This is a genomic window from Pseudomonas sp. Sample_22 (assembly GCF_004307635.1).
GTDB lineage: Bacteria > Pseudomonadota > Gammaproteobacteria > Pseudomonadales > Pseudomonadaceae > Aquipseudomonas.
The window spans coordinates 230,289-399,756 of sequence record NZ_RCNY01000081.1 but is presented as its reverse complement, the minus strand read 5'-3'; the positions used below and the strand labels follow the sequence as shown (position 1 = coordinate 399,756).

The 169,468-nt window shown below is 59.9% G+C and carries 152 protein-coding genes, 1 tRNA gene and 1 pseudogene (1 of these 154 running past the window's edge); 91 read left to right on the top strand and 63 right to left on the bottom strand.

What is annotated here, in order from left to right; translation table 11 throughout:
• Nucleotides 1–77 precede the first annotated feature (77 nt).
• From D8U73_RS21685 to D8U73_RS21650, 8 genes are all read right to left on the bottom strand, one after another.
• Nucleotides 78–710, bottom strand: coding sequence for an SDR family NAD(P)-dependent oxidoreductase (locus tag D8U73_RS21685; protein WP_130905748.1), 633 nt, complete (start codon nucleotides 708–710; stop codon nucleotides 78–80).
• The gene (locus D8U73_RS21680; RefSeq protein ID WP_130905747.1) at nucleotides 707–1,354 is read right to left on the bottom strand and encodes a TetR/AcrR family transcriptional regulator; all 648 of its coding nucleotides are present in this window, start codon (nucleotides 1,352–1,354) and stop codon (nucleotides 707–709) included. The genes D8U73_RS21685 and D8U73_RS21680 overlap by 4 nt, the downstream gene beginning before the upstream one ends.
• Nucleotides 1,355–1,493: 139 nt before the next feature.
• Entirely contained in the window at nucleotides 1,494–2,318 is an 825-nt protein-coding gene (locus D8U73_RS21675) for an SDR family oxidoreductase (protein ID WP_056856577.1), read from the bottom strand.
• A gap of 30 nt (nucleotides 2,319–2,348) precedes the next feature.
• On the bottom strand, nucleotides 2,349–2,765 hold the full coding sequence (locus D8U73_RS21670) for a MaoC family dehydratase (protein ID WP_130905746.1): 417 nt from the start codon (nucleotides 2,763–2,765) through the stop codon (nucleotides 2,349–2,351).
• A gap of 14 nt (nucleotides 2,766–2,779) precedes the next feature.
• Nucleotides 2,780–3,220: a MaoC family dehydratase N-terminal domain-containing protein gene (locus tag D8U73_RS21665; RefSeq protein WP_130905745.1), complete on the bottom strand. Its 441-nt coding sequence runs from the start codon at nucleotides 3,218–3,220 to the stop codon at nucleotides 2,780–2,782.
• Between the two features lie 29 nt (nucleotides 3,221–3,249).
• A complete protein-coding gene (locus tag D8U73_RS21660; protein ID WP_056856574.1) occupies nucleotides 3,250–4,434 on the bottom strand; it encodes a lipid-transfer protein in 1,185 nt (394 codons plus the stop codon).
• Between the two features lie 29 nt (nucleotides 4,435–4,463).
• On the bottom strand, nucleotides 4,464–5,564 hold the full coding sequence (locus D8U73_RS21655; protein ID WP_236708514.1) for an acyl-CoA dehydrogenase family protein: 1,101 nt from the start codon (nucleotides 5,562–5,564) through the stop codon (nucleotides 4,464–4,466).
• Between the two features lie 315 nt (nucleotides 5,565–5,879).
• Complete coding sequence (locus tag D8U73_RS21650; RefSeq protein ID WP_130905744.1) at nucleotides 5,880–8,699, bottom strand: LuxR C-terminal-related transcriptional regulator; 2,820 nt, start codon at nucleotides 8,697–8,699, stop codon at nucleotides 5,880–5,882.
• Nucleotides 8,700–8,896: 197 nt separating this feature from the next.
• On the opposite strand from D8U73_RS21650, the gene D8U73_RS21645 reads away from it, so the two are divergent.
• The 17 genes and pseudogenes from D8U73_RS21645 (at nucleotide 8,897) to D8U73_RS21565 (ending at nucleotide 30,801) form a co-directional block, all read left to right on the top strand.
• Nucleotides 8,897–10,051 carry a CaiB/BaiF CoA-transferase family protein gene (locus D8U73_RS21645; protein WP_130905743.1) on the top strand — a complete coding sequence of 385 codons (1,155 nt, stop codon included), beginning with the start codon at nucleotides 8,897–8,899 and terminating at the stop codon, nucleotides 10,049–10,051.
• Between the two features lie 35 nt (nucleotides 10,052–10,086).
• The gene (locus D8U73_RS21640; protein WP_130905742.1) at nucleotides 10,087–10,890 is read left to right on the top strand and encodes an enoyl-CoA hydratase-related protein; all 804 of its coding nucleotides are present in this window, start codon (nucleotides 10,087–10,089) and stop codon (nucleotides 10,888–10,890) included.
• 57 nt (nucleotides 10,891–10,947) lie between these two features.
• Nucleotides 10,948–12,507, top strand: a pseudogene (locus D8U73_RS21635) (long-chain fatty acid--CoA ligase); the annotation flags it as partial.
• On the top strand, nucleotides 12,507–12,923 hold the full coding sequence (locus tag D8U73_RS21630; protein ID WP_056856568.1) for a PaaI family thioesterase: 417 nt from the start codon (nucleotides 12,507–12,509) through the stop codon (nucleotides 12,921–12,923). The pseudogene D8U73_RS21635 and the gene D8U73_RS21630, both read left to right, overlap by 1 nt.
• Entirely contained in the window at nucleotides 12,914–14,437 is a 1,524-nt protein-coding gene (locus D8U73_RS21625) for a long-chain-fatty-acid--CoA ligase (RefSeq protein WP_130905741.1), read from the top strand. The genes D8U73_RS21630 and D8U73_RS21625 overlap by 10 nt, the downstream gene beginning before the upstream one ends.
• A 186-nt stretch (nucleotides 14,438–14,623) precedes the next feature.
• Nucleotides 14,624–15,763, top strand: a complete 1,140-nt coding sequence (locus tag D8U73_RS21620) for an acyl-CoA dehydrogenase family protein (protein ID WP_130905740.1) — start codon at nucleotides 14,624–14,626, stop codon at nucleotides 15,761–15,763.
• Nucleotides 15,764–15,794: 31 nt separating this feature from the next.
• Nucleotides 15,795–17,003, top strand: a complete 1,209-nt coding sequence (locus tag D8U73_RS21615) for a lipid-transfer protein (protein WP_130905739.1) — start codon at nucleotides 15,795–15,797, stop codon at nucleotides 17,001–17,003.
• The gene (locus D8U73_RS21610; protein ID WP_056856564.1) at nucleotides 17,000–18,157 is read left to right on the top strand and encodes an acyl-CoA dehydrogenase family protein; all 1,158 of its coding nucleotides are present in this window, start codon (nucleotides 17,000–17,002) and stop codon (nucleotides 18,155–18,157) included. The genes D8U73_RS21615 and D8U73_RS21610 overlap by 4 nt, the downstream gene beginning before the upstream one ends.
• Before the next feature lie 21 nt (nucleotides 18,158–18,178).
• Entirely contained in the window at nucleotides 18,179–19,180 is a 1,002-nt protein-coding gene (locus D8U73_RS21605) for an acyl-CoA dehydrogenase family protein (protein ID WP_130905738.1), read from the top strand.
• 9 nt (nucleotides 19,181–19,189) lie between these two features.
• Entirely contained in the window at nucleotides 19,190–19,978 is a 789-nt protein-coding gene (locus tag D8U73_RS21600; protein WP_130905737.1) for a crotonase/enoyl-CoA hydratase family protein, read from the top strand.
• Nucleotides 19,979–20,145: 167 nt separating this feature from the next.
• Nucleotides 20,146–21,978, top strand: a complete 1,833-nt coding sequence (locus D8U73_RS21595; RefSeq protein ID WP_056856561.1) for a DUF1302 domain-containing protein — start codon at nucleotides 20,146–20,148, stop codon at nucleotides 21,976–21,978.
• A 26-nt stretch (nucleotides 21,979–22,004) separates the two neighbouring features.
• On the top strand, nucleotides 22,005–23,372 hold the full coding sequence (locus tag D8U73_RS21590; RefSeq protein WP_130905736.1) for a DUF1329 domain-containing protein: 1,368 nt from the start codon (nucleotides 22,005–22,007) through the stop codon (nucleotides 23,370–23,372).
• Nucleotides 23,373–23,508: 136 nt separating this feature from the next.
• Complete coding sequence (locus tag D8U73_RS29695) at nucleotides 23,509–25,683, top strand: LuxR C-terminal-related transcriptional regulator (RefSeq protein WP_130905735.1); 2,175 nt, start codon at nucleotides 23,509–23,511, stop codon at nucleotides 25,681–25,683.
• Nucleotides 25,684–25,815: 132 nt separating this feature from the next.
• Entirely contained in the window at nucleotides 25,816–27,168 is a 1,353-nt protein-coding gene (locus tag D8U73_RS21580; protein WP_130905734.1) for a coniferyl aldehyde dehydrogenase, read from the top strand.
• Between the two features lie 29 nt (nucleotides 27,169–27,197).
• Nucleotides 27,198–28,280: a Zn-dependent alcohol dehydrogenase gene (locus D8U73_RS21575; protein ID WP_130905733.1), complete on the top strand. Its 1,083-nt coding sequence runs from the start codon at nucleotides 27,198–27,200 to the stop codon at nucleotides 28,278–28,280.
• A gap of 171 nt (nucleotides 28,281–28,451) precedes the next feature.
• Complete coding sequence (locus D8U73_RS21570; RefSeq protein ID WP_130905732.1) at nucleotides 28,452–29,645, top strand: acyl-CoA dehydrogenase family protein; 1,194 nt, start codon at nucleotides 28,452–28,454, stop codon at nucleotides 29,643–29,645.
• 13 nt (nucleotides 29,646–29,658) lie between these two features.
• Entirely contained in the window at nucleotides 29,659–30,801 is a 1,143-nt protein-coding gene (locus tag D8U73_RS21565) for an acyl-CoA dehydrogenase (RefSeq protein WP_056856555.1), read from the top strand.
• Between the two features lie 123 nt (nucleotides 30,802–30,924).
• Here D8U73_RS21565 and D8U73_RS21560 read toward each other — a convergent pair whose 3' ends face one another.
• Complete coding sequence (locus tag D8U73_RS21560; protein WP_056856901.1) at nucleotides 30,925–31,359, bottom strand: MAPEG family protein; 435 nt, start codon at nucleotides 31,357–31,359, stop codon at nucleotides 30,925–30,927.
• Nucleotides 31,360–31,441: 82 nt separating this feature from the next.
• Complete coding sequence (locus D8U73_RS21555; protein ID WP_130905731.1) at nucleotides 31,442–32,395, bottom strand: diiron oxygenase; 954 nt, start codon at nucleotides 32,393–32,395, stop codon at nucleotides 31,442–31,444.
• Between the two features lie 200 nt (nucleotides 32,396–32,595).
• Between D8U73_RS21555 and D8U73_RS21550 the strand changes: the two genes are divergently transcribed.
• On the top strand, nucleotides 32,596–33,552 hold the full coding sequence (locus D8U73_RS21550; RefSeq protein WP_130905730.1) for an AraC family transcriptional regulator: 957 nt from the start codon (nucleotides 32,596–32,598) through the stop codon (nucleotides 33,550–33,552).
• A gap of 890 nt (nucleotides 33,553–34,442) precedes the next feature.
• Nucleotides 34,443–35,207 (top strand): tetratricopeptide repeat protein, encoded by a 765-nt coding sequence (locus D8U73_RS21540; RefSeq protein ID WP_130905728.1) that lies wholly within the window; start codon nucleotides 34,443–34,445, stop codon nucleotides 35,205–35,207.
• A gap of 20 nt (nucleotides 35,208–35,227) precedes the next feature.
• Here the strand turns inward: D8U73_RS21540 and D8U73_RS21535 are convergent, their stop codons facing one another.
• Nucleotides 35,228–36,145: a bifunctional helix-turn-helix transcriptional regulator/GNAT family N-acetyltransferase gene (locus tag D8U73_RS21535; RefSeq protein ID WP_130905727.1), complete on the bottom strand. Its 918-nt coding sequence runs from the start codon at nucleotides 36,143–36,145 to the stop codon at nucleotides 35,228–35,230.
• Nucleotides 36,146–36,763: 618 nt separating this feature from the next.
• On the opposite strand from D8U73_RS21535, the gene D8U73_RS21525 reads away from it, so the two are divergent.
• Nucleotides 36,764–36,988, top strand: a complete 225-nt coding sequence (locus tag D8U73_RS21525; protein ID WP_056856549.1) for a hypothetical protein — start codon at nucleotides 36,764–36,766, stop codon at nucleotides 36,986–36,988.
• A 119-nt stretch (nucleotides 36,989–37,107) separates the two neighbouring features.
• On the opposite strand, the gene D8U73_RS21520 is transcribed toward D8U73_RS21525, so the two are convergent.
• The 3 genes from D8U73_RS21520 to D8U73_RS21510 form a co-directional block, all read right to left on the bottom strand.
• Entirely contained in the window at nucleotides 37,108–39,228 is a 2,121-nt protein-coding gene (locus D8U73_RS21520; RefSeq protein WP_130905726.1) for a TonB-dependent receptor, read from the bottom strand.
• 170 nt (nucleotides 39,229–39,398) lie between these two features.
• Nucleotides 39,399–39,677 (bottom strand): hypothetical protein, encoded by a 279-nt coding sequence (locus D8U73_RS21515; RefSeq protein WP_056856547.1) that lies wholly within the window; start codon nucleotides 39,675–39,677, stop codon nucleotides 39,399–39,401.
• Nucleotides 39,678–39,762: 85 nt separating this feature from the next.
• Complete coding sequence (locus tag D8U73_RS21510; protein ID WP_056856899.1) at nucleotides 39,763–40,194, bottom strand: hypothetical protein; 432 nt, start codon at nucleotides 40,192–40,194, stop codon at nucleotides 39,763–39,765.
• 278 nt (nucleotides 40,195–40,472) lie between these two features.
• Between D8U73_RS21510 and D8U73_RS21505 the strand changes: the two genes are divergently transcribed.
• Nucleotides 40,473–41,096, top strand: a complete 624-nt coding sequence (locus tag D8U73_RS21505; protein ID WP_130905725.1) for an NIPSNAP family protein — start codon at nucleotides 40,473–40,475, stop codon at nucleotides 41,094–41,096.
• A 27-nt stretch (nucleotides 41,097–41,123) separates the two neighbouring features.
• On the opposite strand, the gene D8U73_RS21500 is transcribed toward D8U73_RS21505, so the two are convergent.
• From D8U73_RS21500 to D8U73_RS21490, 3 genes are all read right to left on the bottom strand, one after another.
• Nucleotides 41,124–42,497 (bottom strand): FAD-dependent oxidoreductase, encoded by a 1,374-nt coding sequence (locus tag D8U73_RS21500; RefSeq protein WP_241668543.1) that lies wholly within the window; start codon nucleotides 42,495–42,497, stop codon nucleotides 41,124–41,126.
• Nucleotides 42,498–42,541: 44 nt separating this feature from the next.
• A complete protein-coding gene (locus D8U73_RS21495; RefSeq protein ID WP_130905724.1) occupies nucleotides 42,542–43,489 on the bottom strand; it encodes a dihydrodipicolinate synthase family protein in 948 nt (315 codons plus the stop codon).
• Between the two features lie 61 nt (nucleotides 43,490–43,550).
• Nucleotides 43,551–44,477: a 4-hydroxyproline epimerase gene (locus tag D8U73_RS21490; protein WP_130905723.1), complete on the bottom strand. Its 927-nt coding sequence runs from the start codon at nucleotides 44,475–44,477 to the stop codon at nucleotides 43,551–43,553.
• 301 nt (nucleotides 44,478–44,778) lie between these two features.
• Between D8U73_RS21490 and D8U73_RS21485 the strand changes: the two genes are divergently transcribed.
• From D8U73_RS21485 to D8U73_RS21405, 17 genes are all read left to right on the top strand, one after another.
• Nucleotides 44,779–45,552: an AraC family transcriptional regulator gene (locus D8U73_RS21485; RefSeq protein WP_130905722.1), complete on the top strand. Its 774-nt coding sequence runs from the start codon at nucleotides 44,779–44,781 to the stop codon at nucleotides 45,550–45,552.
• Between the two features lie 135 nt (nucleotides 45,553–45,687).
• Complete coding sequence (gene ppk2 / locus D8U73_RS21480; RefSeq protein WP_130905721.1) at nucleotides 45,688–46,506, top strand: polyphosphate kinase 2; 819 nt, start codon at nucleotides 45,688–45,690, stop codon at nucleotides 46,504–46,506.
• A 48-nt stretch (nucleotides 46,507–46,554) separates the two neighbouring features.
• On the top strand, nucleotides 46,555–48,345 hold the full coding sequence (locus D8U73_RS21475; protein WP_130905720.1) for a SulP family inorganic anion transporter: 1,791 nt from the start codon (nucleotides 46,555–46,557) through the stop codon (nucleotides 48,343–48,345).
• A 154-nt stretch (nucleotides 48,346–48,499) separates the two neighbouring features.
• On the top strand, nucleotides 48,500–49,147 hold the full coding sequence (locus tag D8U73_RS21470; RefSeq protein ID WP_056856540.1) for a hypothetical protein: 648 nt from the start codon (nucleotides 48,500–48,502) through the stop codon (nucleotides 49,145–49,147).
• A complete protein-coding gene (locus D8U73_RS21465; protein ID WP_130905719.1) occupies nucleotides 49,147–49,575 on the top strand; it encodes a phage holin family protein in 429 nt (142 codons plus the stop codon). The genes D8U73_RS21470 and D8U73_RS21465 overlap by 1 nt, the downstream gene beginning before the upstream one ends.
• Nucleotides 49,572–50,390: a DUF3618 domain-containing protein gene (locus tag D8U73_RS21460; protein ID WP_130905718.1), complete on the top strand. Its 819-nt coding sequence runs from the start codon at nucleotides 49,572–49,574 to the stop codon at nucleotides 50,388–50,390. The genes D8U73_RS21465 and D8U73_RS21460 overlap by 4 nt, the downstream gene beginning before the upstream one ends.
• Before the next feature lie 124 nt (nucleotides 50,391–50,514).
• Entirely contained in the window at nucleotides 50,515–50,763 is a 249-nt protein-coding gene (locus tag D8U73_RS21455; RefSeq protein ID WP_130905717.1) for a hypothetical protein, read from the top strand.
• A gap of 65 nt (nucleotides 50,764–50,828) precedes the next feature.
• A complete protein-coding gene (locus tag D8U73_RS21450) occupies nucleotides 50,829–51,329 on the top strand; it encodes a CinA family protein (protein ID WP_130905716.1) in 501 nt (166 codons plus the stop codon).
• A 6-nt stretch (nucleotides 51,330–51,335) separates the two neighbouring features.
• On the top strand, nucleotides 51,336–51,854 hold the full coding sequence (locus tag D8U73_RS21445; protein WP_130905715.1) for a hypothetical protein: 519 nt from the start codon (nucleotides 51,336–51,338) through the stop codon (nucleotides 51,852–51,854).
• Between the two features lie 7 nt (nucleotides 51,855–51,861).
• Nucleotides 51,862–52,308 carry a YetF domain-containing protein gene (locus D8U73_RS21440; RefSeq protein WP_130905714.1) on the top strand — a complete coding sequence of 149 codons (447 nt, stop codon included), beginning with the start codon at nucleotides 51,862–51,864 and terminating at the stop codon, nucleotides 52,306–52,308.
• 140 nt (nucleotides 52,309–52,448) lie between these two features.
• The gene (locus tag D8U73_RS21435; RefSeq protein ID WP_130905713.1) at nucleotides 52,449–53,690 is read left to right on the top strand and encodes a zinc-dependent alcohol dehydrogenase; all 1,242 of its coding nucleotides are present in this window, start codon (nucleotides 52,449–52,451) and stop codon (nucleotides 53,688–53,690) included.
• 36 nt (nucleotides 53,691–53,726) lie between these two features.
• Nucleotides 53,727–55,103: a cytochrome ubiquinol oxidase subunit I gene (locus D8U73_RS21430; protein WP_130905755.1), complete on the top strand. Its 1,377-nt coding sequence runs from the start codon at nucleotides 53,727–53,729 to the stop codon at nucleotides 55,101–55,103.
• A 12-nt stretch (nucleotides 55,104–55,115) separates the two neighbouring features.
• Complete coding sequence (cydB, locus tag D8U73_RS21425) at nucleotides 55,116–56,117, top strand: cytochrome d ubiquinol oxidase subunit II (RefSeq protein WP_130905712.1); 1,002 nt, start codon at nucleotides 55,116–55,118, stop codon at nucleotides 56,115–56,117.
• 48 nt (nucleotides 56,118–56,165) lie between these two features.
• Entirely contained in the window at nucleotides 56,166–56,900 is a 735-nt protein-coding gene (locus D8U73_RS21420; protein ID WP_241668542.1) for a DUF72 domain-containing protein, read from the top strand.
• A 161-nt stretch (nucleotides 56,901–57,061) separates the two neighbouring features.
• On the top strand, nucleotides 57,062–58,090 hold the full coding sequence (locus D8U73_RS21415; RefSeq protein WP_130905711.1) for an acyl-CoA dehydrogenase: 1,029 nt from the start codon (nucleotides 57,062–57,064) through the stop codon (nucleotides 58,088–58,090).
• Entirely contained in the window at nucleotides 58,087–58,860 is a 774-nt protein-coding gene (locus tag D8U73_RS21410; protein ID WP_130905710.1) for a PIG-L family deacetylase, read from the top strand. Before D8U73_RS21415 ends, D8U73_RS21410 begins: the two co-directional genes overlap by 4 nt.
• A complete protein-coding gene (locus D8U73_RS21405) occupies nucleotides 58,857–59,456 on the top strand; it encodes an SAM-dependent methyltransferase (RefSeq protein ID WP_056856531.1) in 600 nt (199 codons plus the stop codon). Before D8U73_RS21410 ends, D8U73_RS21405 begins: the two co-directional genes overlap by 4 nt.
• Here the strand turns inward: D8U73_RS21405 and D8U73_RS21400 are convergent, their stop codons facing one another.
• The 6 genes from D8U73_RS21400 to D8U73_RS21375 form a co-directional block, all read right to left on the bottom strand.
• The gene (locus tag D8U73_RS21400; RefSeq protein WP_130905709.1) at nucleotides 59,457–60,107 is read right to left on the bottom strand and encodes a glycosyltransferase family A protein; all 651 of its coding nucleotides are present in this window, start codon (nucleotides 60,105–60,107) and stop codon (nucleotides 59,457–59,459) included.
• A gap of 131 nt (nucleotides 60,108–60,238) precedes the next feature.
• Nucleotides 60,239–60,709: an Lrp/AsnC family transcriptional regulator gene (locus tag D8U73_RS21395; protein WP_056856897.1), complete on the bottom strand. Its 471-nt coding sequence runs from the start codon at nucleotides 60,707–60,709 to the stop codon at nucleotides 60,239–60,241.
• A gap of 20 nt (nucleotides 60,710–60,729) precedes the next feature.
• Complete coding sequence (locus tag D8U73_RS21390; RefSeq protein WP_130905708.1) at nucleotides 60,730–62,037, bottom strand: FAD-binding oxidoreductase; 1,308 nt, start codon at nucleotides 62,035–62,037, stop codon at nucleotides 60,730–60,732.
• A gap of 91 nt (nucleotides 62,038–62,128) precedes the next feature.
• Nucleotides 62,129–62,968 carry a transporter substrate-binding domain-containing protein gene (locus tag D8U73_RS21385; protein ID WP_056856528.1) on the bottom strand — a complete coding sequence of 280 codons (840 nt, stop codon included), beginning with the start codon at nucleotides 62,966–62,968 and terminating at the stop codon, nucleotides 62,129–62,131.
• Between the two features lie 60 nt (nucleotides 62,969–63,028).
• A complete protein-coding gene (locus tag D8U73_RS21380; protein WP_130905707.1) occupies nucleotides 63,029–63,799 on the bottom strand; it encodes an amino acid ABC transporter ATP-binding protein in 771 nt (256 codons plus the stop codon).
• A 15-nt stretch (nucleotides 63,800–63,814) separates the two neighbouring features.
• Nucleotides 63,815–64,780, bottom strand: coding sequence for an amino acid ABC transporter permease (locus tag D8U73_RS21375; protein WP_056856526.1), 966 nt, complete (start codon nucleotides 64,778–64,780; stop codon nucleotides 63,815–63,817).
• Between the two features lie 341 nt (nucleotides 64,781–65,121).
• Here D8U73_RS21375 and D8U73_RS21370 point away from each other — a divergent pair, with 341 nt between their 5' ends.
• The 5 genes from D8U73_RS21370 (at nucleotide 65,122) to D8U73_RS21350 (ending at nucleotide 72,983) form a co-directional block, all read left to right on the top strand.
• Entirely contained in the window at nucleotides 65,122–66,219 is a 1,098-nt protein-coding gene (locus tag D8U73_RS21370) for a carboxynorspermidine decarboxylase (protein ID WP_056856525.1), read from the top strand.
• A 30-nt stretch (nucleotides 66,220–66,249) separates the two neighbouring features.
• Nucleotides 66,250–67,485 (top strand): saccharopine dehydrogenase family protein, encoded by a 1,236-nt coding sequence (locus tag D8U73_RS21365; protein ID WP_130905706.1) that lies wholly within the window; start codon nucleotides 66,250–66,252, stop codon nucleotides 67,483–67,485.
• Between the two features lie 245 nt (nucleotides 67,486–67,730).
• A complete protein-coding gene (locus tag D8U73_RS21360; RefSeq protein ID WP_130905753.1) occupies nucleotides 67,731–69,209 on the top strand; it encodes a DUF1254 domain-containing protein in 1,479 nt (492 codons plus the stop codon).
• A 652-nt stretch (nucleotides 69,210–69,861) separates the two neighbouring features.
• Nucleotides 69,862–71,988, top strand: a complete 2,127-nt coding sequence (locus D8U73_RS21355) for a TonB-dependent siderophore receptor (RefSeq protein ID WP_130905705.1) — start codon at nucleotides 69,862–69,864, stop codon at nucleotides 71,986–71,988.
• Nucleotides 71,989–72,527: 539 nt separating this feature from the next.
• Nucleotides 72,528–72,983, top strand: coding sequence for an Hsp20 family protein (locus D8U73_RS21350; protein ID WP_056856522.1), 456 nt, complete (start codon nucleotides 72,528–72,530; stop codon nucleotides 72,981–72,983).
• Between the two features lie 83 nt (nucleotides 72,984–73,066).
• Here the strand turns inward: D8U73_RS21350 and D8U73_RS21345 are convergent, their stop codons facing one another.
• Both D8U73_RS21345 and D8U73_RS21340 read right to left on the bottom strand, forming a co-directional pair.
• Nucleotides 73,067–73,507 carry a TspO/MBR family protein gene (locus D8U73_RS21345; protein WP_056856521.1) on the bottom strand — a complete coding sequence of 147 codons (441 nt, stop codon included), beginning with the start codon at nucleotides 73,505–73,507 and terminating at the stop codon, nucleotides 73,067–73,069.
• Nucleotides 73,508–73,691: 184 nt separating this feature from the next.
• A tRNA-Ser gene (locus D8U73_RS21340) sits at nucleotides 73,692–73,779 on the bottom strand.
• A 123-nt stretch (nucleotides 73,780–73,902) separates the two neighbouring features.
• On the opposite strand from D8U73_RS21340, the gene D8U73_RS21335 reads away from it, so the two are divergent.
• Nucleotides 73,903–74,574 carry a Bax inhibitor-1/YccA family protein gene (locus tag D8U73_RS21335; protein WP_008006561.1) on the top strand — a complete coding sequence of 224 codons (672 nt, stop codon included), beginning with the start codon at nucleotides 73,903–73,905 and terminating at the stop codon, nucleotides 74,572–74,574.
• Between the two features lie 65 nt (nucleotides 74,575–74,639).
• Here the strand turns inward: D8U73_RS21335 and D8U73_RS21330 are convergent, their stop codons facing one another.
• The gene (locus D8U73_RS21330) at nucleotides 74,640–75,077 is read right to left on the bottom strand and encodes an Lrp/AsnC family transcriptional regulator (RefSeq protein ID WP_056854444.1); all 438 of its coding nucleotides are present in this window, start codon (nucleotides 75,075–75,077) and stop codon (nucleotides 74,640–74,642) included.
• Between the two features lie 135 nt (nucleotides 75,078–75,212).
• Here D8U73_RS21330 and D8U73_RS21325 point away from each other — a divergent pair, with 135 nt between their 5' ends.
• On the top strand, nucleotides 75,213–76,106 hold the full coding sequence (locus D8U73_RS21325) for a DMT family transporter (RefSeq protein WP_130905704.1): 894 nt from the start codon (nucleotides 75,213–75,215) through the stop codon (nucleotides 76,104–76,106).
• A gap of 127 nt (nucleotides 76,107–76,233) precedes the next feature.
• Here the strand turns inward: D8U73_RS21325 and D8U73_RS21320 are convergent, their stop codons facing one another.
• Nucleotides 76,234–77,859: an NADP-dependent glyceraldehyde-3-phosphate dehydrogenase gene (locus D8U73_RS21320; RefSeq protein WP_056854446.1), complete on the bottom strand. Its 1,626-nt coding sequence runs from the start codon at nucleotides 77,857–77,859 to the stop codon at nucleotides 76,234–76,236.
• A 255-nt stretch (nucleotides 77,860–78,114) separates the two neighbouring features.
• On the opposite strand from D8U73_RS21320, the gene D8U73_RS21315 reads away from it, so the two are divergent.
• The 9 genes from D8U73_RS21315 (at nucleotide 78,115) to D8U73_RS21270 (ending at nucleotide 86,595) form a co-directional block, all read left to right on the top strand.
• Nucleotides 78,115–79,002 (top strand): Dyp-type peroxidase, encoded by an 888-nt coding sequence (locus D8U73_RS21315; protein ID WP_130905703.1) that lies wholly within the window; start codon nucleotides 78,115–78,117, stop codon nucleotides 79,000–79,002.
• 153 nt (nucleotides 79,003–79,155) lie between these two features.
• Nucleotides 79,156–79,923 carry a GntR family transcriptional regulator gene (locus tag D8U73_RS21310; RefSeq protein ID WP_130905702.1) on the top strand — a complete coding sequence of 256 codons (768 nt, stop codon included), beginning with the start codon at nucleotides 79,156–79,158 and terminating at the stop codon, nucleotides 79,921–79,923.
• Nucleotides 79,920–81,650: a fumarate reductase/succinate dehydrogenase flavoprotein subunit gene (locus D8U73_RS21305; RefSeq protein WP_130905701.1), complete on the top strand. Its 1,731-nt coding sequence runs from the start codon at nucleotides 79,920–79,922 to the stop codon at nucleotides 81,648–81,650. Before D8U73_RS21310 ends, D8U73_RS21305 begins: the two co-directional genes overlap by 4 nt.
• Nucleotides 81,651–81,677: 27 nt before the next feature.
• Nucleotides 81,678–81,923 (top strand): ferredoxin family protein, encoded by a 246-nt coding sequence (locus D8U73_RS21300; protein ID WP_130905700.1) that lies wholly within the window; start codon nucleotides 81,678–81,680, stop codon nucleotides 81,921–81,923.
• Nucleotides 81,924–82,173: 250 nt separating this feature from the next.
• A complete protein-coding gene (locus D8U73_RS21295; protein WP_177435540.1) occupies nucleotides 82,174–83,580 on the top strand; it encodes an ABC transporter substrate-binding protein in 1,407 nt (468 codons plus the stop codon).
• Nucleotides 83,581–83,715: 135 nt separating this feature from the next.
• On the top strand, nucleotides 83,716–84,501 hold the full coding sequence (locus D8U73_RS21285; protein WP_056854451.1) for an ABC transporter permease: 786 nt from the start codon (nucleotides 83,716–83,718) through the stop codon (nucleotides 84,499–84,501).
• Nucleotides 84,498–85,346 (top strand): ABC transporter ATP-binding protein, encoded by an 849-nt coding sequence (locus D8U73_RS21280; protein WP_130905699.1) that lies wholly within the window; start codon nucleotides 84,498–84,500, stop codon nucleotides 85,344–85,346. The genes D8U73_RS21285 and D8U73_RS21280 overlap by 4 nt, the downstream gene beginning before the upstream one ends.
• On the top strand, nucleotides 85,343–86,305 hold the full coding sequence (locus tag D8U73_RS21275; RefSeq protein WP_130905698.1) for a HEAT repeat domain-containing protein: 963 nt from the start codon (nucleotides 85,343–85,345) through the stop codon (nucleotides 86,303–86,305). The genes D8U73_RS21280 and D8U73_RS21275 overlap by 4 nt, the downstream gene beginning before the upstream one ends.
• Nucleotides 86,302–86,595: a DUF971 domain-containing protein gene (locus tag D8U73_RS21270; RefSeq protein ID WP_130905697.1), complete on the top strand. Its 294-nt coding sequence runs from the start codon at nucleotides 86,302–86,304 to the stop codon at nucleotides 86,593–86,595. Before D8U73_RS21275 ends, D8U73_RS21270 begins: the two co-directional genes overlap by 4 nt.
• 24 nt (nucleotides 86,596–86,619) lie before the next feature.
• Here D8U73_RS21270 and D8U73_RS21265 read toward each other — a convergent pair whose 3' ends face one another.
• The 3 genes from D8U73_RS21265 to D8U73_RS21255 form a co-directional block, all read right to left on the bottom strand.
• A complete protein-coding gene (locus tag D8U73_RS21265; protein WP_056854455.1) occupies nucleotides 86,620–87,588 on the bottom strand; it encodes a 2-hydroxyacid dehydrogenase in 969 nt (322 codons plus the stop codon).
• A 155-nt stretch (nucleotides 87,589–87,743) separates the two neighbouring features.
• On the bottom strand, nucleotides 87,744–88,352 hold the full coding sequence (locus D8U73_RS21260) for a TetR/AcrR family transcriptional regulator (RefSeq protein WP_130905696.1): 609 nt from the start codon (nucleotides 88,350–88,352) through the stop codon (nucleotides 87,744–87,746).
• Nucleotides 88,353–88,381: 29 nt separating this feature from the next.
• The gene (locus tag D8U73_RS21255; RefSeq protein ID WP_130905695.1) at nucleotides 88,382–88,765 is read right to left on the bottom strand and encodes a tautomerase family protein; all 384 of its coding nucleotides are present in this window, start codon (nucleotides 88,763–88,765) and stop codon (nucleotides 88,382–88,384) included.
• 378 nt (nucleotides 88,766–89,143) lie between these two features.
• Here D8U73_RS21255 and D8U73_RS21250 point away from each other — a divergent pair, with 378 nt between their 5' ends.
• A complete protein-coding gene (locus tag D8U73_RS21250) occupies nucleotides 89,144–90,424 on the top strand; it encodes a serine/threonine transporter (RefSeq protein WP_056854458.1) in 1,281 nt (426 codons plus the stop codon).
• Nucleotides 90,425–90,664: 240 nt separating this feature from the next.
• Here D8U73_RS21250 and acnB read toward each other — a convergent pair whose 3' ends face one another.
• The gene (gene acnB, locus D8U73_RS21240) at nucleotides 90,665–93,265 is read right to left on the bottom strand and encodes a bifunctional aconitate hydratase 2/2-methylisocitrate dehydratase (protein ID WP_130905751.1); all 2,601 of its coding nucleotides are present in this window, start codon (nucleotides 93,263–93,265) and stop codon (nucleotides 90,665–90,667) included.
• A gap of 457 nt (nucleotides 93,266–93,722) precedes the next feature.
• On the opposite strand from acnB, the gene D8U73_RS21235 reads away from it, so the two are divergent.
• Nucleotides 93,723–94,193, top strand: coding sequence for a DUF1289 domain-containing protein (locus tag D8U73_RS21235; protein ID WP_056854460.1), 471 nt, complete (start codon nucleotides 93,723–93,725; stop codon nucleotides 94,191–94,193).
• 86 nt (nucleotides 94,194–94,279) lie between these two features.
• On the opposite strand, the gene D8U73_RS21230 is transcribed toward D8U73_RS21235, so the two are convergent.
• On the bottom strand, nucleotides 94,280–95,143 hold the full coding sequence (locus D8U73_RS21230; RefSeq protein WP_056855581.1) for a universal stress protein: 864 nt from the start codon (nucleotides 95,141–95,143) through the stop codon (nucleotides 94,280–94,282).
• Nucleotides 95,144–95,305: 162 nt separating this feature from the next.
• Between D8U73_RS21230 and miaE the strand changes: the two genes are divergently transcribed.
• A complete protein-coding gene (gene miaE / locus D8U73_RS21225) occupies nucleotides 95,306–95,914 on the top strand; it encodes a tRNA isopentenyl-2-thiomethyl-A-37 hydroxylase MiaE (RefSeq protein WP_056855580.1) in 609 nt (202 codons plus the stop codon).
• A gap of 23 nt (nucleotides 95,915–95,937) precedes the next feature.
• Here the strand turns inward: miaE and D8U73_RS21220 are convergent, their stop codons facing one another.
• From D8U73_RS21220 to D8U73_RS21200, 5 genes are all read right to left on the bottom strand, one after another.
• Nucleotides 95,938–96,426, bottom strand: a complete 489-nt coding sequence (locus tag D8U73_RS21220; protein ID WP_056855579.1) for a GFA family protein — start codon at nucleotides 96,424–96,426, stop codon at nucleotides 95,938–95,940.
• Between the two features lie 81 nt (nucleotides 96,427–96,507).
• Nucleotides 96,508–97,125, bottom strand: coding sequence for a DNA-3-methyladenine glycosylase (locus D8U73_RS21215; protein ID WP_130905693.1), 618 nt, complete (start codon nucleotides 97,123–97,125; stop codon nucleotides 96,508–96,510).
• Nucleotides 97,126–97,161: 36 nt separating this feature from the next.
• Nucleotides 97,162–98,244 (bottom strand): bifunctional transcriptional activator/DNA repair protein Ada, encoded by a 1,083-nt coding sequence (locus D8U73_RS21210; protein WP_130905692.1) that lies wholly within the window; start codon nucleotides 98,242–98,244, stop codon nucleotides 97,162–97,164.
• Nucleotides 98,245–98,317: 73 nt separating this feature from the next.
• The gene (locus tag D8U73_RS21205; RefSeq protein WP_056855577.1) at nucleotides 98,318–98,938 is read right to left on the bottom strand and encodes a LysE family translocator; all 621 of its coding nucleotides are present in this window, start codon (nucleotides 98,936–98,938) and stop codon (nucleotides 98,318–98,320) included.
• A gap of 87 nt (nucleotides 98,939–99,025) precedes the next feature.
• The gene (locus tag D8U73_RS21200; protein ID WP_130905691.1) at nucleotides 99,026–99,922 is read right to left on the bottom strand and encodes a DMT family transporter; all 897 of its coding nucleotides are present in this window, start codon (nucleotides 99,920–99,922) and stop codon (nucleotides 99,026–99,028) included.
• A 90-nt stretch (nucleotides 99,923–100,012) separates the two neighbouring features.
• On the opposite strand from D8U73_RS21200, the gene D8U73_RS21195 reads away from it, so the two are divergent.
• Nucleotides 100,013–101,344, top strand: coding sequence for a PLP-dependent aminotransferase family protein (locus D8U73_RS21195; RefSeq protein WP_130905690.1), 1,332 nt, complete (start codon nucleotides 100,013–100,015; stop codon nucleotides 101,342–101,344).
• 90 nt (nucleotides 101,345–101,434) lie between these two features.
• Nucleotides 101,435–102,022 (top strand): LysE family translocator, encoded by a 588-nt coding sequence (locus D8U73_RS21190; RefSeq protein WP_130905689.1) that lies wholly within the window; start codon nucleotides 101,435–101,437, stop codon nucleotides 102,020–102,022.
• On the opposite strand, the gene D8U73_RS21185 is transcribed toward D8U73_RS21190, so the two are convergent.
• On the bottom strand, nucleotides 102,023–102,856 hold the full coding sequence (locus D8U73_RS21185) for an AraC family transcriptional regulator (RefSeq protein WP_130905688.1): 834 nt from the start codon (nucleotides 102,854–102,856) through the stop codon (nucleotides 102,023–102,025).
• 33 nt (nucleotides 102,857–102,889) lie between these two features.
• Entirely contained in the window at nucleotides 102,890–103,393 is a 504-nt protein-coding gene (locus tag D8U73_RS21180; RefSeq protein WP_056855572.1) for a VOC family protein, read from the bottom strand.
• A 265-nt stretch (nucleotides 103,394–103,658) separates the two neighbouring features.
• Here D8U73_RS21180 and D8U73_RS21175 point away from each other — a divergent pair, with 265 nt between their 5' ends.
• From D8U73_RS21175 to D8U73_RS21145, 6 genes are all read left to right on the top strand, one after another.
• Nucleotides 103,659–103,907: a transmembrane sensor/regulator PpyR gene (locus tag D8U73_RS21175; RefSeq protein WP_130905687.1), complete on the top strand. Its 249-nt coding sequence runs from the start codon at nucleotides 103,659–103,661 to the stop codon at nucleotides 103,905–103,907.
• A complete protein-coding gene (locus D8U73_RS21170) occupies nucleotides 103,907–105,061 on the top strand; it encodes an NnrS family protein (protein ID WP_130905686.1) in 1,155 nt (384 codons plus the stop codon). The genes D8U73_RS21175 and D8U73_RS21170 overlap by 1 nt, the downstream gene beginning before the upstream one ends.
• A 355-nt stretch (nucleotides 105,062–105,416) precedes the next feature.
• A complete protein-coding gene (locus D8U73_RS21160; RefSeq protein WP_056855569.1) occupies nucleotides 105,417–105,872 on the top strand; it encodes a (2Fe-2S)-binding protein in 456 nt (151 codons plus the stop codon).
• A 7-nt stretch (nucleotides 105,873–105,879) separates the two neighbouring features.
• Nucleotides 105,880–108,048 carry a xanthine dehydrogenase family protein molybdopterin-binding subunit gene (locus tag D8U73_RS21155; RefSeq protein ID WP_130905684.1) on the top strand — a complete coding sequence of 723 codons (2,169 nt, stop codon included), beginning with the start codon at nucleotides 105,880–105,882 and terminating at the stop codon, nucleotides 108,046–108,048.
• Between the two features lies 1 nt (nucleotide 108,049).
• A complete protein-coding gene (locus tag D8U73_RS21150; protein ID WP_130905683.1) occupies nucleotides 108,050–108,631 on the top strand; it encodes a hypothetical protein in 582 nt (193 codons plus the stop codon).
• Nucleotides 108,632–108,705: 74 nt separating this feature from the next.
• Complete coding sequence (locus D8U73_RS21145) at nucleotides 108,706–109,287, top strand: GGDEF domain-containing protein (protein ID WP_056855566.1); 582 nt, start codon at nucleotides 108,706–108,708, stop codon at nucleotides 109,285–109,287.
• Nucleotides 109,288–109,402: 115 nt separating this feature from the next.
• Here the strand turns inward: D8U73_RS21145 and D8U73_RS21140 are convergent, their stop codons facing one another.
• The 9 genes from D8U73_RS21140 to gloB all read right to left on the bottom strand — a co-directional run bounded on the left by D8U73_RS21140 (nucleotide 109,403) and on the right by gloB (nucleotide 120,873).
• The gene (locus tag D8U73_RS21140) at nucleotides 109,403–109,828 is read right to left on the bottom strand and encodes a VOC family protein (protein WP_130905750.1); all 426 of its coding nucleotides are present in this window, start codon (nucleotides 109,826–109,828) and stop codon (nucleotides 109,403–109,405) included.
• A 218-nt stretch (nucleotides 109,829–110,046) separates the two neighbouring features.
• Nucleotides 110,047–110,841 carry an enoyl-ACP reductase FabI gene (fabI, locus tag D8U73_RS21135; protein ID WP_007937760.1) on the bottom strand — a complete coding sequence of 265 codons (795 nt, stop codon included), beginning with the start codon at nucleotides 110,839–110,841 and terminating at the stop codon, nucleotides 110,047–110,049.
• A gap of 20 nt (nucleotides 110,842–110,861) precedes the next feature.
• Nucleotides 110,862–112,472, bottom strand: a complete 1,611-nt coding sequence (locus D8U73_RS21130) for an ABC transporter ATP-binding protein (RefSeq protein WP_056855564.1) — start codon at nucleotides 112,470–112,472, stop codon at nucleotides 110,862–110,864.
• A gap of 1 nt (nucleotide 112,473) precedes the next feature.
• Nucleotides 112,474–113,493, bottom strand: a complete 1,020-nt coding sequence (locus tag D8U73_RS21125) for an ABC transporter permease (RefSeq protein WP_056855563.1) — start codon at nucleotides 113,491–113,493, stop codon at nucleotides 112,474–112,476.
• A gap of 1 nt (nucleotide 113,494) precedes the next feature.
• Nucleotides 113,495–114,568 carry a microcin C ABC transporter permease YejB gene (locus tag D8U73_RS21120; protein ID WP_056855562.1) on the bottom strand — a complete coding sequence of 358 codons (1,074 nt, stop codon included), beginning with the start codon at nucleotides 114,566–114,568 and terminating at the stop codon, nucleotides 113,495–113,497.
• Between the two features lie 4 nt (nucleotides 114,569–114,572).
• Nucleotides 114,573–116,414, bottom strand: a complete 1,842-nt coding sequence (locus D8U73_RS21115; RefSeq protein ID WP_130905682.1) for an extracellular solute-binding protein — start codon at nucleotides 116,412–116,414, stop codon at nucleotides 114,573–114,575.
• Nucleotides 116,411–118,243 (bottom strand): extracellular solute-binding protein, encoded by a 1,833-nt coding sequence (locus D8U73_RS21110; protein WP_130905681.1) that lies wholly within the window; start codon nucleotides 118,241–118,243, stop codon nucleotides 116,411–116,413. The genes D8U73_RS21115 and D8U73_RS21110 overlap by 4 nt, the downstream gene beginning before the upstream one ends.
• Before the next feature lie 314 nt (nucleotides 118,244–118,557).
• Nucleotides 118,558–120,006 (bottom strand): transglycosylase SLT domain-containing protein, encoded by a 1,449-nt coding sequence (locus tag D8U73_RS21105; protein WP_130905680.1) that lies wholly within the window; start codon nucleotides 120,004–120,006, stop codon nucleotides 118,558–118,560.
• 99 nt (nucleotides 120,007–120,105) lie between these two features.
• Nucleotides 120,106–120,873 carry a hydroxyacylglutathione hydrolase gene (gene gloB / locus D8U73_RS21100; protein WP_130905679.1) on the bottom strand — a complete coding sequence of 256 codons (768 nt, stop codon included), beginning with the start codon at nucleotides 120,871–120,873 and terminating at the stop codon, nucleotides 120,106–120,108.
• Nucleotides 120,874–120,938: 65 nt separating this feature from the next.
• Here gloB and D8U73_RS21095 point away from each other — a divergent pair, with 65 nt between their 5' ends.
• From D8U73_RS21095 to D8U73_RS21075, 5 genes are all read left to right on the top strand, one after another.
• Nucleotides 120,939–121,697 carry a methyltransferase domain-containing protein gene (locus D8U73_RS21095; RefSeq protein WP_130905678.1) on the top strand — a complete coding sequence of 253 codons (759 nt, stop codon included), beginning with the start codon at nucleotides 120,939–120,941 and terminating at the stop codon, nucleotides 121,695–121,697.
• Nucleotides 121,698–121,787: 90 nt separating this feature from the next.
• Nucleotides 121,788–122,240: a ribonuclease HI gene (gene rnhA / locus D8U73_RS21090; protein ID WP_056855556.1), complete on the top strand. Its 453-nt coding sequence runs from the start codon at nucleotides 121,788–121,790 to the stop codon at nucleotides 122,238–122,240.
• A 189-nt stretch (nucleotides 122,241–122,429) separates the two neighbouring features.
• Complete coding sequence (gene dnaQ / locus D8U73_RS21085) at nucleotides 122,430–123,188, top strand: DNA polymerase III subunit epsilon (protein WP_056855555.1); 759 nt, start codon at nucleotides 122,430–122,432, stop codon at nucleotides 123,186–123,188.
• A gap of 254 nt (nucleotides 123,189–123,442) precedes the next feature.
• On the top strand, nucleotides 123,443–125,698 hold the full coding sequence (locus tag D8U73_RS21080; protein WP_130905677.1) for an arginine/lysine/ornithine decarboxylase: 2,256 nt from the start codon (nucleotides 123,443–123,445) through the stop codon (nucleotides 125,696–125,698).
• A gap of 14 nt (nucleotides 125,699–125,712) precedes the next feature.
• A complete protein-coding gene (locus D8U73_RS21075) occupies nucleotides 125,713–126,327 on the top strand; it encodes a GNAT family N-acetyltransferase (RefSeq protein ID WP_056855553.1) in 615 nt (204 codons plus the stop codon).
• On the opposite strand, the gene D8U73_RS21070 is transcribed toward D8U73_RS21075, so the two are convergent.
• Together D8U73_RS21070 and D8U73_RS21065 are read right to left on the bottom strand one after the other, a co-directional pair.
• The gene (locus D8U73_RS21070; protein ID WP_130905676.1) at nucleotides 126,293–127,186 is read right to left on the bottom strand and encodes a LysR substrate-binding domain-containing protein; all 894 of its coding nucleotides are present in this window, start codon (nucleotides 127,184–127,186) and stop codon (nucleotides 126,293–126,295) included. The genes D8U73_RS21075 and D8U73_RS21070 overlap by 35 nt on opposite strands.
• 87 nt (nucleotides 127,187–127,273) lie before the next feature.
• The gene (locus D8U73_RS21065; protein ID WP_056855551.1) at nucleotides 127,274–127,501 is read right to left on the bottom strand and encodes a hypothetical protein; all 228 of its coding nucleotides are present in this window, start codon (nucleotides 127,499–127,501) and stop codon (nucleotides 127,274–127,276) included.
• Nucleotides 127,502–127,682: 181 nt separating this feature from the next.
• Between D8U73_RS21065 and D8U73_RS21060 the strand changes: the two genes are divergently transcribed.
• The 3 genes from D8U73_RS21060 to D8U73_RS21050 all read left to right on the top strand — a co-directional run bounded on the left by D8U73_RS21060 (nucleotide 127,683) and on the right by D8U73_RS21050 (nucleotide 130,022).
• Complete coding sequence (locus D8U73_RS21060) at nucleotides 127,683–128,243, top strand: NADPH-dependent FMN reductase (protein WP_056855550.1); 561 nt, start codon at nucleotides 127,683–127,685, stop codon at nucleotides 128,241–128,243.
• Nucleotides 128,244–128,359: 116 nt separating this feature from the next.
• Nucleotides 128,360–128,707, top strand: coding sequence for a metalloregulator ArsR/SmtB family transcription factor (locus D8U73_RS21055; RefSeq protein ID WP_130905675.1), 348 nt, complete (start codon nucleotides 128,360–128,362; stop codon nucleotides 128,705–128,707).
• Between the two features lie 31 nt (nucleotides 128,708–128,738).
• Nucleotides 128,739–130,022 carry an arsenic transporter gene (locus D8U73_RS21050; protein WP_056855548.1) on the top strand — a complete coding sequence of 428 codons (1,284 nt, stop codon included), beginning with the start codon at nucleotides 128,739–128,741 and terminating at the stop codon, nucleotides 130,020–130,022.
• A 41-nt stretch (nucleotides 130,023–130,063) separates the two neighbouring features.
• On the opposite strand, the gene D8U73_RS21045 is transcribed toward D8U73_RS21050, so the two are convergent.
• Nucleotides 130,064–131,014: a DUF1853 family protein gene (locus tag D8U73_RS21045; protein ID WP_130905674.1), complete on the bottom strand. Its 951-nt coding sequence runs from the start codon at nucleotides 131,012–131,014 to the stop codon at nucleotides 130,064–130,066.
• Between the two features lie 118 nt (nucleotides 131,015–131,132).
• On the opposite strand from D8U73_RS21045, the gene D8U73_RS21040 reads away from it, so the two are divergent.
• From D8U73_RS21040 to D8U73_RS20995, 8 genes are all read left to right on the top strand, one after another.
• Entirely contained in the window at nucleotides 131,133–132,023 is an 891-nt protein-coding gene (locus D8U73_RS21040; protein ID WP_056855546.1) for an NAD(+) kinase, read from the top strand.
• Nucleotides 132,023–132,994, top strand: coding sequence for a metallophosphoesterase (locus tag D8U73_RS21035; RefSeq protein WP_056855545.1), 972 nt, complete (start codon nucleotides 132,023–132,025; stop codon nucleotides 132,992–132,994). Before D8U73_RS21040 ends, D8U73_RS21035 begins: the two co-directional genes overlap by 1 nt.
• The gene (locus D8U73_RS21030) at nucleotides 132,991–133,860 is read left to right on the top strand and encodes a rhomboid family intramembrane serine protease (protein WP_130905673.1); all 870 of its coding nucleotides are present in this window, start codon (nucleotides 132,991–132,993) and stop codon (nucleotides 133,858–133,860) included. Before D8U73_RS21035 ends, D8U73_RS21030 begins: the two co-directional genes overlap by 4 nt.
• Before the next feature lie 31 nt (nucleotides 133,861–133,891).
• A complete protein-coding gene (locus D8U73_RS21025) occupies nucleotides 133,892–134,152 on the top strand; it encodes a DUF1315 family protein (RefSeq protein WP_056855543.1) in 261 nt (86 codons plus the stop codon).
• Nucleotides 134,149–134,979 (top strand): DUF2797 domain-containing protein, encoded by an 831-nt coding sequence (locus D8U73_RS21020; protein ID WP_130905672.1) that lies wholly within the window; start codon nucleotides 134,149–134,151, stop codon nucleotides 134,977–134,979. Before D8U73_RS21025 ends, D8U73_RS21020 begins: the two co-directional genes overlap by 4 nt.
• A gap of 10 nt (nucleotides 134,980–134,989) precedes the next feature.
• Nucleotides 134,990–137,647: an aminopeptidase N gene (gene pepN / locus D8U73_RS21015; RefSeq protein ID WP_130905671.1), complete on the top strand. Its 2,658-nt coding sequence runs from the start codon at nucleotides 134,990–134,992 to the stop codon at nucleotides 137,645–137,647.
• 1,400 nt (nucleotides 137,648–139,047) lie between these two features.
• Nucleotides 139,048–140,100 carry a YCF48-related protein gene (locus tag D8U73_RS21000; protein ID WP_130905669.1) on the top strand — a complete coding sequence of 351 codons (1,053 nt, stop codon included), beginning with the start codon at nucleotides 139,048–139,050 and terminating at the stop codon, nucleotides 140,098–140,100.
• A gap of 28 nt (nucleotides 140,101–140,128) precedes the next feature.
• The gene (locus tag D8U73_RS20995) at nucleotides 140,129–142,513 is read left to right on the top strand and encodes an RND family transporter (RefSeq protein WP_056855539.1); all 2,385 of its coding nucleotides are present in this window, start codon (nucleotides 140,129–140,131) and stop codon (nucleotides 142,511–142,513) included.
• Nucleotides 142,514–142,684: 171 nt separating this feature from the next.
• On the opposite strand, the gene D8U73_RS20990 is transcribed toward D8U73_RS20995, so the two are convergent.
• Both D8U73_RS20990 and D8U73_RS20985 read right to left on the bottom strand, forming a co-directional pair.
• Entirely contained in the window at nucleotides 142,685–143,404 is a 720-nt protein-coding gene (locus tag D8U73_RS20990) for a FadR/GntR family transcriptional regulator (protein ID WP_056855538.1), read from the bottom strand.
• A gap of 197 nt (nucleotides 143,405–143,601) precedes the next feature.
• Nucleotides 143,602–145,338, bottom strand: coding sequence for an IlvD/Edd family dehydratase (locus D8U73_RS20985; protein ID WP_075945160.1), 1,737 nt, complete (start codon nucleotides 145,336–145,338; stop codon nucleotides 143,602–143,604).
• Nucleotides 145,339–145,531: 193 nt separating this feature from the next.
• Between D8U73_RS20985 and D8U73_RS20980 the strand changes: the two genes are divergently transcribed.
• From D8U73_RS20980 to D8U73_RS20945, 9 genes are all read left to right on the top strand, one after another.
• Nucleotides 145,532–146,854 (top strand): MFS transporter, encoded by a 1,323-nt coding sequence (locus D8U73_RS20980; RefSeq protein ID WP_130905668.1) that lies wholly within the window; start codon nucleotides 145,532–145,534, stop codon nucleotides 146,852–146,854.
• 152 nt (nucleotides 146,855–147,006) lie between these two features.
• Nucleotides 147,007–147,999 (top strand): AraD1 family protein, encoded by a 993-nt coding sequence (araD1, locus tag D8U73_RS20975; RefSeq protein ID WP_130905667.1) that lies wholly within the window; start codon nucleotides 147,007–147,009, stop codon nucleotides 147,997–147,999.
• Between the two features lie 10 nt (nucleotides 148,000–148,009).
• A complete protein-coding gene (locus tag D8U73_RS20970) occupies nucleotides 148,010–149,590 on the top strand; it encodes an aldehyde dehydrogenase (NADP(+)) (protein ID WP_130905666.1) in 1,581 nt (526 codons plus the stop codon).
• Between the two features lie 130 nt (nucleotides 149,591–149,720).
• Nucleotides 149,721–150,059: a DUF5629 family protein gene (locus D8U73_RS20965; RefSeq protein WP_056855533.1), complete on the top strand. Its 339-nt coding sequence runs from the start codon at nucleotides 149,721–149,723 to the stop codon at nucleotides 150,057–150,059.
• Complete coding sequence (locus D8U73_RS20960) at nucleotides 150,052–151,221, top strand: lactonase family protein (RefSeq protein WP_130905665.1); 1,170 nt, start codon at nucleotides 150,052–150,054, stop codon at nucleotides 151,219–151,221. The genes D8U73_RS20965 and D8U73_RS20960 overlap by 8 nt, the downstream gene beginning before the upstream one ends.
• Nucleotides 151,222–151,376: 155 nt before the next feature.
• On the top strand, nucleotides 151,377–151,556 hold the full coding sequence (locus D8U73_RS20955) for a hypothetical protein (RefSeq protein WP_019650041.1): 180 nt from the start codon (nucleotides 151,377–151,379) through the stop codon (nucleotides 151,554–151,556).
• A gap of 208 nt (nucleotides 151,557–151,764) precedes the next feature.
• Nucleotides 151,765–151,890: a hypothetical protein gene (locus D8U73_RS29690; RefSeq protein WP_256590244.1), complete on the top strand. Its 126-nt coding sequence runs from the start codon at nucleotides 151,765–151,767 to the stop codon at nucleotides 151,888–151,890.
• Between the two features lie 115 nt (nucleotides 151,891–152,005).
• Nucleotides 152,006–152,218 (top strand): hypothetical protein, encoded by a 213-nt coding sequence (locus D8U73_RS20950; RefSeq protein ID WP_056855531.1) that lies wholly within the window; start codon nucleotides 152,006–152,008, stop codon nucleotides 152,216–152,218.
• Nucleotides 152,215–152,472: a hypothetical protein gene (locus D8U73_RS20945; protein WP_130905664.1), complete on the top strand. Its 258-nt coding sequence runs from the start codon at nucleotides 152,215–152,217 to the stop codon at nucleotides 152,470–152,472. The genes D8U73_RS20950 and D8U73_RS20945 overlap by 4 nt, the downstream gene beginning before the upstream one ends.
• A 105-nt stretch (nucleotides 152,473–152,577) precedes the next feature.
• On the opposite strand, the gene D8U73_RS20940 is transcribed toward D8U73_RS20945, so the two are convergent.
• From D8U73_RS20940 to D8U73_RS20895, 10 genes are all read right to left on the bottom strand, one after another.
• A complete protein-coding gene (locus D8U73_RS20940; RefSeq protein WP_130905663.1) occupies nucleotides 152,578–153,174 on the bottom strand; it encodes a glutathione S-transferase in 597 nt (198 codons plus the stop codon).
• On the bottom strand, nucleotides 153,171–156,812 hold the full coding sequence (locus D8U73_RS20935) for an AAA family ATPase (protein ID WP_130905662.1): 3,642 nt from the start codon (nucleotides 156,810–156,812) through the stop codon (nucleotides 153,171–153,173). The genes D8U73_RS20940 and D8U73_RS20935 overlap by 4 nt, the downstream gene beginning before the upstream one ends.
• The gene (locus D8U73_RS20930; protein WP_056855603.1) at nucleotides 156,809–158,053 is read right to left on the bottom strand and encodes an exonuclease SbcCD subunit D C-terminal domain-containing protein; all 1,245 of its coding nucleotides are present in this window, start codon (nucleotides 158,051–158,053) and stop codon (nucleotides 156,809–156,811) included. Before D8U73_RS20930 ends, D8U73_RS20935 begins: the two co-directional genes overlap by 4 nt.
• Nucleotides 158,054–158,107: 54 nt before the next feature.
• Nucleotides 158,108–159,748: a BatD family protein gene (locus D8U73_RS20925; RefSeq protein ID WP_130905661.1), complete on the bottom strand. Its 1,641-nt coding sequence runs from the start codon at nucleotides 159,746–159,748 to the stop codon at nucleotides 158,108–158,110.
• Entirely contained in the window at nucleotides 159,745–161,481 is a 1,737-nt protein-coding gene (locus D8U73_RS20920) for a VWA domain-containing protein (RefSeq protein ID WP_130905660.1), read from the bottom strand. The genes D8U73_RS20925 and D8U73_RS20920 overlap by 4 nt, the downstream gene beginning before the upstream one ends.
• Nucleotides 161,478–162,557 (bottom strand): VWA domain-containing protein, encoded by a 1,080-nt coding sequence (locus D8U73_RS20915; protein ID WP_130905659.1) that lies wholly within the window; start codon nucleotides 162,555–162,557, stop codon nucleotides 161,478–161,480. The genes D8U73_RS20920 and D8U73_RS20915 overlap by 4 nt, the downstream gene beginning before the upstream one ends.
• Nucleotides 162,550–163,044 carry a DUF4381 domain-containing protein gene (locus D8U73_RS20910; RefSeq protein WP_056855523.1) on the bottom strand — a complete coding sequence of 165 codons (495 nt, stop codon included), beginning with the start codon at nucleotides 163,042–163,044 and terminating at the stop codon, nucleotides 162,550–162,552. Before D8U73_RS20910 ends, D8U73_RS20915 begins: the two co-directional genes overlap by 8 nt.
• On the bottom strand, nucleotides 163,041–163,985 hold the full coding sequence (locus D8U73_RS20905; protein WP_056855522.1) for a DUF58 domain-containing protein: 945 nt from the start codon (nucleotides 163,983–163,985) through the stop codon (nucleotides 163,041–163,043). The genes D8U73_RS20910 and D8U73_RS20905 overlap by 4 nt, the downstream gene beginning before the upstream one ends.
• A gap of 5 nt (nucleotides 163,986–163,990) precedes the next feature.
• On the bottom strand, nucleotides 163,991–164,950 hold the full coding sequence (locus tag D8U73_RS20900) for a MoxR family ATPase (RefSeq protein ID WP_003218556.1): 960 nt from the start codon (nucleotides 164,948–164,950) through the stop codon (nucleotides 163,991–163,993).
• A gap of 290 nt (nucleotides 164,951–165,240) precedes the next feature.
• Nucleotides 165,241–165,594: a hypothetical protein gene (locus tag D8U73_RS20895; protein WP_130905658.1), complete on the bottom strand. Its 354-nt coding sequence runs from the start codon at nucleotides 165,592–165,594 to the stop codon at nucleotides 165,241–165,243.
• A gap of 505 nt (nucleotides 165,595–166,099) precedes the next feature.
• Between D8U73_RS20895 and D8U73_RS20890 the strand changes: the two genes are divergently transcribed.
• On the top strand, nucleotides 166,100–169,468 hold the 5' portion of the coding sequence (locus D8U73_RS20890; RefSeq protein ID WP_056855520.1) for an NAD-glutamate dehydrogenase. It continues 1,527 nt past the right edge of the window; only the first 3,369 of its 4,896 coding nucleotides appear in the window; the start codon lies at nucleotides 166,100–166,102; its stop codon lies off the right edge, out of view.

The window sequence follows — 169,468 nt, the reverse complement described above, 5'->3', positions numbered from 1 at the left end:
CTGTGGGAGCGGGCTTGCTCGCGAAGGCGGTGACGAGTGGCATGGGGAAGACAGTTGCTCCCACAAGAAAACCGCGCTCAGAGCCCCGGGTTATCGATGTGCAGCACGGCACCGGTCACGCTCGCCCCGGCGCCGCTGGCCAGCAACAGCATGGGGCCATTGAGCTCCTGCAGTCCGGCGTCCTTGTCTCGGCCTGGGGCTATGACGTTAATGCGTATGCGGTGTGGTGTGAGTGACTGGGCCATGGCGCGGCTCATGCGGATCAGGCTGCTGTTGGGGCGCAGGCACGGGTTAGGCTCGCTGATGGGCTGCGGTGGCGGATCGATATTGACGATGCTGCCTCCGCGTTCGGCCCTGATCATGTGCAGGCTGGTGCAATGGACGATGTGATTGTTCAAGGCAACATGATCGCGCTCGGCGCTGTTGTTGATCAGCACATCGACGCTGCCAAAGCGTTGCTGGACGGTGTCCAGGGCGGCTTCGATACTCGGCCGGCGGGCATTGTCGAGGCTGATGATCAAGACTTCGCCCCCTTCCCAGCGCAAATCCGCTGCCAGTTGCTCCAACTGCGCCGGGTGTTGCCCACCGAGGGCCACACGCGCTCCGGCACGGCTGATCAGCCGGGCGAAATGCGCGCCCAGTCGAGTGGTGGCGTCGGCCACCAGCACCGTCTTGCCGGTCATGGAAAAGGGCTGCATCAGATCGCTCATGGACGCACCTCCACAGGCATGGCACGGCGGGTGATCATGGCTTGCGGCACAGGCGCCCGAGGCGACGGGATGGTTGCGGCGCCGAGCATTTTCATTACCAGTACCGAGTAATGGCGGATGACGGCATCGATGTCCCAGCGGCCATCGGTGCGGTACCAGACGCAAGCATGGGTCAGCATGTTGAACAGGGTGCGCGCCATCAACTTGGGTTCGGCGCAGCTCAGTGAACCTTCCTTGACCCCTTGTTCGAGCAGTTCCTGCAAGGCTTTCAAATACTGGCGCCGGGCTTGGCGGACCTGCTCCAGATCCTCTTCGGGGAGACTGCGCAACTCCAGATTGCCGAGCATCGCCTCGTCCTGATGTTCCAGATGATAGCGTACGTGGCAGGCGATGAAGGCGAGCAATTTCACATCGGCGCTCGCTGCCTTTTTCGGCCGACGCCGCGCCCACTCCCGGGACACTCCCTGGAAATACTCGAGGATCAGCTCCAGCAGCAGTTCGTTTTTGCCTTTGTAGTAGAGGTACAGCGTGGAGGCATTGATGCCTGCTTCGCTGGCAAGCTGACGCAGACTCATCGAACCGTAGCCATTGCGCGAGATCAGTTTGATGGCGGCCAGGCGGATATTGCTTTCAGTCATGTTCATGGTGTGATCCTGCGTTTCTGCGTCCCTGTAGGAGCGCGCCCGCTCGCGAAAATGTCCGCGACACCGCGGGGTGCCAGGCAGCCAGCGTTATCGTTGACGACCATCGCGAGCAGGCTCGCTCCTACAAGTGCAGTTACGGTTATTGCAGATCGCCGGCCACAGCGATGGTTTGCGCGGTGATGTAGTTCGACTCCGGCGAGCAGAACAGGTACACGGCGTCGGCTGCCTCTTTCACGGTGCCCGGGCGACCCAATGGGTTGCGCTGACTGAACGACTTGGCCGCCTCCGGGCTGATGCCGACACGAATGTCACGACCTTCGATGCTCACAGTCGCACCGGCATGGGCATCGGCGCTGGTCATGCGGGTTTCGATGAAACCGAATGCCACGGCATTGACGTTGACTTTGAAACGGCCCCATTCACGCGCCAGCGCTCGGGTCATGCCGAGGACACCGGCCTTGGCCGAGGAGTAGTTCATCTGCCCGGCGTTGCCTTTGAGGGCCGAAACCGAGGAGATGTTCACCACTTTGCGGAACACTTCACGCTCGGCTGCCGCATCGGCCTGGGCTTGCGCCTTGATGATCGGGTAGGCGGCACGCAGGATGCGGAACGGCGCGGTCATGTGGCAATCGAGGATCGCGTACCACTGCTCGTCCGTCATCTTCTGGATCACGTCGTCCCAGGTGTAGCCGGCGTTGTTGACGATGATGTCGATGGCGCCGAAGTTGTCCATTGCGGTCTTGACGTAGCGGTCGCCGAAGTCCGGGGCGCTGACGTTGCCGTGGCACACGGCAGCTTCGCCACCCAGTTTGCGGATTATTTCAGCGGTCTCGTGGGCCGGATCGGCGTCCAGGTCGTTGATCACGATGCGCGCGCCTTCGCTCGCCAGTTTCAGGGCGATTTGCTGGCCGATGCCACGACCGGAGCCGGTGACCAGTGCAACTTTGCCTTCGAGTTTTGCCATGGGGTGTTGCTCCTCAGTTATCGGTTTTGTTTAGAGAGCGATCACGGCGTCGCCAACGATCTTGGTCTCGCCGTATTGATTGGTGGTGCGCACTTCGACCTTGATCCGTTGCTCGCCCTCGACCTCGAAGCGGTCGACGACAGTGCCGCTGCAGGTGATCTGGTGACCCAGGTGGGTGATGCCAAGAAAGCGCACGCCGAACTCGCGCAAATGGCGCTGGTCGACCCATTGGGTCAGCAGGCGACCGAGGTAGGCCATCGACAACATGCCGTGGGCGAACACATCGGGCATGCCCGCCCGGCGCGCGTAATCGGTGTCGATGTGAATGGCGTTGTGATCACCCGACGCACCGGCAAACAGAGTCAGGGTGGTGCGGTTGATCGGTGGCAGGGCCAGTGGCGGTAGGGTGTCGCCGATGTTGATTTTTTCCAGGCTTATGGCGTTCATCAGTGTTCTCCGCTTCAGCTGTTGCGCTGCACGAGCACGCTGCGCAGATCCGCGACGTGCTCACCGTGCTGATTGGTGACTCGGGTTTCGCGCACCACGAATTCCAGGGCACCGCCTTTCTTGTCGTAGATGTCGGCGATGCGCACCTCGAAGCGCAACGTGTCGCCGGCGTAGGCCATACGGTGGTAGCGGAAGGATTCTTCACCGTGCAGGATGCGCGCGGTGACGATGCCCAGTTCGTCACGCCAGGCGTTCGACGGAATCTGGAACTCCAGCGAGAACAGAAAGGTCGGCGGCAGTGGCAGGTTGGGGTGGCCGGCATCACGTGCAGCTTGCTCGTCGAAGTAGATCGGGTTGGTTTCCCCGGTGGCCTTGGCGAAGAAGCGCAATTGACCTGCTTCGGCGTTGACGAGGAAGGTGGGCAGTTGTCTGCCGATGTGTTTCTTGTCGATCATCGAAATGTCTCCCTGGATTGCTGGCCGCGTCAGTTCTTCTGGTACACGGTCACCACGCAGGCGCCGCCCAGGCCGAGGTTGTGCTGCACCGCAATTCGCGCGTTCTGCACCTGACGTTGCTCGGCGGTACCGCGCAGTTGATGGGTCAGTTCGTAGCACTGGGCCAGGCCGGTGGCGCCCAGCGGATGTCCTTTGGAGAGCAAGCCACCGGACGGGTTGGTGACCCATTTGCCGCCGTAGGTGTTGTCGCCGTCGTTGACCAATTGCTCGCCTGCGCCTTCGGCACACAGGCCCAGGCCTTCGTAGGTCAGCAATTCGTTCTGCGCGAAGCAGTCGTGCAACTCGATCACGTCGATGTCTTGTGGGCCAATACCGGCCTGGTTGTAGGCGATGTCGGCAGCCATGCGCGTCATGTCGAAACCGACCACGCGGATCATGTCCTTGGTGTCGTAGGTGCTCGGCAGGTCAGTGGTCAGGGCCTGGCCGGCCATCAACACGTCGGTGCGCAGGCCGTGTTTTTTCGCGAAGGCCTCGGACACCACGATGGCGGCAGCAGCGCCACAGGTCGGCGGGCAGGCCATCAGGCGGGTCATCACGCCTTCCCACAGCATCGGCGCGGCCATGACTTCTTCGGCGCTCACCACGTTGCGGAACACCGCCAGCGGGTTATTGGCCGCATGACGGCTGGCCTTGGCGCGGATCTTGGCGAAGGTTTCCAGTCGGGTGCCGTACTTTTGCATGTGCGCGTAGCCGGCGCCGCCGAACTGGCGGATGGCATTGGGCAGGTCAGGCATGCCGATCAGTTCGTTGGCCAACACCAAGGCACGCTCAGTGGCCGGTGCGCGATCGGGCCAGGCAGATTTCAACGCGCCCGGGTTCATGTGTTCGAAACCAAACGCCAGGGCGCAGTCCACGGCGCCGCTGGCCACGGCCTGACGGGCGAGGAACAGGGCGCTGGAACCGGTGGCGCAGTTGTTGTTGACGTTAATCAGCGGGATGCCGGTCATGCCCACGCGGTACAAGGCTTTCTGACCGCAGGTTGAGTCGCCGTAGACGTAGCCGGCGTAGGCCTGCTGGATGTCAGCGAAGTCCACGCCCGAGTCAGCCAGGGCCTGGCGGATCGCCTGTTCACCCATGACATCGTAGGGCTCGTTGGTCCCCGGTTTCTTGAACTGGATCATGCCGACGCCAGCAACGAATACCTTATGGCTCATCGTGTATTTCCTTTTTTTGTTTTTGAGGATCAGAGCTTGCGCGCAATCAGTTCGCGCATGACTTCGCTGGTTCCGCCGTAGATGCGATTGACGCGGCAGTCGACGAACGCTCGGGCGATCGGGTACTCCATCATGTAGCCGTAGCCGCCATGCAGCTGGACCATGTCGTCGATGCATTTCCACAGGGTTTCGGTGGTGTAGAGCTTGGCGATCGCCGCTTCTTCGAGGGTCAGGCGCCGGCGCATGTGCTCGCCCAGGTAGTAGTCGACCATCACGCGCATGGCGGTGGCCTGGGCCTTGATGTCGGCGAGTTTGAACTTGCTGTTCTGGAAGTCCCATACGGTCTGGTTGAACGCTTTGCGGTCCTTCACGTACTCGAGCGTTTGCTCCAGCAGGCGCTCGAGCTTGGCGGCAGCGGACACGGCGATGGAGAACCGCTCCTGTGGCAGTTCACCCATCAGATAGGTGAAGCCCAGGCCTTCTTCACCAAGGCGATTGCCCACTGGCACGCGGACATTGTCGAAGAACAGCTCGGCGGTATCGGCTGCAGCCTGGCCGACCTTCTCCAGCTTGCGCCCGCGCTTGAAGCCGGCACGGCTGGCTTCCACGGCGATCAGGCTGATGCCCTTGGCGCCCGCGGACGGATCGGTCTTGCACACGACAATCACCAGATCGGCGGTCAGGCCGTTGCTGATAAAGGTCTTGCTGCCATTGATGACGTATTCGTCACCGTCGCGCACGGCGGTGGTACGCACAGCCTTGAGGTCGCTGCCGGTGCCGGGTTCGGTCATGGCGATCGCCAGGATGGTCTCGCCGGAGCAAATGCCCGGCAGCCATTTCTGTTTCTGTTCTTCGTTGCCGCAACGATTGATATAAGGAGCAATGACGTCGGAGTGCATGCTGAAGTAAGCACCGCTCACGCCAGCCCGGGCGAACTCTTCGTTGAACACTGCACAGTGGCCGAAATCCCCGCCGCCTCCACCGTACTCGGGGGGCAGGGTGATGCCCAGCAAGCCTTCGCGCCCGGCCTTGAGCCAAGTTTCCCGGTCGACCTGACCGGCCTTGTCCCAGGCTGCCTGGCGCGGCAGGCATTCGCGCTCGAAAAAACGCCGCACGGTGGTGCGAAACATCTCATGGTCGTCGCGGAAAACGGTTCGGGCGATATGCACGCAAGACTCCTCAATGATCACGGGCCCGGCCTGGGCCGGGCGCTGATGCAAGGCGCGAGCTGCGCCTTTGAACTGAGGGTTACGATAGGGTCGGGGGCTGGCCGGAACGCCACCCGAGGTGGGTGGCGGGAGGAAAATCAGAAAGCAGCCCAAGCCCCTGTAGGAGCGAGCCAGCTCGCGAATAACGCCCGGACATCGCGATCATTCAGGCATGGCGGGTCATCGTTCACGCCCATCGTCGGAACGCCGCCCGGAGCCGGCTCGCTCCTGCAGGATTCAGTGTCGGCTTGCGGCATTTTCCTGGGATTCGAGATCCCGCACCCGCGCCACCGCTTCGTCGCGGCTGTTGACCCCGAGTTTGCTGTAGATATGGCTCAGGTGCCATTTCACGGTTTCCGGAGACAGCCCCAGAGCACGGGCGATTTTTTTGTTGGGCAGGGCCTGGGCGAGCAAGCGCACCACTTCGATTTCCCGTTCGCTCAGGGGCTCCATGCCGCTGGCGAGAGGCTTGTTTGTCGGGGGCGGGGAGGGTTTGTCGCCTGGCACGGCGGGCGCAGTGACCTGCGCCGCCTGCAGGCGCTCGACGTAAAAGGCAAGCAGTGGGTCCAGGGTTTCTTTGCTGGCGATGTCCGAGATCAGCATCAACGCATCGGGGTGGGCGTCGAGCAAGCTGCGTAACAGGCCGAAGCGTTGACCGCGGCGCAGTGCTTCCATGACGTGATCACGGGCGGCATCGGTATTGCCGCGCTGAGACTCGATCACTGCGCTTAACACCAACAGGCGAACGGTGCCCAACTGACGGCGGTGCCGTTCACAGGTTTCGATCAGTTGCTCGATGCGTTTCAACGCACCGTCCAGGTCGCCCTGCTGAATTTGCCAGCGCGCCCGCGCATTCTCGGCCAGGATGTGGATTTCCTTGAGTGCACTGTGCCCGGCATCCGGGTGGCGCGCATCGATGGCTTCAAGGCGCGCCAGTTTGGTCCGGGCCTGCGAGTGCTCTCCGAGAATCATCAGCCATCGCACCTGCCAGGTCAGGCAGTAGGCTTGCAGGCGTTCCAGACCGAGTTTGATGGCGTACTCATCGAGCCGTTCGACATAGGCCAGGGCTTCCTGATGATTGCCCGCCAGCCATTGCACGTTCCACAGCACCTGCAACACACGCAACACCGAATCCGGAATGGAAATCCGCTCGAGAATATCGACCCATCCCGACAAGAGCTTGAAGGCAGCATCGACGTCATTGGTTTCGTACAGCACCTCACCCAGCAACGCGGCGGAGAGGTAGGTTGCATCGGCGCCGGCCTTGCCACAGTGTGCGGCCTCATGCATCACATCCCGATACACCCGCTCGGCCTGCTTCATCTGGCCTTCGAGGGCATGGCTCAAGCCAATCATGCAGCGGCCCTGAAGGCTGCCGGCGGTGGTGCCCAGCAGCGGTTCGCCATTGATCAGCAGCAGGGGGCGCTCGAGTTGCACCTGACGCGCCTTCTCGTATTCACCCCGGTGCATGTAGAGCCAGGAAAGGATGTTGGCGCATGAGCCAAGGGCGACACTGTTGCTGCCTGGCGGCGGATCGAGCAATTGCGGCAGGACGGTCATCGCCGCATCGGTGTCATCCCGTTGCAGCGCCAGTGAGGCCCGCAGGATCGCGATCATGAATCGATCGTGGACGTCAGCTTCGGGCACGTCGAGGAACAACTGATCAAGGCTATTGGCGCAGGCCACGAAATCCCTGGCATAGAGTTGCATCCGCGCCTTGAGAATGCGCAGTTTCACCCGCGCCTGCACTTGCTCGACAGGCAGCAGGCGAACCAGTTCGATCAACATCCGCAGGTCGCCATGGGCATACAGCGCTTCAGCATGTTGCTGCACCAGGTCGGCGGCGGCATCCGGGGCGCCGGCCATCACCGCATGGTGCACCGCCTCATCCAGATGCTGGTGATCACGAAACCAGGCCCATGCGCGGGCGTGCACCGCCTGTTGTTCGGCCGGGCTGCGCGAATCGAAATACTTGAGCAGGGTTTCGCGCAGCAGCGGGTGCAGGCGATACCAGGTTTCCGGCGCGGCACTGTCTACCGGAATCAGGAACAGGTTGTCCCGTTCCAGTCGCGCCAGCAAGGCGTTGGCCTCGCGCACCGCTTCCGGGTTGCCGCTGAGGGCGGCGCACAATGAGGCGCAAAAGCGGTTGCAGACCGCCATCAGCAACATCAAGTCGAGATCGGTCGGCGACAGGTGGGACAACACCTCGACTTCAAAGAACTTCGCGAACGCCTGGTCGTCGCGCATTTGTGTCTGGTCGATGGACGTGACGAGCGAGCGGTTTTTCTTGCGACTGACCGCGAGCAGTTGCAGCCCGGCCACCCAACCGTCGGTCAGCTCATGCATGCGCTTGGCCTCCTGGGCGCTGATATCGCCCAGTTGTGCCTTGAGAAACTGTTCCGATTCGGTGGCCGTGAAGCGCAAATCCCGCAGGTTCAGGTCCAGCACCAGTTCCTGGCTGCGCAACCGCGCCAGCGACAACGGCACGGCACTGCGCGATACCAGGGCCAGATGCAGATTGGCCGGGGCGTAGTCGATCAGCCATTGCAAGGCCTGGTGAATGCCGACATCGGTCAAATGGTGCAGGTCATCGAGCACCAGCACCAATTCCCGCGAACGGCTGGCAATGCTGCGCACCAGGGTGATGACCGTACGTTCCACCGCTTCGCTGTCGATCCCGCGACCTTCCAGCTGGGTGGCCTCGTGAACAAGCACAGGGTTAACCTGGCCGAGGCTGGCCAGCAAATAATCGAGGAAACGGGTCAATTCGTTGTCGTCGGCAGACAGGGTCAACCAGGCCACATCGAAGCCCAGCGGCAGCAGCGCCTGACGCCAGGCAATCAACGTCGAGGTCTTGCCGCAGCCTGCCGGCCCCTTGAGCACGATGCAGCGCTGGCGGCGGGCCTTGAGCATCTGATCTTGCAGGCGCTCGCGGGAAATCAGGCGTCCGGCACTGCGCGGCGGAATCAGTTTGGTGCTGACGATCGGCGACTGAGTCGGATTCAAGACCAGGCGGGCGGGCGTGTCCAGGGCATTGGACTTGCGGGGTTTGTCCATGGGGCTGTCCGAATCTTTTTTTGTTATGGGATTGCATTGAATCCACAGGAGTGTAACGCACCACCGGGCAGTCATGACCCTGTGTTTGGCATTCGCCACCCGATGCGGGTGGTGGTCCCCGGATAACGGATTGATTTACTGGATGGCACAAAATAGGGGTGCTGACTGGCGCTCCGTCAGAACAAGGAGCGGCGGCAATGGGCGTACTGAGCGGCATTCGAGTAGTTGAATTTGAGGCCATCGGCCCGGCGCCTTTCGGCACCATGCTGCTGGCGGACATGGGCGCCGACGTGGTGCGTATCGACCGTCCGGTCAAGGCCAGCGACCTGGGGCCGAAATTTGAAGGCAAGCGCGCTGACATCACCGGCCGCAACCGCCGCTCGGTCACTCTGGATCTGAAACGCCCGGAAAGTGTCGCCGCCGCGCTGGAGCTGATCGAGCGCGCCGACGTGCTGATCGAAGGTTTCCGTCCCGGCACCATGGAGCGCCTGGGCCTGGGCCCGGAGGTGGTGTTGGCGCGTAACCCGCAGTTGGTTTACGCACGCATGACCGGTTGGGGCCAGACCGGGCCGATGGCCGACCGTGCCGGCCACGACCTGAACTACATCGCGTTGTCGGGCGTGCTGTCCACCATTGGTCCGGCCGGTGGTCGACCAGTGCCGCCCTTGAACCTGGTCGGCGATTACGGCGGTGGCGGCATGCTGCTGGCCATGGGCGTGCTGGCGGCGCTGGTTAACGTGCAGCGTGGCGGGGCGGGACAGGTGGTCGATGCCGCCATGACCGAAGGCGCGGCGCAGTTGGGCTCGGTGATCTGGGGCCTGTTGGCCGGCGGTCACTGGACCGAGCAGCGTGGCAGCAACCTGCTCGATGGCGGTGCGCCCTGGTACGACACCTACCAAACCCTCGACGGCCAGCACATGTCGATCGGGCCGATCGAGGCGCGCTTCTACGCCGACATGCTGGAGATTCTCGGGCTGGCAAACGCCGATCTGCCGGGGCAGCACGATCGCGCCGGTTGGCCGCGCTTGCGTGAGGCGTTTACCGCAGCTTTCCTCAGCCGTACCCGGGCAGATTGGGCCGAAGCGTTTGCCCGCAGCGACGCCTGCGTGGTGCCGGTGCTGGGCCTGGCCGAAGCCGCCGAACACCCGCACAGCGTGGCCCGTGGCAGCTTCATTGAGGTTGACGGCGTGGTCCAGCCAGTGCCGGCCCCGCGTTTTCTCGGCACGCCCTCGGCCCCGCCACGAACGGCGCCGCAACGCGGCGAACACGGGCACGATGCGCTGCGTGACTGGGGTTTCGACAACCTCGCCATCGAGCGTCTGCATGCGCTTGGCCTGGGCTTCAAGGCCTGACCTCCCACCCATAAAAACAACGAAGAGGTTAGTCCATGGCCATTCAGTTCAAGATCATCGATCACGTGGCGCTGATCACGCTCGATGCGCAACCGTCGAACAACGCACTGACCGTCAGCGAGCTGATGCACCTGCGCAAGACACTGGTGGCTTGCCAGGATGATGAGCAGGTGCGGGTCATCGTGCTCACCGGTGCCGGAGATCGCGCGTTTTGCTGCGGTGCGAGCCAGAAGGAATCGTCGCTGTCGACAGTCGGTCACATCGCCAGCGCCATGAAGAGCCGCGAGACTGAAGCCGAAGAGGGTGGTTACACACGTTTGTTCGATCTCACTGATCTTGAGGTCTGGAAGCCACTGATTGCGGCGGTCAATGGTGCTTGCCTCGGGGGCGGTCTTGAACTGGCATTGCAATGTGATCTGCGTCTTGCTGCGCACGGCGCCACCTTCGGTTTGCCCGAAGTGCGCGATGCGAGCATTCCGGCCGCGGGTGGTGTGCAGTACCTGCTGCGGACGGTGCCCGCCGCCCACGCGATGAAAATGGCCCTGACCGGCGAGCCGATCAGCGCGCAGGAAGCCTTGCGCATCGGCCTGATCGTCGACCTGCTGCCCCGGGAGCAACTGCTGTCGGCGGCCTTGACCCTGGCCGAATCAATCGCTGCCAACGGTCCGCTGGCGGTGCAGTCGATCAAGCGTCTGGCGCTGCAGACCGCGCATTTATCCCCCCGCGACTTCGTCACCCTGGCTCATCTTCATTGGGGGCTATTGCGCGATAGCAAGGACCACGCCGAAGGGCGTGCGGCCAGCAACGAACAGCGCGTCCCCAAATACACCGGCGCCTGACGGCGTTCTTCACCCTCGCATTCGTCCCGGCCTGACAACAATAATTCACAGGAAACGACCATGTATCTGACCCAAGGACTGCACCGTGTCTTGCAGCAACGCCCTCATGCCCTCGCCACGGTCTTTCGTGACCGGCGCCACACCTACGCACAGTTGGCCGAGCGCGTCGCTCGCCTGGCTGGCGCCTTGCAGCAACTGGGCATGCACACCGGCGACCGTGTGGGCCTGCTCGGTCTGAACTCAGACCGCTTTCTCGAGTATTACCTGGCCACCTGGTGGGGCGGTGGCGTGGTCAACCCGGTCAACATTCGCTGGAGCGTGGCGGAAATCGTCTATTCGCTGGACGACTGCGACACGCGGATCCTGATGATCGACGACACATTCCTGGCGATGGCCCAAAGCATTGCCGGCAGCGCCAGGGTGCGGCCACTGCTGATCCATATCGGCGAAGGCCCGACGCCTGACGGCATGTTGTCCTACGAGCAGCTGATTGCCGATGCCGAGCCGGTGGACGATGCCTTTCGTGGCGGCGACGACCTGGCGAGCATCATGTACACCGGCGGCACCACCGGCCTGCCAAAGGGCGTGATGCAGTCACACATGAACCTGTGGACCGCCGCCGTCGCGCGTGCCGCCGATGTTCCGGTGCCGGCCGATGCACTGACCCTGCACATCGCGCCGATGTTCCACCTTGCAGCGCTGTCGCGGGTGATCCTGATCTCGTTGCTGGGGTTGCCGAGCATTTTCGTCCCCGCCTTCGACCCGCTGAACGTGATGCAAACCATCGAGCGCGAGCGCATCACTGACATTCTGATCGTGCCGACCATGATCCAGGCCTTGATCATGCACCCGCAATTCTCTCGCCATGACCTCAGTTGCCTGCGCAGCCTGACCTACGGTGCGTCGCCGATAGCCGTGCCGTTGCTGGAACTGGCCCTCAAGGCCTTGCCGAATGTCGAGTTCACCCAGGGTTACGGCATGACCGAAGCCGCACCGCCGATTTCAGCGAACGGTCCGGAAAATCACGGCCCCGAAGGTATCGCCAATGGCCGACTGCGTTCGGCGGGGCGCCCCGGGCTGGGCGTGACCGTGCGCATCGTCGACGAGCATGACAACGAAGTGCCGCGCGGTACGGTGGGCGAAGTGTTGGTGCGTGGCCCGAACATCATGCTCGGTTACTGGAACAAACCCGAGGAAACCGCCAAGGCTTTGCGTGGCGGCTGGATGCACACCGGCGACGGCGCCTACATGGACGACGACGGTTACATCTACATCGTCGACCGCTTCAAGGACATGATCGTCAGCGGTGGCGAGAACGTTTACTCCGGTGAAGTCGAGAGCGCGATTTCCAGTCATCCGGCCGTCGCCGCCTGTGCAGTGATCGGCATTCCTTGCGCGCAATGGGGCGAAGCGGTGCACGCAGTGATCGTGCTCAAGCCCGATCACGAAGTGCCTGGCACAGAGATTATCGAACATTGCCGACGGCAGATCGCCGGCTACAAGACGCCGAAATCGGTTGAGTTCCGCGCCGCGTTGCCGCTGTCCGGTGCCGGCAAAGTGCTCAAGCGCGATCTGCGTGAGCCGTTTTGGGCTGGCAAGGATCGAGGGGTGAGCTGATGGCGACGATCCCCGAGGGCTTCACCGCGCTGGAACAACGCTCGGGGTTCCTGCGCAGCTGTGGCGAATTTTATTTGCATGAAGTGCTGCCGATCCTGGCGGTGCGCCTGGAACCGCAGCACCTCAATTACGTGCGCATCGCCCACGGCGGCTTCCTCGCCACCGTCGCTGACAGCGCGTTCGGCGTGATTCTGCGGCGCCATTCGGTGTCGCAGTCGGTGGCGGTGACGGTCAATCTGAATGTCGATTACCTCGGCCCGGTGCGCGAAGGCGACTGGCTCGAGGCGCATGTGCAAGTGCTCAAGAGCAGCGGCACGTTTTTAAGCGCCTGCTGCCTGTTGAAGGTCGGCGAGCGTCTGGTCCTGCGTGCCAATGGCGTCTTCACCACCTGGAAAGGCCAGACACCATGTACATGACCCAATGCCTGCAACGCACCCTGCAGCAAAATCCGCATCAGCTTGCGACGGTATTCGGTGATCGGCGTCAGACCTACCGCCAGTTTGGTGAGCGCGTGGCTCGCCTGGCGGGCGCCTTGCAACAGCTGGGAATGCAAGCGGGTGACCGGGTTGGCATGCTGGCACTCAACAGCGACCGTTATCTGGAGTACATCATGGGCGTCTGGTGGGGCGGTGGCGTGCTCAACCCGATCAACACGCGCTGGAGTGTGCCGGAGATCGTCTTTTCGCTGGACGATTGTGCGACCGGGATTCTGATCGTCGATGAGCACTTCGCCGCGTTGGCCGAGAACATCCGCAAGAGCGCCCGCCACGCGCCGCGCTTCATCTACGCCGGGGAGGGCCAGGTGCCGGTGGGCATGCTCGGTTTCGAGCAACTGCTGGCACAGGCGGCACCGGTCGAAGATGCCGGACGCGGGGGTGAAGACCTTGCCTGCATCATGTACACCGGCGGTACCACCGGGTTTCCCAAGGGCGTCATGCAATCGCACCTGAACCTGTGGTCGGCATGCATGCCGCGCATGGTTGACATGCCGCCAATCCGTGACGGTCGACTGTTGCATGTGGCGCCGCTGTTCCATGTCGCCGGCATGGCGTGGGCGCTGATTCAGTTGCTGGCCGGTGAAAGCCATGTGCTGGTGGCGAGTTTCGACGCGGGTGAAGTGCTGCAGGTGATCGAGCGTGAACAGATCACCGAAACGCTGCTGGTGCCGACCATGATTCTCGCGCTGCTGGCCCATCCAGACTTTGCTCGGCGTGACCTCAGCAGCTTGAGGCGACTGACCTACGGCGCGTCTCCCAGCGCCGGTGAAATGGTCGAGCACGTGTTGGCCAGGCTTCCGGATATCGAACTTTCCCATTCCTACGGGCTGACTGAAGCGTGCCCGGTGGTGTCGAGCAATCTGCCCTGGAACCACACGCCGGACGCGCGCAAGCGTGGTTTGTCGCGCTCGGTCGGGCGTGGCGGGTTGGGGGTCTATGTGAAGATCGTCGATCCGCAAGGCCGGGAGGTTGCGCGTGGCACGGTCGGCGAGATCATCGTGCGTGGGCCGAACATCATGCAGGGCTATTGGAACAGACCCGAAGAAACCGCCAAGGCATTGCGTGACGGATGGTTGTACACCGGTGACGCCGCATACATGGACGAACAGGGCTACCTGTTCATCGTCGACCGCCTCAAGGACATGATCGTCAGCGGCGGCGAAAATGTTTACTCGGCGGAAGTCGAAAACGTCCTGGCCCGGCACCCGGCCGTGGCGCTGTGCGCGGTGATCGGCATTCCCCATGAACAATGGGGTGAGGCGGTGCACGCGGTCGTGGTGCGCAAGCCTGATGCGCAGGTCGACGAAGAACAATTGCGTCGATACTGCCGCGAGTTCATCGCGCCCTACAAATGCCCGAAAACCGTCGAATTCCGCGCCGAACTGCCGCTGTCGGCTGCGGGCAAAGTGCTCAAGCGCGAACTGCGCAAATAACCACACCCTGAACCCCTGTGGGAGCGAGCTGGCTCCCACAGGGTATTGCGTTGTTGCGTGAATTTCGCTTCTCCAGTCATCGCGCAATCGCTACCCGATCCGGGTGGCTGCACCACTCGCCCGCGTCAATACAGTGGACTCACGAACCAGGCGCAAGCCTTGCCTGGCAACCCACTGGAGAGCCCGATGCATATCAACCGTACCGTCTACCGTGAAGACCACGAAATGCTGCGTGAAACTGCGCGGCGTTTTTTCGAACGTGAATGCCTGCCCAAACAGGCTCAGTGGGACGAGGCCGGGCAGGTTGACCGGGAAACCTGGCTCAAGGCTGGCCGCCACAATCTGCTGTGCCTCACCGTGCCGACCGAATACGGCGGTGGCGGCGGTGACTTCGGTCACTCTGCGGTGTTGATCGAAGAGCTGTACCGCGCCGGGGTTTCGGGCTGGAGCCTGGGTGTGCATTCGGACATCGTCGCGCCCTATATCGTGCGTCTGGGCACCGAAGAGCAGAAACACAAATGGCTGCCGAAAATCTGCACCGGCGAAACCGTTCTGGCCGTGGCGATGACTGAACCGGGCACCGGTTCGGACCTCAAGGCGATCCGCACCACCGCCGTGCGTGACGGCGACGAATGGGTGATCAATGGCAGCAAGACCTTCATCAGCAACGGCCTGACCTGCGACATGGTGGTGGTCGTCTGCAAGACCGATCCGAGTGCCGGCGCCAAGGGCTGCAGCCTGATCATGGTCGAGTGCGACCGCGAAGGTTTCCGTCGCGGGCGCAAGCTGGAAAAGGTCGGCCAGCATGCCGCCGACACCGCCGAGCTGTTCTTCGACAACGTGCGCGTGCCGGTGGGCAACCTGCTCGGTGAAGAAAACAAAGGCTTCATGCACCTGATGGAAGAGCTGCCGCAGGAGCGCCTGGTGATCGCGTTGTACAGCGCCGCCAAACTCGAACGCCTGCTGGAACAGACCGTCGAGTACGTGAAGGATCGCAAGGCGTTCAACCAGACCGTCTGGGACTTCCAGAACACCAAATTCAAGCTCGCCGACATCAAGGCCCAGGCCACGGCCGTGCGCCTGACCATCGATCACTACATCGGCGAACACATGCGTCGTCGCCTCACGGTCCAGGAGTCGGCCATCGCCAAGCTCCTGGCCACTGAAACCCTGTGGAAGTGCATCGACGACATGGTCCAGTTGCATGGAGGTTACGGCTACATGATGGAGTACCCGATCGCCCGCGCCTTCGTCGACATGCGCGTGACCCGGGTTTTCGGTGGCACCAGCGAAGTGCTGCGCGAACTCATCGCGCGCCAGTTGTGATCCTTTCCCCCTCATTCTTCCAGGTGACACCATGAGCGAAAAAGTACTGGTTGCCGGCGTCGGCATGATCCCGTTCCGCAAGCCCAGCGACAGCCCGACCTACGTGCAGATGGGGGCCGAAGCGATACGTCTCGCCCTGGCCGATGCGGCGATCGATTACAGCCTGATCCAGGAGGCTTACGCCGGTTACGTCTATGGCGACTCCACCTGCGGTCAGACCGTGCTGTACGAAATCGGCATGACCGGGATTCCGGTGATCAACGTCAACAACAATTGCTCGACCGGCTCCACTGCGCTGTTCCTGGCGCGCAAGGCCATTGAATCCGGTTCTGCCGATTGCGTGCTGGCGGTCGGCTTCGAACAAATGCAGGCCGGCGCTTTGAAATCCCATTGGGACGACCGCCCGCCGACCCGCGAGCGTTTCCTGCCGATTCTGCGTGGCCTGACCGCCGATATGGAGGGCATGCCGCAGGCCATCCGTACCTTTGGCGGTGCCGGGCGCGAGTACATGGACAAATACGGCTGCAAGATGGAAACCTTCGCCGCGGTACGCGCCAAGGCCAGCCGTCATGCCGCCAACAACCCGCTCGCTTTGTTTCGCAAGGTGCTGAGTGTCGAAGACGTGATGAACGACCCGGTAATCCTGCCAGGCGTCATGACCCGTCTGATGGCATGTCCGCCGACCTGCGGTGGCGCGGCGGCGATTCTGGTCTCCGAACGTTTCGCGAAAAAGCATGGCTTGCGTCGTGACGTGGAAATCGTCGCCCAGGCGATGACCACGGACACGCCGCAATCCTTCAACTTCGAAAAACCGTCAATGCTCGATTGGGTCGGCACGCACATGACCGATGCCGCCGTCGGCCAGGTGTACGAAAAGGCGGGCGTCGGACCACAAGACATCGATGTCTGCGAGCTGCACGACTGCTTCGCCCAGAACGAAGTGATCTGCTACGAGTCGCTGGGGTTTTGCCCCGAAGGCGGCGCGGAAAAATTCGTCATGGACGGCGACAACACCTACGGCGGACAAATTGTCGTCAACCCATCCGGTGGCCTGCTTTCCAAGGGCCACCCACTGGGCGCCACCGGTCTGGCGCAGTGCTACGAGTTGACCCAGCAATTGCGCGGCAACGCCGATCAGCGACAGGTCGAGGGCGCACGCCTGGCCATGGCGCATAACCTCGGTCTGGGTGGGGCGTGCGTGGTGACGCTGTACGGCAAAGTCAACGGGGGTGCCCAGTGAGCAGCCTGCTCGACGCCTTCCGCTTGACCGCGTTGCCCGACCACGCGCAGGCCTTTCGGGCCGAAGTCAAAAGCTTTCTGGCCGAGCACCTGCCAATGGTTGCGGCCGATGTGCGGGCACGCAGCTGGACCGGTTTCGACGCCGCCTTCAGTCGCAAACTGGCACAGCGTGGCTGGGTCGGTCTGACCTTGCCCGAATCCTACGGTGGCGCCGGGCTCGATGCCTTCAGCCGCTTTGTGTTGGTCGAAGAGTTGCTGTCGGCCGGTGCCCCGGTGGCGGCGCACTGGATCGCTGACCGCCAGAGCGGGCCGTTGATCCTGAAGTTCGGCAGCAACGCACAGAAAGATTTTTACCTGCCGCGCATCTGTGCCGGACAAGCGTTTTTCTGCATCGGCATGAGCGAACCCAACTCAGGCTCCGACCTGGCCAGTGTGCGCAGTCGGGCCAGCCGTTGCGAAGGCGGGTGGCGCCTGAGCGGTCGCAAGATCTGGACCACCAATGCCCACCATGCCGATTACATGATCGCTTTGGTGCGCACCAGCGGTTCGCCGGAAGACCGCCATAACGGGCTGTCGCAATTCATCATCGATCTCAAGCAACCGGGCATCAGCGTACGGCCCATTGTTGACCTCGCCGGGGATGCGCATTTTTCCGAAGTGGCGTTCGACGATGTGCTGCTGGGTGAGGACGCGCTGGTGGGCGAGGAGGGCAGTGGCTGGAAACAGGTCAATGCCGAACTGGCGTTCGAGCGCAGCGGGCCCGAGCGCTTCTATTCCAGCGTGGTGCTGCTCGACCTGTGGGCAGAGACCCTGCGCCGCAACGGTGCCAGCGTCGCCGAGACAGCGTTGCTCGGCGGTTTCCTTACGCAACTGACCAGCCTGCGCAATTTATCGGTGGCGCTGACGTCATTGCTCGCCCAAGGGCAGAGTCCGGTGGTGGAAGCGGCGTTGGTCAAGGACATCGGTACCGAATTCGAACAATCGATTCCGGCCGCTATTGCCGCAGCCATCAGCGCGAATCCGGATGCTCCGATTGACGATGAGCTGTACCGCACCGTCGCCTACCTGAACCAGGTCGCGCCGACTTTTTCGTTGCGCGGCGGCACCCGGGAAATCCTGCGCGGCATGATTGCCCGTGGCCTTGGCCTGCGCTGATATCGAATAGGAAACATCGTCATGTTCACTGAAGCCATTGAGAAAATACTGACTGACTTGTGCACCCCGGCGCTGGTTCGCGCGGTTGAAAACGGCGACCGCGCCACGGCGCTATGGAGCGCATTGGAGAACGGCGGGTTTCTCGAGTTGTTGACCCCGGAAGTGGCGGACGGCGCGGGGCTGACACTGGAGTCGTTGTTCCCGATTTTCCTCGCTTTCGGCCGTCATGCACTGCCGCTTCCGGTAGCCCAAAGCATTGCCGCACGGGCACTGATGCGTGACTGCCCGCATGCACCGCCGAACGGCATGTTGACCCTGGCGGGTGCGGCTTTCCGGCAGGCCGATGATGGCTTGTGCGTACCGCGCCTGGCCTACGGCACCCTTGCCGATTTTGCCTTGGTGAACCTGCAGGGCGAGTTGTTGTTGCTTGACTGCAGTCAGGCACGGCGCGAGCCCGACGGTGTGCATGGCAGCCAGTGCGCCACGCTGTATTGGCCGCAGGACGCCGGCGGCGTGTCTCTTGGAGGCAAGGGACAAGAGGCTCGCCTGTTTAACGCTGCCATCCATGCAGCGTCCATTGCCGGCGCGATGGAGAAGGTGCTCGGCATGACGCTTGAGTACTGCAATGACCGGACCCAGTTCGGCAAGGCCATCGGCAAATTCCAGGCGGTCCAGCATCAGCTCAGCGTCATGGCGGAGCAGGTGGCCGCTTCCCGAATTGCTGCCGAACTGGCCTTTGCAGGCGACCGTCCGGTGCCCGATTTGATTCCCGCGGCCATCGCCAAGGCCCGCACCAGCATGGCCGTTCCACAGGTGACCGCCATTGCCCATGCATTGTTCGGCGCTATCGGCGTGACCGAAGAGCTGGATCTGCAACTGTTCACTCGGCGCCTGCACCAATGGCGGGTCAGCGAAGGTTCGGAGACCTGGTGGAACAACATCGTCGGCCAGGCATTGCTGGAGAAACCGAAGGTTACCGCCAGTGAATTCGTGCGCACTGTTACCCAGTCACAAACTGCTTGAGGACACCCCATGAGTGAGTTTCTGAAGTACGAACAACAGGGGCATGTCGTCACCCTGACGATGAACGACCCCGAGCGCCGCAACCCTTTGACGGGCAATAGCGCTGTTCCCGAGTTCCTCGAAGCCATCGAACGGATCGAGCGCGACAGCAGTGTGCGCGCGGTCATCATCACGGGCGCAGGCAGCGCGTTTTGCTCCGGCGGCAACGTTCGCGACATGGACCGATACGCGCAGATGTCGGGCATGCAGTTGCGTCAGGAGTACCGCACCGGCATTCAACGACTGCCACTGGCGCTGTTCAATCTGGAAGTGCCAGTCATCGCCGCGGTCAACGGCGCCGCCATTGGTGCAGGCCTCGATCTGGCCTGCATGTGCGACATCCGCGTGGCATCCGAGCAGGCCAGGTTTGCTGAAAGCTTCGTCAAGCTCGGGATCATTCCCGGCGACGGCGGTGCGTGGTTGTTGCCGCGCATCATCGGCTTGTCGCGGGCCACCGAACTGACCCTGACCGGGCAAACGATCGATGCCCGCCAGGCCGAGCAATGGAACCTGGTGTCCCGCGTCGTCCCGGCCGGGCAACTGTTGGACAGCGCCAGGGAAATTGCCGCGGCGATCGCTGCCAACCCACCCCACGCCGTGCGTCTGGCCAAACGGTTGTTGCGCGAAGCCTTGCATACGCGACTCGACACGCTGCTGGAAATGTCGGCGACCTTCCAGGTGCTGTCGCACCAGACGGCCGATCACCGGGAGGCGGTAACGGCGTTCATCGAAAAGCGCTCCCCGACTTTCACCGGGTAAGTGTCACCAGGCGTAACGCCCGTCGAGCGCATCTCGAAACGGGTCGTTACGCGGCAATGAAAAGTGCAAGAAACACGTCCTTCAAATCACCCATTCGGGTGTGAGGGCATCCCGGGAGCCTCGCTAGCATGGGCTCTCACCACGTCATCCTTAATCGGGGAAACCGCATGACAAAAACAACAATGCGCGGAGTCTTTCAGCCAAGTCTGCTGGCCGTCGCTGTGATGGTTGCCACCTGCGCGAGCAATCAGGCTCATGCTGTGGATTTCAACATCGGGGAGATTCAAGGGACGTTTGACTCGTCGCTGTCGGTAGGGGCCAGTTGGTCGACGGCCGACCCGGACAAGCAGTTCATTTCCAACTTCAACTCCCAAGGTGTCACTGGCGGCGAGTCCTCGTCGCGGACGACCGATGACAACCGCCTGAACTTCAAGAAAGGGGAGACCTTCTCGAAGATCTTCAAAGGCGTGCACGACCTGGAGCTCAAGTACGCAGACAGCGGCGCATTCGTGCGTGGCAAATATTGGTATGACTTTGAACTGATGGACGAGAGCCGTCCGTTCTATGACATCAACGACTCGGGACGTGATCGCGCGGCGAAATCGTCCGGGGCGATGTTCCTCGACAGCTTCGTCTACCACAACTACAACATCGGTGATCAGGTCGGCAACGTTCGCTTGGGCAAACAAGTGGTGAGCTGGGGCGAAAGTACATTTATCGGCAACTCGATCAACAGCATCAACCCGATCGACGTCGCAGCCCTGCGTCGTCCGGGCGCGGAAGTGAAGGAAGGCCTGATTCCGGTCAACTTGCTCTACGTGTCCCAGGGGCTGGCCGATAACATTACCGCCGAAGCGTTTTATCAGCTGGAGTGGGACAAGTCGGTGGTCGACAACTGCGGCACGTTCTTCGGCAATGACGGCGTACCGCAAGGTTGTAACGACCGCCTGGTGGTTGCCGGGCTGGATTTGCCACCGGGTGCGGCACGCAACACCGGCGGTCTGGCTGCCGTCGCGGCAGGGACCGACGACGCCTTTATTCCACGTCTGAAAGATAACGATGCGCGCGACAGCGGACAGTATGGCCTGGCCCTGCGCTGGTACGTGCCGGAGGCGAACGACACCGAGTTCGGTGCCTACGCAATGAACTACCACAGCCGCAATCCTTACCTGAGCATCAATCAGATGAGCAGTGCCGCTGGCGGTGTGACTTCGGCGCGCAGTGTCCGTTATTTCGTCGACTATCCGGAAGACATTCGCCTTTACGGCTTGAGCTTCCAGACCAACGTTTCAGGCGTATCGCTGGGTGGCGAAGTCAGCTACCGGCCGAACATGCCGTTGCAACTGAACACGGCTGATTTGCTGTCTGCGGCGACGTTCGGTGCAACTTCGCCGCTGATCACTACCGGTTTTGCCGGCCGCAATCTGGGCGCCGAGGTCAACGGCTACAAGCGCATGCCAGTGACCCAGGCCCAGGTCACCGCGACCCAGTTCTTCGACCAGGTACTCGGTGCCAGTCGCCTGACTGTGGTGGGTGAGGTCGGTTACAACCATATCAACGGCCTGGGCAAGGCCGACGGTTCCGACCTGCGTTTCGGTCGCAGTCCGGCCTTTGGCAGTGGCGAACTGCAAGGTGCAGCGGGACCGGCTACTTGCCTGGGCACTGCCGCCGGCACGCCGACTGCCAGTAACCCGGCGCAGGAATGCAACGACGATGGTTTCTATACCAGCAACAGTTGGGGCTATCGCCTGCGCGGCAAGCTCGATTACCAGAACGTGATCGCCGGCATCAACCTGTCGCCGAACCTGGCCTGGTCCCATGACGTGTCCGGCTACGGTCCGAACTTCGATGAAGGGTCCAAAGCGGTCAGTGTCGGGGTAGATGCCGATTACCTGAACACCTACAACGCCAGCCTCAGTTACACCAATTACTTCGGTGGCGATTTCAATACCAACGTCGATCGCGACTACGTTGCGCTCAGCTTCGGCGTGAATTTCTGATGCAACCCTGCCAGAGGAAACTGAACATGAACGCACGTTTTATTCTGCGCGCCGGCGCACTGAGTCTGTCGTTGCTGGCCAGTGCTGTAATGGCCGCCGTTTCGCCCCAGGAAGCCGCCCAGTTGGGCACCACGCTGACACCGTTGGGCGCACAGAAAGAAGGTAACGCCAACGGTAGCATTCCGGCCTGGGCCGGTGGTTTGAAGCCCGGTGCGGCGGCACTCGAGAATGGCTTTCTCGGCGATCCTTTCGCTGGTGACAAGCCACTAATGGTGATTACCGCGGCCAACGCCGACCAGTACAAGGACAAGCTGACGCCGGGCCAACTGGCGATGTTCAAACGCTATCCGGACAGCTACAGGATCCCGGTGTACAAGACTCAGCGCACCGCGGCGTCACCGCAGAACATTTACGACATTGCGAAAAAGAGCGCGGTGACCACCGAGCTGACACCTGACGGTAATGGCCTGCAGAACTTCACGCAAACCCGTTACTACCCGTTCCCGATTCCAAAGAATGGCGTCGAGGTTTACTGGAACCACACCAACCGCTATCGCGGCGGCAACATGGAGCGGCAGGCGGCTCAGGCTGCACCGCAGGCCAACGGGTCGTACTCGATCGTCGAGTACGACGACAAGCTGGCATTCCCGCAGCTGATGGAAGGGGTCGAAGGTGGGGCAGGTGACAACGTTCTGTACTACTACAAACAGGAAATCACCGCACCTTCGCGCATGGCCGGCAGTGTGATCCTGATCCACGAGACCATCGATCAGGTCAAGGAACCGCGCCTGGCATGGGTCTACAACGCCGGACAGCGCCGCGTACGCCGTGCACCGCAAGTGGCTTACGACGGGCCGGGCAACGGCTCCGACGGCATGCGTACCGCCGACAACACCGACATGATGAACGGCGCGCCGGATCGTTATGACTGGAAGCTGGTGGGCAAAAAGGAGCTGTACATCCCGTACAACAACTATCGCTTGCAGTCGCCGAAAGTGAAGTACGACGACATCATCAAGCCGGGGCACATCAATCAGGACCTGACCCGTTATGAGTTGCACCGCGTGTGGCATGTCGAGGCCACGTTGAAACCGGGCCAGCGCCATGTATATGCCAAGCGTGACATGTACTTCGACGAAGACACCTGGCAGCTTGCCGAGGTCGATCACTACGATGGTCGCGGACAGCTGTGGCGAGTTGCCGAAGGCTATGCGATCAATGACTACGAGCGCGGCGCTTCCAACTTCGCCATGCTCGGGATCTATGACCTGATCGCGGGTCGCTACAACGTATTGGCCATGACCAATCAGGCCAAACATGCAACGACCTATGGCATGACCGCGAAAATGACCGACTTCACCCCATCGGCGCTGCGTAACGCCGGCATTCGCTGACGTCGGGCCCTGGCTTGAATCCAACGCCCTGTTCGCAGGGCGTTGTGCTTTCAGGCAGGCCCCACCTGATGCGGGTGGCGCGCAAACAGTCGGCTCGCCCAATGATGGCATCCTCACACCATCAGCGAGGTCCGCCATGTTTGTGCCACGGCCGCATCTGTGCGACGTACTCAAGCGCGAGCAGTGTCGCTTGCAACTGCTTTGCGCGCCTGCCGGTTATGGGAAAACAGCATTGCTGCGCGAGTATTTGCGCGGTGAGGCGGTATGGATGAGCCTGGGTGGCTTGCCGCAAACACTGGAAGGTTTGAGCGAGATGCTGGCCGGTCAGCTTGGCTTGGCGCCCGAAACGGTGCCTGATGCCTTGCTGGCGTTGCTCGACTCAAGGGACCTGCTGACTGCTCAACCGTCTTCGCTGGCAAGCCAGCTCCCACAGGGAAATGCGATCAACTGTGGGAGCTTGCCTACCAGTGATAGGGCCAGTCCAGGCAGCGAAAATCCAACACTTCGCCTGGTCTTCGATGACTTGCCAGCGCAAATGCCGGCAAACCTCAATCACTGGTTCGACCAACTCCTGTCCCTGCGAAATCCGGGCTTGCAGGTGCTGGTCACCTGCCGCCAACGCCCCGAATGGAACTTGCCGCAGCTGATGCTCGGCGGGCAATTGCTGGAGCTGGATGCCCGGCAATTGGCGTTGCGACCTGATGAATTCGAGTCGCTGGTCAGTGTGCTCATGCCGACCGCGGACATCAGGTCCAGGGAAAAACTGTGGCATCAAACGGCGGGGTGGTGCGCCGGTGTTCGTCTGCTGCCGTCTGCGTTGCTCGGCGCCTACCTCGAGCGTGAACTGCTGGCGCGTCTGAACGACGAACAGCGCGAAGTCCTCTACGGACTGGCTCATTTGGCCAAGGCCAGCGCCGATCTCTGCCAGCAACTCTGGGAAGAACAGCAGGGCGCCAGGGTCTTCAGAAGTCTGCTCGACGCCCAGGTTTTTCTTGTCCCGATCGACCACCAACCCGGTTGGTTCCGGTTGTTGCCTGCCGTGGCGCAGGCGCTGCAAGACAGGTTGAGCGGCGTGCCGTTGAATCGGTTGCGCTTGCGCGCCTGTCAGTTGCTGGGCGTACTGGGGCAGGTCGACGATGCGGTCGAGCAAGCACTCAGTGCTGATCAGCCAGAAGTGGCCGCAAGCTACATGGAGCGCTTGTGGCTGAGCTGGATCCTCAGCGAACGGCATCTGGACCGCTTTATTGATTGGCGCGAGCGTATCGAACCGCAATTGCTGCAAAGCAGCTCGCGGCTGATCTATTTGTGCGCCAAGGCGCTGCTGTTCAGTGGTCGACTGGACGAGGCCGAGGAGTGCCTGCAACGGCTGGGGCGTTTTTGCCCACTGCCCGATCGCAAGCGCAATCAACGCCTGCTGGCTAACTGGCAGGCGTTGTACGGCACCCTGCACACCCTGCGCGGCAACGTCGAACAGGCGCGCCTGCATTGCCACGCAGCGCTGCGATACCTGACCGTGCAGGACTGGCTGTCAGTGTTGTTGTGTCATTGCACCCTCGCACGGATCGACATGCAGACCGGCGAACTCAACGAAGCCCAGGTGTTGCTGGAACACTCGCTGGAGCTTGCAAGGCGCCAGGGCAGTCGCGAAGCCGAGGTGCTGGTGAACACAGATCGAGTCCGGTTGCTGTTGCTTCAGGGAAAATCGGCGCTGGCGCATTCGCTCTTGCGCACTGAACTTGCGCAACTGACGGGCAGCAGAACCCAGCCCTATCCACTGCTCGGGCGGCTGCTGTTCCTGCAAGGCGAGTTGCTGTTACAGCAAGGCCGCGCCGATGAAGCCGAGCAAGTGGTGCAGGCGGGACTGATGCAGGTCCGCGATTGTTGCGCGCCATTTGTGCTCAATGCCTACCTGTTGCTGTCCGAGATCGCTTCGCGCAGGCATGACCAGGAACAGGCGCAGCAGCTGTTGTGTGAAGCCGAGCGACGCATGCATTGGGGCAGGATCGACAGCGCCTGCTACCAGGGTCCGATCGAGTTGCAGAGAAACCGCAATGGATTTCGCGATCAGGGGACCGACATTGACGTCCCCGCCGTGGCACGCATGCCGGATTATCAGGACGGTCTGACACCCCGCGAAGTGTCAGTGCTCAAGTTGCTTGCCGAGGGCATGTCGGTGCGCGAGGTCGGCCATCGCCTGTTCATTTCGGTGAATACCGTCAAGACCCACGCCAAGAACATCAACGTCAAGCTCGGCGCCTGTCGTCGCACCCAGGCCATCAACAGCGCCAAGGCCATGGGCATTCTGGCCTGAACCACACCACTTGAAACGCCACCCACCTGATCCGGGTGGCGGCGTGGCGCGACCGATGGTCAACCATGCAGTGAACCCGACGCAATGCTGCGCAATCGCGGTGGCGTCCAGACAACAACAAGAGAGGTAGTGATGAGCGCCATCGAGAGTTGGACGAGCACGGACATCCGCACGGTGCTGGAAAAACAGAGGGCGGCCTTCCTGGCCTGCGAACCCTGGAGTGTCGAGCAACGCTGTGAGTTGCTTGAGCGGGCGATCGGTCTGCTGGTCAATCACGAACGGGAAATCATCGACGCGCTGACGGCGGATTTCGGCCATCGCAGCCCCGGTTTCTCCAAAGGCAGTGAAGTGCTTTCGCCACTGGCGACCCTCAAACAGACCCAGGCCGAACTGGCCGAGTGGATGCGCCCGCAGCAACGGCAGGCCCGAGCCGGTGAAGCCTGGGTTCAATACCAGCCGCTCGGCGTGGTGGGCATCGTGACGGCATGGAACGTCCCTGGCTACATGGTGTTCAGTGGTCTAGCCGGCGCCCTTGCCGCCGGCAATCGGGTGATGATCAAACCCTCGGAATTCACCCCCAAGACATCGGCCCTGATCGCGCGCCTGATTCGTTCGGTCTACGCCGAAGACGAAGTGGCGGTGGTGCTGGGCGGTGCCGACGTTGGCCAGGCGTTTTGCGGCCAGCCTTTCGACCATCTGTTGTTCACCGGCGCCACCAGCATCGGCAAGCACGTGCTGCGTGCCGCGGCGGAAAATCTGGTGCCGGTGACCCTGGAGCTGGGCGGTAAATCGCCGACCATTATTTCCCGCACGGCGGACTTCAAGGACGCGGTGGCCAAGACTGTCATCGGCAAGTTGCTCAACGCCGGTCAGTTGTGCGTCGCGCCAGATTACGTGTTCGTGCCACGGGAATCGGTGGATACCTTCATCGGCATTGCCAAAGCGGTGGTCGCCGGATTTCTGCCGACGCTCAAGGACAATCCCGAATACACCTCGATCATCAACAGTCGGCATTACGAGCGCTTGCTGGGCTACCTCAGTGAAGCGCGCGAGGCCGGTGTCGAGCTAGTCGAATTGAATGCCGGCGCTGAAGACTTCAGTAACGCGACGCGCAACAAACTCGTGCCGACCCTGTTGCGCGATCCCGGCGACGATCTACGGGTGATGCAGGACGAAATCTTCGGCCCGTTATTGCCGATCAAACCCTACGACACCATCACCGAAGTGATTGCCTGGATCAACGCGCGGCCACGTCCGCTGGCTCTCTATTACTTCGGCAACGATGCCGCCGAAGAAGCGCAAGTGCTGTCCCGTACCTGTTCCGGTGGCGTGACCCTCAATGGTGTATTGAGTCACGCCAGCACCGAAGGCTTGCCGTTCGGCGGCGTCGGCCAGAGCGGCATGGGTGCCTATCACGGTATCGACGGTTTCCGCACCTTCAGTCATGCCAAAGCCGTGTTGCGCACCGCGCCAAACCCGGCCTGAACCCCTGATTAATTTTTGAGAGAACTGCCATGAAAGCTGCCGTATTCCACCAGGTTGGAGCTCCGCTGGTCATTGAAGAAGTGGGCATCAGCAAACCGGGCCCGCGTGAAGTGCTGATCCGCACCAAAGCGGTTGGTGTCTGCCATTCGGATTTGCATGTGATTGACGGTTCGTTCCCGTATCCGGGGCCATTGGTGCTGGGCCACGAAGCGGCCGGTGTGGTCGAACAGGTCGGCTCCGAAGTGCGTTCGGTCAAGCCGGGCGATCATGTCGTCACCTGCCTGACCGTGTTCTGTGGCCATTGCGAACATTGCGTGACTGGCCACCTGGCACGTTGCGTATCGCCAGAAACCAAGCGCGGCGCGGATGAAGAGTCGCGGCTCACGTATGTGCAGAAGCCGATACCGCAGTTCGTCAACCTGTCGGGCTTCGCCGAACAGATGCTGGTGCACGAAAACGCCTGCGTTGCGATTCGCCGCGACATGCCACTCGACCGTGCCGCCCTGCTCGGTTGCGCGGTGACCACCGGCACCGGCGCGGTGTTCAATACCGCCAAAGTGCGTCCGGGTGAAACCGTGGCCGTGATCGGTTGTGGCGGGATCGGTCTGGCGGCCATCAATGGCGCAGCACTGGCCGGGGCAGGGCGCATCATTGCCATCGACATGCTTGATTCGAAACTGGAGTTGGCCAAGCAGTTTGGTGCCACCGACTTGATCAATGGCAAAAACGGCGACGCGGCCAAACAGGTGATGGAGCTGACCCGTGGCGGTGTGCATCACGCTTTCGAGTGCATCGGCCTCAAGCAGACCGCCGAGCAAGCGTTCGCCATGTTGGCTCGCGGCGGCACTGCCACTGTGATCGGCATGCTCAAGCCCGGCCTGAAAATCGAACTGGACCCCCTGCAACTGCTACATGAACGCCGCATCCAGGGCTCGCTGATGGGCTCGAACCGTTTCCCGGTCGACATGCCTCGGCTGGTGGACTTCTACATGGTGGGCAAACTCAAGCTCGACGAAATGATTTCCCAGCGCATCCGGCTTGAGCAGATCAACGATGCGTTCGACGAGCTGCGCCGTGGCGAGTTGGCGCGTTCGGTGATCATTTTCGAGTAAATGCCGTAATTCCGGTAGGAGCGAGCCTGCTCGCGAAAAACCAGAGACCGCCACGGGGTGTCAGGCCGCCAGCGTCATCGTCGGCGACCATCGCGAGCAGGCTCGCTCCTACAGGTTTTTTTGCTGCATTCGAATAAGTGCCTGAGCATTCGGTTTTTTTGGAGTGGATGGATGGACATTGATTTCACAGCGGACGAACGCGCCTTTCGCGAGGAGGTTCGTGCCTGGTTGCGCGACCATTTGCCCAGCGAATTCGCTGCGCGCATCGCCCAGGGCAAGCGCCTGAGCAAAGAGCACCAAGTGCAGTGGATGCGCACACTCAACCGCCAGGGCTGGCTGGCCCCTGGCTGGCCGGTCGAGTTCGGTGGTACCGGCTGGACTGACGTGCAAAAGCATATTTTCGACGAAGAGTGTTTCGCCGCCGGCGCGCCGAAGGTCTCATCGTTCGGCCTGAAAATGGTGGCTCCGGTCATCATGAAGTTCGGCACGGACGAACAGAAAGCCCACTTCCTGCCGCGCATTCTCACTTGCGACGACTGGTGGTGTCAGGGTTATTCCGAGCCGGGTGCGGGCTCTGATCTGTCGTCATTGAAAACCCGCGCCGTGCGCGACGGCGATCACTATGTGGTCAACGGTCAGAAAACCTGGACTACCCTGGCGCATTATGCCGACTGGATGTTCTGCCTGGTACGTACCGACCCCGAAGCTCGCCAGCAGCGGGGCATCTCCTTTCTGTTGATCGACATGCAGACGCCGGGCATCACTGTACGACCGATCATCACCCTCGACGGTGAGCATGAAGTCAACGAGGTGTTCTTCGATAATGTGCGGGTGCCGGTGGCCAATCTGGTTGGCGAGGAAAATCAGGGATGGACCTGCGCCAAATATTTGCTGACCCATGAACGCACCAGCATTGGCGGAATCGCCCACAACAAGGCGCTGCTCAATCGTCTGAAACAGATTGCCAGTGAAGAGCGGCGTGATGGCCGGCCATTGATCGATGACCCGCTGTTTCGCGTACAGATCGCCGAAGTCGAGATGCAATTGATTGCCGCCGAAATCAGTAGCCTGCGGACCTTGGCGGCCGTCCGCGACGGGGGAGTTCCAGGCGCGGAGAGCTCGTTCCTGAAGATCAGGGGCACCGAAATTCGTCAGGCGATTACCTGGTTAATCAGTAAAGCCGTAGGCCCCTACGCCATGCCGTTCATCGAGGATGAACTGGGTTACGGCACCGAACCGTTGCTGTACACCGATTACAGCAGCGCGGCCACCTATCAGTATCTGGATGCGCGCAAGGCTTCGATCTATGGCGGTGCCAACGAAATCCAGAAAAACATCATCGCGAAAATGATCCTAGAACTCTAAGGCGCCCCCGATCATGGATTTCAAACTGACAGAAGAGCAGCTGATGCTGCAGGAAACCGCCGGGCGCCTGGTGCGTGATGTTTACGGCTTCGAGCAACGAGAACAGTATCGCCAGAGCACGCATGGCTTCAGCGTGCCATTCATGCAGCAGTTGGGCGATCTGGGATTATGCGCAGTGCCCTTTGCCGAAGCCTACGGCGGCTATGCCGGCAGCGGCGTGGATAACATGCTGATCATGACCGAGCTGGGGCGCGGACTGTGCCTGGAGCCTTACCTGCACTCGGTGATCTTTGCCGGTGGCCTGATCGCGCAACTGGGCAGCGAAGCGCAGAAGGCCAGATTGTTGCCACAAGTCGCCGATGCCAGCCTGCAACTGGCGGTGGCGGTCGATGAGCCGCAGGGTCATTACCAATTGCATGACGTGCAGACTTTGGCCGAGCCGGTAGACGGTGGCTGGAAACTCAATGGCCGCAAGTCAGTGATCATCGGCGGGCAGAGCGCCGGGCTGATACTGGTTTCGGCACGCACCAGCGAGGGCGCGCGGGATGAAAATGGCATCAGCCTGTTCCTGCTTGATCCGCAAGCCTGCGGCGTGCAGCGGCGCGTCTTCGATACAGTGGATGGGCGCAAGGCCTGCGATCTGTTTCTCGAAGACGTGTTCGTCGCCAGCGCCGCGCTCCTCGGCGAACCGGGCCAGGCGTTGCCAGCGCTGCGCTACCAGCAGGGCCGCGCCATCGCCGCGCAATGTGCCGAAGCTATCGGCAGCATGGAGGCTGCCTGTGCGTTGACCCTCGATTATTTGAAGACGCGCCAGCAATTCGGCCAACCGATCGGCAAGTTCCAGGCCTTGCAGCACCGCATGGTCGATATGCGCATCGAGCTGGACCAAGCCACTTCGATGACCCTGTACGCCGCCTGTGTGGCCGATCAGGCAGACAGTGACGAGCGCCGCCGGGTCTTGGCGGCGGCCAAATTCATCGTCAGCCGCGCCAGCCGTTTTGTCGCCGACCAGGGCATCCAGTTGCACGGCGGGATCGGCCTGACTTGGGAATACATGCTGTCGCACCACGCCAAGCATTTGCTGATGGTGGCGCGTCAGTTTGGCGATGACGATCACCATTTGCAGGCTTATGCGAAGCTGATGCCGGCAGCGTAAGGCAGTTTCAACTGAGAAAGACGGTGGCGGCGATAGCCGCCCCGGCGCCTTCGAACGGACCTGTGCAATCAGCACACCACCGGGCGTGATGTTGTAAGGCAGACCCCGTACGAATTCATCTCTCTATTTGAGCATTCCTGCGCCGTAACAAACGGCAATGACAATGAGTGCGAGAAAACAGATCAACTGTATGCAAAAGAAGGTAAACCGAACCGCGACGAACGTATCGGTTTGCACATGGGATACGTGAACCAGAGACTGACACACACGAGCGATCAGGACGATTATGGACAAGTAGCTCACCGCAGGACCGTCCAACCCAAGGGCTGAAATCACGAACACGATGACGCCAAAGACCGGCAGATTTTCCACACAGTTCGCATGAGCTCTGGTCCCGCGCCGATACCAATCCTCGCCTTCGAGCTGATCGCTCCGGAAAGAAGCGATCGGGACATTCGACAACAGGATTCTGACCCAGCGATAGACGCCAACGGTTGCCATCAACAATAGTAGGGTCCAGGTCGCAAATCCAAGCAGCATCCACATCGCGATCGTCATGGCTGCCATCCTCAATCAATCATGTTTCAGCACGTCATTCCACTGTCGCGCGACCGACACGCGGTCGGTCGCCACGTATTGATCAATGGCTCATGATCGGTGCCAGTGCGGTCTGAATCCTGGACATCTGTGTTGGCGTTGTCATGCGTGCAAGCAGCCGTGCAAAGTGTGGATGCTGCACACCCGAGATAATGTATTGCCAGCGGTAGGCTCGCAGCACGCAGGCTTTGATTTGCGCGGTCTGCTCGACACTGAACGATCGTGAGGCATTTCCAATGAAGTAGTCGGCATCGGCTGTCGATTGCGCCTGCAGGATGGCGTCTACCGCCGCCACCAGCCCAATCAGGTCGTTCACGGCATGGTCGCACTCGGCCAGCGAGAGTTTTGCGTGCTCTGCCTGCCACTCCAGTTCATCGAGTACGACGTGCCGGCTCTCATCCTTCCAGTGAAATTTGAAGACGTCCTTGAACAGTGGGCACAACTCCTCACGCGGGGCGATGCTTTGCACATAGTGCGTCTGGACAAACAGCTCGATATGACAGGTCAGCGCCAGCACCGCCCAAGTGCTGGCCGCCAGTACCGCGCGCGCCACATCGTTCGGATCGGCAACTTGGCGATAGCCTGCCGGCAATTGAGTACCCATCATCGTCTCAATGCGCCGGAACAGCTCCTGATGCTTGATCTCGTCGTTGGAAAAGCGAACCAACGCTTCGAGGGCAAGCTGATCGTCAAATACATGGGCCCGACCCTGATCGAGCATCTTGGCACTGATAAAACGCTCGACCAGGCCAAAGATATACGCATAGGTCCGGCCCTGAATCTGGCTAAGCAAGCGGGCGTCGTCTGCGGCGAGAAAGGTCAGACGGTCGATATGCGAGAGGCCGTCGGGCAAGAATTTTCGCGAGAAGTCGAAGCCGCGGTCCTGCAGCAAGTCGCGATCGATCTGCCACTCCGCTTTCTTCGATGAGCGGACAAGTTGAGCATAACGGGCGGCATTGCCTGAATCCGGGCGGGGCAGGGTAGTGGCAGCGTTCATACTGATCTCCGGCTGGTGTGGTCGAGTTGGAATAGGGCCAATTACGGTTAACGCGGGAGTCAATGACCATCGGTGTAGCGTCTGTGGATCGTCTCGATCACTGAGTCCTCGTTGGTGCTAATCTAGGCCTCGCCGCTCAGGCGGCGAATGACCAGTGCGCCTGATTACTTGCTCCAAACTCCGGAAAGGAGGGCTGGCAATTGCTGGATGCGCTATCTGATGTGCTGCGTGTGATTCGGCTCTCCGGGGGGATCTTCCTCGAGGCAGAGTTCACTGCGCCCTGGTGTCTCAGCGGAAGAATCTCTGCGGACGATTGCAAACCGTTCCTGGCGGCCCCGCGACACATCATTGCATCGCATTTTGTCGCAGCGGGGCACATGCAATTGCGGGTCGACGATGGTGCCACCCTCGACGTGCAGGCAGGCGAACTCATTCTGCTACCGCGCAATGACGTTCATACGTTTGGCAGTGATCTAAGCGTTGCCCCGATGTCGGCGCGCGAAGTCATTCATCCGCCGCAAGTCGGTGGCATATCAAGAATCAAATGCGGCGGGGGCGGCGAGGCCACACAGTTGTTGTGCGGCTTCCTCGGCTCTGAAACACCGTTCAGTCCGTTGCTTTCGTCGTTGCCATCCTTATTGAAGCTGGACGTTCGTGCGACACCTTCGGGTGCCTGGATTGAAAGTTCATTTCGTTTCGCCGTCAGTGAAATTGCGGCGGGGCGCGTCGGCTCGGCAACGGTCATCGCCAAACTCTCCGAATTACTGTTCGTCGAAGCCGTCGGCCAGTATGTCGCCAACCTCCCCGCTGAACGGCGCGGGTGGCTGGCGGGCTTGCGAGATCCACATATCGGGCGCGCGCTGGCGCTGCTCCATGCTCGTCCAACCGAGGGCTGGACGGCAGAAGCGCTGGCGATTGAAGTGGGCATGTCGCGCTCGGTATTCGCGGAGAGATTCACGGCGTTGGTCGGACAGCCACCCATGCAATACCTGACGTTCTGGCGCATGCACGTGGCGGCTCAACAACTACGCGAGGGTCGCGGCAATGTGGCGCAAATCGGCTTTGCAGTGGGCTACGAATCCGAGGCCGCGTTCAGTCGTGCATTCAAACGACAGTTCGGCACATCCCCCGGTATCTGGCGCAGGCAATCAGCATGAGAGGGGCTGGCGCCTGAGGACGCTCACATCAAGGCAGGCAGAAAATGTTTGATAGAGCCGTGCGCATTTCGTCAGGCTGGGGTTGATCCAGCGCCTAAGCCCTGCAAACAACTTTGGCGCCGATCGGATGTACGGATGCCCGCGTTGAAACTCCACACGGAAGACGTGGAATCATAGGCTTCGCATCAGCGACGATAGTAACGGTGGCCGTCCTCGTAACGGTGCCGCATGGCGCGGTCCTGGTGGCGCTCCCAATCACGACGGCGTTCAGCTTCTCGGCGGGCTTGCTCTCTGCGCCAGTTATCCCGGCGCCAGTCGTCTCTGCGCCAATCGTGTCTACGATCGTGCCAACGGTCGTCATGCCAGTATCGGTCGTCATGGGCAAGCAACGTTGCCGGTTGCTTGCCGGCCATACTGGCCAAGGCCGGCCAAGGGTTGTCTGCGGTCTGGACAGGCGCCTCAACGGCTGTGGCTTGCTTTGTGAAAACGGGGTCTGAGGCCTTCATCTGTGTGGCGGATGCCGAGCCCACTGCCGCAAATGCCAACAGGCCGAAGAGCACCAACCGTGGGACATGGAATTTCATGAGTGAAGACAACCTCTGAGGGAAGATTGGACGTGTGGCCTATGACTGCGACGCTTGAAGACCGCGTGCTTAATCAGCGCATCTGCCTATCCACATAGACCGATATACAGAGAAAAGTTCTAGGGAACCGTTACTTAAATAGCCAGCGGTTTTCACTCGCTAGAGAAAAAAACAAGAACAGTTGCCGCGGTCGTTACAGCAGGAACTTCCGGTGTTTGGCTTGGTCAATAGCGGCCCTGTATCGGAAGCGCCGAACAGCGCTGTTTACGGCAGTACCTTCCGAGTTCAGTCGAGTAAGTCCCCCTGATGCCAATCAATAACCATTTGTCAGGCCTCATCCTGGTGCTCTGTGCCTTCGCGTCGTGCGGTTCTGTCGCTGCCGAGCGACGAGCGAGCGCGCAAAGCAACAGCGCCTCAACCACCCTGATCGAAACAGCCTCGCGGCAGTATGAAAACGGCCAACTGGACCAGGCTGCCGCCACGCTGGAGCGAGCCCTGCACATCCAGCCAAACAATCCCGCGACGCTGCATTACCTGGGTGTTTTGCGACTTCAACAAGGGCAGTACCAGCAGGCTGAAACCTTGGCGGCGCGCTCGAACATGCGGGTGGGTAACAACGTCCAGTTGCGCAACCGCAACTTCCAATTGATTCAGGCGGCGCAGCAGGCCCAATCATCGGGTACCCCACCAAATGCCACCGGGGACGTGGTTGCGGTACAGAAGGGGTTGGAAGAGGAAGCCCAAAGGCGCCGCGTAGCGGACATGGCGGCTGTTGAGCAGTCCGCTTCGGAAATCGGGCGTGACGCTGGCAACCTGAGTCACGCAGAGGACAATCGGGTTTCGGCTGCACCGACAGTTGGCAGAGCCGGGACCGCAGGGGCGTTCCAACAGTCTAATGTCGTCCCTGAGCCCGCGCCTGCTGAATTTGAAATTCCCCGCGGCCACATGCCACCCCCGGGCAAATGCCGAATCTGGTTCCCTGATCGCCCGCCGGGGCATCAGCCCCCACCGGGTAAATGCAAGAAGCTGCGTGATCGGGTTCCTTCAGGTGCTTACTTGGTGCGCGGTTGAGTTCCCGACTGCTCAGACCACTACAGATCCCGAGCCCAAGTCTGACTGACCAGGTCTTTTCCGAAACTGTGTACCGGTTCCTCTTCGGCCAACTGAAAACCTGCCTTTTGATAGAGCTTTCGCGCATCGCAAAGCACGCTGGTGGTCCAGAGCATCATCTTTGTGTAACCCGCATCCCGTGCAAATCTGAGACTTTCTTCCAGCAATCGATTGCCGATTCCCATGCCTCTGGCACTCGCATCCACGTAGAGCATTCGCAGTTTGGCGGTCGTCTCGTCATGCCTGACGACAAACACCGAACCGATGACCTTGCCATCTTTTTCCGCGATCCAGCATCGCTCGCAGGATTGATCGAATTCACGAAGGTACTTGGCGACGATTTCTGCCACCAGCGCTTCGAACTCCGAGTTCCAACCGTATTCGCGAGCATATAGCTGAGCTTGTTGCTGAACGACAATTCCCATGTCACCCGCTACAGGATCGCGCAGGAGGTAGGAGGGATCTCTGTCGCCCAATAGCGTCTGTATCTGTTTCATGGCTTGGGTCAATTGATCCTGCTGTGGCTCAGGCAAGCCTTGCAGCATCAACACGACTTCCTCACGAGCGGCGTGCTCCAGCGAGGCCAGCACGGTGCGACCTGGCTCGGTAAGCTGGATCTGAGAGGCTCGGGCATCGCTTGTCGAACGCGTCTTGCCGATCAAGCCTTTTTTCTCGAATCCGCCGATGACTCGGCTGACGTAACCGGCGTCCAGGCCGAGCATCTGACACAGGTCTGAACTCTTCAGGCCGGCACTGGCGCCCAATTCGAAAAGGATACGCGCCTCGGTCAGGGAAAATTCGGCCTTGAGCAAGTGTTCTTGCAGGGCGCCGATCTGGCGGGTGTAGAACCTGTTAAAGCGGCGTACCGTTTCGGCGCGCTCAAAAATGGTGGCGGACATGGAAGCTCCATATATTTGCTTTTGGCAATTATATGGTTGACCAAGGCAACTATGTCAATCGTGTGATTAGAATTTGAATGATGCATGCCAATGATTTTCACGACACGTTTTTGAGAATGTGCGCGAGCCCTTTAAACGAACGGGAGCCGATCATGGGGTGCCGCTTCCAGGCGCAGTCGTTGAGCGGTGTATACGACCTGTTTGTACTGTAAGCGACATGTCATCGAACTCTGCCAGGCGTTTACCTGTCGACCCATCACCTGTTTCTCAACACTCGAGCGGTGTCTTCAGTACGATCGCGATCATCTCGCGACCGTCTGAGCAGACCATGGTGATCGCGATGAACTGTCTTATATGTGTCGGTACTGCGCAGCGCATTCAATGTCTTGGCCCCTGGGAAGAGCGGGACTGTCCAGAGTGTGGTCGCTATCGCGTGTCGGATGAGCTCATCATGATGCTGATGGAGCAAGGGCAAATATTCGATGTGAACAAAACCAGACGTTGGCTAAGTAGTCAGCGAGTGGCGGGGGCTGTTCCTTCAATCGAAGTCCATGAAGCACTGCTGCTGCCCTGAAGCCAGCGGCATCGGTTGTACTTCTTTCATTTTGGAATCCGCCCATGCACCTCTACACACTGCAATACCTGTTCAACGGCGAATCTCGTGAGGTCGAGCTCGAACTCAAGCAACCTCAACTCTCCGTACAGGAGGCGACAATGCATCTTTTGCAGCTGCATTTCGGAGATGGCGAGAACAGCCTGCTGATGCCTTCAGCGGACGCAACTCCGAAAGAAATCCTGGCGCAGGCTGAACGGCTTGGATTGACCCGGATCAGGGTGGTTTGAGTTGAACAGCATCGATTCAACGTCAAAGGCAATCTGCTCAATAAACCCGATTAGAAGGTAGCTTAGCGGCCGTTTTCCACGCTCCATTCACCGGCTGCCGATTGCTCTTTGCCAAAGCCTCAAAGCAGGCTCCACGACACCCCGACATACATCGCCATGCCTTCACCAGGGGTGGATCGCGCCGCGTCGAGCCCTTTGTCGTCGTAGCCGGGGGTGACGGTCGCGGCGTAGTGCTTGTCTGTCAGGTTGCGCATGTCCAGCCATGTCTGCCAGTCGCCCTTGGGCGCGTTGTAACCCAGGGTTGCACCGAATATGGCGTAGGGATCGGCGTAGAAGCTGTTGGCGTAGTCGACCGCAACCTTGGACGCCCATTGAGTGTTGACTGCTGCGAAGAAACCTAGCGGCCAGTCGAAGCGCAGTTCGCCCTGGTAGTAATGCATCGGCAGGCCCGGCAGGCGGTTGTCGCCGAAACGCTCGTCGTCGCGGTAGTGGAAATCACTGAAGGTATAGCTTTGGCGCAGGGTCAGTTGGCCACCGCTGTCCGGCGACCACAGGCTGCTCGTCAGGCCGGCTTCCACACCCTGGTGCACGGTAGGGCTGGCGTTGAGTTCATAGGGCGTGGTGGCATTGGCGTCCGGCAACACCGAGAGCAATTCGTTGTGCACCTGGGCGTAATACCAGGACAGGCTCCATTGCCCCAGCGAGCTGTCACCGCGGCCGCCGATTTCCAGGGTGGTAGCGGTCTGGTTTTGCAGCTCGATCGGATCGCGCTGGGCACCCGTGGCCGGGCCGGTGCCTGCCGGGAAGCGCACGTTGGAACTGTAGATCAGCGACCAGGGGTGCGGCGCTTCAACCGAGCGGCTGAGGTTGCCGAAAAGCTGCAGATCGGGCGTCAGTTGATAGCGCAGACCCACGCGCGGAGCGTAGTCCCAATCGCTCAGGCTGGTCTTGCCGCCGGCTTGCGGGTAGGTCACAGCGCTTTCCCTGCGGGTATAGATGGCAGCAAGGCCGGTGGTCAGCCACAGGTCGTCGGCGATCTCCAGATCATTGCCCAGATGCAACACGGTGTCCGAACCCTGATAGGTGAAATCGCGAATGTGCGTGCCCGGCGCATAGCCAGCGGTGTTGCCGGTGGGAATGCGCACCTGTTCGCTGGCGCCGGCATTGGGCAGGTGCTTGGTCACGCGCAAGCCCAGCGTGCTTTGGCTTTGCAGGCCCCAAAGCGTATCGCGACGCTTATAGTCGAACGTGCCGCTGACGTCGGTGTACGCAACCTTCAGGCGATTGGGTCCTTCACGCAAGTCCATGGGGTAGTCGTGGTAGACAAGGCCGGTCTGAATGCTCGAATCGTCGTCGATGTAGTAGGTGGTCTTGTTGCCGATAAAGGTGCTGCCGGGCTGCTCACGGCGGTCGTCGCGCGTCACATAGGCGGGGTTGGCGGCCCGTGGGTTGTGTTCGATGGAGTGCTTGGTCACTCGTCCGGCAAGGTCGTTGTCGGTCTGGCGATAGCGCAGGTAAAAGCGGGTTTCCAGGTTCGGGTTGAAGCGATAACCGAAGTTGGCAATCACGCCCTGACTGTCGCTGGCGGTGTGATCCTGATAACCATCGGCATTGGCGCCGGTCAACGACACGTAGTAATCGAAGTCACCCAAGACCTGCCCGGAGCTGACCTGGCGTTGCTGATAGCCATGACTGCCGGTCGCGTAGCGCACTTGCAACTTCGGTGCGTCGTAACCGGTGTGGCTGACGTAATCGATGGCGCCACCCAGCGCCAGTGCACCCCTGTCGAACCCATTGGCGCCGCGCAGCACTTCCACATGATCGAGCCACAGCGGCTCCAGCAACTCATAGGGCGTGCCGCCAGGGCCCGTCAGCGGCAGACCGTCGAGCATGGCGTACAAGCCTGAAGCGTGGGCACCCGGAGCCCGGTTGATCCCCGATCCGCGGATCGAAATCTTCACCCCTTCGTTGCCCGCAGACTGGGCGTAAATCCCCGGCTGGTAGGCCAGCACATCCTGGTTACTGGCCACGCGGCCTTGCAGGGGGCGGCGCATGTCGACCACATTGCTGCCACCGGGGACTTCTGCCAGACGGGCCTTGGCCTGTTCGATCTCCAGGTCTTGGCCACTTTGATCCTCAGCCCCGATCAACACTTGCCCCAGCTCCAGGCCCTGGGCCATGGCCGGACAAACGAGGGCCAGCCCCAACAGCGCAGCGGGGAAGGTTTTGGGCGAGGGCATCGAACGAACTCCAGACATATGGATACGGGCAGTGAACACTGCGACGTAGATATGTACGAAGGGAGCACATGGGAATTTGCTTTTTTTGCGGCAGGAGCCGAGGCGTCGGCAAGGCGGGGAAGCAAAAGCCACGCTCGGAATACCCATTCCGAGCGCATCTTCAAATCCTGTTACTGCTTCGGTTCTTTGACTTCATCTGGCGAGCCGCTGGATGTCGCGGCGTCTTTTTCTGCGGCACTCGTATCCGCTCCGGAGTTGGAGCCTGACGCCTCTTCGCCTTTTTTGTCGGCCTTGTCCTCGTTGGATTGAGCCGCTTTACCCTGGTTCAGGCCCGGTAGGGCGGCAGGCGGAACAGCGGGGTCGGTAGCAGTCTCGTAGGCAGCGAAGGCGAATAGCGAACTAGTCGACATCAAGCTCGCAAGCAGAAACACAGCGGCTTTACGCTTCATGATTCGAGTCTTCCATTGAAGGGATGTACAGTTTTGGAAGGGCGGGGAGTGGGAAGGTGCTGGTTAGCTGACCAGCGGTAATGGCCTACTCGTCACAGGCATCGGCGACGGCTTTCTCGGCGCGTATGAGTTCTTGCTTGATGTCCGTGGTAATGCGCTGTTTTTTCAGCTCCTGGCCCAAGAACGGTTGCTCGCCGCGGGATTTAACCTCGGCATCCTCGGCAACGATCTGCTTCTCGATGGCGGCGGAATGCTCGTCGATCACCGCGTTGACCTCCGCTTCATTGCGGGCGGTATCCAGGGCGCGAACCAGTTTGCCGGCCTCGGCTTTTTCAGCCTCGGCATAGGCTTCCACGGATAAACCGGCAGTCATGGCCCGGACTTGGGTTTCGAGGTTTTTCAGATGCTCCTGGTTTGCCTTGCACACCGCTGCCTGGCGCTGGTTCTCGACCCGCTCCCATCGGTTAAGCCCATAGGACGCAGCGCCCACAACGATGAGCGTCAGGGCGACACCCAGCATTTTGCCTTTCAAAGCTCACCCCGCATGCGCCGTGCGCAACAGTTTTTCGGGTTCATTGTGCGACTCCATTTCCGGATAAAAAAGCGTAGCAGACCCTTCATGGGATTCATTATCACTTGGTCGTGAGACGAGAGGAGTGTGGCTCACTGTTAACCATCCTGGTGATAAGGCTATTACCTAGGCCACTGCGGCAAAAGCCGTCATCGAATGGGAGGCGCGTCAATATCCTTGTTGCAGGCGCTGTCATAGGCTGGGGCAAATTGTCGGAGTGGGTTATGGTTTTTTTTGAATTGATCACTTTTACGGTGCGCGTACGCACGGTGGCGGACGCCCTGGCGCGCATCGAACTCGGGTTGGCAAAGCCTGAAGTCGGTGGAACGCTGATGGGGTGTTGGGCTTCGGAACTGGGCAAGCTGAACCAGATCGCCGTGTTGCGCGGGTTTGCGGACGAAAGCCAAAGGCAGGCGGAGCGCGAGCGGTTCCTGCTGGCTGGCGACGTCTTTGGAATCAGCCCGTTCATCACCGATTTGCGCATTGAAAACTACACGCTGTTTCCCTTTCTTGAGCCCCTGGTCGCAGGCCGACACGGCCCTTTCTACGAACTGCGCGTGTATGACCTGATCAGCAGCGGCCTGCAACCCACGCTGGACGGTTGGCGCAAAGCCATCGAAGCTCGAACCGCCGAACAGTATTCACCGGTTTACGCGGCGTTTTACGCCACCGACGGCTCGCTGCCGCGTTACCTGCACATCTGGCCCTGGACGACACTGGAACAACGCCTGCAAGTGCGCACTCAAGCCGTAGCCGACGGCGTCTGGCCACCGGAAAACTCCGGCCCTCAACTGCGCGACATGTGCTCGACGATTTACCTGCCGGCGAAGTTTTCGCCTTTGCAATGAGGCGGCTGTCCGATCGACGATTGATGCTCAAAAACGCTCCAGCCTGTATGCCTCCACCGTTGGTAATCCAAGGCTGTGCAAAGCACTCGTTGGCGAAACCAATTGAGCGATCATTTCAGCCGTGACCGCCGCCTGCGTCAAACCCAGGTGCTGGTGGCCGAAGGCGAGCAATACCTTGCCGTCGCACGCACTGTCGATGATCGGCAGAGAGTCCGGCAGGGAAGGGCGAAATCCCATCCAGGGCGTGGCGGCGTCTGCGTTCAGGTCACGACGGAACAGGCCCTTGCTGAGACGGTGCAACTGCCATGCGCGCTGCATGCTCGGCGGGCTCTCGAGACCGGCGAACTCGACGGTGCCTGCCAGCCGCAGTCCGTCAGTCATGGGCGTCATGATGAACTTGCGCTCCAGCGAGGTGACGGCGAACGGCAACCGTTCGTGCTCATGGGGCAGCATCAAGTGATAGCCACGCTCGGTGTCCAACGGCACCTTTTTGCCGGTCAGCGCGTGGGTGAGTTTCGCTGAATGGGCACCGCAGGCGATCAGGATTCGCCGACTGCTGACCAGGGCTTGATCGGTGACCAGCGATACTCCGCCTGCGTCCAGATGTCCGCCTTGCACCCGTCGCTTGAGGAAATGCACACCGCAGGTCTTGGCGGCGTGTACCAGCTCACAGACGACGCGATAAGGGTCGAGGAAATGCCCGGTGCGCTCAAAGAACAATCCCCCCTGAATGTGCTCGCTCAGTTGCGGCGCGGCATCGCGTACGGCAGTGGCCTGCCAGCGCTCGACCGGCACCTGCTGCTGGCGCAGGCGTGCCTGTAGCGCTTCGATCGCCGGTTGCGAATCCTGGCGCTCAAATACCAGTAACGAACCATCTTCTTTGAGCAAGTCAGGCCGCACGATCGCCTGCAACAGTCGTTGCCACGCGCCAAGGCTGCTCTCGTTAAGCGCGCGGATGCCGGCCACCGTGCGCTGGAAAGGCGCCGGGCGCAGGTTCATCAACAGCCGGGCAAACCACGGCAGCGCTCGCGGCATGTACTTCCAGTCCAGGCGCAGCTGCCCCATCGGGTCCAAGAGCATGGCGGGCAAGCGTTTGACAATGGACAGTTCGGCGATGGGAAACACCTGTTCGGTCGCCAGATGCCCGGCATTGCCGAACGAGGCGCCGTGGCCGGGCTCCTGCTGATCGAGGACCACCACCCGCAATCCTTGACGCGCCAATTGCAGCGCGCATGCGACGCCGATGATCCCGGCACCGATGACGGTTATGTCGTGCCGATCGTTTGCAGTGGAGTGGATAGCATCCTGCGCCAGGTCGGTAGCTGGATTGATCGCCCGAATCGCTTCGTGGCGACCCGTCGTGGCTTGCTGGCCGTTCAGCATGTTGCCTGTGAGCGTCATGGCATTTCCTGAAAATAGCAGAGGACGGAAACAAAAGCGGAGCGTCAGGCGACGTTCTGCTCGGCCGACCAGTGCTCGTACCACTGGCGGAACAAGGCGTACTGGTTTTCGGCGTAACGGCGCTGGGCATCGCTGAGCACATCGGTTTCGTTGAAATGCAGGGCGTATTCCTTGTCACCGTTGAGCACCATCAGGTGTTTGTAATACAGCACCAGGTCACAACCCTCGTCGAAGGACGACAGCACTGTCATTGCCGCTTCCAGTTCCCGAGCCTGCCGGCGAGCCTTGGCGTCACCTTTGGCAGCTTGTTTGCTCAGGGCCACCAGTTGCAGCACTTCGCGCGGCAGTGCATTGCCGATGCCGGTGATGGCGCCGGTGGCGTTGCAGTTGACGAAGCCATGCACCACTTGGGTGTCGACCCCGACCATCAAGGTGACATCGTCGTCCCTGGAGGTGATGTGCTCAGCGGCGTAGCGCAGGTCGGCGGCACCGCCGAACTCCTTGAAGCCGATCAGGTTCGGGTACTCGCGACGCAGTTCGAAGAACAGGTCCGCACGGGTGGCGAAGCCGTAGTAAGGGCTGTTGTAGATCACTGCCGGCAACCCCGGGGCAGCCTTGAGAATGGCGGCAAAGTGAGCTTTTTGCGCGGTTGCCGAAGCACCACGGGACAGCACGCGAGGAATGACCATCAGGCCATGGGCGCCGACTTTGGCAGCGTGTGCCGCGTGGGACACCGCTTCACGGCTGTTGACCGCACCGGTACCGACAATGGTTGGTATGCCGGCGGCAACCAGACGTGCCACGCCTTCCTGACGCTCGGCTTCGGTCAGCAACGGCCAGTCCCCCATGGAGCCGCAGTACACGACGGCGCTCATGCCGATGTCGATCAGTTCGCGACCCTTGGCCACCAGCGCGTCAAAGTCCGGTTTGCGATCGGCGGTGCACGGGGTCATCAGTGCAGGAATGCAGCCGGTGAAGATGTTGTCGCTCATTGTGGTAACTCCTTGCAGCGTTTATTCAGGTCGGTTGAGGGTGTAGGCGCCGCCGAGGGGCTTAAATGCCCCACGCAAAGGGATCCTGTTCGTTGATCAGCAGCGTGGCGTCGGCGGTCATGTAGGCGCGGCCGGTGATGAAAGGGCGGATGCGTTCACCTTCCCATTCGAAGCTGCCGACAAACTGGCTGGCGGTGATGCTGGCCTGGACCCAGCGCTCACCGGCGGCCAGTTTGCCGTCAGCCGCCAGGCAAGCGAGTTTGGCGCTGGTGCCGGTGCCGCACGGCGAGCGGTCGTAGGCTTTGCCGGGGCACATCACGAAGTTGCGGCTGTCGGCCTGATCGTCGTCGGCAAACAATTCGACATGGTCGATGAGCGCGCCGTCTTCGCCATGGATGCCTTGCGCTTGAAGTGCCTGGAGCATCGCCCAGGTGTATTCGGTCAGGGCGTCGACGTTGTCCATTTGCAATGTCTTGCCGTGGTCGGACACCAGGAAAAACCAGTTGCCGCCCCAAGCGATATCGCCAAAGACACGTCCATGGCCCGGTACCTCGACCGGCACCTGCTGGCGATAGCGGTAAGCGGGGACATTGCGCAACGTGACGTTGCCGTCTGCATGCAGCGTGGCGCTGACCGGGCCGACCGGCGTGTCGATCTTGTGCTCGCCAGGGCCGATCAGACCCAGATGCTGCAACGAGTTGACCAAGCCGATGGTGCCGTGACCGCACATGCCGAGATAGCCGGCGTTGTTGAAGAAAATCACCCCGCAGGTGGCATCCGCCGATACCGGTTCGCAGTACAGCGCGCCGACCAGTACATCGTTGCCTCGAGGCTCCAGCAGGCAGGCCCTGCGCCATTGGTCATGCTGGTCGCGCAGGGCATCGCGTTTCTCGACCATGGTGCGGCCATGGAGCTGCGGAAAGCCTTTCATCACCAGACGAGTCGGTTCGCCGCCGGTGTGGGAATCGATGATGTGAACCTGTTTCATAAACCGTCCAATTTGAGAGGCACCAGGTGCCGGTTCAGAGAGAAGTCTGGATCGATGCGCCAATCGGGAGAGCGGCTGTGATGTCACTGATAACGCTGTTGTCGTGGGGCGCCGAGGGCAGCAATGGCGATAGATTGAACGTGCCGGAACGGCTGCGATTGATGGTTTGTGCAGGTCGCGATGACGAAATCAGCACAATGCCGGTGGCTGATCCCTGGTCCGGATCCCGTCTCGACACTGCCCCGGCCTTGGGGCAATCTGTTTGGCTTTCGTCGATCCGGACCGTGGGAGAGTGAGACTCATGACGCAGAACGCCTTTGCGATCCTGTGCCAGGGGAACGAGGAGCAACGTCCCGAAACCATGGAGCAATTGTTGGCAGGCGTAGCGCTTGTGCTACCGATGCTGGACGTCATTCCCAACGCCGCGATCTTCATCAAGGATGTTCAGGCCCGCTACGTCATGGCCAACCAGACGCTGGTGCAGCGTTGCGGCCTCAAGCACCTGCAACCGTTGCTGGGCAGAACCAGCGCCGAGGTCTTTCCCGCGCAATTGGGGCCTGGCTATACCGAACAGGATCGCCGGGTACTGGAGCAGGGGTTTGTCCTGGAAGACCAACTGGAGCTGCATCTGTATGGCAGCCGCGAGCCCGGTTGGTGCCTTACGCATAAACGCCCGCTGTACAACCGCAGTGGCGAAATCATGGGCCTGGTGGGCATTTCAGTCGACCTGCAATCGGCCAGCGACACCCATCCGGCGTATCAGCGCCTGGCGGCAGTGGACGAACACATCCGCCTGCATTTCCACCGTCGAGTCAGCCTTGGCGAGCTGACGCGAATCGCCGGCATTTCGGTGGCGCAACTGGAGCGCTACTGCAAGCGCGTGTTCCACCTGACGCCGCGACAGATGATCCAGAAAGTCCGCCTGGAACACGCGCATCGTCTACTTCACACCGATATGCCGATCACCGAGGTCGCCTTGCAGTGCGGCTATACCGACCACAGTGCTTTCACCCGCCAGTTCAAGGCGTTGACCGGGTTTACCCCTCGTCAAATTCGGCAAACCACGGGAAATTGATAGGGGGAACGATTTTCACCTGCCTCGCCATGCCGGGCGTTTGACCTTGGACTAGACTCACGCCGTCAGATGAAGCGTCGACTCTTCAGCAACCGCTGCCAATACATCCGTCATTGGCATTTTTGAGGTTTGGTCATGGCAAAAGATAAGAAAAAAGCCTTTAAAGTTTCTGCTGAACCCGCAAAGTTGACGAACAAAGACTATCTGGAGCAGTTGCGCCACTTGCACGTCGAGTTGGTCAAGTTGCAGGAATGGGTCAAAGAGAAAGGCGTCAAGATCTGCATTGTGTTCGAAGGGCGTGACGGTGCGGGCAAGGGCGGGACGATCAAGGCAATCACCGAGCGGGTCAGCCCGCGGGTCTTTCGGGTGATGGCGCTGCCTGCGCCAACCGAGCGGGAAAAAAGCCAGATGTATATCCAGCGCTACTTGCCACATCTGCCGGCGGCAGGCGAGGTGGTGATCTTCGATCGCAGTTGGTACAACCGTGCGGGCGTCGAGCGCGTAATGAACTTCTGTACCGAAGAACAAGTGGAGACGTTTCTGAAGTCTGTCCCTCATGTAGAGCGTGCGATCGTCGACTCCGGGGTCATCCTGCTCAAGTATTGGCTGGAAGTCAGTCCGCAGGAACAGACGCGTCGGCTCGAAGCGCGGATCAAGGACGGGCGAAAAATCTGGAAACTGACACCGATGGATCTCAAGTCATACAGCCGCTGGTATGACTACTCGCGAGCCCGTGACGCCATGTTCGAAGCGACCGACACCGATCATGCGCCGTGGCTGGTGGCCGATTCCAATGACAAGCGTCGGGCGCGGCTCAACATTATCAGCGATTTGCTCAGTCGCATCCCTTACAAAGACGTGCCCCGCGACAAGGTCGTATTGCCTAAACGGCAGAAGCCCGGTGGCTATCGCGAACCTGACTATCCGCTCAAACGCATCCCGGAAAAGTATTGACCGTTAACGGCAGCGAACCTGCGACTCACACAGAAGGGCCAATGTCCTATGAGCCATTCGGATGCTTCGTCGCCCGACCCGGAACCGGGTCGGGTTGCACGTCGGGACGCAGGCAGCGATCAGTCTGGCTGGAGCCGCTGGTTTCCCGGGCTGCGCACATTGCGCGGCTACCATATGGCCTGGTTGCGCCACGACCTCGTCGCCGGCCTGGTGTTGACCACCATGTTGGTGCCTGTAGGTATCGCCTACGCGGTGGCATCGGGGGTGCCGGGCATTTATGGCCTGTATGCGACCATCGTTCCGCTGCTGGCGTATGCGCTGTTCGGCCCCAGCCGGATTCTGGTGCTGGGTCCCGATTCATCGCTGGCGGCTGTCATTCTCGCGGTTGTCTTGCCGTTGTCGGGGGGCGACCCGCAACGGGCCATCGCGCTGGCGGCGGCCATGGCTATCGTCTCGGGGGCTGTGTGTGTACTGGCGGGTATCGCCCGTCTGGGGTTCGTGACCGAGCTTCTGTCCAAACCGATTCGCTACGGTTACATGAACGGGATCGCCCTGACGGTCTTGATCAGCCAACTGCCCAAACTCTTCGGCTTCAAAATCGAGGCCGAGGGACCGCTGAGAAGTCTTTGGGCGATCGTGACCGCGATCATCGATGGTAAAACCAATTGGGTCACTTTTGCGGTCGGTGCTGCGACGCTGGTCGTCATCCTGCTGCTCAAGGGATACAAACGCGTGCCCGGCATCTTGATTGCCGTGGTGGCCGCGACCGTCGTCGTCGCGGTTCTGGACCTTGCGGCAAACGCCGGGGTCTCGGTCCTCGGCTCTCTCCCGCAAGGCCTGCCGGGTTTCGCCATTCCCTGGATCACCCGCGCTGATATTGTCCCGGTGCTGATCGGCGGCTGCGCCGTGGCCCTGGTTTCATTCGCCGACACCAGCGTACTGTCCCGCGTTTACGCGGCGCGGACCCGCACCTACGTGGATCCGAACCAGGAAATGGTCGGCCTGGGTGTCGCCAATCTGGCCGCCGGTTTCTTCCAGGGGTTTGCGATCAGCAGCAGTTCGTCGCGCACACCCGTGGCCGAAGCCGCCGGGGCGAAAACCCAAGTGACCGGTGTTGTCGGGGCTCTGGCCGTTGCGTTGTTGCTGGTGTTTGCCCCCGACCTGCTGCGTGACTTGCCCAACAGCGCACTGGCAGCGGTGGTCATCGCATCGGCCATCGGCCTGATCGAAGTCACTGACCTGTTGCGCATCTATCGCATGCAGCGCTGGGAGTTCTGGCTGTCGATCGTCTGCACCATTGGAGTGGCAGTTTTTGGCGCGATCGAAGGCATAGGCCTGGCTATCGTGATCGCGGTCATAGAATTCCTCTGGGACGGCTGGCGGCCTTACTCCGCCGTGCTCGGACGCACCCAAGGGGTCAAGGGTTTTCACGATACCCAGCGCTATCCCGACGCGACCCTTATTCCTGGCCTGGTGCTGTTTCGCTGGGATGCATCCTTGTTTTTCGCCAACGCCGAATTGTTCCACGACCGGGTCATCGACGCCCTGGCGGCCTCGCCAACGCCGGTGCGCTGGTTGGTCATCGCCGCGGAACCCATCACCAGCGTGGATGTCACCTCGGCCGACATGCTCGCCGAACTGGACGAAACCCTGCGCACCGCGGGCATCAAATTGTGCGTGGCCGAGATGAAAGACCCGGTCAAGGACAAGCTCAAGCGGTTCGGCCTCTACACCTTGCTGGGGGAGGCGGCGTTTTTTCCAACAATAGACGATGCGGTCGGCCGCTATCTGCAAAGTCATTCGCTGGATTTGACGGGCTTGGAGATCGACGGGCAGTGAGTGGTATTGCCCTCGTCCGATAAATTCTGCATCACGCTCATCATCCGCGTTGAACTCCCAACTGAGCTCTTCCGTCCTCTGCTATGAGGGGCTCAGGGCAATACAGCTGCGTAGTCCCCATGACACGTTTTCGATTCAGAAGGCGAGGGACGACATGAACACTTCAGACAGCAGGACTGGCACCGATACGGGCAATCCAGGGAACGGTAATCCGCAGCAAGGGTTTCAACATTTAAAGGAGGACGTCACCGAGGCGCTCGGCGATGTAAGGCAACAAGCCGATGCACAGTTCGGGCAATACCGTGACACGGCGGCTGACCAGATCGACGCCTTGGCTCAGGGAGCGAAAAGCTTCGTCTCCGAGCTGGAGGATAAAGACACGCTCGGCATGTCCGATTATCTCACCGACATGGCGGAGTCCATGAGCGGACTGGCGGGAAACCTGCGCGGCAAAAGTGCCGAGCAGCTTCTGCATGACGGCGCTGAGTTGGCTCGCAGTAATCCCGCGCTGTTCATTGCCGGCAGCATTGCGTTGGGTTTTGGCCTGTCACGGTTTCTCAAGGCAGGCAGTTCTGCGGCCATGACCGTGCACGCCGGGCACGATCCTGCAACAGGCACGTCAACGCCTCCAACCGGTGGTTTTGGCGCCCAGCGCCCCTATGAAACATCTCCCCCCCATACCGACCCGGCACCGGGACTTGCCACGGGCATCACGCCGGCTTCGGCGGATGTGCACGACCATCCATCGGACTTTGCTGCGGCATCGCCAACCGCTTCGCCAAACGTCAAAGGAGAACTGTGATGAACAGAGATGAATCAGATTTGCCGGGCGTGAGACCGGTTACCCAGGCTGATGACGCATCGGTTGTCGGCTTGCTCAGGCAGTTGTCCCGCGAAGTGCCCGCGTTGTTCACCAAAGAACTCGCACTGGCCAAAGCCGAACTGCAGGCCAGCCTGACAACGCTCAAGGCCGGCATCGCCGGCGTAGCGGGGGGCGCGATCGTGCTGTTGGCGGGATTCATCATTCTGCTGATGGCAGTCGTCTACGGCCTGAGCCTGTTCATGGCACCGTGGTTGGCCGCGCTGATTGTTGGCGTGGTGGTGATGATCATCGGCTTCGCCATGTTGCAGTCGGGGAAAAAACAATTCGAGCCGTCCCACTTCAAGCCTGACCGGACACTGGACGCTCTGAATAAAGATCAGGAAGCGCTGCGGAGGAAAGTTTCATGAAAAGCGAATTGGAGCTGGAATCGGAAAAGAGCCCCGAACAGATAGAACGCGAGATTGACGCGCAGCGCGCGAGCATCGGCAACATCGTCGACCGCCTGGAAAGTAAGTTCACTCCCGGACAGATGATCGACCAGGCGTGGGGCATGATGCAGGACAATGGCTCGACATTCCTCAGCAACCTCGGCACCAGTGTGCGCAACAATCCGGTTCCCGCGGTGCTCACATCGGTAGGCTTGCTCTGGTTGATGATGAGCCAGAACCGTCCGCCAGTACCGCGCCCAAGCTATCGCACCGGGCCGGATCAGCTGGGTGATTGGGCCGATGATATAGCGGAAGGCTTCGACAGCGCCCGTGAGCATGTGCACCAGACCACCGATACCTTGAAGGAAGGTTATCGTTCGTTGAAAGACAAGGCTGTCCACATGTCTGACAACGTCGGCGCCGCCACTGACCACTTAAGCCACGCCGTGCACGACGTAAGTGACCGCGTGACGCGTAACACTCAGGTGATAGGTCAGCAGTTCAGTCAGCTGCTCAAGGAGCAACCGCTGATGGTGGCGGCGGCAGGCATCGCCCTGGGCGCAATGATCGGTGCTGCCTTGCCGACCACCGCGACCGAGCAGCGCTACCTGGGACGTACCAGTGCAGGCCTGGTCGACAAAGTGAAGAAGCAAGCGCAGGAAGGCTATGAAGCGGTGCGTGACACCGTCACTAAAACCACTGAGCAAACGGACGTGGAAGCCAGGCCGGATATGCAGGCATCCCGCACGTCCGGCACACCGGCGGATCTTTCCAGTGGACTGGGGACGTCCTGATTGTCTCAACAGCGGGAGGTCGGTAACGGCCTCCCATTTTCCTTGCAACCGACATCGTCAGATGGTGTGAACCAATCGCGAGTGTCCGGGCTCCACCAGGAAACATCTGCCATGGGCTAGTGAAATGAATGCCTTCAAAGATTTGCTGTCGCCGGCTCAGGAATTGAAATTGCGCGCACTCGATGCCTGGCATCGCGCGCTGGAAAACAAGCGGCTACGCATGGATTGTCCTGATGCCTACCATGAAGAACTGCTGCGTCGGTCCGATGAGATGGATCGTCTGGGTATAGTCAACTGGGCCGAATGGCGGGACTTGCGCAGAGAGGCCGACCAGGCGTATCTGCGTGCAGTCGCCGGCGAAGACTACCACTGAGGGTTTTCCTGGAGTCTTCGGCGCCTTCACATATCAACCGATCAATCATTTCGTGAGTGCTGCTCATGCCCATCGCTGACGATACCGTTGAATACTTGCGCGATAACGCTCTGGTGCTGACAACGGCCGAATCCTGTACTGCTGGCAAGATCGTGACGTTGCTGTCAGAAGTTGAAGGTAGCGGCGAATTCATCGAGTGCGGTTATGTGGTGTATTCGCCACAAGCCAAGCAGCGCGTGTTGCATGTCAGCCCGCGCACCATCGAAACGTTCAATCTGACCAGCGTGGAAGTTGCCAGGGAAATGGCGCTGGGTGCTCTGCGAGACAGTACCGCCAATGTCGCTGTGGCCACCACTGGCATTCTCGGGCCTGAAGATGTCGACGGCATACCCGCCGGTACCATTTGCTTTGCCTGGGCGTTTCAGTCCGCTGGTGAACATTGCCTTTTCAGCCACGAGCATCGGTTTATCGGTTCTCGTTGTGAGGTGCAAACCCAGGCAACTGAATACGCTTTGCAATGGCTGCCGCACTTTCATCGTCGCCTGATGAGTGGCGAACAAGGTTGAAGCCTGATGAACGACGATTCAGAACATCCGGATTTGAGCAGTCGTAAATATCCTGTCCGTGAGGATATGGCTTTTCAATTGAGGGTCTGGCGCTTTGAGCGCCTGGGTTGGTACTTGCTGGTTTTATTGATGCTGTTGGGCCTGGCGGGCCTGTTTTCCCGAGGGCTGCTCAGTTCCAGAGAAGCTCGCAGCGAGGATGGCAGGGTCAGTGTCGAATACGAGATGTTCCATCGCAATGGCTCCACCAACTCAATGAAAATCAGCGTCAGTGGTGCTCCGGAATCGACAATCGCGCTGGAGCTGGCGGGGGAGATGCTGCAAGGCTTCAGCATCGAAACGCTACAACCTGAGCCGACACGCACCCGCAGTTCTGATCAAGGCATTCGGCTATGGGTGCAAACCGATCCCCAGGGCCAGGCGAATCTGTTCATTACTCTGCGAGGCGATGGGCTGGGATTATTCCGCAGTCGCATCGTTGTGCCCGGCACCCATGACGTGAACCTCACCCAGTTCATTTTCCCTTAGGTGACTTATGGATTCGGTATTGCGTGCGGCCGCGATGTATTTAGCGCTGTTGGTGCTGTTCAAGATCGCCGGCCGAAGGTCATTGGCAGAACTGACGACCTTCGACTTCGTGCTGTTGATGATGATGGGTGAGGCCACCCAGCAAGCGCTGCTCGGGGACGATTTTTCCCTGACCAACTCAATACTGGTGATTGTGACCCTGATCGCCATCGACGTCGGGCTCTCATTGCTCAAACAGCGATCCAGCTGGATCTCACGGCTGATTGATGGCGAGCCGACGATCATCGTGGAGAACGGTAAGCTGCTGCATCGGCGGATGCGTCATGCCCGGTTGGTGGAGGCCGACATCATGGAGGCTGCACGCTCCAGCCAAGGCATTGAAAAACTGGAAGAAATCAAATTCGCGATCATTGAGCGCAACGGCAAGATTTCGATCATCGCACGAGAAAACTGATCCGCCTCATCACACAGCCGTTATACCTTGAGCCACCTCGTCAACCATTGATCAGTTGTAATCAATGAAAACGGAACCGTTGCTTGCCGCTCATTGCCCCTATTCAAAAGGAATCCCTGCATTAGCCGAGGAGTACCGACATGCGAGCAATGACTTATCACGGCGCCCACAAGGTCAAGATCGAAACCGTTCCGGACCCGATCATTGAGCAACCTGACGACATTATTTTGCGCGTCACAGCCACGGCCATTTGCGGCTCAGATCTGCACCTGTATCGCGGCAAGATTCCCACGGTTGAACACGGTGATATTTTTGGCCATGAGTTCATGGGCATCGTCGAAGACGTCGGGCGGTCGGTCACCGAGGTGCAACGCGGGGACCGCGTTGTCATCCCCTTCGTTATTGCGTGTGGCGACTGTTTCTTTTGCCAGCAGCAACTGTACGCAGCCTGCGAAACCACCAATGACGGGCGCGGCGCCAATCTAAACAAGAAATCCATCCCGCCGGGCGCCGCGTTATTTGGCTATAGCCGATTGTATGGCGGGGTTCCCGGTGGCCAGGCTGAATTGGTGCGGGTGCCGAAGGCCAATACCGGCCCATTCAAAGTGCCCGGCACACTGGCGGATGACAAGGTGCTTTTCCTGTCGGACATCCTGCCTACCGCCTGGCAAGCGGTGGTCAATGCGCAGATTGGCAAAGGCTCGAGTCTGGCGATTTTCGGGGCAGGGCCGGTGGGGTTATTGAGCGCTGCGTGCGCGCGCATGCTCGGTGCCGAACAGATTTTCATGATTGATCACCATGACTACCGACTGGCGTTTGCCGAGAAAACCTACGGTGTAATCCCTATTAATTTCGATGACGACGATGACCCGGCCGACACCTTGATTCGCCAGACCCGGGGCATGCGTGGCGTGGATGCGGTGATCGATGCCGTGGGATTCGAAGCCAAGGGCAGCACTACCGAAACCGTGCTGGCGACCCTAAAACTCGAAGGCAGCAGTGGTAAAGCATTACGGCAGTGTATTGCCGCCGTGAGGCGCGGCGGAGTGGTGAGTGTGCCGGGTGTCTACGCGGGGTTCATCCATGGTTTTCTGTTCGGTGACGCGTTCGATAAAGGCCTTACGTTCAAAATGGGCCAGACTCACGTGCAACGCTATCTGCCCGAACTGCTTGAACATATCGAGCTGGGTCATTTGCGTCCCGAAGAGATCATCACTCACCGTATGTCGCTGGAGCAGGTAGCTCAGGGTTACGAGATTTTCGACAAGCGCCAGGAGGATTGCCGCAAGGTCATCCTAATTCCCGGAGCACCGGTGGAACCATTGACGGCGTCGATTGAACCGGGCGTGGGTTTCGCTGACCGTGGAGTGCCGAGCCTGTAGATGATCAGTTCAATTTGCTTACGTTGAGTGACCCTCATGGAAGCGACTGAGTCGGCGCTACTGGCAGCACGTCTGCAGTTTTCGATCACCATCAGCTTCCATATCGTGCTGGCCGCACTCACCATCGGTCTGGCCAACTTTCTGATGGTGCTCGAAGGCCTGTGGTTGTGGCGCGGAAAAAAGATCTATCTGGATGTCTACCGCTACTGGTTGAAGATATTCGCCCTCACCGTGGCGGTGGGCACCGCATCAGGCCTGATCCTGGAATATCAGTTTGGGTTGAACTGGTCGCGTCTTGCTACGCAGGCAGGCGACATTCTCGGGCCATTGATGTTTTACGAAGTGCTGGCGGCATTTTTTCTCGAGGCAGGTTTTCTGGGCATCATGCTCTTCGGGTTGAAGAAGGTAGGCCCTCGGGTGCATTTCTTCGCTACCTGTGCGGTGGCGTGCGGGTCGCTGATCAGTGCCTTCTGGATCCTCTCGGCCAACTCCTGGATGCAAACGCCGGCCGGGTACGCCATCACTGACGATGGCCGTTTTATTGCGCAGGATTGGTGGGCGATTATCTTCAATCCATCGTTTCCCTATCGGTTGGTGCACATGACGTTGGCGGCGATGCTTGGCACGGCGACTCTGGTAGCCGGCGCCAGTGCCTGGCAGCTGTTGAGGGAGCCCGCGAACCCGCGAGCTCGCCTTCAATATTCCATGGCGCTGTGGACGATCATCGTGCTCGCGCCCGCGCAAATCGTCGTCGGTCACTTCCACGCTGAGCACAGCCTTACCGTTCAGCCGCACAAGGTGGCGGCAATCGAAGGTTCCTGGACGCGTCCACCTGAAGGGGCGGGCGAGCCCATGCGCTTGTTTGCAGTGCCGGATATGGCCGCAAGGCGTAATCACTGGGAACTGGCGATTCCCCGATTAGGCTCGCTGTATCTGCACTACAACTTGACGGGCACTATCGCCGCGCTGGATGAGTTTCCAGCCCAGGACATTCCGCCAGTCCCGATTGTTTTTTTCGCATTCCGGTTCATGGTCGGGCTCGGTCTTTTGATGCTGGGGCAGGGCATGGCTGCTTGGATGCTGGCGCGACGGCAACGGCTGTTCAATACGCGCTGGATGATGCGCGGTTGTGTGTTGTTGGCGCCGGCCGGGTTTGTGGCCATGCTCAGTGGCTGGGTGGTGACGGAGGTGGGCCGCCAACCATTCACGGTCTACGGCCTGCTGCGCACGGCTGACAGTTTGTCGCCGGTGTCGCATCAACAGGTGGCGGCCTCGACGTGGTCGATATTATTGTTTTACCTGCTGATCTTCGGCATTGGGCTCTGGGTGCTCCTGCGAATCCTGCGCAAGCCTGCGCACGAGGATCAACCCGGGCCGCAACCCACGCTGGCGGATGAGACCGGTGATTCCTGAGGAAGCGCAACGATGTCGGGCATCGACTGGATAACATTGCTGGCAGCGGGAGCCTTGGCGTTCTCGGTCTTGAACTATGTGATTCTCGACGGGACCGATCTTGGTGTCGGGGTACTGCTGGGATTGACCCGTTGTGCCAGGCATCGGCGGGCCATGGTAGTGACTATCCTGCCGATCTGGGATGCCAATGAGACCTGGCTTGTGCTCGGCGGCGGTGGTCTGCTGGCGCTGTTTCCAATGGCTTACGCCATTTTGCTACCGGCGCTTTATCTGCCCTTTATCGTGATGTTCCTGGCCTTGATCCTGCGCGCGGTGGCTTTGGAGTTTCGTGACTATGCGCCTAACGACATGATCAAACGCTTTGTCGATGGCTTGCTGTTGTGTGGTTCGCTGTTGACAGGCGTGGCCCAGGGCATTGTGCTGGGTGCACTCATGCAGGGCATACCCAATCAGGATGGACAGTACGCCGGGGACGGACGGGAGTGGTTGGGTTTGTTTCCAGTGTATTGCGGTGTCGTGCTGGTGACGGGCTACACATGGCTGGGTGCCTGCTGGTTGTATTGGCGCACTGAAGATCAATTGCAGCGACGATCTCGTTTGCAGGCCCAGGTCCTGGCGATTGTTACAGTTTTGCTGCTGGCAGTGCTGGTCGCCTGGACAACGACACTGGACGCTCGATATGCGCAGCGGTTGTCACAACCTCTTGTCTGGGGACCGGCCTCGGTTCTGTTCATTGTCCTGGCAATTGCCTTCGCCCTCGGCTGGCGAAGCCGCTGGGATTGTATTCCGCTGTTTGCCGCATTAGGCGTTTTTGTCCTGGCATTCGCCTTGATGATCATCGCCATGTACCCGTTGATCGTCCCACCCAACCTGACCTTTCAAGCCGCCGCTTCCAGTCCCGCCAGCCAAAAGTTCATGCTGGTTGGCTTCGCCGTGCTGATACCGGTGACGCTCATCTACAACACTTATGGCTTCAAGGTGTTCAGCGGCAAGATTCACCCCATCCGAGATTGATGGTTGAACCGTCGAGGTTGTCATGCGGGAAGCAGCGAAGGAGATCCTTTGAACCCTCAACCGATTTACATAGGTTGCGCGGGCTGGAATGTCGGGCGCGAACATGCACCGCAATTTCCTGCGCAAGGCACCCATCTGCAACGCTACAGCGCACAGTTCAATTGCGTTGAAATCAACAGCTCGTTTTACCGACCGCACCGGCATCAGACTTACGTGCGCTGGGCTGAGTCGGTGCCGGCAGGGTTTCGCTTCAGCGTAAAGATTCCCAAGCAAATCACCCACGAACTGCGCTTGGCGAATAGTGAACCGTTGCTCGAAGAGTTCCTGGGTCAATGCTGCGGATTGGGCCAAAAGCTGGGTTGCCTGTTGGTACAGCTGCCGCCGTCACTGGCGTTTGACGAAGCAGTCGTAGAGGTGTTTTTGACGGCACTGAGAGTGCAGTACTCAGGCCCCGTGGTACTGGAACCCCGGCACCCGTCCTGGGTGGAGGCTGGCGCCTTGCTGATGGCATACCGGGTGAGTCAGGCAGCCGTTGACCCCTCAAGGATCAGCACTGACGTGTCTCCGATGGGCACACTGGACGTGCAGTATTGGCGTCTGCATGGCTCGCCGCGCATGTACTTCAGCGCCTACGAACCGAGCTATCTGAAAAGCCTTGCGCGCACTCTGCGGGCTGCCGCTGCCAAGGGCATGAGCGTTTACTGCCTGTTCGACAATACCGCCAGCGGTGCCGCGCTGGGCAATGCGTTGGAACTGAAGACGTTACTCGCATCGGCTGATTGAATCCGTTCACGCATGCCGTTAAGCAACACCTGAAGGTTCAATGAACTCCTGCCAGCCACCTGCCTCTGAACATCAAGAGCTCGTCAACGCGCATTCAGCTGCTGCATTTCGCTCTTAGCACAAGCACCTGCCTATTGAGTCATTACCTGGGAACGTCGGTCATGAACAACGCCGCACACTTCGAAAACCTGTTGGCCAGATTTGCCGCCCGGCCCGTGAACGCTGATGCGCAAAGTGCGCTGCAAAAGTTGATGCAGGAATTCATCGGTAGCGGATTCGCCTCCTTGCCTATGCCCGGCCAAGGCCGGACGCTGGAACGATGGCGGACGCTGGCGGCCGTGTCCGCCAGCGATCTGGCGCTGGCCAAGTTGTACGAAGGACATACCGATGCACTGGCGATCATGACAGAGCTTGACCCCGACGAACCCATCGCCAGCGGCATCTGGGGCACCTGGGCTGCCGAGCCGCACTTTACCCGGGTCAACATCATGGATCGCCAGCGAGACCAAGTGTATTTGCACGGGCGTAAAGCCTGGTGTTCCGGTGCGCAAATGCTTGATTGGGCATTACTGACGACCTGGGATGAGCAGCATCGACCACAACTGGTCGCCGTGGATTTGCGGCAATCGACGATCAGCATTGAGGCCGATGCCTGGCAGGCGGTTGGCATGAGCAATACGGCCAGCGTCGATGTTGCGTTCAAGGGTGCCTTGGGCCGATGTGTCGGCATGCCCGGCCAGTATGTGGATCGACCGGGTTTCTGGCAGGGCGGGGGAGGGATCGCCGCCTGTTGGTACGGCGCGGCGTGTGCGCTTGCCGGTTACCTTCGTGAACACTGTCGCCAGCCCTGGCACGACGCACATGCCGCCGCACACCTGGGCGCTGTCGATGCGGCGCTGTGCAGTGCTTCGGCCTGCTTGAAAGATACGGCGATGTGGATCGATGCCAACCCCGGGCAATCGGCGCAACTGCCTGTCCGGCGATTACGTGCCCAGGTGGAACTGACGGTCAGTCTGGTGCTTGAACATGTAGGGCGTGCACTGGGCGCCACACCGTTTTGTCGCAACCCGCACTTTGCCAGGCTCGCGGCCGACCTGCCGGTGTTCGTCCGGCAAAGTCATGCCCAGAAAGACCTTGCGGCGCTGGGCGAAATGATCGCTGCGCAACCGTCGGATGGGTGGCGCCTGTGAGCGGTGAAGCGGCCGCTCAGGCAGAAAGCCTCATTCGGGGCAGGGGGACCACGCTGGCTGAGTGGCAGGCCTGCCCGTTGCTGGCTCAGGTGCAGACCATCACCTATCAACAACTGATCCCCGAGGGGCGGCGTGTGGTTGTAGTGGCTCCACACCCTGACGACGAAATCCTTGGCTGCGCAGGCATTTTGGCCGGCATGAAAGGCAGAGAGGCCGATGTGGTGATGGTTGCAGTCACCGATGGCGAAGCCAGTCACCCCGGTTCGCGGCAATGGACTGCCTCTCGATTGCGTCAACAGCGCCCGCTGGAAAGTCAGCACGCCCTCGAGCGATTGGGGCTCGACACCAAAGCATTGAACTGGCAACGATTGGGGCTGCCGGATAGCGCGGTGGCGGGGCGGGAGGGGCCGTTGGTCGAACGGCTGCTGACGCTGATTGAACCTGGCGATCAGGTGGTGACTACCTGGCAGTCGGACGGGCACTGCGATCATGAAGCGACCGGCAGGGCCGTGGCGTTCGCAACATCACAGCGCCAAGCCTGTTTGATCGAGGTGCCGGTCTGGGCGTGGCACTGGGCACGGCCACAGGATCCGAGAATTCCCTGGGCGCGTGCTCGCAAGTTGATGCTTGATGCGCAGCTCGTGGAGAAAAAACGCCAGGCGATCAACGCCCACGTTTCTCAAGTCAGTACCGAAGGCCGGTCCTCGGCAGTCCTTGATCAAGAAACCATTGAGCGACTTTTGCAGCCCTTTGAACTGGTGTTTCTATGAGCGTTTCGCCTGATTATTTTCAGCAACTGTTCAACGCCAGTGATGACCCCTGGTCGTTCCGCACCCGCTGGTACGAAAAACGCAAACGCGAACTGATGCTGGCGAGCCTGCCGCGCCAGCGTTATCAGCGCGTTTACGAGCCCGCCTGCGCCAACGGGGAATTCAGTGCGCTGCTGGCCGAGCGCAGTGAATCGCTGCTGTGCCAGGACATCATCGACAAGGCGGTGACGCTTGCCCGTCGTCGGCTGAGTCACTTGCCCCATGTCCGGGTCGAGCAGGCACGCATTCCCGAAGACTGGCCCGACGGTACGTTTGACCTGATCGTCTTGAGTGAAGTCGGCTACTTTCTCGATGCCAGGGCCTGGCGTCAGGTGATCGAGCGCACGTTGCTCAGTCTCGATGCGCAGGGCGGGGTGCTGGCGTGTCATTGGCTGCATCCGTTTGAAGGATGCTCACAGGACGGCCGAGACGTCCATGCAGCGCTTGCGCAAAATCTGCAGCTGCATCGTCTGGTGCGTCATGAGGAAGCTGATTTTTTACTGGAATACTGGAGCCGCAACCCCGCCTCGATTGATCTCGCCGAAACCTGCGAATAATTACAGGGCCAACGACTTCAGATAGTCGCCAAAGCCTTCACGACAACGACAGTTTTTCCGTGCGCTGGTGGTTACCCGGTTGCTGGCTGTCCACATGATGTTTGCACCGCTGCGCTCAAGATCCGAGACCAGTTGCACATCTTCGTGGGCGGCCAAGGCCTGGAAGCCGCCAGCTCTGCGATAAGCCGCCGAGGAAACACCAAGATTCGCCCCGTGTATATGCCGGTGGCCGTCCATGGCGTGGTAGTTGGCGTGGTAGCATTCGCGCACCCGTCGTGGGTGTTCGGACCAGTCGCTGACCTCAACCAGGCCACACACGGCATCCGCGTTGAACCTGATCTGGTCAGCCAGCCAGGCTTTGGGCACTACCGTATCGGCATCGGTGAACGCCAGCCAGCGTGCGTCAACTCCCAGCAAGTGTTCTGCGCCGTGTGCCCGCGTTTTTCCGACGTTACGGTGGGTGCAGGACAAAGTCATCACGTCATAGGACCGGGCGATGTGCAGTGATGTGTCCGTGCAGTCATCCAGAACGATCAGGATCTTTACTTCTTCATCATCAAGGCCCCGATGCAACGCCGCCTCCAGCAATGACTCGATGCATTGGTTCAAGTGCCGCTCTTCATTGTGCACCGGGACAATGACTCCAATCATTTGAAGACCTCCATACGCCAGCGCTCATTATCTGGCTATTGGATGTCGACCGATGCGCATGACGTTTGGTTGCAATGAACGTATGAAGGCGTGTTGTATTACCTGCTCGCAAGCCAGCTATCGACAGCGCTCTACACCGTCAATTTCCGGCTGAACTTGGTTTCCATCACGATATGCGAGGCGGTGTGCGCAACCCCTTTGATCATGTTGATCCGGGTGAGCTCGGCGTTGAGTTCGCTCAGGGTCGGCGTGGCGATATGAATGATGAAGTCGGACTCGCCCGACACCGCATACACGGCCTGCACCGAATCCATCTTGCGCAGTGAGGTCATGACATCGGTATAGCTCTTGTTGGTGCAGGAGGTCATGGTGAAACAGTTGATGGTCTGCTGGAGCCTGTTCTGGTCGATGCGCACGCTGTAGCCAGTGATCACGCCGGCCTTTTCCAGACGGCTGATGCGCTCCTGGACAGAAGAGCGAGAGACCTCGAGTTTGCGTGCCAACGAAGCGGTGGGCTCGCGGGCATTGGCCTGCAGCAGGCCCAGCAATTGCCGGTCCTTTTCAGTCAGGTTGAACAGTGGACCGCCGTGCTGCACATCCATGAACGTGATCTCGCTCGGATTCAATGTTTATGAGTCGCCCTGCGTTGAGAGCGTGACTCCTGGAACATATCCATTATCTTCAGGCCTGCATATACCGTCTGCGCCGCTGCCGGGCCGAGCGGGCCGCCGTTCCACTCCAGCCCATAGGCATCGAACAAGCGGTAGCGATCGGTCTCGCCGCAAATGGCTTCTGCAATGACGCGGCCGCCGATAGGGGCGGTGTTCATACCATGGCCACCAAATGATGTACATGCCCATAGCCCTTTCCCGAGCGGGCCGATGTGCGGCATTTTGTGCCTTGCATAGCCCATCAGCCCGGACCAGGCTTTTTCGATCTTGATGCCGCGCAATTGCGGGTACACGTCAAGAATGTCGTCGGTCAGCAACTGCCCCAGGCGCTTTTCATCCTGCAGGTTCCGGGTGGTGATACGCCCCCCCCAGAGCAGGCGGTCACCCTCGACGATTCGATAATAGTCCGAGGCCCGGCGATTATCGCCCACGGCATCGGTGGTGCTAACCGAATCGGCCAGACGCTCGCCCAAATGTTCGGTCAGCACCGCGTAGGTGGCGATCGGCAGAAAGGCGCGGCGCAGCTTGCCGAACTCAGGACCACCGTAACCGCCACAGCAATACACCACGTTGGCGCAATCGACGGTGCCCTTGTCGGTGACGACTCGATGCCGTCCATTGCGGCTCTCGACCCGGACCATGGGCGAGTGTTCATGAATCTTGCCGCCGTGGCCTTCGATGAGTTGAGCAAGACCCAGGCAGTAGTTCAACGGATGAAAGTGAAACCCGTGGTTATCGCGCAGGGCTTGGAAATATCGTTCGGTCTTCAACTTTTCACGCACGGCCTGGCGGTCGAGGTAGTCGAGGTGGAAGTCAAAATCCGTGGCCATTTTGTCGCGCAGACGCTTGAGGTTATCGCCATCCTCGTAACGCACCACACTCAGTTTTCCTGGTGTTGGTGCGCAGCCGGGCAGGTGGTGGCGGGCGATCATCTCGCGGACCGTGTCGACACCTTCGAGGGAAAGTTTGAACAACGCAGCGGCTGTCGATTTTCCACAGCGTCGCTCGATGGATGACAAGCCTTCGGACCAGCCCTGAAGGACGAAGCCGCCGTTACGCCCCGATGCCCCCCAGGCAACACGACCGGCCTCGATCAGCACGACGGACTGCCCCCGCGATATCAGTTCCCAGGCAGTACTCAGCCCCGCCAGACCTGCGCCGATGATGCAGACATCGGCCTGGACGTTGGCCGACAGCGCCGCGCGCTGAGTCGTAGCGTTCATGGTGGCGGTGTAGTAGTTGTTGTTATAGGTGTGCATGGGGTCGGTTGTCCTTTTTCGCGGCGCAGACATGCAGCGCGCCGCGTCGAGGACGGGCGCCTGCAGTACTTCGGCTTATTGCCTGTGGAATTTATTGCACTTTGGTGAGATCGGCGCCGTACCATTTTTCAGACAGTTGCTTGAGCGTGCCATCGGCTTTCATGTCTGCAACGGTCTTGGTCAGTACGCTGTTGAATGCTTCATCGCCTTTATCCACGGCGATGGCCAACGGTTCGTAGTAAGCGGGTTTGCCTTCCACTCTGACGATGGGATAGCCATTTTTGACGGCAGCGACAACGGTAGGAAGGGCGGACAGGGTGGCGTTGATCCTGACTCCGTTGCCCATGCGCAGGTCATCGAGTGGGCCCATGCTGTCGCCGTATGTCTTCACCTCGCCAGGGGTGACGTCGTAGGTGTACGCCGGCACATCGGCGGCGTCGATCTTGAGCCGATGATTGATGTAGTCCTCCGAAGTCGTGCCGGCTTCGACGCCGATAACCTTATCGTTCAAATCCGCCGCTTTCGTTCCGGCCGCATCCTTGTGCACTGCGAATACATAGGGCGTGTAGTAATAGATTGCGGGGAAGTCGAGGACTCGGGAACGCTCGGTGGTGGGCGTCATCGAACCGACCGACAAGTCCCAGCGATTCGACCAGCGACCTGCGGTGATGATCCCGTATTCGGGGGTCACGAAATCGATCTTGCTTCCCAGCCGTCGACCGATTTCAGTGGCGACATCGATATCGAAACCTTGCAGTTTATTGTCCGGTCCCAGGAACGACTGCGGTGGCCAGTTTGCCGCGGTGGCCACTTTGATCACCTTGGTTTCATGGATGCGATCGAGGGTCGAGCCTGCCCAGGCGGCGCCTGCGCTGAGCGTAACGGCGGTAGTGACAGCGGCGGCGGTGAACAAGCGTGTAATCGAGATCATGTAAGCCTCCAGGTAGCTTGAGTGCGTTTCTTGTTGTTTTTGTCGGTACGACGATGCTTCTCAGTGGCTGAGAATCTGTGAGAGAAATTCCCGGGTGCGTTCGTGCTGCGGGTTCTCAAAAAACTCGGTGGGTTTGGCTTGCTCGAGGATGCAGCCCTGATCCATGAAGATGACTCGGTCGGCAACCCGTCGGGCAAAGCCCATTTCGTGGGTGACGCACACCATCGTGATGCCGTCGTGGGCCAGTTCACCCATCACATCCAGCACTTCCTTGACCATTTCCGGGTCCAGCGCGGAGGTGGGTTCGTCGAACAACATGATGCGTGGTCGCATGCAAAGGGCGCGGGCGATGGCAACGCGTTGCTGCTGACCGCCCGAGAGTTGGCCGGGGTATTTGTCCGCCTGGTTGCCGATCCGCACCCGATCAAGGTATTCGCAAGCCAGTTCGCGCGCCTCGGACTGACTGAGCTTGCTCACCAGACGCGGTCCGAGCATGAGGTTCTCCAGCACCGTCATGTGCGGGAACAGATTGAATTGCTGGAAGACCATACCGACCTGGCGCCGGATGTTCGCCACACAGGCGGCATTGCGGGTCAACTCGACGCCGTCGATGAACACCTGACCTTTCTGGAAGTCTTCGAGCAGGTTCAGGCAGCGAATCAATGTCGACTTGCCGGAACCAGACGGTCCGCACACGACCACGATCTCGCCGCTGGCAATGTGCAGATCGATGCCCTTGAGCACATGAAAATCGCCATACCATTTATGCATCTCGTGAATCGATACAGCGGGATACGGGGCAATGACGGCTGAAGCTGACGGCTGATTCATCCTGATGCTCCTGATTCAGCGGTGGGCGCGATTGAAGTGCTTTTCCAGGCGGGCCTGGACGGTTTCCAGCACGATCGAAAGCAGCCAGTAGAGCACTGCTGCGGTGATGAGCATTTCCAGGTGACGGAACTCGGCGCGGCCCTGGGTTCGTGCCAGGAACATCAGCTCCCAGACGCCGATCACCGAGACCAGCGAACTGTCCTTGAGCATCGAGATGAATTGGTTGCCGGTCGGCGGGATGATCAGGCGCATGGACTGCGGGAGAATCACCCGGGTCATCGTTTGAAACGGGTTCAGGCCAATCGCCCGGGAGGCTTCCCACTGTCCCCGCGAGATACTGCTGATACCCGCGCGGAAGATCTCCGTCATATAGGCGCCATAGCACAGCGAGAGCGCCAGAATCCCTGCCGGGACGGCACCCACCACATAACCAAGCTGTGGAATGCCCAGATAAATGAGGTAGATCTGGATCAGCAGCGGAACGCCGCGGAAAAACGAGGTGTAGAAACTCGCGATGGCGATGGCGAAGCCGTTGGAAGACAAGCGGGCTGTAGCGCCCAACAATGCCAGGACAAAAGCAATGGCAATGGAAATCGCCGACACGTAGACCGTGGTGAATACCCCTTGGGTAATCATGAAACCCACTTTGGTGGCGATGAAACTGTAGGAAAGATTGAAGGTATCGAAGAATAAAAGGAACAGCACCAGCAGTTCGCACCAGACCGTAATGATCTGCGCCCGCAACGGAAACCGGCCAAGGATGAACAGATTCAGTACAACGGTGAGGGTGAAGGTGCCGCCCACCGCGATGTCTCGCGCCAGAGGTGCTTGCAAGTCGAGGACGATCGGCCCCATCAAATTGGACAGCCGGCTTTCACCGACGCCGCAGACCAGCGTGATAATGAAGATGACCGCTGCGACTGCGCCCATGAATAGCGCGCTGTCAGTCATGCGGGCCTTGACGATATGGTCCTTGTACATGGCTTACGTACCTCAGGGTGAGTCCCTTTATTGTTGTAAGCCAATTATGGGTGTGCGAAATGCCGGGCGGGACCCTGCAAAATGCTGGAGTTATCGGTATTTACTGGCATATCAGCGGGTGTCACCCCTACATCTGACGGAAACCACCGACAGTTACAGCGGGACAGGGAACAGGCCGGTCAACACCAGGGGCACTGTCAATTTCAGCGGCGAGTAGGCGCCATGAACCTCGATTACTGAAAGGCCGTTAAAGGCAGCTTTTGCTCACTGCTCTTTCGATATGCGGCCAGTGAAGGCACAATGCGCATCCTTTTTTGGCTGGCCTTGCCGGAGGCCTCGAAATGATCAAGACACCGTACTACCTCATCGATAAACAAAAGCTTCTGCTCAACATGCAGAAGATTGCCTACGTGCGTGAGCATTCCGGGGCCAAGGCCTTGCTGGCACTCAAGTGTTTCGCCACCTGGTCGGTGTTCGACCTGATGCAGCAATACATGGACGGCACCACGTCTTCGTCGCTGTACGAGCTCAAGCTCGGTCGCGACAAGTTCGTCGGTGAAACCCACGCCTACAGCGTGGCCTGGGCCGATGATGAGATCGAGGAGATGCTCGACAACTGCGACAAGATCATCTTCAACTCGATCAGCCAGCTGCAGCGCTTTGCCGAACGCTCGCAAGGCAAGACCCGCGGCCTGCGGGTCAACCCGCAAGTGAGCAGCTCCGATTACCTGCTGGCCGATCCCGCGCGTCCGTTCAGCCGTCTGGGCGAGTGGGACCCGGTGAAGATCGAAGGCGTGATCGAGCAGATCTCCGGCTTCATGTTCCACAACAACTGCGAGAACGGCGACTTCGGCCTGTTCGACCAGATGCTCGGCACTATCGAAGAGCGCTTCGGTCCGCTGTTGCACAAGGTCAGCTGGGTCAGCCTGGGTGGTGGCATTCATTTCACCGGCGAAGGCTATGCGCTGGATGCATTCTGCGCGCGGCTCAAGGCCTTTTCGCAAAAGTACGGCGTGCAGGTCTACCTGGAGCCGGGCGAAGCGGCGATCACCAACAGTGCTTCGCTGGAAGTGACCGTGCTCGACACCCTGTACAACGGCAAGCACCTGGCGGTGGTGGACAGTTCCATCGAAGCTCACCTGCTCGACCTGCTGATCTATCGCCTCAACGCCAAACTGGCACCGAGCGAGGGTGATCACACCTACATGGTGTGCGGCAAGTCCTGCCTGGCCGGCGACATCTTTGGCGAGTACCAGTTCGAGCGTCCGCTGGCCATCGGCGATCGACTGTCGTTCATCGATACCGCGGGTTACACCATGGTCAAGAAAAACTGGTTCAACGGCCTGAAAATGCCGTCCATCGTAGTGAAACAACTCGACGGTACAGTCGAAGTGGTTCGCGAATTTGGTTATGAAGACTACCTGTCCAGCCTTTCGTAAAGCGGACAATTTGAAGGAGAGCTCAAGCAATTGAAAAAGAACGTTCTTATCATTGGTGCAGGAGGTGTCGCCAAGGTGGTGGCCCACAAGTGCGCGCAGCACAACGATGAACTCGGTCGTATTGCTATCGCGTCGCGCAACATCTCCAAATGCCAGGCCATCATCGAAAGCGTCAAGGCCAAGGGCAGTCTCAAAGTGCCCGCCGAAATCCAGGCCTTCGCGCTGAACGCCATGGATGTGGAAGCGACCAAGACGCTGATCCGCGAAACCGGATCACAGATTGTCATCAACGTCGGTTCTTCCTTCCTCAACATGTCGGTGCTGCGTGCCTGCATCGATACCGGCGTGGCTTACCTCGACACCGCCATTCACGAAGAACCGGGCAAAATCTGCGAGACGCCGCCGTGGTATGGCAACTACGAGTGGAACCACCTCGAAGAATGCCAAGAGAAGAACATCACCGCCATTCTCGGCGTGGGTTTCGACCCGGGTGTGGTCAACGCCTATGCAGCGCTGGCGCAACAACAGTATTTCGACCGCATTGATTCGATCGACATTCTCGACGTCAATGCCGGCTCCCATGGCAAATATTTCGCCACCAATTTCGATCCGGAAATCAATTTCCGCGAATTCACCGGGCAGGTGTGGAGCTGGCAGAACAGCCAGTGGACCAGCAACACCATGTTCGAAGTCAAGCGCACCGACGACCTGCCGGTCGTAGGCTCGCAGAACCTGTACCTGACCGGTCACGATGAAGTGCACTCGCTGTCGAAGAACCTCGACGTGCCGAACGTGCGTTTCTGGATGAGCTTCGGCGAGCACTACATCAACGTGTTCACCGTCCTCAGAAACCTCGGCCTGCTGTCCGAGCAACCGGTCAAGACCGCCGAAGGCCTGGAAGTCGTGCCGCTGAAAGTGGTCAAGGCCGTGCTGCCTGACCCGAGTTCGCTGGCGCCGGGCTACACCGGCAAGACCTGCATCGGCGATCTGGTCAAGGGCACCAAGGATGGCCAGCCGCGCGAAGTGTTCATCTACAACGTCGCCGACCACGAGGAAGCCTACGCAGAAACCGACAGCCAGGGCATTTCCTACACCGCTGGCGTGCCGCCTGTCGCCGCAGCCCTGTTGGTCGCCCGCGGCGAGTGGGACGTGCAGCGCATGGCCAACGTCGAAGAGCTGCCGGCTGAGCCGTTCCTCAAGGCGCTGGATGTAATGGGCTTGCCGACCCGCATCAAGGACGAAAAGGGTGACCGTCCCTGGAACTGAAACGCCAGAGACTCCCTGAACACAGGTGAGTCTGGTCTTTGGTTCCCTACAAAAAACGCCGCTCTTTGAGCGGCGTTTTTGTGTGTGGCAATCCCATGCTCAGGTTCTCTGCCCGACGCCTGATAGCAGGAGGCTGCTAAATGACCTACGCTCAAACGCGGCAGTAAACCGGCGGGTGTCTCTACATTTGCGTATCTGATCAAGACATCCAGGGCAAAGTTGATGTTGGTCGGGAGCGACGAATGATGAAATCGGAATATTCAACCCGCATGAAATGGATCGCCATCGCTGCCGCTTCGGTGGCTTTTTTAGCGGGCTGTTCCAGCAAGAATGATCCTGTGACCCAGGCCGAGACAGCCGATGCAGCCAAGGGCATTGCGGCACCCAGCCTGGCCGAAACGAAAGCCATTGCCGAAGAAGCCTTTATCTATGGGCTGCCCATCGTGATGAACCACGCGGTGATGTATGAATACGCCGTGGACAAAAGCAGTCCGCAGTTCAAGGCTCCCTTTAATCAAATCAAGAATGAGCCCCGTGTCTTCACTTACCGGGATACGGCTATTGTCACACCCAACAGTGATACCCCTTATTCATTCCTCTGGATGGATTTGCGCACCGAGCCCATGGTCCTCACGGTTCCGGCCGTGGAGAAGAGGCGTTACTACTCGGTTCAATTGATTGACGGCAATACCTACAACTACGGTTACATCGGCAGCCGCACCACGGGTAATGGTCCGGGTAACTACATGGTTGTCGGACCTGATTGGAAGGGCACCACCCCGCCAGGCATCAACAAAGTCTTCTATTCGACTACGCCATTTACGTTGGCGGGCTACCGGACCCAGCTGTTCAACCCCAAGGACATGCCGAATGTGGTCAAGGTGCAGTCGGGCTATAAAGTCCAGCCGCTGTCGGCATTTTTGAAACAGCCGGCACCGCCTGCATCACCCGTCATCAATTTCACTTCAATCAGCACGACAGGGATCAAAGAGAACTTCTTTGATTATCTTGATACCGCGTTGCAGTACGTGCCGGTAACGCCGGAAGACAAGGGCATCCGGACTCGAATCGCGCGAATCGGCATCGGTCCGGGCAAAAGTTTTGAGTTCAAGGAGCTTTCGCTCGAGCACAAGGCCGCAGTCCTGCTCGGCATGAAGGAGGGGAACGAAAAGGTCGACAAGTGGTTGGCCGGCGGACTCAAGAATGTCAACGGCTGGGGCATTGGCTCGTACTTTGGCGATCGCCATTTTTATAACGGCGACTGGTTGAAGCGGGCAGGCGCCGCCAAGGGGGGCATCTACGGGAACGATTCAGTGGAAGCCACTTATCCCATTACGCGCACAACCATGACCGGCGAGCCACTGGACGGCAGCAAACATGACTACAAGCTCACGTTCCCGGCGGGGCAACTGCCGCCAGTGAATGCCTTTTGGTCGGTGACGATGTATGACGGTAAAACACAGCTGTTGATCAAAAACCCGATCGACCGTTATCTGTTGAACTCGCCGATGCTGCCCGGCATGAAAAAGAATGCCGATGGGTCGCTGACGCTCTATATACAGAAAAACTCGCCCGGCAAGGCGCTCGAAAGCAACTGGCTGCCGGCGCCCAACGGTCCGATTTATCTGGTGATGCGCCTCTATTGGCCTAAAGAAACACCGCCTTCAGTCCTGCCGGCGGGTGAAGGCAGCTGGAAACCGGCGGGTGTCGTGGTATCGAAATAAAACCTGGCTGCATGCATGTACACCGTTAGCAAACTGTGGCGAGGATTTGTCGGATCGCCGCACCGTCCCGCTGGAGTGCGCAGCAGCCCCTTTTAGGGCCGCTTCGCGCCGGAGCGGGAGCTAGCTCCCTCGCCACAAGTTCAGTGTTTGTCCCTGAGTGAACAACATTACGGTGTTTGCCGGGGCGTTGTTTTTCGGCCATTGCGAGATTATTGGGATGCGCATCGAATCGCAAAAAAGCGCAAGACACAAAGCCTGAATGTCCGGCGCTTCACGAGATGGAATGTCTACCAAGCGCAGCTAGACAAGACCGACAAACGACAGGATCACCAAGACGATCACAACTGCGCCAACGATGTAGATGATGTTGTTCATGAAGATGACCTCTCAATCTCAGCGGGATGGGCGAACTCAATGTGTCTATAAGGAATGACACTTTGCTTTCCCGTTCCGTTCCACAAACCTCGACCCACTTTGCAAGTACGTAGTGTGACGGCAGGTCATCCGCAAGCTCAGAAAACCCTGATCAGACAGCACCAAACAACGATATGAATGCGAATACGTATCAAACGCTAAAAAATTGATATACCATGCGCCGCAATTTGTTGGCACGTATGCCACCCCATTTGGCTGGTTTATCAAGGCTCCTTAAATGCGTCGTACCCTGGTTTCTATCTGCATGCTACAGGCGTTTTCCGCTTCCTCTTGGGCGGAACAAGCGACAACCCATCAGCCCGGTCTGGAGTTGCAAGCGACCGACATCGTTGGCAGCGCTGACTTTGAAAAGGCGTTGGGGCCGGTGGATGGATACCGCGCGACGCGCTCGGCCAGTGCCACGCGCACCGACACGTCGATCCACGAGACACCGCAGTCGATCACCGTGGTGTCCAAGGATGTGGTAGAGGACATCAGTGCCACTCGTTTGCAGGACGCGCTCGATTACGCCGGCGGTGTGGGGCGGGCGAACAATTTCGGTGGCCAGGGCCTGACCACCTTCACTGTGCGTGGATTCACCACCGGCGAGTTTTATCGCAACGGATTTCCCATCAACCGTGGTTACCCGAATATGCCCGATGCGAATACCATCGAGCGGCTTGAGGTGCTGCGAGGGCCGGCGACCATGCTCTATGGTCGAGGCGATCCAGGTGGCACTTTCAACGTCATTTCCAAGCAACCTCTGGCCGAGCCCACCGTCACGCTGGGCAGTCAACTCGACGACCAGGGAATGCAGCGCGGCACGCTGGATGCCTCCGGCCCGCTGGATGAAGAAGGCCGCCTGGCCTATCGCCTGAATGTGGTGGGTGAGGGCGGTGATACCTTTCGTGATCATGTTGAAACCGAGCGCTACGGCGTGACGCCGGTGCTGAGCTGGCAGGTCACCGATGAGACCAAGGTGATCTTCGAAGGCGATTTCATGCGCAACAATCATCCGCTTGATCGTGGCCTGACGCGATATCCCAACCAGGTCGGCACCGCGTCTCGCGACACTTTTTTCGGCGAAAAAGACGTTGGCAAATTGCACAACGACAACAACATGGCGCAACTGCGGTTCGAGCATCTGTTGAGTGACAACTGGACGTTGGGAGGCGGGTTCCAATGGCTTGATGGCACGTTGCAGGGGAATGCCGTCGAGGCCAACGGCGTCGCCGCAGACGGTCGCACGCTGGGGCGCAACTTCAATTACCGCAAGCTGGAGTGGACCGACAAGGACACCCAACTCAACCTCACCGGCCACTTCACCGCCGGCGGTTTCGATCACACCTTGCTGACCGGGGTCGAGTACGAGGACTACGACTACACGTCGATCATTCAGCGCTCCAGCGGGGCGGTGAGTGCCTACCCGATCGACATCTTCGATCCGGTGTATGGTCAGCCTCGCCCAGCCCTGACCCGAACACCGACGGATGACAAGGAAAACCTCAAGACCTACGCCGCTTTCGTTCAGGATCAGGTGGCCTTGACCGAGCGATTGAAACTGTTGGCCGGCGCGCGTTTCGAGCGCTTCGAGCATGACTACCAAACGTTTGTCCCGGGCGGCAGGAGCTGGGAGGCCAGCGACAATGCAGTCACCCCGCGCCTGGGTTTCACCTATGATCTGACCGAGACCGTGGCGCTGTACGCCAACACGGCGCGTTCGTTCAAGCCCAATACCGGAGCCAGTCGCCAGGGCGGAGGGTTTGATCCGGAGAAGGGCAAGTCCTATGAACTTGGGATCAAGTGGGATGCGCTGGACAGCCAATTGAGCGTCGAGGCGGCGATCTACCAGATTGAAAAGCGCAATGTGCTCACCACCGATCCGCTGGACTCGACGTTCAGCGTGGCGGCAGGCGAGGTGCGCAGCCGTGGGTTCGACCTCAACGTGGCCGGTAACCTGACTCCGCAATGGCGGATGATTGGCGGTTATGCCTATGTCGATGCCGAGGTGACCAAGGACAACGTCATCAAGTCCGGCACCCGACTGATGAACATTCCGCAGAATAGCTTCAGCCTGCTCAACGTCTACGAGTTTCAGGATGGCGCACTCAAGGGCCTGGGGCTGGGCACGGGTCTGAAGTACGTCGATGAGCGCGCAGGGCAGACAGCCAACACGGCTTTCACGATGGGCAGCTATACCGTCGTCGACCTGCTCAGCTATTACAAAATCAATGAAAAGGTCAGGCTCAACCTGGATGTGAAGAACCTGACGGATGAAGACTATGAGGAAGGGGCGTTCGGCAACGTTTACGCCTATCCGGGAGCCCCAAGAACGGTACAGGTCGGTATTTCATATACGTTGTAATCGAGTTGTGTTTGAGCGCAATGCTGTTTCCTCAAGGACAAGCTCCCGTGGCGAGGGAGCTTGTCGGGTCGCCGCACCGTCCCGCTGGGGCGCGAAGCGGCCCTAAAAGGAAGTGCTGCGCAGCCCAGCGGGACGGTAACAGGACGCCACCCAGCAATAGCGCCGCGCCCGCCGCAACAAGTAAAGGCGCGTGACGAGAGGGTGAACGCCAGCCGCCTTCGACGCGACAGCGGTGAACCGTCGTAGCACATGGGTTCTCATGAAAAAGGCTTTACGTGTACCTCATGCTCTGTGGCCAGTTTCTACGGCGGGATTGCTTTGCTGACTTGCATTCAAGGCGTACGAAGTAGACCAGTGGAATGCGTTTTCAGCAAAGCGCAACAGTTAGAAGATCGCATTTTTTTGCATTGTTTCTTGAGAACAAAAAATTATTTTTGAACCTCTTGAATCGTATTTCCGGCATCGCTATATATTTTTTACGCGGTGCCGAAACCGGGCCGCGTCATAAATCACTTGGAGAAAACTCAGGAGATTTAGCTATGGCTACTACTTTTTCGTTGGCCCCACTGTTTCGTCAGTCGGTAGGCTTTGATCGTTTCAACGACCTTTTTGAATCCGCGCTTCGCAGCGAGGCGGCATCGACTACCTATCCTCCACACAACGTCGAAAAGCATGGTGACGATCATTATCGAATCGTCATAGCGGCGGCGGGTCTGACGGAGGAGGATTTTGAGATACAAGTCGAGAAGGAGGTTTTGACCATCGCTGGCGGCAAGCGAGAAAGCGATAAGGAAGCGATTTACCTTCATCAGGGAATCGCGCAGCGTGCATTTAGACTGTCCTTCCGTTTGGCGGATCACATAGAGGTCAAAAGTGCATCGTTATCTAATGGGCTATTGAGTATTGATCTGTTGCGAGTTGTGCCGGAAGAGGCCAAGCCTAAGCGCATCAACATAGATGGTTCGGGTAACGCGGATATGAAACAACTCAATTGATAGCCAAGAACAAGGCGCTCTTCGGAGCGCCTTTTTTTATCTACCCAGATTGAGCCTCCTCGTCGAGGCGGTTTGATGGGGTATCAGCGATTCTTGATCAAAATCGAAAAATTCAACGCGGCCGCGACGCACAGCCATGCCAGATACGGAAACAGGATCAACCCCGTAATTACATCGAGCTGCAGCGCCAACACCACCATCGCCGCGACTACCAACCATAGCACCAGCAGAATCACCATCGCCGCCAACACCTGATGCGCGCCAAAGAAAACCGGCGTCCACAGTGTGTTCAATGCAATCTGTGCCGCCCACAACGCCAGGACTGTCTGGCTGCCCGGGATCAGGCTCAAGCGGTAACCGGCCCAGGCCAGCAACAGGTAAATAGTTGTCCAGGCCAGCGGGAACGCCCAGTTGGGCGGGGTGAAGCCAGGTTTGTTCAGCGCTTCGTACCATGCACCCGGCTTGAACATGACGCCGGTGCTTGCTGCTGCTGCGCAGGCCAGAAGAAAAATGAAAAATGTCATTGCCAGTCCTTGGCTGAAGCCAGCCGATGGGAGTTATAAGAAAAGGACGCCTGGTGATGCGAAAAGTTTGGATGGGCGATGAAATTTAAGGACGGGTCGATGGGCTGAAGTATGGGCTGATGGATTTTGCCAAACCCCAGAAACGACAAAGCCCTGAATAATCAGGGCTTTGTCGGTACAAATATGGCGGAGGCGATGGGATTCGAACTCATGGACCTGTTACAGTCGACGGTTTTCAAGACCGTTGCCTTAAACCACTCGGCCACACCTCCGTTTGCGTTGCGGGCGCCATAATACCTGAATGAAACACACTGTCAAACTCTCTGCATAGCTTGTTACAGGGCGTCTGTTATGATCTTTGCGACTGAACGTTTCAAACCAACAGGAGTGTCGCCATGCGCGAACAGGATTACGCAGTTAATAACAGCGTGCAGGCTGAGCAGCTAGAGGTTAGCCGCGTCCTGCGCAACACATACGGCTTGCTCGCCCTGACCCTCGCTTTCAGCGGTGTAATGGCTTTCGTTGCCCAGCAGATGCGTGTTGGCTACCCGAACATCTTCGTGGTGCTGATCGGCTTCTACGGTCTTTTCTTCCTTACCAACAAACTTCGTGATTCCGCGTGGGGCCTGGTGTCGGCATTTGCCCTGACCGGTTTCATGGGTTTCCTGCTCGGCCCGATCCTCAACCGTTACCTTGGCATGCAGGGCGGTGCTGAAGTCGTCAGCTCGGCCTTCGCGATGACGGCACTGGTGTTCGGCGGCTTGTCGGCCTACGTACTGATCACCCGTAAGGACATGAGCTTCCTCGGCGGTTTCATCACTGCAGGCTTCTTCGTGCTGCTGGGTGCGACGCTGGCGAGCTTCTTCTTCCAGATCAGCGGCCTGCAACTGGCGATCAGCGCAGGTTTTGTGCTGTTCTCCTCGGTCTGCATTTTGTTCCAGACCAGCGCCATCATCCATGGCGGCGAGCGCAACTACATCATGGCGACCATCAGCCTGTATGTATCGATCTACAACCTGTTCGTCAGCTTGTTGCAGCTGTTCGGCATCATGAGCCGCGATGACTAAAAGTCGGCACTAGCGAAAAACCCGCTTCGGCGGGTTTTTTATTGTCTGCGATTGGGTGAAATGACCTACGCCATCGGCGGCAAACGGCGTTTTACCGGGGTTTTCTTGACGATGGCGGTGTTGGTTTCTGCGTGGGTATTGAGTCGGTCGAGCAGGGTATCCAATTGCTCCATCGAACGGACGTGCAGGCGGGCGATGAAGCAGTCGTCACCGGTGACTTTATCGCATTCGGTGAACTCGGGGATGGCCATGATCTGCCGTTCCACTTCATGCAACTGGCCCGGCAGCGGGCGAATTCGCACGATGGCCTGGAGTTGATAGCCGAAGCATTTCGGGTCGATTTCCACGGTGTAGCCCTTGAGCACACCTCGTTCTTCCAGACGACGCAGGCGCTCGGCAACGCTGGGCGAGGACAGCCCGCTGATTTGCGCCAACGCCTTGAGCGAACGTCGTGAGTCTTCCATCAAAGCCGTGATCAGCACCTGGTCGATGTCATCGGTCATGGCGAAACCTCTATTAGGCAGTTTTACAAGATCGCCTTCGCATTAAAGGCAGATTTGGATTTTAGCCTTCTTTTTGCGCTGGAGAAGCGCTTCGGCTGATCGGCATAATTTGCCCATCAACACAGGAGTCTAATGATGGACAACTCAATACGTCGCGGCTCATTTGAAATGACCGCTGCCATGCTCATCTCCGGCACCATTGGCTGGTTTGTGCTGGTTTCAGGGCAACCGGTACTGGATGTGGTGTTCTGGCGCTGCTTGTTCGGGGCCGGTACCTTGCTGCTGATCTGCGCGGCTTTCGGCTTCCTGCGCCCCGGCATTTTGACTCGTACCACTTTCCTGTTGGCCGTGCTCAGTGGTGTGGCGATTGTCGGCAACTGGGTGTTGTTGTTTGCCTCCTATTCCCGTGCTTCGATTGCCATCGGCACAGCGGTCTATAACGTTCAGCCGTTCATGTTGGTGGGGCTTGCGGCAATTTTTCTCAACGAGAAAATCACCTTGCAAAAGCTTGCATGGCTGGGCGTGTCGTTCCTCGGGATGTTGGCGATTGTCAGCGCCCATGGAGGGCAGGGCGAGAGTGGCAACGAATACCTGCTGGGCATTGCGCTGGCGCTGGGTGCGGCATTTCTTTACGCGATTGCCGCATTGATCATCAAACGCCTGACGGGCACGCCGCCGCATCTGATTGCCCTGATTCAAGTGAGTACCGGTGTACTGCTACTTGCGCCGTTTGCGCACTTTTCGGCCATGCCGCAGACAACGAGCGCGTGGTCCAGCCTGGTGACGTTGGGTATTGTGCACACGGGGGTGATGTACGTGCTGTTGTACGGCGCTATCCAGAAACTGCCGACCGCATTGACTGGCGCGTTGTCATTCATCTATCCGATCGCGGCGATCTTCGTCGACTGGTTTGCCTTCGGTCATCGCCTGGAGTTGCTGCAATGGGTCGGGGTTGCCGCGATTCTGCTGGCGGCTGCGGGTATGCAGCAGGGTTGGAGCCTGAAAATTCGTCGGGCCGTTACGCCGTAACGAGAGGTCAGATGTTCCAGCGCGGTGCGGTCTTCGCCAGTCGCTGGTGCACTGCGTCAAGGCGCAGCGGCTTTATGCCGATGTTGCCTTGGTGTTGCACCAGCGCTGGCAGTAAGACTCAGCCTACTTAGAAGATGTAGTCGGTGGTCAAAAAGCTCGAACTGCGACCACTGATGATCTCGCTGATCAGGTCTTTGTTGGTCTCCTGGAATTTGGTGGCCACCAGCGTGCGGATCGAAAACACCCGCAAAGCGTCATGTACCGACAAGGTGCCTTCGGCGGAGTTCTTGCGCCCGTTGAACGGGTAAGTGTCCGGGCCGCGCTGGCACTGGGCATTGAGATTGATGCGCCCGACCTGGTTGGCAAAGGTGTCTACCAAACGGCCAACGGCCACCGGGTTGGTGCCGAAGATACTCAACTGTTGGCCAAAGTCCGATTCCAGGACGTAATCGATCACGGTGTCCAGATGTCGATAGGGCACGATGGGTACGACCGGGCCGAACTGTTCTTCCTGGTAAACGCGCATCTGCGGTGTCACCGGGTACAGCACGGCGGGGTAGAAAAAAGACGCCCGGGCTGCGCCACCATTGGGGTTGACCACCTTAGCGCCTTTGTTGACGGCGTCGGCCACCAGCGAATGCAGATAGTCGACCTTGCCTGACTCCGGTAAAGGCGTCAGGGCTACACCGCTTTCCCAAGGCATGCCGGGTTTGAGGGTGGCGAGTTTGGCGTTGAATTTCTCGATAAAAGCATCGACCACATCCTCGTGGACAAACAGGATTTTCAACGCGGTGCAGCGCTGGCCGTTGAACGACAGGGAGCCGGTAACTGCTTCGTTGACCGCGTTGTCCAGGTCCACTTCCGGCAGGACGATGCCGGGGTTCTTTGCATCCAGCCCCAGTGCCGCACGCAAGCGGTGAGGTTTTGGATGGAGTTTTTTCAGGTCGCTGGCGGCTTTGTTGGTACCGATGAAGGCAAAGATGTCTATCTTGCCGCTGGCCATCAGCGCACTGACGGTTTCCCGACCGCTGCCATAGATCACGTTGATCACCCCGGCGGGGAAGCTGTCGCGAAAGGCTTCGAGCAACGGGCGAATCAATAGCACGCCGAGTTTCGCCGGTTTGAACACCACGGTGTTACCCATGATCAGCGCCGGAATCAACGTGGTGAAGGTTTCGTTCAACGGATAGTTGTAAGGCCCCATGCACAATGCCACGCCCAGCGGGACGCGGCGGATCTGGCCGAGGGTGTCCTGTTCCAGTTCGAAGCGGCTGGAGCGGCGGTCGAGTTCCTTGAGTGCGTTGATCGTGTCGACGATGTAGTCGCAGGTGCGGTCGAACTCTTTTTCCGAGTCCTTGAGATTCTTGCCGATTTCCCACATCAGCAATTTGACCACGGCGTCGCGTTGCTCCCGCATCCGCGCAAGAAAGCCTTCAACGTGCTGGATGCGTTCGGCCACCCGCATCGTCGGCCACAGGCCCTGGCCGCGATCATAGGCACGGACGGCGGCGTCCAGAGCGGTCAAAGCAGTGTCGGCGTCCAACAGTGGCGTGCTGCCGAGGATCACTTGTTCGTCGCCATTGGCCCCGCTCAGGTACACCGGGCTGCGGACCTGGGCGAGGGCACCGGGCCAGGTTTTCAGGACACCGTCGACCAGGTATTCGCGCTGCTCGGTCGGACCGTCGAGACGGTATTTTTCCGGGATGCTGCCGGCCTCGGGAAACAGGTTGCCGAGGAGATCTGCTGTGCTCATGTCGCTACCCCGTGTGAGATGTCAGCCAATGCTGATGGCTTGCCGTTCGGAAATCGCTGCAAAGGTTATACGCCTTAATGAGCTGGTTTTTTAAGACAATCGAGCGCTGATGGGCAGAATAGAGGGGCTGGGATCGGGTTCTTGTGCCTCAAGCGTAGACCGCTTTGGCCGGATCTAGAAATGCAACTTTTGACCTCGGAGCACACAACGGCCGGTGCTGCGGTTAAACTTCGCGATCTTTATCAAGGAGTTCATATGAGTCATTACCAGCCGGGCATTCTCGCCACCCCCGTTCCACCTCACGCCCGTCATATGTTCTTCGCCCTGGAATCCGCCGCACAATTGCCGGCGGCGCTGGATAAGCTGCTGCAACTGGTGGATGGCAAATCGGCAGTGGTGGGTTTTGGTGAGTCGCTGCTCAAGGCGCTGAATGGCCACATCCAGGGCCTGCGAGCGTTTCCTGCGTTGACCGGTGTCGGTGTCGACAATCCGTCGACGCAGCAGGCGCTGTGGTGCTGGCTGCACGGTACTGACCGTGGCGAATTGCTCAATCGCAGCAACGCCTTTGAAGCCGCGCTGGCACCGGCTCTGCGTCTGGTGCAGGTGACTGAAGGCTTTCGTCACCGTGACGGCCATGACCTGACCGGCTACGAAGACGGCACGGAAAACCCTCGCGACGAGGCCGCTGCGGCTGCCGCATTGGTAAACGACGGCCCTGAAGGGACGGTGGGCGGCAGTTTCGCCGCGATCCAGCAATGGCAGCATGACCTCAAGCGTTTTCACGCAATGGCGTCCCATGAAACGGACGACATCATGGGTCGCCGCTTGAGCGATAACGAAGAGCTCGATGACGCGCCGATCTCTGCCCACGTCAAGCGCACCGCTCAGGAAAGCTTCGCCCCCGAAGCGTTCGTGGTCCGTCGCTCGATGCCATGGATTGAAGACGAACGCGCTGGCCTGATGTTCCTTGCCTTCGGTTTTTCCCTCGACGCTTTCGAAGTCCAATTGCGTCGCATGAGCGGCCTGGAAGACGGCATTACTGATGGTCTGTACCGCATCAGCCGACCGATCACCGGGGGCTACTACTGGTGCCCGCCAATGCAAGACGGCCGACTGGACTTGCGTGCATTGCACATCGGCTGATCCCCGCAGGGCATGATCGACGTGGTGCGCTGGGACAAGGCGCCACAATGCCCTGCGCCAGTGCACTTCTAACCTTATGCGTAAACAGTATTTCTCAAGAGGAACGGCGACTCTCTAAGATCATGTCATAACTCGTTATAACAAGTGATCTTGATGACCGATAACGTTCTATCTCTCAGCCCTCTTTCCAACAGCAGTATCCCGCTGCACACCCAACTGCGTGACGTACTGCGCGCCCGCATTCTTGACGGTGAATACCCGCAAGACAGCCAGATGCCGTCGGAAAGCGAACTCGGCACGCTGTTCAAAGTCAGCCGAATTACCGTGCGCCAGGCCCTCGGTGATCTGCAGAAGGAAGGGTTGATCTTCAAGATCCACGGCAAGGGCACCTTCGTTGCCAAGCCGAAAACCTTCCAGAACGTCAGCACGCTGCAAGGCCTGGCCGAGTCCATGACCGGTCGCGGCTACGAGGTGATCAACCGCCTGCGCAGCTTCAAGTTCATCGCCGCCGATAAATTGGTGGCTGAGCGATTGCAGGTCGCCGAAGGCGAGACCGTGGCGCAGATCAAGCGCGTTCGGCTGATCAACCGTGAGCCGATTTCGCTGGAAATCACCTACCTGCCCAAAGCCATCGGTGAGCGCCTGGAGAAGGCGGATCTGGTGACCCGCGACATTTTCCTGATCCTCGAAAACGACTGCGGCGTGGCCCTCGGGCACGCCGATCTGGCGATTGATGCTGTGCTGGCCGACAGCGACTTGACCCAGGCGCTGAACGTCGAACCTGGCTCGCCGATCATGCGCATCGAGCGTCTGACCCACGATGCCCAGGGGCGCCCCGTGGACTTTGAACACCTTTATTACCGTGGCGATGCGTTCCAGTACCGCCTGCGGATCGACCGGCAAAAAGGGGAGCAGGCATGAGTCGCAAGACCCTCGAACAGGAATACGACATCGTCGTCATCGGCGGCGGCACCGCCGGCCCAATGGCGGCGATCAAGGCCAAGGAACGCAACCGTGATCTGCGGGTGTTGTTGGTCGACAAGGCCAACGTCAAGCGTAGCGGCGCGATCAGCATGGGCATGGATGGCCTGAACAACGCGATCATTCCCGGCCACTCGACAGCGGAGCAGTACACCAAGGAAATCACCATTGCCAACGATGGCATCGTCAACCAGGCGGCGGTGTACGCCTACGCCACCCACAGCTTCGAAACCATCGAGCAACTGGACCGCTGGGGGGTGAAGTTCGAGAAAGACGAAACCGGCGACTATGCGGTGAAAAAAGTCCATCACATGGGCGCCTACGTGTTGCCGATGCCGGAAGGTCACGACATCAAGAAGGTCTTGTATCGCCAGTTGAAACGGGCGCGGGTGAGCATCACCAATCGCCTGGTGTGCACCCGGTTGCTCAAGGACGAAGAGGGCGCGGTCAACGGCGTGATGGGGTTTGATTGCCGCACCGCTGATTTTCATGTGATCAAGGCCAAGGCGGTGATCCTCGCCTGCGGTGCCGCCGGGCGCCTGGGATTGCCGTCCTCGGGCTACCTGATGGGCACCTACGAAAACCCGACCAATGCCGGCGACGGCTACTCGATGGCCTACCACGCCGGGGCTGAACTGGCGAACCTGGAGTGCTTCCAGATCAACCCGTTGATCAAGGATTACAACGGCCCGGCCTGCGCCTACGTCACCGGTCCGCTGGGGGGCTACACCGCCAACAACAAGGGCGAACGCTTCATTGAGTGCGACTACTGGAGCGGGCAGATGATGTGGGAGTTCCACCAGGAGCTCGAAAGCGGCAATGGGCCGGTGTTCCTCAAACTCGATCACCTGGCCGAGGAAACCATCCAGAACATCGAAGAGATCCTGCACAGCAACGAGCGCCCGAGTCGTGGACAGTTCCACGCCAATCGCGGCACCGACTACCGCACGCAGATGGTCGAAATGCACATTTCCGAGATCGGCTTCTGCAGTGGGCATTCGGCGTCCGGGGTGTGGGTCAACGAAAAGGCCGAGACGTCGGTCAAGGGCTTGTACTCGGCCGGTGACATGGCCGCCGTGCCGCACAATTACATGCTCGGCGCGTTCACCTACGGCTGGTTTGCCGGCAACAACGCGGCGGATTTCGTCGCTGATCGCGAGTTCTCTGTGCTGGATGCCCGGCAGATCGAAAGCGAAAAACAACGGGTCTACGCGCCGTTGGATCGTGAGCATGGACTGCCACCGGCTCAGGTCGAGTACAAGCTGCGCCGCTTCGTCAACGATTACCTGCAGCCGCCGAAAGTGACCAAGAAGATGCAGATCGGCTTGCAACGCTTCAGCGATATCCAGCGCGACCTCGACCAGATCAAGGCCCACAACGCCCACGAACTGATGCGCGCCATGGAAGTCAGCATGATCCGCGACTGCGCGGAAATGGCTGCAAGGGCTTCGCTGTTTCGTGCCGAAAGTCGCTGGGGGCTTTACCACTATCGGGTCGATCACCCGCAGCGCAACGACAGCGACTGGTTTTGCCATTGCCACTTGAAAAAGGGCGATGACGGTCGGATGACCAGTTTCAAGAAAGCCGTCGAGCCTTACATCATCCCGCTGGGTGCCGAAGAAATGCAGGCCTACGACCGGTTGCGGGTCGGTGCCGATGCGGCGTGACGCCGTCCCTATGAGAGAGTTCGAAAAATGGCCTATCAACCCCAGGAAATTTTCTTCCGCTCCAACGCGCCGGTCACGGTCGATGAAGAGCTTTGCATCGCCCACAAAGGTTGCACCGTGTGCGTTGACGTTTGCCCGATGGACCTTCTGGCAATCAACCCGGCCACCCAAAAGGCCTACATGGCGTTCGATGAATGCTGGTACTGCATGCCCTGTGAAAAGGACTGCCCGACCGGGGCGGTGAAAGTTGAAATCCCTTACTTATTGCGCTGACTGAAAGAACGCCATCGCTGCGATGCGTCGACCCGACAAGCCCGCTCCACAGGGCTTTGCAGTGGGACACAGATTTCGCTGGCAATAGAGAACTTTGTGGGAGCTGGCTTGCCAGCGATGCGTCCGCCACAGACAACCCAAAGCCATCCGGCAACCACCGGACGCCTGATCCACAACACCCCTCGTTTCCCACCACGCCCAGATCGTGGCGGAGACGAACATCCAATAAATGATTCGAGGGGAAACACTCATGATGTTGCGTGCAGCGTTGGCCGGTCTGGTACTGGCGTCATTCACCTTGTCGGCCTCGGCCGAAACCATCCGCATTGCCATTGGCACTCAGGACACCACCATCAACTGCGCCGCCGGTGGTCTGTTGATCCGCGAACTCGGCCTGCTGGACAAATACTTGCCCCACGACGGCCCATACAAGAATGCCAAATACGAGGTGCAGTGGAAGAATTTCACCAGCGGCGCGCCACTGACCAATGAGATGGTCGCCGGCAAACTCGACTTCGGCGCGATGGCCGATTTCCCGGGCTCATTCAATGGCGTGGCATTTGAAGCAGCGGGCAAGCACAGCCTGTTCATCAGCGTGTTGTCGGGCAGCACCAAAGGCAGTGGCAACGGCATCGTGGTGCCGAGTGCATCAGGCGTGCAGTCGTTGGCGGAGCTCAAGGGCAAGACCATTTCGGTGCCGTTCGCCTCCACCGCCCATGGCATGTTGCTGCGCGCCGTGGCCGCCCAGGGCTGGGACCCGCTCAAGGACGTAAACATCATCGCCCAGCCGCCGGAAGTCGCCGGCTCTGCGTTGCAGGCGGGCAAGATCGACGCCCATGCCGACTTCGTACCGTTCGCCGAACTGTTCCCGAGCCGCGGTTTCGCGCGCAAGATCTACGACGGTTCCCAGGCCGGAGCGCCAACGTTCCATGGCGCACTGGTCGACCAGAGCTATGCGAAAAAGTACCCGGAAATTGTCGTCGCCTATCTGCGCGCCAGCATCGAGGCCAATCAGTTGCTTGCCGCTGAGCCCGAGAAATACAGCGAGCTGATCGCCAAGGTCACTGGCGTCGATGCCGAGGTGAATTACCTGTTCCACGGCCCTCTGGGCGTGCAAACCCGCGACCTGAGCTGGAAACCGGAATACCGCCAGGCGGTGGGCACGGCCATCGATACGCTCAAACTGTTGAAGAAAGCCGATCGCGGTCTGGATCTGAACACCTTCATTGACGATCAGTACATCCGCGCTGCGTTCAAGGCCTCGAACCTGGACTACACCGCGCAACTGGCGAACTACGCGCAGGCGCCGCTCACTGCAACGGATGCGTCCACCGGCAAAGCCATCACCGACTTCAGCCACGTGGCGGAAATCTGGGTGCGCGGTGAGCCGAAAGTCCGCCAGTACGCCTCGGCGCAAGCGGCGTTCAGCGCATTGGCCAGCCTCAAGCAGGAAGGCAAAAACATCCGCGCGGTGTATGCCCAGGCCAGCGACAGCGGGATCAAGTTGCTGGCGGATCAGGCGTGGTTCGCCAGCGATGCCAACGGGCGCCTCAGCGCGTTCCTGCTCAAAGGCCAGGCCCAGCAGTTCGCCAGCGCCCAAGGCGGCAAGGTTTTCGATTTCACCGATGCCACCGCGCAGGCTGTGGCTGTTCGCTAACCCAAAAACGCCGCAATCCCCTGTGGGAGCGGGCTTGCCCGCGATGGGGCCAGACCAGCCGATACCGATGTCGACTGACACTCTGCAATCGCTGGCAAGCCAGCTCCCACAGGTTTTCAAGTGAGAGGGAATATTGTGTACGGACCCTGTTTACGCTGGCTCCCCCGAGTCGCCTCGCTGTTGTTTTGCCTGCTTTTCTGGCAACTCGCCGCCAGCCACCACTGGAATCTCGGCCTGGTAACCTTCGCCAACGTGCCGACCCCGGGGGCGGTTGTTGAGGCGGCGCTGGGGCTGGGTGATTCCGGCAAGCTCGCTCGTCACTTGAGCAGCAGCCTCAGCCGGGTCTTCGCCGGTTACTGCGCAGCGTTGATCGTCGGCGTTGCTCTGGGGCTGTCCATCGGCCGCTCGAAATGGGCTGAGGATTTGCTCTTGCCACCGCTGGAAGTGCTGCGGCCAATCCCGGCGGTGGCGTGGATTCCGCTGGCAATCCTGATGTTTCCGTCGTCTGAACTGTCGATGGTGTTCATCACGTTCACCGGTGCCTTGTTCCCGATCCTGCTCAACACCGTGCACGGCGTGGAAGGTGTCGACCCACGGCTGATTGCCTCGGCGAAAAGCCTTGGGGCAGGGCGCCGGGCGATTTTGCTGGAGGTGATTTTGCCGGGCGCCGCGCCCAGCATCATCACCGGCCTGGCCATCGGCATGGGCACTTCATGGTTCTGCCTGGTGACCGCAGAAATGATCTCCGGCCAGTACGGCATCGGTTATTACACCTGGGAGTCCTACACCATTCAAAACTACCCCGACATCGTCGTCGGCATGTTGCTGATCGGCGTGCTCGGCATGGGCAGCAGCCTGCTGATAAAGCGCCTGGGCGGGTTGTTCACGCCTTGGCATCGACCACGAGGAAAAGCCTCATGAGCGTTTTTCAACATCCTGAAGGGCGGATCGATATACGTGACTTGTCGATCAGCCTCGGCGAGGGCAAGGCGGCCTTCGAAGCCGTGCAGGGTCTGGAGTGTCAGATCGAACCGGGTCAGTTCGTGTGCATTCTCGGGCCGTCCGGTTGCGGCAAATCGACGTTGCTCGGCGCGCTGGCAGGTCACCTGCAACCGCGGACCGGCACGCTCAACGTCGATGGTGCCAAAGTCTGCGGACCATCACCCCAGCGCGGCATGGTGTTCCAGCAGCACACCCTGTTTCCATGGCGAACAGTGCGAGACAACGTTGCTTTCGGCCTGAAAATGCGCGGCGTCGGCAAAGCGGAGCGGCAGCGGGCGGCCGATGAAATCCTCGCCTTGGTCGGCCTTGAAGGTTTCGCCGATCGCTGGCCGGATCAACTGTCTGGCGGTATGCAGCAGCGGGTGGAGATCGCTCGGGTGCTGGTCAATCGTCCGCGCCTGCTGCTGATGGACGAACCCTTCGGTGCCCTCGATGCCTTGACCCGATTGAACATGCAGGAACTGCTGCTCGACATCTGGACACGGATCCGCACCACGGTTGTGTTTGTCACCCACGACATCGACGAAGCGTTGTTCCTGGCTGATCGCTTGCTGGTCATGAGCACGCGTCCCGGTCGCATCATCGAAGACCTGCGCCTGGAATTTCCACGGCCACGGACCACCGAGCTGGTGACCAGCCCCGAATTTTCCCGCTTGAAGCGTCATTGCCTCGAACTCCTGCGTCACGAAGACGGTCGGCAGCTACCGCGCCTGAACCCCCTCGGATTGCCTCCTCAAAACAAACTGCCGCGATTTGCCCTATGACCTCATTATTTTCCGTAACTGATAACGACGACATTCTCGCCCTGCAACCGCGCCTGACGGATGAAGATCCTGGCGTGCGCAGAATTGCCTTGATCGAACTGGCCGATCTCGAAGAACCGGACGGTTTGCTGTGGCTGGTCAATCGTCTGGCACAAGACCCGACCGCAGAGGTTCGTGCCGAAGCCGCGCGATTGCTTGAAGCCTGGGAGGACGAGCCTGTGGTCGAAGCGTTGTGCCAGGCCCTGACCGATCCATCCTCGGCGGTACAGGCTGCCGCCGCGCAAAGCCTCAGCCTGCTCAAGAGCGAGGCGGCGGGCCGGGTGATACTGCCGTGGACCGCGCATGCGGACATCAGCGTGCGCATCGCCGCGTTCAGGGCTTTGCGCGAATTGCGCTTTCCCGATGCCGCTGCGGCGGCTTCAGTCTCCTTGAACGATGAAGACGCCGGCGTTCGTCGCGAAGCGGTCGGCGTGCTTGGCTGGCTCAAACAGCTCGATGCCTTGCCGGCCCTGGCGAAATTGGCCAGCGACGACCCGGACACCGAAGTCCGCCGCGCCGCCACGGGCGCTCTCGGCCTGGCCTGCGATGCGCAAGTGTTGCCAGCCTTGCGCATCGCCCTGCAGGATCAGGCCTGGCAAGTGCGCGAGGAAGCCGCAACAACGCTGGGTAAGGTCGGGCACGTCGATGCAGGAGCGGCACTGGTCGAGGCCTTGACTGACGATTACTGGCAAGTGCGGCTGCGTGCCACCCGCAGCCTCGGACGACTGCGCTATGCACCGGCGCTGGACGCGTTGATCGAAACCCTGGGCCATCGCATCAGCAATCTGCGCAAGGAGGCTGCACTGGCGCTGGGTGAGCTGAGTGAACGCGGTGCAATCGCCCCCTTGCTGGCTGCGCAAGACGACGGCGACCCGGAAGTGCGCAAAGCGGTGCGCATTGCCCTGAGTCAATTGCAATGAGCCCGCTGGCCGTTGCCAATTCCCGGAGCAAACAGCAACTGCATCTGAGCTGGCCCGACGGCCGCGAGCAGTGGCTGGATTACGCGTTGTTGCGCCGCCAATGCCCGTGTTCGCAATGTCGCGCGTTTCGCTTGCAGGGCACACTGCCGCTGGTCGACGCCCGTGTTCAGGTGCTCGGGTTGAACGCTCAGGGCTATGGCTTGCAACTGGTGTTCAGCGACGGCCACGAACGGGGGATCTATCCATGGCCTTACCTGGCGCAACTCCCGTCGTACGCTGCGGGGGGTTGAGGATTTGTCTTCGCCAGCGGAGCCTTAGTGAGCGTGCTGGATGGCGGTCGGCAGGGGTAGCTCGATGGGCGTCAGCACCGGTTGCCCGGAGAAAAACGCCTGCAGGTTCTTGCCCACCAGCTCCACCGTACCCTGGGTCGCCTCGGGTGAAAGACCGGCAACGTGGGGCGTGAGGATCACGTTGTTGAGATTTTTCAACGCATCCGGAACCTGAGGTTCGTTATCGAAGACATCCAGCGCGGCACCGGCGATCCGCCGCTGTTCGAGTGCGGTAATCAGGTCCGCGGTGACAATCACGCTTGCCCGGGCGATGTTGACGAGGAAGCCATTAGGCCCGAGTGCATCGAGCACTTGCCTGTTGACCAGGTGCTGAGTGCCAAGCCCGCCGGGCGCGGCGACGATCAGAAAGTCCGAGGCCCGTGCCAGTTCGCTGGGCGTCGAGCAGAATGTGTAGGGCACGTCGCTGCGATGCTGGCGGTTGTGGTAGCACACACTCATGTCGAAGCCGGCATTGGCGCGTTTGGCGATGGCCATGCCGACGGCGCCCAGGCCGAGAATGCCCAGGCGTTTGCCAGCCAGGGAAGGGCGCATGATCTTTGGCCATTCTCCCCGGCGCACGGCAGCGTCGCAGCGCGGAACATCGCGCACCAGCGACAACAGCAAGGCCATCGCGTGATCAGCCACTGATGAGGCATTGACGCCGGCACCGTTGGTCACGGTGATGCAACGGTTGGCCGCTGCCTGCAGGTCGACATGTTCGTAGCCGGCACCGATCACACAGATGATCTTGAGCGAGGGCAGGGCGGCTATTTCGTCGGCATACAGACCGAGTGGGCCGCGGGTCAGCACTGCGTCGATCTGGCCGCCGTGTCGGGCAATGGCGGCGGCGCGTTCGGCCGGGGTCGGGGCGAGGATCAGGTGAAAGCCCTGATGTTCGAGGATGGGCAGGTAATCATTAATGGTTTCAACCAGTACCAGAACGGTTGCGGGCATGCTTGGCTCCTGTGTGCATCGCAGAATCGGGCTCGAACGTCACTTGAGATTGCTGGCTGCGGAGCGATTTGGCAATGACCAAAGCTGCCCGTCCGCGCAGCCGCGTTGATGAGTGTAGGAGCTTGGGAAGCCTGCGAGGGTATTGTCGTGGGATTTCACGCGGCAGGAGGCGTATCGGGCTTCGCTGCGGTCAGAAAACTGCACGTCGCTTCGAGGATTTCATCAGAAAGGGCTTCGCCCCGGGTAGCGCGGGCGAGTGTCAGGGCGCCGACCATCATCGAATACTGCACCAGCGCTTGCTTGCGGTTTTCGCCGGGATCAGCCGATTCCATCAGTTGGCTGAAGGCGTCGAGCAGCCTGTTAAGGCCGTCCATGAACGGCTCGCGCAAGCCGCTTTCAGCGCTCTCATGGCAGATGTCCGCGGCGAAGGCCACCACGGGGCAGCTGTCGCCCGGGTTATCGCGGCTTTGGACGGACAGGTAGGGTTCAATCAAAGCCCGGCGCGCCGAGGCTTTGTCTTCGCCGGAGGCGGCCCATTCCCGCCAGCGCGCTCCTACTTGTTTGAATGCCCGCTCGCTGGCCTCCCTGGCCAGCGCTTCCTTGGATTCGAAGTGGCCGTAGAACCCGCCATGGGTCAGGCCGGCGGCCGCCATTACATCGACCACGCTGATGCCATGCAGGCCGCGCTCGCGAAACAGCCGTGTGGCAGCCTCGACAATGATTTCGCGGTTGAGGTCGGCTTGCTTGCGGGAAACTCGGGGCATCAGGCACTCACCATTAGCAGGTTTGAAAATCAGAGGGCGTATTGGGCAAGGCCATTGCCGAACGACCAGTTCTCTTTCTTCACTTCCACCAGATTAATGAAAACATCTTCCGGGCGCACCGCCAGTTGTGCATTGAGGCCATCGACGATGGTTTTATAGAGCAGTTTCTTTTTCTCCAGCGTTCGCCCTTCACTCAGGGTGATCTGGATGATCACCAGGTTATCGGTGCGCTGGATGCCCAGGTACTGCGGGTCGAAAATGAAATGTTGCTCATCGTGTTCGTTGAGGATCTGGAAGTTATCGTTTTCCGGCACGTCGATGGCGCTGCGCAAAGCGGCGTAGATCAACTGCCCGATACGTTTGGCGTAAGTGGGATCCTGCTGTTTTTTGATGTCGACGCGAACCAGTGGCATGGGCAGACTCCAGAAAGGATACAGGTGTATTCAAAATACATGACGACAGACCTTTATCAAGGTCGGTTCGTCGTCTGGGGGTGAAATGCAGTGGTGATACTGCGAATCAACTTGTAGGGCCAAGCTTGCTCGCGATGGCGCAATCACATTCAACATTGATGTCAGTAGTTACATTGCCATCGCGAGCAAGCTCAGCTCCCACAGGGGGTGCGTCGACCACTCTCTTCGACTTGGCACCACCGTTCCTCACCTAAGTCTTTGCTTCTGTTCACTAATCCCGGACAATCGCGCCCCTGTTTCGGTCAGAGCGCTGCCTGTCGGGTATTCCGACGCGTTCTGGCCGGGTGGCAAGTGACCGGAATGTGGAGATCCCACCGGATGAATGATCAGGCCAATAGCGTCAACAAACGCTATGTAGAAACGACCCCTGCGACGCTGTCGAGCTGGAATCGCCAAGACACCACGTGGATGCTGGGCCTGTTTGGCACAGCGATTGGTGCAGGCACCCTGTTTTTGCCGATCAACGCAGGTCTGGGCGGCTTCTGGCCGTTGCTGATCCTGGCGCTGCTGGCGTTCCCGATGACGTTCTATGCACACCGTGGCCTGACCCGCTTCGTGCTGTCCGGTCGCGAAGGTGCCGACATCACCGAAGTGGTGGAGGAGCATTTCGGTATCAAGGCCGGCGCGTTGATCACGCTGTTGTACTTCTTCGCCATCTTCCCGATCCTGCTGATTTACAGCGTGGCGCTGACCAACACCGTGGGCAGTTTCCTTGAGCATCAATTGCACATCACGCCGCCACCGCGCGCGGTATTGTCGCTGGTGCTGATCCTCGGCCTGCTGGCGGTGGTGCGCTGCGGCGAGCAGATGATCGTCAAGGCCATGAGCCTGATGGTCTATCCGTTCATCGTTGCGCTGCTGTTTCTGGCGGTGTACCTGGTTCCGCACTGGAACGGCGGTATTCTCGCCACCGCCAGCCAAGTGCCTGCGCCATCCGCGCTGTTGCACACCTTGTGGCTGGCGATTCCGGTGATGGTGTTCTCGTTCAACCACTCGCCGATCATCTCGGCGTTCGCCGTTGACCAGAAGCGCCGTTATGGCGAACACGCCGAGGAGCGCAGTTCGCAGATCCTGTCCCGCGCCCATCTGTTGATGGTGGTGATGGTGCTGTTCTTCGTCTTCAGTTGCGTGCTGACGCTGTCGCCAGCGCAACTGGCTGAAGCCAAGGCGCAGAACCTGTCCATTCTGTCGTACTTGGCCAACCACTTCAGCAACCCGACCATCGCCTTCGCGGCGCCGTTGATTGCTTTCGTGGCCATTTCCAAGTCGTTTCTGGGCCATTACATCGGCGCCAGCGAAGGCCTCAAAGGCCTGATCGTCAAGAGTGGCAAGCGGCCGTCTGCCAAGTCCCTGGACCGCATGACCGCAGCGTTCATGCTGGTGGTGTGCTGGATCGTAGCGACGCTCAACCCGAGTATTCTCGGCATGATCGAAACCTTGGGCGGCCCGGTCATCGCGGCGATCCTGTTCCTGATGCCGATGTACGCGATCCGCAAAGTGCCGGCCATGGCGCGTTATCGCGGGCAGGCGTCCAACGTCTTCGTGACGGCGGTGGGCCTGGTGGCGATTACGGCGTTGATCTACTCCCTGACCGCCTGACACATCCTGCGTAGGAGCGAGGCTTGCCCGCGAAGAACAGTTTTTGATCGTTCCCACGCTCTGCGTGGGAAAGCCTCAAGGGACGCTCCGCGTTCCAGCTCTCGAAAGGGACGCGGGGCGTCCTGGGTTGCATTCCCACGCGGAGCGTGGGAACGATCACAGTGAAACCCCACATTTCTTCAGGCATAAAAAAACGCCGCTCATCTCACGATGGGCGGCGCTTTTCATTGCGTTACACCGTTAGGCTTGAACGACCGGGATGTTGGCGTTCGCAGCCGCTTCACGGAACTCGGCGATCTGGTCGAAGGACAGGTAGCGGTAGACATCGGCCGCCATGCTGTCGATCTTGCCAGCGTATTCCATGTACTCCTCGACGGTCGGCAGGCGACCCAGGATGGAAGCCACGGACGCCAGTTCGGCCGAAGCCAGGTAGACGTTCGCGCCGTCACCCAGACGGTTCGGGAAGTTACGGGTCGAAGTCGATACGACAGTCGAGTTCGGCTCTACACGTGCCTGGTTACCCATGCACAGCGAGCAGCCTGGCATTTCCATACGAGCGCCGGCTTTGCCGTAGATGCCGTAGTAGCCTTCTTCGGTCAGCTGGTGAGCGTCCATCTTGGTCGGCGGCGACAGCCACAGACGAGTTGGCAGCTGACCCTTGACCTGATCCAGCAGCTTGCCGGCGGCGCGGAAGTGACCGATGTTGGTCATGCACGAACCGATGAACACTTCGTCGATCTTCTCGCCAGCAACGCTGGAGAGCAGACGGGCGTCGTCCGGGTCGTTCGGCGCGCAGAGTACAGGCTCCTTGACGTCGGCCAGGTCGATCTCGATGACTTCAGCGTATTCGGCGTCTTTGTCCGCTTCCAGCAGCTCAGGGTTGGCCAGCCAGGCTTCCATCGCTTGAGCGCGACGTTCCAGGGTACGCGCATCGCCGTAGCCTTCGCCGATCATCCAGCGCAGCAGGGTGATGTTCGACTTCAGGTATTCAGCGATCGACTCTTTGGACAGCTTGATGGTGCAACCGGCAGCCGAACGTTCGGCCGAGGCGTCGGACAGTTCGAATGCCTGCTCGACGGTCAGGGTTTCCAGACCTTCGATTTCCAGGATTCGGCCGGAGAAGGCGTTTTTCTTGCCTTTCTTCTCGACAGTCAGCAGACCTTTCTGGATGGCGTAGTAAGGGATGGCGTGAACCAGGTCACGCAGGGTGACGCCCGGTTGCAGCTTGCCTTTGAAGCGCACCAGGATCGACTCTGGCATGTCCAGCGGCATGACGCCGGTGGCCGCGGCGAACGCAACCAGACCGGAGCCGGCAGGGAACGAGATGCCGATCGGGAAACGGGTGTGGGAGTCGCCACCGGTACCCACGGTGTCCGGCAGCAGCATGCGGTTCAGCCACGAGTGGATGATACCGTCGCCCGGACGCAGGGAAACGCCGCCGCGGGTCATGATGAAGTCGGGCAGGGTGTGATGGGTAGTCACGTCGATCGGCTTTGGATAGGCCGCGGTGTGGCAGAAGGACTGCATCACCAGATCGGTCGAGAAGCCCAGGCACGCGAGATCTTTCAGTTCGTCACGGGTCATTGGACCGGTGGTGTCCTGGGAACCTACAGTGGTCATCTTCGGTTCGCAGTAGGTGCCCGGACGGATACCGGTCACGCCGCAAGCCTTGCCGACCATTTTCTGCGCCAGGGTATAGCCCTTGGTGCTTTCAGCCGGTGCTTCGGGCTTCTTGAACAGGTCCGAAGGTGGCAGGCCCAGTTCGGCGCGAGCCTTCTCGGTCAGGCCACGGCCGATGATCAGCGGAATACGGCCGCCGGCGCGAACTTCGTCCAACAGCACCGGGGTTTTCATTTCGAAGGTGGTCAGGACTTCGTCGGTGCCGTGCTTGCAGACTTTGCCGGCATGCGGGTACAGGTCGATCACGTCGCCCATGTGCATGTTGGAAACGTCGAATTCGATTGGCAGTGCGCCGGCATCTTCCATTGTGTTGTAGAAGATCGGAGCGATCTTGCTGCCGAAGCAGAAACCACCGGCACGCTTGTTCGGCACGTACGGAACGTCGTCGCCGAAGAACCACAGAACGGAGTTGGTGGCCGATTTACGCGAAGAACCGGTACCGACCACGTCACCGACGTAGGCGATAGGGAAGCCGGCATTGCGCATTTCTTCGATCTGCTTCATTGGGCCGGTGACGCCTTGTGCGTCAGGCACGATGCCGTCGCGAGCCATTTTCAGCATGGCCAGGGCGTGCAGCGGGATGTCCGGGCGGGACCAGGCGTCGGGAGCAGGGGAGAGGTCGTCGGTGTTGGTTTCGCCAGTGACCTTGAACACGCGCAGGCTGATCTTGTCGGCCAGGGTCGGGCGGTTCTTGAACCACTCGCCATCAGCCCAGGACTGCAGTACGCCTTTGGCGTGAACGTTGCCGTTCTTGGCTTTTTCCGCGACGTCGTGGAAGGCATCGAACATCAGCAGGGTGTGCTTGAGTTCTTCGGCGGCTACTGGCGCCAGTTCGGCGTCGTCCAGCAGGTTGACCAGGGTCACGATGTTGTAGCCGCCCTGCATGGTGCCGAGCAGTTCTACAGCGCGCTTCTTGTCGATCAGGGGGGATTTGGCTTCGCCCTTGGCGATGGCAGACAGGAAACCGGCCTTGACATAGGCGGCTTCGTCCACGCCAGGCGGAACGCGATTGGTGATCAGGTCAACGAGGAATGCTTCTTCGCCAGCCGGGGGATTTTTCAGCAGCTCGACCAGGCCTGCAGTTTGTTCGGCGTTAAGCGGCTGGGGAACGATACCCAGTGCTGCGCGCTCTTCGATATGTTTGCGGTAGGCTTCAAGCACAGTTATTACCCTCATCAGTGGTCCCAAATGGGTGTCCGGGACGCTCATCCCGAAATTGCCGTACTCATGCGCTGCATGGCGTTGTGAGCCACTTAGCCAGAATTACCGACAATTCCTTACAGAAGCTGCTTTCAAAGTTTTACGCCTGCAGAACGGGAGCTGATGAGGGTTGGCGTTGGGCTTTTCCCCGCTGGAAAAACCCCTCGCCAACACCGCTCTGAAGGAACGACTGTGCTCGTGACGCTTTGAAAACAGCTTCTAACGGACATTGGCGCCTAAAAAGGCAGGCTGATTCTACGGCAAAAAAAAATTAAAGGTAAGTCAGGGTTTATTGGACTTTGGTGGTGACGCCCGGCAAAGGTGCGCTGCCCCTGACCCTTCAACTTTGAGGGGTGATGAATATCAGACAAAGGGCTAACATGCCGGCCTGTTTTGCTTTTTCGCGTTTTACCTACCTATGCCCAATCAGACTATCAAGACGCCGTGCGTCGGCCTTTGCTCCACTGTCTACGGTGACCTGGTGTGCCGTGGCTGCAAGCGGTTCCACCATGAAGTGATTCACTGGAACGGTTACAACGAGGAAGAAAAGCGCGCGGTGTGGTTGCGTCTGGAGCAGCTTTTGTCCCAGGTAATGGCTGCCAAGGTGGAGATTTTCGACCCGGCGCTGCTACGAACCCAGCTGGAACAACGCAAGATCCGCTTTGTGCCCCATCAGTCGGAATATTGCTGGGCTTACCAGTTGATCGCGCGGGGCGCACGGGTCATCAACAACCTGGAAGCCTATGGCATGGTGTTGCTGCCGGAGTTCCGCGACTGGAACCTGCCGGAATTGCGCGATGCAATCGACCGGGAGTTTTTCCTGCTGTCCGAGGCGCATTATCAGCGCTATATCGCCCCGGGTTTCCTCAAGGACGCGTTTGGCGGTTGAGAAAGCTTCGCGGGCAAGCCTCGCTCCTACAGGTTTTGTAGGCGGGAGGCTTGCCCGCGAAGACGATCTAACCGACGCGACACCTCTCAATGCTTTGCTGCAATCTCTTCCAGATGATCCTCGACCTCTTGAGGCTTGAGCACCAGTACATCGCTTTCCACCGCATCCAGCACCACTTCCGCGGTATTGCCGATCAGCGTCCCCGATAACCCGGTACGCGCCACCGTGCCTATCACCGTCACGGCCGCCTGCAGCTTGTGCACCATGAACGGAATCAACACATCCGCCGGCCCTTCGGCGATGTGCAGGTGATCGTTGTCGATGTCGAACTCCGCCTGGAACGCCCTGCATTGCTCGCGATAGCGCGCCTCGATGGTTTCGCTGAGCTGCAACGTCGGATCGGACGCCGACAGCATCGGCGAGGGATGGGCGCTGATGACGTGCAGATGCGCTTTGGCCAGGCTGGCGATGTCATAGCCGTAATCGATGATGGTGTTGTGCAGGTGACGGTGTTCGGGGTCGGTGTTGCCGACGTCGACGGCCGCCAGAATCACCTTGTCCTTCCACGAACCTGAAGTCTTCACCAGCAGCACCGGCGTAGGGCAGTGGCGCAGCAATTTCCAGTCTGCTGGGGTCAGCAGTGCCTTTTTCAACGCGCTGTCAGGGAAATGCTGCTTGATCACCAGGCCACAACCTTCGGCCTGCTGCACATCGACGATGGTTTCGTGCAGGCTCTGATTCCAGGCCTGTTCGGTGGTGACGCTGTAGCCGTCCTCCAGCAATGCGGCCTTGAGCACCCCCAGCATGCCGCTGTGATCATGCTTGGGATCGCATACCAACAGGTGCAAATGCGCCTGCGTTACCCCGGCAATCAACTTGGCTCGTTTGAGTGCCAGGCTTTCCGAATGTTCGGGCTCGATGACCACCAGAATGCTGCGAATGGCTTGCATGATCGGGATCTCCTGAAAATGAATAAGCATGGCGTTGCACAACTATAGTTGCTGCCCGGCATTCAGCGACTTGATGCATATCAACGGTCGGTGTCTGGTGGTCTGCCGACAGGCCGGTATAATCGGCGCCCTTCGTTTTGAACCTTTTATCCCGTGGGCCACATGATCCTTCCCGAAATTCACGAGTTCCTTGGCTGTCGCACCCCTGACGGCTGGGTCCAGGCCGCGCTGGCCGATCAGGAAACCTTGCTGATCGACCACAAGAATTGCGAGTTCAAGGCTGCCAGCACCGCGCTGAGCCTGATTGCCAAATATCACTCCCACGTCGATCTGATCAATATGATGTCACGGCTTGCCCGTGAAGAGCTGGTGCATCACGAGCAAGTCATGCGTTTGATGAAAAAGCGCAAGATCGAACTGCGTCAGCTGTCCGCCGGGCGCTACGCGTCGGGCCTGCGCAAAGTAGTGCGTAGTCACGAACCGGTGAAACTGGTCGATACGCTGGTGGTCGGCGCGTTCATCGAAGCCCGCAGTTGCGAGCGTTTCGAGGCATTGGTACCGCATCTGGACGAAGAACTGGGCAAGTTCTATTTCGGCTTGCTCAAAAGCGAAGCCCGGCACTTCCAGGGATATCTGAAACTGGCTTACCAGTACGGGGATGCCAAGGACATTGCCCAGGTGATCGACAGGGTTCGCGCCGCCGAGCAGGCGCTTATCGAGTCGGCGGATGTGGAGTTCCGGTTCCACAGCGGCGTGCCGGTAGCCGCATAATCAAAAGATCGCACCGCTGACACTCAGCCACTCAACCCCAACCGTTCATGCCATTGGGCAATCGACTCTTCGGGATAAACATCAAACTGTTTGTCACCCGGTTCGACCTCTGCCTCGACCCAGGACGCTTTCGAACTGAGCATTAAATGCGTATGCACCGGCGGCACCGGCAGCGGTGTGTCGATGGCTGACGCAAACGGATGAATCAGTTCCGGCCATTCAGGGCTGAACAGCCACAATCCCGAGCCGCAAACCGAACAAAAATGGCGCTCGGCAGTGCTGCGGTGCGCCCGTTTTTCGCCGTCGCCCTTGAGCAGCGCATGGTAAATCGCGATGTTCTTGCGCCCGCGCACTTTCAGGCTGTTGGCGTCACCGGCGATATTGATCGAATAGCCGCCACCGCCCTGGGTCTTGCGGCAGATCGAACAGTAGCAACGTTGATAAGGGTAAGGGTGGGCGCTGGTCAGGCTGAACGACACCGCACCGCAATGGCAGGAACCTTCGAGTTGCATGGCGACCTCCGGCAGGCCATGGGTTTATCCCTTGAGCCTAGACCGGTACCAGAATCGTAGCGCCTGTCGCGAGCAGTTTCTCTATTTGCCCGCCACCCGCCACAAATACCACGCAGCGACCGTCCGATAAGGGCTCCACGCCAGTCCGATCTCGATCATCTGTTTGCGCGTCGGCTGTACGTCCAGACCTTTGAGTCGGCGATAACCCTCGCGGACCCCGAAATCGTCAGCCGGCAGGATATCCGGTCGATCCAGGCTGTAAATCAGCAGCATTTCAACGGTCCAGCGACCCACGCCGCGCAGGGTGATCAGGCGTTCGATCAACGCTTCATCATCCATGGCCAGCGCCGTGGTGTAATCCGGCACCACGCCATCCAGTGCCGCTTGGGCGATGCCCTGGATGGTCGCGATCTTGCTGGCGGAAAAGCCGCAACTGCGCATTTGCTCAAAATCTGTGAGGAGCAACTGCTCAGGGCGAGGAAATGCCTGCCCGGGAAACAACGCCAACAATCGCCCGACAATCGCATCACCGGCCCTGGCGTGCAGTTGCTGGTAGGCAATTGCCCGCACCAGCGATTCGTAGGGATCACGGGCGGCGTGGGGTTGATGCCGGCACGGGCCAACGGCGGCGACATGGCGCCGCCAGTCGTCGTCGATGGACGCGAGGAACTGCGTGGCGGGCATATAGGGGTCGGGCATCAATCATCCTTGCGTACTGACGAACACGGCTTGCGATCAGAAAGCCAATTGCCGGGTGATCTGGTCGGCGGCGCTTTCGAGTCTGAGCAAAAACGCCTTGCGCGGTTGTCCGCCACCATAGCCGGTCAATGAGCCGTCCGCCCCGATTACCCGATGACAAGGCACCACAATCGAAAGACGGTTCTGTCCATTGGCCAGGCCGACCGCACGACTGGCGCCGGGCTTGCCCAGCCTGGCCGCGATGGCGCCGTAAGTGGTGGTCTTGCCGTAGGGAATGAGTGCCAGCTCAGCCCAGACCTGCCGACTGAACTCGCTCCCGGGCAGGTGCAGCGCAACGTTGAATTGCGTCAGTTGGCCGTCGAAGTACTGCGCCAGTTCCTGTTCGATCTGATGCAAATGCCCATTGTGCCCAGGAGCCACGGCGTAGCCATAACGGCGCTGCAATTGCTCGACTTCCCGGGTCAGCGCCGGTCGGTCGAGAAACTCCAGCAATACCAGGCCACGACGTTCGGCCATGGCGATCATTGGCCCCAGCGGGGTCGTCAGGCGCGTGAACAACAAGGGCTCGCTGTTGGCGGCGCGTCCCGGGGTGATGTGAAACGACTTTTGAAAGGCATCGCGAAAGCCGCTCAGTGATTCGTAGCCGGAGTCGAACGCGGCGCTGTCGATGGAATCGCCCTGTTTGATTCCACCCAATGCCATGCCCAGGCGCCGGGTGCGCAACCAGGAGTGGAAGGTCATGCCGAAGTGCTGTTTGAACCAGCGACGCAGCTTCAGCGGCTCGATCCCTTCGGCCAGCAGTTGGGCGTCGGTCCAGCGCTGCTCGGGGTCGGCGTCCACCGACTTGAGCAGGTTCTGCACCCAGTCCGGCGCTATGGCGGCAGCGTCCAGCGGCTTGCACCGCAGGCAGGCGCGGTAGCCCGCCGACAAGCATTCATCGGCGTGGGCGAAAAACTCGACGTTTTCCGGTTTAGGCTTGCGCGCCGTGCAACTGGGGCGACAGAAAATCCCGGTTGTCTTGACCGCAGTAAAGAACACCCCCTCGTAGGCGGTGTCGCGTTCGAGCATGGCGCGGACCATCTCGGCATGGGGCGGAAGAAGCGTGGTTTGTAGGTTCATGAGCCCAGCATAGTGCGCGACATCGACAGCCTCCACCGCAAAATCGACAGAGAATTGCGCGCACACCCGTTCCTCAGGTGCGGCGTGCCAGCAATAAAACTGACGCCGCCGCCGACAACAGACCGGCGCAGCAGCGATTGAACATCCGTTTGCCCGACGGTTTGGCAAACCAGCGGCGCATGTGCAGACCCATGTAGGCATAGGCCGCGATAGCAACCCATTCGAGCATCAGGAACAACGCGCCCAGCACGGCAAATTGCGGCGTGATGGCGCGGGTCGAATCGACAAACTGCGGCAGGAATGCCGTGAAGATCAGGATCGCTTTGGGGTTGCCCGCCGCCACCAGGAATTCCTGCCGTGCCAGTGCCAGCATGCCGACCGGCGCACCGGTTACCAGGCTTTCTGCCCCAGGATCTGCTCGCCACAGCTGCCAGGCGAGATAGAACAGATACGCTGCGCCGAGAATCTTGATCCCGTAGAACAACAGCTCGGAGGTTTGCAACACCACCGCCAGGCCCGCCGAGGCGAGGGCAATCATTGCGGCGAATGCCAGCAAGCGCCCGATCCCGGCCAGGCAAGCGGTGCGGTAGCCATAACGGGTCGAATTGCTGACCGACAGCAAGTTGTTCGGGCCGGGCGCCATGTTCAGGGCGAAGCAGGCCGGGAGAAAGAGGCTAAGGGTGGCGAGGTCCATGGGGCAGGTTCCAGTTGCGAGAGCGGTATTTTTATCACAGCTGCCGCAACCTCGGACCCGTACAGTCACCGGCAAATTGGCCGAACATCATCGGGCGAATTTCTTGGCCCCGGCGACACACAGGATCACCGCGACCGTTACCCCAAGCATGCCGATGCTGACGTGTTCATGCAGCAGGGTTGCCGCCAGCGCCAGGCCAAAGAACGGCTGCAGCAGTTGCAGTTGACCGACAGCGGCAATCCCGCCCTGGGCGAGGCCGCGATACCAGAAAACGAAGCCAATCAGCATGCTGAACAGCGACACGTAAGCCAGGCTGAACCAGGCCGGTGTGCTGATGCCGTTGAACGACGCCGGCATCCGCCACCAGGCCAGTGCCGCCATGATCGGCAGTGCGAGCACCAGCGCCCAGGAAATCACTTGCCAACCACCCAGCGTGCGGGACAGCTTGGCGCCTTCGGCATACCCAAGGCCACAAGCGAGGATCGCCAACAACATCAGGATGTCGCCTTGAGGTGAAGCGCTCAGGCCTTGTGACGCGGCAAAACCAACCACCAGCAGACTGCCGAGCACCGAGAACAACCAGAACACTGGCCGTGGCCGTTCGCCACCGCGCAACACGCCGAACACCGCGGTGGCGAGAGGCAGCAGGCCGACAAACACAATGGAATGCGCCGATGTCACGTATTGCAGTGCCAGCGCGGTCAACAGCGGAAAACCCACCACGACGCCCAGAGCCACGATGATCAGCGGCACCAGTTGATGGCGCGCGGGGCGTTGTTCCTTGAACAACAGCAGCAGGCACAGCGCCAGAAGTGCGGCGAGGGTGGCGCGGGCCACGGTGAGGAACACCGGATCGAATTCCAGCACCGCCACCCGCGTTGCCGGCAGTGAGCCGCTGAAAATCACCACGCCGATCAGGCCATTGATCCAGCCGCTGGCATTGCTGTCCAGCGTGCGGTTATGCAGGTTCGAAGTCCTTTCCATGTTCGCTCTCACTCATTGTTTGATTGCACGAAAGTCATGGTAGGGTTGGCAATCGATACAATCAAAAAATTGTCATGGATACATCGCCTCATGCCGAAATCCCGCTATAAAACCCTGGTTGACAGCTTTGCCGCCGACATTCGCGCGGGGCGTTTGCCGCCGGGTACACGGCTGCCGACCCACCGCCAACTCGCCACCGAGCATGGCCTGGCGCTGGTCACCGCCAGCCGGGTGTATGCCGAGCTTGAAGGCATGGGGCTGGTCAGTGGTGAAACCGGGCGCGGGACCTTTGTCCGGGAGACATCGCTGCCGCCTGGCCAGGGCATTTCGCAATCCGTGGTAGCGGCGGGGATGATCGACCTGAACTTCAACTATCCATCGCTGCCGGGCCAGGCCGACCTGTTGCGCCAGGCATTGCGTCAACTGGCATTGTCCGGGGACCTGGAGTCGTTGTTGCGTTATCAGCCCCACGCCGGGCGCTTGCACGAGCGGGCCTCGGTTGCACGCCACCTGGGTGAGCGCGGAGTGAACGTACCGGCCGAACAGGTACTGATCGTCAGTGGTGCCCAGCATGGATTGGCCGTGGTGATGATGACGTTGCTCAAACCCGGCGACGTGATTGCCGCTGATGCGTTGACCTATCCCGGGTTCAAGACCTTGGCCGAAACGCTGCACCTGGAGGTTTTGCCCATTCCTGTCACGGACAAAGGGCCGGATCTGTCAGCCCTGGACAAACTGTGCCGCAGTCGTCCGGTGCGGGCGGTGTACTCGATGCCAACCTTGCACAATCCGCTGGGTTGGGTGATGGACGCCGAGCAGCGTGAGCGACTTGTAGCGATTGCGCGTCAGCATGACCTGATGATCATCGAGGACGCGGCCTACGCATTTCTCGCCGAGAACCCGCCACCACCGTTGGCTGAAATGGCGCCGGAAAGAACCGCGTACGTTAGCGGTTTATCGAAGAACATTGCCACCGGATTGCGCGTCGGTTTTATCGCAGCCCCCACTCACTGGATCGCGGGATTTGAACGCACCGTGATGGCGACGACCTGGAACACGCCGGGGGTGGTGACGGCTATCGCCACGGCCTGGCTGGATGACGGCACGGTGTACCAACTGGAAGCACAAAAACGTGCGGATGCGCAGGCCCGGCAGGCCATTGCCCGCGAGGTGCTGGCGGGCCTGAGCATGGTCAGCCATCCGTCTTCGTATTTCGTCTGGCTGCCGTTGTCCGAAGACGCCCGGGCCGACCGGATCGCCATGGCGCTGATGCGCGAACAAGTGTCGGTGTCGCCTGCCGAGCCCTTCGCAATCACCCCGCATGTACCTCACGCCATTCGCCTGGCGCTGGGTTCGGTAGACATGGATTCCCTGCGTCAGGCATTGATCAAAGTGAAGAGGGTGGTGGGCTACTTCGCCTGACGGTTGATCTGAGGGTAGTTTTGTTCAATACGCGCACCACCGGGCGCTTTACCGTGGCGCCTGGTTCATTTGACTGAAAGTAGGTGTGCGATGAGTTTGATCATGTCCATGGCGGCATTTGCGTTAGCCGCTTCGATCACCCCGGGGCCGGTGAATATCGTGGCCTTGAGTTCCGGGGCGCGCTTCGGTTTCAAGGCCAGCCAACGGCACGTGGCCGGGGCGACCCTGGGATTCGTATTGCTGTTGGTGTTGATGGGGTTGGGCTTGCACCAGTTGCTGCAGCGTTGGCCCGCCATGACCCAAGTGGTGCAGTGGGCCGGCGTGGCATTCCTGTTGTACATGGCTTTCAAACTGGCGGCCGACGATGGGCAGCTGGAGGCGAATGATTCAGGTCGCGCGCCGTCGATGCTCTACGGCGCGGTCATGCAATGGCTCAACCCGAAGGCCTGGCTGGCCTGCGTGGCGGGCATGGGCGCGTTCGTTGCCGATGGCGAGGCGCGGTTGGTGTGGCAATTCGCGGCAATCTATCTGGTGATCTGCTATTTGTCGGTCGGTTGCTGGGCTTATGCCGGGACATTCTTGCGCGGCTATCTGAACAATCCGGCAAACATGCGCTGGTTCAACCGGAGCATGGCGTTGCTGCTGGCGGTGAGTGCGGTGTACCTGCTGCTCCCTTGATCAACCGCGATACTGACCTGGCGTCGCTGCCAGATGCTGCTTGAACGCCCGCTGAAAATGCGCCTGATCGGCAAAACCGGCCTCCAGCGCTACCTCGGCGATCAGCTTGCCGTTACGCAACTGATCGCGGGCGAACTGGATGCGCCGGTTGACCAGGAAAGCATGGGGCGTCATGCCGTAGTGCTGCCTGAACGCACGGATCAGGTAGGACGGTGACAGCTGCGCCGCTGCGCAAATATCTTCGAGCTTGAGCATTTGCGTGCAATGTTCGCGGATGAATTCGGCGGCGCGTTCCAGTTTGAAATTCGGTTCGCGCAATGGCTGTTCGACGGGGTTCAGTCGCTGTTGCACATCGCTGAAAAACTCCACCGCAGCACTGTGCTTGCGCAGCACGTCCTGTTGCTGATCGACCAGCACCTCATAAAAGCCCAGTAGACCCGCAAACAGATCAGCGTCAGCGGTATGGGTGATCGCAAAGCGGCGAAACGCCAGGTCATCGCTGAACCCCAACTGATGCTGCAAGTCGGTCAGCCATGCAGTCTCGACATACAGCATCAAGTACGACCAGGGCTCGTCATCGATCGGATTGCAGGCATGCACGTCGCCTGGGTTCATCAACACCACGGTACCGGCGTTGACCTCGAGTTGCGAGTGCTCGTGGACATAGGTGCTGCGCCCGGCAGTGATCGCACCGATGGAAAAGTGCTCGTGGGAATGCCGGGTGTAGCAGACCTCGCGCCCGTCGGCGATGGCGCGTGCTTCGATGAAGGGCAGGGCGTCATCACGCCAGAAGCGCGGGGCCTTGTCGGTATCCTTGGGCTTTGAGAGCTTCATGGTCAATCCTTGGCAGGTTCGCCTCGGAGTGTATTAGCTCTCACCGTCAAAGGCTCGTTTCAGCGTGGCGATATCGAGCTTTTTCATCTGCATCATCGCGGCCATGGCGCGTTGGGATTTGTTCGTGTCCGGGTCTTTGAGCATCTCCATCATCGCCACGGGCACGATCTGCCACGACACACCGTACTTGTCTTTGAGCCAACCGCATTGCTGGGCCTCGACCGGTCCACCCGCAGACAGCCGCCCCCAGAAATGGTCGACCTCTTCCTGGGTCTGGCAGTTGACTTGAAAAGAGATCGCCTCGTTGAACTTGAACTCAGGGCCACCGTTGAGTCCGGTGAACGTCTGTCCGTCGAGTTCGAAGCTGACCGTCAGCACGGAGCCTTCGGGGTGACCATGGATTTCTTGTCCGGCCTTGCCGTAGTGCGTGATGGCGGTGATTTTTGAGTGATCGAAGATCGCGCAATAGAACTTCGCAGCCTCTTCAGCCTGGCCGTCGAACCACAGGCACGGCGTGAGTTTTTGTACGTGGAGCATGGCGGGTCTCCTTGGCAGGTTTTTGCATGCTGGACTTTCAGCGTAGCCAGCCGCGGCCTCTAGGGTGGTGCCGTAGATCGACAAGTGTGCAAGCAGATGTTGTGGGGTTGAAGTCAATATGACTATTCAATGAGTCGTAAAGACAATTATTGGGCTGAGTCGTTTTGACTCGGTTTTGTTAAGTGATTGATTATCAACGGCTGAATTTCTGGCACGGGACTTGATACCTCTCCAGTACAACTGAACTGCTACAGGAGTACGGAAAATGTTCCATTTCTTCAGCAATCCTCAGAATGTTCTGCAGCTTTCCCGTCGCGTGCTCGTGACTGGCCTGGCGATGCTAATGGCAGGCATCTACGGCGCTTATCTCTATGAAGGCCATCTGTCGATCCTGGCGCTGGTGTCGCTGCACGCGATGACTATCGTTGGGCCGACGCTGCTGAAAATCGGCTATGTCATGCGCCTGCTGTCCCAGCACCAGTTGTACAGGCCTTTCTCGAAGGTGATGGTTTGATGCGCAAACTGGCGGCTGCGCCGATTTTCAGTCTCGGGTTTCGTCCATTCTTTCTGGCGGGCGCGGCGTTCGCTGCGTTGGCGGTGGCGATCTGGGCCTTGTGGTTGTACGGTCGATTGCCTGGCGCGCAACCGGTGGGCGGCATGCTTGCCTGGCATCGGCATGAAATGCCGTTCGGGTTCGCCGTGGCGATCATCGCCGGCTTCTTGCTGACAGCCGTACCGAACTGGACAGGTCGGCCGGGGCTCAACGGGTGGCCATTGATCGCACTGATGCTGGTGTGGCTGCTGGCGCGTCTTGCCTGGGTCCTGCCGGTGTCGCCTGCTGTGTTGCTGTTGTCGCAGCTTCCGTTTTTACCCTTGTTGGCCTGGGTGCTGGGCCGTGATCTGGTGGCTGCCGGCAAGCGCGACAATTATCCGGTTTTGTTGATGGTGACGTTGCTGGCCGGGTGTCAGGCCATGACACTTTGGGGCCTCTGGATCGAAGAGCTCGATCTGCAGCGGCGTGGAGTGCTGGCGGCGTTGTGGCTGATCGGTGCGTTGATGAGTGTGATTGGCGGTCGAGTCATCCCGTTCTTCATTCAGCGTGGATTGAATCGGCCGGCTTTACCGGCAGCCAATCCATGGCCGACCCGGGTCTTGTTGGTGAGTGGTTTGCTGGTCGCGCTGACATTCCTGGTGGGTTTGCAGGACGTGCCCAGGCTGTGGCTGGCGGCGGTGTTTGCGCTGATGGGGTTATTGCATTCGTTTCGTCTGTGGCGCTGGCATGATCGAGGCCTGTGGCGGGTACCGCTGTTGTGGTCGTTGTATCTGTCTTACGTCTGGTTGGTGGTAGCGGTTTTTGCCATGGCGCTGTGGCACCTCGGGTTGATGGCGCAACAGAGTCTGGCCACTCATTCGCTGGCGGTCGGTGGTGCGGGTGGGTTGATTTTGGCAATGATTGCCCGGGTCAGTCTGGGGCATACCGGGCGCGCGTTGCAGCCTTCCAGGGTTGTGGTGATGGGGTTTGTGCTGATTCTGCTAGCGGGTTTGTCGCGGGTAGTGCTGGTGCCGTTTTCCGGGTTGGGACTCGGGCTTTCGGCGTTGTTGTGGTGTATGGCGTTTGCGGTGTTTTTGTTGCGTTATACCGGGGTTTTGATGGGGCCAAGGGTTTAGAGCTTGCGAAAATTGAGTCGGTTGACCCACCGCGTGCTCGCGAAAAACGTCCGGCCAACGCGATCATTCAGACAGTGCGCGTCATCGTTAACGTCCATCGCGGGCAAGCCCGCTCCCACAGGGACCTCTAGCGCCTCAATCCCGTGTATGACCGGGATCACTGTGGGAGCTGGCTTGCCAGCGATGGCGGCCTGACAGGCACCACAAAACCCACCATTGGTGACCGGTGGTCGATACACCCCGGCCATCAAGTCATTTTGCGCTTAGCTGTAGGGATAACCCGAGGCGGCGCACAGGGATCAGATCACCGCAGCGACGCCCCTTCAGAACACCGTGAGTCTGAGGACCTTCGCAAATGCTGACCCTGAATATCAATGGCAAGGACCAGGAACTGGATGTCCCCGCGGATATGCCGCTGCTCTGGGTCTTGCGTGATGTTGCTCACCTGACCGGGACCAAGTTTGGCTGCGGCATGGCCCAGTGCGGCGCCTGCACCGTGCACGTCGACGGCACGCCGCTGCGTTCCTGCATCACGCCGGCCACCGCAGTGGCTCACGGGCAAAAAATCCTCACGATCGAAGGGCTCTCCCTCGACGGTTCGCACCCAGTACAACAAGCCTGGGCCGAACTCGATGTGGTGCAGTGCGGTTACTGCCAGTCAGGGCAGATCATGTCGGCCGCGGCGTTGTTGGCGAAGATCCCGAAGCCGACCGATAGCGACATTGATCAGGCGCTGTCGGGCAATATCTGCCGCTGCGGCACTTACCCGCGGATCCGCGCCGCAGTCAAACGCGCTGCCGAACTGGGTTGAGGTGATTATGGACAGTCTCAATCCGCTTTCACGTCGCGGTTTTCTCAAGGGCACTGCCGTGCTGGGTGGGGGGCTGGTGGTGGCGTTCGTCATCCCCGGTGCCCACCGTTTTGCCGGGGCGGCGGAGAATCAGGGCAATGTGTTTGCGCCCAATGCATTCCTGCGGATCGGCAATGACAACAGCGTTACTGTACTGCTCGGCCATTCGGAAATGGGCCAGGGCATCTGGACCGGCCTGACCATGTTGATCGCCGAAGAGCTGGATGCCGACTGGTCGAAAATCAAGGTCGAGCATTCGCCAGCCTCGGCTGCCGATTACGGCATGGCCGGGTTCGGCGGGATGCAGATCACCGGCGGTTCCACCTCGACCTGGATGGAATTCGATCGGTATCGTCAGGCCGGCGCGGCGGCGCGGTTGATGCTGATCGATGCCGCGGCCAAGCGTTTCAATGTGCCGCCTTCGCAGATTCGTACCGAATCCGGCGTGGTCATTGCCGGCGACCAGCGCGCCACGTACGGCGAGTTGGCGGATGATGCTGGCAAGTTGCCTGTGCCGGACCCGGCGTCGATCAAGCTCAAGGAAGCCAAGGACTGGAAGCTGATTGGCAAACCCACCAAACGCCTGGACACCCCGGAAAAAATCACCGGTCGGGCGAAGTTCGGCATGGACGTGCAGTTCGACGGTTTGCTGACTGCCATGGTCGCCCGATCGCCAGTGTTCGGTGGCCAAGTCAAATCCTTCGAAGGTGCCGAGGCGTTGGCGATACCGGGCGTGCACAAAGTGGTGCAGGTGCCGACGGGCGTGGCGGTGATTGCCGATCATTACTGGGCGGCGAAGCTCGGTCGCGATGCCCTGCACGTCGATTGGGACCTGGGGCCGAATGCCGGTCTCGACAGTCAGAAGCTGCTGGAAAACTTTCGCAAACTCGCCGCCACCCCAGGCTTGCCCGCCAGCAAGGCAGGGGATGCCCAGGCTGCGTTGGCCAAGGCTGCAAAGAAGCTTGAGGTCGAGTACAGCGTGCCTTACCTGGCCCACGCGCCGATGGAACCGCTCAACTGCACCGTAAAGATCACCCAGGATAAATGCGAGATCTGGACGGGCACGCAATTCCAGACCCTGGACCAGATGATCGCCGGGAAAATCACCGGTCTTAAACCCGAGCAAGTCGAAATCCACACCGAATTCCTTGGGGGCGGTTTCGGCCGACGGGCCAACCCGACCTCGGATTTTGTCGCCGAAGCGGTGCACGTGGCGAAAGCGGCGGGTGGACCGGTCAAAACCGTGTGGGCGCGGGAGGACGATATTCGTGGCGGTTATTACCGCTCAGCGTTCCTGCACCAGGCACAGGTCGGGTTGGGTGCCGATGGGCTGCCGGTGGCGTGGAAGCACGTATTGGTCGGGCAGTCGATCATGGCCGGCACTTCGCTCGAAGCGAGCATGGTCAAGGATGGCATCGACAAAACCTCGGTCGAAGGCGTGGCGGACAGTCCTTACCTCGCGGGAATGGCCGATCATCAGGTGGATCTTCATTCGCCGCAAACCGGCATCAGCGTGTTGTGGTTGCGTTCGGTGGGGCACACGCATACGGCTTTCGTCATGGAATCATTGATCGATGAATTGGCCGATGCGGCGGGCAAGGACCCGGTGGAATATCGACGGACACTGCTCAAGGAGCACCCGCGTCATTTGGGTGTCTTGAACCTGGCCGTGGAAAAGGCCAACTGGAAAGCGCCACTGCCGGACGGTCATGCCCTGGGCGTGGCGGTGCATGAATCCTTCGGCAGTTACGTGGCGCAGGTCGCCGAGGTGTCCCAGGACAACCTGGCAATCCGCGTGCATCGCGTGGTATGCGCAGTGGATTGCGGGATCGCGGTCAACCCGCAAAGCATCGCCGCGCAGATGGAGTCAGGCATTGCCTTTGGCCTGGGTTTCACCCTGCACAGCCATCTGACGTTCAATGAGGGTCAGGTGGTGCAGTCCAATTTCCATGATTATCAAGTGCTGCGGCTCAACGAGATGCCGATAGTGGAAGTGCACATCGTGCCCAGCAGCGACAAGCCTGGAGGGATCGGCGAAGTCGGCGTACCGCCTACCGCACCGGCAGTGGCCAATGCGGTTTTTGCCTTGACCGGGCAACGCCTGCGGGAATTGCCGCTGCAACTGTCGGGGGTGTGAGATGAAACGACACCATTGGTTGCTCGGCTCGGTGTTGTTGCTGGGTCTTTTTGTTTATGCGACGGAGCTATTTGCCGAGGACAAGGCGGCATTGAAAGCCTTCGGCACCGTGCAACAAGTCTTCCAGAGCCCACGTTGCCAGAACTGCCACATTCCCGGCGATGCGCCGTTGCAGTTCGATGCCGGAACACCTCACGCGATGAATGTGGTGCGAGGCCTGGACGGCAAGGGGGCGGCCGGGCTGCCTTGCGCCAGCTGCCATGCCGAAGCCAATCCCCCGGCCAGTTACGGCCCCCACGCACCACCGGGAGCGCCGCACTGGAGTCTGCCGCCAGCGGCGCACAAGATGGCCTGGATCGGCCTGCCACCTGACAAGCTGTGCGCCATGATCAAAGACCGCGGGAGCAATGGCGACCGTGATTTCGCCGCGCTGCTCAAACATGTCAGCGAAGACAAGCTGGTGCTATGGGGCTGGAATCCTGGCGGCAATCGCGCCCCGGTGCCGGTAGCGCACGATGTTTTCGTCGCGCAATTCAAGCTCTGGACGGAGGCCGGTGGGCCGTGTCCGGTGACGGGTAGCTGACCAACGGCTGGTAAACAGGGAGTCAAACCCGATATCCAGGGCTCTAAAGAACATACCCGCCAATGGAGTATGTGATGCTGATTTCAGGCAAGCCACACAAGAAAAGCGTCTGCGCAGACCCTCTGCGCACGCCCGCACAGGAGCGCGAAATGTTGCGCGACCTGGCCCGCAAGGCTGAACAGGAGCTGACGGGCGTGCAGATGGCTAGCATGGATGAGCTGACGCTGTTGTCTAATCGCCATGGCTTTCTGGCTTTGGCCCAAATGGGGCTGGATGCCTGCGCTCAACTGGAACGGCCAGCGACGCTGCTGTTCTTCAACCTCGATGATTTCAAGCGTATCAACTACCTGTTCGGGCATGCCGAGGGCGACGATGCCTTGAAAACCTTTGCCGATGTGTTGCGCATCGGCTTCAGGGAAAACGATGTGATCGGCCGACTGGAAGGCGCAACCTTTGTCGCGTTGTTGACCGGTTCCGGCAGCGTGGATCCCGCGGCGATCAAGGCGCGGCTTGAGGAAATGCTCGATGAGCGCAACGCCACGGTGCATCGTGGCTATGACATCAGGTTCAGCATCGGACAGATCGAATTCGACCCCACCGTGCATGGCTCGGTGGAAGAGCTTTTGGCTGAGGCGCAAGCGGTGTTGGGCCGCTAGTTTTGTACTGAATTGGCTGGCCTCATCGCGAGCAGGCTCGCTCCCACAGTTTGATCAGCGGTGTTCACAAATCCCCTGTGGGAGCCTGTCGCGATGACACCCTTACAGTCTGCGCTTATTTGGCAAATAACTGCCCGATATCCTTGAACGCCTTGAATTCCAGCGCATTCCCGCATGGATCGAACAAAAACATCGTCGCCTGCTCACCCACCAACCCTTGAAAGCGAATCCCCGGCTCAATCACGAATCGCGTACCCAGGGACTGCAAACGCTCAGCCAGCGCCTCCCATTCCGCCATCCGCAACACCACACCGAAATGCGGCACCGGCACGTCATGCCCGTCAACGGCATTGGTATGAGCGGCTTCTTGTGAGGCATTTTTCGGTGCCAGGTGTATCACCAGTTGGTGGCCGAAAAAGTTGAAATCGACCCAATGATCGCTTGAGCGACCTTCTTCCAGGCCAAATACCGCACCATAAAAGTGCCGCGCGGCGGCCAAGTCGTAAACGGGAATGGCCAAGTGAAAGGGGGATAGTTGCATCGGGCTAGTCTCGGTCATGGGAAGTTGAGTTGAGTTTAGCCATGTGTATATCGATTTAAAGACGATAGTTGTTGTGACGAGCTCTTCAGGCAAGGCGCGTTATCGTTGACGTCCATCGCGAGCAGGCTCGCTCCTACAGGGGGTTGTGTTGTTTCTGAACATCCCAGCCAATAAAAAACCCGCCGAAACAGGCGGGTTTTTTTGGGGCTAAGCGAAGATCACTCTTCGATGTTGCCCATCGCGGTGGTGTTGAAGCCGCCGTCGACGTACATGATTTCACCGCTGATGCCCGACGCCAGGTCGGAGCACAGGAAGGCGCCGGCGTTGCCGACTTCTTCGATGGTGACGTTGCGACGCAGCGGGGTTTGCGCTTCGTTGGCAGCCAGCATCTTGCGGAAGTTCTTGATGCCGGAAGCGGCGAGGGTGCGGATCGGGCCAGCCGATACGCAGTTGACGCGGGTGCCGTCCGGGCCCAGGGAGCCGGCCAGGTAACGCACGCCAGCTTCCAGGGAAGCCTTGGCCATGCCCATCACGTTGTAGTTCGGCATGGTGCGCTCGGCACCCAGGTACGACAGGGTCAACAGGCTGCCGTTGCGGCCTTTCATCATTTCGCGACCGGCCTTGGCCAGGGCCACGAAGCTGTAGGCGCTGATGTCGTGAGCGATGCGGAAACCTTCACGGGTGGTGGCTTCGGTGAAGTCGCCGTCCAGTTGGTCGCCCGGGGCAAAGCCGACAGAGTGCACGATGCAGTCCAGGCCGTCCCACTTCTTGCTCAGCTCTTCGAAGACCTTGGCGATTTCGGCATCGCTGGCCACGTCGCACGGGAAGCACAGCTCCGGGCTCGAACCCCAGCCTTGTGCGAACTCTTCGACACGACCCTTGAGTTTGTCGTTCTGATAAGTGAAGGCAAGCTCAGCGCCCTCGCGATGCATGGCGGCAGCGATGCCGGATGCGATGGACAGCTTGCTGGCGACACCGACGATCAGTACGCGCTTACCGGCGAGAAAACCCATGTGTTGCTCCTCTTTTCAGGTTATTGCGCAGTGGCTGGTGCCAAAAAAGCGGCTTCCAGCAACTGCTGTGTATACGGATGTTGGGGGGCGGCAAAAATGCTTTGCGCGTCTCCCTGTTCGACCACTTGGCCATGCTTGACCACCATCAGTTGGTGGCTCAGCGCTTTGACGACAGCCAGGTCATGGCTGATAAACAGATACGTCAGGTTGTACTTGCTTTGCAGTGAGCGCAAAAGCTCCACCACTTGGCGCTGTACGGTGCGGTCGAGGGCCGAAGTCGGCTCGTCCAGCAAAATCAACGCCGGTTTTAGCACCAATGCCCGGGCAATGGCGATTCTCTGCCGTTGCCCACCGGAAAATTCGTGGGGGTAGCGGTTCCGGGTTTCCGGATCCAGGCCTACCTCCTTGAGTGCCGCAATAATCGCTTGTTCCTGTTCGGCTTCGGTGCCGATTTTGTGGATCCGCAAGCCTTCGCCAACGATCTGGCTCACGCACATCCGTGGGCTCAGGCTGCCAAACGGGTCCTGGAACACCACCTGCATCTCTCGACGCAGCGGCCTGACTTGTTGCTGAGTCAGGCAGTCTAGCTGTTTGCCTTCAAAACGGATCGCGCCTGTACTGCCGATCAACCGCAAAATCGCCAGCCCCAACGTCGACTTGCCGGACCCGCTTTCCCCCACAATCCCCAGGGTCTGGCCCTGGGGCAGGCTGAAATTGATCCCGTCCACCGCTTTTACGTAATCCACCGTGCGCTTGAGCAGGCCTTTCTTGATCGGGAACCAGACCTTCAAGTCCTCGACCGTGAGCATCGGCGGCCCGATTTCATTGGTTGCCGGCGTCCCGCTCGGCTCCGCTGCCAGCAAAATCCGAGTGTACGGATGCTGCGGCGCGCGGAACAACTCTTCGCACGATGCCTGTTCGACGATGCAACCGCGCTGCATGACACATACGCGGTGCGCAATTCTTTTCACAAGGTTCAAATCATGGCTGATCAGCAGCAATGCCATGCCCAGGCGTGCCTGCAATTCCTTGAGCAACTCGAGGATTTTCAGCTGAACGGTCACGTCCAGCGCGGTGGTCGGTTCGTCGGCGATCAGTAGCTCCGGCTCGTTGGCCAGCGCCATGGCGATCATCACTCGCTGGCGTTGGCCACCGGACAACTCATGGGGCAGGGCTTTGAGGCGCTTGTGCGGCTCGGGAATGCCGACCATCTCCAGCAACTCCAGGGTGCGCCGGGTCGCGATCTTGCCGGTCAGGCCCTTGTGGATGCCCAGCACCTCGTTGATCTGCTTCTCGATCGAGTGCAGCGGGTTGAGCGAGGTCATCGGCTCCTGGAAGATCATTGCGATCCGGTTGCCGCGGATGTGGCGAATGGTTTTTTCCTTCAGGTCCAGCAAGTTCTGGCCGGCATACTCGATGGTGCCGGACGGATGCCGGGCGAGCGGGTAGGGCAGCAGGCGCAGGATCGAGTGCGCAGTCACTGACTTGCCGGAGCCGCTTTCACCGACCAAAGCCAGGGTTTCGCCACGCTTGATGTCGAAACTGACGCCTTCAACCACACGCTGACTGTTGTCACCGACAACGAATTCGACGGCGAGGTCGCGCACTTCGATCAGATTGTCCTGATTCATTTCACTTCCTCGGGTCGAAGGCATCGCGAGCGGACTCGCCGATAAACACCAGCAAACTCAACATCAACGCCAGCACCGCAAACGCGCTCATGCCCAGCCACGGCGCCTGCAGGTTGGATTTCCCCTGGGCCACCAACTCGCCCAGCGACGGACTGCCGGCCGGCAAGCCGAACCCGAGGAAATCCAGGGCGGTCAGCGTACCGATGGCGCCGGTCAGGATGAACGGCATGAAGGTCATGGTCGAAACCATGGCATTGGGCAGGATATGGCGAAACATGATCGCGCCATTCTGCATGCCCAGCGCCCGCGCCGCACGCACGTATTCCAGGTTACGCCCACGCAGGAACTCGGCGCGCACCACGTCCACCAGACTCATCCAGGAAAACAGCAGCATGATCCCCAGCAGCCACCAGAAGTTGGGCTGGACGAAACTGGCGAGGATGATCAGCAGATACAGCACCGGCAACCCGGACCAGATCTCCAGGAACCGCTGTCCGGCCAGATCGACCCAGCCGCCATAAAACCCCTGCAATGCCCCTGCGACCACGCCGATGATCGAACTCAGCAGTGTCAGTGTCAGGGCGAACAGCACCGAGACGCGGAACCCGTAGATCACTCGTGCCAGTACATCGCGGCCCTGGTCGTCGGTGCCCAGCAGGTTGTCCGCCGAGGGCGGTGCCGGTGCCGGGACTTTCAGGTCGTAGTTGATGCTCTGGTAGCTGAACGGGATCGGCGCCCATAACACCCAGGCGTCCTTGGCCTTGAGCAGCTCGCGGATATACGGGCTCTTGTAGTTGGCTTCCAGCGGGAATTCGCCGCCGAAGGTGGTCTCCGGGTACCGCTTGAGTGCCGGAAAGTACCAACCGTTGTCGTAATGCACCACCAGCGGCTTGTCGTTGGCGATCAGCTCGGCGCCCAGGCTGGCGCCGAACAGGATCAGGAACAGCCACAGCGACCACCATCCGCGCTTGTTGGCCTTGAACAGTTCGAAGCGGCGGCGGTTGAGAGGGGACAGGTTCATCTCAATGCTCCCGGCTTTCGAAGTCGATGCGCGGATCGACAAAGGTATAGGTGAGGTCACCGATCAGTTTCACCACCAGCCCCAGCAGGGTGAAGATGAACAGCGTGCCGAACACCACCGGGTAATCGCGGTTGATCGCTGCTTCGAAACTCATCAGGCCGAGGCCGTCGAGGGAGAAGATCACTTCGACCAGCAGCGAGCCAGTGAAGAAAATCCCGATGAATGCCGACGGGAATCCGGCGATCACCAACAGCATGGCGTTGCGGAATACGTGGCCGTAGAGCACGCGGTGTCGGGTCAGGCCCTTGGCTTTGGCGGTGACCACATACTGCTTGTTGATTTCGTCGAGAAAGCTGTTTTTGGTCAGCAGGGTCATGGTCGCGAAGTTGCCGATCACCAGCGCGGTCACGGGAAGCGCCAAGTGCCAGAAGTAGTCAAGAATCTTGCCGCCCGTGCTCAGTTCATCAAAGTTGTTCGAGGTCAGCCCACGCAAAGGGAACCAATCCAGATAACTGCCGCCAGCAAACACCACGATCAGCAGGATGGCGAACAGGAACGCCGGAATCGCATAGCCGACAATGATCAGCGAACTGGTCCAGACATCGAAGTGGCTGCCATGTCGCGTGGCTTTGGCGATCCCCAGGGGGATCGACACCAGGTACATGATCAGCGTGCTCCACAGTCCCAGCGAGATCGACACTGGCAGCTTTTCCTTGATCAGGTCGATGACCTTGGCATCGCGGAAAAAGCTGTCGCCGAAATCCAGTGATGCGTAGTTCTTGACCATGATCCACAAGCGTTCCGGCGCCGATTTGTCGAAGCCGTACATGTGCTCGATTTCCTTGATCAGCGCCGGGTCCAGGCCCTGGGCACCGCGATAGGCGGACCCGGCCACCGACACCTCGGCACCGCCGCCGGCAATGCGGCTGGTGGCGCCTTCGAAGCCTTCGAGCTTGGCGATCATCTGTTCCACCGGCCCGCCGGGGGCGGCCTGGATGATCACGAAGTTGATCAGCAAAATGCCGAACAGGGTCGGAATGATCAGCAGCAGTCGCCGAAAAATATACGCCAGCATCTGATTACTCCATGCCTGCAGGGTCGGCTTGCAATTTGGTTTCGATTTCTATGGCCGGTTTGGCATCGGGCTTGATCCACCAGGTATTGATGCCGATGTCGTATTTGGGCGAGACCTTCGGGTGACCAATGTGATTCCAGTACGCCACGCGCCAGGTTTTGATGTGCCAGTTGGGAATGACGTAATAGCCCCATTGCAGCACTCGGTCCAGTGCCCGGGCGTGGGCCACCAGGCTTTTGCGCGAATCGGCGTTGATCAATTGCTCCACCAACTGATCCACCACTGGATCTTTCAGGCCCATGGAGTTGCGGCTGCCAGGTTTGTCGGCAGCCGCGGTCATCCAGAACTCACGTTGTTCGTTGCCCGGCGAGTTGGACTGCGGGAAGCTGCCGACGACCATGTCAAAATCCCGCGAGCGCACGCGGTTGACGTACTGTGAGACGTCGACCCGGCGAATCACCAGCTCGATGCCCAGGTCGCTGAGGTTGCGTTTGAACGGCAGCAAAACCCGTTCGAACTCGGTCTGTGCCAACAGGAATTCAATGTTCACCGGTTTGCCGCTGGCGTCGACCATTTTGTCATCGACGATGCGCCAGCCGGCTTCTTGCAGCAGTTGATAGGCCTTGCGTTGCTGGGTGCGGATCATGCCGCTGCCGTCGGTGACAGGGTTCTGGAACGCTTCACTGAACACCTGCTCGGGAATCTTGCCGCGAAACGGATCGAGGATCGCCAGTTGATCGGCGTCCGGCAGGCCGGTGGCGGCCATTTCCGAGTTCTCGAAATAACTGCGAGTACGCGCGTAGGCGCCGTTGAACAGTTGCTTGTTGGTCCATTCGAAGTCCAGCAACAGCGTCAGGGCCTGACGCACACGCACGTCCTGGAACACCGGTCGGCGCAAGTTGAAGACGAAGCCTTGCATGCCGGTGGGGTTGCCGTTGGGGATCTGTTCCTTGATCAAGCGACCCTCGGTGACGGCCGCAATGTTGTAGGCGTTGGCCCAGTTCTTCGCGGTCATTTCCAGCCAGTAATCGAACTGCCCGGCCTTGAGCGCTTCGAGCGCCACGGTGTTGTCACGGTAATAGTCGGTGGTCATGACATCGAAATTGTAGAAGCCGCGATTCACCGGCAGGTCCTTGCCCCAATAATCCTTGACCCGCTCATAGCGCACCGAACGTCCGGCCTTTACCTCGCTGACTTTGTACGGACCGCTGCCCAGCGGCACTTCGAGGTTGCCTTTGTTGAAGTCGCGGGTGGCCCACCAATGCTTGGGCAGCACCGGCAACTGGCCGAGGATCAATGGCAGTTCGCGATTGTTGCTGTGTTTGAATTTGAACAGCACGGTCAGCGGGTCTTCGGCAACCACATCGGCGACGTCGTTGTAGTAGCCGCGGTACATCGGCGCGCCATCCTTGATCAGCGTCTGGAAGCTGAACACGACGTCTTCGGCACGCACCGGATGGCCGTCGTGGAAGCGCGCTTCGGGCCGCAGATAGAAGCGCACCCAGTCGTTGTCCGGAGCCTTCTCTATCCTGGCCGCGATCAGGCCGTACTCGGTGAAGGGCTCGTCAAGGCTCTGCTTGGCCAGGGTGTCGTAGATCAGGTCGATGTCGTTGGCCGACACGCCTTTGCTGATGAACGGGTTGAGGCTGTCAAAGCCGCCGAACCCGGCCTGGCGAAATTTGCCGCCCTTGGGAGCATCCGGATTGACGTAGTCAAAGTGTTTGAAATCGGCCGGGTATTTCGGCGGTTCGTTGTACAGGGTCAGGGCATGTTGCGGGGCGGCGCTGGCCAGCCCGGCGAACAGCAGGGCGCTGGCCTGCAAGAGCAGGGCGCTGATGGCTTTCATCGATCTTTCTCCGAAGATTTCAGCCACCACGCGCTCAAGCCCAGGGTGTAGGGCGGCGTGGTGACGAAGGCGAACCGGTTGCGGTACGCCAGGCGGTGATAATTGAGGTACCAGTTGGGAATGATGTAGTGCTGCCACAGCAGCACCCGGTCGAGGGCTTTGCCGGCGGCGACTTGTTCGTCGCGGGTCTTGGCCGCGAGCAATTGCTCGAGCAGATGATCGATCACCGGGTTGGCGATACCGGCGTAGTTCTTGCTGCCCTTGACCGCGACCTGGCTGGAATGGAAGTACTGCCACTGTTCCAGGCCGGGGCTGAGGGTCTGGTTGAGGGTCATCAGAATCATGTCGAAGTCGAACTGGTCGAGGCGCTGTTTGTATTGGGCGCGATCCACCGTGCGCAAGCGCGCATCAATGCCGATGCTGGCGAGATTCTCGACGTAAGGCTGGAGAATGCGTTCCAGGTTCGGGTTGACCAGCAGGATTTCCAGGCGCAGCGGCTGCCCGGCGGCGTTCTGCAAGCGCTGACCATTGAGCTTCCAGCCGGCTTCGGCGAGCAGGCTCAGGGCCTGGCGCATGGTTTCCCGGGGAATGCCGCGACCCTGGGTCTGCGGCAGGCTGAACGGTTCGCTGAGCAATCGGGCGGGCAGTTGCTCGCGGTACGGCTTGAGCATTAGCCATTCATGGCCGACCGGCAGGCCGGTGGCGGAAAACTCGCTGTTGGGGTAGTAGCTCGTGGCGCGTTTGTAAGCGTCGCTGAACAGCGTGCGGTTGGTCCATTCGAAGTCGAACATCAGCCCCAGCGCTTCCCGAACCCGGGGTTCAGCAAACGTCGGGCGCCGGCTGTTCATGAACAAGCCTTGGGTCTGGGTGGGGATCTGGTGCGCAATCTGTGCCTTGATCACTTCGCCACGACGGATTGCCGGAAAGTTGTACCCAGTGGCCCAGTTCTTGGCCTGGTGTTCGATATAGATGTCGAACTCGCCGGCCTTGAACGCTTCGAACGCCACGTCGCTGTCGCGATAGAACTCGACTTCCATACGGTCGACATTGTACTTGCCGCGGTTGACCGGCAGGTCCTTGCCCCAATAGTCCTTGACCCGTTCGAAAACGATTTGTCGCCCCGGCGTCACCGAGGTGACGCGATACGGCCCGCTGCCCAGCGGTGGTTCGAAGGTCGTGGCCTTGAAGTCGCGGTTTTTCCAGTAATGCTGCGGCAGCACGGGCAACTCGCCAAGGCGCAGGATCAGCAATGGATTGCCGGCGCGCTTGAATACGAAGCGAATGCGCTGAGGATTGAGGATGTCGACCCGCAATACTTCCTGAAGATTGGTGCGGTATTGCGGGTGACCTTCCTTGAGCAGCAAGCGGTAGGAGAACGCTACGTCATAGGCGGTGATGGGCGTGCCATCGTGGAAGCGCGCTTGCGGACGCAGGTTGAACACCACCCAGCTGCGGTCTTCACTGTACTCGACCGATTGCGCGATCAGGCCATAGCTTGAGGTGGGCTCGTCGCCGGATGCTGCGTACTGGCCGGTGCCGACCATCAGCGGTTCGTTCAACTCGTTGATGCCGTATTGAAGGAAGTTCGGCGTGGCAACCGGGCTGGTGCCTTTGAAAGTGTAAGGGTTGAGCGTATCAAACGTGCCAAACGCCATTACCCGCAACGTACCGCCCTTGGGCGCTTGCGGGTTGACCCAGTCGAAGTGGGTGAATCGGGCCGGATACTTGAGCGTGCCGAACTGCGCATAACCATGGCTTTCGCTGATCGTCGCGCTTGCGGTGGAGCTCAAGGCCAGGCTGATCAGGAGCGGGAGCAGGGGACGCTTCAAATAAGAAATCCGATCCAGCGGCTTGGGCTTTGTGGCCCGTACAGTAACAGCTTGTATGGACAGGAAAAAGACGGGGGGTTAATGCGCTCTTAATTACTGGCAAGGCAGTTCTGCCTGCGCCAATCCCGTGGCGAGGGAGCTTGCTCCCGCTCGGCGGCGAAGCCGTCGTAAATCCAGTGCACGCGGTATGTCAGAAGTATCCAGGGATCAGGGTTTGGGGCTGCTGCGCAGCCCAACGGGATCGAGCTCTCTCGCCACAAAGCCTTTCGATGCTGCAAAGATAAAAAAGCCCCTGATAATCAGGGGCTCGTTTTTTAGTGCGGATTGGAAACCGTCAGCATCTGACCTGGCTTCAACGCCTGGCCGACACGTGGGTTCCAGCGCTTGAGGTGCTGCATTTCAACATTGAAGCGCTTGGCCACGATGTACAGCGAATCGCCTTGCTGAACCTTGTACTTCGACTGCGGTTTTTTGTCCGGGCTTTTGGTCTTGGCATTGGCCGCGACGACGGTGTTGATACGCCCGGCGCTGCGCTTGCTGGTGTCCTGCATGACCAGGGTCTGGCCGGGCTTGAGGTTCTTGCCGGACAGTTTGTTCCAGCGCTGAAGGTCCTTGACGTCGACGTTGTTGGCCTTGGCGATGGAGCCCAGATTGTCGCCGCGCTTGACCCGGTAACTGCGTTTGGCGCTGGCCACTGCCGTGCTGTCCGAGCCTTCGAAGACCGGTTTGAGCGGTTTCTTGCTGATCAGCTCTTCCGGACGCATCGTCTGCAGGCTGGTGGTCAGCAATTGCGCCTTGGACGTCGGCACCAGCAAATGCTGTGGGCCGTCGATGGTGGTGCGTTGCTTGAAGGCCGGGTTGAGCTGGAACAGTTCGTCTTCGTCGATGTTGGCCACTGCGGCGACCTTGGAAAGGTCCATGCGCTGGTTGATTTCGACGACCTGGAAGTACGGTTCGTTGGCGATCGGGTTGAGGTTCACCCCGTAGGCTTCCGGTGCCAGCACCACTTGCGACAGGGCCAGCAGCTTCGGCACATAGGCCTGGGTTTCTGCCGGCAGCGGCAGGTTCCAGTAGTCGGTTGGCAGGCCGAGCTTTTCATTGCGCTCGATGGCACGGCTGACCGTGCCTTCACCGGCATTGTAGGCGGCCAGCGCCAACAGCCAGTCGCCGTTGAACATGTCGTGCAGGCGGGTCAGGTAATCCATCGCGGCGGTGGTCGAAGCGGTGATGTCGCGACGGCCATCATAGAAACGGGTCTGGCGCAGATTGAAGTAACGCCCGGTGGACGGGATGAATTGCCAAAGGCCCACCGCATTGGCGCGGGAATAGGCCATCGGGTTGTAGGCGCTTTCAATCACCGGCAGCAGCGCCAGTTCCAGCGGCATGTTGCGTTCTTCCAGGCGTTCGACGATGTAGTGAATATAGAGGCTGCCGCGTTCCCCGGCGTTTTCGAGGAAGGACGGATTGCTGGCGAACCACAGGCGCTGTTGTTCGATGCGCGGGTTCACGCCGACGTTGTCCTGCAACTGAAAGCCCTGGCGCATGCGCTCCCAGACGTCCTGCGGGATCTGCGGGCTCGGCTTTTCGCTGAGCCAGATGGGCTTCTGCTTGGCGCGGGCCGCCACGTTCGGCGTATGTGTCGCTTCAGGCTGCGGAGCGTGGCTGGAACAGCCCGCCAACGTGGCGGACACAGCCACCGCTATGGCTTGAGCCAAGCGGGTCAATGCGTCTGAATTGATGGACTTATGTATGGATGACGACATTGGCTGGAAGTAAGTTCCGGGCAAAAATGTCGGGCGATTCTAGAAAGCGGACCCCCTGCGGTCAACCATTCAGCGTTTTTGGACCATCGTGCAAGCTGTTTAGAACGTGTCTTTCCACGCCCTGAGCGCAGCAAAAACCATATCGGGCCGAGAGTTATCGGTGCCGGTCCGTTCGTCCGCTTTTTCTTTAACGGATGTTTCGCCGGTGCGCAAAAACGGATTAGTGCGCTTTTCCAGGGCCACCGTGGAAGGCAGTGTGATGACCCCGGCTTCTCGTTGTCGAGTGACGCTAGCCAGGCGTTCAAGGGTGTCTGGATTGCCCGGTTCGACAGCAGCGGCGAAGCGCAGATTGCTCAGGGTGTATTCGTGGGTGCAGTAGACGCGGGTGTCCTCGGGTAGGGCGGCCAGACGCGACAGCGAGGCGTACATCTGTTGCGGCGTGCCTTCGAACAATCGCCCGCAACCGGCAGCGAACAGGGTATCGCCACAGAACAGCAGACCGCTGTGATAATAGGCAATGTGGCCCAGGGTATGACCGGGTACGGCAATGACATCAAAATCATGGCCCAGTACGGTAATCCGGTCGTCGTTCTTCAGCGCGACGTCCCGCGCCGGGATTTTTTCGCTGGCCGGACCATAGACCTTCGCGTCCGTCGCTTTCTTCAGCTGCTCGACGCCGCCGACATGGTCATGATGATGGTGAGTGATCAGAATATCAGTCAAGGCCCAACCCGGATTGGCCGCGAGCCAGGCTTGCACCGGGGCTGCGTCCCCTGGATCGACCACCGCGCAGTGGCGGGTGGCAGTGTCTTGTAACAACCATATGTAGTTGTCGGTGAAGGCGGGCAGGGCAGTGATCTGTATCATCGTCGGATTCGCCAAGCTGGAAACAATGGCGCATCTTAGAACTTCCTGGCGCGTTGGAGAATGCAATGACCGATAAAGCGTTCGCTCAAGCTGATCCTGACTGGCTGGCGCTGATCAGCACGGCCCGTGAATGGCTGTCCGGCCCCATCGGGCAATTTTTGCTGGACGAAGAACGGCGCATGCTCGAAGACGAACTCGGGCGCTTCTTCGGTGGCTACCTGGTGCATTACGGCCCCTCGGCGCAGACGCCGCCTTCTGCACCTCAGGTGCAGCGCAATGTGCGCTTGGGTGCGCCCTTGCCGGGTGTCGAGATCGTCTGCGAAGAGCAGGCCTGGCCACTCAGTGAACATGCCGCCGATGTGGTGGTGTTGCAGCACGGGCTGGATTTCTGCCTGTCGCCCCATGGGTTGCTGCGTGAAGCCGCGAGCAGTGTGCGGCCTGGCGGGCACCTGTTGATCATCGGTATCAATCCCTGGAGCAGTTGGGGCTTGCGTCATGTGTTTGCCCATGACGGGTTGGGCAAGGCTCGCTGCATTTCTCCGTCACGGGTGGCTGACTGGTTGAACCTGCTGGGCTTCGCGCTGGAGAAACGCCGCTTCGGGTGCTATCGTCCGCCGCTGGCTTCACCTGCCTGGCAGACCCGTCTGGCTGGCTGGGAACGCAAGGCCGGCGACTGGCAGTTGTCTGGCGGCGGCTTCTATTTATTGGTGGCGCGCAAGATCGTCGTAGGCCTGCGGCCGCTGCGTCAGGAACGCCGCGAAACAATGGGCAAGTTGATTCCGCTGCCGATGGCCAAGGTCAATCGTCGCAATATCGAGCCGTAATACCTCATATCATTTTCCGACCGGGTTGCCCCGGTCTCGGGCGTTGTCGATCAACGATCGGCGAGCCACCGCATTTTCTGGATAGATTGCATGAGCGATAGCGTAGAACTCTTCACCGATGGCGCCTGCAAAGGCAACCCTGGCCCTGGCGGCTGGGGTGCGTTGCTGGTGTGCAAGGGCGTTGAAAAGGAACTCTGGGGAGGCGAAGCCAACACCACCAACAATCGCATGGAGTTGATGGGCGCGATTCGCGGCCTGGAAGAACTCAAGCGTTCATGCGATGTGCTGCTGGTGACCGACTCCCAGTACGTCATGAAAGGCATCAACGAGTGGATGGCCAACTGGAAAAAACGCGGCTGGAAAACTGCAGCGAAAGAACCCGTGAAGAACGCCGACCTGTGGAAACTGCTCGACGAACAGGTCAACCGTCACAACGTCACCTGGAAGTGGGTGCGCGGGCACATTGGCCATCACGGCAACGAGCGCGCTGACCAACTGGCCAACCGCGGCGTGGATGAAGTGCGCGGTTACAAACAAGACTGAATGTGTGCCTGCTGATCGTTCCCATGCTCCGCGTGGGAATGCAGCCCGGGGCGCTCTGCGTCCCATTGGAACGCGGAGCGTCCCTTGAGGCATTCCCACGCAGAGCGTGGGAACGATCAATCAAAGACCCCAGCGAGCGTGTTAACATCGCCGCTTTTGCACGATTGACCGATTGAGAGCTGAGCACTGATGGCCACCAGATCCGTTGTACTCGATACCGAAACCACCGGCATGCCGGTGACCGACGGCCACCGGATTATCGAAATTGGTTGTGTCGAGTTGATCGGTCGGCGCCTGACCGGCCGGCATTTTCACGTTTACCTGCAACCAGACCGCGAAAGTGACGAGGGCGCCATTGGCGTCCACGGCATCACCAACGAATTTTTGGTAGGCAAACCGCGTTTCGCTGAAGTGGCCGAAGAATTCTTTGAGTTCATCAAGGGCGCGCAGCTGATCATCCATAACGCGGCGTTCGACGTTGGCTTCATCAACAACGAATTCGCTCTGATGGGCCAGCACGATCGTGCGGACATCACGCAGCACTGTACGATCCTCGATACGCTGATGATGGCCCGGGAACGTCACCCCGGGCAGCGCAACAGCCTCGATGCCCTGTGCAAACGCTATGGCGTCGACAACTCCGGTCGTGAACTTCACGGCGCCTTGCTCGACTCCGAAATTCTTGCTGACGTCTACCTGACCATGACGGGCGGCCAGACCAGCCTGTCGCTGGCCGGCAATGCCTCCGACGGCAATGGTTCCGGTGAGGGGGCTGACAACTCCGCCACGGAGATCCGCCGTTTGCCGGCCGGTCGCACGCCAGCCCGCATCATTCGCGCCAGTGAAGAAGAATTGGCCCAGCACGCAGCGCGCCTGGAAATCATCAGCAAATCCGCGGGCGCTCCGGCGTTGTGGTTGCAATTGGCTGAGGCGCAAGCGCAGGCCTGATGTGCGCTCATCTGCATGCGCTCATCTGTCTACGGTCATCTATCTGCGGTCATCTGTAGGAGCAAAGCTTGCTCGCGATAGCGTTTAAAAGATCGCTATCGCAGGCAAGCCTTGCCCCTACAAAAAAAATTTTCGCTACAAAATAGTGCGGCGCCGGTACCGCTTCAGTGCAACGCACTCGCCACATCGGCTGCGACCCTCTACCCTGAGGTGATTGGCAGGCTCTGGCCTGCCGCCTCAGGACACTGAGCCCCATGTATAAAGATTTGAGATTCCCGGTCCTGATCGTCCATCGCGACATAAAGGCCGACACCGTTGCCGGCGACCGTGTGCGTGGAATCGCCCGGGAGCTGGAACAGGAAGGTTTCAGTATCGTTTCGGCGATGGACTACACCGAAGGACGCTTGGTCGCATCCACCCATCACGGCCTCTCGTGCATGTTGATCGCGGCGGAGGACGCCAGCGCTCACTCGCATTTGTTACAGAATATGGCCGAACTGATAGGATTGGCGCGAGTGCGTGCGCCCGATCTACCGATTTTCGCCCTCGGCGAGCAAGTGACTCTGGAAAACGCACCCGCCGACGCGATGGCCGAGCTGAATCAGTTGCGCGGCATTCTCTATCTGTTCGAAGACACGGTGCCGTTTCTCGCAAGGCAAGTGGCGCGGGCCGCACGCAAATATCTGGATGGGTTGCTGCCGCCGTTCTTCAAAGCCTTGGTGCAACACACCGCCGATTCCAACTATTCGTGGCACACCCCCGGACACGGTGGTGGCGTGGCGTACCACAAGAGTCCGGTGGGGCAGGCGTTTCATCAGTTTTTTGGGGAAAACACCCTGCGCTCGGATCTGTCGGTGTCGGTGCCAGAACTTGGCTCTTTACTGGACCACACTGGCCCACTGGCCGAAGCCGAGGCCCGGGCGGCGCGCAATTTTGGCGCCGATCATACGTTCTTCGTCATCAATGGCACGTCCACCGCCAACAAGATCGTCTGGCATTCGATGGTCGCCCGCGATGACCTGGTGTTGGTGGACCGCAATTGCCATAAATCGGTGTTGCATTCGATCATCATGACTGGCGCCATCCCGTTGTACCTGTGCCCGGAGCGTAACGAACTGGGGATCATCGGTCCGATTCCCTTGAGCGAATTCAGTCCCGAAGCGATTCAGGCCAAGATCGACGCCAGCCCGTTGACCAAGGGCCGGGCGCCCAAGGTCAAGCTCGCGGTAGTCACCAACTCGACGTACGACGGCCTCTGCTACAACGCCGAGCTGATCAAGCAGCAACTGGGCAACAGCGTCGAGGTATTGCACTTCGACGAAGCCTGGTATGCCTACGCGGCGTTTCATGAGTTTTTCAGCGGGCGTTATGGCATGGGCACCTCCCGTGGACAGGACAGCCCGTTGGTGTTCACGACCCATTCCACCCACAAGCTGCTGGCGGCGTTCAGCCAGGCGTCGATGATTCACGTGCAGGACGGCGGTGCCAGGCAACTGGATCGAGACCGTTTCAACGAAGCGTTCATGATGCACATCTCGACCTCGCCGCAATACGGCATCATCGCCTCGCTGGATGTCGCTTCGGCCATGATGGAGGGGCCGGCCGGTCGTTCGCTGTTACAGGAGATGTTCGATGAGGCCTTGAGCTTTCGCCGCGCCCTGGCCAACTTGCGTCAGCACATCGCGGCGGATGACTGGTGGTTTTCCATCTGGCAGCCACCCTCCGCTGAAGGCATCAATCGTGTGGTTACCGAAGACTGGTTGCTGCAACCGGACGCTGACTGGCACGGCTTTGGCGGCGTGACCGACGATTACGTGTTGCTCGATCCGATCAAGGTCACCCTGGTGATGCCGGGGTTGACCGCCGGTGGTGCGCTCAGTGAACGTGGGATTCCCGCGGCGGTTGTCAGCAAATTCCTTTGGGAGCGTGGGCTGGTGGTGGAAAAGACCGGGTTGTATTCGTTCCTGGTGCTGTTTTCCATGGGTATCACCAAGGGCAAATGGAGCACGTTGCTCACCGAATTGCTGGAGTTCAAGCGCAGCTATGACGCCAACGTCAGTCTGGCCAGCTGTCTGCCGTGCGTGGCACAGCAACATGTCACGCGCTATCAGGGCATGGGGCTGCGTGACCTGTGCGATCAGTTGCATGCCTGTTATCGCAGCAATGCCACGGCCAAACACCTCAAGCGCATGTACACGGTCATGCCGGAAATCGCCATGAAGCCGGCTGACGCCTATGATCATTTGGTACGTGGCGAAGTCGAAGCCGTATCGATCGATGCGCTGGATGGGCGAATCGCTGCCGTGATGCTGGTGCCGTATCCCCCGGGCATTCCGTTGATCATGCCAGGGGAGCGTTTTACCGGAGCGACCCGCTCAATCATTGACTACCTGGCGTTTGCTCGCACGTTCGATAGCAATTTTCCGGGGTTCGTTGCTGATGTGCACGGATTGCAACATGAAGACGAGGGCAATGGGCGGCACTACACCGTCGATTGCATCAAGGAATGAGGACCTTTCCCAGTATGCAGCCGGTCATGAATCCGAATCATCCAGGGCTGTCGGTGCGCGTCGCCGACGAAGGTTTTGCTGCCTACATCTGGGGCAGCGATTTCAGTTTTGAGGTTGCCGCCTACGGAGCGCCTGAAATAGGGCAGCCGGTCGAGCAATGGCGAGTCACCCCCATTACCCCTTATCGTAAATGCTATGGCATCGATCCCGAGGAATTCAGCAGTTTTCGCGATGCACCGGACAGTGCGATTTTCATGGCATTCCTGGATGACGAGCCGGTAGGGCACTTGGTGATCAGCACCAATTGGAACGGTTTTGCCCATATCGACGAACTGGCGGTGCACGCTCCGGCGCGGCGCCATGGGGTGGCCAAGGCGTTGCTGGATGTGGCGCAGTTCTGGAGTCGCAAGAAGAAACTGCCGGGCATCATGCTCGAAACCCAGAACAACAACCTCGGTGCCTGCCGCTTGTACGAGCGTTGTGGCTATGTGATTGGCGGCATCGACCACCTGCGCTATCGCGGCATTGACCCCAATACTGCCGAGGTCGCGCTGTTCTGGTATCGATTGTTCGATAACCCGCTGGAAAACCCGATCAGTTCGTCAGCATCGCCGCGGCTTGTTCCGTGATGATGGTCAGCAAGGTCTGGACGGCGGGGGATGGCTCGCCGTTCTTCAAGGTCAATGCGTAGACGCTGATCGGTACGGCAGGTGCCAGTGGGCATACATCGAGCCCGGCCGATTTGGCACCGAGGGCGGTAAAGGGGTCGACAATGGCCAGGCCTTCACCGGCCTCGACCATGCTGCGCATCATCTGGTGGGTCTGAACCCGGGTCTGGATCACCGGTGCCGGTCGCAAGCCATGCAGTTTGTTTTCCAGAGCGGGGCTCAGCGGGTCATGGCCTTCGAGACCGACCATCGCCTGGCCAGCCAGGTCTTGCAGGGAGATGTACTTTTGCTTCGGTTGCAGCCAGCCATGGGGAGCCAGCAATTGCAGCTTGCCTAGGGCAATCACCTGGCAATCGATTTCTGCGCGATCCGGGTCATGCAGGCTCAGGCCCAGGTCGCTTTCGCGCAGCAAAAGGCTTTTGACGATGTCCCGGGTGGGCTGGCTCAGGAGGGTGCAAGGTGCGTCGGGCAGGCGTCGGCGCAAGGCCGCGATGCTTTGTGGCAACAATTGTTGGGCGAGGGGCGGGGTGCAGATGATGCGTAACGGCGGTGCCAGGTATTGTTTGAGGCTATTGGCCAGGCGTTGCACCGGTTCAAGCGCATCGTAGACGCGGGCAATTTCTATCTGAAGCTCCCGTGCTTCGCGCGTAGCCTGCAACCGCCCGCGCACGCTGGAGAACAGCATGAAACCCAACTGGCCCTCTGCGTCGCGCAAAATACCTTCGACCTCGGCCACCGGCAACTGCAACCATTCGGCGGCGGTGCCTGTGTGACCGGTCTGAAGGAGCGCCTGGATCACTTCGATATGGCGTAAGCGCATGCGTGAAGTCCATGTTCAGCAGGTGAGGAGTCAGTCACTGAATCCTAACCCAAGTCCGCGCATATGACTTCTGCTCATAACATCGAGTTATGACGCGACGCAGGTTGCCGGCTCACGGGTGAGAGTGACGCCCGTTTGCACCAGCATGAACTCATTGTCATCAACTTTGTTGACCCGATCGCCAATGGCCAGTTTGTACGTGGTTGCAGGCCCGGAACCGTCTGCGGACGGGGTGGACTCCTGAAACTCGTGTACCGAATAAATACGGCCTTCCGCGTCTCTTGCATGGAACTGACCGACGAGTACTGCTGCCATCTGCTTAGAACCTCTGGAGATAAAACACTTGATTGACGGCTTTGTAGACCGCCGTCGAGCACGGTAAGTTTTCCTGCTCGAAAAAAATAATCAGGACGCAGATATACCTGTGTTTACTGGTTGAAACATCGTCCGATCATCTATAACTACAGGCTCCCCCACGGACAATCGAGAGTCTTCCATGAGTAGTGTCTATAACGTCGCCGTTATCGTCGGCAGCCTGCGCAAAGCATCGATCAACCGCAAGATCGCGCTCGCCCTGGCCGATCTGGCGCCGGCGAATCTGAAGCTCACTATCGTTGAAATTGGCGATCTACCGCTTTACAACGAGGATATCGATGTTGATACACCGCCGGCAGCCTACAGCACTTTCCGACAACAAGTGAGCTCATCCGACGCGGTGTTGTTCGTTACTCCTGAATACAACCGTTCTGTGCCGGCCCCGATGAAAAATGCGATCGACGTGGGTTCGCGCCCGTATGGCAAGAGTGCCTGGAGCGGCAAACCAGGCGCGGTGATCAGCGCTTCGCCGGGCGCGATTGGCGGTTTCGGCGCCAACCATCACCTGCGCCAGTCCATGGTGTTTCTCAATGTGCCGCTGATGCAGCAACCCGAGGCCTATCTGGGCGGCGCTGGCTCGGCGTTTGATGAGGCCGGCAAACTGTCGGAGTCGGTCAAGCCGTTCCTGCAGAGTTTCATCAATGCCTATGGGCAGTGGGTCGAGCAACACAAAAAGCTGTGATTGCCGCTTCTGGCGCTCCGGGTGACGGAGCGCCGGAGGTGCTTTTCCAGGCAGTGCTTTACTGAATATTCGAAATTCCATATATTCACGCCTCGTTCGCACAGAGGCGTGTTTTCATGTCCGACTTCCGCAGTCCCGTCGATGTTTTCAAGGCCTTGGCCGCTGACACTCGCAGTCGTGTTGCCTTGCTGATCGCTCGTGAAGGCGAACTGTGCGTATGCGAGCTGACGGCTGCGCTTGACCTCAGCCAACCGAAAATTTCCCGTCACTTGGCGCAATTGCGCAGTAATGGCTTGCTGACGGATCGACGGCAGGGGCAATGGGTTTATTACCGATTGAACCCGCAACTTGCACCTTGGGTCGCCACGATGCTGCAAGAAGCGTTGGCGGCCAATGCTGATTGGCTTGCCGCCGATGTGGCACGTCTGCAGGCGATGACAGACCGACCGGTTCGTTGCTGCTGATTATCTCTCCATTCTTTAAAGGCAGCTGCGCATGCTTGTAGCGTCACTGATTTTCCTGCTGACGATCACACTGGTGATCTGGCAACCCAAAGGGCTCGGCGTCGGTTGGAGCGCGGTACTGGGCGCGGTGCTGGCTTTGATGTTCGGCGTTGTTCACCTGAGCGACATTCCATTGGTGTGGCAAATCATCTGGAACGCCACCGGAACCTTTGTCGCACTGATCATCATCAGTTTGTTGCTGGACGAGGCCGGATTTTTTGCCTGGGCAGCGCTGCATGTGGCCCGTTGGGGAAGGGGTAGTGGGCGCCAGTTGTTTGCCTACATGGTGTTGCTCGGGGCATTGGTGTCGGCGTTGTTCGCCAATGACGGCGCGGCGCTGATCCTCACGCCCATTGTGATTTCCATGCTGTTGGCATTGCGTTTTTCTCCGGCGGCGACGCTGGCGTTCGTCATGGGCGCCGGCTTCATCGCCGATACGGCCAGCCTGCCGCTGGTGGTGTCGAACCTGGTGAACATCGTTTCCGCTGACTTCTTCAACATCGGTTTCAACCGGTACGCGGCGGTGATGATCCCGGTCAACCTGGTCAGTGTCGCGGCCACCTTGGCGGTATTGATGTGGTTTTTCCGCCGCGACATCCCCAAAAACTATGACCCTGAGCAATTGGAACATCCGGCGTCGGCGATCCATGACAAGGCGACGTTCTACGCCGGCTGGGCGGTGCTGGTGATTCTGCTGCTCGGCTGCTTCGCGCTGGAACCGCTGGGCATTCCCATCAGTGCCATTTCGGCCGTGTGCGCGGCCTTGCTGTGGGCGATTGCCGCCCGTGGTCACAAGATTTCCACGCGCAAAGTGCTGAAGGAAGCGCCTTGGCACATCGTGATTTTCTCGCTTGGCATGTATCTGGTGGTCTACGGCCTGCGCAACGCCGGACTTACAGGCTATCTGGCGGGCTGGCTCAATGGCTTTGCCGAGTACGGCGTGTGGGGCGCGGCAATGGGTACGGGGGTGTTGACCGCGTTGTTGTCCTCGATCATGAACAATTTGCCGACGGTGTTGATCGGACTGCTATCCATCGATGCCAGCCAGGCGAGCGGGGTGGTCAAGGAAGCGATGATCTACGCCAACGTCATCGGCAGTGACCTGGGGCCGAAAATCACCCCGATAGGCAGTCTGGCAACCTTGCTGTGGCTGCATGTGCTGGAACGCAAAAACATCCGGATCGGCTGGGGGTATTACTTCAAGGTCGGGATCGTGCTGACGGTGCCGGTGTTGTTGGTGACGTTGGCGGCGCTGGCTTTGCGGTTGTCCATTTAGATTGTTGAAAGGCTGGTTCAAAAGTTCGCACAAGATTCGGATCAGCCTTGGCCGGGCACATTCGGCCAAAGGTCCGACACCAGGAACAATCGCTCGGCTTCTTCCCAGTCGCCATGGGCATTTTCGGTCAATCGCACCAGCAATTGTGCCGGCGCCAGCGGGTCGAGGTCGCACAGCCAGGCGTTCAATTGCTCGACGTTCCAGGTGTGTTCCGCCGAGTAGTGCGCCGGCGCCAGCCAAGCGTGGCGGGGCAGGGGTTGCCAGCGCCCCGGCGGACTTTGCTCGACAAAATCCTGCCAATCCTTTTGATGCAACCAACGACCGCGCAAATGTTGTGGATGTGCACCGCTCGGTGCTGCCGCGTGCCCCGGCCATGGATAGAGCAAATAGCCGCCCAGCCACAAATGCGCGGTGAACTGGCGGATATCCAGCGCTGCCAGCACTTCGCGGCTCTCGGGACGTGCGGATATCGGCAGTTGATGCTGGCTCAGGTGCGCCAGCTTGCGGTCCAGTCGATCGTGACAACCGGGGCCAAGCCATTGCGCGGTGTCGCATCCATCACCTGATTGAGGGCCCAGATACAGCTTGATCGCCAGTTCCAGGTGATGCACACCGTCGCGGTCACGCAGCAGCATGTCCAGCTCGCCGAGCGTATGGCCTTCGCGACGGATCGGCATGTTGGCGGCGATCAGTTCGATGCCGGGCGCATGCTCCACGGCAAATTGCCAGAGACGCTCGTAGTACAAGCCCAGACGCCGGGTGCGGGCCTGGGCCAGCCAGTGCAGCAGTCCATAGCTGTCCTGGTCCAGCTGACGCAGCCAGTGTTCCAGGCGCTCAGGTGCCTGCACCCAGTCGCTGCCGGCCAGCGGGTGGCGTTGCGGCCACGGTGTGTCGGCGAGCATCGGCGGCGCGAGGATGACCCATGCCAGGTCGCGCACTTCGGGGTGGCGCAACTGGTGGGGCAGCTGGAGCAAATCTGGAAATAGGATCATCTTGCGAGCATAGCCCGAAACCCGAGCACACCCTTGAGGCTGAAAGGATTTTGTCTATCAGCGGCTTTCGCCCATAATCGTGTTTTTCGTCGTCGCACAGATTCCCAGCAGGAGCCCCATGGAGCAATTTCGCAATATCGGCATCATCGGTCGCCTGGGCAGTTCCCAGGTGCTGGATACCGTCCGCCGACTGAAACGGTTTCTGCTCGATCGTCACCTGCACGTGATCCTCGAAGACACCATTGCCGAAGTCCTGCCGGGTCACGGCCTGCAAACCTCGTCGCGCAAGATGCTCGGTGAAGTCTGTGACATGGTGATTGTGGTGGGCGGTGACGGCAGCCTGCTCGGTGCCGCCCGGGCGTTGGCCAAGCACAATATTCCGGTACTGGGGATCAACCGGGGCAGTCTTGGTTTCCTGACCGATATCCGCCCTGACGAGCTGGAACTCAAGGTCGCCGAAGTGCTCGATGGCCACTATCTGGTGGAGAACCGCTTCCTGTTGCAGGCTGAAGTTCGCCGGCATGCCGAGGCTATCGGCCAGGGTGATGCGCTGAACGACGTGGTGCTGCACCCCGGCAAATCCACGCGGATGATCGAGTTCGAGCTGTACATCGACGGCCAGTTCGTCTGCAGCCAGAAGGCCGACGGCCTGATCGTCGCCACGCCGACCGGTTCCACCGCCTACGCGCTGTCTGCCGGCGGGCCGATCATGCATCCCAAGCTCGACGCCATTGTAATCGTGCCGATGTACCCCCATACCTTGTCGGGTCGGCCAATTGTGGTCGATGGCAACAGTGAGCTGAAAATCGTCGTGTCCAAGGATATGCAGATTTACCCGCAAGTCTCGTGTGACGGGCAGAACCACTTTACCTGTGCGCCCGGCGACACCATCACCGTCAGCAAGAAAGCCCAGAAGCTGCGGTTGATTCATCCGCTCGACCACAACTACTACGAAGTCTGCCGGACCAAGCTCGGCTGGGGCAGCAAGTTGGGTGGTGGAGGCGACTGATGCTCGATCCCGCGCGTAGCTACGACCTGATCGGTGACGTGCACGGTTGCGCAATGACCCTTGAGCACTTGCTCGACCGGCTCGGTTATCACAAGCACGGTGGCGTCTGGCGCCATGCGTCGCGCATGGCGGTGTTCGTCGGCGACATCATCGACCGTGGCCCGCGAATTCGCGAGGCGTTGCACATCGTCCACGACATGGTCGAGGCCGGGCAGGCGCTGTGCATCATGGGCAACCACGAGTTCAACGCGCTGGGCTGGGTCACGCCGGCACTGCCCGGCAGTGGCAAGCAGTTCGTGCGCGAGCACACGCCGCGCCATGCCCGGCTGCTTCAGGAAACCCTGACCCAGTTCGAACATCATCCCGGCGACTGGCATGACTTCCAGCAATGGTTCTATGAGCTGCCGCTGTTCGTCGATGCCGGGCGTTTCCGGGTGGTGCATGCCTGCTGGGATGCCGGGCTGATTGAACCTTTGCGCCAGTTGTTTCCCGATGGCTGTATCGACGAGCACTTCCTCCAGGCTTCGGCCCAGTCGGGCTCATTTGCCTGCACCGTTTTCGACCGCTTGCTGCGCGGCACCGACATGCGCCTGCCTGACGGCCTGACCATGACCAGCGGCGATGGTCTGGTGCGGTCGTTCTTCCGTACCAAGTTCTGGGAAGACGATCCGCAAACCTACGGCGACATCGTCTTCCAGCCTGACGCCTTGCCGGACCCGGTGGCCCGCACACCGCTGTCTTCGACCGAGAAAAACATGCTGCTGCGTTACGGCATCGATGAACCGTTGCTGTTCGTCGGACATTATTGGCGCAGCGGTAAACCGGCACCGATCCGCCCGAACCTGGCGTGCCTGGATTACAGTGCCGTGCTCTACGGCAAACTGGTCGCCTATCGGCTGGATCAGGAAACGCGGCTCGATCCGCATAAATTCGTCTGGGTCGATGTCGAGCGGCCAGAGGTTCTGCGATGAGTGCAGTAGCGGTGTTGCGTCTGCCCCTGGCGGTAGACCTGAGCGGCTTCGTCAAATTGCTGGAACGCATGCAGGTGCCGCATCGGGTCAGCGAAGAGTCCGGTGAGCAGGTGTTGTGGGTGCCGCAGAACATCAGCGAAGACGTCCGTGCGCTCTACGAACGCTTCCCGGCGGGCGACCCCGATCAACAACTGGACATCCAGCCGGCGCAAACCCGAAAGCGTCCGGGGTTCGCCGAGCAGGTTCGCCACGCAAAAGCCACGGCGCTGGTGCTGATCCTGAGTCTGATCGTCGGTGCGATCACGTTGCTCGGCGACAATCTCGATACGCTGCGCTGGCTGACCTTCCTCGATTTCCGCGTCGTCGGCGAATACATCCATTTCGTGCCCCTGGCTGACAGCCTGGCGGCGGGGCAGTGGTGGCGACTGGTGACGCCGATGCTGATCCACTTCGGCATTTTGCACCTGGCCATGAACGGCATGTGGTACTGGGAGCTGGGACGACGCATCGAATCGCGCCAGGGCAGCATCAACCTGGTCGGGCTGACCCTGCTGTTCAGCCTCGTCTCCAACTACGTTCAGTTTGTTTTCAGCGGCCCGACCCTGTTCGGCGGATTGTCCGGGGTGCTTTACGGTCTGCTGGGGCATTGCTGGATCTTCCAGTTGCTGTCGCCGAACGCCGCTTACCGCCTGCCCCGTGGCGTGCTGGCGATGATGCTGGTGTGGTTGCTGCTGTGCCTGTCCGGGCTGGTCTCGATGATCGGCTTCGGCGAAATCGCCAACGCGGCCCACGTCAGCGGGTTGCTCGTCGGATGCTTGACCGGTTTGTTGGGTGGTTTGTACAACCGCCGTAAACTGACCGTCTGAAACCGTTGTGTATAGAGAACGCGGAGACCCAATGTCCTCTTTTAACGAAATGATCAAGAACATCACCCCGGACATCTACCAGAGCCTGAAGCTGGCGGTGGAAATCGGTAAATGGTCCGACGGTGGCAAGCTCACCGCCGAGCAACGCGAACTGTCGCTGCAAGCGATGATCGCCTGGGAAATCCAGAATCTGCCCGAGGAAGAGCGTACTGGCTACATGGGTCCGCAAGAATGCAGCTCCAAGTCGATTCAAGTGCCCAACATCCTGTTCAAGTCGGATGCCATCCATTGATCGAGATTGGCCGCGGTGCAATCAGCAAAATGTCGGCGCGCCTGGACGGGCCGAACGTGCAATACGCATTTCGTCTGGGCGACGCAGAGGTTCCGGTCAACCCTTTGATCGGCACCACTGTGCGCCTGGAATATCTGGGAGCGATCCACTGCACCCATTGCGGACGCAAGACCAAAACCAGTTTCAGCCAGGGGTACTGTTACCCGTGCATGACCAAACTGGCCCAGTGTGACGTGTGCATCATGAGCCCCGAGCGCTGTCATTTCGACGCCGGCACCTGCCGGGAGCCGGAGTGGGGCGAGAAGTTCTGCATGACCGATCACATCGTCTACCTGTCGAATTCATCCGGGGTAAAGGTCGGCATCACCCGCGCTACCCAGTTGCCGACCCGCTGGATCGATCAGGGTGCCAGCCAGGCGTTGCCGATCATGCGGGTTTCCACACGCCAGCAATCGGGCTTCGTCGAAGACCTGTTCCGCAGCCAGGTAGCGGACAAGACCAACTGGCGTGCTTTGCTCAAGGGCGATGCAATATCGGTGGACCTGCCACAGATCCGTGACCAGTTGTTCGATCGCTGCGCCGAGGGCCTGCAAGGATTGCAGGAACGATTCGGCCTACAGGCGATCCAGACGATTGCCGACGTCGAACCGCTCGAAATCCGCTTTCCGGTCGAGCAGTATCCGGCGAAAATCGTCAGCTTCAACCTGGACAAGAATCCGATTGCCGAAGGCACGCTGATGGGGATCAAAGGCCAATACCTGATCTTCGACACCGGCGTGATCAATATTCGTAAGTACACGGCCTACCAGCTCGCCGTGCATAGTTAAGGACTCCAGCATGCGCACCGAACAACCGAAGATGATCTACCTCAAGGACTATCAGGCCCCTGAGTACCTGATTGACGAAACGCACCTGACCTTCGAGTTGTTCGAGGACCACAGCCTGGTCCACGCGCAACTGGTGATGCGCCGCAACCCCGAACGCGGTCCGGGCCTGCCGCCGCTGGTGCTGGATGGCCAGCAACTGGAACTGCTATCGGTCACGCTGGCCGATCAGGCGCTTACAGCGGCGCAATATCAACTGACCGACAATCACCTGACCCTGCACCCGACCAGCGCTACCTTCACGGTCGATACCAGCGTCAAGATCCATCCTGAAACCAATACCGCGCTGGAAGGCCTGTACAAGTCCGGCACGATGTTCTGCACCCAGTGCGAAGCCGAAGGTTTCCGCAAGATCACCTATTACCTCGACCGCCCGGACGTGATGAGCAAGTTCACCACCACCGTGGTCGCCGAGCAGCACAGTTATCCGGTGCTGCTGTCCAACGGCAATCCGATTGCCAGCGGCCCCGGCGAAGATGGCCGGCACTGGGCGACCTGGGAAGACCCGTTCATGAAGCCGGCGTACCTGTTCGCGTTGGTGGCGGGTGATTTGTGGTGCGTCGAAGACACCTTCACCACCATGACCGAGCGCACCGTGGCGCTGCGCATTTATGTCGAGCCGGAAAACATCGACAAATGCCAGCACGCCATGAACAGCCTGAAGAAGTCCATGCGCTGGGACGAAGAGGTCTACGGTCGCGAGTACGACCTGGACATCTTCATGATCGTCGCTGTGAACGACTTCAACATGGGCGCCATGGAGAACAAAGGTCTCAACATCTTCAACTCCAGCGCCGTGCTGGCCCGCGCCGAAACCGCCACCGACGCCGCGCATCAGCGGGTCGAAGCGATCGTCGCCCACGAATATTTCCACAACTGGTCGGGCAACCGCGTGACCTGCCGCGATTGGTTCCAGTTGTCGCTCAAGGAAGGCTTTACCGTATTCCGCGATTCGCATTTCTCCGCCGACATGAACTCGGCGACGGTCAAGCGCATCCAGGACGTGGCGTACCTGCGTACCCACCAGTTCGCCGAAGACGCCGGCCCCATGGCTCACGCCGTGCGCCCGGACAGCTTCATCGAGATTTCCAACTTCTATACCCTGACCGTGTACGAAAAGGGTTCGGAAGTGGTCGGCATGATCCATACCTTGCTTGGCGCCGAAGGCTTCCGTAAAGGCAGCGACCTGTACTTTGAGCGCCACGACGGCCAGGCCGTGACCTGCGACGACTTCATCAAGGCCATGGAAGACGCCAACGGCGTGGACCTGACCCAGTTCAAGCGCTGGTACAGCCAGGCGGGCACGCCACGACTGGCAGTGAGCGAGTCCTACGACGCTGCAGCAAAAACCTACAGCCTGACCTTCCGCCAGAGCTGCCCGCAGACTCCGGACAAGGTCGAAAAACTGCCGTTCGTGATCCCGGTGGAGCTCGGTCTGCTGGACAGCAAGGGTGCTGAAATAGCCCTGCGTCTGGCTGGTGAAGCGTCGGCGCAAGGCACCTCGCGGGTGATCTCGGTGACCGAAGCCGAGCAGACATTCACCTTCGTCGACATCGCCGAACAGCCGCTGCCATCGCTGCTACGCGGCTTTTCGGCCCCGGTGAAACTGAGCTTCCCGTACAGCCGCGATCAGCTGATGTTCCTCATGCAGCACGACAGCGACGGTTTCAACCGCTGGGATGCCGGCCAGCAATTGTCGGTGCAGGTGTTGCAGGAATTGATCGCCCAGCAACAGAAGGGCGAAGCGCTGGTGCTGGATCAGCGTCTGGTTTCAGCCTTGCGTACCGTGCTGTCCGATGAGTCGCTGGATCAGGCGATGGTCGCCGAAATGCTTTCGCTGCCAAGCGAAGCTTATTTGGCCGAAATCAGTGAAGTGGCCGATGTAGACGCCATCCACACCGCCCGCGAGTTTGCCCGCAAGCAGTTGGCGGATGCGCTGTTCGAGGCCTTGTGGCTGCGTTATCAGGCCAACCGCGACTTGTCCAAGCAAACCCCGTATGTGGCCGAAGCCGAACATTTCGCCCGCCGTGCCTTGCAGAACATCGCGCTGTCGTACCTGATGCTCAGCGGCAAGCCAGAAGTATTGGCCGCGACACTGGAGCAGTTCGCCGCGTGCGACAACATGACCGAACGCCTGACCGCCCTCGCGGTGTTGGTCAACTCGCCCTTCGAAGAGCAAAAAGCCAAGGCACTGGCGAGCTTCGCCGAGCACTTCAAGGACAATCCGTTGGTCATGGATCAGTGGTTCAGTGTCCAGGCCGGCAGTACGTTGCCGGGCGGGCTGGAGCGGGTCAAGGCATTGATGCAGCACCCGGCGTTCAACATCAAGAACCCGAACAAGGTGCGGGCGTTGATCGGTGCGTTTGCCGGGCAGAACCTGATCAATTTCCATGCGGCGGATGGTTCCGGGTATCGCTTCCTGGCGGATCTGGTGATCGAGTTGAACGGCTTCAATCCGCAGATTGCTTCTCGCCAGTTGGCGCCTTTGACTCGCTGGCGCAAGTATGACAATGCGCGTCAGGCGTTGATGAAGGGCGAGCTGGAGCGGATTTTGAATTCGGGGCAGTTGTCCAGTGATGTGTTTGAGGTGGTGAGCAAGAGTTTGGCTTGATGTTGGATCTTGACCTTGGCGGCCTTTGGGTCGACCAGGTTCTGGGTTGTTTTTTGTGTATATCCGTTGCTTCGGTAACGGCCACTTATGGTTTCGCCCTTACGGCGACTCACTTTTTTACAAGCGCCTAAAAAAGTAAGCAAAAAACGCTCGCCCCTGACGTACGGCCCCTCGCTGGGGCTCGGGGTACCTTCGCTCCGGCATTCATCCGGGGGCATCGCCTCCGGTCTGCTTCGCGACGACCTCCTCTCGATGTGTGCGGCTTCGCCGCACGGCGCTACGCGCCCACCCCCGGATGAACGCCTCCACTCAGCCTGCCGATGGGGCGGGTGAATCAAGATCAAAAGCTGCAGGCGAGCTAACGCTCGGCCTGTTGAGTGGTTAGAAGCAACGGCGGTTGTATGGCGTTCTGCTTTTGCTTTTGCTTTTGCTTTTGCTTTTGCTCTTGCTCTTCTGTGGGAGCTGGCTTGCCAGCGATGACCGCCTGCCAGCCGACCAATCTCTACCAGATGCCCCCAATCCCATTGTAGGAGCCAGCCTGCTGGCGATGACGGTCTCACAGCCAACCAATTCTTGCCAGATGTACTCCTCCCCTGTGGGAGCTGGCTTGCCAGCGATGACGACCTGCCAGCCAACAAACCTCCACCATATGCCATCAATCCCATTGCAGGAGCGAGCCTGCTCGCGAAAAACGCCCAGACACCCTGATCATCCAGACAGGGCACGTCATCGTTAACGACCATCGCCAGCAGGGCTGGCTCCTACAGGGGAGAATCAATGCCCAACCCAACCTATCAGGCCGGCCGGTAGGCCGCCTCGCTTCGGCTCTTGATCTTTTGCCCCTTCGGCAGGCCGAGCGTAGGTGTTCATCTGGGGGGGGGCGCGTAGCGCCGTGCGGCGAAGCCGCACACATCGAGAGGAGGTCGTCGCGAAGCAGACCGTAGGCGATGCCCCCGGATGGACACCGTAGCGAGGGAACACCGAGCCCCAGCGAGGTGCCGTACGCCGGGGCAAAGCCTTTTGGTTCCTTTTTGGCGTTTGAAAAAGGGACTCGCTGTAAGAGCGAAACCATAAGTCGCCGTTACCGCAGCAACGGATATGTACACAACCAAACATAAGCCGCCGTTATCGCAGCAACGGATATGTACTCCGACCAAAAACACCCAATCACCCCACCTGATACCCCACCATTCAGAAAAAACAACCACCCCTGCGGTTAACAAAACATAACGTGCCGTCGATTGTCAGCCCTTCGAAAACACCGATAGGATAAGCCAGCTTCCGAAGGGGCTCTGGATTGCGGGTTTCAGGTCTATGCTCTGAAACAGGTAATCCCGGTCAGCACCCTTGCGGCGCCCAGAAAGGTTGAATGACCTAACAATAATAATGGGGGAAGGTCTATGAGTGAGCCTGTCATGGGTGTGGGTATCTGCCGCCCGCTGGCATTACGCAAATTCGCGTTGCTGGCTACAGCGCTCTCGCTGTTGGGCGCTGCCATGCTGTCAGCACCTGTGCTGGCCGCGGCTGCGCCGGCATCCGACGTTGTTTATTCCATTGAATCGGCCAAGGCCAGCAAAAGCCTGATGCTCGATGTCGTCCACGCTGGCAAGCGCCTGGTGGCGGTCGGGGATCGTGGGCATATTCTGTATTCTGATGACCAGGGTGCTACCTGGATGCAAGCCAAGGTCCCGACCCGGGCATTGCTGACCTCGGTGTTTTTCGTCGATGACCAGCACGGCTGGGCGGTCGGCCATGATGCACAGATCCTCGCCAGCGAGGACGGCGGTGTCACCTGGACCAAGCAATTCGAAGACCTCAAGCGTGAGTCGCCATTGCTCGACGTCTGGTTTCAGGACGTCAACAAAGGTTTTGCCGTAGGCGCTTACGGCGCATTGCTGGAAACCAGCGATGGCGGCAAGCACTGGGAAGACGTCAGTGATCGCCTGGACAACGAAGACCAGTTCCACCTCAACGCCATCGCCGCCGTCAAGGATTCCGGTCTGTTCATCGTCGGTGAGCAGGGCAGCATGTTCCGCTCCGCCGACTGGGGCCAGACCTGGGAAAAACTTGAAGGCCCTTACGAAGGCTCGCTGTTTGGTGTGATCGGCACCGCGCAACCTTCTACCCTCTTGGCGTATGGCCTGCGTGGCAATCTGTATCGCTCGACCGATTTCGGTAGCAACTGGGAACAGATCGAGTTGAAGGCTGAGCGCGGCGATCTGGAGTTCGGTCTGTCCGGCGGCACGCTGCTCGAAGACGGCTCCATCGTGATTGTCGGTAACGGCGGTTCGGTGATTCGCAGCAGCGACGATGGTGAAACCTTCAAAGTGGTCAACCGCGCGGATCGTATTTCCGTCTCGGCGGTCACGGCGGCAGGCAATGGCAATCTGGTTCTGGCAGGACAGGGTGGCGTTCGCGTCACTTCGCCGAACGGCACCGAGTCGGGCAAATGAGCCAGGTTAATAATAAGAAGGCGCAGCTATGACTTCCTTGAGTACTCATCACCAGGAAAAGGCGACACTCCTTGAGCGCCTGATCTTCAACAACCGCCCGGCAGTGATCTTCATCTGCCTGTTGGTCAGTATTTTCCTGTTCTGGCAGGCGACGCTGATTCGTCCGTCCACCAGCTTCGAAAAAATGATCCCGCTCGAGCACCCCTTCATCCAGAAGATGATGGAGCATCGCAACGATCTGGCGAACCTGGGCAACACCGTGCGGATCTCGGTGGAAGCCACCGATGGCGACATCTTCTCCAAGGAATACATGGAGACCCTGCGCCAGATCAACGACGAAGTGTTCTACATTTCCGGCGTTGACCGTTCCGGCCTCAAGTCGCTGTGGAGTCCGAGCGTACGCTGGACCGAAGTGACTGAGGAGGGCTTTGCCGGGGGTGAAGTGATCCCGCAGAGCTATAACGGCTCCCAGGCCAGCCTCGACATGCTGCGCAACAACGTCCTCAAGTCCGGGCAGGTCGGTCGCCTGGTGGCCAACGACTTCAAGTCGAGCATCGTCGACATCCCGTTGCTGGAGGCCTATCCGGACCCGCAGGACCAGGGCAAGTTGCTGGCCCTGGACTATCGCAAGTTCTCCCATGAGCTTGAAGACAAGATCCGCAACAAGTTCGAAGCGCAGAACCCCAACATCAAGATCCACATCGTCGGTTTCGCCAAGAAGGTCGGTGACCTGATCGATGGCCTGGTGATGGTGGTGATGTTCTTCGGGGTCGCGTTTGTCATTACCCTGATCCTGCTCTACTGGTTCACCAACTGCATGCGCAGTACCGTGGCGGTGTTGAGTACGACGCTGGTGGCGGTGGTCTGGCAATTGGGCCTGATGCACTTCTTCGGTTTCGGTCTTGATCCTTATTCGATGCTGGTGCCGTTCCTGATCTTCGCCATCGGTATTTCCCACGGCGTGCAGAAAATCAACGGCATCGCCCTGCAATCCAGTGAGGCGGACAACGCCCTGACCGCAGCGCGCCGGACTTTCCGCCAGCTGTTCCTGCCCGGGATGATCGCGATCCTCGCCGATGCCGTGGGCTTCATCACGCTGCTGATCATTGATATCGGCGTGATTCGCGAGCTGGCCATCGGTGCTTCCATCGGTGTGGCGGTGATCGTGTTCACCAACCTGATCCTGTTGCCGGTAGCGATTTCCTATGTCGGCATCAGCAAGCGCGCAGTTGCGCGCAGCAAGAAAGATGCGACTCGCGAACATCCGTTCTGGCGCTTGCTGTCGAACTTCGCCAGCCCGAAAGTCGCACCAGTATCCATCGCGCTGGCACTGATCGCGTTCGGCGGCGGCCTCTGGTACAGCCAGAACCTGAAAATCGGTGACCTCGACCAGGGTGCGCCGGAGCTGCGTCCGGACTCGCGCTACAACAAGGACAACAACTTCATCATCAACAACTATTCCACCAGCTCTGACGTGTTGGTGGTGATGGTCAAGACCAAGTCCGAAGGCTGCTCACGCTACGAAGCCATGGCGCCGATCGACGAGCTGATGTGGAAGATGCAGAACACCGAGGGCGTGCAGTCGGCGATTTCCCTGGTGACCGTGTCCAAGCAAATGATCAAGGGCATGAACGAAGGCAACCTCAAGTGGGAAACCCTGTCGCGCAACCCGGACGTGCTGAACAACTCGATTGCCCGGGCCGATGGCCTGTACAACAACAGTTGCTCGCTGGCACCGGTGCTGGTGTTCCTCAACGATCACAAGGCTGAAACCCTGGATCGCGCGGTCCACGCCGTGCAGGACTTCGCCAAGGAACACAACACCGAGAACCTGGAGTTCATCCTGGCTGCCGGTAACGCCGGGATCGAGGCTGCCACCAACGAAGTGATCAAGAAGTCCGAGTTGACCATCCTGATCCTGGTGTACATCTGCGTAGCGGTCATGTGCATGATCACCTTCCGTTCCTGGGCGGCGACCTTGTGCATCGTGCTGCCGCTGGTGCTGACCTCGGTGCTCGGCAACGCCCTGATGGCATTCATGGGCATCGGCGTGAAAGTGGCGACCCTGCCAGTGGTGGCGCTCGGGGTGGGGATTGGTGTGGACTACGGCATCTACATCTACAGCCGTCTGGAAAGTTTCCTGCGTGCCGGTCTGCCGTTGCAGGAAGCCTATTACCAGACTCTGAAATCCACCGGTAAAGCCGTATTGTTCACCGGCCTGTGCCTGGCCATCGGCGTGTGCACCTGGATCTTCTCGGCTATCAAGTTCCAGGCCGACATGGGTCTGATGCTGACCTTCATGTTGCTGTGGAACATGTTCGGTGCGCTGTGGCTGTTGCCGGCACTGGCGCGATTCCTGATCAAGCCGGAGAAACTGGCAGGGCAGAAGGGCAATTCGTTGTTCGCTCACTGATTCACGCTGCAATGAAAAAGCCGCAACCCTGGTTGCGGCTTTTTTGCATCTGAAGATCGACACACTTCCTGTGGGAGCTGGCTTGCCAGCGATTGCGGTTTAACATTGAACGATGATGTAACTGATAAGCCGCCATCGCTGGCAAGCCAGCTCCCACAGGAATAGTGGTGGTCAGGTGGGATCGCTACCCAGCACGACATTCAACGCACTGCGCGCATCATCCAGCTGCACCAGCGTCGCATGCCGCGCACCCAGGGCGTCGCGGTTTTCGATGGCGGTGAGAATCGCCTTGTGCCGTGGCAACGCCAGTTCATGCAGGTTCGGGCGTTGGTTGGAATGCTTCAAGGCCTCGGCGATGGCCACCGACAGCATGTTGCACAGGTTGGCCAGCAAGTCGTTGTGGGTAGCGTCGGCAATGCGGCTGTGGAAATCCAGGTCCGGTTGCAGCAAGGCTTCAGGCGTCGGCGCGGTTTCCATGCGTTGGTAGGCTTCGCCGATCGCGGCGATGTCGTCGTCGGTGGCGAACTGCGCGGCGAGGGCGGCGGCCGCCGGTTCGATGATGCTGCGTACACTGGTCAACAGATTGAAGAATTCATTTTGCGGGCTGCTTTGCATCAGCCAATGCAACACGTCCGGGTCGAGCATGTGCCATTCCCGACGTGGTTTGACCACGGTGCCCACTCGCGGGCGGGAGTACACCAGACCCTTGGCAACCAGCACCCGTGTGGCTTCACGCAGGACTGGCCGACTGACCGCATATTCTTCACACAGCAACGCCTCTGCGGGCAGTTTGTCGTCTGGCAGGAAGCGTCCGGAGACGATCTGCATGCCCAATTCCTGGACGATACGCGAGTGCATGCTTTTGCGGTCGGAGGGTTTGCGGTAATCCATGGGGAGTGGCGCGGTCCTGTGCGTGGAGGTGCTGCGCATGATAGCAGGCACGACACAATCTTGAGGCGGATTGATCGTTCCCACGCTCCGCGTGGGAATGCAGCCAGGGACGCTCTGCGTCCCAAGTCAACAGCCGAACGCGGAGCGTCCGTTGAGTCATTCCCACGCGGAGCGTGGGAACGATCGGTGGAGAGGGGTCAGTGAGAATGACGCGGTACTTCGGCTCCGCGGCAGCCGACCAGGAAGTCGAAGTCGCAGCCTTGATCAGCCTGCAACACATGGTCGATGTACAGCTGACGGTAACCGCCTACCAGCAATTGCTGCGGTGGTTGCAGGTCGGCCATGCGTGCGGCCAGTTCCGCATCCGGGATGTCCAGGTGCAGCCGGCCGCTGGCGCAGTCGAGCTCGATCCAGTCGCCTTCTTTTACCGTCGCCAACGGACCGCCCGCAGCGGCTTCAGGGGCAACGTGCAGGACCACGGTGCCATACGCGGTGCCACTCATGCGTGCATCGGAAATGCGCACCATGTCGGTCACGCCCTGAGCCAGCAACTTGGCCGGCAAGCCCATGTTGCCGACTTCAGCCATGCCCGGATAACCCTTCGGCCCGCAATTCTTCATGACCAGAATCGAGTTGGCATCCACGTCCAGCTCCGGGTCGTTGATCCGCGCCTTGTACATGTCGAAATTCTCGAACACCACGGCGCGTCCACGATGCTGCATCAATTCAGGCGTCGCGGCGGACGGCTTGAGTACCGCGCCCAGTGGCGCCAGGTTGCCGCGCAGCACGCAGATACCGCCGTCGGCACGGATCGGGTTGTCGAGGGTGCGAATCACTTCGTCTTCGCCATAGATCGGCGCATCCTTGGTGTTCTCGCCAATGGACTTGCCGTTCACGGTCAAAGCATTCGGGTTGGGGATCAGGTTGGCCTCGCCGAGGCGACGCAGTACCGCAGGCAGACCGCCGGCGTAGTAGAACTCTTCCATCAGGAAGCGCCCGGACGGTTGCAGGTCGACGATGGTCGGCATGCCGCGACCGATGCGGGTCCAGTCGTCCAGATCCAGTTCCACGCCGATGCGCCCGGCGATGGCTTTCAAATGGATCACCGCGTTGGTCGAGCCACCAATGGCCGCGTTCACACGAATAGCGTTTTCGAAGGCTTCCTTGGTCAGGATCTTCGACAGTTTCAGGTCTTCGCGGACCATCTCCACCGCGCGCATGCCGGACATGTGCGCCAGCACATAACGGCGTGCATCCACGGCCGGAATCGCGGCGTTGTGGGGCAGGGAAGTACCGAGGGCTTCCGCCATGCAGGCCATGGTCGAGGCGGTGCCCATGGTGTTGCAGGTGCCGGCCGAGCGGGACATGCCGCCCTCGGCTGCAAGGAAGTCGTCAATGGTGATGGTGCCAGCCTTGACCTGTTCGCTGAGCTGCCAGACCACCGTGCCCGAGCCGATGTCCTTGCCCTTGTGTTTGCCGTTGAGCATCGGCCCGCCGGTGACGACGATGGCCGGCACGTCGCAACTGGCGGCGCCCATCAGTAATGCAGGGGTAGTCTTGTCGCAACCGGTCAACAGCACCACACCGTCAATCGGGTTGCCGCGAATCGCTTCTTCAACGTCCATGCTCGCCAGGTTGCGGGTGAGCATGGCGGTCGGGCGCAGGTTGGATTCGCCGTTGGAGAACACCGGGAATTCCACCGGGAAGCCCCCGGCCTCGATCACCCCGCGTTTGACGTGTTCCGCGATCTGGCGGAAATGCGCGTTGCATGGGGTCAGTTCCGACCAGGTATTGCAGATGCCGATGATCGGCTTGCCGTGGAACTGGTGGTCGGCGATGCCCTGATTCTTCATCCAGCTGCGGTACATGAAGCCGTTCTTGTCGGCGGTGCCAAACCATTGGGCGGAGCGCAGGGTGGGTTTCTTATCAGACATGATCGATTCTCTTATTGTATGACTATATTGTTCGAGCTGAGGCGTAACATAAGCTCAAATTCGCCGCTTTGGAAGTGTTGTTGAGTAAATAGTATTACTATATAGTCATTTTCAGCGGAGGGATGGTCCTGGCGATTTGTCGCGAGAGGCGTCCCCCGAGGTTCTATAAAAACAACAATCGGAGACCGATCTCATGAGCCAGGAACTGCGGCTTATTCGTCGCATCACGCTGAAACTGATTCCCTTCCTGATCCTGCTGTACCTGATCGCCTATGTGGATCGCTCCGCAGTGGGCTTCGCCAAATTGCACATGGGCGCCGACATCGGTCTGGGCGACGCGGCCTACGGTCTCGGTGCAGGGCTGTTCTTCATTGGTTACTTCCTGCTGGAAATCCCCAGCAACCTGATGCTCGACCGCTTCGGCGCGCGGCGCTGGTTTGCGCGGATCATGGTCACCTGGGGTGCAATCACCATTGGCATGGCGTTCGTACAAGGGCCGAACAGCTTCTACGTCATGCGGTTTTTGCTCGGTGCCGCCGAAGCGGGTTTCTTCCCTGGCGTTCTGTACTACATCACCCAGTGGTTCCCGGTTCGCCATCGCGGCAAGATCCTCGGGCTGTTCATCCTGTCCCAACCCATTGCCATGATGATCACCGGTCCCGTGTCCGGCGGCTTGTTGGGCATGGACGGTGTGCTTGGGCTGCACGGCTGGCAGTGGCTGTTCATCGTTATCGGCGCCCCGGCGATCCTGCTGACCTGGCCCGTGTTGCGCTGGTTGCCTGACGGCCCTCAGCAAGTGAAGTGGATGGACCAGGCGGAAAAGGACTGGCTGACCGGCGAACTGAAAAAAGACCTCGAAGCGTACGGCCAGACCCGTCACGGCAATCCTTTGCACGCGCTCAAGGACAAGCGCGTGTTGCTGTTGGCGCTGTTCTACCTGCCGGTGACCTTGAGCATTTATGGCCTCGGTTTGTGGTTGCCGACGTTGATCAAGCAGTTCGGCGGCAGCGATCTGGTGACCGGGTTCGTGTCATCGGTGCCGTACATTTTCGGGATCATCGGCCTGTTGATCATTCCGCGCAGTTCCGACCGATTGAATGATCGCTATGGCCATCTGGCGGTGCTCTATGTACTGGGCGCCATCGGCCTGTTCCTCAGTGCCTGGCTGTCGGTGCCAGTGCTGCAACTGGCAGCACTGTGCCTGGTGGCGTTCGCGCTGTTCTCCTGTACGGCGGTGTTCTGGACCTTGCCGGGCCGGTTCTTCGCCGGTGCCAGTGCGGCGGCGGGGATTGCGCTGATCAACTCGGTGGGCAACCTCGGCGGCTACATCGGCCCGTTCGTCATTGGTGCGCTCAAGGAATACACCGGCAACCTGGCTTCCGGCCTGTATTTCCTGTCGTGCGTGATGGTGTTCGGGCTGATCTTGACTGGCGTGGTTTATCGGTTGCTGGAGCGCAAGCATGTGCTGCCGACGGATGAGTTTGCGGCCAGTGCACGTGGCGCGACCCGTACCTGACACAAAACCGGAAATCACCACCATCCCTGTGGGAGCGGGCTTGCCCGCGATAGCAATTGATCTGGCACATCAATGTTGAATGTGCAGCCGTCATCGCGGGTAAGCCCGCTCCCACAGGGAACTGAAGTGTTTGGAATAACAGGAGAAATTTCATGCGTTTGGTTCAATTCGAATTAAGTAACGGCGAACGCCGCGTTGGTGTGGTCGAGGATGGCCTGGTGTGCGAAGTGCAAGACGCCCGCACCGTTCGCGACCTGGCCCTGGCGGCTATCGAGGCAGGCGTTGGCCTTGAGCAACAAGTACTAGCCTTGGGCCTGGGGATCAGCCACGATTACGCGCAACTGCTGACACAACTGCGCATCCTGCCACCGCTGGATCACCCGGACCCTGCGCACATGCTGGTCAGCGGCACCGGCCTGACCCACTTGGGCAGCGCCTCGGCCCGGGACAAGATGCACCAGCAGGCCGGTGACGAAGCGGCGATGACCGACACCATGCGCATTTTCAAGTGGGGCGTGGAGGGCGGTAAACCCGCCGCAGGTCAGGCGGGTGTACAACCGGAATGGTTCTACAAGGGCGACGGCAGCATCGTTGTGCGTCCCGGCCAGCCATTCCCGTTGCCGCCGTTTGCCGAAGACGCCGGTGAGGAACCGGAACTCAGCGGCCTGTATGTCATCGGCCATGACGGCAAACCGTATCGCCTCGGTTTCGCCGTGGGCAACGAATTCTCCGATCACGTCATGGAGCGCAAGAATTACCTTTATCTGGCCCACTCGAAACTGCGCAGTTGCAGTTATGGTCCGGAGTTGCGGGTCGGTGAATTGCCCCAGCATCTGGCCGGCACCAGCCGAATCCTGCGCGACGGCGAAGTCCTGTGGCAGAACGAGTTCCTCAGCGGCGAAGCCAACATGTGCCACAGCCTGGCGAACCTTGAGTTCCACCATTTCAAATACAGCCAATTCCTGCGCCCGGGGGATGTGCACATTCACTTCTTCGGCACTGCAACGCTGTCGTTCGCCGATGGCGTGCGCACGCAACCGGGGGATGTGTTCGAGATCAGCCAGGCTGAATTCGGCGCGCCGCTGATCAATGGCATCGCACCGGTTGCAGCAGCGTTCGAGCCCGGCACCGTTGGCACACTTTGAGGAATATTGAATGTCCCTGATTCTTGGTCACAACTACATCGGCGGCCAGCGCAGTGCGTTGGGCAACATCAAACTGCAGAGTGTCGACGCCGAAACCGGCGAGGCATTGCCCCATGATTTTATCCAGGCCACACCGGAGGAAGTCGATGCAGCCGCCAAGGCTGCCGCTGCCGCGTTCCCGGGTTACCGCAGCTTGAGCGCAGAGCGGCGCGCGCAGTTCCTGGACGCGATTGCCTCTGAGCTGGATGCGCTGGGTGATGATTTCGTCTCTCTGGTTTGCCGCGAAACGGCACTGCCGGCAGCGCGGATCATTGGCGAACGGGGCCGCACCAGTGGCCAGATGCGTCTGTTCGCCAACGTGCTGCGTCGCGGCGATTTCTACGGTGCGCGTATCGACAAGGCACTGCCGGACCGTCAACCGCTGCCGCGTCCCGACCTGCGCCAGTACCGTATCGGTCTTGGCCCGGTGGCGGTATTCGGCGCCAGTAATTTTCCCTTGGCGTTCTCGACTGCCGGTGGCGACACCGCGTCGGCATTGGCTGCCGGTTGCCCGGTGGTGTTCAAGGCCCACAGTGGCCACATGGCAACGGCCGAGCACGTCGCTGACGCGATCATCCGGGCGGCGGAAAAAACCTCGATGCCGGCCGGTGTGTTCAACATGATTTATGGCGGTGGGGTCGGCGAAGCGCTGGTCAAGCACCCGGCGATTCAGGCGGTGGGCTTTACCGGGTCGCTCAAGGGCGGTCGGGCATTGTGCGATATGGCCGCGGCGCGCCCTCAACCGATTCCGGTGTTCGCCGAAATGTCGAGCATCAACCCGGTTATCCTCCTGCCCGAGGCGTTGCAGGTGCGTACCGAGACCATTGCCCGTGAGCTGGCGGCCTCGGTAGTGCAAGGTTGCGGCCAGTTCTGCACCAATCCGGGGTTAGTGATTGGTATTCGCTCGCCTCAGTTCAGCGCGTTCCAAAAACTGCTGGCCGATGTGATGGCGGATCAACCGGCGCAAACCATGCTCAATGCCGGGACGCTGGCCAGCTACGGCAAAGGCCTGCAAAAGCTCCTCGATCATCCGGGCATCGAGCAACTGACGGGTCAACCGCAGCAGGGACGCCGGGCGCAACCCCAGTTGTTCAAGGCTGATGTCAGTTTGTTGATCAACGGCGATGAAGTACTGCAGGAGGAAGTGTTCGGGCCGACCACCGTCGTCGTCGAAGTGGCGGATCAAGCGCAGCTGAGCGCTGCGTTGAACGGCCTGCACGGTCAACTGACAGCGACCATCATCGGCGAACAGGCGGACTTCCAGCAGTTCAGCGAACTGACGGCGTTGCTGGAACTGAAGGTCGGTCGAATCCTGCTCAATGGCTATCCGACCGGGGTCGAAGTGTGTGATTCGATGGTCCATGGCGGGCCGTATCCGGCGACCTCGGATGCCCGCGGCACGTCGGTGGGCACCCTGGCGATCGATCGTTTCCTGCGCCCGGTATGTTTCCAGAACTACCCGGACAACCTGCTGCCGGATGCCCTGAAAAATGCCAATCCGTTGCGCATTCAGCGGCTGGTGGATGGCAAGCCATCGCGCGAGGCCATCTAACGACCGGGTTCCCTGTGGGAGCGAGCTTGCTCGCGATGACGGTGTATCAGTCAACGCAATTGTTGGCTGACATACCGTCATCGCGGGCAAGCCCGCTCCCACAGGTTTGTGTGGAACAATCATCAAGTGCATGAGCTATCATTGCGTTTTTCCCATTCAAAGATCGACTGCCATGACAGCTGCAACCGACACCTTGCTCAACGCCCTCGAACACTGCGGGATGGTGGAAATCGATGGGCTGCATGCCTTCGAATTCGCCCTCGATGAGGACGACAATCTGCACATCGAATGCATGGATGGCCGCAATGCGTTGCACTGGGAGTTCACCCCGGCGCAGATCCAGGCCGCGACGTTCGACGCCACACTGCAAAGCTGGCTGATCAGCGATAACAACGGCGAACACCGACTGGTGTGCCTCGGCGATGTCGTCAGTGGCGACAACGACGACGATGAACCTGCGGATGAATAAGCTGTGGCCACTGTTAATCGCCGGCAGCATGGGCGCGATGGGCGTTCAGGCAACGTGGGCCGATGATTATCAATTGCTCGTGGGTTCGTACACCGGTGGTCAGAGCCAAGGCATTTACCGGCTCAATTTTGACAGCGCAACCGGGCAGATCGCCGCCAGGCCCGTGCAAGTCATTCAAAGCGAAAACCCGTCGTGGCTGACCCTTTCCAAGGATCAGCGGCACCTGTTTGTGGTCAACGAAAACGGCCCGGGCCAGAAAGATCCGGTTGGGCGTGTCAGCAGCTACTCGATTGACCCGAAAAGCCAGGCACTGAGCCTGATCAATCAGGTGCAGAGCCTGGGCAATGAGCCGACGCATTCGAGCTTGAGCAACGATGCCAGCCATTTGTTCGTCAGCAATTATTCGGTGGCCGAAGACCCGGGCGGGACCCTGGCGGTGTTGCCGATCGGCGCTGATGGCGCGCTCAAGCCCGTGGTGCAGATGAGCAGTCACCCGGCCAGTCGGGTCAATGCCGAGCGGCAGATGTCAGCGCACGTGCATTCGACGGTTCCATCGCCCGATGGCAAGTTCGTGTTCTCCAATGACCTGGGTGCGGACAAGGTTTTTGTCTACCGTTTCGACCCAAAGGCCAATCCGCAACTGCCGTTGACCCCGGCCACGCCAGCTTTCGTCCAGCTACCGCCCGGTAGCGGTCCGCGGCATCTGCTGTTCAGCGCCGATGGCAACCACGCTTGGTTGACCATGGAAATGAGCGCCCAGGTCGCCGTGTTCGACTACCGCGATGGCAAGCTTGAACAAACGCAGCTCGTTGAGCTGGCAGCCGGTCAGCCGGTTACCGACAAAGCCGCTGCTGCGCTGCACAGCTCGGCCGACGGCAAATTCCTCTACGTCAGTAACCGTGGCACCGCCAATCAGTTGCTGGTGTTCGCCATCGACCCGGCGACCGGCCATCTCAAGGAGCTGCAACGCCGAGCGGTGGAGGGCGATCATCCGCGTGAATTCAGCCTCGATCCAAGCGGCAAGTTCGTGCTGATCGCCAACCAGAAAAGTAACCAGATTGTCGTCCTCGAACGCGATGCCAACACCGGTTTGCTGGGCAAGACCGTACAAAAACTGCCGATGGACGCCCCGAGCGACCTCAGGTTTTTGCTGCGACAATAGGCCGCAGGCCCCGGTTTGCGGGGCCTGCGTCTTTCTATCAATGAGGCTGATATGTGGTAATGCTACAAAGCATTTCAAGGCCTCGTTCTTCGAGGGTTAAGTTTGCTTCACGGCCCCACCGGGCATGCAAGCCAACTGACTTCGAGGAATACAGCATGAACTTCAATCTCTTCTCCGTAATCGCCGCGTCCGCCATCTCTGCCACCGTGGCTCTGCCAGCCAGCGCCAACGTTGAAATCAGCGACAAAAAATCCCACACCCAGAGCTACACCCAGAAATACTTGCAACAAAGCGCTAACTTCTACGCCGCGCTGGATCACAAAACCCAGCACTGAAATTTCCTTTCTGCTGCCTTTATGCAGGAGCGAAGTCACTTGCCGATCGAGGTTCCACCACTCGAAAAGCGCTGAAGTGATGTCGCTCCTGCATAACGCATTTACGACAGCATCAAATTGCCATCAAGGTATCGCTTGATATCATCTGGCCAGCGGTTTAAATTTGGCGCGAATTTATTGACTCCTTCCCAAGAAAAGGATCGACAATATGGCGATGCGTCTGGCCGTGGTTTTGCTGTTTCTCTATTCGACCCCGATTCTGTCAGCGGCAGAGCCGATTTCCGGCGAACCTGACGCGGCCCGCGAGCGCATGATCAGTTTTATTGAAGACTGAGATAGTCTGGCTTAATGATCAACGAAGTTGATATCTGGTATAGACGAGACTCGTTGGTTCTTGGGGCTGTTTTGATTGAATCTGTGGACTCTGAAACATGTCCACGGAGTTCATCATGGCCCACGCAATCATCACTTCCGCCAAACGCGGCGCCTATGTGGCTATCGGTCTTTACCTGGTCATGGTGCTGGTTGTCAGTCTTTCGCCGCAGTCACAACAAACCTACGAAGCGCCGATTCAGGTCGCCCATCCTGGTATCCAGTTTGAACACCGCGCCCAACAGGCGATGGTCGATCAGGCTGACCTCGCAGGAGTCGGCGGAGCATGAACAGATGCAAACTCTTGGTCATCGCCTTCCTGGCTTTCATCACCAATGGATTTTCCTTGCTGGGGATCGGGCAAGGTTCGATAGGTGGTGTAGCGCGGGCCATCGAAGCTAACCACAACATTGCGCGCAATATCGAGATCGCCAAGGGCATGGGCCTGCTGGCCGGTAATCCGCCAGTCGAACCTGAGAGCAGTTTTTTCGGGCCGTTCCAGGTCGATTGCTCGGTGATCGGAATGTGCGAAGTATTGGCCTGATTCCTTGAAACACCACCGTCCTTGTAGGAGCAAGGCTTGCCCGCGATGTTTTTTTGCGTCCTTGACGGCCCCATCGCGGGCAAGCCTTGCTCCTACAGGTATCGGTTACTTCTTCATGATTGAAGTGAAGAGGTCTGACTCCAGAAACCGTTGCAGCCACGCCTGTAAATGCCGATACGGCGTCTGCGCGAACCAGTCGCGATCGACATGGGCGAATTGCCGTATGAACGGCATCAGCGCCACATCGGCCAGGCTGGGGTGTTGCGCCAACAAGTAGTCGCGACGCTCCAGCAGTTGATCCAGCTTGTGCAAAAACTGCGAGCCCTCGGCGCGATAGGTTTCCATTGGTTGCTCGGGGTAGCGTTCGGCGTACTTGTAGCGATTGAGATGAATTTTGAACGACTGATCGTTTTCCGCGATCAGCTCTGCGACTCGCAACTGCCCTTGCGGATCATCCTTGAGCAGCCAGTCCTGCGGATCGTTTTGTGCCAACGCCCAACGCATGATGTCCAGGCTTTCCTCGATCACTTGGCCGCCGACGCTGAGCACCGGCACCGTGCCTTTGCTCGATAGCGCGAGCATCTCTGGCGGCTTGGCCTTCAGGCTCACTTCGACGATGTCCACGGCAACACCGGCGTAGCGCAAGGCCATGCGCGCACGCATGGCGTATGGGCAACGTCGGAACGAATACAGCGTACTCATTTCACCTCCAGCGTGCTGAGACCGTTGCCTTGGCGGCGCACCTGAATCTGCACCGGAATGCGCTCATGCATTTCCTGCACATGGGAAATCACCGCAACCTTGCGACCTTGCGCCTGCAAGCCGTCGAGCGCGTCCATGGCCAGTTGCAGCGACTCGGGGTCCAGACTGCCGAAGCCTTCGTCGATGAACAGCGATTCGATTTTCAAGGTACTTGAAGCCATTGAGGCGAGCCCAAGCGCCAGGGCCAGCGACACCAGGAAAGTTTCGCCACCCGACAGCGAATGCACCGAGCGCAGTTCGTCACCCATCTCGGTGTCCATCACCAACAGGCCGAGCATGCTGCCGCCACGCTTGAGGCGATAACGGCGCACCAGTTGCCGCAGTTGCACGTTGGCGTGGTGCACCAACAGGTCGAGGTTGTAGGCCTGGGCGATCTTCCGGAACGTGTCGCCAGTGGCGGAACCGATCAGAGCATTCAGGCGCGCCCAGCGCTGGAACTCGGCGTAGGCCTTGGCAATTTGCTCGGTCAGCGCCTGATTGGCATTCTGCCGTCGCTGATCTTCAGCTTGCTCGGCGCGCAGTTCGGCGCATTGTTGCTCGCTGAGGTTGAATTGACCTTGCAGGTCGGCGAGGGCGCTGGCGAGTTGTTCGGCATCGAGATTGCCGTTGTGCTGCGCTTGATGGTCGGCCAGACGCTGGTCACGTTCCTGCAGCAGCACCTTGGCCTGCTCAACGGCTTTTTCGTTGTGCTGCAAGCGCTGACGCAGTTCGCTGACCTGAGTGTCATCGACACGCAGCAGGTCTTCGAGACCGCCGTCGTCCAACTCAGGATGACGCGCACGCCACTCGGCGATTTTGCCCGTCAGCTCGCGGTCTTCGTTCTCCAGGATCTGCTGACGCTCCTGTTGTGCCTTCAACTGCGTAACGATCTGCACACATTGCGTGCGCACGTTCTGCAGTGCCTGGGCCGTTGAGTTTTCGGCGTTGCGCGCCTGTTCCACAGCCTGTTCGAGCTGCTGCTGCCAGTGCTCGGCGCTGCCGTGTTCACCCAGCAGTTGCGCGAGTTTCGCCTCGCTGGCCTGTTGCTGGGCGGCCAGTGCGTTGAATTGCTGTTGGGCGCTTTGCAACTGTTGCGCGCGGCTTAGCTGGCGATCCTGTTCCTTCTCCAGCATTTGCTGGCGTTGCTGCTGTTCGGTCAACTCTTCTTTGTGCTGATCGGCTTGCGCCAGGCGCTCGGCAATTTGCCGATCCAGCTGCAGGAAGGTCGCCGCAGGCTCGACGCGCAGGGCTTCCAAGGTGTCTGCCGGTAGCAGGCTGGCGAACGCGCTGAGTTCCTCATCGAGTCGCTGACGGTCGCTGCTCAGTTCCCGTTGTTGATCGCTCAGGTGCTGCGCCGCTTGCTGATGCGCGGTTTCGGCGTTGCGCAGTTGCTGGGTCAGACGCGCCGCGTCCTGTTGCAGGGTGAGCAGGGCGCTCTGGCGTTGCTCGTCCTGGGTGATGCTCTGGTTCAATTGCTCGTTTTGCCGGGCCAGCCAGGCGTCGCGCTTGTCGGCGTCCTGATTGAGCAACGTGGTTGCCAGCGGATGCGCTTCAAGGCTCGGCGTCAGCGCCTGAAGCTGGGCGGTCAATTGCTCCTGTTGTTGCAACAGCTCTTTCTGTCGGGCGATCACGCCACCGACGTCGGCGCGCAACTCGGTGAGTTTTTCCTTGAGCCGATCCACCGCTTGCTGCGCGCTGGCCTGTTCGGATTCATCATGACGGCCGAGGCTTTGCAGCAGGGCTTGCGGCTGATGATACGGATGCTCGTTGCTGCCACAGACCGGACACGGCTGGTCATCCTGCAACTGCGTGCGTAGCTCTTCGACACTGGCGCTGCGAGCCAGACGCTGACGCTCGAGCAGTTCACGGGTGACGTTGAGGGTTTGCTCGGCGACGCTGAGTTCGGCTTTGGTCTTCACCCCGTCCTCAGTCAACCGCTCGCGCTCCAGTTGCGCATCGAGCAGGCGCTGATGCAGCTCGGCGCCGTGTTTTTCCAGCGCTTGCTGACTGGCCCAGAGCCGCGTCAGGTCTTCGACGGCACGCAGCTGTTTACGATTGTCCTGCAGCAGATTGCCGAGGATGCCGATTTGCTCGGCGACGGCTTCGGGCTCGGCGCCAGCCTCTTTGAACAATACTTCCAATTGTTGCTTTTGCTCGGCCAGCGCTTGGGCGCTGTGCGCGGCGCTCCGTTCGAGGCTGGCCAGTTCGGCCTGGCCCTTGTTCAGGCGATTGCCGATCAACATCAGTTGTTGCAAGCGGTCGCGATAGGCATTCCACGCATCGCTCAGCGGCGCCAGAGAGGCGCTTTGTTCCAGCTCGGCGGCAATCTTTTGCAGGCGCTCGGCGACCTGAACCTGTTTTTCCTGCAACGCCTGAATCGCGCTCTGGCCTTCGGTGCAGGCCTGCTCGGCAGCTTGTCGGGTTTCGGCGCTGAGGGCGGTGTCCCTGGCGAGGCGGGCGAGGGTGCTTTGCTCTTCAAATGCCTGACGCAACAGCGGGGCGCTTTCGCTGTGTCGCTGCTGCGCTTGGCTCAGGGCAATTGTTGCCGACTCGAGCGCCTGCTCCAGTTGCGTCTGCCGCTGGGTGAGCTCGCCGTGCTGGCGAGTGTGCTCGGCAATTTGTTCGGCCAGCGGCGTCAGTTGCGCATCGAGTCCAGTCTTGCGGGCGAACTGGTGACGTTGCGGGGCGAGTTGTTCAAGGCGCGTGAGTTTCAGGCGCTCGCCGGCCAGAGCTTCCCACGTTTGCTGCGCACTGTGCAGTTGCTCGGCGGCGGCTTGCTGCGCATCTTGCAACTGACGCAAATCCTTGAGCCAGCCATGCTGTTGTTCCAGTTGTTTGAGCTGTGCCTGTTGCAGCTTCAATTGTTGCTGGGCGGCGTTGAAGCGCGAATCCAGTTCGGCCCGGTCTTCAGGAGACAGCGGCGTGACACCGCTGGCCTGATCCTGCAACAGCTTGTGGGCTTCGCGGGCTTCCTTGGCCTTGTCGAACGCGCGGCGACCGAGGCGGGTGTAGAGCGCAGTGTCGGTGAGCTTTTCCAGCAGTTCGCTGCGGTCGTTGTCATCGGCCTTGAGAAAGGCACTGAACTCGCTCTGCGCCAGCAGCACGGCGCGGGTGAACTGTTCGAAATTCAGGCCCAGGGCGGCTTCGAGCTGGCTTTTGTATTCGCCTTTCTGGCTGGCCAGCAGTTGATCCTGATCGATATCGCGCAGGCTCTGGCGGCTGGCTTGCAACTTGCCACCGGCCTTTTCCCGGGCGCGGTTGGCCTCCCAGCGTGCGCGGTAGCGACGACCATCGACCCCGACGAAATCCACTTCGGCATAGCCTTCGCCAGTACCACGGCGCAGCAAGGTGCGCGGGTCACCGGTGCCGATTTCGCCATCGGTATCGGGCACCTTGGCGTCGCGTCCGGTGTTGTTCAGGCGCGGTACGGCACCGAACAGGGCCAGGCACAGGGCGTCAAGCAAGGTGCTTTTACCGGCGCCGGTCGGTCCGGTAATCGCGAACAAACCGGCGCTGGCCAACGGTTCGGCGGTGAAATCGATTTCAAACGGGCCGGCCAGGGAGGCAAGGTTTTTCAGGCGGATCGCGAGGATCTTCATGGTTGTTCGCTCTCCAGCTGTACGTCTTGCAATAGCTCGGCAAAGTCTTTGAGCGTTTGTTCGTCAACCTCACTGCCGTAGCTGTCCTGCCAGGCACGGCGGAACAGTTCCTGAGGCGTGAGCTGGTCGAGCTCGATCAAGGCGTCGCCCTCGTCGGCGCCTTCGCGGTTGCCGTTACCCGCGTATTCGGCGGCGATTCGCACCAGACGCACGGCCTTGCCTTGCAGCGCGGTTTCGATTTGGTTGCGCAGGTCTGGCTGCGGCTCGTCCAGACGAACCCGCACTTCAAGCCAGGGTTGGCGTTGGTAGTCGGCCAGCAGATCGATATTGGGCAGATCGGCCAGTTGCAGGAGGATTTCTGCCAGAGGCGCCGGGCCAATGCGTTGCAGATTGACCGCACGGGGGATCAGTCTCGGTTCAACGCTGACCAGGGTTTCGCCATCGAGCGTGATGTCGAGAATCTGGTGTTGATAGCCGATCTCGGAGAACGACAGCGGGATTGGCGAGCCGCTGTAGCGAATACGTTCTTCACCGTTGACCTTCTGCGGTTTGTGCAGGTGGCCCAAGGCAACGTAGCTGATACTCGGCCCAAACAGGCTGGCGGGCAGGGCTTCGGCATTGCCGATGATCAGGCTGCGCTCGGAGTCTTCCGAGACCGAACCGCCGGCCATGTGCGCATGGCTGATGGCGATCAGCGCCTGGCCCTTCTTGCGTTTGGCGTTGGCTGCCTCGATCAGCCATTCATGAACCTGTCCGATGCCGCGCAGATAATTGTCGCCCAAGTGCGGGCCGGTGACTTCGGCAGGCCGCAAGAACGGTAGCGCCAGGCACCAGGCGACGGTTTTACCTTTTGCGTTCGGCAGCGGTAACAGCAAACGTTCGGCGTCGAGTTGCCCGTCGTCCAGCCACAACACGCGGCCCAACGCATGAGTGCGCAAACGGCGCATCAACGGCGCGGGCAATTCGATCCGTGAACCGGAATCGTGGTTGCCGGCAATCATCACGATGGTCAGCAACGGTTGCTGCTCGTGGGCGCTGACGATGAAGTCGTAAAGACGTTCCTGGGCTTTGACCGGTGGGTTGACCGTATCGAAGATATCGCCGGCGATCAGCAGCACATCCGGTTGCTGCAGTTTGAGCTGGCGCAGCAGCCAGTCGAGAAAACAACCGTGCTCGAAATCGCGATCCTGGCCGTGCAGGTTCTGCCCGAGGTGCCAGTCGGAGGTGTGAAACAAGCGCATGACAAATTCCATACAGAAGCCGTGGCCATGTGAGGTGTGACCACGGCTTTTTGATTATTTGGGATAAAGCGGCGGCAAGCCGCTGTCAGCCACCGGGTCCTGGACCCGTTCGGCTATCGGAATGGTGCGAATCACCCGCCACAGTTCTTCACCTTGCCAATGCTGGCCGGTCTCGCTGTAGAGCGCGCCGTTCAGGCCGTCGAGGGCGTCGGACAAAGGGACGAACCGGGCGGCCATGTCGGCCAGGGTTTCCGGTTGTTGCCTGGCCCAGGCGTCGAGGGCCTGGCGGGTGGCGTGGGGGTCGTTGGCCTGGCAGGCGCGCTTGAGGTCGTCGAGCACGGTGCGCGGGCTCGGGCCGGTTTGCGCGGCGCGCAGGATTGCCGGTTGCCAGCGCGCCCGCCACCACAGGCCGAAGCCGAGCAGGGTGGTACAGGCCAGAATCAGCGTGCTGAGTTGCCAGCGCCACAGCGTTTCGCTGTCGGCGGTGGCATTGGTCGGGGCAGTGCCGGCCGGTGTATCGACCATCAGGCTTGGATTGGCCGCCACTTGCAGGGTTCGGGCGGGCAGGCTGGTGTGTTCCAGATGATCTTCAAAGGTGTTCCACCAGACCACTTCAACCGACGGCAATTCGATCGAACCGCTTCGGGACGGAACCAGCGCTTCACGGTCTTCGCGACTGCCAACCAGGCCGCGTTCACTGTTCTGGTTGCCCAGCACCGGCTGATCCGGATAACGGCGCAAGCCGCTGACTTCGGTACCCGGCAGCGGCGGCAGTTGCGAGCTGGACAGCCCTTCGGCGGTGACTTTAAGGCTGCGCGTCAGCGAGTCGCCGACCTGGACATGTTCCGGCTCCGGGCTCCAGCTCTCGCTCAGGCTCAGGCTGCGCGCCGGCAGCCACGGCAGGTCGGCAGGGTAGGTGATGGGTTTTGCCTTGACTGTCAGCAGGAGTTCGCCGGAGCTGACACGCATGAGTTTTCCCGACTTCGGCGCTTGGGTCGAGGCGTCCTTGGCGGGCTGCGCGTCCACCAGGGCAGCGTTGAAAATCTGCCCTGGAATGATCAGTTCGCCGCTGTGCTGCGGATAGATCGCGTAGCGCATTTCAATAACGCCGTGGCGCACACCGTTGATGTCTTTTTCGTAGGTGCGCGATTCGCCGAGCTGTTCGATGCGCGTATCGGGAATCTGCAGCGGGGGCAAGCTGCTGTCGTCGTACAGCGGCACCGAATGGTAGATGCGCAAGGTCAGGATCGCCTGGGCTTGCACGTAGACGCTGGTTTGATCGAGGCTGGCGTCGATGAAAACCGCGGCCTGTTTGCTCGGATTGTTCTGGCTTTCGCTCGCGACCACTTGCACGGTAATCGGTTGGCTCTGCGCGTCACCGAGCGTCAATGGCGGAATTTCCACGCTGCCGTTCTGCAATGGCAACAGCGTGACAATCCAGCGGGTGGTCGCGCGATTGTCGCCACTGAGCGTGTTCAATTGGTTGACCTGGCGTGTGCCTCGGACTTCGAACAGCGGCTCCAGCGGCGTCAGGTCAGGTTTGCCGAATTGGGTGACGTCGTTGGATTCCAGGGTCAGCTCGACCGTCTCGCCAGAGTTCAGGCGCGCGCGATCGACACTGGCGACCAGCTCGGCTGCCTGGACCTGCGAAGTGCAGACCAGCAAGGCGATGGTGAAAGCGGTGAAGCGGGTCATCGAGTTTTTCCCTGATCCTGATGTTGTTGCTGTTCGTACCAGAATTTGCGCCTGAGCAATTCTGCCGGGTCGTCCGGAATCTGCCGCAGCCATTGCTCCAGTGCCTGTTGCTGCTCGCCTTCGATGCTGTCGCTGGCCGGGCGCATGGGCGGTGTAGTGTGCTGTTCGTCACCCAGCTCGCTGCCCGGGACTTCGTTGGCGCCGGGACGCGGAGGCAGGCTCGACGGTTGCTCGGTATCGCTGGCCTGATGATCGGTGGCTTTCGGTTCGCCATTGCTCAACGGTTGAGCCTGGGTGCCGGGCGGTGTTTCCTGCTCATTGACCTGGGGCGTTGCGTTGGCGGTGTTGTCCGGTTCGGCTGCAGCCGGGGTTACCTTTTGCTTGAGCAGACTTTCCACCAGTGCCTTGTTGGTCAACGCCGGACGCAAATCCGGTTGCCGCTCGAGGGCCTGTTCGTAAGCATCCAGCGCCGCCTCCAGTTCACCACTTTTAGCCAGGGCGTTGCCACGATTGTAGTGGGCGTGGGCGTCGTTGCCTTCGGCGAAACGCCGGGCGGCCCCAGTGTAATCACCGGCCTCATAGAGGGCCACGCCTTGCCATTGGTGATCGGCAAAGTGTTGCGCGGCTTGCGCCGGGCGGTTTTGCTTGAGCAAGTGCAAGCCCTGTTGGTCGGGGCGCAACCACAGGTCCTGGAATTCAAAGGCTTGGCTGGGCTGCGGCAGTGCCAGCAACAACGGCAGGCACAACAACCAGCCACGGCGACCAGCGCAAGCCGCCAGAAGCAATAGCGGCAACAACAGCCAATAACCCTGATCGGCCCAAGTATCCAGGCGCAAGGTCTGGCCATCGTTACGCAAGTTGCGTGGGCCATCGAGCAAACCGAGGGCACGCAGATCCGCGTCGCCCAGGCGTGCATGGCGATAGCGCCCGTCCAGATCTTTGGCAAAGGCTTTCAGTCCGGGGTCATCCAGATGCGGCACCAGAATGGCGCCCTGTTCGTCCTTGAGAAAACTGCCGTCCTCCTGAGTGATCGGCGCGCCTTCGGCGGTGCCGACGCCAATCATCAGCCATTGTGTTGATTTGCCACTCAGGGCGCGGCGGATGCCTTCGCGTTCGGTTTCCGTGAGGGATGAGCCGATCATCAGGATCCGACCGTCTCCCAGCGCTGCTTGCTCCAGCAAGGCGAGGGCCTTGGCTACCGCCAGATCAGCGCGGTGGCCGGGTTCCGGCATCAGCGACGGCTTGAGTGCATCCAGCAAGTTGCGGCTGGTCGACAGGTCGTCCGACAACGGCACCAGCGTGTGGGCGCTGCCGGCATAGACGACAATGGCGGTCTGCGCATCGCTACGGTATTGCAGCAGGTCAAACAGCTTGCGCCGGGCTTGTTCCAGGCGGTTGGGCTGGACGTCGGTGGCGAGCATTTCCGGGGTCAATTCAAGGATGACCACCAGCGGGTCGGCAGGTTTCTGGCTGAGTTGTTCTACTCGCGACCAGCTCGGGCCGAGCAGCGCGAAAACCGTCAGTAGCCACGCCACACCCAGCGCGACCCAAGGTAATTTGCTGTCGCGGCCATTGCCACCGCTGAGCAGCGCCGCGTGAAAGGCCGGCGGCAGGATCATCTGCCAGCGGCCGGCGCGCTTCTGCCGGTGCCAGAGCTGCCAGAGCAGCCAGCCTAGCAATGGCAACAGCAGCAACCACCCTGGGCGGAACCAATACGGCCAGAGCGCGCTCATCGGCGTCTCCGCAGGCGCAGGCGTTTAAGACGCTGGCGCCAGTCAGGCAGTTGCGTTTGCAAAAACAGATCCTTGGTAAACAGCCGTTGAAGAGGGTTGTCCGGCCAGAGTTCGCGTGCCACCAATAAAATGCTCAGTAACAGCGCAATCGCCAACGGCCAGTGATACAACGCCTGGGCCGGACGAGCCTGGGTCGGTTGCTGGGTCACGGGTTCCAGTTGATCGAGGGTAACCTTTATGGCCTGCAACTCCTTGCCATCACGTGCGCGGAAATACTGGCCGCCGGTAGCTTCGGCGATGGACATCAGGGAGGGTTCATCAAGATCCAGGCTTGGGTTGATGCCGAGAAAACCCAAGGTGCCGCTTTGTTCCGGGTCTGCGCCGATGCCGATCGGATAGATTTTCACCCCTTCCTTGGCCGCCAGTCGCGCCGCCGTCAGCGGATCGATCTCGCCACCGTTGTTGGCGCCGTCAGTGACCAGGATCAGTACCCGGCTTTGGGCCGGCCGTTGGCGCAGGCGTTTGAGGGCCAGGCCAATGGCGTCGCCAATGGCGGTGTTCTTGCCGGCAATGCCGATGCGCGCCTCGTCGAGCCAGACACGTACCGTGTGCCGATCAAAGGTCAGCGGGGCCTGAAGGTAAGCCTGGCTGCCGAACAGGATCAGGCCGACCCGATCGCCCTCGCGGCTTTCCAGGAAGTCGCCGAGCAAATGCTGGACCAGCGTCAGGCGGCTGACGTCCTCGTCCTGCCATTGCATGTCGGGGTAGTCCATGGAACCGGAGACGTCGACCGCCACCAACAGATCCCGGCCACTGGCGGCAATCGGCAGCGGGTCGCCGAGCCATTGCGGGCGCGCGGCGGCGGTCAACAACATCAGCCACAACAGCAGGAACGGAGCCTGTTGGCGCCAGGCTGGCAGATTGGCCCGGGCGCGACGCCCAGCCAGGCCTTCGAGGTCGTTGAGGAAGCTGACTTTGAGCGCCGGTTCGCCACTGTCGGCCACCGGCAACACGATGCGCATCAGCCACGGCAAGGGCAGCAGGGCAAAAATCCACGGCCAGGCGAACTCAAACATGTTTGCGAATCCAGGTTTCAACCGCCTGGGTCAGGCCGGCGATGGCCTTGTCGTCGAGCTTGCATTCGGGCTTGTAGGCGCCTTCGACCAGCACCATCCAGCGGGTCAGGCCGGCAGCCGGGCAGCGGTTGTCGAGGAATGCCAGCCATTTGCGGCCATTGAGGGTATGGCTCTGGCTGTAAGGGTAGTGGTTGCGGCAAAGACGCTTGAGCAAGCCGTTGAGTTGCTGCAACCAGGCGCCGGCCGGAGCACCGTCGTAAGGCTTGGGCATCAGCGCCAGTTCGGCCAGCGCGGCGACGCGTACCGGGTCCAGCGGTTGTTCGGCACGCACGACGGGGCGTTTGTTGGGAATGAATCGGCGCAGCTTCCACACGCCGAAACCAATGATCGGCAACAGCAACAGCAAGAACCACCAGCCCGGCGCAGGAGGCCAGAATCCGATCTGGGGCGGAGAGATCAGTGGTTGCAGTTGATCGAGACCGTTCATCGGCCTTTTCCTGGTTTCTGCGGGTTCAAGTATTCGCGCAGTTGTTCGACCATTTCGCTTTGGGTGCTCAAGGGCATCAGCAATACCCGCAGCTTTTGCGCGAGCAATTCCCAGCGGGCGATGCGGCTTTCAGCCTGGGCACGGTAGGTCTGACGCAGATCGAAGTTGAGCGTGTCGAGCTCCAGTTGCGCGCCGCGTTCAGCAAAGCGCAGCAGCCCGGCTGCAGGCAGGGCATGATCCAGCGGGTCGGAAAGAGGCAGCAGCAACAGATCACAATGGCGCGACAACAGGCTCAGCTGTTGTTCGGCGCTTTCCGACAAGGCGCGCTCATCGCAAATCACGATCGCCAGGCTGCCGGGGCGCAATACCTCGCGGGCGCGGCGCAGGGCAATGCCGAACGCGTCGCGATCCGGCTCGCTTTCGGTGTGCAGCGACTGATTGACCCGTACCAGGCGGTTGAGCAATTGCAAGAGGCTTTGTTTGCTGCGGCGGGGCTTGATTTCGTAGTGCTCGTTGTCGCCGAACACCAGACCGCCGACCCGGTCATTGTGGCCCAGTGCGGCCCAGCCGATCAGCGCTGCGGCCTGGGCGGCGAGCACCGATTTGAACATCAGGCCCGAGCCGAAAAACAGTCGGCGGCTTTGCTCGACCATGATGAAAATCGGCCGCTCGCGTTCTTCATGGAACAGTTTGGTGTGTGGTTCTTGCGTTCGGGCGGTGACGCGCCAGTCGATGGTGCGCACGTCGTCGCCGGCCTGATAGACCCGCACCTGATCGAAATCCACCCCACGCCCGCGCAGCTTCGAGTGGTGCAGGCCAATGAGCGGGCTGCGTTGGCTCGGCGTGGAAAACAGCTGCACTTCACGCACGCGATGGCGCATCTCGATCAGCTCGGCCAGCGTGACGCGGATGCCCGGTTGAGACGGCAGGAGGGCGTTCATCGGACTCAAGCGACAGCTACGACGTCGAGAATCCGCTGGACCACTCGGTCCTGATCGATGCCAGCGGCTTCGGCTTCAAAGGAGAGAATGATGCGGTGACGCAGCACATCGAACAGTACCGCCTGAATGTCTTCCGGGCTGACGAAGTCGCGCCCGGCAAGCCAGGCGTGGGCGCGGGCGCAGCGGTCGAGGGCAATCGAGCCGCGAGGGCTGGCGCCATAGGCGATCCATTCGGCCATCTCCGGGTCGAATTTGGCCGGGGTGCGGGTGGCCATGACCAGTTGCACCAGATATTCCTCCACGGCGTCGGCCATGTACAAGCCGAGGATTTCCTTGCGTGCGGCGAAGATCGCCTGCTGGCTGACCCGGCGTTCGGGTTTGGTTTCACCATTCAACGCTTCGCCACGGGCCTGTTGCAGGATGCGGCGTTCGACGGCGGCATCCGGGAAGCCGATTTTCACGTGCATCAGGAAGCGGTCGAGCTGCGCCTCAGGCAGTGGATAGGTGCCTTCCTGCTCGATGGGGTTTTGCGTGGCCATCACCAGGAACAGCGGCGACAACTCGTAAGTACTGCGTCCAACACTGACCTGGCGCTCGGCCATGGCTTCAAGCAGCGCCGACTGAACCTTGGCCGGAGCACGGTTGATTTCGTCCGCCAGCACCAGATTGTGGAAGATCGGGCCTTGCTGGAACACGAAGCTGCCGGTTTCCGGGCGATAGATCTCCGTTCCGGTGATATCGGCAGGGAGCAGGTCGGGCGTGAACTGGATGCGATGGAACTGAGCCTCGATGCCTTCGGCCAATTCCTTGATGGCCTTGGTCTTGGCCAGGCCAGGCGCGCCTTCTACCAGCATGTGGCCGTCGGCAAGCAAGGCGATGAGCAAGCGCTCGATGAGTTTTTCCTGGCCGAGAATCTGCGTTGAAAGAAAGGTTCGCAGCGCCAGCAGCGCTTCACGATGTTCCATCGATGACTGTTCCTGGAAATGGATGGCCGAGAGCGTGCGTAATACGCCAAGGCTGGGGGCGTTACTTTAATCCATCGCGGGGGGCGGCGACTAACGGCATTTGTGCAAAGCGCGGGAAATACCGGGGCGCATTGGTGGTTTTTTGTAGCAGGGGAGTGTTGGACCGGCAGTTCCGGCCCAATCGCTGGCAAGCCAGCTCCCACAGTGATCGCTGCGTTGCATAAATTGCCTGCACGCCGCTAAAACTTGTGGGAGCTGGCTTGCCAGCGATTGGGCCTGTCCAGACGCCATCAAATCTGGCTGATATAGGTGCCAGTGCCGTCCAGAATATTCTTCAAGGTCAGCTCGACCTCGGCCATATCGACCATATCCGGATTGAAGGTAATTTCCAGCACATCATCCCCATTCAACGCATCGGCATCCGCCGCGGCGATTTCGATCTTCAGCAGGCTAGGGCTGAGGGTGACTTTTACCCCGTCCAGCGTCGATGGCTCGCCATCGAGGGTGATTTCCAGCTCATCCTCGTCCGGATAGCGGCTCATCAGGAACATTTCGCCCTTTTCGCTGTGGCAGCAGAGCATGGCCATGTTGTCTTCTTCGTCATCGCATGGGTTGACGATCAAGAGGGCGGTTGTCATTTGCATGGGGCAATTCCTGGCTGAACGAGCGTGATAGGCGCGATAGAGAGCGATTTTGCCAGCACACGCACAATTATGCTCGTCCGAGTGTCAGAGGATATGTCGTGAACGAGGGAAGTGTTGCTGGTCATTTCTGGTACGTATGTCCCGTAAATACGAGCGCAAAACCGTCATTTTTCTGTGCGGATGCTAGTGTTATCCGTTGCACCGGCGTCAAGCTGCGTGCCGTTGACCGAATATGTCGCAGCACCGCAAGCACGGGCCTTGCCGCACTCGTTAAGCTGCGCAACGGATGAGCACCCGTAAAGACATTGCGCTGCACGCAGCCCAGTCGTTTTTGCAGATGCCCATTCACGGAAGGTGAATGTGACCCGAGTGTCTCGTCCAGCTTCACCCACCTGTCACCCTGTTTCCTCTGCCCGAGAATCAGGAACAGGCTGACGGGTAGCCCCTGACAGGGGTTTTGCACGCGACGCTTCCATCAATAACAAGCCCAAGCGGAGTACCACAGATGGCGTTCTTCACCGCAGCCAGCAAAGCCGACTTCCAGCACCAACTGCAAGCGGCACTGGCGCAGCACATCAGTGAACAGGCACTGCCACAAGTGGCGCTGTTCGCTGAACAATTCTTCGGCATCATTTCCCTGGACGAGCTGACCCAGCGTCGTTTGTCCGACCTCGCTGGCTGTACCCTTTCCGCGTGGCGCCTGCTTGAGCGCTTCGATCATGCGCAACCGCAAGTGCGCGTCTACAACCCTGATTACGAACGCCACGGCTGGCAGTCGACCCACACCGCGGTCGAAGTGCTGCATCACGATCTGCCATTCCTGGTGGACTCGGTGCGCACCGAGCTGAACCGTCGCGGCTACAGCATTCACACCCTGCAGACCACCGTGCTCAGCGTGCGTCGCGGCAGCAAGGGTGAACTGCTGGAAATCCTGCCAAAAGGCACCCAGGGCGACGACGTGCTGCAAGAGTCGTTGATGTACCTGGAAATCGACCGTTGCGCCAACACCGCCGAATTGAACGTGCTGAGCAAAGAGCTGGAGCAAGTGCTCGGTGAAGTGCGCGTCGCGGTGGCTGACTTCGAGCCGATGAAAGCCAAGGTCCAGGAAATCCTGACCAACCTGGACAGCAGCCAGTTTGTCGTCGATGCCGACGAAAAAGCCGAAATCAAAAGCTTCCTCGAATGGCTGGTGGGCAACCACTTCACCTTCCTCGGCTATGAAGAATTCGTTGTCCGCGATGAGGCCGATGGCGGTCACATCGTCTACGACCAGAACTCTTTCCTGGGCTTGACCAAACTGCTGCGCGCCGGCCTGACCTACGATGACCTGCGCATCGAAGACTACGCCGTGAACTACCTGCGCGAGCCGACCCTGCTGTCGTTCGCCAAGGCTGCGCACCCAAGCCGTGTACACCGTCCGGCTTACCCCGACTATGTGTCGATCCGTGAGATCGACGCCGATGGCAACGTCATCAAGGAATGCCGTTTCATGGGCCTGTACACTTCGTCGGTGTATGGCGAAAGCGTGCGGGTCATTCCGTATATCCGCCGCAAGGTCGCGGAAATCGAACGCCGTTCGGGCTTCCAGGCCAAGGCTCACCTGGGCAAGGAACTGGCCCAGGTCGTTGAAGTCTTGCCTCGCGACGATCTGTTCCAGACGCCGGTGGACGAGCTGTTCAGCACCGTGATGTCGATCGTGCAGATCCAGGAACGCAACAAGATCCGCGTGTTCCTGCGCAAAGACCCGTACGGCCGTTTCTGCTACTGCCTGGCCTATGTGCCGCGTGACATCTATTCCACCGAAGTGCGCCAGAAGATCCAGCAAGTGCTGATGGATCGCCTGAAAGCCTCGGACTGCGAATTCTGGACCTTCTTCTCCGAATCCGTGCTGGCCCGCGTACAACTGATCCTGCGTGTCGATCCGAAAAACCGTATCGACATCGACCCGCAGCAGCTGGAAAACGAAGTGATCCAGGCCTGCCGCAGCTGGCAGGACGACTATTCGGCCCTGACTGTCGAAACCTTCGGCGAAGCCCATGGCACCAACGTGCTGGCCGACTTCCCGAAAGGCTTCCCGGCCGGTTACCGCGAGCGTTTCGCTGCGCATTCGGCCGTGGTCGACATGCAGCACCTGCTGAACCTCAGCGAAAAAAATCCGCTGGTGATGAGCTTCTATCAGCCGCTGGGCCAGGTGTCCGGTCAGCGTGAGCTGCATTGCAAGCTGTACCACGCCGATACCCCGCTGGCACTGTCCGACGTGCTGCCGATCCTGGAAAACCTCGGCCTGCGCGTACTGGGTGAATTCCCGTACCGCCTGCGTCACACCAACGGCCGCGAGTTCTGGATTCATGATTTCGCCTTCACCGCGGCTGAAGGCCTGGACCTCGACATCCAGCAACTCAACGACACCCTGCAGGACGCGTTCGTCCACATCGTGCGTGGCGATGCCGAGAACGATGCGTTCAACCGCCTGGTGCTGACCGCCGGCCTGCCATGGCGCGACGTGGCGCTGCTGCGTGCCTACGCTCGCTACCTGAAGCAGATCCGTCTGGGCTTCGACCTGGGTTACATCGCCAGCACCCTGAACAACCACACCGACATCGCTCGCGAGCTGACCCGGTTGTTCAAGACCCGTTTCTACCTGGCGCGCAAGTTGAGCGGCGATGACCTGGACGACAAGCAACAACGTCTGGAACACGCGATTCTGGCGGCACTGGACGACGTCCAGGTGTTGAACGAAGACCGCATCCTGCGTCGCTACCTTGACCTGATCAAGGCGACCCTGCGGACCAACTTCTACCAGACCGACGCCAACGGCCAGAACAAGTCGTACTTCAGCTTCAAGTTCAACCCGCACCTGATCCCTGAACTGCCCAAGCCAGTGCCGAAGTTTGAAATCTTCGTCTACTCGCCACGCGTCGAAGGCGTACACCTGCGCTTCGGCAACGTTGCCCGCGGCGGTCTGCGCTGGTCCGACCGTGAAGAAGACTTCCGGACCGAAGTCCTCGGCCTGGTAAAAGCCCAACAAGTGAAGAACTCGGTCATCGTGCCGGTGGGTGCGAAGGGCGGCTTCCTGCCGCGTCGCCTGCCACTGGGCGGCAGCCGTGACGAGATCGCCGCCGAAGGTATCGCGTGCTACCGCATCTTCATTTCCGGTCTGCTGGACATCACCGACAACCTCAAGGACGGCGCGCTGGTGCCACCGGCCAACGTCGTGCGTCATGACGACGATGACCCGTACCTGGTGGTGGCGGCGGACAAGGGCACTGCAACCTTCTCCGACATCGCCAACGGCATCGCCATCGACTATGGCTTCTGGCTGGGCGATGCGTTCGCGTCCGGTGGTTCTGCCGGTTACGACCACAAGAAAATGGGCATCACCGCCAAGGGCGCGTGGGTTGGCGTTCAGCGTCACTTCCGCGAACGCGGCATCAATGTCCAGCAAGACAGCATCACCGTAGTGGGCGTCGGCGACATGGCCGGTGACGTGTTCGGTAACGGCTTGCTGATGTCCGACAAGCTGCAACTGGTCGCCGCGTTCAACCACCTGCACATCTTCATCGACCCGAACCCGAATCCGGCGACCAGCTTCGCCGAGCGTCAGCGTTTGTTTGACCTGCCGCGTTCGGCCTGGTCGGACTACGACACCAGCATCATGTCTGAAGGTGGCGGTATCTTCTCGCGCAGCGCGAAGAGCATCGCGATCTCCCCGCAAATGCAGGAACGCTTCGACATCAAGGCCGACAAGCTGACCCCGACCGAACTGTTGAACGCCTTGCTTAAGGCGCCGGTGGATCTGTTGTGGAACGGCGGTATCGGCACTTACGTCAAGGCCAGCAGCGAAAGCCACGCCGATGTCGGCGACAAGGCCAAC

Coding starts and splice junctions, on each gene's coding strand:
- D8U73_RS20940 (WP_130905663.1), bottom strand. CDS start 153,174: ATGAGTACGCTGTATTCGTTCCGACGTTGCCCATACGCCATGCGTGCG.
- D8U73_RS20985 (WP_075945160.1), bottom strand. CDS start 145,338: ATGTCTGATAAGAAACCCACCCTGCGCTCCGCCCAATGGTTTGGCACC.
- D8U73_RS21115 (WP_130905682.1), bottom strand. CDS start 116,414: ATGAAAGCCATCAGCGCCCTGCTCTTGCAGGCCAGCGCCCTGCTGTTC.
- D8U73_RS20910 (WP_056855523.1), bottom strand. CDS start 163,044: ATGAACGGTCTCGATCAACTGCAACCACTGATCTCTCCGCCCCAGATC.
- D8U73_RS21205 (WP_056855577.1), bottom strand. CDS start 98,938: ATGGACCTCGCCACCCTTAGCCTCTTTCTCCCGGCCTGCTTCGCCCTG.
- fabI (WP_007937760.1), bottom strand. CDS start 110,841: ATGGGTTTTCTCGCCGGTAAGCGCGTACTGATCGTCGGTGTCGCCAGC.
- D8U73_RS20970 (WP_130905666.1), top strand. CDS start 148,010: ATGTCCCTGATTCTTGGTCACAACTACATCGGCGGCCAGCGCAGTGCG.
- D8U73_RS21060 (WP_056855550.1), top strand. CDS start 127,683: ATGAGTAGTGTCTATAACGTCGCCGTTATCGTCGGCAGCCTGCGCAAA.
- D8U73_RS21445 (WP_130905715.1), top strand. CDS start 51,336: ATGAACGACGATTCAGAACATCCGGATTTGAGCAGTCGTAAATATCCT.
- D8U73_RS20980 (WP_130905668.1), top strand. CDS start 145,532: ATGAGCCAGGAACTGCGGCTTATTCGTCGCATCACGCTGAAACTGATT.
- D8U73_RS21220 (WP_056855579.1), bottom strand. CDS start 96,426: ATGCAACTCGAAGGTTCCTGCCATTGCGGTGCGGTGTCGTTCAGCCTG.
- D8U73_RS21190 (WP_130905689.1), top strand. CDS start 101,435: ATGAGTTTGATCATGTCCATGGCGGCATTTGCGTTAGCCGCTTCGATC.
- D8U73_RS20990 (WP_056855538.1), bottom strand. CDS start 143,404: ATGGATTACCGCAAACCCTCCGACCGCAAAAGCATGCACTCGCGTATC.
- D8U73_RS21400 (WP_130905709.1), bottom strand. CDS start 60,107: ATGATTGGAGTCATTGTCCCGGTGCACAATGAAGAGCGGCACTTGAAC.
- D8U73_RS21475 (WP_130905720.1), top strand. CDS start 46,555: ATGAGCCATTCGGATGCTTCGTCGCCCGACCCGGAACCGGGTCGGGTT.
- D8U73_RS21130 (WP_056855564.1), bottom strand. CDS start 112,472: ATGAATCAGGACAATCTGATCGAAGTGCGCGACCTCGCCGTCGAATTC.
- D8U73_RS21325 (WP_130905704.1), top strand. CDS start 75,213: ATGGACAACTCAATACGTCGCGGCTCATTTGAAATGACCGCTGCCATG.
- D8U73_RS21485 (WP_130905722.1), top strand. CDS start 44,779: ATGACGCAGAACGCCTTTGCGATCCTGTGCCAGGGGAACGAGGAGCAA.
- D8U73_RS21295 (WP_177435540.1), top strand. CDS start 82,174: ATGATGTTGCGTGCAGCGTTGGCCGGTCTGGTACTGGCGTCATTCACC.
- D8U73_RS21025 (WP_056855543.1), top strand. CDS start 133,892: ATGTCCTCTTTTAACGAAATGATCAAGAACATCACCCCGGACATCTAC.
- D8U73_RS21280 (WP_130905699.1), top strand. CDS start 84,498: ATGAGCGTTTTTCAACATCCTGAAGGGCGGATCGATATACGTGACTTG.
- ppk2 (WP_130905721.1), top strand. CDS start 45,688: ATGGCAAAAGATAAGAAAAAAGCCTTTAAAGTTTCTGCTGAACCCGCA.
- D8U73_RS21305 (WP_130905701.1), top strand. CDS start 79,920: ATGAGTCGCAAGACCCTCGAACAGGAATACGACATCGTCGTCATCGGC.
- D8U73_RS21310 (WP_130905702.1), top strand. CDS start 79,156: ATGACCGATAACGTTCTATCTCTCAGCCCTCTTTCCAACAGCAGTATC.
- pepN (WP_130905671.1), top strand. CDS start 134,990: ATGCGCACCGAACAACCGAAGATGATCTACCTCAAGGACTATCAGGCC.
- D8U73_RS21670 (WP_130905746.1), bottom strand. CDS start 2,765: ATGAACGCCATAAGCCTGGAAAAAATCAACATCGGCGACACCCTACCG.
- D8U73_RS21180 (WP_056855572.1), bottom strand. CDS start 103,393: ATGCTCCACGTACAAAAACTCACGCCGTGCCTGTGGTTCGACGGCCAG.
- D8U73_RS21385 (WP_056856528.1), bottom strand. CDS start 62,968: ATGATCTCGATTACACGCTTGTTCACCGCCGCCGCTGTCACTACCGCC.
- D8U73_RS21095 (WP_130905678.1), top strand. CDS start 120,939: ATGACCGATAAAGCGTTCGCTCAAGCTGATCCTGACTGGCTGGCGCTG.
- D8U73_RS21230 (WP_056855581.1), bottom strand. CDS start 95,143: ATGCAAGCCATTCGCAGCATTCTGGTGGTCATCGAGCCCGAACATTCG.
- D8U73_RS21380 (WP_130905707.1), bottom strand. CDS start 63,799: ATGAATCAGCCGTCAGCTTCAGCCGTCATTGCCCCGTATCCCGCTGTA.
- D8U73_RS20925 (WP_130905661.1), bottom strand. CDS start 159,748: ATGACCCGCTTCACCGCTTTCACCATCGCCTTGCTGGTCTGCACTTCG.
- D8U73_RS21140 (WP_130905750.1), bottom strand. CDS start 109,828: ATGCAACTATCCCCCTTTCACTTGGCCATTCCCGTTTACGACTTGGCC.
- D8U73_RS21435 (WP_130905713.1), top strand. CDS start 52,449: ATGCGAGCAATGACTTATCACGGCGCCCACAAGGTCAAGATCGAAACC.
- D8U73_RS21625 (WP_130905741.1), top strand. CDS start 12,914: ATGTACATGACCCAATGCCTGCAACGCACCCTGCAGCAAAATCCGCAT.
- D8U73_RS29690 (WP_256590244.1), top strand. CDS start 151,765: ATGGCGATGCGTCTGGCCGTGGTTTTGCTGTTTCTCTATTCGACCCCG.
- D8U73_RS21640 (WP_130905742.1), top strand. CDS start 10,087: ATGGCCATTCAGTTCAAGATCATCGATCACGTGGCGCTGATCACGCTC.
- D8U73_RS20950 (WP_056855531.1), top strand. CDS start 152,006: ATGGCCCACGCAATCATCACTTCCGCCAAACGCGGCGCCTATGTGGCT.
- D8U73_RS21145 (WP_056855566.1), top strand. CDS start 108,706: ATGCTGATTTCAGGCAAGCCACACAAGAAAAGCGTCTGCGCAGACCCT.
- D8U73_RS21565 (WP_056856555.1), top strand. CDS start 29,659: ATGGATTTCAAACTGACAGAAGAGCAGCTGATGCTGCAGGAAACCGCC.
- D8U73_RS20935 (WP_130905662.1), bottom strand. CDS start 156,812: ATGAAGATCCTCGCGATCCGCCTGAAAAACCTTGCCTCCCTGGCCGGC.
- D8U73_RS21645 (WP_130905743.1), top strand. CDS start 8,897: ATGGGCGTACTGAGCGGCATTCGAGTAGTTGAATTTGAGGCCATCGGC.
- D8U73_RS21175 (WP_130905687.1), top strand. CDS start 103,659: ATGTTCCATTTCTTCAGCAATCCTCAGAATGTTCTGCAGCTTTCCCGT.
- D8U73_RS21450 (WP_130905716.1), top strand. CDS start 50,829: ATGCCCATCGCTGACGATACCGTTGAATACTTGCGCGATAACGCTCTG.
- D8U73_RS21215 (WP_130905693.1), bottom strand. CDS start 97,125: ATGCCCGACCCCTATATGCCCGCCACGCAGTTCCTCGCGTCCATCGAC.
- D8U73_RS21650 (WP_130905744.1), bottom strand. CDS start 8,699: ATGGACAAACCCCGCAAGTCCAATGCCCTGGACACGCCCGCCCGCCTG.
- D8U73_RS21330 (WP_056854444.1), bottom strand. CDS start 75,077: ATGACCGATGACATCGACCAGGTGCTGATCACGGCTTTGATGGAAGAC.
- D8U73_RS21045 (WP_130905674.1), bottom strand. CDS start 131,014: ATGATCCTATTTCCAGATTTGCTCCAGCTGCCCCACCAGTTGCGCCAC.
- D8U73_RS21055 (WP_130905675.1), top strand. CDS start 128,360: ATGTCCGACTTCCGCAGTCCCGTCGATGTTTTCAAGGCCTTGGCCGCT.
- D8U73_RS21355 (WP_130905705.1), top strand. CDS start 69,862: ATGCGTCGTACCCTGGTTTCTATCTGCATGCTACAGGCGTTTTCCGCT.
- D8U73_RS21515 (WP_056856547.1), bottom strand. CDS start 39,677: ATGAAGCGTAAAGCCGCTGTGTTTCTGCTTGCGAGCTTGATGTCGACT.
- D8U73_RS21210 (WP_130905692.1), bottom strand. CDS start 98,244: ATGAACCTACAAACCACGCTTCTTCCGCCCCATGCCGAGATGGTCCGC.
- dnaQ (WP_056855555.1), top strand. CDS start 122,430: ATGGCCACCAGATCCGTTGTACTCGATACCGAAACCACCGGCATGCCG.
- D8U73_RS21500 (WP_241668543.1), bottom strand. CDS start 42,497: ATGACGCTCACAGGCAACATGCTGAACGGCCAGCAAGCCACGACGGGT.
- D8U73_RS21660 (WP_056856574.1), bottom strand. CDS start 4,434: ATGAGCCATAAGGTATTCGTTGCTGGCGTCGGCATGATCCAGTTCAAG.
- D8U73_RS29695 (WP_130905735.1), top strand. CDS start 23,509: ATGTTTGTGCCACGGCCGCATCTGTGCGACGTACTCAAGCGCGAGCAG.
- D8U73_RS21170 (WP_130905686.1), top strand. CDS start 103,907: ATGCGCAAACTGGCGGCTGCGCCGATTTTCAGTCTCGGGTTTCGTCCA.
- D8U73_RS20900 (WP_003218556.1), bottom strand. CDS start 164,950: ATGGAACATCGTGAAGCGCTGCTGGCGCTGCGAACCTTTCTTTCAACG.
- D8U73_RS20920 (WP_130905660.1), bottom strand. CDS start 161,481: ATGAGCGCGCTCTGGCCGTATTGGTTCCGCCCAGGGTGGTTGCTGCTG.
- D8U73_RS21560 (WP_056856901.1), bottom strand. CDS start 31,359: ATGACGATCGCGATGTGGATGCTGCTTGGATTTGCGACCTGGACCCTA.
- D8U73_RS21395 (WP_056856897.1), bottom strand. CDS start 60,709: ATGGATGTGCAGCACGGCGGTCCACTGTTCAACCTGACTGAAAAGGAC.
- D8U73_RS20945 (WP_130905664.1), top strand. CDS start 152,215: ATGAACAGATGCAAACTCTTGGTCATCGCCTTCCTGGCTTTCATCACC.
- D8U73_RS21540 (WP_130905728.1), top strand. CDS start 34,443: ATGCCAATCAATAACCATTTGTCAGGCCTCATCCTGGTGCTCTGTGCC.
- D8U73_RS20930 (WP_056855603.1), bottom strand. CDS start 158,053: ATGCGCTTGTTTCACACCTCCGACTGGCACCTCGGGCAGAACCTGCAC.
- D8U73_RS21270 (WP_130905697.1), top strand. CDS start 86,302: ATGAGCCCGCTGGCCGTTGCCAATTCCCGGAGCAAACAGCAACTGCAT.
- D8U73_RS21520 (WP_130905726.1), bottom strand. CDS start 39,228: ATGCCCTCGCCCAAAACCTTCCCCGCTGCGCTGTTGGGGCTGGCCCTC.
- D8U73_RS21440 (WP_130905714.1), top strand. CDS start 51,862: ATGGATTCGGTATTGCGTGCGGCCGCGATGTATTTAGCGCTGTTGGTG.
- D8U73_RS21490 (WP_130905723.1), bottom strand. CDS start 44,477: ATGAAACAGGTTCACATCATCGATTCCCACACCGGCGGCGAACCGACT.
- D8U73_RS21255 (WP_130905695.1), bottom strand. CDS start 88,765: ATGCCACTGGTTCGCGTCGACATCAAAAAACAGCAGGATCCCACTTAC.
- D8U73_RS21120 (WP_056855562.1), bottom strand. CDS start 114,568: ATGCTGGCGTATATTTTTCGGCGACTGCTGCTGATCATTCCGACCCTG.
- rnhA (WP_056855556.1), top strand. CDS start 121,788: ATGAGCGATAGCGTAGAACTCTTCACCGATGGCGCCTGCAAAGGCAAC.
- miaE (WP_056855580.1), top strand. CDS start 95,306: ATGATCCTTCCCGAAATTCACGAGTTCCTTGGCTGTCGCACCCCTGAC.
- D8U73_RS20905 (WP_056855522.1), bottom strand. CDS start 163,985: ATGAACGCCCTCCTGCCGTCTCAACCGGGCATCCGCGTCACGCTGGCC.
- D8U73_RS21105 (WP_130905680.1), bottom strand. CDS start 120,006: ATGTCGTCATCCATACATAAGTCCATCAATTCAGACGCATTGACCCGC.
- D8U73_RS21125 (WP_056855563.1), bottom strand. CDS start 113,493: ATGAACCTGTCCCCTCTCAACCGCCGCCGCTTCGAACTGTTCAAGGCC.
- D8U73_RS21615 (WP_130905739.1), top strand. CDS start 15,795: ATGAGCGAAAAAGTACTGGTTGCCGGCGTCGGCATGATCCCGTTCCGC.
- gloB (WP_130905679.1), bottom strand. CDS start 120,873: ATGATACAGATCACTGCCCTGCCCGCCTTCACCGACAACTACATATGG.
- D8U73_RS21405 (WP_056856531.1), top strand. CDS start 58,857: ATGAGCGTTTCGCCTGATTATTTTCAGCAACTGTTCAACGCCAGTGAT.
- D8U73_RS21035 (WP_056855545.1), top strand. CDS start 132,023: ATGCTCGATCCCGCGCGTAGCTACGACCTGATCGGTGACGTGCACGGT.
- D8U73_RS21360 (WP_130905753.1), top strand. CDS start 67,731: ATGAAATCGGAATATTCAACCCGCATGAAATGGATCGCCATCGCTGCC.
- D8U73_RS21665 (WP_130905745.1), bottom strand. CDS start 3,220: ATGATCGACAAGAAACACATCGGCAGACAACTGCCCACCTTCCTCGTC.
- D8U73_RS21680 (WP_130905747.1), bottom strand. CDS start 1,354: ATGAACATGACTGAAAGCAATATCCGCCTGGCCGCCATCAAACTGATC.
- D8U73_RS21030 (WP_130905673.1), top strand. CDS start 132,991: ATGAGTGCAGTAGCGGTGTTGCGTCTGCCCCTGGCGGTAGACCTGAGC.
- D8U73_RS21065 (WP_056855551.1), bottom strand. CDS start 127,501: ATGGCAGCAGTACTCGTCGGTCAGTTCCATGCAAGAGACGCGGAAGGC.
- D8U73_RS21525 (WP_056856549.1), top strand. CDS start 36,764: ATGCACCTCTACACACTGCAATACCTGTTCAACGGCGAATCTCGTGAG.
- D8U73_RS21390 (WP_130905708.1), bottom strand. CDS start 62,037: ATGCACACCTATAACAACAACTACTACACCGCCACCATGAACGCTACG.
- D8U73_RS21430 (WP_130905755.1), top strand. CDS start 53,727: ATGGAAGCGACTGAGTCGGCGCTACTGGCAGCACGTCTGCAGTTTTCG.
- D8U73_RS21495 (WP_130905724.1), bottom strand. CDS start 43,489: ATGAGCGACAACATCTTCACCGGCTGCATTCCTGCACTGATGACCCCG.
- D8U73_RS21620 (WP_130905740.1), top strand. CDS start 14,624: ATGCATATCAACCGTACCGTCTACCGTGAAGACCACGAAATGCTGCGT.
- D8U73_RS21455 (WP_130905717.1), top strand. CDS start 50,515: ATGAATGCCTTCAAAGATTTGCTGTCGCCGGCTCAGGAATTGAAATTG.
- araD1 (WP_130905667.1), top strand. CDS start 147,007: ATGCGTTTGGTTCAATTCGAATTAAGTAACGGCGAACGCCGCGTTGGT.
- D8U73_RS21570 (WP_130905732.1), top strand. CDS start 28,452: ATGGACATTGATTTCACAGCGGACGAACGCGCCTTTCGCGAGGAGGTT.
- D8U73_RS21260 (WP_130905696.1), bottom strand. CDS start 88,352: ATGCCCCGAGTTTCCCGCAAGCAAGCCGACCTCAACCGCGAAATCATT.
- D8U73_RS21555 (WP_130905731.1), bottom strand. CDS start 32,395: ATGAACGCTGCCACTACCCTGCCCCGCCCGGATTCAGGCAATGCCGCC.
- D8U73_RS20915 (WP_130905659.1), bottom strand. CDS start 162,557: ATGTTTGAGTTCGCCTGGCCGTGGATTTTTGCCCTGCTGCCCTTGCCG.
- D8U73_RS21155 (WP_130905684.1), top strand. CDS start 105,880: ATGGACAGTCTCAATCCGCTTTCACGTCGCGGTTTTCTCAAGGGCACT.
- D8U73_RS21535 (WP_130905727.1), bottom strand. CDS start 36,145: ATGTCCGCCACCATTTTTGAGCGCGCCGAAACGGTACGCCGCTTTAAC.
- cydB (WP_130905712.1), top strand. CDS start 55,116: ATGTCGGGCATCGACTGGATAACATTGCTGGCAGCGGGAGCCTTGGCG.
- D8U73_RS21335 (WP_008006561.1), top strand. CDS start 73,903: ATGCGCGAACAGGATTACGCAGTTAATAACAGCGTGCAGGCTGAGCAG.
- D8U73_RS20895 (WP_130905658.1), bottom strand. CDS start 165,594: ATGCAAATGACAACCGCCCTCTTGATCGTCAACCCATGCGATGACGAA.
- D8U73_RS21320 (WP_056854446.1), bottom strand. CDS start 77,859: ATGAGCACAGCAGATCTCCTCGGCAACCTGTTTCCCGAGGCCGGCAGC.
- D8U73_RS21195 (WP_130905690.1), top strand. CDS start 100,013: ATGCCGAAATCCCGCTATAAAACCCTGGTTGACAGCTTTGCCGCCGAC.
- D8U73_RS20965 (WP_056855533.1), top strand. CDS start 149,721: ATGAGCTATCATTGCGTTTTTCCCATTCAAAGATCGACTGCCATGACA.
- D8U73_RS21300 (WP_130905700.1), top strand. CDS start 81,678: ATGGCCTATCAACCCCAGGAAATTTTCTTCCGCTCCAACGCGCCGGTC.
- D8U73_RS21080 (WP_130905677.1), top strand. CDS start 123,443: ATGTATAAAGATTTGAGATTCCCGGTCCTGATCGTCCATCGCGACATA.
- D8U73_RS21200 (WP_130905691.1), bottom strand. CDS start 99,922: ATGGAAAGGACTTCGAACCTGCATAACCGCACGCTGGACAGCAATGCC.
- D8U73_RS21250 (WP_056854458.1), top strand. CDS start 89,144: ATGAATGATCAGGCCAATAGCGTCAACAAACGCTATGTAGAAACGACC.
- D8U73_RS21275 (WP_130905698.1), top strand. CDS start 85,343: ATGACCTCATTATTTTCCGTAACTGATAACGACGACATTCTCGCCCTG.
- D8U73_RS21235 (WP_056854460.1), top strand. CDS start 93,723: ATGCCCAATCAGACTATCAAGACGCCGTGCGTCGGCCTTTGCTCCACT.
- D8U73_RS21345 (WP_056856521.1), bottom strand. CDS start 73,507: ATGACATTTTTCATTTTTCTTCTGGCCTGCGCAGCAGCAGCAAGCACC.
- D8U73_RS20995 (WP_056855539.1), top strand. CDS start 140,129: ATGACTTCCTTGAGTACTCATCACCAGGAAAAGGCGACACTCCTTGAG.
- D8U73_RS21265 (WP_056854455.1), bottom strand. CDS start 87,588: ATGCCCGCAACCGTTCTGGTACTGGTTGAAACCATTAATGATTACCTG.
- D8U73_RS21600 (WP_130905737.1), top strand. CDS start 19,190: ATGAGTGAGTTTCTGAAGTACGAACAACAGGGGCATGTCGTCACCCTG.
- D8U73_RS21050 (WP_056855548.1), top strand. CDS start 128,739: ATGCTTGTAGCGTCACTGATTTTCCTGCTGACGATCACACTGGTGATC.
- D8U73_RS21655 (WP_236708514.1), bottom strand. CDS start 5,564: ATGTTTCGCACCACCGTGCGGCGTTTTTTCGAGCGCGAATGCCTGCCG.
- D8U73_RS21350 (WP_056856522.1), top strand. CDS start 72,528: ATGGCTACTACTTTTTCGTTGGCCCCACTGTTTCGTCAGTCGGTAGGC.
- D8U73_RS21465 (WP_130905719.1), top strand. CDS start 49,147: ATGAACAGAGATGAATCAGATTTGCCGGGCGTGAGACCGGTTACCCAG.
- D8U73_RS21185 (WP_130905688.1), bottom strand. CDS start 102,856: ATGAAGCTCTCAAAGCCCAAGGATACCGACAAGGCCCCGCGCTTCTGG.
- D8U73_RS21630 (WP_056856568.1), top strand. CDS start 12,507: ATGGCGACGATCCCCGAGGGCTTCACCGCGCTGGAACAACGCTCGGGG.
- D8U73_RS21590 (WP_130905736.1), top strand. CDS start 22,005: ATGAACGCACGTTTTATTCTGCGCGCCGGCGCACTGAGTCTGTCGTTG.
- D8U73_RS21150 (WP_130905683.1), top strand. CDS start 108,050: ATGAAACGACACCATTGGTTGCTCGGCTCGGTGTTGTTGCTGGGTCTT.
- D8U73_RS21685 (WP_130905748.1), bottom strand. CDS start 710: ATGAGCGATCTGATGCAGCCCTTTTCCATGACCGGCAAGACGGTGCTG.
- D8U73_RS21415 (WP_130905711.1), top strand. CDS start 57,062: ATGAACAACGCCGCACACTTCGAAAACCTGTTGGCCAGATTTGCCGCC.
- D8U73_RS21000 (WP_130905669.1), top strand. CDS start 139,048: ATGAGTGAGCCTGTCATGGGTGTGGGTATCTGCCGCCCGCTGGCATTA.
- D8U73_RS21375 (WP_056856526.1), bottom strand. CDS start 64,780: ATGTACAAGGACCATATCGTCAAGGCCCGCATGACTGACAGCGCGCTA.
- D8U73_RS21370 (WP_056856525.1), top strand. CDS start 65,122: ATGATCAAGACACCGTACTACCTCATCGATAAACAAAAGCTTCTGCTC.
- D8U73_RS21040 (WP_056855546.1), top strand. CDS start 131,133: ATGGAGCAATTTCGCAATATCGGCATCATCGGTCGCCTGGGCAGTTCC.
- D8U73_RS21505 (WP_130905725.1), top strand. CDS start 40,473: ATGGTTTTTTTTGAATTGATCACTTTTACGGTGCGCGTACGCACGGTG.
- D8U73_RS20960 (WP_130905665.1), top strand. CDS start 150,052: ATGAATAAGCTGTGGCCACTGTTAATCGCCGGCAGCATGGGCGCGATG.
- D8U73_RS21075 (WP_056855553.1), top strand. CDS start 125,713: ATGCAGCCGGTCATGAATCCGAATCATCCAGGGCTGTCGGTGCGCGTC.
- D8U73_RS21595 (WP_056856561.1), top strand. CDS start 20,146: ATGACAAAAACAACAATGCGCGGAGTCTTTCAGCCAAGTCTGCTGGCC.
- D8U73_RS21575 (WP_130905733.1), top strand. CDS start 27,198: ATGAAAGCTGCCGTATTCCACCAGGTTGGAGCTCCGCTGGTCATTGAA.
- D8U73_RS21070 (WP_130905676.1), bottom strand. CDS start 127,186: ATGCGCTTACGCCATATCGAAGTGATCCAGGCGCTCCTTCAGACCGGT.
- D8U73_RS21605 (WP_130905738.1), top strand. CDS start 18,179: ATGTTCACTGAAGCCATTGAGAAAATACTGACTGACTTGTGCACCCCG.
- D8U73_RS21675 (WP_056856577.1), bottom strand. CDS start 2,318: ATGGCAAAACTCGAAGGCAAAGTTGCACTGGTCACCGGCTCCGGTCGT.
- D8U73_RS21470 (WP_056856540.1), top strand. CDS start 48,500: ATGAACACTTCAGACAGCAGGACTGGCACCGATACGGGCAATCCAGGG.
- D8U73_RS21580 (WP_130905734.1), top strand. CDS start 25,816: ATGAGCGCCATCGAGAGTTGGACGAGCACGGACATCCGCACGGTGCTG.
- D8U73_RS21460 (WP_130905718.1), top strand. CDS start 49,572: ATGAAAAGCGAATTGGAGCTGGAATCGGAAAAGAGCCCCGAACAGATA.
- D8U73_RS21315 (WP_130905703.1), top strand. CDS start 78,115: ATGAGTCATTACCAGCCGGGCATTCTCGCCACCCCCGTTCCACCTCAC.
- D8U73_RS21160 (WP_056855569.1), top strand. CDS start 105,417: ATGCTGACCCTGAATATCAATGGCAAGGACCAGGAACTGGATGTCCCC.
- D8U73_RS20955 (WP_019650041.1), top strand. CDS start 151,377: ATGAACTTCAATCTCTTCTCCGTAATCGCCGCGTCCGCCATCTCTGCC.